This window comes from Alcanivorax sediminis, assembly GCF_009601165.1.
Lineage (GTDB): Bacteria > Pseudomonadota > Gammaproteobacteria > Pseudomonadales > Alcanivoracaceae > Alcanivorax > Alcanivorax sediminis.
In genome coordinates this window covers 115,344-346,029 of record NZ_WIRE01000001.1, presented here as the reverse complement: position 1 = coordinate 346,029, position 230,686 = coordinate 115,344, and the positions used below count along the sequence as shown (strand labels likewise).

181 protein-coding genes (2 of these 181 only partly in view) are annotated in these 230,686 nt (G+C 58.3%); 102 read left to right on the top strand and 79 right to left on the bottom strand.

Annotated features, from left to right (window positions below):
* The 6 genes from GFN93_RS01400 to GFN93_RS01375 all read left to right on the top strand — a co-directional run.
* Positions 1–2,032, top strand: partial view of an Ig-like domain-containing protein gene (locus tag GFN93_RS01400; RefSeq protein ID WP_153498652.1) — the 3' portion only. It extends 935 nt beyond the left edge of the window; 2,032 of the gene's 2,967 nt are visible here — the last part of the coding sequence; its start codon lies off the left edge, out of view; it ends in the stop codon at positions 2,030–2,032.
* Between the two features lie 160 nt (positions 2,033–2,192).
* Positions 2,193–3,272, top strand: a complete 1,080-nt coding sequence (gcvT, locus tag GFN93_RS01395) for a glycine cleavage system aminomethyltransferase GcvT (protein WP_153498651.1) — start codon at positions 2,193–2,195, stop codon at positions 3,270–3,272.
* 309 nt (positions 3,273–3,581) lie between these two features.
* Positions 3,582–3,968 carry a glycine cleavage system protein GcvH gene (gene gcvH, locus GFN93_RS01390; protein ID WP_035232460.1) on the top strand — a complete coding sequence of 129 codons (387 nt, stop codon included), beginning with the start codon at positions 3,582–3,584 and terminating at the stop codon, positions 3,966–3,968.
* A 156-nt stretch (positions 3,969–4,124) separates the two neighbouring features.
* Complete coding sequence (gcvPA, locus tag GFN93_RS01385; RefSeq protein ID WP_153498650.1) at positions 4,125–5,483, top strand: aminomethyl-transferring glycine dehydrogenase subunit GcvPA; 1,359 nt, start codon at positions 4,125–4,127, stop codon at positions 5,481–5,483.
* Entirely contained in the window at positions 5,480–6,946 is a 1,467-nt protein-coding gene (gene gcvPB / locus GFN93_RS01380) for an aminomethyl-transferring glycine dehydrogenase subunit GcvPB (protein ID WP_153498649.1), read from the top strand. The genes gcvPA and gcvPB overlap by 4 nt, the downstream gene beginning before the upstream one ends.
* A 127-nt stretch (positions 6,947–7,073) precedes the next feature.
* Complete coding sequence (locus GFN93_RS01375; RefSeq protein ID WP_153498648.1) at positions 7,074–7,409, top strand: YceK/YidQ family lipoprotein; 336 nt, start codon at positions 7,074–7,076, stop codon at positions 7,407–7,409.
* Here the strand turns inward: GFN93_RS01375 and GFN93_RS01370 are convergent.
* Complete coding sequence (locus GFN93_RS01370) at positions 7,387–8,385, bottom strand: integron integrase (RefSeq protein WP_153498647.1); 999 nt, start codon at positions 8,383–8,385, stop codon at positions 7,387–7,389. The genes GFN93_RS01375 and GFN93_RS01370 overlap by 23 nt on opposite strands.
* 320 nt (positions 8,386–8,705) lie before the next feature.
* Between GFN93_RS01370 and GFN93_RS01365 the strand changes: the two genes are divergently transcribed.
* The 9 genes from GFN93_RS01365 (at position 8,706) to GFN93_RS17600 (ending at position 14,205) form a co-directional block, all read left to right on the top strand.
* Positions 8,706–9,200 carry a hypothetical protein gene (locus GFN93_RS01365; RefSeq protein ID WP_153498646.1) on the top strand — a complete coding sequence of 165 codons (495 nt, stop codon included), beginning with the start codon at positions 8,706–8,708 and terminating at the stop codon, positions 9,198–9,200.
* Between the two features lie 66 nt (positions 9,201–9,266).
* Positions 9,267–9,593 carry a hypothetical protein gene (locus GFN93_RS01360; RefSeq protein WP_153498645.1) on the top strand — a complete coding sequence of 109 codons (327 nt, stop codon included), beginning with the start codon at positions 9,267–9,269 and terminating at the stop codon, positions 9,591–9,593.
* A 129-nt stretch (positions 9,594–9,722) separates the two neighbouring features.
* Positions 9,723–9,947 carry an excalibur calcium-binding domain-containing protein gene (locus GFN93_RS17420; RefSeq protein ID WP_208993740.1) on the top strand — a complete coding sequence of 75 codons (225 nt, stop codon included), beginning with the start codon at positions 9,723–9,725 and terminating at the stop codon, positions 9,945–9,947.
* 121 nt (positions 9,948–10,068) lie between these two features.
* The gene (locus tag GFN93_RS01350; protein ID WP_328594109.1) at positions 10,069–10,437 is read left to right on the top strand and encodes a transposase; all 369 of its coding nucleotides are present in this window, start codon (positions 10,069–10,071) and stop codon (positions 10,435–10,437) included.
* A gap of 11 nt (positions 10,438–10,448) precedes the next feature.
* Positions 10,449–11,291 carry an IS3 family transposase gene (locus tag GFN93_RS01345; protein WP_235901883.1) on the top strand — a complete coding sequence of 281 codons (843 nt, stop codon included), beginning with the start codon at positions 10,449–10,451 and terminating at the stop codon, positions 11,289–11,291.
* A 60-nt stretch (positions 11,292–11,351) separates the two neighbouring features.
* Positions 11,352–11,753 carry a hypothetical protein gene (locus tag GFN93_RS01340; RefSeq protein WP_153498642.1) on the top strand — a complete coding sequence of 134 codons (402 nt, stop codon included), beginning with the start codon at positions 11,352–11,354 and terminating at the stop codon, positions 11,751–11,753.
* 55 nt (positions 11,754–11,808) lie between these two features.
* A complete protein-coding gene (locus GFN93_RS01335) occupies positions 11,809–12,267 on the top strand; it encodes a GIY-YIG nuclease family protein (protein ID WP_153498641.1) in 459 nt (152 codons plus the stop codon).
* Between the two features lie 644 nt (positions 12,268–12,911).
* On the top strand, positions 12,912–13,700 hold the full coding sequence (locus tag GFN93_RS01330; protein WP_153498640.1) for an HNH endonuclease: 789 nt from the start codon (positions 12,912–12,914) through the stop codon (positions 13,698–13,700).
* 106 nt (positions 13,701–13,806) lie between these two features.
* A complete protein-coding gene (locus tag GFN93_RS17600; RefSeq protein ID WP_407921777.1) occupies positions 13,807–14,205 on the top strand; it encodes a VOC family protein in 399 nt (132 codons plus the stop codon).
* 124 nt (positions 14,206–14,329) lie between these two features.
* Here the strand turns inward: GFN93_RS17600 and ggpS are convergent, their stop codons facing one another.
* On the bottom strand, positions 14,330–16,615 hold the full coding sequence (ggpS, locus tag GFN93_RS01325) for a glucosylglycerol-phosphate synthase (RefSeq protein ID WP_235901614.1): 2,286 nt from the start codon (positions 16,613–16,615) through the stop codon (positions 14,330–14,332).
* A gap of 722 nt (positions 16,616–17,337) precedes the next feature.
* Between ggpS and GFN93_RS01320 the strand changes: the two genes are divergently transcribed.
* A complete protein-coding gene (locus tag GFN93_RS01320) occupies positions 17,338–17,769 on the top strand; it encodes a YqaA family protein (protein ID WP_153498639.1) in 432 nt (143 codons plus the stop codon).
* Positions 17,770–18,190: 421 nt separating this feature from the next.
* On the opposite strand, the gene rep is transcribed toward GFN93_RS01320, so the two are convergent.
* Positions 18,191–20,212 carry a DNA helicase Rep gene (gene rep, locus GFN93_RS01315; protein WP_153498638.1) on the bottom strand — a complete coding sequence of 674 codons (2,022 nt, stop codon included), beginning with the start codon at positions 20,210–20,212 and terminating at the stop codon, positions 18,191–18,193.
* 168 nt (positions 20,213–20,380) lie between these two features.
* Here rep and GFN93_RS01310 point away from each other — a divergent pair, with 168 nt between their 5' ends.
* Complete coding sequence (locus tag GFN93_RS01310) at positions 20,381–21,070, top strand: 16S rRNA pseudouridine(516) synthase (protein WP_153501762.1); 690 nt, start codon at positions 20,381–20,383, stop codon at positions 21,068–21,070.
* 219 nt (positions 21,071–21,289) lie between these two features.
* Positions 21,290–21,832, top strand: coding sequence for a macro domain-containing protein (locus tag GFN93_RS01305; RefSeq protein ID WP_153498637.1), 543 nt, complete (start codon positions 21,290–21,292; stop codon positions 21,830–21,832).
* A 264-nt stretch (positions 21,833–22,096) separates the two neighbouring features.
* On the opposite strand, the gene GFN93_RS01300 is transcribed toward GFN93_RS01305, so the two are convergent.
* Positions 22,097–23,161 (bottom strand): fatty acid desaturase family protein, encoded by a 1,065-nt coding sequence (locus GFN93_RS01300; protein WP_153498636.1) that lies wholly within the window; start codon positions 23,159–23,161, stop codon positions 22,097–22,099.
* Between the two features lie 138 nt (positions 23,162–23,299).
* On the opposite strand from GFN93_RS01300, the gene GFN93_RS01295 reads away from it, so the two are divergent.
* From GFN93_RS01295 to GFN93_RS01280, 4 genes are all read left to right on the top strand, one after another.
* Complete coding sequence (locus tag GFN93_RS01295; RefSeq protein WP_153498635.1) at positions 23,300–24,328, top strand: AraC family transcriptional regulator; 1,029 nt, start codon at positions 23,300–23,302, stop codon at positions 24,326–24,328.
* Positions 24,329–24,653: 325 nt separating this feature from the next.
* Entirely contained in the window at positions 24,654–25,142 is a 489-nt protein-coding gene (locus GFN93_RS01290; protein ID WP_153498634.1) for an NUDIX hydrolase, read from the top strand.
* A 65-nt stretch (positions 25,143–25,207) separates the two neighbouring features.
* A complete protein-coding gene (locus GFN93_RS01285; protein ID WP_153498633.1) occupies positions 25,208–25,963 on the top strand; it encodes an SDR family NAD(P)-dependent oxidoreductase in 756 nt (251 codons plus the stop codon).
* A gap of 73 nt (positions 25,964–26,036) precedes the next feature.
* Complete coding sequence (locus GFN93_RS01280) at positions 26,037–27,236, top strand: acyl-CoA dehydrogenase family protein (RefSeq protein ID WP_153498632.1); 1,200 nt, start codon at positions 26,037–26,039, stop codon at positions 27,234–27,236.
* 457 nt (positions 27,237–27,693) lie between these two features.
* Here the strand turns inward: GFN93_RS01280 and GFN93_RS01275 are convergent, their stop codons facing one another.
* Positions 27,694–28,653, bottom strand: a complete 960-nt coding sequence (locus tag GFN93_RS01275) for a helix-turn-helix transcriptional regulator (RefSeq protein ID WP_153498631.1) — start codon at positions 28,651–28,653, stop codon at positions 27,694–27,696.
* A gap of 148 nt (positions 28,654–28,801) precedes the next feature.
* Here GFN93_RS01275 and GFN93_RS01270 point away from each other — a divergent pair, with 148 nt between their 5' ends.
* From GFN93_RS01270 to GFN93_RS01260, 3 genes are all read left to right on the top strand, one after another.
* Positions 28,802–33,874: an autotransporter outer membrane beta-barrel domain-containing protein gene (locus GFN93_RS01270; protein WP_153498630.1), complete on the top strand. Its 5,073-nt coding sequence runs from the start codon at positions 28,802–28,804 to the stop codon at positions 33,872–33,874.
* 9 nt (positions 33,875–33,883) lie between these two features.
* On the top strand, positions 33,884–34,546 hold the full coding sequence (locus tag GFN93_RS01265; protein ID WP_235901613.1) for an OmpA family protein: 663 nt from the start codon (positions 33,884–33,886) through the stop codon (positions 34,544–34,546).
* A gap of 335 nt (positions 34,547–34,881) precedes the next feature.
* On the top strand, positions 34,882–36,336 hold the full coding sequence (locus GFN93_RS01260) for a DUF7151 family protein (protein WP_153498629.1): 1,455 nt from the start codon (positions 34,882–34,884) through the stop codon (positions 36,334–36,336).
* A gap of 50 nt (positions 36,337–36,386) precedes the next feature.
* Here the strand turns inward: GFN93_RS01260 and GFN93_RS01255 are convergent, their stop codons facing one another.
* The 5 genes from GFN93_RS01255 to GFN93_RS01235 all read right to left on the bottom strand — a co-directional run bounded on the left by GFN93_RS01255 (position 36,387) and on the right by GFN93_RS01235 (position 42,475).
* Positions 36,387–37,019 (bottom strand): hypothetical protein, encoded by a 633-nt coding sequence (locus GFN93_RS01255; protein ID WP_153498628.1) that lies wholly within the window; start codon positions 37,017–37,019, stop codon positions 36,387–36,389.
* 51 nt (positions 37,020–37,070) lie between these two features.
* On the bottom strand, positions 37,071–38,873 hold the full coding sequence (locus GFN93_RS01250; protein ID WP_153498627.1) for a lipase family protein: 1,803 nt from the start codon (positions 38,871–38,873) through the stop codon (positions 37,071–37,073).
* A gap of 153 nt (positions 38,874–39,026) precedes the next feature.
* On the bottom strand, positions 39,027–40,133 hold the full coding sequence (locus GFN93_RS01245; protein WP_153498626.1) for an AraC family transcriptional regulator: 1,107 nt from the start codon (positions 40,131–40,133) through the stop codon (positions 39,027–39,029).
* Between the two features lie 111 nt (positions 40,134–40,244).
* Positions 40,245–41,741, bottom strand: a complete 1,497-nt coding sequence (locus GFN93_RS01240; RefSeq protein WP_328594105.1) for a YifB family Mg chelatase-like AAA ATPase — start codon at positions 41,739–41,741, stop codon at positions 40,245–40,247.
* A gap of 488 nt (positions 41,742–42,229) precedes the next feature.
* Positions 42,230–42,475: an accessory factor UbiK family protein gene (locus GFN93_RS01235; protein WP_153498625.1), complete on the bottom strand. Its 246-nt coding sequence runs from the start codon at positions 42,473–42,475 to the stop codon at positions 42,230–42,232.
* A 349-nt stretch (positions 42,476–42,824) separates the two neighbouring features.
* Here GFN93_RS01235 and glnK point away from each other — a divergent pair, with 349 nt between their 5' ends.
* The 5 genes from glnK to GFN93_RS01210 all read left to right on the top strand — a co-directional run bounded on the left by glnK (position 42,825) and on the right by GFN93_RS01210 (position 49,022).
* Positions 42,825–43,163, top strand: coding sequence for a P-II family nitrogen regulator (gene glnK / locus GFN93_RS01230; RefSeq protein ID WP_008930504.1), 339 nt, complete (start codon positions 42,825–42,827; stop codon positions 43,161–43,163).
* Positions 43,164–43,236: 73 nt separating this feature from the next.
* Complete coding sequence (locus GFN93_RS01225) at positions 43,237–44,496, top strand: ammonium transporter (RefSeq protein ID WP_328594101.1); 1,260 nt, start codon at positions 43,237–43,239, stop codon at positions 44,494–44,496.
* A 129-nt stretch (positions 44,497–44,625) separates the two neighbouring features.
* On the top strand, positions 44,626–47,310 hold the full coding sequence (locus GFN93_RS01220) for an ImpA family metalloprotease (protein ID WP_153498624.1): 2,685 nt from the start codon (positions 44,626–44,628) through the stop codon (positions 47,308–47,310).
* A 72-nt stretch (positions 47,311–47,382) separates the two neighbouring features.
* The gene (locus tag GFN93_RS01215) at positions 47,383–48,582 is read left to right on the top strand and encodes a class I SAM-dependent rRNA methyltransferase (protein WP_153498623.1); all 1,200 of its coding nucleotides are present in this window, start codon (positions 47,383–47,385) and stop codon (positions 48,580–48,582) included.
* Between the two features lie 107 nt (positions 48,583–48,689).
* Positions 48,690–49,022 carry a potassium channel family protein gene (locus tag GFN93_RS01210; protein WP_153498622.1) on the top strand — a complete coding sequence of 111 codons (333 nt, stop codon included), beginning with the start codon at positions 48,690–48,692 and terminating at the stop codon, positions 49,020–49,022.
* Between the two features lie 31 nt (positions 49,023–49,053).
* Here GFN93_RS01210 and GFN93_RS01205 read toward each other — a convergent pair whose 3' ends face one another.
* From GFN93_RS01205 to GFN93_RS01195, 3 genes are all read right to left on the bottom strand, one after another.
* Positions 49,054–49,443 carry a nuclear transport factor 2 family protein gene (locus GFN93_RS01205; protein ID WP_153498621.1) on the bottom strand — a complete coding sequence of 130 codons (390 nt, stop codon included), beginning with the start codon at positions 49,441–49,443 and terminating at the stop codon, positions 49,054–49,056.
* A 22-nt stretch (positions 49,444–49,465) separates the two neighbouring features.
* Positions 49,466–50,428, bottom strand: coding sequence for an NAD(P)H-dependent flavin oxidoreductase (locus tag GFN93_RS01200; protein WP_153498620.1), 963 nt, complete (start codon positions 50,426–50,428; stop codon positions 49,466–49,468).
* A gap of 110 nt (positions 50,429–50,538) precedes the next feature.
* Positions 50,539–51,156 carry a TetR/AcrR family transcriptional regulator gene (locus GFN93_RS01195; protein ID WP_153498619.1) on the bottom strand — a complete coding sequence of 206 codons (618 nt, stop codon included), beginning with the start codon at positions 51,154–51,156 and terminating at the stop codon, positions 50,539–50,541.
* A 120-nt stretch (positions 51,157–51,276) separates the two neighbouring features.
* Here GFN93_RS01195 and GFN93_RS01190 point away from each other — a divergent pair, with 120 nt between their 5' ends.
* A complete protein-coding gene (locus GFN93_RS01190; RefSeq protein ID WP_328594099.1) occupies positions 51,277–51,720 on the top strand; it encodes a GAF domain-containing protein in 444 nt (147 codons plus the stop codon).
* A gap of 151 nt (positions 51,721–51,871) precedes the next feature.
* On the opposite strand, the gene GFN93_RS01185 is transcribed toward GFN93_RS01190, so the two are convergent.
* On the bottom strand, positions 51,872–52,234 hold the full coding sequence (locus GFN93_RS01185; RefSeq protein ID WP_153498618.1) for a SpoIIAA family protein: 363 nt from the start codon (positions 52,232–52,234) through the stop codon (positions 51,872–51,874).
* Positions 52,235–52,308: 74 nt separating this feature from the next.
* On the opposite strand from GFN93_RS01185, the gene creB reads away from it, so the two are divergent.
* From creB to GFN93_RS01165, 4 genes are all read left to right on the top strand, one after another.
* On the top strand, positions 52,309–52,965 hold the full coding sequence (gene creB / locus GFN93_RS01180) for a two-component system response regulator CreB (RefSeq protein WP_328594097.1): 657 nt from the start codon (positions 52,309–52,311) through the stop codon (positions 52,963–52,965).
* Positions 52,962–54,365, top strand: a complete 1,404-nt coding sequence (gene creC, locus GFN93_RS01175) for a two-component system sensor histidine kinase CreC (RefSeq protein ID WP_328594095.1) — start codon at positions 52,962–52,964, stop codon at positions 54,363–54,365. The genes creB and creC overlap by 4 nt, the downstream gene beginning before the upstream one ends.
* 251 nt (positions 54,366–54,616) lie before the next feature.
* Complete coding sequence (creD, locus tag GFN93_RS01170) at positions 54,617–55,975, top strand: cell envelope integrity protein CreD (protein ID WP_153498617.1); 1,359 nt, start codon at positions 54,617–54,619, stop codon at positions 55,973–55,975.
* The gene (locus GFN93_RS01165; protein WP_153498616.1) at positions 55,972–56,187 is read left to right on the top strand and encodes a hypothetical protein; all 216 of its coding nucleotides are present in this window, start codon (positions 55,972–55,974) and stop codon (positions 56,185–56,187) included. The genes creD and GFN93_RS01165 overlap by 4 nt, the downstream gene beginning before the upstream one ends.
* 169 nt (positions 56,188–56,356) lie before the next feature.
* On the opposite strand, the gene rsd is transcribed toward GFN93_RS01165, so the two are convergent.
* The 10 genes from rsd to GFN93_RS01115 form a co-directional block, all read right to left on the bottom strand.
* Positions 56,357–56,839: a sigma D regulator gene (gene rsd, locus GFN93_RS01160; RefSeq protein ID WP_153498615.1), complete on the bottom strand. Its 483-nt coding sequence runs from the start codon at positions 56,837–56,839 to the stop codon at positions 56,357–56,359.
* Between the two features lie 249 nt (positions 56,840–57,088).
* Positions 57,089–57,820, bottom strand: coding sequence for an LrgB family protein (locus GFN93_RS01155; protein WP_235901612.1), 732 nt, complete (start codon positions 57,818–57,820; stop codon positions 57,089–57,091).
* Positions 57,804–58,172, bottom strand: a complete 369-nt coding sequence (locus GFN93_RS01150; RefSeq protein WP_153498614.1) for a CidA/LrgA family protein — start codon at positions 58,170–58,172, stop codon at positions 57,804–57,806. Before GFN93_RS01150 ends, GFN93_RS01155 begins: the two co-directional genes overlap by 17 nt.
* Positions 58,173–58,178: 6 nt before the next feature.
* Positions 58,179–58,682, bottom strand: a complete 504-nt coding sequence (locus tag GFN93_RS01145; RefSeq protein ID WP_153498613.1) for a disulfide bond formation protein B — start codon at positions 58,680–58,682, stop codon at positions 58,179–58,181.
* Between the two features lie 124 nt (positions 58,683–58,806).
* Complete coding sequence (gene rmf / locus GFN93_RS01140) at positions 58,807–59,001, bottom strand: ribosome modulation factor (RefSeq protein ID WP_153498612.1); 195 nt, start codon at positions 58,999–59,001, stop codon at positions 58,807–58,809.
* A gap of 321 nt (positions 59,002–59,322) precedes the next feature.
* A complete protein-coding gene (gshA, locus tag GFN93_RS01135; protein ID WP_153498611.1) occupies positions 59,323–60,885 on the bottom strand; it encodes a glutamate--cysteine ligase in 1,563 nt (520 codons plus the stop codon).
* A 114-nt stretch (positions 60,886–60,999) separates the two neighbouring features.
* Positions 61,000–63,360, bottom strand: coding sequence for a Tex family protein (locus GFN93_RS01130; RefSeq protein WP_153498610.1), 2,361 nt, complete (start codon positions 63,358–63,360; stop codon positions 61,000–61,002).
* Positions 63,361–63,504: 144 nt separating this feature from the next.
* Positions 63,505–63,867: a response regulator gene (locus GFN93_RS01125; RefSeq protein ID WP_153498609.1), complete on the bottom strand. Its 363-nt coding sequence runs from the start codon at positions 63,865–63,867 to the stop codon at positions 63,505–63,507.
* A 208-nt stretch (positions 63,868–64,075) separates the two neighbouring features.
* Complete coding sequence (locus GFN93_RS01120; protein ID WP_328594094.1) at positions 64,076–67,684, bottom strand: efflux RND transporter permease subunit; 3,609 nt, start codon at positions 67,682–67,684, stop codon at positions 64,076–64,078.
* On the bottom strand, positions 67,677–68,981 hold the full coding sequence (locus tag GFN93_RS01115; RefSeq protein ID WP_153498607.1) for an efflux RND transporter periplasmic adaptor subunit: 1,305 nt from the start codon (positions 68,979–68,981) through the stop codon (positions 67,677–67,679). The genes GFN93_RS01120 and GFN93_RS01115 overlap by 8 nt, the downstream gene beginning before the upstream one ends.
* Positions 68,982–69,198: 217 nt before the next feature.
* On the opposite strand from GFN93_RS01115, the gene ompR reads away from it, so the two are divergent.
* The 3 genes from ompR to GFN93_RS01100 all read left to right on the top strand — a co-directional run bounded on the left by ompR (position 69,199) and on the right by GFN93_RS01100 (position 72,574).
* The gene (gene ompR, locus GFN93_RS01110; protein ID WP_328594092.1) at positions 69,199–69,909 is read left to right on the top strand and encodes an osmolarity response regulator transcription factor OmpR; all 711 of its coding nucleotides are present in this window, start codon (positions 69,199–69,201) and stop codon (positions 69,907–69,909) included.
* A gap of 72 nt (positions 69,910–69,981) precedes the next feature.
* Positions 69,982–71,298, top strand: a complete 1,317-nt coding sequence (locus tag GFN93_RS01105) for an ATP-binding protein (protein ID WP_153498606.1) — start codon at positions 69,982–69,984, stop codon at positions 71,296–71,298.
* A gap of 709 nt (positions 71,299–72,007) precedes the next feature.
* A complete protein-coding gene (locus GFN93_RS01100) occupies positions 72,008–72,574 on the top strand; it encodes an outer membrane beta-barrel protein (RefSeq protein WP_194285726.1) in 567 nt (188 codons plus the stop codon).
* An 84-nt stretch (positions 72,575–72,658) separates the two neighbouring features.
* Here the strand turns inward: GFN93_RS01100 and GFN93_RS01095 are convergent, their stop codons facing one another.
* A complete protein-coding gene (locus GFN93_RS01095; protein ID WP_153498604.1) occupies positions 72,659–74,620 on the bottom strand; it encodes a CocE/NonD family hydrolase in 1,962 nt (653 codons plus the stop codon).
* A gap of 192 nt (positions 74,621–74,812) precedes the next feature.
* Between GFN93_RS01095 and GFN93_RS01090 the strand changes: the two genes are divergently transcribed.
* Positions 74,813–77,566 (top strand): hypothetical protein, encoded by a 2,754-nt coding sequence (locus tag GFN93_RS01090; protein WP_235901611.1) that lies wholly within the window; start codon positions 74,813–74,815, stop codon positions 77,564–77,566.
* Between the two features lie 301 nt (positions 77,567–77,867).
* Here GFN93_RS01090 and GFN93_RS01085 read toward each other — a convergent pair whose 3' ends face one another.
* The 3 genes from GFN93_RS01085 to GFN93_RS01075 form a co-directional block, all read right to left on the bottom strand.
* On the bottom strand, positions 77,868–78,989 hold the full coding sequence (locus GFN93_RS01085) for a PQQ-dependent sugar dehydrogenase (RefSeq protein WP_153498603.1): 1,122 nt from the start codon (positions 78,987–78,989) through the stop codon (positions 77,868–77,870).
* A gap of 80 nt (positions 78,990–79,069) precedes the next feature.
* The gene (locus GFN93_RS01080; RefSeq protein WP_153498602.1) at positions 79,070–80,293 is read right to left on the bottom strand and encodes a lytic murein transglycosylase; all 1,224 of its coding nucleotides are present in this window, start codon (positions 80,291–80,293) and stop codon (positions 79,070–79,072) included.
* Positions 80,294–80,371: 78 nt separating this feature from the next.
* Positions 80,372–81,271: a YihY/virulence factor BrkB family protein gene (locus tag GFN93_RS01075; protein ID WP_153498601.1), complete on the bottom strand. Its 900-nt coding sequence runs from the start codon at positions 81,269–81,271 to the stop codon at positions 80,372–80,374.
* Positions 81,272–81,600: 329 nt separating this feature from the next.
* On the opposite strand from GFN93_RS01075, the gene GFN93_RS01070 reads away from it, so the two are divergent.
* The 11 genes from GFN93_RS01070 to GFN93_RS01020 all read left to right on the top strand — a co-directional run bounded on the left by GFN93_RS01070 (position 81,601) and on the right by GFN93_RS01020 (position 111,514).
* Positions 81,601–82,107: a hypothetical protein gene (locus GFN93_RS01070; RefSeq protein WP_153498600.1), complete on the top strand. Its 507-nt coding sequence runs from the start codon at positions 81,601–81,603 to the stop codon at positions 82,105–82,107.
* 3 nt (positions 82,108–82,110) lie between these two features.
* Positions 82,111–84,120 (top strand): coiled-coil domain-containing protein, encoded by a 2,010-nt coding sequence (locus GFN93_RS01065; RefSeq protein ID WP_153498599.1) that lies wholly within the window; start codon positions 82,111–82,113, stop codon positions 84,118–84,120.
* A complete protein-coding gene (locus GFN93_RS01060; protein ID WP_153498598.1) occupies positions 84,117–87,725 on the top strand; it encodes a tetratricopeptide repeat protein in 3,609 nt (1,202 codons plus the stop codon). Before GFN93_RS01065 ends, GFN93_RS01060 begins: the two co-directional genes overlap by 4 nt.
* Positions 87,722–88,312 (top strand): tetratricopeptide repeat protein, encoded by a 591-nt coding sequence (locus GFN93_RS01055; RefSeq protein WP_153498597.1) that lies wholly within the window; start codon positions 87,722–87,724, stop codon positions 88,310–88,312. The genes GFN93_RS01060 and GFN93_RS01055 overlap by 4 nt, the downstream gene beginning before the upstream one ends.
* 15 nt (positions 88,313–88,327) lie before the next feature.
* Entirely contained in the window at positions 88,328–88,609 is a 282-nt protein-coding gene (locus tag GFN93_RS01050) for a hypothetical protein (RefSeq protein WP_153498596.1), read from the top strand.
* A 100-nt stretch (positions 88,610–88,709) separates the two neighbouring features.
* Positions 88,710–89,429 (top strand): MotA/TolQ/ExbB proton channel family protein, encoded by a 720-nt coding sequence (locus tag GFN93_RS01045; protein ID WP_153498595.1) that lies wholly within the window; start codon positions 88,710–88,712, stop codon positions 89,427–89,429.
* 10 nt (positions 89,430–89,439) lie between these two features.
* Positions 89,440–89,934 carry an ExbD/TolR family protein gene (locus GFN93_RS01040; RefSeq protein WP_153498594.1) on the top strand — a complete coding sequence of 165 codons (495 nt, stop codon included), beginning with the start codon at positions 89,440–89,442 and terminating at the stop codon, positions 89,932–89,934.
* Positions 89,931–90,413 carry an ExbD/TolR family protein gene (locus GFN93_RS01035; protein ID WP_208993706.1) on the top strand — a complete coding sequence of 161 codons (483 nt, stop codon included), beginning with the start codon at positions 89,931–89,933 and terminating at the stop codon, positions 90,411–90,413. The genes GFN93_RS01040 and GFN93_RS01035 overlap by 4 nt, the downstream gene beginning before the upstream one ends.
* A gap of 23 nt (positions 90,414–90,436) precedes the next feature.
* Entirely contained in the window at positions 90,437–91,834 is a 1,398-nt protein-coding gene (locus GFN93_RS17520) for an AgmX/PglI C-terminal domain-containing protein (protein WP_153498593.1), read from the top strand.
* Between the two features lie 442 nt (positions 91,835–92,276).
* Positions 92,277–106,301 (top strand): isopeptide-forming domain-containing fimbrial protein, encoded by a 14,025-nt coding sequence (locus tag GFN93_RS01025; protein ID WP_194285725.1) that lies wholly within the window; start codon positions 92,277–92,279, stop codon positions 106,299–106,301.
* Positions 106,301–111,514, top strand: a complete 5,214-nt coding sequence (locus GFN93_RS01020) for an OmpA family protein (RefSeq protein ID WP_153498591.1) — start codon at positions 106,301–106,303, stop codon at positions 111,512–111,514. Before GFN93_RS01025 ends, GFN93_RS01020 begins: the two co-directional genes overlap by 1 nt.
* 472 nt (positions 111,515–111,986) lie before the next feature.
* Here GFN93_RS01020 and GFN93_RS01015 read toward each other — a convergent pair whose 3' ends face one another.
* The 5 genes from GFN93_RS01015 to yrfG all read right to left on the bottom strand — a co-directional run bounded on the left by GFN93_RS01015 (position 111,987) and on the right by yrfG (position 117,506).
* Entirely contained in the window at positions 111,987–113,279 is a 1,293-nt protein-coding gene (locus GFN93_RS01015) for an NAD(P)/FAD-dependent oxidoreductase (protein WP_153498590.1), read from the bottom strand.
* A 341-nt stretch (positions 113,280–113,620) separates the two neighbouring features.
* Positions 113,621–115,165 carry a phosphoenolpyruvate carboxykinase gene (locus GFN93_RS01010; RefSeq protein ID WP_153498589.1) on the bottom strand — a complete coding sequence of 515 codons (1,545 nt, stop codon included), beginning with the start codon at positions 115,163–115,165 and terminating at the stop codon, positions 113,621–113,623.
* A 333-nt stretch (positions 115,166–115,498) separates the two neighbouring features.
* Positions 115,499–116,353 carry an Hsp33 family molecular chaperone HslO gene (gene hslO, locus GFN93_RS01005; RefSeq protein WP_153498588.1) on the bottom strand — a complete coding sequence of 285 codons (855 nt, stop codon included), beginning with the start codon at positions 116,351–116,353 and terminating at the stop codon, positions 115,499–115,501.
* 87 nt (positions 116,354–116,440) lie between these two features.
* Positions 116,441–116,827 (bottom strand): RNA-binding S4 domain-containing protein, encoded by a 387-nt coding sequence (locus GFN93_RS01000; protein ID WP_153498587.1) that lies wholly within the window; start codon positions 116,825–116,827, stop codon positions 116,441–116,443.
* 25 nt (positions 116,828–116,852) lie between these two features.
* Entirely contained in the window at positions 116,853–117,506 is a 654-nt protein-coding gene (gene yrfG / locus GFN93_RS00995; protein ID WP_153498586.1) for a GMP/IMP nucleotidase, read from the bottom strand.
* A 65-nt stretch (positions 117,507–117,571) separates the two neighbouring features.
* On the opposite strand from yrfG, the gene nudE reads away from it, so the two are divergent.
* The 3 genes from nudE to GFN93_RS00980 all read left to right on the top strand — a co-directional run bounded on the left by nudE (position 117,572) and on the right by GFN93_RS00980 (position 120,426).
* The gene (nudE, locus tag GFN93_RS00990; RefSeq protein ID WP_153498585.1) at positions 117,572–118,117 is read left to right on the top strand and encodes an ADP compounds hydrolase NudE; all 546 of its coding nucleotides are present in this window, start codon (positions 117,572–117,574) and stop codon (positions 118,115–118,117) included.
* A 327-nt stretch (positions 118,118–118,444) separates the two neighbouring features.
* On the top strand, positions 118,445–119,257 hold the full coding sequence (gene cysQ / locus GFN93_RS00985; RefSeq protein ID WP_153498584.1) for a 3'(2'),5'-bisphosphate nucleotidase CysQ: 813 nt from the start codon (positions 118,445–118,447) through the stop codon (positions 119,255–119,257).
* Positions 119,258–119,559: 302 nt separating this feature from the next.
* On the top strand, positions 119,560–120,426 hold the full coding sequence (locus GFN93_RS00980; RefSeq protein ID WP_235901610.1) for an alpha/beta hydrolase: 867 nt from the start codon (positions 119,560–119,562) through the stop codon (positions 120,424–120,426).
* Positions 120,427–120,447: 21 nt separating this feature from the next.
* Here the strand turns inward: GFN93_RS00980 and GFN93_RS00975 are convergent, their stop codons facing one another.
* Positions 120,448–120,690, bottom strand: a complete 243-nt coding sequence (locus tag GFN93_RS00975) for a hypothetical protein (RefSeq protein ID WP_153498582.1) — start codon at positions 120,688–120,690, stop codon at positions 120,448–120,450.
* A gap of 247 nt (positions 120,691–120,937) precedes the next feature.
* Between GFN93_RS00975 and GFN93_RS00970 the strand changes: the two genes are divergently transcribed.
* A complete protein-coding gene (locus tag GFN93_RS00970; RefSeq protein WP_153498581.1) occupies positions 120,938–121,264 on the top strand; it encodes a hypothetical protein in 327 nt (108 codons plus the stop codon).
* A gap of 251 nt (positions 121,265–121,515) precedes the next feature.
* A complete protein-coding gene (locus tag GFN93_RS00965) occupies positions 121,516–123,015 on the top strand; it encodes a flavin-containing monooxygenase (protein WP_153498580.1) in 1,500 nt (499 codons plus the stop codon).
* Between the two features lie 136 nt (positions 123,016–123,151).
* Here the strand turns inward: GFN93_RS00965 and GFN93_RS00960 are convergent, their stop codons facing one another.
* Positions 123,152–123,646 (bottom strand): DUF4282 domain-containing protein, encoded by a 495-nt coding sequence (locus GFN93_RS00960; RefSeq protein WP_153498579.1) that lies wholly within the window; start codon positions 123,644–123,646, stop codon positions 123,152–123,154.
* An 18-nt stretch (positions 123,647–123,664) separates the two neighbouring features.
* Positions 123,665–124,276, bottom strand: a complete 612-nt coding sequence (locus GFN93_RS00955; protein WP_153498578.1) for a TetR/AcrR family transcriptional regulator — start codon at positions 124,274–124,276, stop codon at positions 123,665–123,667.
* A gap of 113 nt (positions 124,277–124,389) precedes the next feature.
* On the opposite strand from GFN93_RS00955, the gene GFN93_RS00950 reads away from it, so the two are divergent.
* From GFN93_RS00950 to GFN93_RS00935, 4 genes are all read left to right on the top strand, one after another.
* Entirely contained in the window at positions 124,390–125,223 is an 834-nt protein-coding gene (locus tag GFN93_RS00950; RefSeq protein WP_153498577.1) for an SDR family NAD(P)-dependent oxidoreductase, read from the top strand.
* 22 nt (positions 125,224–125,245) lie between these two features.
* Positions 125,246–126,178 carry a ferritin-like domain-containing protein gene (locus GFN93_RS00945; RefSeq protein WP_153498576.1) on the top strand — a complete coding sequence of 311 codons (933 nt, stop codon included), beginning with the start codon at positions 125,246–125,248 and terminating at the stop codon, positions 126,176–126,178.
* Positions 126,179–126,246: 68 nt separating this feature from the next.
* On the top strand, positions 126,247–127,794 hold the full coding sequence (locus tag GFN93_RS00940; RefSeq protein WP_153498575.1) for a flavin-containing monooxygenase: 1,548 nt from the start codon (positions 126,247–126,249) through the stop codon (positions 127,792–127,794).
* A gap of 238 nt (positions 127,795–128,032) precedes the next feature.
* On the top strand, positions 128,033–129,919 hold the full coding sequence (locus tag GFN93_RS00935) for a choice-of-anchor I family protein (RefSeq protein WP_153498574.1): 1,887 nt from the start codon (positions 128,033–128,035) through the stop codon (positions 129,917–129,919).
* A gap of 46 nt (positions 129,920–129,965) precedes the next feature.
* Here GFN93_RS00935 and GFN93_RS00930 read toward each other — a convergent pair whose 3' ends face one another.
* Complete coding sequence (locus tag GFN93_RS00930) at positions 129,966–130,277, bottom strand: DUF1244 domain-containing protein (protein WP_153498573.1); 312 nt, start codon at positions 130,275–130,277, stop codon at positions 129,966–129,968.
* Positions 130,278–130,508: 231 nt separating this feature from the next.
* Positions 130,509–132,098, bottom strand: coding sequence for an ABC-F family ATPase (locus GFN93_RS00925; RefSeq protein ID WP_153498572.1), 1,590 nt, complete (start codon positions 132,096–132,098; stop codon positions 130,509–130,511).
* A 183-nt stretch (positions 132,099–132,281) separates the two neighbouring features.
* Here GFN93_RS00925 and GFN93_RS00920 point away from each other — a divergent pair, with 183 nt between their 5' ends.
* From GFN93_RS00920 to GFN93_RS00900, 5 genes are all read left to right on the top strand, one after another.
* Complete coding sequence (locus GFN93_RS00920; protein WP_153498571.1) at positions 132,282–132,686, top strand: acyl-CoA thioesterase; 405 nt, start codon at positions 132,282–132,284, stop codon at positions 132,684–132,686.
* A gap of 294 nt (positions 132,687–132,980) precedes the next feature.
* Positions 132,981–134,063: a ferrochelatase gene (hemH, locus tag GFN93_RS00915; protein WP_153498570.1), complete on the top strand. Its 1,083-nt coding sequence runs from the start codon at positions 132,981–132,983 to the stop codon at positions 134,061–134,063.
* 127 nt (positions 134,064–134,190) lie between these two features.
* Entirely contained in the window at positions 134,191–135,144 is a 954-nt protein-coding gene (locus GFN93_RS17515) for a helix-turn-helix transcriptional regulator (RefSeq protein WP_153498569.1), read from the top strand.
* Positions 135,145–135,214: 70 nt separating this feature from the next.
* The gene (locus GFN93_RS00905; protein WP_153498568.1) at positions 135,215–136,387 is read left to right on the top strand and encodes a helix-turn-helix transcriptional regulator; all 1,173 of its coding nucleotides are present in this window, start codon (positions 135,215–135,217) and stop codon (positions 136,385–136,387) included.
* 166 nt (positions 136,388–136,553) lie between these two features.
* Positions 136,554–138,641, top strand: a complete 2,088-nt coding sequence (locus GFN93_RS00900) for a hypothetical protein (protein ID WP_153498567.1) — start codon at positions 136,554–136,556, stop codon at positions 138,639–138,641.
* Between the two features lie 90 nt (positions 138,642–138,731).
* Here GFN93_RS00900 and GFN93_RS00895 read toward each other — a convergent pair whose 3' ends face one another.
* Both GFN93_RS00895 and GFN93_RS00890 read right to left on the bottom strand, forming a co-directional pair.
* On the bottom strand, positions 138,732–139,910 hold the full coding sequence (locus tag GFN93_RS00895; RefSeq protein ID WP_153498566.1) for a helix-turn-helix transcriptional regulator: 1,179 nt from the start codon (positions 139,908–139,910) through the stop codon (positions 138,732–138,734).
* Positions 139,911–140,085: 175 nt separating this feature from the next.
* The gene (locus GFN93_RS00890; protein ID WP_153498565.1) at positions 140,086–141,099 is read right to left on the bottom strand and encodes an isocitrate dehydrogenase; all 1,014 of its coding nucleotides are present in this window, start codon (positions 141,097–141,099) and stop codon (positions 140,086–140,088) included.
* A 140-nt stretch (positions 141,100–141,239) separates the two neighbouring features.
* Here GFN93_RS00890 and GFN93_RS00885 point away from each other — a divergent pair, with 140 nt between their 5' ends.
* The 5 genes from GFN93_RS00885 to GFN93_RS00865 all read left to right on the top strand — a co-directional run bounded on the left by GFN93_RS00885 (position 141,240) and on the right by GFN93_RS00865 (position 146,059).
* Positions 141,240–142,649 (top strand): PhoPQ-activated protein PqaA family protein, encoded by a 1,410-nt coding sequence (locus GFN93_RS00885; RefSeq protein ID WP_194285724.1) that lies wholly within the window; start codon positions 141,240–141,242, stop codon positions 142,647–142,649.
* A 183-nt stretch (positions 142,650–142,832) separates the two neighbouring features.
* On the top strand, positions 142,833–143,783 hold the full coding sequence (locus GFN93_RS00880; protein ID WP_328594088.1) for an ABC transporter ATP-binding protein: 951 nt from the start codon (positions 142,833–142,835) through the stop codon (positions 143,781–143,783).
* The gene (locus GFN93_RS00875) at positions 143,780–144,541 is read left to right on the top strand and encodes an ABC transporter permease (RefSeq protein WP_153498563.1); all 762 of its coding nucleotides are present in this window, start codon (positions 143,780–143,782) and stop codon (positions 144,539–144,541) included. The genes GFN93_RS00880 and GFN93_RS00875 overlap by 4 nt, the downstream gene beginning before the upstream one ends.
* A 7-nt stretch (positions 144,542–144,548) precedes the next feature.
* Complete coding sequence (locus GFN93_RS00870) at positions 144,549–145,460, top strand: bestrophin family protein (protein ID WP_153498562.1); 912 nt, start codon at positions 144,549–144,551, stop codon at positions 145,458–145,460.
* Between the two features lie 161 nt (positions 145,461–145,621).
* Positions 145,622–146,059 (top strand): hypothetical protein, encoded by a 438-nt coding sequence (locus tag GFN93_RS00865; protein WP_153498561.1) that lies wholly within the window; start codon positions 145,622–145,624, stop codon positions 146,057–146,059.
* Positions 146,060–146,407: 348 nt separating this feature from the next.
* Here GFN93_RS00865 and GFN93_RS00860 read toward each other — a convergent pair whose 3' ends face one another.
* A complete protein-coding gene (locus tag GFN93_RS00860) occupies positions 146,408–147,628 on the bottom strand; it encodes a saccharopine dehydrogenase family protein (protein ID WP_153498560.1) in 1,221 nt (406 codons plus the stop codon).
* A 149-nt stretch (positions 147,629–147,777) separates the two neighbouring features.
* Positions 147,778–149,007 carry an alkane 1-monooxygenase gene (locus tag GFN93_RS00855; RefSeq protein ID WP_235901609.1) on the bottom strand — a complete coding sequence of 410 codons (1,230 nt, stop codon included), beginning with the start codon at positions 149,005–149,007 and terminating at the stop codon, positions 147,778–147,780.
* Between the two features lie 66 nt (positions 149,008–149,073).
* On the opposite strand from GFN93_RS00855, the gene GFN93_RS00850 reads away from it, so the two are divergent.
* Positions 149,074–150,135: a helix-turn-helix transcriptional regulator gene (locus GFN93_RS00850; protein ID WP_328594087.1), complete on the top strand. Its 1,062-nt coding sequence runs from the start codon at positions 149,074–149,076 to the stop codon at positions 150,133–150,135.
* 45 nt (positions 150,136–150,180) lie between these two features.
* Here the strand turns inward: GFN93_RS00850 and GFN93_RS00845 are convergent, their stop codons facing one another.
* The 4 genes from GFN93_RS00845 to GFN93_RS00830 all read right to left on the bottom strand — a co-directional run bounded on the left by GFN93_RS00845 (position 150,181) and on the right by GFN93_RS00830 (position 153,351).
* Positions 150,181–151,596 (bottom strand): fatty acid desaturase, encoded by a 1,416-nt coding sequence (locus GFN93_RS00845; protein ID WP_153498559.1) that lies wholly within the window; start codon positions 151,594–151,596, stop codon positions 150,181–150,183.
* Between the two features lie 106 nt (positions 151,597–151,702).
* Positions 151,703–152,344 (bottom strand): DUF2238 domain-containing protein, encoded by a 642-nt coding sequence (locus GFN93_RS00840; protein ID WP_153498558.1) that lies wholly within the window; start codon positions 152,342–152,344, stop codon positions 151,703–151,705.
* Positions 152,345–152,791, bottom strand: a complete 447-nt coding sequence (locus GFN93_RS00835) for a YchJ family protein (RefSeq protein WP_153498557.1) — start codon at positions 152,789–152,791, stop codon at positions 152,345–152,347.
* Positions 152,788–153,351, bottom strand: a complete 564-nt coding sequence (locus GFN93_RS00830) for a gamma-glutamylcyclotransferase (protein WP_153498556.1) — start codon at positions 153,349–153,351, stop codon at positions 152,788–152,790. Before GFN93_RS00830 ends, GFN93_RS00835 begins: the two co-directional genes overlap by 4 nt.
* A 109-nt stretch (positions 153,352–153,460) precedes the next feature.
* Here GFN93_RS00830 and pdxH point away from each other — a divergent pair, with 109 nt between their 5' ends.
* On the top strand, positions 153,461–154,090 hold the full coding sequence (gene pdxH, locus GFN93_RS00825) for a pyridoxamine 5'-phosphate oxidase (protein ID WP_153498555.1): 630 nt from the start codon (positions 153,461–153,463) through the stop codon (positions 154,088–154,090).
* Positions 154,091–154,239: 149 nt separating this feature from the next.
* Here the strand turns inward: pdxH and GFN93_RS00820 are convergent, their stop codons facing one another.
* The 11 genes from GFN93_RS00820 to atzF form a co-directional block, all read right to left on the bottom strand.
* Positions 154,240–155,151 (bottom strand): bile acid:sodium symporter family protein, encoded by a 912-nt coding sequence (locus tag GFN93_RS00820; RefSeq protein WP_153498554.1) that lies wholly within the window; start codon positions 155,149–155,151, stop codon positions 154,240–154,242.
* Positions 155,152–155,305: 154 nt separating this feature from the next.
* Entirely contained in the window at positions 155,306–156,181 is an 876-nt protein-coding gene (locus GFN93_RS00815; protein WP_153498553.1) for an AEC family transporter, read from the bottom strand.
* A gap of 57 nt (positions 156,182–156,238) precedes the next feature.
* Positions 156,239–157,546: a prephenate-dependent tRNA uridine(34) hydroxylase TrhP gene (gene trhP / locus GFN93_RS00810; RefSeq protein ID WP_235901608.1), complete on the bottom strand. Its 1,308-nt coding sequence runs from the start codon at positions 157,544–157,546 to the stop codon at positions 156,239–156,241.
* 494 nt (positions 157,547–158,040) lie between these two features.
* Complete coding sequence (urtE, locus tag GFN93_RS00805) at positions 158,041–158,736, bottom strand: urea ABC transporter ATP-binding subunit UrtE (RefSeq protein ID WP_328594083.1); 696 nt, start codon at positions 158,734–158,736, stop codon at positions 158,041–158,043.
* Between the two features lie 208 nt (positions 158,737–158,944).
* Positions 158,945–159,790: an urea ABC transporter ATP-binding protein UrtD gene (gene urtD, locus GFN93_RS00800; protein ID WP_153498552.1), complete on the bottom strand. Its 846-nt coding sequence runs from the start codon at positions 159,788–159,790 to the stop codon at positions 158,945–158,947.
* Positions 159,787–160,944 carry an urea ABC transporter permease subunit UrtC gene (urtC, locus tag GFN93_RS00795; protein ID WP_153498551.1) on the bottom strand — a complete coding sequence of 386 codons (1,158 nt, stop codon included), beginning with the start codon at positions 160,942–160,944 and terminating at the stop codon, positions 159,787–159,789. The genes urtD and urtC overlap by 4 nt, the downstream gene beginning before the upstream one ends.
* A gap of 1 nt (position 160,945) precedes the next feature.
* Positions 160,946–162,634, bottom strand: coding sequence for an urea ABC transporter permease subunit UrtB (urtB, locus tag GFN93_RS00790; RefSeq protein ID WP_153498550.1), 1,689 nt, complete (start codon positions 162,632–162,634; stop codon positions 160,946–160,948).
* A gap of 179 nt (positions 162,635–162,813) precedes the next feature.
* Positions 162,814–164,112, bottom strand: coding sequence for an urea ABC transporter substrate-binding protein (urtA, locus tag GFN93_RS00785; RefSeq protein ID WP_153498549.1), 1,299 nt, complete (start codon positions 164,110–164,112; stop codon positions 162,814–162,816).
* Positions 164,113–164,229: 117 nt separating this feature from the next.
* Positions 164,230–164,940: a GntR family transcriptional regulator gene (locus tag GFN93_RS00780; RefSeq protein WP_153498548.1), complete on the bottom strand. Its 711-nt coding sequence runs from the start codon at positions 164,938–164,940 to the stop codon at positions 164,230–164,232.
* Positions 164,941–164,979: 39 nt separating this feature from the next.
* Positions 164,980–168,603, bottom strand: coding sequence for an urea carboxylase (gene uca, locus GFN93_RS00775; RefSeq protein WP_153498547.1), 3,624 nt, complete (start codon positions 168,601–168,603; stop codon positions 164,980–164,982).
* Positions 168,603–170,396, bottom strand: a complete 1,794-nt coding sequence (atzF, locus tag GFN93_RS00770) for an allophanate hydrolase (protein WP_153498546.1) — start codon at positions 170,394–170,396, stop codon at positions 168,603–168,605. The genes uca and atzF overlap by 1 nt, the downstream gene beginning before the upstream one ends.
* A gap of 345 nt (positions 170,397–170,741) precedes the next feature.
* Here atzF and GFN93_RS00765 point away from each other — a divergent pair, with 345 nt between their 5' ends.
* Positions 170,742–171,593: a patatin-like phospholipase family protein gene (locus tag GFN93_RS00765; protein WP_328594082.1), complete on the top strand. Its 852-nt coding sequence runs from the start codon at positions 170,742–170,744 to the stop codon at positions 171,591–171,593.
* 79 nt (positions 171,594–171,672) lie between these two features.
* Here GFN93_RS00765 and GFN93_RS00760 read toward each other — a convergent pair whose 3' ends face one another.
* The 3 genes from GFN93_RS00760 to GFN93_RS00750 form a co-directional block, all read right to left on the bottom strand.
* Positions 171,673–172,026 (bottom strand): hypothetical protein, encoded by a 354-nt coding sequence (locus tag GFN93_RS00760; RefSeq protein WP_235901607.1) that lies wholly within the window; start codon positions 172,024–172,026, stop codon positions 171,673–171,675.
* Positions 172,026–172,817: an aldo/keto reductase gene (locus tag GFN93_RS00755; protein WP_153498545.1), complete on the bottom strand. Its 792-nt coding sequence runs from the start codon at positions 172,815–172,817 to the stop codon at positions 172,026–172,028. The genes GFN93_RS00760 and GFN93_RS00755 overlap by 1 nt, the downstream gene beginning before the upstream one ends.
* Positions 172,818–172,991: 174 nt before the next feature.
* On the bottom strand, positions 172,992–174,185 hold the full coding sequence (locus GFN93_RS00750; RefSeq protein WP_153498544.1) for an FAD-dependent oxidoreductase: 1,194 nt from the start codon (positions 174,183–174,185) through the stop codon (positions 172,992–172,994).
* 90 nt (positions 174,186–174,275) lie between these two features.
* On the opposite strand from GFN93_RS00750, the gene waaA reads away from it, so the two are divergent.
* Complete coding sequence (gene waaA, locus GFN93_RS00745) at positions 174,276–175,544, top strand: lipid IV(A) 3-deoxy-D-manno-octulosonic acid transferase (protein WP_153498543.1); 1,269 nt, start codon at positions 174,276–174,278, stop codon at positions 175,542–175,544.
* 220 nt (positions 175,545–175,764) lie between these two features.
* Here waaA and GFN93_RS00740 read toward each other — a convergent pair whose 3' ends face one another.
* Positions 175,765–177,177: a TolC family outer membrane protein gene (locus GFN93_RS00740; protein WP_153498542.1), complete on the bottom strand. Its 1,413-nt coding sequence runs from the start codon at positions 177,175–177,177 to the stop codon at positions 175,765–175,767.
* A 160-nt stretch (positions 177,178–177,337) separates the two neighbouring features.
* Between GFN93_RS00740 and thiC the strand changes: the two genes are divergently transcribed.
* From thiC to GFN93_RS00700, 8 genes are all read left to right on the top strand, one after another.
* Positions 177,338–179,221, top strand: a complete 1,884-nt coding sequence (gene thiC, locus GFN93_RS00735; protein WP_328594080.1) for a phosphomethylpyrimidine synthase ThiC — start codon at positions 177,338–177,340, stop codon at positions 179,219–179,221.
* Entirely contained in the window at positions 179,214–179,843 is a 630-nt protein-coding gene (locus tag GFN93_RS00730; RefSeq protein WP_153498541.1) for an NUDIX domain-containing protein, read from the top strand. Before thiC ends, GFN93_RS00730 begins: the two co-directional genes overlap by 8 nt.
* A complete protein-coding gene (locus GFN93_RS00725) occupies positions 179,840–180,298 on the top strand; it encodes a DUF1249 domain-containing protein (protein WP_328594078.1) in 459 nt (152 codons plus the stop codon). The genes GFN93_RS00730 and GFN93_RS00725 overlap by 4 nt, the downstream gene beginning before the upstream one ends.
* Before the next feature lie 218 nt (positions 180,299–180,516).
* Positions 180,517–181,323 (top strand): 3',5'-cyclic-AMP phosphodiesterase, encoded by an 807-nt coding sequence (gene cpdA / locus GFN93_RS00720; RefSeq protein ID WP_153498540.1) that lies wholly within the window; start codon positions 180,517–180,519, stop codon positions 181,321–181,323.
* Positions 181,324–181,589: 266 nt separating this feature from the next.
* The gene (locus GFN93_RS00715; RefSeq protein WP_153498539.1) at positions 181,590–182,198 is read left to right on the top strand and encodes a YqiA/YcfP family alpha/beta fold hydrolase; all 609 of its coding nucleotides are present in this window, start codon (positions 181,590–181,592) and stop codon (positions 182,196–182,198) included.
* 57 nt (positions 182,199–182,255) lie between these two features.
* Positions 182,256–184,142 (top strand): DNA topoisomerase IV subunit B, encoded by a 1,887-nt coding sequence (parE, locus tag GFN93_RS00710; RefSeq protein WP_153498538.1) that lies wholly within the window; start codon positions 182,256–182,258, stop codon positions 184,140–184,142.
* Between the two features lie 186 nt (positions 184,143–184,328).
* On the top strand, positions 184,329–186,572 hold the full coding sequence (gene parC / locus GFN93_RS00705; protein ID WP_153498537.1) for a DNA topoisomerase IV subunit A: 2,244 nt from the start codon (positions 184,329–184,331) through the stop codon (positions 186,570–186,572).
* A 70-nt stretch (positions 186,573–186,642) separates the two neighbouring features.
* On the top strand, positions 186,643–187,521 hold the full coding sequence (locus tag GFN93_RS00700; protein WP_153498536.1) for an acyltransferase: 879 nt from the start codon (positions 186,643–186,645) through the stop codon (positions 187,519–187,521).
* Here the strand turns inward: GFN93_RS00700 and GFN93_RS00695 are convergent, their stop codons facing one another.
* A complete protein-coding gene (locus tag GFN93_RS00695; RefSeq protein ID WP_153498535.1) occupies positions 187,522–188,262 on the bottom strand; it encodes a TIGR04219 family outer membrane beta-barrel protein in 741 nt (246 codons plus the stop codon). It abuts the gene before it with no gap.
* A 136-nt stretch (positions 188,263–188,398) separates the two neighbouring features.
* On the opposite strand from GFN93_RS00695, the gene GFN93_RS00690 reads away from it, so the two are divergent.
* The 8 genes from GFN93_RS00690 (at position 188,399) to GFN93_RS00655 (ending at position 195,456) form a co-directional block, all read left to right on the top strand.
* Positions 188,399–188,923, top strand: a complete 525-nt coding sequence (locus tag GFN93_RS00690) for a DUF4262 domain-containing protein (protein ID WP_153498534.1) — start codon at positions 188,399–188,401, stop codon at positions 188,921–188,923.
* Between the two features lie 56 nt (positions 188,924–188,979).
* Positions 188,980–189,516, top strand: a complete 537-nt coding sequence (locus GFN93_RS00685) for a DUF2058 domain-containing protein (protein WP_153498533.1) — start codon at positions 188,980–188,982, stop codon at positions 189,514–189,516.
* Positions 189,517–189,646: 130 nt separating this feature from the next.
* Positions 189,647–190,486, top strand: a complete 840-nt coding sequence (locus GFN93_RS00680) for a CvfB family protein (RefSeq protein WP_153498532.1) — start codon at positions 189,647–189,649, stop codon at positions 190,484–190,486.
* Positions 190,487–190,543: 57 nt separating this feature from the next.
* Entirely contained in the window at positions 190,544–191,158 is a 615-nt protein-coding gene (locus tag GFN93_RS00675) for a trimeric intracellular cation channel family protein (protein WP_153498531.1), read from the top strand.
* A gap of 106 nt (positions 191,159–191,264) precedes the next feature.
* The gene (locus tag GFN93_RS00670; protein WP_153498530.1) at positions 191,265–191,828 is read left to right on the top strand and encodes a DUF2780 domain-containing protein; all 564 of its coding nucleotides are present in this window, start codon (positions 191,265–191,267) and stop codon (positions 191,826–191,828) included.
* Positions 191,829–192,097: 269 nt separating this feature from the next.
* Positions 192,098–193,036, top strand: coding sequence for a metal-dependent hydrolase (locus tag GFN93_RS00665; protein ID WP_153498529.1), 939 nt, complete (start codon positions 192,098–192,100; stop codon positions 193,034–193,036).
* 20 nt (positions 193,037–193,056) lie between these two features.
* Complete coding sequence (locus GFN93_RS00660; protein WP_153498528.1) at positions 193,057–193,893, top strand: SDR family NAD(P)-dependent oxidoreductase; 837 nt, start codon at positions 193,057–193,059, stop codon at positions 193,891–193,893.
* A gap of 39 nt (positions 193,894–193,932) precedes the next feature.
* Positions 193,933–195,456, top strand: coding sequence for a flavin-containing monooxygenase (locus GFN93_RS00655; protein ID WP_153498527.1), 1,524 nt, complete (start codon positions 193,933–193,935; stop codon positions 195,454–195,456).
* A gap of 120 nt (positions 195,457–195,576) precedes the next feature.
* Here the strand turns inward: GFN93_RS00655 and GFN93_RS00650 are convergent, their stop codons facing one another.
* Positions 195,577–196,587: a zinc-binding alcohol dehydrogenase family protein gene (locus tag GFN93_RS00650; RefSeq protein WP_153498526.1), complete on the bottom strand. Its 1,011-nt coding sequence runs from the start codon at positions 196,585–196,587 to the stop codon at positions 195,577–195,579.
* Positions 196,588–196,730: 143 nt separating this feature from the next.
* Between GFN93_RS00650 and GFN93_RS00645 the strand changes: the two genes are divergently transcribed.
* Positions 196,731–198,215 (top strand): amidase, encoded by a 1,485-nt coding sequence (locus tag GFN93_RS00645; protein WP_153498525.1) that lies wholly within the window; start codon positions 196,731–196,733, stop codon positions 198,213–198,215.
* A 213-nt stretch (positions 198,216–198,428) separates the two neighbouring features.
* On the opposite strand, the gene GFN93_RS00640 is transcribed toward GFN93_RS00645, so the two are convergent.
* From GFN93_RS00640 to trxA, 7 genes are all read right to left on the bottom strand, one after another.
* On the bottom strand, positions 198,429–199,355 hold the full coding sequence (locus tag GFN93_RS00640; protein WP_153498524.1) for a metal-dependent hydrolase: 927 nt from the start codon (positions 199,353–199,355) through the stop codon (positions 198,429–198,431).
* Positions 199,356–199,515: 160 nt separating this feature from the next.
* Positions 199,516–199,875, bottom strand: coding sequence for a NirD/YgiW/YdeI family stress tolerance protein (locus tag GFN93_RS00635; protein WP_153498523.1), 360 nt, complete (start codon positions 199,873–199,875; stop codon positions 199,516–199,518).
* Positions 199,876–199,956: 81 nt separating this feature from the next.
* The gene (locus GFN93_RS00630) at positions 199,957–201,237 is read right to left on the bottom strand and encodes an alanine racemase (protein WP_153498522.1); all 1,281 of its coding nucleotides are present in this window, start codon (positions 201,235–201,237) and stop codon (positions 199,957–199,959) included.
* A gap of 27 nt (positions 201,238–201,264) precedes the next feature.
* Positions 201,265–202,626 (bottom strand): D-arabinono-1,4-lactone oxidase, encoded by a 1,362-nt coding sequence (locus GFN93_RS00625; protein WP_153498521.1) that lies wholly within the window; start codon positions 202,624–202,626, stop codon positions 201,265–201,267.
* A gap of 187 nt (positions 202,627–202,813) precedes the next feature.
* The gene (gene ubiD, locus GFN93_RS00620) at positions 202,814–204,286 is read right to left on the bottom strand and encodes a 4-hydroxy-3-polyprenylbenzoate decarboxylase (RefSeq protein WP_153498520.1); all 1,473 of its coding nucleotides are present in this window, start codon (positions 204,284–204,286) and stop codon (positions 202,814–202,816) included.
* Between the two features lie 232 nt (positions 204,287–204,518).
* Entirely contained in the window at positions 204,519–205,778 is a 1,260-nt protein-coding gene (gene rho / locus GFN93_RS00615) for a transcription termination factor Rho (protein ID WP_153498519.1), read from the bottom strand.
* Between the two features lie 284 nt (positions 205,779–206,062).
* Positions 206,063–206,389 carry a thioredoxin TrxA gene (gene trxA, locus GFN93_RS00610; protein ID WP_035232078.1) on the bottom strand — a complete coding sequence of 109 codons (327 nt, stop codon included), beginning with the start codon at positions 206,387–206,389 and terminating at the stop codon, positions 206,063–206,065.
* A 247-nt stretch (positions 206,390–206,636) separates the two neighbouring features.
* Here trxA and ppx point away from each other — a divergent pair, with 247 nt between their 5' ends.
* Entirely contained in the window at positions 206,637–208,127 is a 1,491-nt protein-coding gene (ppx, locus tag GFN93_RS00605) for an exopolyphosphatase (RefSeq protein ID WP_153498518.1), read from the top strand.
* Between the two features lie 78 nt (positions 208,128–208,205).
* Here the strand turns inward: ppx and ppk1 are convergent, their stop codons facing one another.
* Positions 208,206–210,290 (bottom strand): polyphosphate kinase 1, encoded by a 2,085-nt coding sequence (gene ppk1, locus GFN93_RS00600; RefSeq protein ID WP_153498517.1) that lies wholly within the window; start codon positions 210,288–210,290, stop codon positions 208,206–208,208.
* Positions 210,291–210,536: 246 nt separating this feature from the next.
* On the opposite strand from ppk1, the gene GFN93_RS00595 reads away from it, so the two are divergent.
* Complete coding sequence (locus GFN93_RS00595; RefSeq protein WP_153498516.1) at positions 210,537–211,394, top strand: alpha/beta hydrolase; 858 nt, start codon at positions 210,537–210,539, stop codon at positions 211,392–211,394.
* Here GFN93_RS00595 and GFN93_RS00590 read toward each other — a convergent pair.
* Positions 211,378–211,845, bottom strand: a complete 468-nt coding sequence (locus GFN93_RS00590) for a MarR family winged helix-turn-helix transcriptional regulator (RefSeq protein WP_153498515.1) — start codon at positions 211,843–211,845, stop codon at positions 211,378–211,380. The genes GFN93_RS00595 and GFN93_RS00590 overlap by 17 nt on opposite strands.
* 70 nt (positions 211,846–211,915) lie before the next feature.
* Positions 211,916–212,920 carry a porphobilinogen synthase gene (hemB, locus tag GFN93_RS00585; RefSeq protein ID WP_153498514.1) on the bottom strand — a complete coding sequence of 335 codons (1,005 nt, stop codon included), beginning with the start codon at positions 212,918–212,920 and terminating at the stop codon, positions 211,916–211,918.
* 86 nt (positions 212,921–213,006) lie between these two features.
* On the opposite strand from hemB, the gene GFN93_RS00580 reads away from it, so the two are divergent.
* The 3 genes from GFN93_RS00580 to GFN93_RS00570 are packed head-to-tail and all read left to right on the top strand — an operon-like array spanning position 213,007 to position 214,588.
* Positions 213,007–213,429, top strand: coding sequence for a VOC family protein (locus tag GFN93_RS00580; RefSeq protein ID WP_153498513.1), 423 nt, complete (start codon positions 213,007–213,009; stop codon positions 213,427–213,429).
* Between the two features lie 16 nt (positions 213,430–213,445).
* On the top strand, positions 213,446–213,949 hold the full coding sequence (gene greB / locus GFN93_RS00575) for a transcription elongation factor GreB (protein WP_153498512.1): 504 nt from the start codon (positions 213,446–213,448) through the stop codon (positions 213,947–213,949).
* The gene (locus tag GFN93_RS00570; RefSeq protein ID WP_328594071.1) at positions 213,950–214,588 is read left to right on the top strand and encodes a DUF502 domain-containing protein; all 639 of its coding nucleotides are present in this window, start codon (positions 213,950–213,952) and stop codon (positions 214,586–214,588) included.
* A gap of 128 nt (positions 214,589–214,716) precedes the next feature.
* Here GFN93_RS00570 and GFN93_RS00565 read toward each other — a convergent pair whose 3' ends face one another.
* Together GFN93_RS00565 and GFN93_RS00560 are read right to left on the bottom strand one after the other, a co-directional pair.
* Positions 214,717–215,946 carry an alpha/beta hydrolase gene (locus GFN93_RS00565; RefSeq protein WP_153498511.1) on the bottom strand — a complete coding sequence of 410 codons (1,230 nt, stop codon included), beginning with the start codon at positions 215,944–215,946 and terminating at the stop codon, positions 214,717–214,719.
* A gap of 127 nt (positions 215,947–216,073) precedes the next feature.
* Positions 216,074–216,967 carry an alpha/beta hydrolase gene (locus GFN93_RS00560; RefSeq protein ID WP_153498510.1) on the bottom strand — a complete coding sequence of 298 codons (894 nt, stop codon included), beginning with the start codon at positions 216,965–216,967 and terminating at the stop codon, positions 216,074–216,076.
* 197 nt (positions 216,968–217,164) lie between these two features.
* On the opposite strand from GFN93_RS00560, the gene GFN93_RS00555 reads away from it, so the two are divergent.
* Positions 217,165–218,082, top strand: coding sequence for an alpha/beta fold hydrolase (locus GFN93_RS00555; RefSeq protein ID WP_153498509.1), 918 nt, complete (start codon positions 217,165–217,167; stop codon positions 218,080–218,082).
* A 297-nt stretch (positions 218,083–218,379) separates the two neighbouring features.
* Positions 218,380–219,489, top strand: coding sequence for a DUF1176 domain-containing protein (locus GFN93_RS00550; protein ID WP_153498508.1), 1,110 nt, complete (start codon positions 218,380–218,382; stop codon positions 219,487–219,489).
* Positions 219,490–219,575: 86 nt separating this feature from the next.
* Here the strand turns inward: GFN93_RS00550 and epmA are convergent, their stop codons facing one another.
* Together epmA and efp are read right to left on the bottom strand one after the other, a co-directional pair.
* Complete coding sequence (gene epmA, locus GFN93_RS00545) at positions 219,576–220,511, bottom strand: EF-P lysine aminoacylase EpmA (protein ID WP_153501742.1); 936 nt, start codon at positions 220,509–220,511, stop codon at positions 219,576–219,578.
* Positions 220,512–220,546: 35 nt separating this feature from the next.
* Positions 220,547–221,116: an elongation factor P gene (efp, locus tag GFN93_RS00540; RefSeq protein WP_153498507.1), complete on the bottom strand. Its 570-nt coding sequence runs from the start codon at positions 221,114–221,116 to the stop codon at positions 220,547–220,549.
* Positions 221,117–221,155: 39 nt separating this feature from the next.
* On the opposite strand from efp, the gene epmB reads away from it, so the two are divergent.
* The 3 genes from epmB to GFN93_RS00525 all read left to right on the top strand — a co-directional run bounded on the left by epmB (position 221,156) and on the right by GFN93_RS00525 (position 226,368).
* Positions 221,156–222,169: an EF-P beta-lysylation protein EpmB gene (gene epmB, locus GFN93_RS00535; protein ID WP_328594068.1), complete on the top strand. Its 1,014-nt coding sequence runs from the start codon at positions 221,156–221,158 to the stop codon at positions 222,167–222,169.
* A 136-nt stretch (positions 222,170–222,305) separates the two neighbouring features.
* Positions 222,306–224,072, top strand: a complete 1,767-nt coding sequence (locus GFN93_RS00530; protein WP_153498505.1) for a hypothetical protein — start codon at positions 222,306–222,308, stop codon at positions 224,070–224,072.
* A 223-nt stretch (positions 224,073–224,295) separates the two neighbouring features.
* Positions 224,296–226,368 (top strand): EAL domain-containing response regulator, encoded by a 2,073-nt coding sequence (locus tag GFN93_RS00525; protein ID WP_153498504.1) that lies wholly within the window; start codon positions 224,296–224,298, stop codon positions 226,366–226,368.
* 130 nt (positions 226,369–226,498) lie between these two features.
* On the opposite strand, the gene serB is transcribed toward GFN93_RS00525, so the two are convergent.
* Positions 226,499–227,734 carry a phosphoserine phosphatase SerB gene (gene serB, locus GFN93_RS00520; RefSeq protein ID WP_328594066.1) on the bottom strand — a complete coding sequence of 412 codons (1,236 nt, stop codon included), beginning with the start codon at positions 227,732–227,734 and terminating at the stop codon, positions 226,499–226,501.
* 455 nt (positions 227,735–228,189) lie between these two features.
* On the opposite strand from serB, the gene GFN93_RS00515 reads away from it, so the two are divergent.
* Positions 228,190–229,386: a nucleotidyl cyclase domain-containing protein gene (locus GFN93_RS00515; RefSeq protein ID WP_153498503.1), complete on the top strand. Its 1,197-nt coding sequence runs from the start codon at positions 228,190–228,192 to the stop codon at positions 229,384–229,386.
* Here the strand turns inward: GFN93_RS00515 and GFN93_RS00510 are convergent.
* Positions 229,332–230,126, bottom strand: a complete 795-nt coding sequence (locus tag GFN93_RS00510) for an ATP-grasp domain-containing protein (RefSeq protein ID WP_153498502.1) — start codon at positions 230,124–230,126, stop codon at positions 229,332–229,334. The two genes, GFN93_RS00515 and GFN93_RS00510, sit on opposite strands and share 55 nt — an antisense overlap.
* A gap of 144 nt (positions 230,127–230,270) precedes the next feature.
* Between GFN93_RS00510 and GFN93_RS00505 the strand changes: the two genes are divergently transcribed.
* Positions 230,271–230,686, top strand: partial view of an enoyl-CoA hydratase-related protein gene (locus tag GFN93_RS00505; RefSeq protein ID WP_153501740.1) — the 5' portion only. The gene runs 346 nt beyond the window's last position; only the first 416 of its 762 coding nucleotides appear in the window; its start codon is at positions 230,271–230,273; its stop codon lies beyond the right edge, outside the window.

The window sequence follows — 230,686 nt, the reverse complement described above, 5'->3', positions numbered from 1 at the left end:
CCCGGATGCCGCGCCGCTGCGAATCAGTAAAGGTTCGCTGCTGGAAGGTGAGCCACTGGACGTGTTGATTGGTGGCTATCTGCCGGCCGGTTTTGATTCCGGTGATGTGACAGTGAGTTTTGTCTCCGATGCCAACGGCTACCTGTTGCCTACGCCTTACAGCCAGAGCCCCGAAGCACCGCGACGAGTGGAGCTAACCCTGGATCTGGCATTCTCCACCGCGGATTCCCGCGCCAATGGTGCCTTCACCCAGAGCCTGTTGCAGGTGGATCTGGTGGGCCGGGCCATTGTGGAAGAAGGGCGCATGGTGATCGATGCCGTTGGCGTGGTTGAGCCGGAAGTGCTGGGTATTGAAACGGCTTACGGTGTACTCAGTTTCCACATGGAATCCTATGCAGATCAGGAGAATGCGCCCCAGCCAGTGGCGGATATCAGCGGCCCGGTTCTACAGAGCTGGCAGCCGGGAGATTTTGCCGACCGCTTCCGTCCCGGTGACCCGATCATTCTCAATCTGAACGAAACGCCAGATCAGACCACCATTGAGCCCGGCGTGACGTTGATGCTGACTCAGCAGGGCAGCGCGGTGCCGTTTCAGTGGCAAGTGGATGGTGCTTCGGTGGTGCTGATGCCGGATCAACCCTTGAGCTTTGGGACGGAGTATCAGGTCGCGCTTACGGATGGTGTGCAGGATTTGCGCGGCAACCCGGCCAGCCCGGAAACCGTGACGTTCAGTATGCCGTCCTTCAGTACCAATGCACCGCGGTCGCCCAATGCCACCACCGTGTATCCAGGCTATCCCTGTGCGGTGGATCCCGCCAGCCGTGATCTGGCGGCAGGGGAGCAAGGGCAATGCGTCAGCAATACCCAAGGCCAGGCCGGGGATGTGCTGCCGCTGCCGACCCTGCCGGCCAACCGGGCCATCGCCATCCAGTTTTCCCAGGATATGGATACCAGCAGCATGGTGTTGGGCACCAGCTGTGATGATGGCAGTGTCCGCGTAGAGAAAATCGATGCTGCGGGTAACTGCCTTGAGGTGGTGCCGGCCACGTTGTCCCCGCAGCTTCGCGAGCTGACCATTATTCCCCAGGCACCCTGGGAGCAGGGCCAGCTTTATCGCTATGTGCTGGGATCTCACTCGGCGACCGGCTGTGGCCAGAACGTGATCTGCTCATCCGCGGGTATGCCCCTGCAAACCGCACAGCTGCTGGCGCCGGAGAGTGATGTCGGCGGGCCGGATTTGAGCGTTGCCTTCGTTGGCGCTGAAGCAACAGACAATGTGTTTCTGCCACTGCGCAATCTGCCCAAGACGGACGTGAACGCCAACTTCCTGGTCGACAGCGAGGAAACAGCCACTGTGGAAGTGCCTGCCGGTAGCGGCGTCTACCCGGTGCCTGCCAACGCGGCCCGGCTGGGCGTTACCGGCTACGGCGGGGCGGTGACCGGAGCCAATGTGGGGTGTGGTTTTACCTTGCTGCTGCAGCCGCTAAGCTGCCCGGACCAGAAAGATACCTACCTCAACGGGGGGATCAACGTGGATATCGTTGGCTGGGACGAGGCCGAGCAGGCGGTGGAAGTGACCCTCTACCCACCGGTTCTCTATACCACCAGCAAGGATGTCCATGCCCAGCTGGTTGGAGTGCCCACCTCTGTGCCGACCGGCCCGCTGGTGATGCGTGCCCGTTACCGGGATGACGGCACAGGGCGGCGTACCTTGCCACTGCAAGGCTGGATTCGTTATGACGAGGTGGAAGATCAGCTCACCTTTGATACCGCACTGGATCTGCTGCTGGATGCCCAGGAGATGGAGCCACTGGGTTTGCCTCTGCCGCACAATCTCTACAGCTATCCGCTGGATGATGTGCAGCTCAAGGGGCCGGTAGATTTCCTGCCGGATGGCCGCATGGTGATCGGTCTGGAAAGCCTCACCGCCAAGGACATCGACGTCAACATCGGTTCCGGGCTGGCCACCATTGACCTGGCCATTCCAGTGGGTGGTGTGAATCTGACCTTCCAGAGCGGCTCGATCAAGTAGTCGCCACCTTCTGTGATGCAGGGAGAAGCGGCGATGCCCGCTTTCTCCCTGTAAACAGGGCGTTTCTGTTGTTTCTCATTGCGCTTGTTTGGCCCGTGAGCCTATGCCCCCAAGCCTCGTCCCGATATAATTCCCCCTTCATTTGAACAGTGGTGGTGTTATGGGTCATCGCACAGCCTTGTACGACGCGCATGTGGCGGCAGGCGGCAAGATCGTGGACTTCGGCGGCTGGGATATGCCGATCAACTACGGCTCCCAGATTGAGGAGCATCATGCCGTGCGGCAGAAGGCGGGCGTCTTCGATGTATCCCACATGACCGTAGTGGATGTGGCCGGTGCTGGTGCCCGCGATTACCTGCGTCACCTGCTGGCCAACGATGTGGACCGTATTACCGAAGGTCGTGCCCTGTACAGCGGCATGCTCAATGAATATGGCGGCGTGATCGACGATCTTATCGTCTATAAACGCGACAATGACTACCGGCTGGTGGTAAATTGCGCCACCCGTGAAACCGACCTGGAGTGGATGGAAGCCCAGGCCGGAGGCTTTGCGGTGGATATCCACGAGCGTCCCGAGCTGGCCATGCTGGCAATCCAGGGGCCGCAGGCCCGTGAGCTGCTGGCCTCCCTGCTGGATGGGGCTCGTGCAGAAGCAGTGAATACCCTCAAGGTGTTCCACTTTGCACAAGCGAATGACTGGATGATCGCCCGCACCGGCTACACCGGTGAAGATGGCGTAGAAATCATGTTGCCCGCCGCCGATGCCGTGGCGCTGTGGGATCAGTTACTTGCCGCAGGGGTGGCGCCTGCGGGTCTCGGTGCACGGGATACCCTGCGACTGGAAGCCGGCATGAATCTCTACGGCAACGACATGAACGACACCATCACCCCGCTGGAAGCGAACATGGGCTGGACCCTGGTGTTGAACGACCGGGATTTCATTGGTCGTCAGGCGTTGCTGAACCAGCAAGAGCGTGGTCATGCGGAGCTGGTGGGCCTGGTGCTGGAAGGCAAAGGCGTGCTGCGTGCCCATCAGAAGGTATTGCTCGCCAATGGTGAAGAAGGCGAGATTACCAGTGGGACTTTTTCGCCCACCCTGGGCAAGTCCATTGCGTTGGCCCGTTTGCCCGCAGGGGCGACCGGCAAAGTGGACGTGGAAATCCGCAACAAGCGTCAGCCTGCCCAGGTGGTAAAAGCCCCGTTCGTGCGCAACGGCCAGGCAGTTTACAAAGAAGTCTAGCGGCACGCTTCACGTCGTGGAGCGGTCGCGGTAGGAGCGTGCCTGCACGCGATCTTTTCCTTTTTCCGGTGTGATCGCGATAGTCAGGCGCAGTGAGTTGAAAGTTTAAAGTTGAAACGCGGCGACAGGCCCGAGTGAAGTCGGGGTTTGTGTTTCGCGCTCAAACGGTGAGGCGCGGGCAGGGCATGGCAAACCAGGGTGCTCATCCCGCGCTTTTCAACTTTCAACTTTGAACTTTAAACTGATTCAATATTTTCCAGTGCGCATGCGTGAAGCATGTTGCGTGTAGCGACTCTCAAGGAGACAACAATGAGCGAGATCCCCGCCGAACTGCGTTATGCCAGCAGCCACGAATGGGCCAAAAACGAAGATGGTACCGTGACCGTGGGTATCACTGCCCACGCCCAGGATGCCATGGGTGATCTGGTGTATGTGGAACTGCCGGAAGTGGGTCAAGTCGTTGCCGCAGGTGATGAAGCCGGTGTGGTTGAATCCGTGAAAGCCGCTTCCGATATCTACGCGCCAGTGTCCGGCGAAATCGTGGAAATCAACGAAGCCCTTGAAGATGAACCCGAGCTGGTCAACAACGCCCCCTATGAAGGTGGCTGGCTGTTCAAGATCGCCATGAGCGAAGAAACCGATCTGGACAACCTGCTCACCGCTGACCAGTACCAGGCGCAGATCGAAAGCGAATAACGGCATTACCGTTATTCGCAGCTGCGAGCTTCTAGCTACTAGCTGCGAGTAAAAGATTTTTCTCGTAGCTCGAAGCTCGTGGCTCGTAGCTGATCCTCAACGCGTTTTCAGTGCTGAGGAACGCAAAGCCAACACCCAACCTATCCAGGTACCCCCATGCCGTATATCCCCCATACCCCCGACGACGTGCGCGCCATGCTCGACGCCATTGGCGCCGACAGCATCGAAGCCCTGTTCGATGAAATTCCCGCGCACCTGAAAGCTGCCGGCAAGCTGGATGCGCTGCCCGAAGGGCTCAGCGAAATGGAAGTGACGCGTCTGATGAATGAGCGCGCGGCCATGGACGCGGGCGCCGTCAGCTTCATCGGCGCCGGTGCCTACCAGCACCACATTCCGGCGGCGGTATGGGAGATTGCCACCCGTGGCGAGTTCTACACGGCGTACACGCCTTACCAGGCAGAAGCCAGCCAGGGCACCCTGCAGGTCATCTACGAATTCCAGACCCTGATGACTCGCCTCACCGGCATGGAAGTGAGCAACGCCTCTGTGTATGACGGCGCCTCCGGGTTGTCGGAAGCGGTCCTGATGAGCCTGCGTGCCAATCGCAAGAGCAAATCCCGCAAGGTGCTGGTACCGAGCGCATTGAACCCGCGTTACACCATGGCCACCAAGGCCATCGTGGAAAACCAGGATGTGGCGCTGGAAATGGTGCCGTTCTGTGAAGCGAGTGGCCAGACCCCGGTGGATGCCCTCAAGCATCACGAAGGTGAAGACTACGCCGCGCTGGTGATCAGCCAGCCCAACTTCTTTGGCAGCCTGGAAGACGTGGATGCGCTCACCGATTGGGCCCACGCCAACAACATGCTGGTTATCGCGGTGGTCAATCCAACCTCGCTGGCGCTGCTGACACCGCCGGGCGAGTGGGGCAGCGAAGGTGCCGATATCGTGGTGGGTGAAGGGCAGCCGCTGGGCGTGCCATTGTCTTCCGGCGGGCCTTACTACGGCTTTATGTGCTGCAAACAGAAATACGTGCGCCAGATGCCGGGCCGGATCATCGGCCGCACCGTGGACATGGAAGGCAAGCAAGGCTTTGCCCTGACGCTGCAGGCACGCGAGCAGCACATCCGCCGTTCCAAGGCCACCAGTAACATCTGTACCAACCAGGGCCTGGCTATGACTGCCTCCACCATCTACTGCTCCCTGCTGGGCCCGGATGGTCTCACCAATGTGGCGGCCCACTGTCACGTCAACACCCAGGCGCTGGCTGAAAAGCTCACCGCCATCGATGGTGTCGCCCGTGCGTTTACCGCGCCCACCTTCCACGAAGTGGTGCTGACCCTGCCGAAGCCGGCAGCGGAAGTGCTGGCGGCCCTGGCCGAGAAAGATGTGCTCGGCGGCGTTAGCCTGGCCAAAGACTATGACATGCCCAATGCGATCCTGATCAACGCCACCGAAGTGCACAGCGAAGGTGATCTTGATCTGTTTGCTGTCGCCCTGAAGGAGGTACTGGCATGAGCGAGACCAAACTGATTTTCCAACTGTCTCAGCCTGGCCGCAGTGCCGTCTCCCAGGCGCCGAAAGCGGTAGCAGAAGACAAGCTCAGCGCTATTCCCGCGCAGCTGCGTCGCCAGCAAAAGCCGGGACTGCCGGAAGTGTCCGAAATGCAGGTGGTGCGTCATTACACCAACCTGTCCAGCAAGAACTTCGCCATCGACAAGCAGTTCTACCCGCTGGGCTCCTGCACCATGAAATACAACCCGCGGGGCGCCAACCGCGCCGCCATGCTGCCGGGTTTCCTGAATCGTCACCCGCTGGCCCCGGAAACCCATAGCCAGGGCTTCCTCAGCTGCATGTTCGAACTGCAGAACTTCCTCAAGGAAGTGACCGGCATGAAAGGGGTGTCCCTCGCCCCCATGGCCGGGGCCCAGGGTGAGTTTGCCGGTGTCGCCATGATCCGCGCCTACCACGATGCCCGTGGTGACGACGAGCGTACCGAAATCCTCATCCCGGAAGCGGCCCACGGCACCAACCCGGCCACCGCCGTCATGTGTGGCTACAAGGTGCGTGAAGTGCCGGTGGGTAAAGACGGCGACGTGGACCTGGAAGCCCTGAAGGCGGCGTGCGGCCCGCAAACCGCTGGCCTGATGATGACCAACCCGAGCACCTGTGGCGTGTTCGAGCGTCAAATCGAAGCCATCGCCAAAACCGTACACGAAGCTGGTGGCCTGCTGTACTACGATGGCGCCAACCTGAACGCCATCCTCGGCAAGGTGCGCCCCGGTGACATGGGGTTCGACGTGATCCACATGAACCTGCACAAGACCTTCGCCACGCCGCACGGCGGTGGTGGCCCGGGTGCCGGCCCGGTGGGTGTGTCCGAGCGACTGCTGCCCTACCTGCCCACCCCGATGGCGGGCCAGCGTGACGACGACAGCTACTACTGGGTCGACACGGACACCCTGCCCACCAGCATTGGCCACCTGAGTGCTTTCATGGGTAACGCTGGTGTGTTGCTGCGTGCCTACTACTACGCCCGCTCCCTGGGCCGTGATGGCATGATTCGCGTGGGTGAATTCTCCACCCTGGCCGCCAACTACCTGCTCAAGCGACTGGAAGCCATTGGTTGCACCGCGGCCTACCCGGATCGTCGCGCAAGCCACGAGTTCATCCTCACTTTTGCCAAAGAGGCGAAAGAGCTGGGTGTCACCGCCATGGATATCGCCAAGCGCCTGCTGGATTACAACCAGCACGCCCCGACCACCTACTTCCCGTTGCTGGTGCCGGAGTGCTTCCTCATCGAGCCCACCGAAACCGAAAGCAAGGAAGCCCTGGACGAATTCGTCGATGCCATGGCTGCCATCCTGGAAGAAGCGCGCACCGAACCCGACATGGTCAAGGAAGCGCCCTTCACCCAGCCCGTGCGTCGCCTGGATGACGTAAAGGCAGCCCGCGAGCTGGACCTCACCTGGTCCGAGTAAGCGAGTACTTGCCCTGTAGGAGCTATGCTTGCATGGCGATCAAAACCCGGCGAAAGCCGGGTTTTTTTATGTTTAATCATCCGAAACCGGACCATACTGAAAGCAGGATTATTACCGAGCCACGACAATGAACTGCCGCGCAGGGCTACTGCTCCTTATCACCCTACTACCCGGTTGTGCCAGCCTCTACACGCAAACTAATGATGCCTATGAAGATGCGGGCGCGGGCTGTAGCGACAGTAAGACCATCCCCAATGTCTACAGCGGTTTCGTCTTCGATCTTTACTGCCTGCCGGCTGAAAATGCCGGGTTCTTCTGTCTGGTGGATCTGCCCATGAGCCTGGTTGTGGATACGCTACTACTGCCGTACTCCGTATACCGGCAAACCACCTATGGCAGCTGGTACAGTCAGGCCGTTTGCGAACAAAGGCCGCCCCCACCTAACTCCGATCCAGCGGACTGATCACCCCCAGCCCACCCCGGTTCATCACATGCAGATACCGCTCGGTGGTGGAAACGTCGCTGTGGCCCAGCAGCTCCTGAACAGTGCGGATGTCGTAGCCACTTTCCAGTAATCGTGTCGCAAAGGAATGGCGGAAAGTGTGCGGACCGCAGAGTTTGACGAGGCCGACTTCCTGAGCCGCTTTCTTGATATGTTTACGAATGGTGTCGGGATGATGGTGATGGCGGCGCAAGATCCCGGTTTGCGGATCCTTCGCAGGCTCGTTGGAAGGGAAAATGAACTGCCAGCCAAGCTGTGATGCTTCTCCAGAATACTTTCTCGCCAATGCATGCGGCATCCATGCGGGGCCGACACCATTCTGTCGATCATACTGGTAATAACTGCTGGCGAGATTTATCTGAAGCTTCAGGCGGTCATGAAGTTGATCAGAGAGAACGGTTATCCTGTCCTTGTTACCTTTTCCTTCCCGAACAATCAGTTGCCCCTGTCCAAAATCGATATCCTTGATACGGAGTCGCATCGTCTCTGAAACCCTCAGCCCTGAGCCGTACATTAATTCAGCCATCAGTTTGAAGGGGTCTGATAGCTTCTCGATTACGGCGCGTGCTTCCTGGTCAGTAAATACAACAGGGGGCCGGCGGTACTGGCGAGATCTGCGAAATTCCAGAGGAGGGAAGTCAATCTTAAGAAACTTGCGATAAAAGCAATTAAGGCTGTTGAGTGCGACTTTTTGCGTGGCGGGGCTGCATTGGCGTTGAGTTGCCAGGTAGGTGAGAAAGGCTTCAATCTCAGGGGTGCTCATCTCCCTCGGATGTCTAAGGCTGTGATAACGAATATATGTCACAACCCAGTGAACATACGTCTGCTCAGTCTGGTACCGATAATGATTGGCGCGAAGCCAGGAGCGAAATTGGTCAAGAAGCTTGACGGGCTTTTCTGGAACATAGACAGGAATATCTCTGGTGCGACTACTCATGCTGACCTCCATGTGTGATGTCAGATTGAGCTCACGATTAGCCCTGCTCAACGGAACGGCGCCGAAATGCTTGTAAGAGATCGCTTAAAATTTGTTAAGTTATTGAAATATGGGGCCCGGAACGGCTTAATCTGAAGGGCCGAGTGCGGGAAATAACCCGCTGCTTCGAGTTTTTCCGTTGGGAATTGTTATCGTTTTTCCAATAACTGGTTGAGAAAATTGAGATTAAATGTATTTCATCGCTATCTACGCGAAGAAATATGTCGAAAAAAGATATGTCGAAGGACTCGACTGAATACGCTGTTAGGACTGAGAGATGCATGCCAGTTCCTCATATACTTAAAGAAGCTCTTTCTCTAGACAAGGGATCGCTGCCTGGGTTTTATTTTGAAGGCCTCAGTTCATCCGAGATCATGAGCATTTACAATTATATTTGTGCGCATAGCGGAAAGATTCCGGATGAGAAAACAGTTTGGAGCAATATTGAGAACAAAGACGTCCCTCTGAGCCGCATTGATGAGGTTGCTGAAAAGGTGATCTCAGGTGAAATTACCCCTGTATGTCATCCCATAGCTAACTTTAGGGACGGAAAGGCCGTTACTAACTGTGCAGCGGTGTATGTGTTCCCGGATTCAGTTGAGATTTTTTATGATCCTAGAGATTTGGTAAATGAGTCCGAAATGGTTGGGTTGCTTGAGCTTGTGAAGCAGGTTATGCGTCATGGCAGGGTTCATTGCCCATTTCTAGGTGATGAGACGGGCAACCCAAGAGAGCTGGAATATCAGAATGCTTTACAGAGCTATGTCGGGTCATAACAAGAAGCAGCAGGCCGACCTTCGGCGGCTGTGCTAAGCGTTATGCATGAATTTAGAGGGGTGGAAATGCAACTGATAAATGGTTTGATAACAGCAGCTTTGTTCGGGGCTACCGTGTACCTGGTGATTACTATCAATGGGATCGCTAATGCGTCTGGAGCGAAAGGGAAGAAGCTGCTTAAGAGCGCGCTCCTTTTTATGGTTTTGATACCGATGGTTGCAGGGTTCTTGAAAGGTGTTTTGGGCCTAGGAAACGAAACAGCTATAGGAATGTATATATACTACTTTGTATATATTTCAAGCATTTCAGGGGTGTTTTTTCTGGCTAAAGGTCTTCGTCGGGCTATTCAAGAAGCCTCAGAGTCTAAGCCTGCTGAAGCAGATGAAGCATAACAAGGCACTGCTGCCGACAAGCGGCAGAGCGCAGCGTTATAGCGAAATTAACGTGGGGTAGGGGTTTTGAAAAATTTTCTTCTTGTGGCTGTTTTGGGTTTTGCCGCGTGGAGTTACTACACAAATAACATGGATACGGGTACAGGTGCTGTAATCCATCCGTATGCCATGGATAGGGAAGCAATGGAAGAACCCGTTAATACTTACCGATCAGACTTTCGGTGCGATGGCCGGCAGCATTGCAGTCAGATGACTTCAAGAGCTGAAGCCGAATTTTTCACAAGAAACTGCCCGAATACAAAGATGGATGGTGATAGAGACGGGATACCTTGTGAAAACGATTCCCGGTTTTGATAGCGGGTGCTATAACAAGCGGCGCCAGGCAGACCAAATTTCCGCTCCTGCGTCGCTCCAATTTGCCTGATCTGTAACCACTTTTGTGGACAGAGTTTTCTGTTCATAAGAGAGGTGCAGTGTGGGACAAACAAGAAAGCGAAATTACGACCGTTATACCCTAGCTTACAAACTCCAGGCCGTTAAATTGGCGAATCACCCTGACGTTAGGTCAAAGGATGTGGCAGAGTCGCTGGGTATCCATCCGGTAATGCTTTATCGCTGGCAGATGGAGCACCGTCGAGGAGAGCTAAGGGAGAATAAAAATATGAAAGCATCACCCCCGTCCCCTAAGCGCCGACCGAACCGAGCGGACCCTCTGAAGGAAGCGGAGGAGAAACTGGCTGCGGCAGAAAAGCGGATCAAGAAACTCGAACGTGAACTAGACAACCGTAACGACGAGATTGATTTGCTAAAAAAGGCCGAGCGGTTCTTCCAGCGGAAAAAGTAAAGCTCTATGAGCTGGTTGAGAAGAGCCGCGAGGGCCGTGACGTGCGTCGTCTTTGTGAGCTTCTTGGCGTGTCGAGGAGCGGGTTTTACGCCTGGCTCTCTCGCCCGAAGAGTGAGAGAAGCTGTTATGACGATAAGCTGAAGCAAGCTATGGTCGAGTTACATCAAGGATTTCGCCGGGCGTATGGGGCTCGGCGAATTCATCAGCAACTGCGTAAGAATGGCTTCTCTTGCAGTGTCCGTCGCGTATCCAGGCTCATGAAGGAAGCGGGGATTCATGCTTCCAGTAAAGGGCTTTATGTCTGGAACCCGGGAAGACATGAGTTCTATAGTGCTGCGGGTAATGTTTTGGGTGCAGAAGACGTGGCAGAGGGCGAGGGGCAGCATTGGGCTGGTGATTTCACTTATGTGCGAACCGGTTCCGGCTGGCTTTATCATGCAGTGGTAGTAGACCTGTATAGCCGTAGGGTTGTTGGCTGGTCGTTTAGCCGCAAGCGAAATAGCGAGCTGACCAAGAGTGCGCTGAAAATGGCTTTGTCACGTGAGGTGCCTCTTCCTGGTTGTGTGTTTCACTCAGATCAGGGTATCGAGTACGCGGCGCATGAGTATCGTGATCTGGTGGCTGCGGCGGGAATGCGAAGGAGCATGAGTCGCAAAGCGACGCCGCTGGATAATGCAATGGTGGAGTCGTTCTTCCATACGCTGAAAACGGAGCTGGTCCACCAGCATAAGTTTGAGAATGATATTGAGGCGGTTGCCCGAATTGTGGAGTTTATTGAGTTCTATAATCGAGAGCGACTGCACTCGGGGATCGGGTATCAAAGCCCGGAAAGTTACATGCGGGCGTGTGCCTGAAAGTGTCCACGAAAGTGGTAGCAGATCAGCCTGCTGCGCCGGGCGTTATGAGGGGGGGTAATGCGGCTGATTTTTATTCTGATACTGGCCGTTTTGCTGCATGGGTGCAGTTCGTCTCCGGTATCTGAAGACTTGGAGAGTGGTTCGCAAGTAGAGAGGCTTGTTGACGGGAAATGGTACTTTCATATGGGTTGTGGTGATTTTCTGGAGATGGACCTAGAGGAAGGCGGAACATTTAAGCTGGCGGTAGTTTCAGTACCAGAAGGAGATTCAAAAAATGCTCCAGGCGGAACGTGGAGTCTTCAGGATGGAATTTTCAGACTTATATGGAGAGATGGTACGACTAAGACTCAAACGCTGCTGTCCATTACAGATACAGTTCTGAGGCTAGAGAATTCTACAAGTACAGAAATATATTTGAGAGAGCCCGATGTAGAGGCTCATAACAAGGCAAAGCAATAGCGGACGCTCCGCGCCGTTGTTTGCAGCGTTATGTGAAGCCAAAAGAGTGCTCCGAATGTTGGAAATGAAAGTGCGGGTTGGCCCTGAGGCATTCAGTGGCGGCAGCTTTGTTTACGTATGGATGGATCAGGGAAGACGCCCGATTTATGTTGGGGAAACAGGCAAAAGTGTATCCGACAGAATTGGGCTTCATATTCGCGGGAAGGAACGGTCTGGCGCTATTCTTAGTAAGATTATTCATGAGCGCAATATGCCAGAGCAGGAATATATCGTTTTGGCATTCCCGATAGATACTCCTTTGCTGGAGAAAATAGCCAAGGAAAATGGGGCTGCTGCAAACTCTGCATCTTTCAATAGGGCCAGAAAAGCTCTGGAGCGGAGGGTATATGATTTACTTTCGGAGCATTATGACAATCTTCATCAGGCTCGCGGCTGTCGCTGGCGTGCCGAGTCTGGAGCCCAATTTGCTGGGGATGTTTTGGAAGCTTGCAGAAGCAGGACGCAGAGCACATAACAATCGGCTGCACCGGATAAATTTCTGCTGTCACCTTTTGTGCATAAATCCGCCAACAAAAATTTTCCCGGTGAGCCGGGCGTTAGACAGATAAAGCCTGCAGGAAGAGATAACGAAGATGCGCGTTGTATTTTTTATGCTTGGTCTTCTATCAGGGGCTGCCTCTGCGGAAGCTCAGGATAGCTCCTATTTATGTATCGCGGAGCAGGGCGCGGCTGTTACAAAGCACGAGGGTTCAATATTCGGGTCCTTCTCTGGGGCCACTGATAATAAATACATTGTTGGAAGGCGCACGGGGCTCAGGCGTTTTGGTATCGACGCAAATTGGCTCTCTGAGTGTAATTATGATGAATCGGGTAGGCCTACTTGGTGCGAAATGCCAGGGGAGAGCTGGGGCGGGGTGTTCATGATGGACAGCGATGGAACTTTTGTAATTATGAGCCTGAATGGCAATGCTAGTAATTCCGCCTCCACCGATTATTACTCAGTGATTGGGAAATGTTCGCAGCTGCAGTAGCGTCTAACAATCAGCTGCACCGGATAAATTTCCGCTGTCACCTTTTGTGCATAAGGCCGCACAAAAGCCGCCATCAAAAATTTACCCGGTGAGCCGGGCGTTAGATCACACTAGAAAGGGAGTAGGAATGTCCAAAAACTGGGAGCATGCGGCTGGGATTCTTTGGCCAGTCTTGACGGAAGCGGCCCAGAAAGGTCAAACGCTGACCTACAGTGATTTAGCACCGCTAATTGATACCAATCCCCTTTCCGTAGGAAAAGGCCTTGGGCCAATTCTCTACCATTGCCTCAACAATAAAATTCCACCGTTAACTGTAATCGTTATCGGAAAAATCTCAGGTGTTCCTGGCGCCGGATTTATCGCGTGGGACATTGATGACCTAGATGAAGCGTATAAGCAGGTATTCGCGTTTAATTGGGCGACAGTCGATAATCCATTTGCCGGATACGGCGAAGAAAATACAACAGAATCTTTTGCGCAATACCTAGTTGAAAATCCAGCCAAATCTGGAGAGATATATTCACGCGTTAAGGTCAGGGGTTCTGCTCAACGCATATTTCGTCGTGCATTACTGGAGGCTTACGAATATCAATGCGCCATGTGTCGGCTGAGCTTCGAAGAAGTATTGGAAGCTGCTCATATTGTTCCGTGGGCAGAATGTGAGCACTCGCAACGTATTTCTCCCAGCAACGGAATTCTACTTTGCGCCAATCACCATAAACTTTTTGATTGTGGCTATATATCGGTATCACCCTCATTGGTCATTGAATATGAAGATGATGAATTTAGCCAAGAAGACTACTCAGAGTCAGACATTTCCGCATCAATGTCATTGAACGGAAAGCAGCTACATTTACCGAAAAACGTTGAGCTACATCCCTGTCCTGAACTATTGAAGAAGCGGAGTACGGAGTAGGTGCGTTCTAACAATTGCATGCAGCCGACCCCTGCTCCGCTACGCTTTCGGCTTCACTCCGCAGGGTCGGCTGATGCAAGGCGTTACCAATAAAAGGAATTAGCGGATGATTCCCAAAACTTCGGTTCTCAGAGTTGCCAGGCCGACAGATAGATTGAACGAAATTACCTCGATGTACATCTCGGGTCTGGGGTTTCAGTTGTTAAGCAGTTTTAGTGATCATGATGGGTTTGATGGTGCTATTCTTGGCCACCCAGAGCACGCTTATCATCTGGAGTTCACACATCAACCCGGTACTCTGGTTGGCAGGGCTCCTACCAGGGATAACTTATTGGTTTTCTATATCCCTGATTCCAGGTTATGGGCTGAGTGCGGTGAGGATATGCTGTCAGCGGGCTTCAGGTGCGTCCAGTCGTGTAATCCTTATTGGGATCATGTCGGTAAAACCTATGAAGATCTGGATGGTTACCGTGTTGTATTACAGAATTCCGATTGGGAAGAATAGGCAACCAAGCATTCCATGAACGTTCGGGCGTAGCACGCCAAGGGTGGCTAGGCCTGAACCGTTTTAGTAAGGATGAAAGCCCGGATCGCCCGAGCGTTCACTTCTTCATAATCAGACCATTCTTTCACGCCACCTGACTATCCGATCCCATCAGCTTCACCTTCCTCTTCGGCTTCCGGCTGAACAGGTCCACATTGTCCAGAAAATCATTCGCCCAATACTCGATATCGTAGTGCTGGACGACACTGAAGGCTTCGTCCAGGCGAGCGCGGGCGTCGGTGGCACTCATGGAGAGGGCCAGATAGCAGGTATCCGCCAGCTCCATGGGGTTGTGGGGGTTGGTGAGGATGGCGCCGCGTAGTTCGGAGGCGGCACCGGTGAACTCCGAGAGCACCAGTACACCACTTCCCTGGGTGAGCCCCTGGGTGGCCACGTATTCCTTGGCGACCAGGTTCAGGCCATCTCGCAGTGGTGTGATCCACATGACATCGGCCATGGCGTAGTAGCTGACCAGTTCCTCGAAAGGGAAGGCGCGGAAGAAAAACTGCACCGGGGTCCAGCCGACCCGGGCGAACTGGCCGTTGATACGGCCTACGGTCTGCTCAATCTGCTGCTGCAGTTCGTCATAGATGCGCATTTCCTTGGCGGCCGGCACGCACACGGTGAGCAGGGTTACTTTGCCCAGCAGTTCCGGGTTGTCGGTCAGCAATCGTTCATAAGCCACCAGTTTTTCCAGGATGCCCTTGGTGAAATCGAGCCGCTCCACGGACAGGATAAGACGGGTGCCTTTTAGCTGTTCGCGCAGTTCCTGCATGCGCAAGCGGGTTTTCTGATCCTCCAGCACGGTCTTGATGCGATTAAGATCAATACCAACCGGATGAGCCCCCAGGCCGATGTGGCGGTCGTTGACCTTGATGGTCTTGGTCATTTCATCCAGGCCGACGGCGCAGCCATAGGTCAGGAAGCGTGGTGCACAGCCGACCCGTTCCACCACTTCCAGTGGAGTGACGCCGCGGGCTACGTCAACGAAGTTTTCCGCCTGACGGGGAATGTGGAAACCCACGTAATCGCATTGCAGCAGGCTGCCGACAATTTCCCGGCGCCAGGGCAGTACGTTGAACACATCTGCGGACGGGAAGTAGGTGTGATGGAAGAAGGCAATGGTCACGTCCGGGCGCAGTTCGCGCAGGTAGGCGGGAACCATCCACAGGTTGTAGTCGTGGATCCAGACGGTAGCGTTCTGCGCGGCTTCCGCGGCGGTTCGCTCGGCAAACTGCTTGTTCACTTTCAGGAATACTTGCCAGTGTGCTTCCTTGAAGCTGGCTCGCTCCCAGAAGGTGTGCAGGGTGGGCCAGAAGGCTTCCTTGGAAAAGCGCTTGTAGAAGATGTCGATGTCGTCCTTGTTCAGGGGCACCCGTGCAGCCACCAGATTGGGGAAGCGCTCGGCATCCACTTCGGTGTGGGTCTGGAAGTCTTGTGGATCGCCATCATGGGCTGACCAGGCCACCCAGGAGCCCGCCTTGTTATCATCAAAGAAACTCAGCAGTGTGGGAATAATACCGTTAGGGGATTTGGGGCGATGGCGCACCACCTTGCCATCAATAATGGATTCCTCGTAGGGGAGGCGGTGATAGACAATCACCAGGTCGGCTTTACCCGGGGTGGCAATGTCACGGACTTCCGTGTCTACACCTGCCGGACCGAGAAAACCAAAATACCCCAGCGCTTCAAGAATGCCAGCGCAGCCCGGTGAAGGGGCGTGCATGACACGGGTGCTGTTCTCGGTGGCTTCGAGTAGCGCGGGCTCGGACCCGCCCACGCACACGCCTTTGAAACCGTGCTCATACATGGACAGATCGTTCAGGGTATCGCCGGCCACCAGCACTTGCTCTATGCCTATATCCAGGTGGGTGACCAGATTGAGCAGCGTGTTGCCTTTGTTCACACCTTTAGGCAACACATCGAGATAGCGGTCAGCGGAATAGAGCAGGTCGCAGCCCAGGTCCTCGACCAGGGCTTCAAGTGCCCTGTCGATTTCATCGGCATCACAAAAATAGGAACAACGACGTTCCTGTGGCACATCCTGTCGTTGCAGGGAGGCCGACACTTGCTCTACGGCATTGCCGACAATATGTTCACCGGGCCAGATGTTGTCGATGTGTCCCTGGAGGGGCTGTACCGGTTGCAGGGTGTCACCATCCACAATGGTGCAACCGACATCGCAGATAATATATTGCGGTGTGGGGATGGTGGGGTCAGACAGAAGCGGCAGCACGGATTCGAGGCCGCGTCCGGTGACAAACACGAGATCAATATCCGGATGAGCGTTGATAAGTTGATACAGCCTGGAACGACTCTCTTCATCTCCGCCCAGAAAAGTGCCATCAAGATCCGTTGCTAAAAGCATCATTACCTCGCTGTGAAGTTAATCGACTCCAGTATTGCGAGAATGCGAGTTCGCAATAGCGCTGACTCAGCAGGGGTAGCCCGAGAGTCAGTACGCATTGCCAATTTAGCAGCCGGATGCAGGGATGAATTCGCATCGCAGGGAACATGTGCCGGCACCGGGGTGCTAACTGGCAATCTGTTTCCTGAAGGTAGTGGTGCATAATCTGTGCCGGGTGATGGATTTTTGTTTTGAATTTGCCTTTTAGTAAATGGCTGAAAGGCAGATGCAGTGTGGGGTTGCGGTGGTTACAAAAAACCGGGTGTTCTTGCTGTGTCGGGCGGGCAGTGACGGAAATATTGCGGTGGTTTCCGCGTGATTGTGGGGCGTTTGATGGGGCTGGTGCATGATGTCGGGGTCATTGGGAAAGCGGCATGGATTGGTTGTATTAACGTAGCGCAGCGGAGTAACGCACGCAGTGTGGCCCGGAGGGTGAGCGCAGCGAATAACCTGCCTGCAGGCGACCCGAGCCTTGGCGAGGTAAGGATTCCAGAAGCGAGTTTCGAGTGACGAGTTTCGAAAGGCAAAAAACAACAACCAGGCACGAGGTTTGACGTTTGTCCTTTCGAAACTCGCTTCTCGCAACTCGAAACTGATTTCCTCGCTTATGCTCGGATCGCCTTGCGAGCAAGGCTCCTACATGGGCGGGTGAGGGTGAATAAGGCGCGGAGGGAGCGTTAAGCGTAATGGAATATTTTACCGAGCTGGGTCATATCGGTTTGTTCCTGGCGGCGTTTCTGGCCGCGACGGTGTTGCCGCTCAGTTCCGAAGTGGTACTGGTGGCGTTGTTGCTGAATGGGCTTTCTCCGGGAACATTGGTGGCGGTGGCCACGGTGGGAAACGTGTTGGGTTCCCTGGTGAATTATGCTCTGGGCTATTGGGCCGGGGTGGCAGTGATACGCCGCTGGTTGAAGATGTCCGAGGCGGAGTTCGTGTCGGCAGAAAAACGTTTTCGAAAATACGGGGTGTGGTCGTTGTGTCTGGCCTGGGCGCCGGTGATCGGGGACCCGTTGACGGTGATGGCAGGGATTCTGCGGGTGCGGTTGTTGTGGTTCGTGTTGCTGGTGACGGCGGGGAAGCTGTTGCGGTATGTGGTGATTGCGTGGATGGCGGGGTGAAAGGCAGTTCAAAGTTGAAAGGGGAGATCAAAAGCGAAACGGAGCTACGAGCTGCGCTTGAATCTGATAGAAAACCCCGGAAAAGTTCCCGGGTTTTTCCGAAGAACAGGAAACACTTCCAGATCGTTGAGTTCGGCGCTACTAGATAACCTGAGCCTCCTGTAGGAGCCATGCTCGCATGGCGATCCGAGCCTAGGCGAGGTAAGGATTCCAGAAGCGCGTTTCGAAAATCGAAAAACAACAACAAGGCTCGAGGTTTGAGGTTATGCCTTTCGAAACTCGCTTCTCGCAACTCGAAACTGATTACCTCGCTTAGGCTCGGATCGCCTGCAGGCAGGTTATTCGCTGCGCTCACCCTCCGGGCCGCACTGCGTGCGTTACTCCGCTACGCTACGTTCCTACGGCAATGTCGGGCTCGGGTTTAGTCCAGCAGGGCTCTCAGGTTGGCGATGCTGGCTTCGGCGACGGCGTCTTCCTGGGCTTCATCCTTGATCACGCCAATGCCGAGAAAATCGATGTCGTCCTGGGGGATCTCATCGAGGAAGCGGCTGGCAGCGGTGTCGATGCGTTCGCCATATTGCTTGCGGGTGAGAGCCTGAGTCATGGCCAGGGTTTCCCGGGCGCGGGTGATGCCCACGTACATGAGGCGCCGCTCTTCAACGATATTGTCTTCTTCAATGCTTGTGCGGTGGGGCAGCAATTCTTCTTCCACGCCCATCATGTAGACATGGGGAAACTCCAGCCCTTTTGAAGCATGTAGCGTCATCAGTTGAACGCGGTCGGAATCGTCGTCTTCTTCCTGCTGCTCAAGCATGTCGAGCAACACCAGTTTCTTGATGACGGACTCCAGATCGCTGGCGCCATCTTCTTCCTCTTCCTGTTTTTCCAGCATGCGTTCGATGCTGCGGACCAGTTGCCAGACGTTCTCGATGCGCTTTTCACCGATGCGTGGGCTGGAGGCGTTCTGCATCAGCCAGCCTTCATAATCGATGTCGCTGATGAGTTCGTTCACGGCCTGCAGGCTGTTCTGGCCAAAACAGAACTCGCGCTTGGCATCCAGCCAGGTTTTGAACTTGTGCAGCTTCTCGGCGGACTTGGGCGCCATGACTTCGCTGAGCGCGAAGTCGTCGCACACATGGTAGAGGCCTTGCTCGCGCTTGATGGCCCAGGTGGCGAGTTTCTCCAGCGTGGTGGGGCCGATCTCCCGGCGTGGCGTGTTGATGATGCGCAGGAAGGCATTGTCATCGTCCGGGTTCACCAGCAGGCGCAGGTAGCACATCAGATCCTTGATCTCGCTGCGCGAGAAGAAGCTGGTGCCGCCGGACACCTTGTAGGGAATCGACAGGCTCTGCAGTTTCATTTCCAGAATGCGTGACTGGAAGTTGCCGCGGTAAAGAATGGCGAAGTCTTTCCACTTAAGGCCCTGTTGCAGGCGGCGGTGAAAGATGTCGCTGGCGATCCATTCGGTTTCGGCATCTTCGTCGCGCAGGGCGGAGAAGCGCAGCGGTTCACCGTAGCCATAGTCAGACCACAGGCTTTTATCGAACACGTGGGGATTGTTGGCGATCACGGTGTTGGCCGCTTTCAGGATGCGCCCGGTGGAGCGGTAGTTCTGTTCCAGCTTGACGACTTTCAACGTTGGCCAGTCTTCCTGCAGCTGGGCCAGGTTTTCCGGACGGGCACCGCGCCAGGCATAGATGGACTGGTCGTCGTCGCCCACCACGGTGAACTTGCCTTCCGGCAGGGTGAGCATTTTTACCAGCTCGTACTGGGCGCCGTTGGTGTCCTGGTATTCGTCCACCAGCAGGTACTGGATGCGGTTGCGCCACTTTTCAAGAATGCGGGGCTGCTCCTTGAACATACGCGCGGGCATCAGGATCAGATCGTCGAAGTCCACCGCGTTGCACACGCGCAGCATGCGGTCATAGCCACCATAGGCCATGGCCGCGCGCAGGGCTTCGTCGGTGTCGGCGGTGCTGACTGCTTCTTCCGGCAATACCAGGCCATTCTTCCAGTCGGAGATGCGCTTGTGGATGGCATCCACCGCGTCCAGGTCTTTCTCCGAATCGCCCTGACGAAGGATTTCCTTGAGGATTTCCTTGCTGTCAGCGCCATCGAGGATGGAGAAGCCATTGCGCAGGCCACAGGCTTTCAATTCGGACTTGAGAATGCGCAGGCCCAGGTTGTGGAAGGTGGAGACAATCAGGCCGCGGGTCTGGTCGCGGCTCACCAGCGATTGCACCCGCTCCTTCATTTCCCGGGCGGCCTTGTTGGTGAACGTCACCGCGGCAATGTGCCGGGCCGACATGCCCCGCTCCTGAATCAGCCAGGCGATCTTGCGGGTGATCACACTGGTTTTCCCGGAACCCGCCCCGGCCAGTACCAGCAAGGGGCCATCGGCGTAATCCACGGCTTCCTGTTGGCGAGGGTTGAGTTTACTCATGGGGTGTGTGTCCGGGTTCGGGTATGGGGCGCAAAGGCGGGTATGATACCAGTCAGGCGGCTGCACTCCAGATACCGGGTGTCAGTTGATCGATGAATTTTGCCTTTCCCGCACCCGCTCTGGCGGTGCAGGGGCAGGCCTGGACAGGTTCTCAGCATTGCCATGGTCATGCGTCTGGATTTCTTCCTTGCCCACAGTACGGGGCTGAGTCGCAAACAGGTGAAGGTATTGATTGGCAAGGGCGCGGTGCGTGTGGAGGGTGAGGCGCGCCCGAAGGCCAATACCCGGATCGCTGACGGCCAGCCGGTGTGGCTCCATGACGAACCTGTGCAATTGCCGGGCCACCGTTACCTGATGCTCCACAAGCCGGCGGGGGTGGTCAGTGCCACCGAGGATGGCGAGCACCGCACTGTGGTGGATCTGATTCCCGCGGAACTGCGCCGGGACCTGCACCCGGCCGGGCGGCTGGACCGGGACACCACCGGACTGGTGCTGCTGACCAGCGATGGCGACTGGTCGCACCGGCTCACCTCTCCCAATCATGCCTGTGGCAAGCGCTACCGGGTGCAGTGTGCCGACCCGGTTGGTGATGAAGATCTTCAGGTCCTGCGTGAGGGCATTCTGCTGCGTGGCGAAGATAAGCCGACCCTGCCGGCACAGGCGGAACGGGTGAGTGAGCACGAATTGCTGCTGACGATTACCGAAGGGCGCTACCATCAGGTGAAGCGCATGCTGGCTGCTCTGGGCAACAAGGTGGTGGGCTTGCACCGGGAGCAGATTGGCGAAATTGCGCTGGATGCGAGCCTGGCGCCGGGGGAATTCCGGGCGCTGACGGAGGAAGAGATTGCCAGTGTCTAGGGCGCCCGCCACGAAGCCGCTGTAGGAGCCTGCCTGCAGGCGATCCGAGCCTTGGCGAGGTAAGGATTCCAGAGGCGCGTTTCGAAGATCAGAAACCTGGGCCAGGCACGCGATTTGGGGTTTGGCCTTTCGAAACTCGAAACTATCACCTCGCCCAGGCAAGCTGGGCTCCTACAGCGGCTTCGTGCCCAAAGTTGGATTTGAGACAGGGAGGCTGTCATGACGCAACGCCAATTCGGCAAGGTCACCGTGGAAACGGTGCAGGGCGATATCACTCGGCAGCCGGACCTGGATGCCATCGTCAATGCGGCCAACGCGGAGTTACGAGTGGGCGGCGGGGTGGCGGGTGCGATTCATCGTGCCGCAGGGCCGGAACTGGAAAAAGAATGCATTCCGCTGGGGCCGATCAAGCCGGGGCAGGCGGTGATTTCCGGTGGCCATCATTTGCCCAATGCCCATGTGATTCATTGCCTTGGGCCAGTGTATGGCCACGACAAGCCGGAGGCCGGGTTGCTGGCATCCTGTTACCGGGAAGCGTTATTGCTGGCCGACCGAAATGACATCACCTCCATCGGCTTTCCCGCGATTTCTACCGGCATTTTTGGTTATCCCATTGAGGAAGCTGCGCAGGTCACTCTGAAAGCCGTGGTGGATGTGGTGCCCGGTTTAGATAACGTCCGCACGGTGCGTTTTGTATTGTTCAGCGAGAGCGACAAGGCGGTGTTTGATAGGGCACTGATGGCCCCGGTTGCAAATTTGTAGGAGCTCAGCTCGCCTGAGCGATCCGAGCCCTGGCGAGGTAATAGTTTCGAGTTGCGAGTAACGGGTTTCGAAAGGCAAAACCCCAAATCGCTTGCCTGGGCCAGGTTTTTGATCCTCGAAACTCGTTTCTGGAATCCTTACCTCGCTTAGGCTCGGATCGCTTGCAGGCAAGCTCCTACAGCGGGGTATAGCGAGGGGTTTACCGACGCAAAAAGGCCCGCCCGGATTACCGGCGGGCCTTTTTGTGTCAGGCGTCAGGTGTTCCTAACCCAGCTTCCCTTGCAACTCCATCACGTCCACGGTTCGCTCCGGGTTGAGCGGGTCGATCAGGGTTTTGGCATCTTTGTAGACTCGCGGTGTCTGGTAAAGCATGGCCACGGCTTTCACGTGGCTTGGGCACACGTAGCGGTCCGGCATTTCCCGTTGCAGCCAGGCACGTACTTTCGGGGCTTGGTCGGAGCCCATTTTCGGGAACAGGTGGTGCTCCACGTGATGGCTGAAGTGGAAATGCAGCGGGTCGATCCAGCGCCAGGCGCGCACGCTCATGGAGTTGTCCACCGGATGGTTGTTGTCCATCTGCGGACGCAGCATGTGGTTGGTGAGAATGTAGCTCTGGCCGATGAAGTTGAGAATCATGACCGGGATCAGCACGGTGAAGACCGCCAGCGGTCCGGACGCGATGGCCAGGGCAATCCAGGCGGCGCCGCACAACATGGACTGGGTAATGGCCTTGGTGCGGTTGAAGCCCTTGAACTCTTCGCGGCGGCGGGTCTGCATCCACAGCACCAGCTGGGCGTGGAACATGAAGGAATAGAACAGGAACAGGAAGCTGTACCAGGTGCCGCTACCGGGGGCCGGTTTGGTGAAGTTGGCCATCTTCGGGTATTTCTCGTAACGCACCATGGTGCCGAAGGAGTCCGGGTCCTTGTCGCCCAGATTGGTATGGGCGTGGTGGGCCACGTTGTGCCAGCGGCGCCAGAACTCCGGCGGCACCATGGCCGGGCCAAAGCCCATCCAGCCAAGCGCATCCTGCAGGCGGCGGCTCATGCCGAGGGCGCCATGCAGCACTTCATGGGCCAACAGGGCTTGGCAGGCCAGGGTGTGGCCGGCCAGCAGGCTGAGCAGCAGATTGCCCCACCAGGGCAGATCGAAGGCCAGAATGCTGGCGATGCTGCCGACGATGATGGCGGTCATGGGGATGAACCACAGGGCCCGCAGCGGGCGGGATTTAAAGGCGTCGGTGCCGAGATCCTTCTTTACCGCGTCGCGGATGGCGCGGGCGTCATCGGCGCCGAACTGGCGGCTGTAGGGGGCGGTATCGGTTGTCATGCTCTGTCCTTGGCGTTGCCATGGGAGTGGGTCTGATGGCAGGCATTCTGGTGAACATGTGTAGTCAATCGAAGTGCAGGGATGGCCACTCGTCGGTCATTTTCGGACAGGGGCTCAACTTAGCGTATAGTAACGGGTATGAGTCGTGAACGTTTCGTACAGCTAGACCCCGGCACTGGCCGCTCCCCGGTCCCGGTCAACTATGTCCGCAATCTGGTCGAGTTGATTGGCGAGTTGGGCATTGATACCTCGCGCCTGCTTAACCGTGTGGGCCTGAGCAAGGATGAGGTCTACAACCCGCAACCGGCGCTGCGCTTCGAGCAATTCCGCAAGGTGATGGTGGGCGCGCGCGACATGACCGGCAACCCGGCACTGGGGTTGAAGCTGGGCCAGCAGCTGACGCTCACCGCGCATGGCCTGCTCGGCTATGCGGCCATCAGCAGTGCCGACCTGGGTGATGCCCTGCGGTTGCTGGAGCGATATTTCCGTACCCGCACCCGCCTGTGTGTGCCGCGCATTGAGCCGGTCAGCAGTGGCGTGCGTTTTTGCCTGATTGAAAGCATGCCGCTCGGTGACATTCGCGAGACCTATCTGGAAGTGGTGGTGGCTGCGGTGGTGGGCGGTATCCGCTATCTGCTGGGTGACCGATTCAAGGGCGCGGTGCTGGAGCTACCCTATGCGGCCCCTGCCCACGCTCACCTTTACGATGAATTGCTGGGGATGCCGGTGGAGTTCGGCGCGGAAGTGGCAGCATTGCGCCTGCCGACTCGCCTGTTGAACGAACCCTTTACCCTGTCCGATCCGGCCTCGCGGCAGATGGCCGCGCAGAAATGCGAAGAAGAGCTGCAGCGCCTGGAGGCCGATCAGGATTGGGCCAGCCGCGTGCGTGCCCGACTGATGCAGGCCGAGGGAATGCTGCCCAGCCTGGAACAGCTGGCCAGCAACTTCCACGTCACCTCCCGTACCCTGCGTCGTTACCTCAATGCCCTGGACGTGAGTTACCGCTCACTGCTGGAAGAGGTGCGCATGACCAAGGCCATGGGGTATCTGCAGGCCAACATCACCGTGCAGCAGGTAGCCATGCGTCTCGGCTATGCGGATCCCAGCAACTTTGCCCGTGCCTTCCGCAAATGGACCGGCCACCCGCCGAGCCATTTCCAGCCGTAACAACCTGGGCGCCAAGGTACTAGCTACAAGCCGCAAGCTACAACACGGGGTATGACCCGAGGCCTGCTTCGTGTTGTAGTTTTGCGGCTTTTGTATTCCTTGCCTTTCGCGACTCGCAACTCGTTACTCGTCACTAGCAACCCGAAACTGATTACCTCGCTGAGGCTCGGATCGCTTGCAGGCAAGCTCCTACGGAGAAGGTCGCTTGCAGGCTGACCCGATGAGCACAGAGAGTTCCTGCGGTAGAGAGAGACCGTGTTCATCTGGCAATCCCCTGCCCATGCCGCTACTGTTGCCGATCTGCATTGCTGAATAACAACACCCCATGAGCAACCACGAACCTGTCCTGCTGGTGTCCCGGCATAACCATCCCCGCGGTAGTTGTCAGCGTGGGCGCATGCAGCGCCAGCGGTTGATTCACCGCGCGTCCTATGTGGTGGTGCAGGATCTGGCCGGGCGGGTGTGTGTGCAGCAGCGGGCGGCAGACAAGCATTTCTACCCCGGGGGCTGGGACCTGGCTGCCGGCGGGGTCATGCGGCCGGATGAATCCGTGGCCCAGAGTCTCAGCCGCGAGCTGCATGAAGAGCTGGGGCTGCGTCGGCAGTTCAGCCGCTGGCAATGGTTCTGGTTTGCCAACCCCCATCACCGGGTGTGGGGCGCGCTGTCGTCGGTGCGGGTGTGCCCTGAGGCGGTGTCACTGAGTGACGAGGTGGTGGCCATCGACTGGCTGCCGGCCCGGGACGCGCTGGCTCTGGCCGGGGCCACGCCGGACACCCGTCATGCTCTTTCCTTACTGCTGGCATCAACCTCCTGAGCGTTTTCGTCCTTGTTTACAGGGCTGCTGCTGGGTAGGTTCTCTGCATCAAGAAGGAGAGCCTTATGACTCAGCGATTCAGTGTTGCCGGTAAGCGTGTTCTGATCACCGGCGCCTCAAGCGGCTTTGGCGCCCACTTTGCCACGGCGCTGGCCGAAGAAGGCGCGGATGTGGTGCTGGCCGCCCGCCGCGTGGAAAAACTCGAAGATACCGCCAATGCCGTGCGCGCCCTGGGCCGTGAAGCCATTGTGGTGCCCATGGACGTGAGCGATCACGCCAGCGTGGAAGCGGCCTTTGCCGACATGCCGCCGCTGGATGTGGTGGTCAACAACGCCGGTATTTCCCAGGAAGGCCCCACCGAGGCCATTCCCGAAGAAGAATGGGATCGAGTCGTGGATACCAACCTGAAGGGTGTCTGGGCCGTGTCCAAGTTCGCCATCCAGCAGTGGAAGCGCGATGGCCGTCCCGGCAGCATCGTCAACATTGCCTCCATTCTGGGCCTGCGTGTGGGGGGCCGTGTGGCACCGTACACCGCCTCGAAGGCGGCGGTGGTGCAGCTGACCAAATCCCTGGCCCTGGATTGCGCCCGTTACAACATTCGCTGCAACGCCATCTGCCCCGGCTACGTGGAAACCGATATCAACGCGGATTTCTTCAATAGCCCGCAGGCGGAAAAAATGCTCAAGCGCATTCCGTTCCGCCGCCTTGGCCAGATCGACGAACTGGTGGGCCCGCTGTTGCTGCTGGCCTCGGATGCCTCGTCCTACATGAGCGGTGCCATCATCGCCGTGGACGGCGGTCATCTCTGCAATACGCTTTGATCGCAACACGCAACACGGCGCGGCGCGGTAATGCCGCCCAAGGCCAACCCTTGAACCGTATTAAGGAACGACCATGGATTTTTCCCTGAGCCCGGAAATTGAAAGCCTGCGTCAGAAAGTCGCGGCCTTTGTTGAAGCCGAAGTCATGCCGTTGGAGAAAGATCAGGCCAACTACGACGAGCACGAAAACTTCAAGGAAAGCGTGGTCGCGGCGCTGCGTGAAAAAGCCCGCGCACAGGGCCTGTGGGGATTCCAGTTGCCCAAGGAACGTGGTGGTCTGGATGTGGGCGTGGCCGGCATGGCCGTGCTCTATGAAGAAGCGGCACGCAGCCCGTTCGGCCCGGTGGTGTTCAACTGTGCGCCGCCGGATGACGGCACCATGATCCTGCTTAACAAGATTCTCAACGATGAACAGAAGGCGCGCTGGCTGCAGCCGCTGATCGACGGCAAGGTCCGTTCTGCCTTTGCCGTGACCGAGCCCGATGGAGGCTGTGGCTCTGATCCGTCGCTGACTTACACCACCGCCACCAAAGACGGTGACAACTGGATCATCAATGGCCGCAAGTGGTTCATCACCGGGGCCGAAGGCGCGCAGACGTTTGTGCTGATTGCCAAGACCAGCGATGACCCGCGCAAGGGCCTCACCGCTTTCCTGTTCGATGCCGACCAGCCAGGCTGGGAAGTGGTGCGCCGTATTCCGATCATGGGGCCGGAAGAGCACGGTGGTCACTGTGAACTGAAGTTCGATGGCCTGGTGATTCCCGATGAAAACCGTTTGCTGGAAGTGGGCGATGGTTTGAAAGTCACCCAGATCCGTCTCGGCACCGCGCGCCTCACCCACTGCATGCGCTGGCTGGGTCTGGCCAAGCGTTGCATGGAAGAAGCGGCGGGCTATGTGGAAAATCGTATGAGCTTTGGGGTGACCCTGGCCGAACACGAAGGCGTGCAGTGGATGCTGGGTGACGTGGCCAAGGACATCGAAGTGGGGCGTCTGCTGACCATGCAGGCGGCCTGGATGCTGGATCAAGGTGACTTTGCCAAGAAAGAAATTTCCATGGCAAAAATCCACGTGGCCGACACTCTGCACAAGGCAGCGGATACCGCCATCCAACTATGCGGTGCCCGTGGTTATTCCAAGGATACCCTGCTGGAGTGGATTTACCGCTATGCCCGTCAGGCGCGTCTGGTGGATGGCGCCAGCGAAGTGCACAAGATGGTGCTCTCCCGTTTCTACCTGAAAGAGAAGCGCGACTTCTTCAAGTGGGGAGCGTAAGCCGCTCTGCGGCCGCAACGCGCTTCACGCAACAGGCTCCACGCTAAAAAAGCCCCGCATTCGCGGGGCTTTTTTTGTGGTTCTGCTTTCAACAGGCATAACCGGAATCAGACGCTTTCTGTAGGAGCCCAGCTTGCCTGGGCGAATTCCTGTAATGGCTAATTGCTTCTGTAGGAGAGCCAACTTGTTGGCCGAAAAAGCGTGAAGCAAGTTTCAAGTTACAAGTTTCAACGCGGGGCTGGTTTTCGTAACGTCTAGCTCATCGTGCGATTCAGGCTGGATCGCGGGCACGGTCATGAATTCGGCAGCGAGCCATCACGCGCCTTGTAACTTGTAGCTTGCCACTCACCCCCTTTCGGCCAACAAGTTGGCTCTCCTACAGGTGTTTTCTTTCCGTTTCCTTTGCTCAGGTGTTCGCCCAGGCAAGCTGGGCTCCTACGGAAATGCAGGGAAGTTGTTATCCGTTAGATGCGCGGCGCAGGGTTCTGGCGGGCGTTTCACCGAAGCGGGCGCGGTAGGCGCGGGAGAAGTTGCTGACATGGCTGTAGCCGATTTTTTCGCTCACCTCCCTCACAGATAGCTCGCCACTTTCCAGCCAGCGGTTGGCGGCAGACATTCTTTCGTTGCGCACATACTCGGCGCAACTGAGGTGGTACTTCTGCCGAAACAGTTGATCCAGCCGGCTTTCGGATAGCCCCGCCAAGCATGCCAGTTTGGCAATGGAAAGATCGTCGTGAAGATGGTGTTCGATGTGCGCAGTAATGTCTGCCAGTGCCTGTTTTTCCCAGACAATGATGCGGTCGTCATTGAAATCATCATCACAGAACAGTTCGATAATTTCCGCCAGAAACAGGTTGGCGATGCCTTCCAGTTTCAGCATGCGGGCGCTGCCGCGAGCGTTGTGATCAAACAGGTTGCCGCCCAGTTGCCGTAAACGGCTGCTGGGGGAGAACGACTGGCCAATCTGAATCTCGCCAAATTTTTCATCACGAAAAAGCGATAACTTTTCCGGAAGTTCGCCACCAAAGCGTTCCAGCAAGGGCGCAAGCGTGGATGCCACGCCCACATGGCGAATCAGTTGCCCCTTGAACAATCGGAAACGACTGCCTGACGGGTCCACGCGCATCAGCAGGGCGGAATCGTTGCTCAGGCTGAAGGTATTACCATTGGGGTGGCTTAATTCCGAATGCCCTTGCAGGTGCATGGCGGAGCCGATCCAGGGTTCACTGAAACTGTTCTGCACCTGCACGTGGCAGTCATCCAGCGCTTCGTATTCCATGCGGTAAAGCACCATGCCACTGGCAAACTCCAGGCGCTCCATTCTTCCCCTGACGCCGGGCAGGTCGATAGCCTGGCCACCATTCATATGGGCGACTACCAGGCGGGATGGCGTCTCGCTGTTGTTGTGATTATCCATAATAAAAATGGCCTGAAGTCATCAAAAAGAATGAGTGTCCCGGAAAAATGATAAAACCCCGGAAAATGACATAAGTGAGAAGTGGTTCTCACTCAGGCCGCTCTCTACCCTACAGCGCAGAAATAAAAAAATCATGTCGGGGTAGGCCATGTCTCTGTTCAATCGACGTCACCATGGTGGCGAGTCTCAGGCTGTTCGCGCAGAAATACTGTGTGCGTTTGGGGCGGCGCTGGCGTTCCTGTTGTTGTTGCCAGGGGCCGCAAGCGCGGCGGCGGATGGCGCCGATGGCACAGGGCATGACGGTGTGACCGGCGGGCAGGGGCAGGATGGTGGTGACGGCGGGCTGTTTGATAATGGTGGCAACGGTGGTGATGGCGTCAGTCTGGTGTACACGGACGCGCCTGCCTATGAGGCGTCGACCACAACCGGTATTGACGCGGACGTAACGGATCTGACCTCCCTGGCGGGCATCAATAATGGTGACCAGATCCGCGTCACCGTGGATAGTTTTGTGACCATTTTCACCATCAATACTGGTGACAGATTGATTGATTTGGCTGCGACCATTGACCAGATCATCAGCCCCTTTGAGATGAGTGCCAGTGTGACTGACAGCATGCCGGGTGGTGACCAGCTGATCATCGAGGGCGCACAGAACTTCCTGGATCTGGAAATCGTCAACGCTACCGGATCTCCCCTTTCCTCAGTTGGGATTCACTTCGATAACCTGCCCGGGACCCTTGGCAACCCCTACCGCCCCTTCAGCCACGGCGGTGATGGCGGCAACGGCGGGGCCGGTATGTTGCTGGGCGATGTCAGCCATATCCACGCAGCGGCCACTGCTGGGGGTGACGGTGGTGCCGGCGGCAGCTCGGATTATTACTACGGCAATGGTGGTCATGGCGGTGACGGTGGCGCGGGCGTGGAGCTCACGGACGGGGCCGCCAGTGTCACACTCGCGGGCGGGGTGGCAGGGCCAATCACCTATACCGGCGGCAATGGCGGTCAGGGGGGCGATGGCGGCGCTGAGGGGATCGGTGGTGACGGCGGCAACGGCGGCGACGGAGTGCTGGCGCTCAACGGCGGCACCCTGACGGTGGACTCCGGTGCGGTGGTCGCAGGCGGGGACGGTGGTCTGGGCGGTGGTGGTGGCACGGCGGGTAGCGATGGTGTCGGCGGCTACGGCATCCACGGCGCCAATCTGGATGTGACCTTGGCCGGCACCGTGAACCCCGGCGCCAACCAGCCCACCGCCATCCTCTTTGCCAGTGGCGACAACCGCCTGACCCTGGATAGCGGCTACAGCCTGGGCGGCAATGTGCTGGCCAATGGCAGCAATGACGTACTGGCGCTGGGTGGCGATGTTGACGGTAGCTTTTTTACGAATGCTGTGGGAAGCACCTTTCAGGGTTTTGAAGGTTTTGAAAAAACCGGTGCCAGCACCTGGACGTTAACGGGTGGCAGGCCTCAGGACTGGTGGGTACGAGAGGGTACGTTGCAGGGGAGCGCCTATAACCTGGAAGGCAATATTCTTAACGACGGCCATGTATTGATTGACGATTTCTCTGCTGGTGATTACGCGGGGAGGATCAGCGGTAGCGGCAGTGTTACCTGGAATGTGAATTCCATTTTGCTGCTTACACCACAGACCTATACCGGCCTGACGCATCTGACCTCTGGGACTTTTTCCATCCGCTCGGCGGATGCTCTTGCCGGGGATATCCTGATTGAAGCCGGGGCGCAAATTGTTGCCGATGGTGGGGCGGCGCCGGTGCAATATGACGGGGTGATTTCGGGAGATGGGGGTTATAGCATTAACGGAGCGAATGTGGTCTGGACGGGAGACCATACCGGTTTTACAGGGATGACCAGTCTCCGTAGCGGTGCGACACTGACTCTGGGAACGGGAGGCAACACTGGCACCATCGTGGGGGATGTGGCGTTTGGTGGCACCTCTCCCGGCACCCTGGAAATCAATCGCGGCAATGACTATCTCTACGACGGCGCTATTTCCGGTGAAGGCAACCTGATCAAGAATGGCGCCGGCAATTATATTCTCTCTGCCGATCATTCCATGACGGGCAATGCCACGGTGAATGCCGGCGGCATGTTCGTGAACGGCGCCATGAATGGCGTGACCTTTACCGTGAACAACGGCGGCCTGCTGGGCGGCAGTGGTTCGCTGGGCAGCACCACAGTGCTGTCCGGCGGCACCCTGACACCGGGGGATGGTCTGGGTGCGCTGACCATCAACGACAACTTGACCCTGGAGCAGGGCAGTTTGCTGGATTTCGGGTTCGGCGCGCCCAGTGGTGATTTCTCCACGCCGGGTTCCAGCGACAGTGTCTCCGTCAACGGTGATCTGGCCATCAATGGCTCGACGCTGACGCTCAACGATACGGGCAGCTTCGGGCCGGGTCTGTATCGCCTGTTCGATTACACTGGCACCCTTTCCGAAAGCAACGGTGGCCTGCAACTGGCGAACCCGGATCCCGCCTACGCCCTGCAATATCTGGCCGGCGACAAGCAGATCAACTTGATCAATACCGTTGGCACCACGCTGAATTTTTGGAACGCCAACGGCCTGGCCAGCGGCACCACCCAGGGCGGTGGCGACGGCACCTGGACGGCGACGAATCACGTCTGGACCGATGCCACCGGCTCCATCACCGGCCCCATGATTCCCTCTCCCGGTTTTGCCATCTTCGCCGGCGATGCCGGCACGGTAACGGTGTCCGATGCGGATGGCGCGGTGGAGGCGGAAGGCATCCAGTTCGCCAGCGATGGCTACGTGCTCACCGGCGATGCCCTGAACCTGACCGGTACGGAAGGGGAGATTCGGGTAGGCGATGGCAGCGCGGCCAGCAGCAATTATGTGGCGACGATTGCGAACAACATCACTGCGACGAATGGGTTGGTTAAAACCGGTGAGGGAACGCTGGCGTTGTCCGGCGGGCCGTCTCAGGCCCAGGACTGGTGGGTGCGGGAAGGCACGATGCAGGGAAACATTGATAACCTGGGTGGAAATATTCTTAACGACGCTCATGTGTGGATTGACGGTTCGAATACTTACCAGGGGACAATCAGCGGTAGCGGCAGCGTTACCTGGAATGTGGGGTTCATCGAGCTGAACAATGCACAGACTTACTCCGGCCTGACGCATATCAGGTCAGGCTTCATAGGTATTGACTCTGCTGTTCCCTTTGCCGGGGATATCCTATTGGAGGCTGGCACACAGATTACGACCTACGCAGGAACAGGATCAGCTCAGTATGATGGAGTGATATCGGGTGAGGGGACTTTTGTACAAGTCGGTGGGAATGTTACCTGGACGGGAGACCACACCGGTTTTACAGGGGTGACAAGCCTTTCTCAGGGTGCGCATCTTACCCTGGGAACGGGAGGCAACACTGGCACCATCGTGGGGGATGCGGTGTTTGGTGGCACTCCCGGCACCCTGGAAATCAATCGCGGCAATGACTATTTCTACGACGGTGTCATTTCCGGCGCCGGTAACCTGATCAAGAACGGTGCCGGCAATTATATTCTTTCTGCCGATCATTCCATGACGGGCACTGCCACGGTGAATGCCGGCGGCATGTTCGTGAACGGCGCCATGAATGGGGTGGCCTTTACCGTGAACGATGGCGGCCTGCTGGGCGGCAGTGGTTCGCTGGGCAACACTACGGTGAACGCCGGCGGCACCCTAGCCCCAGGCAACTCCATCGGCACCCTCAACATTAATGGTGATTTGACCTTTAACAGCGGCAGTGTGCTGGCACTGGAAGTGGACCCGGCCAGCAACAGTGGCGATGTGATCAATGTGACCGGCGAGGCTTTTTTGGCCGGTTCGGTACTGCATGTGGGCAACGATGGCGACTACCAGCCGTTCAGTGCCTACACCTTTCTTAACGCTGCTGGCGGCATCAACGGCCAGTTCGATGGCGTGACCTCCAACTATGCGTTCCTGGATCCTTCGCTGACCTACACCACGGATTCGGTGTCGCTGGCATTGCTGCGTAATGACCAGTCCTTTGCCGGCGTGGTGCTCACCGACAATCAGCGCGCCGTGGCCAACAATGTGGACGGCATGGCCAGCGCCCATGCGCTGTATCAACAGGTGGTACAGATGAGCGAGACGGAAGCGGCAGAGGCGTTCCAAACCTATAGCGGCGACAGTTTGCTGGCGGGCCTCACCGCCGGGCAGCAGTTGCAGCAACGGTTCGCCATCGGCATGCGCCAGCGTGGCCGTAATGTGGGCAGCCATTCCGGCGGTGGCATGGAGGCGCGCCTGTCCCGCCAATTGCAGGCGCTGGCGGCGCCGTCGGATGCTTACGCGCAGGCAGCCAATTCGACTCCGGTGGCGGCACAGGCTGCGGGCGACGCTCAGCAGCGCCAGCGCAACGGCGTCTGGGTGCAGGCCCAGTCCTCCCGGTTTGAAGAAGATCGCCAGGATGATGTCGGCAATGCGGCCTTCACCTTCCGCGGTGATCAACTGGCGCTGGGGATGGATCGTCAGGGAGAGCAATGGTTGCTGGGGATGGCGGCAGGTAGCGCCGATGGCACCCTGGATTACGATGACCGTCAGGCAGACGGAGAGGGCTCTTCCTGGTTTGCCGGCCTCTATGGGCGCTGGAGCAGCATGGGGGCCTGGTTCCTGCGTGGCGACCTGAGCTATGGCAGCAGTGATGTGTCCCAACAGCGCATGGTGCTGGGCGCACCGGCAGAATCCGACAGCAGCGTGGATGCCCTGCGCGTGGCACTGGAGTCCGGTTGGGATCTGGCCTGGGGCGAAAACGGCCTGCACCCCTATGTGCAGGTAGCCATGACCCGCATCGAACGGGACAGCTTCAGCGAAACCGGCGGCGGCATCGCCGGCCTGAGCGTGGACGACAGCGAACTGAACAGTGGCGAAGCCTGGCTGGGGGCGGACCTGTCCCGGGCCTTCATGATCGGCAATGACTGGTTGATCGCCCAGGGCGGGCTGGCGATGGTGCAGCCGTTTGGCGATACCCAGACCGAGCAGACTGCGCGCTTTGCCGGCGCCGCCCAGGGCTTCACCGTGTACGGCGCGGATGAAGATGCTACCCAGCTGGCGGCCAATGCCGGTGCGGAATGGTTCATGACTGACGACTTTTCATTATGGCTGGGATACCGCGGGCGCTTTGGTGGGGATACCGAAAGCCACGGTGGCCTGCTCAGCGCCAACCTGACCTGGTAAGGACCGACGATGACAACCACGATAATGATCAAACGCACGGCGGTTGCCAGTCTGCTTGCCCTGGCAGGCTGCACCACGCAGAACACAAATACAGCGGGTGAAAACTGGCCGGGCTATCGCACCGACAGCACCGGCAACCTGATGAAAACCGCCGATGGCCGGTGCTGGCGAACCCCCAACTGGACCCCGGCCATGGCGGTGCCGGAGTGCGATGTGGCGATTACTGGCGTGCCGGACACTGAGGCCGGGGTGGATACTGAAAGCACGGCCAAAGTCGAGGAAGCAGCAGTGCCTGTGACGGTGCCTGCCCCCTTAATCATTGAGTTCGCCTTTGATTCCATAACAATTAGTGAAGCGCGTAAGGTGCAACTGAAAGCCTGGTATCAGCAAGTGGCGGCACTGGACGAGGCCACGGTGGAGGTGCACGGTTACAGCGATCCGCTGGGTAATGCGCACTACAATCAGGCTCTGGCCAGACGGCGTGCGGACGCGGTGGCGCAGTGGTGGCTGCAACAGGGGGACGACATTGCTGATCTGAACGTGCAAGGCCACGGCCCGGATCGCTCTGTGACGGGCGCCCGCTGCCAATCCCTGAGCGGCAGCGAACTCAAACAATGCCACCAACAGGACCGCCGGGCCGTGTTGCGAGTGACAATCCCCTCCTCGCAATAGGCTGTCACGTTCTTCCTGCCTTAAATTCACCACAACGAGTGATGGCGATTTCCCCCCGGCTGGACTAGGCTCAGGCAATCCGGAGCCGCGTTGACGCTGGGGGCGTTGGCTCGGTAGTGGTTGCCAAAATAACTTCAGCATTGGAAAGCGGGGCGCGCGCGGTGCGAGCGTGTGTCCTCGTACGTGGCCGGGGGGTCAGTTTTCCATGGGGGTATTACCGCTGTGTTCTCACAGAGCGGTATTCTGCATTTCCGATCGCTGCGCGATACCTGCATGCCTGCATGAGTATTTCTCCCCCTGTTTTCCAGACAATTCATTATTAAAAAGGTGGGGATATGTTTCACGTATCAAAAACAGGGATGGTTTCTCTGGTTACCGTGTTTAGCCTTGCAGTCGCAGGGTGTGGTGGCAGTGATGGCCGGGATGGACAGGATGGCGTGACAACACGCATCACGGATATTGCTCCTGGTGAAGTCTGTACCAGCGGCGGTATCGAAGTCGGCCTGGGTGTGGATGCCGATGGAGATGGGGCGCTTTCGGACGAGGAAGTGACACAAACAAAAGTGGTTTGTAACGGCGACGATGGTGCGGATGGCGCAGACGGTGCCGATGGCTCCGACGGTGCCGATGGCTCCGACGGTGTGGACGGGCAGGATGGCACTGACGGCACCGACGGCACCGACGGCACCGACGGCACCGACGGCGCTGATGGTGCCAACTCCCTGATCAACCTGACCACCGAGCCGGCAGGTGCCAATTGCGCGGCGGGTGGCTATCGTCTGGATACCGGTCTCGATAATGGTGACGGTGGTGAAGTGGCGGCCGACGGCATTCTGGGTGCCGGTGAAGTGGATGCCACCAACTATGTCTGTCATGGTGTGGACGGTTTCACTGTCTTGACTACCCTGACGGCCGCTCCGCCGGCTAACTGCCCGAACGGTGGGCAGCGCCTGGATATTGGCCTGGATAATGGCGATAACCTGGGCACGCCTCGTGACGGTACTCTGCAAGCGGGTGAAATTGATTCCACTGCCTATATCTGTAATGGCGCTGATGGCCAGGACGGCGCGGATGGTTTGAATGGTGCTGACGGTGCTGACGGGACCAATGGCACAGATGGAACGGATGGTACGAACGGCACCAATGGAAGCGATGGTGCAGATGGCGCTGACGGTCAGGATGGCCAGACTACGCTCATCAAACAGGCTATGGCATCTGCGGCCAATTGTCCGGATGGCGGTGTGACGATTACCTCTGGTCTGGATAATGGTGATGGCGGTGGGGTTGCCAACAATGCGGTGCTCGAAGCCGGTGAAGTGGATTACACCCAGCATGTGTGTAATGGCAGCTCTGGCGGTAGCACCCAATTGGTTGATGCCAACAGTGTTGTGTTGGGAAGTGTGCTGAGTGCCGGGGCTGAAAATATTGTTATCCGGACACCCAATAATTATCTGCTGACAATTAATTGGGATGGTAGCTTCAATGACGACGCGGCCACCTATTCTGCTGCTAATTGTACTGGCAGCGTCTACATCTACATTGATGACAAGCAGAAAAAAATTCACCCTACCGCAGCATATTGGTCTGGCAACGAAAGTGGATTCCTTGCCCCCAATAACCCGGGAGCTGCCGATGCTGTTGAAGCACAGGATCTTCCATACCAGAGTTACTGGTTAGACAGTGCTTGTGTGAATGGTACTGGTACGGTGTGGATGTGGCCGGCCAGCGTCCTTTCAGCAACGACTGTTGGTTTGCCTGCAACGATTACCCCACCGCTAACCTTGCAATAAGGCTTAGCCAAAAAGCCCCGCTCATGCGGGGCTTTTCTTTATGGTGATTTCTATCCTGCGCTGTGAATCTCGAACTGCACTCCTATGCGCTGAGCTTCCAGGGCTGCTCGCTGTAGCCTCTCCTCCGAATCATCCACAATCACGGCCAGAATCTGTATCTGCAGTGCCTGGGCTTGTCCCTTATCCATTTCCTGGTTGGCAATGCGATGGGGGAGATCGTTGAGTAATTGATTGCCCAATGTTTTTTGCATTTGAGGATTATTCTGCGCGGCAACCTTGTCCCATTGCTCCCTTAATTTGGCAAAACGCAACCGATTGGCGAGCCGGGTAAGTTCTTGTGCGGGGGCGTCATGTCTGGCGGCGATGGATTCAAGAACCTGCCACTCCATGGGGGAGATAAACGCCGGGCGGGTATTCAATTCTCCCTGATATTCTTCCCTGCCAATTTCATTCAATGCCTGTTGAGCTGCATTTTCCTGTTGTTCAACCAAGTCGTCGTTGCGAAAGTCGTCGGTATTGTCGGCTTGCTCAACGACGACAGACTTCAGTTCGGTGGTTTTAGTGCCTGCGTTGTTAGGCTGTATATGGGGTGACAGAAAGAGTGCGATACCGACAGCGGCCGCTATCAAGCCAAGGGCGGTGGCCGCTTTCAGGGTATTGGGTGAATGATGAAAACGATACATGGGTACTCCCTGTTCTTGGAGGCCGGCCTGGCAGCAGGCCGGCTATCATGGTTACCAGGTGGTCGGGGCTGGTGGTGCGACATTGAAGCTGTATTGCTGGCCCGGGCCTGACATCAGGGACGTGAACAGGCTGTTGAACAAACCGCACCCTTGCATGCGCGGGAAGCTGGTGGTGCCAGTAAAGGTCAGCTCGCCACTGCCCAATGCGGAGACCGGTCCATCAAAGTTCACGGGGAAGGCGACCGGCGTTTCGGTTTTGCAGCCAAAGGGGATCTGCAGGAAACCAAGCCCGGCGGATTTTACGGTGATGTCTGCGTATGCGGTGCCGTGCACACCCAGTTGACCCTGGTTGTCCAGTGAGGCGGTCCCGGTAGTGGGGGCACTGGGAACTACGGATAACTTCACATCCAGCGGCAGGACGATGTTGAGTTTGGTTGAAAAGTCCGGCACGTCCAGGTTGCCGTAGAGGGTGCCTGCGGTCATGTCGGTGTCGGCAGAAAAGGTGGAGGATTCTGGTAGATCTACGGTTTGTCCCAGCGTGGCCAATTCCATACTGGCATCCAGATTCCATTGATCCAGTGAGACAACAAAGTTTCCGCCGCCGGGATTGGGGTTGGCAGTGGGCTTGGGTTTCAGCGTAAGACAGGTACCCAGTGTATATTTGCCATCCATGCGATCTTGCAGCCAGGACAGAACCGGGGTGGCGGCCTGGAACTGGGTAACGATGTGCTCACTGGGAAAAACGCCGAAGGTCACATTGCCAAACTTGCGGCAGTACTGTTGCTTCAGTGCCAGGTGTTGATCGAGCGGAATAAATTCATCGGCGGTACCATGGTATTGATACAGCGGTACGTCGATGCGCTTGTTGCCCAGGGTTTGCTCGGACAGGGTGGCATCCACCTCCGGGATGGCGAGCAAGGTGTCCAAAGGCGTGTTGCCCACGGTGTATTCGGCCAAATCCTTGTTCATGTAATTGAACAGGGTATCGAACACACACTGGTCGGCTGTCACCTTGGCAATTTCGGTTTTGCCTTGAGTATTGGCTCGGTTGTCCAGATCAATTTCTGTGGGGTACTGGGCATCAAGACCGATAACGGTTTGCAGCAGAAATGAGGAGCCCGTACTGGCATTCAGATAATGTGCAGTATCGAAGAAATCGGCGGGTGTACCGCCTGCGGCAACGGCCACAAGATTGATATCAGCGGCGTAATCCTTCCAGCGCTCGCCGGCCCAGGATGCTGTTTGCCCACCTTGTGAGTAGCCCCATATCGCGGTGCGAGTTGCTGGTGTGATGCCACTGTCTGCGATCTGTGTGCTCGCCCGGATAATATCCAGCGCGGCATGTGCCTGTGCTTTACCGGCCATGTAGGAGGGCGTGTCTCCTGTGGTGTAGCCAGGGTTGTCGGTGATCACCACTGCATAACCGGCCTGTAGTGCCGCGCGGATATTGGCATTTTCGTAGTCGGTACCCTGTGCCATTTGCAGAGACGGTGCGCAGCGCTGGGCCAGGCCATGGGTGCCAACGGCATAACTGATCAGCGGACGTTCACCATTGCCGCTCCATTGTGCCTCTGGTACCAGTACCGTGCCGGTGACCTGATTAGGATTGCCGATGGCGTCTGTGGAGTGATAAAGCACATTCCAGGCAGACACCGACGGGCTGCCGCTGCCGAGGTCCACGCTGGTTTCGCGCTGCCAGATCAATTCGCCCGGCTGGCCTGCGGCGATGACGGGTGGATCATAAAAACCCATGTCGGATGGGCCGGTCATGGCGGCATGGCTGATCAAGGGGGTCAGCAGCAGGGCTGACGTCAGCCCTGCTGCGGCGATGAAGCCGCTGTTGTTGTAACGCATGTCAGACTCCTTTTCTTATTTTTCTCCGACGCAGCGGTCGGAGGGGGGAGTCTGAAAGTAGTGGGTGCCTGCCCTGGCTGCAGGATGAAAGAGGCCAGATATCGGTTAAATATGGCCAACGGAAATGATTGCCGCGGAAATGTGATGGAGTTGCTATTGCCGATGTGTCTTTGTCGTTGCTTCCTTTTCAGCAAGAAATTCCGTTGGCGACAGCCCGGTCCAGCGGCGGAACGCTTTGGCAAACGCTGAGGAGTCAGTGAAGCCGAGCATTAGCGCCAGTTCAGTGATCGACTCACCGCCGCGAGCAAAGTACTCACGGGCGAGTTTTTGCCGCACATTATCCAGTTCTTTCTGATAGCTGGTGCCGCTTTCGGCGAGCTTGCGGCGCATGGTGCGGCCGCTCATGCCCAGCTCAGATGCGGCATTTTCCAGAGAGGGAAAGGCGCCGTAATAGCGCATCAACATGCGTCGTAAACGCAGTGGAAGGATGCGCATGGCTCGGGTGGGAATATTCTCAAACAGGGATTTTTCTGCAGACATGGCCATCAACCGATTGGCCAGAGGAAGCTCTCTCTCTGTCAGTGATTTACAACCTACAATCGCGTTTTCAGGTTGATCGAAGATGACCGGGCACTTGAAGTAACGTCGATAGATATTGCCCCAAGCAGGTTCGGGATAAGCAAAGGTGACGTGCTTTGTGTAATCGTGGGACCCGATCAGCTGCTCCATGATGTTGTAAAAACTCACCATGTTCAGCTCGATAAAAAAATGGGTGTAGGGGGCCAAGGATATCTCTTCCCGAATGATGAATTTTCCTTCTCCTTTATCGACATAGCAGTTCATGGAAAGAGGCGGAAAAAGTTCGTCGCAAAAGCGGGAGATCACCTCAAGGCATTCTCTCAGTGTCGTCTGGGTAACAGCTGCGACGCCTGCCATGCCATGGTGTGATATGGTCATCAGATTGCCCATGGCCAGCCCGAGGTAAGGCATCTTCAATGTCCGCACTGCCTGATCGACGAGAGCGATCACCTGACGCGTATTGATAAAGCGGCCGTCCTCGCCGGGAAGAAAATCAATGCCCGCATTACGATAAAAACTGGCCTGATCAATGCCGATGATGTGTTCGATGATTTCATGGGGGCTGTCGACCCGGAACTGGATCTTTTGTTGCAACCAGTCTGCATTCATATTGAGGCTTTTTCGCAAATCGAAATAAGTCTGAATATGGCCGAGTGGTATGCAGAGCCTGTCCTTGTCCATGTCTGCTCCTGGCACTTTATTTTTATTTTTGTCCAATTAGGCCATTTAATTACTAACACAGGACATAAATGGCCCGACTGGCTGAAAGAGCAGATGCCTTGGGCGCAAGGGCTACCTGGAGGCGGCTTGGCCGATATTTTGCCGGTAACTCAGCGCTTCCCGTAGATGATCCCGTTCCACGTCGTCGCTCTGTGCCAGGTCGGCGATGGTTCTGGCCACGCGGATACTGCGATGCAGGGCGCGGGCGGAGAGGCCGAGGCGATTCATGACACCAGCCAGCCAGTCCCGATGGGGGCGTAGCATGGGCTCCAGATCATCCGGTGACAGCTCCCGGTTGAGTCGCTGTTGGCGTTGCCATTGTCGCTGCCAGGCTTCCCGTACCCGTTGGCAAACGATGGCGCTGGTTTCGCCTTCCTTGTCGCCCAGCAATTCATGGGCGTCCACAGCCGGTACATCGAGATGCAAGTCGATGCGATCCAGTAACGGGCCGGATAATTTGGACTGGTAGCGTTTGGCCTTCTCGCAACGGTAGCCACACCCTTTTTCAGGGTCACCCAGAAAGCCGCAGGGGCAGGGGTTCATGGCGGCCACCAGTTGGAAGCGAGCCGGGAAGGTGAGTTGCTGGGCGGCACGGGCAATGCTGACCTCGCCGGTTTCCAGGGGCTCGCGCAACACTTCCAGTACGCGTCGATCAAATTCAGGCAACTCATCCAGAAAAAGCACCCCATGATGGGCCAGGGAAATCTCACCGGGTTTGGGGTAGCTGCCGCCCCCCACCAGGGCCGTAGCAGAGGAAGTGTGGTGCGGCGCCCGATAGGGGCGCTGGTAAAACAGCTGGCTGTCACGGGGTTGTTTCAGTGAGTGGATCGCGGCCACTTCCAGGGCCTGGCGGGTGCGCAGGGCGGGTAACAGCCCAGGCAGGCGCGACGCCAACATGCTCTTGCCAGCACCGGGTGGGCCACACAATAACAGCGAGTGGCCGCCGGCAGCGGCGATCTCCAGGATTCGTTTGGCCATGACCTGGCCGCGAATTTCGGACAGGCAGCCCCCCTGAAAGGGCAGGTTGCGAGGCGGATTGCTGCTGTGGGCAGTGAGTGGTGTTTGGCCGGTCAGGTGGGCTGCCACTTCGCACAGCTGGCTGGCGGCTAGGGTTTCGGCACCGGTCAGGCTGGCCTCGTCGGCATTGTCCTTCGCCACCACCAGGCTGCGGCCGCTGTCCTGACAGGCCAGCGCGCAGGGCAGGATGCCGGAAACCGGGTTGAGCAAACCATTCAGAGACAGTTCACCGGAAAACTCCAGGTGATCAGTGCTGACCTTGCCGAGCTGGTTGCTGGCGATCAGGATGCCGAGGGCGATGGCCAGATCAAAGCGGCCACCGTCCTTGGGCAGATCTGCCGGAGCAAGGCTCACGGTAATGCGTCGCTGGGGAAACTCGAAGCCGCTGTTGACCAGCGCCGAGCGCACCCGGTCGCGACTTTCCCGCACGGCGGTGTCCCCCATGCCGACGATGGTGAACGCGGGCAGCCCGGGAGCCAGATGTGTTTCCACGCGCACTTCCCGGGCATCAATGCCCAGCGGTGCCCGGCTATATAGCAATGCGTGTGTCACGGCCCCTCGCCTGTTGTGAAGACTGCAGGGGAGTGTAAGGGGGATGCGGGGATGGGCGTGTGCGAGGTTGACGGGGGTGGGTGTAGGAGATTGGCTTTGTGAGCTACAAGCTACAAGCTACAAGCTACAAGCTACAAGCTACAAGCTACAAGCTACAAGCTACAAGCTACAAGCTACAAGCTACAAGCTACAAGCTACAAGCTACAAGCTACAAGCTACGCTTGATTGGAATAAGAAAGGCCGAAAAGTTCCCGAGCTCCTGCATTTCTACGAAGCCGATGTAGGTGCTCCGTTTATTCGCTGCGCTCAACCCTCCTGGGCCTCATTTACAGGCATTCCTTCTGTGGTGCGAACCGAGCGACAGCGAGGAGCTAAGATTCGATTGGCGGCGTCCTTTGTTAGAAAGAGAACAATCTCCCTTCGGTCGCCTCGCTGCGCTCGGATCGCCATGCGAGCATGGCTCCTACGGGTAGGGGTAGGCGCTGCTTTCAGGCGCCACCCTTCTCCAGCTCGGCCACCTGCTTCTCCAGCGCCTCCAGCTTTTCGCGGGTGCGCAGCAGCACCTGTTGCTGAATATCGAATTCTTCCCGGGTAATGAGATCCATGCGGCTGACGGTTTCGGCCAACACGCTGCGGACATTGCGTTCCACTTCGCTGCGCAGGCCCCCGAGGCCATTGGGCAGGCGACGGCTGATGTCGGCCATCAGGCGGTCAATAAAAGGCTGGTCAGGCATGGTGGCTCCGCAGTGTTCAGAATATGAGTGAAGGCGCGTACGGCGTCCTTGTAATCCGCGATGAATGGTAGCACGGTGGATGACTTTGGGGCACGGTGCCAGGAAGGGATCTGCTGTTCTGCACCAATCTGGAACTTGCCCTAAATCGGTGCGCTATAATGGCGCGCCGCCACTGGTGCCTGTCGCTGGTGGCACATGTAACTCCCTGAAATTGCATGATTTTCAAAAACTGGCATGGGTCGTGCACTTATTGGGTCAGAGCGTTCGAGCAAGCTGTGGATCGGGAACCATAACGGGGCTCGAAGTGAAACGGACGTCACCGGACGCGGTGAAAGCTGAGGAGAATGAAATGAAACTGGTTACTGCCGTAATTAAGCCGTTCAAACTGGATGACGTGCGTGAAGCACTCTCCGAGATCGGCGTGCAAGGCATCACCGTTACCGAGGTGAAAGGCTTTGGACGCCAGAAAGGTCACACCGAGCTGTACCGGGGTGCCGAGTATGTGGTGGATTTCCTGCCCAAAGTGAAAATCGAGGTTGCCATCGCTGAGTCCTCTCTGGATCAGGTGATTGAAGCCATCGCGAAAGCCGCTAACACCGGCAAAATTGGTGACGGCAAAATCTTCGTTACCTCCCTTGAGCAGGCCATTCGTATCCGCACCGGTGAGACCGGCGAGGACGCGATTTAAGTTTTACCGTGTTTTGAAATCGACCCATGCCAGGGCTTGAAAAAACACGCTTCCATTTCCGGAGGGTTGCATTGTGGAAAATCAAATTTTTGAACTGCAGTACGCCATGGACACCTTTTACTTTCTGGTGTGTGGCGCATTGGTAATGTGGATGGCAGCTGGCTTTGCCATGCTGGAAGCGGGCCTTGTCCGTGCCAAAAACACGACTGAAATTCTCACCAAGAACGTCGCGCTGTTTGCGATCAGCTGCATCATGTACCTGGTGTGCGGTTACGCCATCATGTACGGCGGCGGTATCTTCCTGAGTGGCATCGGCGACTTCGATCTGGCTGGCGTGCTGAGCGCTTCTGCCGAGAACGGCTTCGACGGTGATTCCGTATACTCTGGCGCTTCTGACTTCTTCTTCCAGGTTGTGTTCGTGGCCACTGCCATGTCCATCGTATCTGGTGCGGTAGCAGAGCGTATGAAGCTGTGGGCATTCCTGATCTTCGCTGTTGTCATGACTGGCGTGATCTACCCGCTGGAAGGTTCCTGGACCTGGGGTGGTGCTGAAGTATTTGGCATGTACAACCTGGGCGACCTGGGCTTCTCTGACTTCGCCGGTTCCGGCATTGTGCACATGGCGGGTGCAGCTGCTGCTCTGGCGGGTGTGCTGCTGCTGGGCGCCCGTAAAGGCAAGTACGGTCCGAATGGTGAAGTTCACGCTATCCCGGGTTCCAACCTGCCGCTGGCCGCTCTGGGTACCTTCATCCTGTGGATGGGCTGGTTCGGTTTCAACGGTGGTTCCGTACTGAAGCTGGGCGATGCTGCTAACGCTCACTCTGTGGCCATGGTGTTCCTGAACACCAACACCGCTGCCGCTGGTGGTGCTGTTGCTGCCCTGATCGTTGCCCGCATCCTGTTCGGCAAGGCTGATCTGACCATGCTGCTGAACGGTGCGCTGGCTGGCCTGGTAGCTATCACTGCCGAGCCGTCTACTCCGACCGCACTGCAGGCAACCCTGTTCGGTGCTCTGGGTGGTGTGCTGGTCGTGTTCAGCATCCTGACCCTGGACAAGCTGAAGATTGACGATCCGGTGGGTGCGATCTCTGTACACGGTGTGGTTGGCTTCCTGGGTCTGCTGCTGGTACCGGTAACCAACGGTGACGTGAGCTTCTCTGGCCAGCTGATCGGTGCTGCCACCATCTTCACCTGGGTGTTCGTTGCTAGCCTGGTGGTGTGGGGTATCCTGAAAGTAGTCATGGGTATCCGCGTCAGCGAAGAAGAAGAGTACGAGGGTATGGATATCGCGGATTGCGGTATGGAAGCCTACCCGGAGTTCGTGAAGGGCTAATTGATCTCACGATCAACTCCAAAAAAGAAAGGGCGCCTGATGGCGCCCTTTTTTTGTGCACGAAATCCTTCTTCGGCTGAGAAACATGGCTATGATGGCGGCCTAATAATAAATACTTAGGTGTAAGTCATGGTGTTGAAGTGGCGTCCTGTTTGTCTGGGGTTGGGGTTGAGCCTGCTGCTGGCAGCCTGCGGTGGCGGTGGTGGAGGTAGCGGCAGTGCGACTCCGGCAACAGAGATGGACCCGCTTACCCGAGCGTTGCAGACCGGCAACAGCGAAGGCCTGGATGATCGGACGTTGCTGGAAAAGGCGCTGGCGGAAATGGATCGCCTTGCCGCGGCGCAACAGTCGCTCGTCAGCGGGTTGGGTAGTGGCGCGCTGAACTACGCTGTTCCCCAGAGCAGCCACTTTGTCAGTGCCGCTTACGGCAACGGTTTCACGATCCTGCGTGGCAGCCAGGGAGGGAACTCTCTGGCCAGCGCGGTGACCGTAAACCGCAAACGGGCAGCGGGAATCGGTTTCGAGTTTTACCAGGATCGCGCCGGGCAGGCAGGCATCGATGAACTGGGCCGGGGGCTGGTGTCATGGCTGGCAGGAGGGGATCGCCCCGCTGGCGTGGCCATGGCGGGCATCCAGAGCGGTGTACTGACCAGCTGGTTGGCAGACTCGTTTCCGCAGAGCCTGGTGAAGCGTTGTTCCGCCGGACTGCCATCCAGCTGCCTGGACGGTACCCAGGTGCTGATCATCAGCGATCGCCCTGCCAGTGGTGAAGAAGCTGCACTTCAGGCGCTGGTGGCCAGTGCACGCGGACGTGATATTGGCGTGCTCTATGTCCATACCCGGGGCTGGAATGACACGGCATTGGGCCATGACTTGCTGGCGCCGTTTGGACTCTCACTGGGTGGGTATGGCGGCAACTACTGGGCCCAGGATACGCTGGCATGGACCAGTGTCACGGCCATGCTGGAAGCCATGCAGTCGCAAGATCCGATCAGGGTGGCACTGCAGCACTTTCATGATCACGATTTTCCGGTGAGCTTTTCGGACTGCGTTACTGGGCCTGGCGGCGGTAACTGCGATAACGACGCCGTGCTGAAAAGCGCCTTGCTTGATGGTGTCGGGGCGTTACGTACCCAGCTGGCTGCGCTGGATCGCGGTGGCAAACCGTTGTTTGCTCAGGAAGGACGTCAGCTTCTCAAGCTGCTGGTGTTGCTGGGTGACGTTTGGCGCCGGGATATTACCTACCCGATGAAGAAAGAAACCGCACCGCTGGAGGATTTTCTCAAGGCGTTGTATGCCGATTACAGTGTGCTCTATCTGCGTAACGTTCAGCCGGCGCAGGGGGATCTGGGCAGTTTCTCCGCACCCATGATGACGCCACCTGCGACCATGACCCTGACCCGTGACCGTGAGGTATCAGGGAATCATTTTACTGCGCTGGGTGCCTATGTGTTGCCCGGTCAAACGGTACGGATCACGCGCCAGGATAACAGCGAGGCCACCCTTGCGGTGCGCATCAATACCCAGCGTACCGGCTCCACCCGGTTATGGTCGGAATACAATCGCCCGCGTTTTCTTTCCTCCCCGGCCATGCCGCTGACCCGGGGTGACACGGTGCGTATTTCATCGCCCTATGGTGGCACTCTGCAGCTGGTGCACAGCGATGCGCCGACAGCGGTGACGGTATCGGTGCGCATGGAAGGCGTTTCCCGTCAGCCTTTTCTGCAGTATGGCCCGGATATGGATCAGGCCGCGTTTGCAGCAGGGCTGCAAAACAGTGAATTGACCTGGGCAGAAATCCGTACCCCGTTTGCCGAAGTGCACTCCCGCCGGGACCGGATGAACCAGTCCATTAACGAGTCCCGCTATGCAGGTGACAGCCAGGCGTTTCTGGACGACCTGTTTGAGTACGTGCTGCGAGATGCCTACGCCCTGGCCGGCTTCCAGGGAGAGGGCGTCACGCTGGCGCCTGCCGTCGCGACCCGTTGCGAGAGTCTGGGTTGGGACTGCACCAGCGCCTCGATTCATGCACTGCCGAAAGTGCAGCACATCAATGTGGACTGGTATGCCCACTGCGGTTCGGGTTGCAGTGGCAACCCCTATGACCAGGCATGGGCGCTGGATCCCTATGGCTGGGGTGAGAGTCATGAGCTTGGCCACAACCTGCAACGCGGTTTGCTGAATGTCTACGGTGGGCGCAGTGGCGAGGTATCCAATAACCTGTTTCCGCTACACAAGAACTGGCGTCTGCTGGATGAGCGTGGAGCCGATATGAGCAGCACCCGTCTGCAGTACCGGGGGGTGTTCGATATTCTCAAGAGTGCCGTGGGGAGAGGCGACGCTTTCCAGGCGGCCTATGACGGTATCTGGGCGAACGACAGTTACGCCGCCAACAACGGGTTGCGGATGGCCTCCTACATTCAGCTGCCGCACTTGTGGGCGGAGGTGGTCGGTGATGATGCCCAGGGTTGGGATATCGTCACCCTGCTGTATCTGGCTGAGCGCCAGTTTCGTGGCTTGAGCGATAGCGACTGGGCTGTCCGCAAGGCAGAGTTTGGCATGGGCACCTTTATGGAACGCCCGGACCTGAGCGGTAACGAATTTCTGCTGATTCTCAGTAGTTACCTGAGTGGCAGGGATCTGCGTCCGCTATGGGATCAATGGGGACTGGATTATGGCGTTGCGGTGGATGCGCAGATGGATGCCTTGATGCTGCCTGCGCAGGCCGCAGTGATCTGGGTGGGCCCGAACAGCAACGACTGGTCGCTGGTGGAGAAAGTCCCGGTGGCCAGCGACATGGCCTGGCCGTTCTGAGGGTGTTGGCGCTCACTGCGCTGGTGAGCGCCGTGTTACCATTCGCGTTTTATCACGCGAGTGGCAGTAGCAATGACAGAGCAGACCGTAATCCGACTTCGCAAGAATGAAGAACGCCGCCTGAAAGCGGGGCATCTTTGGGTCTATGCCAATGAAATTGATACTCGCCAGACACCGCTGAAAGAGCTGCCGGTGGGTGCCGCCTGTGTGGTGGAAGACAGCCGCGGTAAAGCCCTGGGCCGTGCCTTGCTGAGTCCGCACTCGCTGATTGCCGCCCGCCTTTACAGTCGCGATGTGAAACAGGAGCTGTCGCGCAGCTTCTTCAAGAAGCGTATTGAGCAGGCGTTGTCCCTGCGTGAAACCCTGTTTGATGTGCCCTGCTATCGTTTGATCTTTGGCGAGGCGGATGGTTTGCCCGGTCTGGTGGTGGATCGCTTCGGCGATGTGCTGGTGGTGCAGACTGGTTCCGGTGCCATGGAAGAACATCTGGATGTCATCGTCAGTGCGCTCGATGCGGTGCTCAATCCTGCCCATATCATTGCCAAGAACGAAGCGGTTGCCCGCGAAATTGAAGGAATGGAGCGTTACACCCGCGCACTCAAGGGTGAGCTGCTGGACGAGATTTCTCTGACCGAAAACGGTGCCAGTTTCAGTGCGCCTCTGGCAGAAGGCCAGAAGACAGGCTGGTTTTATGATCACCGTGCGGCTCGCCAGAAGATGGCTCCGCTGGCCAAAGGGGCCCGGGTGCTGGATGTGTTCTCCTACTGCGGAGGCTGGGGTGTGCAGGCGGCATTGGCGGGGGCGGAATCCGTCACCTGTGTGGATGCGTCGGAAACGGCCATAGAGTTTGTGCACCGTAATGCCGAGCAGAATGGGGTGGGCGACAAAGTGGGCTCCATTCAGGGGGATGCCTTCGCGGCCATGAAACAGCTGATTGCCGATGGTGAAAAATACGATCTGGTGGTGCTGGATCCGCCGGCGTTTGTGAAGCGCAAAAAAGATTTCAAGAATGGCCTGGCGGGTTATCACGCCATTAATGAGCTGGCCATGCGTTTGGTAAAGCCTGGTGGTTACCTGATCTCGGCATCCTGTTCCATGCATATGCCGGCGGATCGACTGCTGGATGTGATCCACTCCAGTGCTCGCCATATTGATCGCAGTATTCAGGTGATTGGTTATGAGGGGCAGGGGCCGGATCATCCTGTGCACCCGGCGATTCCGGAGACTTCCTATCTCAAGAGCTGGTTCTGCCGGGTGAATTTTAGCCAGTAGCTGCGTTCGGCTGGACTGGGTGCTTGCCCTGTTGAGCCGGGTGCGAACAACGCCGGTTTGCTGGTGTTACGAGGAGCACGGCCAGAGAGAGGATAAAGGAGCAATAAATGGAATTTACGCTGCTGTTTCTTGAGCTGTTCCTGAACGCCATGGGGCTGGGGTTTCCATTGCTGGCGTTCTTCTTTCTCCTCATCACTCTGCTTGGACAATGTGTCGGGCGGCTGGAAGGGTGGAGCCGCTTTGATGCGTTTTACTGGTCATTTATCACTGCTTTGACGGTGGGCTATGGCGACTATCGTCCCTCGACCCGTAAAAGCAAATTACTGGCGCTGGCAACCGCCACAGTGGGGATCATGTTCAGCGGCGTATTTGTGGCAGTGACGGTGGCGGCTGCGACGGAAGCCTTTCACCGCTACACGCCGGGGGCGGTTGCCCCGTAAAGCAAAGAGCGGCCCGCGGGCCGCTCTTTGATCACTTCAGCTTTTCCAGCATGGCCGCCATGCGCGTGCGTACACTTTCGATAGCCTTGTAGGGTCGAATCATCACCTTGAAGTCGATGATTTTGCCGTCATCGTTCCAGGTGATCATGTCGACACCGTTTACCGCGATGCCATCCAGCTCCAGGGCAAATTCCAGCACCGAATGATGGCCTTCGTTGACTTCGCGCACGTAGTGAAAGCTGTCGTTAACCAGCACATGCATGGCCGCAGTCAGGTAAGCCAGCGTGAGTGGCTTGCCTTCCTGTGGCGTGTGCACCAGGGGCGAATGGAACACCGCGTCATCGGCGATCAGGTCCTTGAGCAGATCCATGTTGCTGGTCTTGACGACTTCATGCCACGTGGGCAAACCGCGGTTACTCATTTCGCTCTCCCTTGAGGCTGACTCAGCGGCACAGAGCCTGCTTGGCGGCAGCATATTCCTCTGCCAGACGTGCTACGGCATCACCGGCACTCTGCACCGCTTCGATGGCGCCGATACCCTGGCCGCAGCCCCAGATGTCTTTCCAGGCTTTCTTGTCGGTGTTGCCTCCGGAGCCGAAGTTCATGGCGGTCGGATCGCTTTCCGGCAGGTTCTTGGGATCCATGCCCGCTTTGACGATGGATGGGGCAAGGTAGTTGCCGTGTACCCCGGTGAACAGGTTGCTGTAGACGATGTCCTTGGCGCTGCTCTCCACAATCATGTCCTTGTAGGCCTGCTCCGCGTTGGCCTCTTCGGTGGCGATAAACATGGATCCGATATAGGCCAGGTCAGCGCCCATGGCCTGGGCGGCCAGTACGGAGCGGCCGTTGGCGATGGAGCCAGACAGTGCTATCGGGCCATCGAACCACTGACGCAATTCCTGAATCAGAGCGAACGGGGACTGGGTGCCGGCGTGACCGCCTGCGCCAGCGGCCACAGCGATGAGACCGTCGGCACCTTTCTCAATGGCTTTGCGTCCGAAGAAGTTATCGATGATGTCATGCATCACCAGGCCACCCCAGCCATGGACTGCCTGGTTCACTTCCTCACGAGCGCCCAGGGAGGTGATCACCAGCGGTACCTTGTACTTTTCACACAGTTCCAGATCTTTCTCGAGGCGATCATTGGAGCGATGAACGATCTGGTTGACCGCAAACGGTGCAGAAGGTTGGTCAGGGTGCTCGCGATCCCATTTGGCCAGCTCCTCGGTAATCTGTGACAGCCATTCGTCCAGCTGAGACAAGGGACGAGCGTTCAGGGACGGGAATGAGCCCACCACCCCGGCCTTGCACTGGGCCAGCACCAGATCCGGGTTGGAAATGATGAACATGGGAGAGCACATGACCGGCAGGCGGAGCCGGGAAGTAATGGATTCTGGCAGTGACATGGTCATTTTCCTCGTACAGGTGTGCCCATGAGGGCTAATCAGTTGCTGTATAAATTTACACTGTATATTTTAAAGGTCAATAGCCTTTGCCGAGCCCGTGAGCGAAATGGTCAATCGTCCAGATGGGGTGGATGCACCTTCATGCCCGCATAGAGGGTGCGCATGATCTTTTCGCGCAGGGTCTGGCCGTTCATGCCGCGCAGGCCGCTGGCCAGCTCCAGCACCACGATACCGTGCAAGGTGGCCCAGAACATATAGCCGATCAGCTGGGCATCCCCTTCCAGCAAGCCGGCGGCAATCATCTCTTCCACATAATTGACCATGGCTTTCTGGGCACGGGCGTTGGCCGTAACCAGTTCGGGGTATTGCTCTTCATCCTGCTGTGCGAAAGCAAAAATCAGCTGGTAGGCGGAGGGAAAGGTCTTGGCGAAATTGACATAGGCGTCCCCCACGGCGCGGCCTTTGCTGCGCGCATCCGGGGCATTGGCCACGGCGTTTTCCAGGGCTTCGGAAAAACGGTTGAAGGCTTCGGCGCGGACAATGGCAAGGATCTCGTCCTTGTCGCGGAAATAGCGATAGGGTGTCATCGGGCTTACCCCCACCTCGCTGGCGATCTGCCGCATGGTCACGTTTTGCGGGCCTCGCTCGATAAACAGGCGGGTGGCGGCCGCGCAGACCGAATCGCGGAATTGGGCAATTTCGGCTTCTGTTTTTGCTTTTTTGGCCAAAACGGCACTCCGGGGTAATTGATGCATATACAGTGTAAACAAAAAGAAATGTCGTGTAATAGATCAGCTCGGCACGAATCTTGAAAGATTTGGTGTCCCATCATCACGACAGGTGTTCCCGTGCCTCTTCCCCCGGATTTCATGCATGCCCGTGTGGACTCAGTCAGACAACGTCTGAATGTGCAGGTCTGCAGCTTGTATCAGGCTGATGTGGTTAACCAGACCCTGGAGATTGTTGCCACCAGCGGCCTTAACCAGAGCGTGCTGGGTGCAACGCTGACTTTTTCCCAGGGGCTCACGGGCAAGGTGGCCCGCTCCCGCTCCCCGGTGGTGGCTCGGGATATCCGGACCCATGATGATTACTTTCACATTGACGGCTCCGATGAAGAGCGCTTCCAGAGCTATCTGGGCATTCCTCTGGAGTTCGACAGCGTGCTCTACGGGGTGCTGGTGGTCCAGACCGAGGCCCGCAAGACCTTCTTCCTCAAGGATATCCGCGAACTGCACAGCGCCGGCCGCGACTTACTGGATGCACTGAAATTGAGCATGCGGCAGGCGGGATGAAAACCAGCTACGAGCGACAAGCTACATGGCGAGGACTGGTCAGTGCCGTGTTTTCAGGTTAGCAGTCCGCGACGAGACCTTAATCGCGGCGAGGAGCCTGCAGTAAAGATAATGCTTGCTCGCGTTGCAGCTTGAGGCTTGTAGCTTCTCTTCAGCTCGCCAGCCAGCTCAGCGCGTCCTTTTGCTCTGCCCATTCGAATACTCTCACTTCTCCTGGAATCACCGCACTGGCCTGGCGGATCAGGTTGGCGATCCAGTCGTGGCTGGTGACGACGGCGATCTTGTGCCAGCTGAGCGGGTGGCGCAGGCCAAGGAGGGCGTCTTGCAGCATGGCGCCGGCAGAGAAGGACTCGAAAGTGGGGCCCAGCTCGTAGAGGAAATTGATCTGGTGATGGTCGCTGAGGGCTTCCTCGATGGCGGGAATCAGAACGGCCTTGTAATCGCTGGCGGTCAGTTCGCCGTGACCGCTCACGCCCACGGTATCCTCGGGCAGGTTGTCGATGCGCTCCAGCATGATGTGTCTCCTTTCCTTGGGTGACGACGGTGCTCTGGTTATCATGCCACGATATCCGTTAAGGAACCTGGCACGTGACCCACATTTTAATTGTAGATGACGAACCGCGGATTGCGGAGCCGTTGATGTTCGCGCTTGAGCGCGAGCACTTCACCGTGTCCCATGTGGCGCTGGGAGAGGTGGCGCTTGAGAAGCTGTCCCACGGCAAGGTGGACCTGGTCGTGCTGGATGTGGGCTTGCCGGATTTGAATGGCTTTGAAGTGCTCAAACGGCTGCGAGCCAGCAGTGAGGTGCCCGTGCTGTTTCTCACCGCCCGGCAGGAAGAAGTGGACCGAGTGCTTGGGCTCGAACTGGGCGGTGATGACTATGTCACCAAGCCGTTCAGCCCGAGGGAAGTGGTCGCGCGCATCCGTGCCATTCTCAAGCGGTTGGCTCCCCGGGTGTCCGAGTCGCTTTGGCAACTGGACGAAGCGGGCGCCCGGATTCTCTGCAAAGGTCAGCCTCTGCCACTGACGCGTTCCGAGTACCGGATCCTGGCGGCCATGATCCAGCACCCTGGCCAGGTGTTCAGCCGGGCCCATTTACTGGATATCTGCGACAGTGATGAAGACAGTTTCGAGCGTAGTGTGGACACCCATATCAAGACCCTGCGCGCCAAGCTCAAGCCGCTGCAGGCGGATGCCCTGATCGCGACTCGCCGTGGGCTTGGTTACTTCCTGGAGAGCCTGTGAAACTCGGCCAACGCCTGCTGCTGTTTTACTTCCTGATCCTCGGGCTGCTGGGCTGGTTCGTGCTGGACATGGTATTCAGTCAGGCCAAGCCGCTGGTGCGTCAATCGGCCGAAGAGACGTTGGTGGATGCGGCCAATCTGCTGGCGGAAATGGTGGCCGTGGATGCCGCAAACGGCGCCATTGTGATTACCCCACAGTTGCGAGAAGCATTGCAGCGCTATGCCGCACGTACCCCGGATGCGGATATCTGGGGGATGAAGAAAGGCGCTATCCATACCCATGTTTATATCACCGGCCCGGATGGCGTGGTGTTGTTCGACTCGCGGGGGATCGATGAAGGTGAAGATTTCTCCCGCTGGAATGACGTCTACCTGACGCTGCAAGGCGGCTATGGCGCGCGTACCACGCGCAGTGATCCGGCAGATCCTTCCACCTCGGTGATGTATGTGGCAGCACCGATTCGGGATGCCGGCAGCTTGATTGGTGTCATCAGTCTGGGTAAGCCAGGGCGATCCATTGAGCCGTTTGTGCAGCGCGCGGAGCGCACCTTGATGCTGTACGGCAGCGGGGTATTGCTGTTCTGCCTGTTGCTGGGCGGCTTGCTGGCCTGGTGGCTGAGCCGTCGGGTCAGCCGTTTGCAACGTTACGCCGAGGCGGTGGCCAGTGGCGAAAGGGCGGCGCCGCCGGATTTTCGCGGCAAGGACGAAATTCGTGCGCTGGCCGATGCGGTGACGGCGATGCGTCGCAAGCTGGAAGACCGGTCGCGGCTGGAAGACAACGTGACCATGTTGACCCATGAAATGAAAAGCCCGCTGGCTGCCATTCGTGGGGCGGGGGAAATTCTGGCGGAAGAAATTCACGATCCTGCCCTGAGTCGTTTTACCGATAACGTGGTGCATGAAACGGTACGCCTGAGTCATCTTCTCGATCGGTTACTGGCTATGGCTCGGCTGGAAAAACTGGAGAGCTTGCCAGCCCGGAAGCAGCCGGTAGAGGTGGCGTCTCTGGTAAAGGAATGGCAGTCCAGCCGTTATGCCTTGCTGGCGGAAAAGTCGCTGCACTTGAAGGTGGAAGGCAGAGCGCTGAATGCCGAACCGGAAACGCTGACGTTAGCGCTCTTCAACTTGCTCGATAATGCCCTGCGCTTTGCCGAGCCTGAATCGACCTTGGTGATCAAGGTGGCGGACTCTTCGCTGCGAGTGGAAAACCGTGGGCCACAGATTCCTGGGTATGCGCTTTCCCGCGTCACTGAACGTTTCTATTCCCTGCCGGCCCCAGGGCAGGAGAAAAGTTCCGGCCTTGGCCTGGCCATGGTCCAGGAGATCGCCAGCCTGCATGGTGGTTCGCTGCAAGTAGAAAACACTGATGATGGGGTGGCGGTAACACTCAGGCTGCCATAGCCATAGCCATAGCCCTCTTGCTCGTCAGGGGCTGCGGGCGGTCCGAGTGACAGCGAGGTAAGGATTCCAAACGCGAGTTTCGAAAATCAAAAACAACAACCAGGTATGGGGGTTGAGGTTTTGCCTTTCGAAACTCGCTTCTCGCAACTCGAAGCTCATCGCTCGACGCTGCCATTCCCCCACACAATCCACACATAACCCTCTCATAACGTCGGCATCCTGATCCCCGTTACCAACAGGGGAGAGGACCCATGAAAAATAGCCTGTTTTTGAAAATGCTGACCATCGCCGGATTGTTGCTGGTGCTGGTGGTGCCGTTGATGATGATCCAGGGGAAGGTCAGTGAACGCGAGAATGAGGCCTGGCAGGTGAGATCCTCCCTTTCCGAGCAGGTGGGGGGGGAGCAGATCCTGAGTGGGCCGGTGATCGTGGTGAAACGTATTACCAAAAAGCTGCAGGAAAAAAGTAACTGCAAGAAAGACGAAAAGTGCACTTACTGGAAACACTCAACGACGCATTTCCGTTATATCCCGGAGATTTTGGCCGTTAATGGAAAAATGAAGACGGAGATGCGCTTTCGGGGAATCTATGGCTCGCCCATGTATCGCAGCCTGCTGCAGATAGAGGCGCAAATGCCGGTGTTCAGAGAGCCGGTCCAGAAACCCGAGGTGCTGGTCTCGGAAGAAGCCATGATCATCACCCATGTCAGCGCATTGCGTGGGCTGGTGGAGTTGCCGAGCTTTATGGTGAACGGGAAGTTGCTTGCCCTGATCGAGACCGATGAGCTTCCTTCCGGATTGGGGGAAAATGTTGTGGCGGCGAGGTTGCCGGGTGATTTGCGTGGTCCTTTCTCGGTTCAGATCAGGTTGAATCTGAATGGCGCGGAATCCTTGTCTTTTGTCCCGCTAGCGAAGCAGACGGAAGTGAACCTGCAATCGGATTGGCCGCACCCAAGTTTTGAAGGCCTGGTGCTGCCCGTGGACAGGGAAATCAGTGGCGCGGGTTTTAACAGCCGCTGGCGCACCAATAGTCTCGCTTCCTCTTCGGCGATTCACTGTGCCCGTAATCAGGGGTTGTGCCTGGACAGGGATGAATCACTGCGCGTGCGCCTGGTTCAACCGGTGACCGGTTTGCTATCCAGCGAGAGGGCCCTCAAGTACAGCTTTCTGATTGTGGGGCTCACCTTTGCGGCATTCTTCCTGTTTGAAGTGCTGCGTCGTTATCCGCTGCATGCCATGCAGTATCTGTTGGTGGGGTTGGCGCTGGCCATGTTCTATCTGCTGCTGGTGGCCCTCAGTGAACATATTGATTTTGTCTGGGCGTATCTGGCCGCTGCCTTGTCGTGCTGCGCGTTGATCGGTGTCTATCTGATGGCAGTGATGCGATCGCCGGGGTCGGGCTGGGGCTTTGCCGGGAGTCTGTTGCTGGTGCAGGGGCTGATCTACGGCATCCTAATGGCAGAAGACTATGCATTGTTGCTGGGTGCGCTACTGCTGTTCGTTGCACTCTCTGCAGTGATGTTGGTCACCCGCAAACTTGACTGGTACAGCTTTGCCGCTGCAGGGCGCGGTAATCCGAAAGCCATGCCGGTCACCGGGAGTGCTTCATGAAGCGCGCGGCACGGATCAGAATCCATGCCTTGATGATGGCTGCTCGACAGCGGCCCATGGACGAACACTCTCTGCTGCGTCAGGCGTTACGCCTGGCGCAGCAGGCCCTCGCGAGCAACGCAGCGGATCGAGATGCGATTCGCAGTCTGGGCATGCTGTGGTGGCGATTGGGCGCGCGGCAGCGTGGGCGGGCATTGTTGGGGCTCGGGTAGGTTTCAGCTACGAGCGAGGAGAAGCGAGTAACGAGTTTCGAGTTACGAAAAGCAAAAGCGGGTGTGGTTCTTGATTTTGCCTTTCGAAACTCGCAATTCGCTTCTATTCTCCTTCCTTGCCAATGCCCGGATCCCTGGCCAGTTTTGGCGTGTAGCCTGTTGCGTTCCCTTAATGCATCGCTTTGCGCAGCGGCGGTTCCTGTTGGTGAATGCTGAGGATCAGCTGGTCTTCCAGGGCAAAACGTTCTTCCAGGGTTTCCATGAGTTGGCTGATGCGCTGCGGAAGCCGGGCTTTCAGCAGGCTATTGCTGGCCGGGTTTTCGAAATCAGCATTGAAGGCAAGGGCTTCGTCAGTGGAGGCATCCAGCTGGCTGAGAATGTGGTGAGTGAGTGCCGGGTTTTCACGATGGAAATGGCGGGCTTCGTTGACCAGTTCCCGGTATACCTCAAAGTAACCGGCACTGATGTAATCCATCAGTAATTCGCAAAATTGTTGTAGCTGTTTTTGCTGTGGCACTTGTGAACTGAAACCGCGCATGCCTTGCAGCGTGCAGAGCAAGACAATCAATTGCTGGCGCTCATCCAGCCATGCTTTTACCAGGGTTTCAATGCGTTGCCACTGGGCCATTGCGCTGGGTGACGTGCTCGCCATTGTCTCTCCTCCTTATTGGAATGGCTGAGTATTCTGTAACGCCGTTTTTCCTTGCGGGCTATCGAGACTAGGCTTTCCTCGCCGCAGGCTGCAATGGGCAGAATGGGCTTTTGGGGGCAGAGAGGGCGAGGAGAGTGAAAAAACGGAGAGGACTCAGTAACTTGCCGATAAAGACGATTTTTTTATAAATAAAGCGATTTTTGTAGCGATGGGAAAAAGCCGGGGAAACTGTGCCCCGGCTCACAGGCATCAGAGCAGTGAGGCGATCCAGGGCCAGATCCACGGTAATGCCAGTGCAGTTACCAGGCCGCAGAGGCCGAGCGCCAGGCCGCTGAAAGCACCGGCCTTCTCGCCGTACTCGAAGGCGCGGGCTGTGCCAATGGCGTGGGCCACCAGGCCCAGCGCAAAGCCGCGAATGCGGTCATCAGTCACCTTCAGCAGACGGAAAATCGGGCCGGCGGCCAGTGCGCCGACAATGCCGGTAATCGCCACGGCGCCGGCCACCAGCGATTCCGAACCTCCGGTGGACTTCACCACTTCCACGGCGATGGGGGTGGTAATGGATTTGGGCGCCAGTGATGCGATTACATCCTGTGGAGCACCAAGCCACCACGCCAGACCTACGGAGATGCCGGCCGCGATAAAGGCGCCGATCACGGTAGCGATCATGATGGGGGTGAGCACGCTGCGTACGGTATGCAGCTGGCGATACAGGGGCCAGGCCAACGCCACGGTGGCCGGGCCGAGCAGGAAGGCGATCAGACTGGTCTGTTCGCGGTATTCCTCATAATTCACGCCGACCAGCGGCAATACGATAATGACCGGGATAGAGGCCACCAGAAAAGGGTGAAACAAAGGCAGGCTGTTGCTCTTGCCATACACCCAAAGGGCGAACTGATAGCTGGCCAGGGTGAGCAGAACGCCGAACAGGGGAGTGTGAACCAGCCCGGCCAGGGATTGCAGGTCAGTGTCCATGGCCATCCCCTTTTTCCTGGTGCTTGCCACCCATCAGGAATTTCAGCATCAGGGTCACCAGAATCATGCTGAGAATGGTGCCGCCCACCACCGCCACGACCAGGGCCAGGGCGTTTTCCTGATAGCGGTCCCATTGCAGTACGATGCCCACACCCAGGGGAAAGATCAGCAGGCTGATGTGCTTGATCAGGGTGCCGGCGGCGGGGGCGACGCGCTGGGAGAAGGGCGCATTGAGCAGCAGGGCGATCAGCAGCAACACCATGCCAAGCACAGGGGCAGGCAGGGGCAGGCCGGTGAGGCGAATCACCACCTCACCGAGAAACTGGAAAAACAGCAGGATCAACAGGCCATCAATCATGACAAATCAGCGGGGCAATGGGCGGAACAGCTGAATCAGTGCGACCGCCAGCAGCCCGGAAAATACCACCAGTGACCAGGCCGGAAGGCTGAGCCCCAGGAAGCTCCAGTCCAGCTCGGCACACTCGCCGGAGCCAGCCAATACCTGCTGGACCACATTCTGTAGCGGGAAGACGTCCAGCATGTACTCAAGACCGGGGCCGCAGGCCGGGACCTGATCCGGTGGCAGGTTTTGCAGCCAGATATGACGGATGGAAACCGCACCGCCGCCGATGGCAGCGAGACCGGTAAGCAGGCCATAGATACGTACCCCAACCCGTTTAGGACCGTGCACGGCTGCCACCAGCAACACCAGTGCGGCAGCGATGACGCCGACCCTCTGGAAGATACACAGGGGGCAGGGTTCCAGGCCGTCCACATGTTGCAGGTAGAGGGCGCCGGCCATGGCAAAGAGACAGGCCAGCAGGGCCAGCAGGTTAAGCAGTCGCGGAGCAGGAATGATCGACGTCATGGTGAGCTCTTTCGTTCGTTGACGCCGGAAGGGTAGGGAAAAGCGGGCTTGGCGGCAACTTCACAGCGACGAAAGTCGCAGGCTGCCGGGTCGCAGAGGTCCAGGGAGTGCCAGGCTGGCAGGATCACGCCTGTTGGGCAGGTGCCTTGTTGTGGTGACGGTCATTCCAGGCGTCGATGCCGGCTTCCCAGCCCTGGAACCACCACTGTGTCAGCGGATCGTCAGGCGTATAGGGGCAGCGATTGCTGTCGCCGCCGCCGAGGCCCCACATGCAGCCCTGATTGTAGGCTTTTTCCCGTTGTTGCTGGTTCGGGTTCATGGTGTCTCTCCTGTCATGCCTTGAGACTAGCATCGGCGAGGGCTTTGCATAGGGGAACACGGCGCATTTTTGTAGTGAATACGACCGAAAGTGCAACAACGTGTACGGCTGGTCACTAAGGGTGTGACGTGGGTTTGTTAATGTCAGAGGCTTGAAGCCCGATGGTGGACGGGGGAAGGGCTCAGGCCAGGCTCATGGCCGCTGAGGGAGCTCCCTGCGGCCTTTGGGTTATCCCTGCAATTGATCCAGGCCCGAGCGCGGTAGTCAGTCTCGAGTAACGAGTTCAGAAACTCGCCTCTCGAACCTCTTCTCTGGATGCTTTCAGTCCCGGAAATAATCTGCCAGGTAATCGCTGAAAGACTGCTGCTCAGTCTGCTCCCAGGCCTGCTGGTCTGCCAGGCTGGTGGCGGCCAGTTGCTCCAGTTTCGCGTTGGTCTCGTCACAGCGCTGACGGGACAGGAAATGATCCCGGTGCGCCAGGGCCTGGTTCATGGCGAACTGGAAGAAGCTCTGCTTGCGTCCTTCCAGTTTTTCCAGAATCCGCGCCGATGGCGTCGCGTCCGGTGTGCACACTTTTTCCTGCTGACGGGACAGGGCATCAGCATAGTCGTTGCCGCCGTGGGCGCGATCGAACAGTTCGGCGATGGGCTTCATCTGCTCCAGTTTTTCGCTGGCCCAATCCTTGAGGGTGACGGACTTGCCCCAGCGGCACAGCGCAATGCTGGTGTCCCGGCCTTCGTAGACCACTTTCTGCAGGTTGGTCTTGCTGGCGATCAGATCGCATTTTTCCAGCAGCGGTGATTCCATCAGCAGGCAATAGGTAGCAAAAAGATCGAGAAAACGGATCTCCTGCTGGTTGATGCCCACGGGCTCGAACGGGTTCAGATCGAGTGCGCGTATCTCGATGTATTCCACCCCGCGTTTCTGCAAAGCGGTGGTGGGACGTTCGCCCGAGTTGATGGTGCGTTTGGGGCGAATGGAAGAGTAGTACTCGTTCTCAATCTGCAGGATGTTGGCATTGAGTTGCTGATAGTTGCCTGCCGCATCTTTCACACCAATTTTTTCGTAGGCGGCTTCCGGCGTCTTGATGGCGTGTGTCAGCGTCTCGACGTACTCGTCCAGATTGTTGTAGCTGATGGCCAGGGACGACTGGGCATTGTTCTGGTAGCCAAGATCGCTCATGCGCAGGCTGGTGGCATGCGGCTTGTAGAGGGTGTGATCGAAGGTATCCAGCTGATGCTCGCGGCCGGCCAGGAATGATTTGCACAGGGCAGGCGACGCACCGAACAGGTACACCAGCAGCCAGGAATAGCGCTGGAAATTGCGGGTCAGGTCAAAGTAGCGGCGGGAGATGTAATCCTGCAGCGGCGAATTATCCTTCTCCAGTAGCTGGTTCAGCTTCCAGAACTCTTCCGGGTAGGAAAAGTTGTAATGAATGCCGGCAATGGTCTGCATTTTGCGGCCATAGCGGTGACCCAGCCCTTCCCGGTAGATGGTCTTCATGCGGCCCACATTGGAGCTGCCGTACTGGGCCACCGGCACATCGCTGTCCTGGCTGATCATGCAGGGCATGGAGTTCACCCACAGCACTTCATCGCCGATGTGGCTGTAGACATAGCGATGCAGCTGTTCCAGAAACGCCAGCGGCTTGTGCACTTCGGTGGTGGCCGGGGTAATGAATTCCAGCAGGGCTTCGGAATAATCCGTGGTGATATAGGGGTGCGTCAGGGCCGAGCCGAGGGCCTTGGGATGGGGTGTCTGCGCCAGGGTGCCATCGGTGGTGATGCGCAGGCTTTCCTTCTCGATGCCGCGACGGATACCGGCCAGCGTGGCGGCGGCATCGGAATCAAGCAGGGCATGGATACGCTGTTCCAGATCTTTCATGGTAGGGCCCGGTCCAGGCCGCCGGAGTCGTTCGGCGACGGGTGTGACGGTAATCCGACAATCATGGGGCAAGCGGGTGACCGTGAGAAGTCAGCCGCGCTTGCCCCAGCCATGTTACAGGCGTTTTTTGCCTTTCTTCTGGTCTTCCTTGGCTTTGGCGAACAGGTCCGCAAACGTGCCCCCCGCATTCTGTGGCTGGCCACCGGCTTGACGGTTGCCGGCCTGGCGTTGTCCGCCACGGGGCGCACTGTTGCCCCTGCGGGCTGCGGCACCGGGGCGACCGGCGGGCGCGGCGCCCTTTTCCACTGGCTGGTCGTCCATGCGCATGGTCAGGCTGATGCGCTTGCGGTCCAGATCCACTTCCAGCACCTTCACCTTGACGATGTCGCCGGGCTTGACCACGGTGTGCGGGTCTTCCACGAACTTGTCAGACAGGGCGGATACGTGCACCAGGCCATCCTGGTGAACGCCGATATCCACAAAGGCGCCGAAGTTGGTCACGTTGGTGACGGTGCCTTCCAGAATCATGGAGGGCTTAAGGTCCTTGAGGGTCTCTACCCCCTCCTTGAATACCGCTGCCTTGAACTCCGGGCGCGGATCTCGGCCCGGTTTTTCCAGCTCGCTGAGGATGTCGGTGACCGTGGGCAGACCGAAGTTGTCATCGGTAAACTCGGAGGCATTCACCTTCTTCAGGAAGGAGACATCGCCGATCACTTCCTTGAGCGGGCGGCTGTGTTTTTCGGCAATTTTTTCCACCACCGGATAGGCTTCCGGGTGGACTGAAGAGCCGTCCAGCGGGTTGGCGCCATTCATGATGCGCAGGAAGCCGGCGGCCTGTTCGAAGGTCTTGTCACCCAGTCGCGGCACCAGCTTGAGGTCATTACGGCTGCCGAAGGCGCCGTTCTTCTCGCGGAAGGTGACGATGTTGCCGGCAATGGTGCTGTTAAGGCCAGCAATGCGCGCCAGCAGCGGAGCGCTCGCGGTGTTCACATCGACGCCCACGGAGTTCACACAGTCTTCCACCACCGCATCCAGGGAGCGGGAGAGCTTCACCTGGCTTACGTCGTGCTGGTACTGGCCCACACCAATGGCTTTCGGGTCGATCTTCACCAGTTCGGCCAGCGGATCCTGCAGACGGCGGGCAATGGAGACGGCGCCACGGAAGGACACGTCCAGCTCGGGGAATTCCCGGGCGGCCAGTTCGGAAGCGGAGTACACCGAAGCGCCGGCTTCAGAGACCATGATCTTCTGGATATTGCCCTTGCTGGCCTTGACCACTTCACCGGCCAGTTTGTCGGTTTCGCGGCTGGCGGTACCGTTACCGATGGCGATCAGTTCCACCTTGTGCTTCATGCACAGCGCGGCGAGCACGGACAGGGACTGGTCCCACTGATTCTTGGGCTGATGCGGATAGATAGTGGTGTGTTCCAGCAGCTTGCCAGTGGGGTCCACCACGACCACTTTCACCCCGGTACGCAGGCCCGGGTCGAGCCCCATGGTGCACTTCGGACCGGCCGGGGAGGCCATCAGCAGGCTCTTCAGGTTACGGGCGAATACCTGGATGGCCTCCTCTTCGCCCAGCTCGCGTACGCGGCCAAGCAGTTCGGTTTCCAGGTGGGTGTTGAGTTTGATCTTCCAGGTCCAGCGCATCACTTCCTTGAGCCAGTCATCGGCGGCGCGGCCCTGATGGCTCCAGCCGGAGACGGCGGTGACCATGCCTTCACACGGGTGCGGGATGGCGGTTTCCAGCTCCTCCGGCAGCACCATGGAAACGTGCAGGATGCCTTCGTTACGGCCACGGAACAGGGCCAGTGCACGGTGGCTGGGGATGTCTTTCAGGGCTTCGCTGTGATCGAAGTAGTCGCTGAACTTGGCGCCGTCCTTTTCCTTGCCGTCGGCCACCTTGGCCTGGATCTGGGCCTTGTCCCACAGGTAGGTGCGCAGCCGGGTGAGCAGTTCGGCATCTTCGGCGAAGCGCTCCATGAGGATTTGTTTGGCGCCGTCCAGGGCATCCTTGGCGGTCGCGATCTTGTGTTCTTCGTTCAGGTAGCCGCCAGCCAGGGCATCCGGATCCTGTGTCGGATCATTCAGCAGGCTGTCAGCCAACGGCTCCAGGCCCGCTTCCCGGGCAATCTGGGCACGGGTGCGGCGCTTGGGTTTGTAGGGCAGGTAGAGATCTTCCAGGCGGGTTTTGGTGTCCGCGGCTTTGATGGCCTTTTCCAGCTCCGGGGTGAGCTTTTCCTGCTCGGCGATGCTTTTCAGGATGGCTTCGCGGCGCTCTTCCATTTCCCGCAGGTAGCGCAGCCGTTCTTCCAGGTTACGCAGCTGGGTGTCATCCAGTCCGCCGGTGACCTCTTTCCGGTAACGGGCAATAAAGGGGACGGTAGAACCTTCGTCCAGCAACCCCACGGCGGCGTTGACCTGTTGTACCTGGCAGCCGATTTCTTCGGCGATGATCTGTTCAATACTACGCATGAGATTCCCTGATATGCACACCTGTGCCAAGCGGGTCACCGGTGTATAAAAACGAAAACGACCGGAATCATAGGGAATGATGCCGGTCGTTAACAGATTGACTTGTAAAAGCTGCTGTGGCTTGGATTGGGGCGCCGCCGGAGCTTAGCCCAGCGCCTTGTTGATCATGGCCACCAGCTCCGCTTCCACCGGCGGCTTGACCACGTAGCCAAAGGCGCCCTGGCGCTCGCCCCACACCTTGTCGGTTTCCTGGTCTTTGGTGGTGACCAGAATGACCGGAATCTTCTCGGTGCTGGGGTCGCGGGTGATCTTGCGGGTTGCCTGGAAGCCGTTCAGTTCCGGCATGACCACATCCATCAGGATCAGATCAGGTTGTTCCTCACGCGCTTTGTCCACGCCTTCCATGCCATTGGTGGCCGTGACGACGCTGTGCCCCTGGCTTTCGACAATCTTGACCAGGTTGGTGAGTTGCGTCGGGGAATCATCCACTACGAGGATTTTTGCCATCTTGCTCTCCTGAAACCGGGCCATCCCGATGCGGTGGCCTGTCTTGTTATCTTTGTCGTTATGTTATGCGATCAATTCAGCATCATATCAGCTGTTCGGGAGCAGGTAATCTGTCGAATTGTGGCATACATTGTGACGTAAAATGTCGCTTCAGGCAGCTGCACGTCCCGGGCTCAAGGTGTTGCTGCTTGAGGCGTGCTGCCCGGGCCTATCTCGTCAGCGTACTGGCGCTGCGCCGGGACCAGAACAGCAGCGGTAGCATGATCAGCGCGTACCACAGGGTGCTGCGGGCCAGGGCCCAGAACGGCTGGGCCAGAGTGGTGCCGGGTTCGCCCGCAAAGGGGGCCAGGAACGCGATCAGCAGGCCGCCTGCGCCGGTCAATAGCAGCCAGCGGCCAGCGCTGGAGGGGGCGCTGCGTTTGCGCTTGAACAGCTGCCACAGGAACAGGCCGCCGAAGCCGGTCATTGCCAGCCAAGCCGCCCCGGCGGGAATCGCTACCAGCAGGTGGCCGGCTTGGGCCGCTCCGATCAGGGCTGGCAGCAGGCCGAACAGTTTGATCAGCAGCAAGGGGCCCAGAATCATGACCCACCACAGGTGTCCGCCGAGTCCTTCCGGTCCGGGTTGCTGGCGATAATGTTGTGGATCGAAGCGCCACAGGCTGCGGGCCAGGTTGCCCCAGTTGTCCACCGTGAGCAGGTGGCCCAGATGCCGGAAACGATCGCGCTGCTCTTCGATGATCATCAGCATGGCTGGTACTACCAGCAGGATCAGGCTGGTGCCAAAGAACAGACCGAACACCAGGCTGACCGCCATGGGCTTGAGGAATTGAGCCTGCAGCGAGGTTTCGAACAGGATCGGTGTCAGCCCGGCAATGGTGGTGATGGAGGTCAGCAATACCGCACGCAGGCGCCGTACGCAGGCCTCCACAATGGCCTCGAAACGGTCCATGCCGTCGGCGACCAGTTGTTTGTAGAAGCTCACCAGCACGATGGAATCGTTGACGATGATGCCGGACAAACCAAACAGGCCCATGGCAGAGAACATGGAAAACTTGATGCCAAAGGGGGCGGTGAACAGGTGCCCAATGACCGCGCCTGTGAGTCCGAAGAAGATGGCAGTCATGATCGCCAGCGGCCAGGAGTAGGAGCTGAACACCCAGGCAAGCACAATATAAATGATCGCAAGTCCGAGCAGCGCACCGGTGGCCATGTCGCGAAGGTTGTCAGCCTGTTCCTGCAGCTTGCCTTCATAGCCGACACCGACGCCATAGCGGGCCTGCAGCTGTGGCAAGGTGTTTTCCTTGAGGGCCGCGATGATGGCGTTGGCATTCCCCTGTTCCGGATCCAGATCGGCATAGACGGTGACAGCCAGCTCACCGTTGACCCGACGTAGTAAATCCACCCCCTTGCGAGCCTCAAAGTGGACCACGTCCCGCAGCGGGATAGCTTCCCCTAGCGGTGTGATGACAGGGAGCCGCTCGATAGCGCTGAAACGACGTCGCTCCTGGTCGGGGAGCATCACCCGTACCTCCACTTCGTCGTCTTCCTCGTTGTACATCTGGGCCAGGTTGCCGTCGAAAGCGGAGCGCAGCTGGCTGGCCACATCATTGAGAGACAGACCCAGCGCCCGCCCCTGGGGAGTGAGCTGAAAGGTGAGCTGTTCCTTGCCGTAGGGCAGGTCGTCATCCACATTGCTGACGCCGGTAAACTTGCGCAGCCGCTCTTGCAGATCCAGTGAGGCTTCCTTGAGCGTGCCTGCTTCGCTGCCGGTGAGTTTGACCTCGATGGGCTTGCCCGGCGGGCCCGCTTCAGGCTGGGCGATAGTCAGCTGTTCAAGACCGGCAGGCAGCTGGATCTTTTCCCGCCATGCCTGGATCAGCTCGTCGTTGCTGATTTCCCGGTCGGAACCAATATAGACCTCAACCATCAAGGTGCCGTATTCATCGCCGCTTTTGTCCTGACGGCCCCCGGGACTGGGGAAGCCGGCCGCAGCGCCGTGATGCATGATGGTGGTCTGTACCAGGTGGCCGCCCAATTCTTCATCGGTGCGGTAGAGGGTGTCCTCCAGGTGGTCGAGAAAGTGATCTACCTGTGCCTGATCGGTGCCGGAGGTGAACTCGGCAATGGCACGGATCTGGTCGCTGTCCACCGGCGGGAAGAAGGTGAACTTGAGCCAGCCGGTGGCGACCAGGCTGAGTGCCAGTACAAAAGCACAAATAGCAGAGACGCTCACCAGGTGCCGATGGTCCACAGACCATTGCACCAGGGGGCGGAATTTTTCGTCCCGTAACCGGTTGAATCCCTCATCAATGCGTTGGCGCAGACCACTGCTCTTTATCTGCAGGCCCCGGAAGCTGTGATGCAGATGGCCTGGCAGCACCAGGAAGCACTCCATCAGCGAGGCGAGAATCACACAGATCATCACGAAGGGAATATCGAAGGCAATCTTGCCCATGGCGCCGCTCATCATGCCCAGCGGCAGGAAGGCGGCAATGGTCGTAGTAGAAGAGGCCACCACCGGCCAGAACATGCGCCGGGCGCCGCCCAGGGCTGCGCGGTGGGCGGATTCGCCCTGTTGCAGGTGCGTCAGCGTGTCCTCACCGACCACAATGGCGTCGTCCACAATCAGGCCCAGCGCCAGAATCAGGCCGAACAGGCTGATCATGTTGATGGTGCCGCCAAAGAACCACAGCAGGCCAAGGGTGGCCATGAAGGACACCGGGATACCCACGGTGACCCACCAGGCGACCCGGGCGTTGAGAAAGAAGTAGAGAGTTAAAATGACCAGAACCAGACCGGAGATGCCGTTCCACAGCAAAGTGGAAATACGGTCCTGCACCAGCTTCCAGGCCTGGGAATGGAAGGTCAGGGTTACCCCTTCCGGCAGGGTGGCCTGGCGTTGCGCGCCCCAGGTGAGAATCTTGTCGGCCAGCTCCAGCATGTCGTCGTCTTCACCGCGCATGGCTTGCAGCTCAATGGCGGGACTACCCTGCCAGGTGAGGGTGGCCTGGTCATCGCGGGGGCGGCGCTCGATGATGGCCACGTCACCCAGCGTGAGTTGCTGGCCATCGGCGGTGGTGATCAACGGTAGTTCGGCAAAGGCCCGCTCATCACGGCGCTGCCCCAGGGCGCGAAGCTGTTTGGCGGCATCATCACGCCCGACGGTGCCCGCAGGGGTGTCCTGGCTGAAGCTGCGTACCCGGTTGGCGATATCGCCCAACGTCATTCGCAGATCGTGAAGGGTGCCGGCGGGCACCTGAATGGCCATTTCCTCTTCCGGCATGCCGGCAAATTCCACTTTCCCAACGCCCAGAGCCAGTAATTCGTGTTCCAGTTGCCGGGCCAGGTGACGCAGTTCTTCCAGGTTCCCTTCCCGGGAGGTCAGCAGGATGCTGGTGACCAGCGAATAGCGAGTGATTTTCTGAATCACCGGGCGCTCCGCATCCTGGGGCAGGTTGCGGATGGAGTCGATGCGCTGGCGCACCTCATCCAGGGCGAGGCCGAGGTCAGAGCCGGCTTCCAGCTCAATAAAGAAGGCCGCCGCGCCCTGCTGTGAGCGGGCGATCAGTTTCTTGGTGTTGGGCAGGGTCTTGATGGCCTGCTCCACCGGGATGGTGATGGAGCGCTGCACATCCTCCGGGCTGGCGCCGCGCCAGGGAATCGTGACGGTGACGTAATCGAATTCGAAATTCGGAAACATCTGGGTGTTGAGCCGGGAGAGGCCGAGCAGCCCCAGCATCAGCATCAGCAGCATCAGCAGATTGGCGGCGACCTTGTGGCCGGTGAAGCTGGCGATCAGGCCCCGAGGCTCACTCACCGTTGGCCTCCGGTGCGTCTTGCGGCTTTTCCTGCTCGGTATCGGCATTGCTGCCGGGTACCGGCTGAGGGTCCACCGGCAGACCGACAATGGCCTGGGGGAGTTGGGTCGTCATCACGCGCTCGCCGCCCTTCAGGTCCGGTGCGTGAAGCAGTAGCAGGGACTGCGTACCCTGCATGGATTCACCAACAATCTCGGTATCCACTCGCTGCAGCCGGTTGTCATCGTCTATGCGGTAGAGACGATTGAGACCGTGCAAGGCGGTGGCAGGGAGGGCGAGCAGGTTTTCCTGTTTGGGCAGGGTCAGGGTGATGGTGATCGGGCGGCCCAATGCTGCAGCGGGGACGCCACCCACAAATTCGAACAGGCCATCAATGCCGCCGCGAGCATCTACGGCATCGCCGGCCAGGCGCTTGAGATTCAGCGCCAGGGTCTGGCCTTCCAGTTGGGTGCTGGCGGAGAGATCGCCTTGCATCAGGCCATTTCGGATGGCCGGCAGGTGGCGATCAGGAATCTGTGCACGCACCTCCAGCTCGGTATCGGCAAACAGGCTGATGAGTGGCTCGCCGGGGCGCACCCGTTCACCAGGGGCTACGGCCACATTGGTCACGGTACCGTCGAAGGGAGCCTCCACCCGGGTGCGGCCGAGATCAAGTTCGGCCTGCTGCAATTGGGCTTCGGCGCTTGCCAGGCGCGCTTCCATGCGTGCCAGTTCATTTCGGAAGTCGCTGACGCTGAGCTGGCGCTGGGCCAGCGACAGGTCGGCACGGGCCTTGGCTTCCTCGGCCTGGTCCAGTTGAGTCTGGGAAACCAGGTTTTTGCCACGCAGGGATTGCAGGCGCTCCAGATTGTCGGCGGCCAGGCTGGCCAGTTTTTTCTCCAGTACCAGGTTCTGTTTGTCACTGTCGTAGCGTAGACGCGTGGTCTGTAGCTGGGCCTGGGCCTCATCGCGGCTGGCACGGGCGCGATCGCGAGCCAGCGCGGCTTCGGTGTCGTCCAGCTGAATCATCAGGTCGCCCTGGCTGACCCGGTTGCCTGCCCGTACGGGGATTTCGGAGACGTTGGCCGTCACCACCGCAGTCAGGCTGGCCGCGCGAGGGGACTGCACCCGGCCAAACAGCTGCACCTGTGGAGCCCGGGCGGCGGGTTCAGCAAGCACATAACGCACCCGGTCGGAATGTTCGCTGACATCCTGGGTGGGGGCCGAGGGCTTGAATATGGCCAACAGGACAATGGCCGCAACGGTGCCCAGAATGACTCGGGGAATCGGTGGAATTTGTTGGAGACGCTCGCGCAAGGTCGACCCCTTATCTATTTTATTCTTGAGTGTAAAAGCCGTTCAGGTAACGGTACGTCAAGCCGGATCAGAGAGGCTTGGCAATGTTTTTAAACAATCTGGTCCTGCCAATTTCTTGCACGTTCGCAGCATAATGCGTAAATCAGAGCGTGAAATAGTTCTGTTTCGTTAATTCTTTGCGTCTGCATGCCCAGTGCGCAGATTCCCGGGAGGCCCAGTGAGCGAACAACAAGACAAGATTCTCGTCGTGGATGACGATGCGCGCCTGCGCAGCCTGTTGCAACGGTTTCTGGAAGAGGCTGGCTACACCGTCAAGGCGGTAGCGGATGCCGAGCAAATGGACCGAGCCCTGTCCCGTGAAATCTATTCACTTATGGTACTGGATCTTATGCTGCCGGGCGAAGATGGTTTGTCCATCTGCCGTCGGCTGCGCGAAGCGGAGAACAGCCTGCCGATTATCATGCTGACCGCCAAGGGTGATGATGCGGAGCGGATTGAGGGGCTGGATGCTGGTGCGGATGACTATTTGCCCAAGCCGTTCAACCCCAAGGAACTGGATGCCCGCATTCGCGCGGTGCTGCGCCGTCATGTTCGTGAGCTGCCGGGCGCGCCCAGCAAAGAGGAGGGGCAGGTAAGCTTCGGCCCGTGGATGCTGGATCTGGCCAACCGCACCCTGACCCGCGACGGCGATCCGCAAAGCCTGACCACCGGTGAATTCGCTGTGCTCAAGGCGCTGGTGCAGAATCCCCGTGAACCGCTTACTCGCGACAAGTTGATGAGCCTGGCCCGTGGTCGTGAATGGTCTGCCATGGAGCGCTCCATCGATGTGCAGGTTTCCCGCCTGCGCCGCCTGCTGGAAGACGACCCCTCCAAGCCTCGCTATGTCCAGACGGTCTGGGGTGTGGGCTATGTGTTTGTACCTGATTGAACGCCCGACGCTTAAAGTCGGGTGCTCTTTTGGGCGTCAGGCTTCGGGCGTCAGGCCTTTGGCGATCTATCCATGAAACTCTATCCCCGTACGGCCTTTGTCCGCTCTGCCATTGTGGTGGGGTTGGTGATCGGTATCAGCCAGGCGCTGACCCTGTGGTTCTTTGCGCGCAATGCTTACCTGCCCGGGATTCGAGAATATGCTCGCCTGACGGTGCTGCAGGCGGAGCTGGCGTTCAATGAATCCGGTGAGGAGGACGCCAGGCTGGCCGGGCGGCTGGCGGGAGCGACCAGTATAGAGGTGGCGACGCCCAGTAACCTCCATCAGGGCTCCATGCTGCTGTCCTTGCCGGTGGTCAGTCGATTTCAGGAAGAGCTGGAAGTGATGCTCGACGAACCGGTGACCGTGCGGTTGGAAGACAGTCGTCAGCCGGTGCTGTGGGTGAGCGCGGAATCGTTCCGGGGCAACTGGTTGCGGGTGCCCATGGAGTTTTTCCGTGATTATGACCGTTACCTGTTGCTGGGCTGGGGGGTGACGGTACCGTTGCTGGCCATTATCGGGGGGCTGCTGATCGCGCGAGGGCTGAATCTTCCGCTGCGGCGGCTGGCCCGGGTGGCGTTGAAAGTCGGGCGCGGCGAAGCCGTGCCATTGCTGGATACCTCCGTTGGCCCGGAAGAGATTCAAGCCGTGAACACCGCCTTCAATCGCATGACCAGCGATCTGCAGCAGGCGCAGCGCGATCGGGCGCTGCTACTGGCGGGGGTGTCCCACGATTTGCGCACGCCGCTGACGCGACTGCGTCTCTCCGCTGAGTTCATGCAGGATGAGGAGCTTGCCAAGGGCATCATCGAAGACATTGAGGACATGGATGCCATCCTCGATCAGTTCATTGCATTTATTCGCGATGGTGCGGATGAAACGCCGGATTTTGAAAACCTCAATGGTCTGATTCAGGAGGTGGCGGGCAAGTACCCGGCAGAGCAGCTTCGGTTTGAGCTGGATGACCTGCCGCGCATGATGCTCAAGCGACTCACGGTAAAACGCATGCTGGCCAACCTGATCGGCAATGCGCTCAAGTATGGTGCCTCGCCAGTGGAAATCCGCACTGCGGTAGAGGAGAACGTGGTCGTGCTGACCCTGCGTGATCATGGCAAGGGCGTAAAGGAGGAAGATATCCCTCTGCTGCTGCAACCATTCTCCCGCGGCGAGAAGGCGCGCACATTGAGTGGTAGCGGGTTGGGGCTGGCCATCGTCAAGCGCATTGTGGACATGCATCACGGAGAAATGGCGCTGGCGAACCATCCCCATGGCGGTCTGCTGGTCACCGTACGTTTCCCGGTCACTGGCCAGTTTGTGCAGCCGGAATCCCTTTCGGCCGGGGTGAGGTAGGTGTACGTCCGAAGCCAGATGCGGGGTGCCTGAAGCAAGGTCCGAAGCGCCAGCGGCGCGCTGGCATCAAGGGCCGAGCTGGTTGCGTCGGGCGCCGGTTCCGTTACCGGCAGGAAATTCTTTGTTCTGTTTTGTTCACTGTGCGCTATTTCACAGTTTGTGACGCTCAAGCGGCGCATTCTCGAAATCACTGAAGACCATTCGAGCCGGGGTTTGAACCGGAAACCCGGCTAAATCGACCGCTTGGCCTGTAGCCGTAATGAAGGGATTGTATTTACGCGCAGAGGTGCATAAAAATTAGTGCACGCAAACGGTTCAAGATAATGAAAACGGCCTGACAATAACGCACTAGAAGCGGGCCGGGAGCGAACAAAAGGACTTGGGAGAGCTCATTATGACCTGTCTATATAACGGGTATCTGACCCGTATTGCCTCACCACCCCATACAAGTTACTGCTGATTCCATCATGCGGGTTCTGCCTTGATGGCGATCCATGACGTGTTGTGAATGCCGATAACCTGCTGCCCCCCCAGGCACAGGTCGTTGGGCCGCACCTTTGTGCGGCCTTTTTTTTTGCCTGTTTGTTAGCCCTTACTATGTGATTGGCCTATGAATTACAAAGGGTTACCGAATTTTGCGAAGCTTTGATGACGCGAGAAAGGGGCTTCTGTACCATGTTCTCATGACTTAATGATCAGGGAGATTGAGATGAAAAAGCTGATACCGCTGGCGTTGCTGGCACTGCATGCGCCGGCGTTTGCCGACGACGTTTATGATCAGGATGGCTACTTCGGTATCCACTACAGCATGCTTAACCAGGAAACAGACAGCGATGATATCGAACCGGGTGCTTTCCAGACCCGCTTCGGGGTACAGGTGAACCCCTATGTGGCCCTGGAGGGACGGTTGGGTTATGGCATTGATGATGATGAGCTCAGCGAGGGGGGCTACACCGTCAATATCGATCCGGAATGGTTGGTGGGGGCTTATGTGAAGCTGGGTCTGGATCGTCGCCAGCCGGTGGCACCGTATGTGTTGTTTGGGCACTCCACGGCCACGGCAGAGGTGACGACCGAATTCACCACCAGCACCTTGCTGGGCTCGGTGAGCTCGCGTGAGAGTGAGGAAGTCACCGCCAGTGATCCTTCCTATGGCGCGGGTGTGGACATCAATCTTAGTGAGAACGCAGCGCTCTATGCCGAGTGGGTTCAGCTGGATGACGATGACGACTTCGATCTCACCACCATCAACCTGGGCTTTATCAGCCGTTTCTGACCGGTTTGAGGGCATGCGCACAGAGCATGACTCTGCTATCCATGGAGTCTGTGCCGGCTGGGCCGGCGCAGACTCGTTTTCTTTCTATTGCAGTGACTCCACCGGTACCAGCGGAATATTGACCCGCGAGGGCATCTCCGGGGCGCTGTAAATCGTCAAGGCCCCCAGCAGGCTGGCCAGAAGATCCGGTAACGGGCTGATGCCATGGGGCAAATCGCTGGCACCTACACTGATCCGCAGACGCTCCCCGGCCGCAATCACTGCGCTGGTCGAGAGCACTTCCACGTCGGCCTGAAAAGGCTCGAACGGCATAATGCTTCGCTGTGATTCGGCGCTGAAGGGATGCCAGGGCTGGACCAGTTTGTCATCCATGTAACGGGCTCGCTCAGGCTCGTTGGCACTCATGGAGGCCATTTGGATGCCATGGGTCAGCGGACGGGCCAAGCCATTTTCATCCACGATACTGACCCGCACTGTCACATTGGTATCGAAGGCGGTGGTGGACGCCCAGATCTGGCCGGTAATCGGGCCATTGATGGCCATGGCTTCGGCCAGTGGTTCGCTGGTGTAGACCGCTTCCAGCAGATTGACCACGTTGTCTTGCTCGGCGCAGGGGGGCGTTATCAGGCCAAGCAGTCCGGCGGTCCACTGGCTGGCGCTGGCGGAGCACAGGCCGTTGATGGGGGTTTGCAGCAGGCTGGTCTGGTAGCGGGCGGCAGGGGGCTGCCGGGTGATGGAGCCCAGTTGGGGTAGCAGTGGTTTGCCATGCAGATAAAAGGTTTCCGCGTGGGCGTCCGGGTGGGGCCAGTCGGCAGCCGTGATATATCGCTCGGCGCCCTTGTAGTATTGAGTCACCGGCGGATAACTCTCGGCACCGGTGTCCATGCCCTTGAGGTAGTGATCAAACCAGGCCAGGCGGATGCTGGCCAGATCTGGTACGCCGTCGGCGGGCAGGTTGGCACCGGAGGACCCATCCACATGGGTCCAGGGGCCAATCAACAGCTTGGCGTTAGTATGGTCTTTCAGGCCTTCGTAGATCAGGGGTTCGCCACGCTGGAAGATGTCGTGCAGACCGCCGACCACAAAGGTCGGTGCGGTGATCTGCGCTACTTTCTCAATGGGAGAGCGGATTCGCCAGAACGGGGTGTCGAACTTGTTTTCGTTGCCTATCAAAGCCCCTGCGACAACAGGAGCCTGAAATTCTGTCAGGGCGCCCTGCAGGTGCTGCAGCAGGGTGGTCAGTGTGTAGCCAGGGTCGCTGTTGTCAAAGCCCACCGGGGTGGGGAGCAGACTCAGGCCGGTCACCAGCGTGACCCACAGGGGAATGAAGCCGGCATTGGCCTGGCCGCCGCCAAACACCACGTCACGGTAGGCATCGGCCATGGGTACGATGGCAAAGATCGCTTTCACCGCCGGGTCGCCGGTGGCGCCGGCCAGCAGGCCGGTAATGCCCATGTAGGAGGCGCCGTTCATGCCGATGGTGCCGTTGCTCCAGGGCTGTGCCTTGATGTAGTTCACCAGCTCTGCAATATCGTCATGGTCGATCTGGCTGAATGCCTGCCAGCTGCCTTCGGAGGCGCCGGTGCCGCGCATGTCTACAGTGATATAGGCATAGCCTTTCTGCACCAGCGCATTGTCGGAAAGAGCCATCCCCGAGTAGTACTGGTTGTAGCCCGTAAAGGTTGCGATAACGGGGAATTGACCCGCGATGGCATTGCCGTCTTCATCTGCGGGCAGGGTGACTGTGGCGGCAAGACGAATGCCATCACGCAGAGTGATCAGCTGTTGTGGCAAGCTAACGCTGCCGGGGTAGTCATCTTCACGCTGGTACGCCTCCGGCCAGGTCAGGTTGACAGTTTTCTGTGTCGGCGTTTCCGGTTCGGGTTCGGGCTCGCTGACATTGGGCGCAGGAGGTGGGCTTACGGTTTGGCTGTCATCTACTGGCGTCGGGCTGCTGCCACCACCACCGCAGGCAGTCATAAGCAGGGACAACGTCAGCACACCGGCTGACAAAGAGGGGTAACGCACCGGGTGTAGCAGAAACATGGTTGGCCTCGGAATTATTGTTTGATGCGGGCAACGCAATGCGGACAAGAGTTGCCGAGGGTAAATAATGTGAACATGCAACGCTGTTGCTATGCAGTGGTGCGAGCTTTTCTGAACAGTGAACTCTGTGAGCATGTGTAATAGTGTCGTGCAGGCTGTGGGTAACTCCGGGTTGAGGAAGGGGCGAAGGGAATGGAAATAAAGGGCTGCCTGGGGATGGGACTGGCAGGGTTGCTGAGTGCAACAACGGTGCATGGCGAAACCCTTGTGCAGCGCAATCCCACGGTGGTGCCCCATGACGAGGCGTACTACAAGGCCGGAGCTGGCGCTACGGAACTGATTTTTACCGAGAAAAACCGGGTCTTTGCGGAACATGCGGCGGGTATGGCGCCGCATCTGCAGGCGGCCTACGAGGCGAGTTTTGGCTTCCCGCTGGATTCCACCCTGTATGTGGGGTTGATCTCAGACAACAACCAGTTGGCCAACGGGTTTTCCACCCAGTATCCGTTGAACCGCCAGATCAACTATGCGGGTGGGGCTGCTGCCGTGGATTATTTTTCGACCACGTCCTGGCTCGATACCTTGCTGTTCCACGAAACGGCTCACAACTACCAGGTCAATGCCAAGGACAACCCGGTATCGCGCTCCCTGCATACGGTACTGGGCAATGGCATGCTGATGACACCGTTTTTTCCCGCGACTCTGCCCAACGCCTTTGAGTCATCGTTCATGCTGGAAGGGAATGCGGTGTTGAATGAATCCCGCCATGGCAATGGCGGCCGTCTTTACAGCGGCCGGTTTGATGCGCTGGTACATGCCCAGGCGAGTGCTGGCTACCTGACGCCGGAGCGGGCCTACAACCAGACCCTCTATTTTCCCTATGGCGAAAGCAGTTATGTACTGGGTAGCCATTACCAATATTTTCTGGCGAATCAGTACGGACTGGATGCCACCAACCGTTATTTCAAGGAACGCTCACGGTACTGGTATGTGCCCTTCGTTACCAATGCACCGCTGCGGTCGGCCATCGGCAACAGTTTTGACAGGACCTTTGACGACTGGGTAAAGCATGAAACCCGCCAGGCGCAGCAGGCGCGGATGAGTGTGGGCGAGCCGCTGCTCACCTCGCAGCATTTCAATGCCCTCAACAGTGATGAGCGCGAGCTCTTTTTCCTGGTCAGCCCGCAGGATGTGCGTGCACCCGTGCATGTGACGATGGACCGGGAAAGTGCCGAGCTGAAACGGCAGCGCTCAACGTTCCGGGCCGGCGAGCTTTTTCGTCATGACGGCGAGACCTGGTCCATGGCCAGTGCCTACAGCACGCCCTGGCGGATTTATCAGGGGCTTTACAGTGAGGGGGCGCACCTGAATCGCCAGACACGGGGACAGGTGATTCAGGGTTACACCGCGGACGGCGAGCCGGTGTATTTCGACGTGGCCAGTTCCTACGACCAGCCGCAGCTTTTCGTGGGCGATCACTTCTACGGCCAGGTCAATTCGTCGGTGGAAGTGCGGGGCAATGATCTTTACTACTTTGTGCAGGACGGCTCACAGCGCAGCCTGTATCGCAATCGCACCCGGCTGTACCAGTACTCAGGTTACTACGGGGTCATCGCGGATGTGGATAGTCAGGGACGAGTGTTGTTCGTGGCGAACAGCGAGCACGGCTCTGCGTTGTATCGAGTTGATCTCAGGGGGCAGGTCGACCGGGTGCTGGCGGAGGACGATATTGTGGCCGCGCGTCTGCTGGACGATGAGCAAGTACTGGCAGTGGCGATTCAGGCGGATCACTACGGATATTACCTGCGCCAACTGCAACCACGGCCTGGTGAGCCCTTCGTTCGCCAGTTGCGTTGGGATACCCCTGCTGGCGCCGGCGATGATCTGACGGCAGAAAGTGAATCGCAAAGCCTGATGCTGGACCGCCCCTATCATTCCTGGACCGCACTGCGTTACAGCGGCACGGACTTGTCTCTGGCCTGGCTTGAGGATGAGGACAATGAAAACACAGCGGAGGACGAGAGCGATGTGCATACCCTGTACAGCGTGAACATGCGCTTTGCAGATCCTCTGCAACAGAATGAGGTTTCCCTGTTCAGTTATCGAGATGATGACCTGACCCGATTGGCTGGCATGGGATACAGCAACAACCAGTTTTTCCTGATCGGCGGTGTACGGCAGTACTGGGTGCTGGATGACCAGCTCGATCGGCAAACCCCACCCCAAGAGGCACGCAATCATGGCTTGAGTGCGGAGCTGCGTTTGCCGTTTCTGCAGTCCGGTTACTGGTTTAGTGAGCTGGCCGGGACCTGGTATCAGGACTATCAACTGGATGAGCGAGAGCCACTGGCGGCACAGTGGAACCTGAATCGCACCACCTGGTATGGCAATGCCTATCTGCCCAGCAAGCACTTCGGGGTGAGTGGCTATCAGGTGGAGGATCGCGGGGATGTCAGTTATGGCGGCACCCTGAGCCTGATGACGGATCTTCCGGCCGAGTTTTACCTGGGCGCCCGAGGGCAGTATTCACGTAGTGAAGCGACCATCAGCCAGTTTGAGCGTCGCGGGGTTGAGCTGGATGAAGCACAGGACTTCATCGCCAACGATCCATCCCGTGTGGTGATTCCGGCGCTGGAAGGTACGGTGTATGCGCAAGCGGTCACCTTTGCTGAGGCCAGTGTGTCCAAGGTGGTGAACCTGCCCTGGTACTCGTTCTCGTTGCCCGTGTCGTTACGGAGAGAGGCCCTGCATTTGCGCTATCGTCGTTATGACCTGGATTTCGGGTTCACTGATCTGGCACTCAATCAGGCTATTGTCGGCCTCGATGCCGAGCTGTTGCTGGCTCATCGCGCCCCGCTGCGCGTGGCATTCGAATATGCCTACACGGACGATGACCTGATTACCAGCACGCACAGTGTCCAGCTGGTGACGTCGGTGGGGTTCTGATTAGAAGCGTGTCAGAACCCGCAACCGGTCCTCACGAACAATATTGTTCCTTCGATCGGGCTCGCTTGGCTCCTAAAGAGGGGGGGCGGTTATGAGGGAGAGGGCTTGCGAGGTACGAGTTTCGAGTTGCGAAAATCAAAAGCTTTAAAAAAAACCTTTGGCCTTCAGCTGTAACGGGTTTTGCTCTTCGAAACTCGAAACTCGAAACTCGAAACTCGAAACTCGAAACTCGAAACTCGAAACTCGCTTTCCTTATGCCCAACCCCCCCCGCCAGGTGTGATGCCATCAGGGCGGCGCAGCCTATTGCGCAGGCTCCAGCCTGAGCAGTTTCCCGTTGCTGCTGTCGGTGAGCAGGTAGAGGTAGCCGTCGGGCCCCTGGCGCACGTCGCGGATGCGTTCTTCGCGCTCAAGTAGCAGGCGCACCTCGCCGGTGGGTGTGAGGCCATTGAACGTTACCTTGTTCAGGTGGGCGAGCTTCAACGCGCCGTTCACTGCATCTCCTTCCCAGCCCGGATAGCGGTTGCTGGTAATGAACGCCATGCCGGAAGGCGCAATCGAGGGGGTCCAGTGCAGCAGCGGCTGGGCATAGCCTTTCTTTTCGGTGTCGCCAATGCTGGGGCCATAGTACTCGCGGCCATAGGTGATCACCGGCCAGCCGTAATTGATGCCCGGTTCTATCGCATTGATTTCATCGCCGCCGCGAGGGCCGTGTTCGTTGAGCCAGGGTTTGCCGGTTTGCGGGTGCAGTGCGAGGCCCTGGGGATTACGGTGTCCCCAGCTCCAGATTTCAGCGGCCTTGCCAGCCTGGTCTGTCAGTGGGTTGTCTTGTGGAATACGGCCGTCATCGTGCAGGCGCAGCACACTGCCTGCCGGATCACTGGTGTCCTGGGCGCGCTCACGCTGGCCGCGATCGCCAATGGTCAGGAACAGGTGGCCGGCATCATCAAACAGGATTCTGCCACCGAAATGTTTGGCGGTTCGGGTACAGGATTTCTCGGCCACGTAGACATCCCGAAAGTCATTGAGGCTGCCCTGCTGGTAGAGGCCATAGCCCACAGCGGTGGTGCCTCCGTCCTCGCCACAGGGTTTGCTGTAACTCAGGTAAAGGCGCTGGTTGTTGGCGAAGTCCGGATGCAGGGCCATGTCGAGCAGGCCGCCCTGGCCGACCGCAGCGACCTCGGGCACACCACTGATTGGTGGGCCCTGTAACTTGCCATCCACCAGTCGTCGCAGCGTGCCGCGTCGCTCGGTGACCAGCCACTCCTTGTCTGTGACAAAGGCGAGGGACCAGGGATGATGGAGTCCACTGCTGATTTCGCTGGCGGTGATGGTGTTATCGGTACTGGGTTGCAGCGACGCGCTGTGGTCGGCGCAGGCGGTGAGGGTAAGACTGCCCAGAAGAGTGGCAAGAACAGGGCGCATGGGGTCGCTCCGGTTGAGACGAACCAAGAGCATGCCACGGACAGTGGGTCAGGTGCACCCGCTGCCCGTGGCCGATGGCGCTATTCGCCGGTATCGAGCACGCCCAGCGCTTTCAGTACCTCGGCGTCAGGGAAGCCGTCCGGCACCATGCCGTTGGCTTGCTGATAGCGGGCAATGGCTTTGCGGGTGCCGGGGCCCATGAGGCCGTCTTCGGGGCCTGCATCGTGGCCCTGGGTGTTCAGTGTACGCTGAACCGCCATGACCTGTTCCCGATTCAGCCGCGGCGCCGGAACCGGCGCCACACTCAATTCGCCAGCGCCGGCAATGCGGTCGGCCAGACGTCCCACCGCCAGTGCGTAGGCAACGGAGCGGTTCCAGCCCATGATCACGCGGAAGTTCTGGTAGGCGAGGAAGGCGGGCCCGTTGTGTCCGGAGGGAACAATCACGGCGGCTTGCATCTCAGCGTTTGGCAGCGGACTGCCATTGGGCATCGTCACGCCCAGTCTGGCCCATTCCGCCAGGCTGCGTTTGCCGCCCAGGCCGGTCAGTGAGTAATCGAAGTTGTCGGGCAGGGAAATCTCCCGGCCCCAGCGCTGTTCCTTCTCCCAGCCCAGATCTCGCAGGAAGTTGGCTGCGGATGCCAGTGCATCCTCCCGGCTGCCCCATAGATCCCGGCGGCCATCTTTGTCGTGGTCGGTGGCGTAGCGCAGGAAGATCGCGGGCATGAACTGGGTTTGGCCCATGGCTCCGGCCCAGGAACCTTTCATGGTGTCGGCGCGGGCATCGCCCGCATCGACAATGCGCAGGGCATTGAACAGTTCGCCCTTGAAGTACTCGCCGCGACGGCCTTCACAGGCCAGGGTGGCCAGGGCGTCCAGGGTGGGAATGTAGCCCAGGTAGCCGCCGTAATTGGTTTCCAGCCCCCAGAATGCCACCAGGTAGTGACCTGGAACGCCGTACTCGCGGGTCAGCTCGCGCAGCAGCGGCTGCAGCTCCTGGTAACGTTCGCGACCCGTTTTGACACGGGTGTCGCTGACCCGGCGGGTGTAGTAGTCGGCAAAACTGCTGGTGAATTCCGGCTGGCTGCGATCCAGCTCAATCACTTTTTGATTGAGGCTCACCCCGGCCAGGCTTGTTCTGACGGTTTTTTCCGGCAAGCCAATGCTGATGGCATCGGCTTCCAGCGTGGTAACGCACTCACGGAATGCCTCCTCAGTGAGCGTGGCCTCGGTGTCTTCAGCAAACGAAGGCTGGGCCAGTAGCAGGGCGGGAACAACAAGGGGAAGCAGGCGTACAGCGGACATGCACTCTCCGGCAGCAGGGTGGGTGGAACGGGTAAACGCCAAGGATACCTGCCCAGATCGGGCAGGGCTGTAAAAAACTCAGTGAACCAGTTCTCGGCGTACGCGAATGGCTGTACTGCGGGGGCGCACTATCACATTGCGATGTTCGCAGATGGCCCTGGCCAGCGCGGCGCCGAACAGCAGGATCATCGAGGAGTAATAAACCCACATTAGCAGCACGACCAGAGAGCCGGCCGCACCGTAGGAGGAGGCGGTGGCGGTATAGGTGAGATAGAGGGCAATCAGGGCGCGGCCGATGGAAAACAGCACGGCTGTTATCAGGGCGGCGATCAGTACGTCATTCCATCGCAACACCACATCGGGCAGCACCCGGAACATGGTGGCGAACAGCAAGGTGATCACCGTGAGCGATACCAGGATCTCCATGGTGACGGCCAGGCTGCCGCTGAAAGGAATCCAGTCCTGAGCGTAGGCCATCAATGTATGTACCAACACATTCAGCAGCAACGATACCAGCAGCACGAACCCCAGTGAGATGACCACCGTCAGCGACAGCAGGCGACTCTTGATCAGGGCAAGAATGGTGTTGCGGGAGGGGCGTGGGGCCACATCCCAGATGGTATTCATGGAGCGCTGCATCTGGGCGAAGACGGTGGTGGCACCAACGATGATGACCAGCAAGCTCAGTGAGCCTGCCAGCATGCCCCGGCTCGGGGCCTGGGTCTTGGCAATCAGATTACGAATTTCTTCCGTGGCGGCGGGGCCTACGGTATGTTCCAGCTGCGAAAGGATCTGGGCAAGGGCGGCATCACTGGTCATCACCAGGGAGATCACCTTCACCGCGAGAATAATCACCGGAGCCAGGGAAAACAGGGTAAAAAAGGCCAGGGAGCCGGCGTAACTGCCAGCATTGCTGTCCAGCCACAGGCGTCCCGCGCGTTTGATAATGTTCAGTCCATTGCTGAGGTGGGTATTCATACTGCCTCGAATTTCCGTGTTGGGGGCAGTGTGCCGGATTTTTCGGGGGCTGGGGAGGGGGTGTTCGCCGCGTGATGTAGATCACAAAAATGGCGGTGCAGACCTATGAACGGTAGTCATGGCGGGGTGGAACGGGCTTTGATTCTCTCCTTCTATTCAATATGTTTCATTTGAATATCATGCTTTAAGGTTGTCAGCTAGGTACTTGTTATTTCTCAAAAAATAATCCTTTCAACTTACAAAAATGAGGACCAGTCGGAGGATTTGACGATCCGGGCATGGTCAGATGTGCTAAAAGAATTCTGGAAGGGGCTCGCCCCGGGGTCGATATGTTTGAAGTAATGAAGGGCATTGCACTGGCAATGATGCTGGTGCTGGCGCAGCTGGCGACGGCTGCCGAGGGCGTTTCTCGCGACAAGATCAAGGGGCTGGACGAGCAGGTTCAGGACATCAAGCAGGATGTGTTGGCCATTTCGACTGAGCTTTTGCAGCTGGAAGAAAAGCTGATTTACCCTTCCAATACCCAGGTATCCGTCTTTGTCTCCATGGCCGGGGATCAGGGCAAGCGTGTGGACTCCGTGGACATCCGTGTGGATGGCGAGGATGTCATGCATCACGTTTATACCCATAAGGAGCTGGAAGCGCTGCAAACCGGCGGTGTTCAGCGTATCTACACCGGCAATGTCCGTGCGGGCCAGCACAAGCTGGAAGTGACCGTATCCGGTAAGGATTTTCAGGAAACCGCGACCCATACCTTTAACAAGGCACAGGGTCCCAGCCTGGTAGAGATCACCCTGTTCGAATCGGGCAACACCATTAACTTCAAAGACCGGTAATTCATGGCCTTCCGACACATTGTGCTGTTCGGGCTGTGCGCCATGGTGCCGGCCTGGGCTGAAGACACTTCCGATCAGCAGCCGCGGGACCTGTTCCTGGGGGAAGCGTTCTATTATGCCCAGCAAGGGTTGTACTTTGACGCTATCTCCCGGCTGGATGCGGAGCTGGAGCAGTACTACCGAGTGGATGAGCGGATGCTCGATCCATTGCACATTGATTCCAATTACGCGGAATTCTCCGTCGGCGATTTTGAACTTTCCTACCGCATGCATCGTAAAGCGGGCCGCGCTATCCAGGCGGTGCTCGAAGGCGATGTGGATCAACAGATCAAGAACGAAGCGGCTTATCGACTTGCCCGGATTTTTTATGAAAAGGGTGAGAAACTGAATGCGATACACACCATCGACCGCATCGAAGGCACCGTGCCGGAAAGCGTGCGTAATGATGAACGTCTGTTGCGCGCCCAGATCTACACAGTGAATGGCCGCTTCAGCGAAGCCATTGATATTCTGGAAAAGCTGGAAAAAGAGCCGGGCTATGAAGGCTTTGCCGGCTACAACCGCGGTATTGCCCTGATTCTGTCCGGCGAAGAGAAGAAGGGTCTGGCGCAGCTGGACAAGACTGGCCAGATTCAGGTCAGCAAGAAAGACGAGCCTTCACTGGGCATTCGCGACAAGGCGAATCTGGTGCTGGGTTATCGACTGCTGGAGGCCGAGCAACCGGAAGAGGCCAAGCAGTATCTGGACCGGGTGCGACTGGAGGGGCCCTTCTCCAACAAGGCGCTGCTGGGATCCGGTTGGTCCGATGTGGCGGCGCAGCGTTTTGATCGTGCTCTGGTGCCCTGGACCATTCTTTTCAAACGCAACCCCACCAACAAAGCCGTACAGGAAAGTTTGCTGGGTGTGCCCTATGCCTATGCCAATCTGGAGATGCATGGCCGCGCGGCTCTGTTGTATGGCAGTGCGCTGGATGCGTTCAGTGTCGAGAAAACCCGTCTTAACGATTCCATCGAAAGTATCCGTAATGGCAATTTCTTCAAGGCCATGGTGCGTGAAGAAATCAAACTGGACAGTAACTGGTTGATTCGTTTGCGTGAGTTGCCAGAGACCCCGGAAACCTTCTATCTGATGGATCTGATGGCGTCCAACGACTTTCAGGTGTTGTTGAAAAACTACCTGGATCTGGAAGATATGCGCCGTCGCATGATCGCCTGGGTCGATAATCTGGATGCTTACGAAGATATGATCGAAATGCGTCGCCGTTATTACGAGCCGCTGCTGCCAGGGATTGATGCCCGTTTCCGCGAGCTGGACTCGCGGATTTTGCTGCGGATGGAGCAGCGCGACAGCATCAAGAGCCGCCTGGAGCGGTTGCTGGTGGCGCCTCAACCCGAAATGCTGGTCACCGCCGATGAGCGCATTGTGTCCATGCAGCTCGATCAGCTCGAAGAGCAGTACCGCAATGACGACACGCCTTCCGGTGAAGAAGCTCGTCGGCGCATTGCCCGCTTGCGGGGCGTGCTGCGCTGGGATGTGAGTCTGGATTACCAGGATCGTTTGACCGAAGCCTTTGAGCATCTCCAGGAGCTGGAGGCGGACGTGCAGCGGATGGAGACCATCTATGCCTCCTACGTGCGAACCCGCCAGGCAGCCACGCAGAGTTATCAGGGTTACGAAGATCAGATTGTCAGGGCTCGGGCCAAGATCGACCGTGCCAACAAGACCGTAGCGCACCTCATGAACGGGGTGGGTCATATGCTGGAGAAGCTGGCTATCAACGAACTGCAGCAGCGCCGTGATCGTATTGATCAGTATCAGATTCAGGCTCGCTTCGCGATGGCAGAAAGCTATGACCGGGCTGTGAAGGCGCAGCAGGACGCGGCGCAGCAAAAAATGATGAAAGCCATTGAGGCGAATAAGGAAGCCGACACCTCTTCTGACGAACCGTCTGAGGCTGAAGCCGAAGAGCAAACGGATGAGAAACCCGTGGACGTGGAGGGCGAAGCACAATGATGCCATCCCGTTTTGTCGGTTTGCTGGCCGCCTCGGTCATGCTGGCTTCCTGTGCCTCCGTATCGGAGAAGGGCACCCTGGCCGAATTGCGTAATGTGAAGCTGGATCTCTCCGATGAGGTGATTGAAGGCGGCATCGAAAAGGCCATGCAGGGTTACCAGAACTTCCTGGAAGAAACGCCGGAATCGGCCATGACCCCGGAAGCGATCCGTCGTCTCGCGGACCTCAAGATCGAGCGGGAATACGGCACCTTCGAGAGCCCGGGGGTGGGTGTGACGGCACCGGTGACCGGGGCGGCTTCTGCGGCGCCCATGGACGCACCAGAAAAATCTGCACTGCAGGCGCCGACGGCGGCTGCCGGGTCTGGCATGGCAATGGTAGGCGACAAGGAGTCTGAGTCGGACTTCGAAAGCCGGGCTACCCAGACAGACCTGCCCACCAATGCCACCGGCGATCAGGTGGCGGATGGTCTGGAAAACCAGAGCGCGGAAGAAGCGATTGGGCTCTACAAGCAGTTGCTTGAGAAGTACCCGATGTACGAGCGCAATGACCAGGTGCTTTATCAGATGACCCGTGCCTATGAAGAACTGGGTCGTGTGGATGAGGCCATCGAAGTCATGAACCGCATTGCTGCGGAATACCCGAACTCGTCCTACATTGATGAAGTCCAGTTCCGTCGTGGTGAATATTACTTCACCCGCAAAAAATACCTGGAGGCAGAAAATGCCTACCTGGCCATCGTCAATATGGGGCCAAGCTCTTTTTACTACGAGTTATCCCTCTACAAGCTCGGCTGGACTTTCTATAAGCAGGATATGCTGGAAGAGGCCATGAATCAGTTCGTGGCCCTGCTCGATCACAAGATCAACATCGGCTACGACTTTGATAACCCGGATGATGACATTGAGCAGAAGCGTATCGACGATACCTTCCGTGTGATCAGTCTGAGCTTCTCGGCCATGGGTGGGCCGGATTCCGTGGTGGAATACTTTGAGAAGCATGGTGAGCGCAGCTATGAGGTGGACATCTACCGGAACCTGGGCGAGCACTATCTGGAAAAGCGTCGCTATGCGGATGCCGCATCGTCCTACAAGACCTTCGTTGAGCTGAACCCTTACCACAAGGTGGCGCCGCACTTTGATATGCGCGTTATCGAGATCTACAAGAAGGGGGGCTTCCCCAAGCTGGTCATCGAGGCCAACAAGGAATTCGCGACCAGCTATGGTCTGAAATCCAGATATTGGCAGCACTTCGAGGTGGATTCCTACCCCGACGTACTGGCGCTGCTGAAATCCACGCTCACAGAATTGGCGAACTATTACCACGCCATGTACCAGAACAAGGATTTCGTGAAGCAGCGTGCCGACAACTTTGTGGAAGCACAGCACTGGTACCACGAGTTCCTGGATTCCTTCCCGAAAGATACTCAGGCGCCGGTGATGAACTATCAGCTGGCCGACCTGTTGCTGGAGAACAAGTCCTATCATGAGGCCGCGCTGGAATATGAGCGTACCGCGTATGACTACCCGGCCCATGAGAAGGCGTCCGCTGCCGGTTACGCGGCGGTGTATACCCATCGTAAAAATCTGGAAGTCACGGCTGAAGAACAGAAAGACCCGGTTAAGCGCGATGTGATTCGCAGTTCACTGCGGTTCTCTGAGGCCTTCCCGCAGCATGAAAAAGCGTCGCTGGTCATGAACGCTGCGCTGGAAGATATCTTCGCCATGAAGGATTACGGCTTTGCGGTCACTACCGGTCGAAAGATGCTGGAGATGTTCCCGCAGGCGCCGCAGGAAGAGCGTCGTTCTGGCTGGTTGATCGTTGCGCACTCCTCGTTTGAGTTGAAGCAGTTTGCCGATGCGGAAGCCGCTTACCAGAACGTGCTCAACTTGACGGCGCCGGAAGACCCGACTCGCAAGGAGCTGGTGGAAAACCTGGCCGCCTCTATCTACAAGCAGGGCGAGCAGGCTAATGAGCAGGGTGAGTTCCTGGTAGCGGCTGAGCACTTCCTGCGTGTGGGGCAGGCAGCGCCACAATCCAAGCTTCGCCCTTCCGCGGATTACGATGCAGCGACCGCGCTGATCAAGCTGGAAGACTGGGGCCGTTCTGCCAGTGTGCTGAATGCGTTCCGCAACAACTATCCGGGTCACGAGCTGCAGGCTGATGTCACCAAGAAGCTGGCTCAGGTTTACAGCGAAGACGGCAAGCTGGAACTGGCGGCGGCAGAATACGAGCGCATCGAAAGTGAAAGCGATGATGAGGCAATTCGTCGCGAGGCCCTGAAGGTGGCTGCCGATCTCTATATGGAAGTCGACAATACCGACAAGGCGATCGAAGTGCGTCGTCGCTTTATCAAGTACTTCCCGGCACCGCGTGAGCCGGTGATGGAAATGCATAATGCGATTGCCGGCGTACTCAAGAAGCGGGGTGACACTTCCGGGTATCACAACGAGCTGAATGCCATGGTGTATGTCTATAACCAGGCCGCACCTGAGGATCGCTCAGATCGTATGCGTTACCTGGCGGGTACCTCGCATCTGATTCTGACCGAGCCGATGTATGACGACTTTGCGGCCATGCAGCTGACCCAGCCATTCCAGTCCAGCCTGGCGCGCAAGCGTGATGCCATGAAGGCAGCCAATGCGGCCTTTGGGAACCTGGTGAACTATGAAATTGGCGAGGTTACCGCGGCGGCAACGTATTACATCGCTGAGATTTACTACAACTTTAGCCGTTCGTTACTGAATTCAGAGCGCCCAAGCGGACTGAGCGAACTGGAAATGCAGCAGTATGAATTCCTGCTGGATGAGCAGTCTTATCCGTTCGAAGAAAAATCCATCGACATCCACGAGAAGAATGTGGGGCTCATCGATGTGGGCGTTTACAACGTCTGGGTGGACAAGAGTATTGTCAAACTCTCCAAGTTGATGCCGGGGCGTTACGCCAAGTTTGAGGAAAGCAGCGGCTTCGTTGCCACCGTCAACAATGTCAGCTACCAGTCGCTGGTGAGTCCACAGTTGCCGGTGGCGCCGGTGCTTCCTGCTGCAGAAGCGGGCGCGGAAGTGGCTGCCCCGGCCGCAGCGCTTGAGGTGGACGGTATTCAGGCTGTGCCTATGGAGACGCCGATGGCCGAAGCCGATTCCATGGAGAGCGAGGCTGACATGGACACAGAGGCGGCCGCCGTGGAGGCTGAGCCAGTTGATGACGGAGTGATGGAGGAGACGGCCAACACGCCGGTCGAGGAAGTACAGGATCTGGGCGAGCCCGTTGCTGTTGAAACCGAAGCTGCAATAGAGGCTGAGACTGAGGCCGAGATAGTGGCCGAAGAGGCTGAGGTTGTGGCAGAAGACAGTCAGATCGGCGATGACGCGATGCAGGAGAGCGAGGTCATCGAGGACGTTGCTGAGGCAGCGGAAGACGGTGCCGCGCAGGCAGCTAACCAAGTTGTCGATGAGGCTGTCGAAGAGCCTGCACAAGAACCATCTGACGCTGAGGAGTCGGTCAGTGAGCCGGTTGCCCAGAGCGGCGATGCGGCAGCAGACGCGTCTGCGGAGTCCGTTGAGGCAGCCGAAGAAAATGAAATGGTGGAGGAGTCCGCGCTATGAGAAAGGCAGATCAACACCGTTCCCTGTTGCTGGTGACTTTGGCCATAACGCTGTCCCTGTTGCTTGGTGGCTGCGCCAGCACCGGAACCACAACCCAGCCCGGGGAGAATATTGTGCTCAATGAAGAGCAGAATGCGCTGTTCAATGCTGCCATGGTGCAGATGGAACAGGAGAACTACCAGGCTGGAATTGATCTTCTTGAGAAGGTGGTAGCGCAAAATAACGCCAGTGCCGTGCCACGTATCAATATGGCGATTGCCTATAAAAAACTGGAAAAAATGGACAAGGCCGAAGAAGAATTGCAGGCTGCCCTGGATATTGAGCCAAACAACCCCGTGGCCAACAATGAATATGCACTGCTCCTCAGGAAAAAGGGACAGTTTGTCGAGGCAAGGCAGACATACGAGAAAATCCTGACAAAATATCCTGAGTTTGCGCTCGCCAACAAGAATCTTGGTGTGCTGTGTGATATCTACATCAAGGATTACCAATGCGCACTGGATGCCTATCAGGCGTACAGTGCAGTCAAGCCGAAAGATGACGAAGTGAAAATCTGGATTTCGGATCTGGAAATGCGGACACAATAACGACAGGGAGGCATCATGAAAAAATTCGTTTATCTGTTCCTCCTGGTGAGCTGTTTGCCTGGCATGCTGCTCGCAGAAGAGGCGCAGGAGACCAAGGAAATTTCGGGCATGTCGGTAATGGGCAATAATGATGCACCAAAGTCTCTGTATATTGTGCCCTGGAAAACCTCCGAAATCGGCGTGGAAACAGATCTGACCTCCAGTTTGCTCAATGAGGACATGGTGCCGGTGGACAAGCCGGTATTCATGCGCGAGCTGGAGTTTTATCAGGTAAGCACGGAAGGGAGCCAGGAATAACCGTTTCAGCAGAGGGTATTGCTGGAAACAGAAAGGTTGTTCAGGGTTTTCAGGTAATTTGCAAAACAATCAACCATCAAGGTCTGAGGAAGAGTGAGTCATGAACGTTGCAATTAAATTTTTCCAGGATGGCGGCTTCTGGATGTACCCGATCCTGATCGTGGGGATTATCGGTGGAGCCTTCGCCGTTGAGCGTTTTATCAAGCTCAAACTTCTTGAGCGCGCCAACAAGCGCACCTGGGACGACATTTATCCGCTGCTCAAGAAGGGCGAGTTTGACAAGGCTCGACAGATGGTGGAAGCCAGCACCTCAGCAGTGGGGCAGCTATTGACCATGGGCCTGGAAGTGCAGGGCACTGTGCGCCGTCGTGACGATATCGAGATCGCCATGGAAGAAGCGATGATGGAGATTACCCCGCAGCTGGAAGCGCGCACGGTCTATATTTCCATGTTCGCTAACGTGGCTACGCTGCTCGGGCTGCTGGGTACCATTATCGGTCTGATCTCCGCGTTTGAGGCGGTGGCCAACGCCAACCCGGCGGAAAAATCTGCGCTGCTGTCCAACTCCATTGCGATGGCGATGAACACCACGGCATTTGGTCTGATTGCCGCTATCCCGCTGTTGGTGTGCTACAACATGGTCAACTCCAAGACCGCTGCTATCGTTGGTAGCCTGGAAATGATTTCCGTTAAAACGCTCAAGCTGATCAGCACCCTCTCCCGTCGTGGCTTCCAGGCAGCGCCTGCCTCTAATGAAGCAGACAAGGAAGAAGAAAAGACGGAAGACGAGAGCGATACCTCCGCCGAAGCCTCCAGCTGAGTGGTAAGTCATGGCACGCAAGACACATAAAAAGCAGCAGCCGGATGCGGAACTGGACGTTACCTCATTCATGAACCTGATGGTTGTCCTGATTCCCTTTCTGTTGGCGACCGCGGTGTTTTCCCAGGTGTCAATTCAGGAGCTGAATCTGCCTTCTGGCTCAGGTGGTGCGGCTGCTGACAAGCCCAAGGTCACCATTGAGGTGATGATTCGCAAGGACGTCCTGGAAATCAGTAATGGCCGTGCTATCACGGATCGTTTTCCGAGCAAGGACGGCGCGTATGACTTTGCCGGGTTGACCGCTGAGCTGCGCAGACTGAAGGAAAAGCATCCGGAGAAGGAAGACGTGACGGTACTCCTTGAGCCGGACATTGAATACAACGACATGATCGCGGTGATGGATACGGTGAAAATCTACAAGCCGAAAAAGGAAGGTGATAGCGATGCTCCGCCTCCTGAAGCGGAAGTGTTGTTCCCGGATATTTCCATAGGGGATGCGCCATGAAGAACCAGCGTCGTATGCGCCGGTTGGCGCGCATGGGTAACAAGTCAGGCACTGGCCTGAACCTGACCTCCCTGATGGATATTTTTACCATCCTGCTGCTCTACCTGCTGGTTAACCAGTCGGATACGCCACTGGAGCCACCCAAGGATGTGAAGCTGCCGGATTCTATTGTCGAGACAAAGCCACGGGAAACCCTGGTGGTCACGGTGAATGGTGATCAGGTGATCGTGAAAGGCGAGCCTGTGATTTCCATGGCCGAAGTGCTGGAATCCAAGGGCATTATTGATCCGATTCGTGAGCGCATGGTGGAGATCCGTGAGAGCTCGATCGGTCTCGGTTCCGAGGAAGAAGAAGACAAGAGTACCGAGGTGACGATCATGGCTGATCGCAAGGTGCCCTACAGCATCATGAAACGTGTGATGGCGTCATGTACTGCTGCCGGTTACACCAAGATTTCGCTTGCGGTTAATCAGAAATAATAATTTTCAGATTGGCAGATCCTGTGAATACATCATTAGCACGGCGACAGCAGGACCTGATAGGGCAGGTAGAAGGCGAGCAACAGGCGCTGGCTGACCTTCAGGAAGAGCTGCAAAAAGTTGAGACTGCACTGACGGAGAAGGCGCCGCAACGCCAGAAGTTTCAGTTGTTGGGTGTGATTTGTGAATCACTGGACCAGCTGCATGAAATGGGCGCAGCGTCTCTCTTTTGGGGCGAGGGGGTATCTGAAGCGGAGCACGAGCAGAAGATTGCGAGTACCCGCGAGGTGGCCGAACAGTTCAACAGTGAGCTCAAGGTGCTTGATGAAGCACAGGGGTCGCTGAAGGAAAAAATTGATTGGCACCAGGGTAACCTGAACGAGCTCAACTTCCATCTGGCGGAAGTGACGGAAGAGCTCGAAAACTCCAAGTTCGATTTCGTTATCGAGCGTGATGCCGATGACAACAAGGTCTTTGTGGCGGGCTTGCTGCCCTGGTCGAAGACTGAAGAAGACAGGAAGCGGCAGCGCAAGGCCCTGTTGATCTCTCTGGTATTGATGTTCCTGATTGGCGGGATTCCTGCCATTTGGGAATTGCCACCACCGGATCCTGACAGGGAAATCAAGATTCCTGAGCGACTGGCCAAGCTGGTGAAAGAGAAGGCGAAGCCCAAGCCGGTGAAGAAGCCGGAGCCGCAACAGAAGAAGGAAGACGAGCCCAAGCCGGATGAGCCGAAAGTGGCCAAGAAGGAGCCGCCCAAGCCTGAAGAGATCAAAAAGGCGCGTGAAACGGCCGTTACCAAGGGTGTCCTGGCTCACAGTGACATGTTTGCGGACCTGATGGACGACTCCGTGACCTCCAACCTGGGGGCGGAAGCGAAAATCTCGGGAAGCCGGGCGACTGGCGCAGCAGCAGCCAATGGTGCAGCTGGATCGCGGGCGCTGATTACTGCATCCGCCGGCGGCAGTGGTGGTGTGGCAGCGGCCAGCTCGGTTAGCCGTGGTGGTGTCGGCAGTGGTGGAGGTAACGCTATCAGTGGTAGCGGTCTCTCTACGGGGCAGGTGCAGAGTGCGGTGGCGGCCAGTGTGAGAGAAAGTGCGCGCCCACTGACCAAAGGTGCCGGGCCTTCTCGTACGGATGAAGAGATCCAGATTGTCTTCGACCGTTACAAGTCTGCGCTGTACCGCATCTATAACCGGGAGCTGCGCAACAACCCAAGCTTGCGAGGCAAGATGGTGCTGGAGCTGGTCATCGAATCGGACGGCTCTGTGTCAGCCTGTAGGGTGAAATCCACCGATCTGGACTCGCCGACGTTGGGTCAGAAGATCGTGGCGCGGGTGAAGATGTTTAACTTTGGTGCCAAGGAAGGGGTGCCTCAGACGAAGATTCTTTACCCCATCGACTTCCTGCCGGCAGGCTAGCCAGAAGGCATAACGCCACTAAGCCGGATCAGGCATTCCCCTGATCCGGCTTTTTTGTGCCTCCAAGCTATTGATTTAGCGACGTGAATACCGCTTATCCAGTGCAAAAGACTTCTTATCATTTTTTAGAGAAAACCCGCCTAAACGATTGTTTCCCCTGAAAAAGTGCGCGTCGTATCACGGTATTTGTACTAGTAATTTCGTAGACTCGGGAGTCCAAATGGCATTTTTTGCCGTTCGAAAATAACACTAAAGTTTTAAAAAGGGCGCCGCGTTGAAGAAAGAGCTTTTCCTGAGACGGCCGCTGAGGGATGGGGAAATGTCGCCAAGCCAGCATTCAACCTTCGGTCTCGGGCAATTTTTTGCAAGTCGATCTGTGAAGCCCTCTGCGGGAACTTCGGCAGCGTCCGGTCACGGTCAGCCCAGCCTTGGTCTCCTCCAGGTGCTTTTCGCGCTGTTCCTTGCAGCGTTCTCCACTGGTGCTTTGGCTGCCTCCTTCAGCGTGTCCGACTTTGCGGTGCCGGGCAGTGACCCGCTCGATGTCTTCAGCTGTGAGCTGGATGGCCCCGGTGACCTGGCCAATAACGGTCAGGCGTTTGGGCCCAGTGACCAGCTCTCCATCGATCGCTCCTGTGTGATCAAGAACTTCACCTGTGATGACCCGCTGAACTCCACCCTGAACTTTGCCAGCCACGTACCTGGCACCCTGATCATTTTTGAAAACGTGTGTTATGGCGGTAACTTTGCCTGTGCGAACGTGGAAGGCTCAGCCTTTGTCTGGGCGGTAAACGGCTCGGACTTCAGTTCGGTGAAGCCCGGCTGTCAGGATCTGATCATCCCGGTGGAAAAGATCGAGAAGTCCGCCACTGACCTGGCAGACAACCCGATTAGCTCTGTGAGTGTGGGGGTGCCCTTCCGTTACACCCTGGATATTCCGGTACTGTTCGATCCGGTTAGCGGCACCATTATTCCCGGTTACGGTTCCCTGAATGAGCTCGGCAACATCGTCATTACCGATGACATGACCCCGGGTACTCTGGGTGTGGACCTTGAATTGCTGGATATCACGGCATCCTGGGGGCCGGCTGGGAGTCCCACAGGGACGACCATGACACCGGGCACAGATTTCACCGTGACCAGTAGTGTGGGTAACCCCAGTACCCCGGGAGTGCTCACCATTGAGATTCTCAACCCGGAACCGCTGGCGGCGAATAACCAGATTCATATCGCGATCGATGTGATGCTGACGGATGACCCGCTCAACAATATCGGCAAGTCCTTTATCAATGTGGCGGAGTGGACTTTTTCCCGCCTGATTGACGGTACCCTCTATGATCCGCTTCCCGGTGAGAATGGGGTGGCCGAGCTGCTGAGCATTTCCCGCCCGGATCTGCAGGTGGAGAAGACAACCACCTCTACAGCGGTCAACTTCAGCGACATGCCGGACTACAGCATCTTCGTCCAGAACGTGGGCGGTGCGCCGGCCTGGAATATCCTGGTGGAAGACCAGATCCCGCTGGAAATGCGTGACTTTGATCCGACCACTGCGCTGACGGTCACCATGGCGGGCAATCTGCTCGATCCATCTGATTATGTCCTGACTTACACCACCACGGGCCCCAATGATGGCCTGTTGGAAATCGAATTGCTGGATTCCGCCGGCGGGCTCAATGCCAATGAAATCCTGCGCATCGACTACACCAGTCAGCTGGATCAGCCGGGGGGCAGCAATGAGCCCGCGAACGGTGTTGAGCTCACCAATGTGGCAGCAGCCACGTTCTGGGCCAACGATATCAGCACCAACACCAACCGGGTGGAATACACCGGCCCTCGCACCGATGGCACCGAGGGCACAGCGGATAATCAGGATTCAGCATTTGTTACTGCGGCACTGACCGGTTACTACTTCGAGAAAACGGTCAGCAATGTGACCAGTGGTATATCCCCTGCGTTTGCTGCCATCCCGGGCGATCGTCTGCGTTACCGGGTGCGGTTGTTCAACCTGGATCAGGAAATCTACAACGTCTCCATCACGGATCAACTGGATGCGACGCGTTTTGATATCAGTTCTGCCGCAGTGGATCCGGCAACCTGCCCGACTGGCGCAACCGTTTGCGACTTTGATCCTTCCGGCTTGTTGACCGTTTCTGGTGCCATTGATGTGGCGCCGAGTTCCGCCCAGCAGTCCATCGCTATCGAGTTCGAGGTCGACCTGCTGGATACCCTTGCCGATGGCGATGTGGCCAGTAACCAGGCACAAATGACCGCCGAGGACGATCTGGCCAATCCAGTCAGCGCATCCAGTGACGACCCCAACGTCAATGGGGTGGTGAACCAGGCGGATCCTGGCTCGCCAGCCAGTGATCCCACCAATATCACCATCTTTGCTCCCGGTCCTTTGCTGAAGGAAGGTCCGGTGGGGCTGACCGAAGCGCCCATCGGTGAAATTTTCGAATACTCGTTCACCGTTCCGCAAACCGGAGTGAATGCGCCGCTGTTCGACGTGCAGGTGCAGGACGCCCTGCCGACGGCGCTGGTGCCCACCACCATGCTGGCCACGGCCACTATTATTGATGGTACCGGCACACCCACTGGCACCACCTACAATCTGGTCGTCACCGATACAGGCAGTGGCTATCTGCTGTCCGAGAATGTGACCGGTCTGGATCTGGGTGCCAACGAGCGGGCGCAAATCACTCTGGAAGTGCAGGTCGACAATATCCTTGCCAACCAGGATGGTGTGAGCTTCACCAATACGGCTACGTACACCTACGCACGTATCAACGGTGCAGCCCAGAGCGATCCGGCGGGTACCGAAAGCACCACCGCAGCCATCACCATTGTAGAACCGGTGGTCACCGCCACCAAGACGGCGGTCAACCTGGACGGGAATTCCCCAGCCCAGGGCGGCGACACCCTGGAGTACACCGTCACCCTGTCCAGTAACGGTACCTCTACAGCCTTCGATACCTCTATCTTCGATACCCTGCCGGTCGGCGTGGAGTATGTGCCTGGATCAGCAGATATTCTGCTGGGTGGTGTTTCTACCCAGGTAGACCCGGATGTGACCGCCGGCGTGCTCACCTGGGGTGCGCTGAATGGTGACGATAGCCTGGATATCCCGGTGGGCGAAGATCTGGTGCTCACCTATGAAGTGGTGATCAACAGTGCCACCACCGGCGACCTGATCAATCAGGTGGATGTGCAGTGGCAGTCCCAGGATGGGGCTGTTGACGGAGAGCGTAACGGGGCCGATGCACCAGATGCGGCGGGCCTGAACAATTACTTCACGTCCACCGCCAGCACCGTGGCCTATGCAGATAACACCGCTTTCGCCAAAATGGTCCAGTCGGACGCCTGGAATGACGGCGGTACCCTGAGCACGGATCTTGACGGTATTGTGCGGGTGGGCGACCAGCTGACCTATGCCCTGACGCTGGGTCTGCGTGAAGGGCTTACCGAAGCAGTGACCGTGGCGGATGCACTGCCCTCCGGACTGGAACTGGTCAGCTTCAATTACGTCAACGGTCCGAACATCACGTTCACCCCGGTCACAGAGCCTGCGGCCAATGCCCGCGGCGCGCTGAGTTGGGATCTGGGGGATATCACCAATACCCCGGATGCCGACGACACCAACGACACCCTGGTCATCGAAGTGGTGGCGGTGGTGCTGGCCAATGATGCGGACACTCTGGCTCAGCTGGATACCCAGATCGTCAACAATAGCGCCGAGCTGAATTACACCGGAGCTGCCGCGCCGCTGCCTTCTGGTGATATTCCCGCCACGGTGAACCAGCCGGTGATGAGCGACCTCACCAAGGTGGATATTGCTGGTGGTCGAACCGGGACCGGTACCAACGCCGACCCCTACCAGGTGGATCTGGCGGCTGACACCATGCAGTTCCAGCTGGAAACCTGTAACAACGGCGATGCTCCGGCCTATAACCTGGCCATCAGCGATACCCTGGCGACCCAGTTTGATGAAGCGGACCTGGCTGCTGCCCCCGCGGTACAGCTGGGCGCGGCCACGTTGACCGCCGGAGCCGACTTTACCTACACCGCCCCCGCAGCCCGTGGTGGTGCGTTCAATATTGTGCTGGCGGATTCCCGCCCGGTGGATCCGGACCAGTGTGTCACCGTGAACTACAGCGTTGGTTTCTACACCGACGTCACCACCACGACACCGTGGAGCAACAACGCCAGCCTCGACGGCTACTGGTCACTGCCCGCCACCAGCGGTCAGCAATATGCAGGCACCACGGCCCAAGTGTGGATGGTCAATGCCAGCAACCCACAGGCGCCGGTAAAAACCATCACCGGTCAGGCCGATGGCGAAGTGGTAATTGGTGAGTCGGTGACCTACACCATCACCATTCCTGCCGACAATATTGTGCGCAACAACGTTGTTATTACTGACACTCTGGACCCGGCGCTGGTGCTGGACTTTGCCGACGTGAATGTGGGCGGCGCCAATGCCCTGTTTAGCAGTACGGGCAGCGGTCAGAACATTGAACTGAATGTGACCGATCCGGTACCGGCGGGTGCCAATATTGAAGTCACCCTGGTCACTCACGTGGCGAACACGGTGGACACCAACGCCGGGGTGAGCTTCAACAACGAAGCCACCTACACTTATGACGGCCTGCCAACCCCGCTGACCAGTCTCCCCGCGGGCAGTCTGCTGATCGTTGAGCCATTGGTGGCACTGACCAAAGTAGCGGATCTCACCGAAGTGACTGCCGGTGACGTGATCAACTACACGGTGACGCTGACTGCGGCGGCTGATCCGAATAATTCAGACGCGTTTGATCTGGTGTTGACGGATACCCTGCCTGCGGGTCTTGAGTATGTGCCGGGCTCTGCCACCGTGGGAGGTGTCGCGACAGAACCTGCCGTCACAGGCGACCCGCAGCTGCTCACCTGGCCCGCCATGGATATGGTCGAAGGGGCCTCGGTGGTGGTGGCCTATCAGGTGCTGGTGCGTGATACCGTGGCGGCCGGCGATGCCTTGGCCAACCTGGCCGAAGCCACCTGGACCAGCATTACTGGTGTGGATACCAATGAGCGTACCGGTGCCGATACCGACACTGGCGGCGTCAACGATTACTACGCCACCGACACCACAACGGTGACCGTGCCGGATAACACCACTCTGGCGAAGACTCGTTCCACCGATACCTTCAATGCCGCCGATGACAATCTGCGGGTTGGCGATCGCGTGCTATTTGAATTACGTATTGGTTTGCAAGAGGGCACCACCAATGGCCTGGTGCTTACCGATACCCTGCCAACCGGTCTGGCCTTTGAGAATATGGTCAGCGCGGATTTCTTCGGCTCGGTGGAAGCACCGGTGATCACCCCTGCGGCCATTCCTGCGCAGAGCGGTCAGGTCCTCACCTGGAACCTGGGCACCCAGACCAACCCGGCCGATGGCAATGCCGCCAACGATTTCCTCGTACTGGTCTATGAGGCTCGGGTCGAGAATCTGGACACCCTGAGCCAGACCCCAACCACCCAGCCGCTCACCAATGGCGCGACCCTGGATTACACCGTGGCCTCAGGCCCGGCGACCCAGCTTACCGACAGCGCCACCGTACAGGTGCTGCAGCCGGATCTGGCCATCACCAAGACTGTCAGCGCCGCCGGCGGTGACACCATTGTCGTCGCTGGCGAAGTGGTGACCTACACCGTTGCCATCACCAACAATGGTGATGCCCCGGCCTATGACTCCGTGCTGCAGGACACCCTGCCGGATGGCATGCGCCTGGCCGGTATCACCACCGACAGCATCGATGTGGACGGCAATGCGCGACCGACCCTGGCACCGACCTACAATGTGCTTACTGGCCTGGCCGAGTGGGATTTCGGCACCGGCGCGGTGGGCGTCTATGACATTCCTGTGGGCAGCACGCTGACGGTGGTCTACACCGTTGCCGTGGATCCGTCGGTACCGCCCAGCCAGACGCTCACCAACAGTGCGCTGGTGACGGATTACTATTCCTTTGATGACAGCGATGCGCCGGCTGGTGTGCCTGCCGACCGTGAGGATTACGGTCCCAGCAACACTGACATGGCCACGGTCACCACCCCTGGCCCGTTGTCTTTAGCCAAGGACGCACTGGCCACGGAAGCGACCATTGGTGAAACCTTCACCTACCGCATCACCGTGCCGGAAACGCCCACCGACACGGCCCTGTTTGATGTCCGCATCCTCGATGACCTGACGGCCACCGGCGTGGATCTGACCTTTGTCAGCGCCAACGTGGTTTCCGGCGGTGCCTGGACCCTGACCAACAGTGGCACGCCAACCAACCTGATTATTGAAGATACTGCCAGTGGCATCGATATCCCGGCCAATGGCCAGGCGGTGATCGACATTACCGTGTCCGTGGATAACACCACCAATAACCAGGCGGGCGATACGGCTACCAACACGGCGTCCTATACCTTCAATTCCATCAACGATACTGCCCTGACCCAGGTCGCGGCACCGGGCGGCCCCAATGACACCGCCGATCCGGTCACTCTGGTGGAACCGTTGCTGACCATCACCAAGACGGCGGCCAACGTGACGGCCGGCAAGGCGGCCACCGATCCGGCCGCCGGTGGTGACGCTATCGAATACACCGTGACCGTAACCAATGGCGGTACCGCCACGGCCTTCGATACCACGGTGACGGATACCCTGCCCACCGGGATGGCGTTTGCCGGCTCAGTGACAGCACAAATCAACGGCACCAATGTGACCGGGTTCAACGCAACGCCCAGCCAGCCGGGCGGTGGGGTGCTGATCTGGGGTGGCGACAACGGTGACGGCAGTCTGGACATTCCGGTAGGGCAATCCCTGGTAATGACCTACCAGGCCAATGTCACCGACGCCTCTATTCCGTCCTTGCAGAACAGCGTGCTGGCAGACTGGACCTCTCTGGATACAGGCATTGCCGGTGAGCGTACCGGTGCAGGCTGTCCGACCATTACCCAGCCGAATGATTACTGTACTGCCCCGGCTACCGCGACGGTGGTCACCGAGGACAACAACGCCCTCAGCAAGACCGTGGTTGCCGACAGCTGGGATGACGCCCCGCTGAGCACTGCCACCGATGGCATTCTGCGGGTGGGTGATACCGTTACCTATCAGCTGGAGCTGATCCTGCGTGAAGGTGTGACCAATGCGGTCGTGGTAAGCGATACGTTGCCTGCCGGACTGGTATTCGACAGTGTGGTCGCCATCAACGGCGATACCGCAGCCCCCTACAGCGCGGTAGCCCCCTTCACTCATGCGGATATCGGGGCCCCGGCCCAGTCAGGACAGACCCTGACCTGGAACATCGGAAACATTGATAACGCCATTGACGGAAACAGCGCCAACAACAGCTTTATCATTCAATACCGTGCGCGGGCGGAAGTGAATAATCCTGCCACTGCAGCGCCCTCCACCGTGTTGACTAACGACGCGTCCTTCTTCTACGACGGCACCACCACGCTCACCGACAGTGTCGATGTCGAGGTGCGTCAGCCGGTGATCGTTTCCGTGACCAAGTCCGAGGGGGGAGTGCGCTACCCCGACAGCACGTCACCGCGGCAGGTCGATATCGTCAATGATGTCATCCCGTTCACGCTGGAAGCCTGTAACGACGCAGGCTCCACCGCGCCGGCCTACAGCTTGCAGCTGGTGGATACCCTGGCACCGGAGCTGGATCATACCTCCATCACCACGCCAGTGGTCACCGTGAACGGTGCCAGCCAGATTGCGGGTTCCGATTACACCTACACTCCGCCGGCTGGTAGCGGTGGTGACATGGTGTTCGATCTGGTGACTGCGGTGAACCCGGGCCAGTGTGCCACGGTCGAGTACAGCATTGGTTTCGTGGACACCACCCCGGCCAACTCACTGTGGGTCAACAGTGTGATCGCCGCCAGTTACTGGTCGCTGCCGGCGGCCAACGGTGAGCAGTACGCTGCCGTAGGTCCGGACGAGTTCTGGATGACCAATGCCAGCATTGATGCGGTACCCGTGAAGGCGCTGGTGTCCCCGGCGACAGAAGCCACCATCGGTGAGCAGGTGGTGTACACCATCACGGTGCCTGCCTCCAATGCGGCCCGTCCGGCCATGGTGGTTACCGATACCCTGTCTGATGCGCTGGTGTATGAACCCGCCGGGACCTCGGTCACTGTGGGTGGAAATACCGTGACTCCCACGGACAACACCTCAGGTCAGAACATCAGCCTGGCGATCGGTGATGTGCCGGCCGGGCAGGAAGTGGTGGTGACCTTGACCACCCACGTGGCCAATACTGCCAACACCAATGCTGGCGATGTGTTTGATAACAGCGCCAGCTATGACTACACCGGCAATGCCAGCGGCCCGCTGACCAGTTTGCCGTCTGCCTCGCTGACCATTGTTGAGCCGTTGCTGACCCTGACCAAGGCGGCCGATGTAGCGACGGCGGTGGCCGGTGATGAAATTACCTATACCGTCAGCCTGACGGCCACCTCCAGCGCCAGCAACTCCGATGCCTTCGACTTGGTGGTGACTGACTCCCTGCCCGCAGGCCTGGAGTATGTGCCGGGCAGTGCCACCGTGCTGGGCAGTTCGCTGGAACCAGTGGTGACGGGTGATCCGCAGACGCTGACCTGGAATGTGGCCAGCATGGCCGAGGGCGATACAGGAGACGTCGTTTACCGGGTGCTGGTGCGCGACACCGTGGCGCCAGGCGACGAGCTGATCAACGCCGCCCAGACCACCTGGACCAGCTTGTCGGGTATCAATGCCAACGAGCGTGACGGCAATGATGGCGTGGGCGGTATCAACGACTACGTGACCACCGATACCACCACCGTCACCGTGCCGGACAACACCACGCTGGCCAAGGCCCGTGTGAACGACACCTTCAATGCGGCGGACGATAATCTGCGTGTGGGTGATCGGGTGCAATACGCCCTGACCATTGGCCTGCAGGAAGGCACCACCAACAATCTGGTGCTGGAAGATGTGCTGCCCGTTGGTCTGGTGTTTGAGGACATGGTCAGCGCCGATGTGTTTGGCAGTGCCGAGAGCCCGGTGGTGACAGCGGCCTATATTCCGACCCCGAGCGGTCAGACCCTGACCTGGAACCTGGGCGATGTGACCAACCCGGCCGACGGTGATCCGGCCAACGACTTCCTGGTGCTGACCTATGAAGCGCGGGTGGCCAACCTGGATGTGCTGGCCCAGACGCCGACCAGCCAGGCGCTGACCAACAACGCCGCACTCAATTACAGTGTGGCAGGTGCACCGGCTACCCCGCTGACCGCGTCCGCCACCAGCAATGTGCTGCAACCGCTGCTGGCCATCACCAAAGCGGCGGATGTCACCAGTGGTCTGGCGGCCGGCGATACCCTGACCTACACCGTGGAGCTGGCCAACAGCGGTGATGCGCCGGCCTACGATACGGTACTGACCGACACCATCCCGGATGGCCTGCGTGATGCCGGCGTGACCACCAGTTCCATTACCCTGGTGAATGCAGGTACCACCCTGACCAGCTTCAACCCGACCTTCGATCCGGGTACCGGTATTGCCACCTGGGACTTCGATAGTGGCGTCGCGGATGCCTATACCATTCCGGCAGGTGAGACCCTGCGAGTGGTGTATACGGTGCAGGCCGATGCGGACCTGGGTGCCAACCTGACTCTGGAAAACAGCGCCCTCGTCAGCGTGTACTACTCCTTTGATGACGAGGCAGTGCCGGCCAACGGTGTGGCCACCGAGCGTGAGGATTACGGTCCGGCAGGCCCGGCGATCGCCACCACCACCACCCTGGGTGCCGGTGCGCTGCAGAAGAACATCACCCAGCCCACCGCGGCCATCGGTGAGCAGTTCACCTATGAGATTCTGGTGCCTGCTACTCCGGTGAACATTGCCCTGAGCAATGTGCATGTGCTGGATGATCTGAGTGCGTCAGCCGCGGTGCTGGAATTTGTCAGCGCCCGTTATTCCATGGATGCGGGCACCAGCTGGCTGCCCATGAGCAACGTGGGCACTGCCACGGCGCTGGATCTGGTGGATCAGACCTCCGGTGTGGGTATCGACGTGCCTGCCTCCGGGCAGCTGCTGGTGGAGATCACCGTGCAGTTGGCGGATGACGCGACCAACGTGGCGGGACTCACCTTCAACAACACGGCCACCTATAACTACGACGGCTTCAGTGGTGATCCGACGACGCTGCAAGATGTGTCCGATGACATGACCATCGTGGCGCCGACCCTGGTGATGACCAAGTCCGGTCCGGCCACCCTGGAAGATGGCGTGGCAGGCACCTTTACCCTGTCCGTGCAGAACACCGACCTCAGCGCTACAGCCTGGGATATCACGCTCACCGACCATCTGCCGAACCTGGCGTCCGGTGGCATGTGTGATGTGGCACCGATCGTCACCGATGTGAGCGTGTTTGAATCCAACGGCACCACCCTGGTGAATACGCTGGTGGAGGGCACCGACTACAGCGTCAGCTTTGCTGCGGGCGCGGGCGCGCCGAATCCCTGTGTGTTCACGCTGGTGGGTGAGAGCGCCAATGCTGCCGTAGGGCCTGAACAGATTCTGGTGCTGACCTATACCGCAGAGCTGGATGCGGGCACCCCGGCCAACGCCACCCTGACCAACTTTGCCGCAGCCACCGAGTGGTTCAGCGCCGATGATACTGCGCCGGTCCGCGCTACTTTCACTCACACCCTGCAGGATGTGATTGAGGATGTGGCCGATCCGCAGGATTACCACACCCTGACCACCGTGCCGCCGACCATGGTGTTCGAGAAGACGGTAGCGGTGCAGGTGGATGCGGATGGCGATGGTCAGCCGAGCCCGGGTGACACCCTGCGCTACACCATCAACGTGACCAACCCCAGCAATGTGCTGCTGCAGGACTTCTCTGTGGTGGATGATCTGGGCGGACTGAATGCGGAACCCTATTTCCTGACAGGTTCGCTGGTGGTGGTCGATGCTGCGGGCGGCGTGGATAACTCCGATGCCAATGGCGGCACCAATGGTCAGGGCTTGCTGGATATCAGTGGCCTGAATCTGGATGTACAAGGCTCCGCCGGTGACAGCATTCAACTGATATTTGATGTCACCCTGGTGTCGGCCATCGACAGCGGCACCGTGGTGCTCAACCAGGGGCAGCTGAACTTTGCGGGTAGCACCCTGCAACTGTCCGATGATCCTGCCCAGGCCGGGACGGAAGATCCGACCCCGATCACTATCCTGTCTGCGCCGCAGATGCAGGTGCAGAAGGTGTCTGCGGATATTACCGGCGATGCCACCGTGCTCAGCCCGGGCGACACCCTGCGTTACACCATTACGGTGGTGAACATTGGCAATGAAGATGCCATCAATGTGTTGCTGCGCGATGCCATTCCGCAGTTCACCACCTATGTGGCCAACAGCACCACGCTCAACGGCAATGCGGTGGCTGATCCTGCGGTCGGTATCTCTGCGCTGGAAAGCGGCATGCAGATCAATGCGCCGGGCAACACCACGCCGGGTGCCATGGATGCGGATTCCGCCGCCGGTGCAGATGCCACCGCGACGATTACCTTTGATGTGGTGGTCGACGGCGATGCCCTGCCTGGCACTCGCATCGTCAACCAGGGTTTCGTGACCGGTGACGGTGCCGGCGGTACGCCGCTTCTGGAGCAGCCGTCTGATGATCCTGCCACGGCGGTGGAAGACGACCCCACCGTGGATATCGTCGGTAACCTGCCGCTGCTCGACGTGCAGAAAACCGTGGCCATTGCGGCCGGCGGCGATGTGAACGCCAATGGTGCGCCGGATCCGGGCGACACCCTGGAGTACACCTTTACGGTCACCAACACCGCGGATATCCCCGCGACCAATGTCATGCTGGTCGACCAGATTCCTGCGGGTACCACCTATGTGCCGGGCAGCACCATGCTGAACGGCGCGGCAGAGGCAGATATCGGCGGTGCATCGCCGCTGGTCAGCGGCATGCTGGTGAACTCTCCGGGTGAAGCGGCGGGCGTCATGGCGATCAACAGCAGTGCCACGGTGACCTTGCAGGTGACCATTGATGGCGCCACTGCGCCAGGCACAGTGATCACTAACCAGGGCACCTTGAGTAGCGACCAGCTGCCGGATGAACTGTCTGATCAGGATGGCATCGACTCCAACGGTGATCAGCCCACCGAGATTACGGTGGGGGCAGCCCAGCAGGTGTCCATCACCAAGAGCGTGATCGTGGTGGGTGGCGGTGCCGCCCTGCCGGGCTCCGAGCTGGAGTACACCGTCCAGGTCACCAATGAAGGGCTTGTGCCGGCGACCCAGGTCGTCATTACCGATGACGTTGCCCTGCTGGGAACTGATGTCAGCTATGTGCCGAATTCCGCCCGCCTCAATGGTGGCGTGGCCGGTGTGAGCGTGGTCAGTGACTTCATCACCGCGAATTACGGTGCCACCTATGGAGACCTGGCGCCGGGCGACAGCGCCGTGTTGCGCTTCCGCGTGCAGCTGTCCGATACCATAGTTTCCGGTAGCTCCTTCACCAACACCGCAGTGGCGAACTGGAACAACAATACTCAAAACGACAGTGCCAGTGTGACCACCCAGGTCGGCGCCATTCCGGGCACCGCCACCTTGAGTGGTTTCCTGTGGCATGACGTGAATTTCAACAATGCGTTCGATGCCGCCGAGACACCGCTGGTGGATTGGCAAATCCAGGCGTGGCAGAACAATGTGCTGCTGCGTACGGCCATCGCCGCCAATGATGGCTCCTACAGCATCGTCGGTCTGCCGGAAACCCAGCCGGGAGAAAGCTACGAGCTGCGTTTCGTGGCACCGGGTGCGACAGCAAGCACTGCGCCACTGGGTTACACCGATTCGGTGTTCACGGATGGACTGCAGGTGATCACCGATATCACGGCTGCACCGGATAGCCTGGTGGCGAACCTGAATCTGCCCATTGATCCCAACGGGGTGGTGTACAACTCCATTACCCGTGAAGCGATTGCCGGCGCGACTTTGACCATGGTAGATGCCAGTGGCAACGCCGTCGCCGACACCTGCTTCGACAGCACTGCGCAGCAGGGACAGGTGACTCTGGCTTCCGGTTTCTACAAGTTCGACCTGAACTTCAATGACGGCTCCTGCCCGTCCGCTGCGGATTACCGTATCGTGGTGACGCCGCCTGCAGGGGCCTTCACGCCGGGTGAATCCACCGTAATACCGCCGCTCACCGGTGAGCAGACTGCAGCCTATGACGCCGTAGTGTGTTCCGCAGATGCCATCGGCACCACGGTGGAGTGTGAAGCGCAGGCGTCGGCCAGCGCGCCGGGTACCTCGGTGACCGCCGGCAGCCCGCTGACCGGCTACTACCTGAACCTGATGTTCGCAGGCGCTACTGCGGATGATCGCCAGATCTTCAACAACCACATTCCGCTGGATCCGGAGCTGGGTGGGGCGGTCACCATTACCAAGACGGCGTCGGTGGTGAATGTGAGCCGTGGGGATTTCGTGCCCTACGTGATTCGCATCAACAACAGCTACGGTAACGACCTGTCCGATCTGGCGATCCTGGACAGCTTCCCGGCGGGCTTCAAGTACGTGAAAGATTCTGCCCGCCTGAATGATCAACCGGTTGAGCCGGATGTGAATGGCCGTAATCTGACCTGGCGTGGCCTGAACCTGTCCGCCAGTGGCCAACACACCCTCAAGTTGTTGTTCATCGTCGGTGCCGGTGTGGGCGAAGGGGAATACATCAACCGTGCACAGGTATTCCAGGCGCGCACCACGCGTCTGGCCCTGGCCGGTGCGACAGCCGTTTCCGGCGAAGCCCAGGCAACGGTCCGCGTGGTGCCGGATCCAGACTTCGACTGTACCGACGTGATCGGCAAGGTGTACGACGACGCCAACATGAACGGCTACCAGGATGAGGGTGAAGCGGGGCTGCCCAATGTTCGCGCGGTGACCGCGCGTGGTCTGATCGTGACCAGTGACCAGTATGGTCGCTTCCACATCACCTGTGCCGTGGTGCCCAACGAAATGCGCGGTTCCAACTTCATCCTGAAAGTGGACGATCGCTCCCTGCCGTCCGGTTACCGTCTGACCACCGAGAACCCGCTGGTGCGTCGCGCTACCCGAGGCAAGATGATCAAGTTCAACTTCGGTGCCGCCCTGCACCGGGTGGTGAGGCTGGATGTGGCAGCTCCGGTGTTCAAACCGGATACCACCGAGATGCGTCTGCAGTGGACCTCTCGCATGCCATTGCTCATGGAGCAGCTGGTCGAGAAGCAGTCCATCCTGCGCATTGCCTACATGGCCGAGAACGAAGATGAAGGCCTGGTGGATGATCGCCTCAAGGCGATGAAGAAACAGATCGCCCGCCAGTGGGCCGAGCTGGGGAACCCCTACGAGCTGGTGATAGAGACGGAAGTCTTCTGGCGAACCGGCGCGCCTCTGAAAGGAGGTAGCAAGTAATGAACAGGCTTACCGTGCTGACAAAAACAATGAAAACGCTGTCCATGCTGAAGCCGTCCGTGGCGAAGATGGAAGCACCGGATCTCCGTACCCTGGTGCGCGCAGGTGCTCTGGGGGCGCTGTTGATCAGCGTGCCGCTGCCGTTGCTGGCAGAAGACAACGCGGAAGACACCACCAGCGAAGAGCAGGCCAGCCCCAAGACCCGTGAAACGGCTCCTCTCGGGGAAGCAGTAGAACGGCAGCTGCCGCTGTATGTGGATTATCAAACCTGGGTGCAGGATCCGAGCCGCTACGAGCAGAATCTGGGTGATCGTATCGAGACCCAGACCGAGGAAGTGGAAAACCTCAAGACGATCAAGTTGACCAACGTGGTGCCCCCGATTCGCTACCAGTCCGGCGTGTCGGAAATTCCAGCGGAATACGTGGAACGACTGCGTGGCGTGCTGGACAGCATGAAAGGTCGCCTGAATGTGCGTCTGCACTTTGTTGGCCACTCAGACAATGTGCCGCTGTTTGGTGCTCTGCGTGCCCGCCTTGGCGATAACATCGGTCTGTCCCGTGAGCGTGCCGGTGCGGCCGCGGAATATTTCCAGGTTGCCCTCGATTTGCCACCGGAATCCATTTCCTATGAAGGTATGGGTGAAACCCAGCCGCTGGCGTCCAACGATACGGCTGCCGGTCGCTCCGAAAACCGTCGTGTGGAAGTGGAAGTCTGGTACGACGAGATCGAGAAGAAGACCGTCGAAAAAGAAGTGGTGGTGGAAGAGAAGCTCAACCGGGTGAAAGTCTGCCGGGTGGAGACCGTTTGTAAGCTGACTTACAAGGAAGGTCACTCCAGGCGTACCCGGGTCAAGAACCTGGTGCCGCCGCTGCACTTCAATGAAGAATCCGCAGAGTTGCCGGAAAGCTTCCTGCGTCATATCAGCCAGACGCTGGAAAACCTTTCCAACAAGCAGAACGTGACCATTCGCCTGATTGGTTACACCGACAACGCCACCATTACTGGTCGCGATGCGCGTATCTATGGAACCCACGAAGGCCTCTCCAAGGCCCGGGCCCGTCGTGCGTTGCTGTCCCTGCAGGACGCCTTGTCCTTGCCCAGCACCATGCTGGAAAGCACCGGCAAAGGCAGCAGCAACCCGATTGCGTCCAACGAAGCGGAATCCGGCCGCGCCCTGAACCGCCGCATCGAAGTGGAATTCTGGTATGACGACATTCTGCAGTCGCTGTCCAATGAGCCGCAGATGTGTCCGGAAGAAGCAGGCGCCGAGACAGTCACCCGTACTTACGATCCGCCGTCGGGCCCGATCAGCCCGGTGATCTACAAACAGGGCAAGCCGGTTATCTCTGATGGTTACGCCGCGCGTCTGGCCGGCATCCTTGATGATGTGAAAGACAAGACCAATGTGCGGGTGCGCTTCATTGGCTATACCAGCAACAAGCGCCTTGATCGCCGGACGGCCATGGTCTATGGCGATGATGTGGGGCTGTCTACAGCCCGGGCCCGTCGCGTCATGGAAATGGTCAGCGAACAGCTGAAGCTCAGCGAGGAGCAGACCGAGTTTGAAGGGCGCGGTCATGTACAGACCGATGATGTGGTCAATGCCGGTTTCGTAGAGTCCGACGTGTCCCGTGTGGATGTGGAAGTGGTCTACGACGAACTGGCCGTGCTGGATGATCTGGATGGCGTGGACATTCAGCGCCTGACCCGCGAAGTGGATATCGCCAACCCCTATGCGCTCAACCTGATGCGCATCAGTGTGGACGGCAAAGCCATTGATGATCCGCTGAAGAGTTCTGCCGATGTGCAGCGTTGTACCGACGTGGCGCTGGAGCAGGCGGACATCCAGTTCAAGTTCGACAATCTGGAAATCAAGCCGCGCCTGAACGTGACCGCCTGGCCGAATACGGTGGCCTGGCAGGACAACCCGGAAACCGAGGGCCCGGATAACCTGGTCCGGTTCCGCGCCTACAGCAACTACCCGGCTTATCTGGAAAAGGCAGAAGTGCGCATCTTCGCGCTGGGCAAGTCCGTCCGTGATGAGCCGCTGGCGGTGGTAGAGCTGCCAGTAAACGGTGATGGCGAATGGCAGGTGGATCTGGGTGAACAAGCCACCTCTGCCACCGATCTGCGCTACCTGTTGCGGGTTTATGACAAGGACGGCCATTACGACGAAACCGCGCCGCAGACCCTGTGGGTGGTGAAGAACATTACAGCCGATGATCTGGCCGACAAGAAGGATGAGTACCTGGCGCCGGCGGAAGAGCTGAAAGTGGGCTACGGCGAGAACCGTCTGGTTCGTTCCGAGATTCCCCTTAACGGCGGCACCATCCGTGTCTACGGCAGTGAGATTCCGGAAGGCCGTGAAGTGTTCGTGGCGGGCCGCAGTGTGCCGGTGGCCACGGAAGGCGAGTTTGCGGTGGAAGAAATCCTGCCACCGGGTCTGCACACCGTGGAAGTGGCGGTGATCGATAACGAAGGTAACGGTGATCTGTTCCTGCGCGACCTGGAGCTGGAGAAGAACGACTGGTTCTACGTGGGTGTGGCCGATGTGACCGCGTCCTACGGCGAGACTGATGGCCCGGCCAAGCTGGTTACCGATGATGAATACTACGACGACAAGTTCAATCTGTACGGCCGCCTGGCTTACTACACCCGTGGCAAGTTTGGTGACAACTGGCTGCTGACGTCCAGTGCCGACACCCTGGATGGCCCGGTGGATGACCTGTTCTCCGGCTTTATGGACAAGTCACCGGATGCGCTGTTCCGCCGTATTGATCCGGATTACTACTTCCCCACCTACGGTGACGACAGCACCGTGGAAGATGGTGCGCCGACGCTGGGCAAGTTCTACCTGAAAGTGCAGCGTGATGATGACTACGGGATGTGGGGTAACTTCCACACCAGTTATCTGGATACCACGCTGGCGCAGGTCGACCGCAGCCTCTACGGGGGTAAGTTGCACTATGAGTCTGCCGGTGTGACCAGCTTCGGTGAACAGCGTTTGATGCTGGACGGTTTCGTGGCGGATCCGGGCACCATTGCCGGCCGTGATGAATTCCGGGGCACCGGTGGTTCGCTGTACTACCTGCGTCACCTGGATGTGCTGGAAGGCTCCGATCGGGTTCGTGTGGAAGTACGCGACAAGGATTCCGGCATTGTACTGGCGGTGAAGAACCTGGTTCCGGGTATCGATTACGACATCGATTACCTGCAAGGCCGGGTGATGCTCAACGAGCCCCTGTCTCCGACCATGGCCGATGAATTGTTGGTGTCCACCGATGCTGGTAGCGGCAACGATGTGTTCCTGGTGGCGCGCTATGAGTACACCTTCAGCTTCGAGGAAACCAGCGACCTGTCCCAGGGTGGCCGGATGCACTACTGGTTCGGCGACCATGTGAAACTGGGTCTGACCGGCAGTAACTCCAATGAAGAAGGTAACAGTGACCTGGGCTCTGTGGACCTGACCCTGCGCAAGAGCGCACAGACCTGGGTGAAGACGGAATTTGCCAGCACCGACGGCACGGACAACTCTACTTTCTTCTCCACCGATGGCGGCTTCAACTTTGCCGGTGTCAGCAACGGTGCGTTGCCGGGCGAAGATATCAGTGCCGATGCCAATCGCGTGGATGCCAGCGTGGGCTTCCGTGATGTGTGGGACAAGGCATGGGACGGCACCATGAGTGCCTACCGCCAGGACGTGGAAGCCGGTTACTCCGCGCCAGGTCAGATTACCGCGAAGGACACCAAGCAGGTGGGCGCCACCTTGCAGGTGCCGGTCACGGAACGCACCGATGTGACGGTGAAGGTAGACAGCCTGGAGCAGGAGCAAGGACTGGAAACCAGCGCCGCCGAATTGAACGTGTCCCAGCGTCTCAACGAGCAGTGGCAGGTGAGTGCGGGTGTTCGTCAGGAGAAGCGCGAAGACAAATCCGTCGTGGTGCCGCTGACCCAGGTGGAAGGTGATCGCACTGATGTGGTGGTACGTGGTGATTACGACTCTCTGGATCGCTGGGCCGCCTACGGCTACGCCCAGGGTACCGCTTCCAAGGATGGTAACCAGGAAGACAATGCTCGCCTGGGTGCGGGTGGTGAGTTGCGCCTGACTGACCGCTGGCGCACCAACGGTGAAGTGTCCGGTGGTGATCTGGGTGTGGGTGCCCAGGCAGGTACCGAGTTCCTGGTGTCTGATCGCAGCAATCTCTATCTGAACTATGCGTTGGAAAACGAACGTAGTGACAATGGTGTGCGCGCCCGTCGTGGCAACATGGCAACGGGGGTTCGCAGCCGCTATTCCGACACCACCAGCGTGTACCTGGAAGAACGTTATACCCATGGTGATGTACCCACGGGCTTGACTCACGCCACCGGTATCGACATCGCCCCGAATGATCGCTGGAACTACGGCGCGAGTCTGGACTTCGGTACTCTCCGTGACCGCCAGACCGGTGCCGAGCAGGAGCGTCAGGCGTTCGGTGCCAAGGTGGGTTACGGTCATAATGCCGTGCAGATGGCCAGCGTTTTTGAATACCGCATCGACACGCTGGAAGCAGCGGACCTGAGTGACTCCGAGCGCAAGACCTGGCTCACCAAGAACAGCCTCAAATACCAGTTCACTCCGGACTGGCGTCTGATTGGCCGTCTGAATTACTCCGACAGCCAGAGCTCACTGGGTGATTTCTACGATGGCCGCTTTATCGAAGCGATCTTCGGCTACGGTTACCGTCCGGTGTACAACGATCGTCTCAACGTGCTGGCCAAGTACACCTACTTCTACAATCTGCCGACGGCGGACCAGGTGACGGTGAACAACACCAGCACCGAGTTCATTCAGAAGAGCCACATCCTTTCCGTGGATGCCATCTATGATCTGACCCGTCGCTGGAGCATCGGTGGCAAGTATGCCTACCGCCTTGGTCAAATCAGTCAGGATCGAGAGGATCCGGAGTTCTTCGATAGCCGTGCCAGCCTCTACGTTGCGCGTATCGACTGGCACTTCATTCGCAAGTGGGATGCCACGCTGGAAGGCCGACTGCTTGACCTGCCGGATGCAGAAGACAGCAAGAGCGGCGTGCTCACAGCGATCTACCGTCACCTGAACGACAACGTGAAATTTGGTGTGGGTTATAACTTCAGCTCCTTCTCCGATGATCTGACGGACTTGGATTACGATCATGAAGGCGCGTTTATCAATCTGGTGGGCAAGATTTAAAAAGCAGTTGAAAGTTTAAAGTTCAAAGTTGAAAGGCGCGGATGGGGTTGGGCGGTAAATGTCGCTCACTCTGTCCGCGTAACAGGTTACAAGGAGAGGCCGTGCTGGATGATTTGGGCGCGGCTTTTTTGTTTGTGGGTGAAGCAGCCCTGATTCGACGCGGCTGTAGGATAGCCAACTTGTTGGCCGGACGGTGGGCCGCGCGGTGCGCGTTCGTCCCTCACCAAGCGAAGCGAAGGAACGCATGAAGTGCGGCCCCGAAGGGGGGAGCGAAGCGAATAACTGGAACTCCTGCAAGAAAACAAAAGGCCGCCCCGGTGAGGGGCGGCCTTTTTTGTTGGAGCTCTCTATGTAGTAGGCATGCCTGAAAGCGAAAAGATCGCCTGCAGGCAGGCTCCTACTGTTGGCGCGGGCAAGGCGGGCGACATTTGCCGTCCAACCTCTTCCGCGCCTCAAAGCTCACAGCTATCTTTTAATGCAGTTTCAACCGCGGCCTGACCAGCTTGTTAAACCGCCCGGCGATCAACAGCATCATGGTTCTCGGCCAGCCGTACAGTGCAGCCTGGTGCATGCGGTACAAGCTGATATACATCATGCGTGCCAGCCAGCCTTCCACGAAGAAGTTGCCGCCTTTCAGGTTACCCATCAGCATGCCTACGGAGCTGTAGTTGGACAGTGACACCAGCGAGCCGTGATCCTTGTATTCGAACGGACGCGGTTCGCGGTTCATCAACAGTTGCTGCAGGCTGCGCGCGGTGTGCTGGGCCATCTGCTGGGCAGACTGGGCGCGCGGCGGGATGGGGCGCTCGGCACCTTCGGGGATCAGGAAGGCCGCATCGCCGATGATGAAGATATTCTTGAAACCCTTGGCTTGCAGGGTGGGCTCGACTTCGACCTGGTTGATGCGGTTGGTAGTGAGACCGGGAATCTGGCCGAGCCATTCCGGGCATTTCACCCCGGCGGCCCATACCAGCAGGTCGGCCTTGATGGGGTCGCCATCCTTGGGCACAAAGGCTTCTTCGGTAGCTTCGGCAACCATCACGCTGGTGCGGACGTTTACGCCGAGGGCTTCCAGTCGCTTGGTGGCCGTGGCAGAAACGCGCTCGCTGAGCACCGGCAGGATGCGCGGAGCCGCTTCAATGATGTCGACCTGCAGGTGTTTGCGGTCCAGCTTTTCATGGCCGTAGAAATTGAGCATGGACACCGCGTGGTGCAGTTCGGCCGCCAGTTCCACACCGGTGGCGCCGCCACCGACGATAGCCACGGAAACCGGCTTTCCCTCGTAGTTGGCATGCAGGCAGGCATTGAGGAAGCGTTCACGGAAACGCTCAGCCTGGCTGCGGCTATCCATGAACAGGCAGTTGTCACGGACACCCGGGGTGCCGAAATCGTTGCTCTGGCTGCCTGTGGCCAGCACCAGGTAATCGTAATCCAGTGTGCGCTCAGGCAGTACTTCCTTGCCGTGATCGTCAGACAGGGGCGCGAGCGTGATCGTTTGGTTTGCGGTGTCCACCTGGGTCAGGGTGCCGGGTTCGAAACGGTAGTGATTCAGCTGCGCATGGGCACGGTAGTCCACCGCATCCAGATCTGCGTCAATGGCACCGGTGGCCACTTCATGAAAACGAGGCTTCCAGACATGGATACTGGAAGAGTCCACCAGAGTGACGTCAGCGTTGTCGACACGGCCGAGTTTGCGGCCTAGCTTGGTCACTAGAGGCAGGCCGCCGGCACCGCCGCCAACGACAACAATCTTGGGTTTGCTCATTGAAGCTCCTGTCAGGCTTTCCGTCACGGACGGAGTGGCCGTTCAAATTCATTGGGGAGCCCCTGAAGCGTGCATGGCGTGCTTCAGGGTTCCTTTGTCTTTCTGAATTATTCTTCAAAGGCAGGCCCTTTTGGGGCGGCCGGTGCAGAAGATGTCTGCGACCGGAAATGCCAGGGAGTCGCTGGGTATTCAAGGCGTACTCGGTGGCTCCCAAGTCTGGTCCAGCACTGTGGGCGGGTCCAGACCGGAAAATTCCCTATCTTCCCGATGGCGCGGGTGTGCGCAATGGGCGATAAAGAAAAAGCCCGCCGGTGGCGGGCTTTTTCAGCGATTCACACCACTCAGGCTTTGGGGCCGGCAGCGCGAATCTCGTCGGACACATCCGCGTACTTCTCGGCAAAGTTCTTCTCGAACTGCTCAGCCAGATCGCGGGCGCGTGCTTCGTAGTTTTCCGGATTTACCCAGGTGTTCTTGGGCTGCAGCAGCTTGCTGTCCACGCCAGGAACCACTTTCGGTACGTCCAGGTTGATGATGTCCAGGTGCTCGGTTTCCGCTTCGTCCAGCTCGCCGGACAGGATCGCCGTGACCACACCACGGGTGGTGGGGATGCTGAAGCGCTCGCCTTCACCGTAAGGACCACCGGTCCAGCCAGTGTTGACCAGGTAAACCTTGGAGCCGAACTCTTCCATGCGCTTGATCAGCAGCTCGGCGTACTCACCGGCACGACGGGGGAAGAACGGGGCACCGAAACAGGTGGAGAAGGTGCTCTTGATGCCGCCACCGGAACCCATTTCAGTGGAGCCGACCAGTGCGGTGTAGCCGCTCAGGAAGTGATACGCGGCCGCTTCCTTGGTCAGCTTGGAGACAGGCGGCAGTACGCCGGTCAGGTCGCAGGTCAGGAAGATGATGTGCTTGGGCTCACCGGCGCGGTTGGCTTCGACTTTCTTGTCGATGTTTTCCAGCGGGTAGGCGGCACGGGTGTTTTGGGTCAGAGACACGTCTGCGTAGTCTGCAGTGCGGGTCTCTTCGTTGATGATGACGTTTTCCAGTACCGCACCGAACTTGATGGCGTCCCAGATAACCGGCTCGTTCTTCTGGCTCAGGTCGATACACTTGGCGTAGCAACCGCCTTCGATGTTGAAGACCACATCCTTGCCCCAGCCATGCTCGTCGTCACCAATCAGGTAACGGTCAGGGTCGGCGGACAGGGTGGTTTTACCAGTGCCGGACAGGCCGAAGAACAGGGCCACATCGCCGTCTTCGCCCACGTTGGCGGAGCAGTGCATCGGCAATACGTCTTTTTCCGGCAGCAGGAAGTTCTGCACGGAGAACATGGCCTTCTTCATTTCACCGGCGTAACGCATGCCGGCGATCAGGACCTTGCGCTGGGCAAAGTTCAGGATCACACAGCCGTCAGAGTTGGTGCCGTCACGCTCAGGCTCGCACTGGAAGTGCGGGGCATGCAGGATCTGCCACTCTTCCTTGCTGCGCGGATTGTACTTTTCCGGGCGGATGAACATGGTGTTGGCGAACAGGTTGTGCCACGCGGTCTGCGCAGTCACTTTTACTGCCAGGTAATGATCTGCATCGGCACCGACGTGCAGGTGAGACACGAAGCTGTCGCTTTCCGCGGTGGCGGCAGCAACACGATCCCACAGGGCATCAAACTTGTCAGCGGGGAAGGGACGGTTAATGGCGCCCCAATGAATGTGCTCGCTGGTGCTCGGCTCTTCGACAATATAACGGTCCATGGGGGAGCGGCCGGTACGGTGACCGGTTTCCACCACCAGGGCGCCGGTGTCGGACAGGCGGCCTTCGTTACGCTGAACAGCCATTTCTACCAGCTGGGCTGGGCTGAGGTCGTTATAAACAATCGGGTCGGTCATGGTCATTCCTGGGCTTGTAGCCATGCGGTGCAGCGTGGTGTGGCGCACCGGGTTCGCATTGCGGGTAACAGTGCCGGTCTCGTGCCCGGGACAGCCAGCGGGCAAGACAATGGGTGACCGAAGACGGGCTCCAGTCAGCACAGGCGCGCGATTATGCCAGAAATCTGAAACAGTGGCGATTCCCCTTCGGACTGAGGAGTCATGGCGGCAGAGTCAGTAAACAGGGCGTTCTGGATCCCGGGGGGTGGTCGTCTGCGAATGAGAGGTGGCGCTGGATTGCCCGCCGGGCGGGGGGGCAGGCGGCAATAGCGGGTTGGCTATTGCCGCAGGACTTCAGGTCAGTTCGCGCAGCATTTCGGCCAGATCAACGGCGTCGAAGGTCTCCTGATTACGACAAAAGTCGCATGTCAGGGTCACCTCGCCATCTTCGTCCAGCAACATCTGCAGTTCGTTGCTTCCCAGGGAGATGAGCGCGTTACGGTTGCGCTCCCGGGAGCAGGTGCAGCCGAACTGCAGGCTGTCGGCGTCGGGTAGCTGGGGCGGCGTGTCATGGAACAGGCGGTGCAGGATGGTTTGATCATCCAGATTCAGCAGCTCTTCCATGGTCAGGGTGCTGGCCAGGGTTTCCAGGTGTTGCCACATCTGGGTATTGGCATCGGTGCCGGCGAGCTGGTTGGGAAGGCGTTGCAACAACAGACCGGCGGCCCGGTTGTTGCCGCTGGTCAGCCACAGCCGGGTGGGCAGCTGTTCGGACTGTTGGAAATAGGCTTCCAGACACTGTGCCAGCGAGTCACCTTCCATGGGAACGATGCCCTGATATTGCTTGCCCTGCTCGGGAATGATGGTGATCACCATGTTGCCATCGCCAATCAGCGTGCGCACATCGCCATGGCTCCAGTCCTGGCCATCACTGTGGCGAGCCACAGCGCGCAGCTCGCCCTCATTGGTGCACTCGGCCAAGAGTAGGGAGACCGGGCCACGCCCCTGGGCTTGCAGGGCCAGCCGCCCCTTGAATTTCAGGGTGCTGGCAAGCAGCGCCACGGCCGCCACGGCTTCACCGACCAGCCCTTGCACCGGCAGTGGGTAATTGTGGCCCTCCAGAATGCGGGTAATGCTGCTTTCTACCTGTACCAGTTCGCCGCGGATGTCGGAGTCGGGGAAGAGAAAGCGCTGCTTGTGGTCTTGCATGGTCATGTCCTGAGGTTGGGTTTCCCGGTGGCAGGGCCGTCCCACTGGCCGAGCCACCCGTGGGAGTAAGGTTCCACCGCGAAGGGGTTATTCCAGATTGTCGCGCCGGAAACGCTGAATGTCGCGGCGCTCCTTCTTGCTGGGGCGGTGGTCCGGTGCGGCTTCTGCCGCCCGGGCCAGTTTGCGCTGCTCGCTGTTCATTTCCCTCTTGGCAATACTTTCGGGGGTTTCCTCGTAGAGCGTTTGGGCGACCTTGGCCGGGCCGCGCTTGCTGCTCAGGTCGCGCACGATGACTTCAAAATGCTCTGTGCCCTTGGTTATGGTCACGGTCTGGCCCGGCAGCACTGCCTTGCTGGGCTTGGTGCGGCTGCCGTCCAGGTGTACTTTGCCGCCTTCGATGGCGGTTTTGGCCAGGGTGCGGGTCTTGAAAAAGCGCGCGGCCCAGAGCCAGGAATCTATGCGTACGCTGTCCATGCCTTTCCTGTTAAGGGCTGCCAGGTCAGGGCAGCACCGATTCAAAATCGTCAATGGCCACAAACGGGTCGGTATGCTCTCGCTTGGGCAGGCTGGAGTCCGGATGCAGTATGCTCACCGGTTGACCAATGCCATACAGTTTGGCGCTGTGCAGGACCGGCAGGGAGTCATCCACCAGCAAGGCCCGGGTGGGTTCGAAGGGCAGGTGACGCTGCAAATGCTGCCAGAACGCCTGGGCTTCCTTGGGGTGACCGTAATCATGGCTGGACACCAGCTCATGGAAGTATTGGTCGATGCCGGTCTGCGCCACCTTGACATCCAGTGCATCGCGGTGGGCGTTGGTCACCATGATGACCTGCTTGCCGGATGCCTGCAGCCGCTGCAGGAAGGTCTCAGCCCCAGGCCGCACGGAGATGCGGTCGCGGGCTTCGCTTTTCAAGCGGGCGATTTCCAGCCCCAGCTCGTCGGTCCAGAAATCCAGGCAATACCAGTTGAGGGTGCCTTGATGGCTGCTGATCCAGTCATGAATGATGCGGTCTGCCTCGTCTTGAGGCAGGCCCAGCTGCCGGGCGTAGGCCTCGGGAACATGCCGCTGCCAGAACCAGTTGTCGAAGCTCAGGTCCAGCAAGGTGCCGTCCATATCCAGTAACACGGTGTCCACAGACTGCCAGTCAATCATGCAATTCCCGGTCGATCAGGTTAGTCTTCGCACTTCACAAGAATGCGCTGATTACGGTCACTATTATGGATGAGAAGCCGGAAATTCTCGACACCCGTCTGGTGGCGAAAAGCCGCCTGTTCGGCATCGAAGAGCTGCATCTGCGTTTCAGCAATGGTGTGGAGCGCACCTATGAGCGGTTGCGCACCCCGCCGATTGCGGCGGTGATGATGGTGCCACTGGTGGACGATGACACCGTGTTGCTGATTCGCGAATATGGTGCCGGTACCGAGCGTTACGAGCTGACCTTACCCAAGGGGGCCTTCGAGCACGGTGAAGACTGGCGCGAGGCGGCCAACCGGGAATTAAAGGAAGAGGCCGGCCACGGTGCCCGCAAATTGACACTGATGAAAGACATGACACTGTCACCGGGCTACATGGGGCATCGCATCAAGGTGGTGCTGGCGGAAGACCTTCATGAGGAATCCCTGCCCGGCGACGAACCGGAACCGCTGGAAGTGGTGCCGTGGAAACTGTCTGAGCTGGATCAGCTGATCGAACGCGATGATGTGACCGAGGCAAGGGTGATCGCGGCGTTGTTGATGACGAAGCGGTTGCTGGAGAAAAGATAGTTGCGAGCTACGAGCTACAACACGGGGATGTGCCTGGCGGGGCTGAAACCTTTCGGTTCCGCGCTGCGTGCTCTGGCGCGTCATAAACCAGGGTAGTGGGGCATCTGCTGTGGGAGCTTACCCGCAAGCGATGTCGTCTCGAGTTTCGAGTGACGAGTTGCGAAAGGCAAAAGACAAGAGTTTCAAGATTAGCCTTGCGTAACCGGACGCCAGGGGTTTCGCTTTTCGAAACTCGAAACTCGAAACTCGAAACTCGAAACTCGAACGTTATTAGCCATGGAGCTAACGGGTAGCCCATGAGGAAATTCGAACACAGGAAAAACAGAAATGACGGACTTTAATACCCTGCTCGACCCCCTCGCCGATATCGCCCGTGACGCGGGCAAGGCCATCCTTGAGGTGTACGAGCGAGATGATCACGGGGTGGAAACCAAGGATGACAAGTCGCCGATCACCGAGGCAGACAAGGCCGCCCACGACATTATTGAGGCTCGCCTCAAGGCGCTGACCCCGGAGATTCCGGTGTACTCCGAGGAGTCCGGCGATATCGCCTACGCAGACCGCAAGGACTGGCCCGAATTCTGGCTGGTGGATCCGCTGGATGGCACCAAGGAATTTATCAAGCGCAATGGCGAATTTACGGTGAACATCGCCCTGATCCGGGGTGATACCCCGGTGCTGGGCGTGGTGCATGTGCCGGTGACCGGCGTCACCTATCTGGGCGGGGAAGGCGTGGGGGCTTTCAAGGAAGCGAATGGCGAACGTCAGCCGATCCGGTGCCGTGAGCGCACCACGCCGGTGGTGATGGTGGCTAGTCGCAGCCACGGTGGCGAGGCAGTAGAAAAACTGGAAGCCTTTATCCGTCAGGAAATCGGTGATGTGGAGCGTGCCTCCATGGGGTCGTCCCTGAAGTTGTGTCTGGTGGCGGAGGGCAGCGCCGACATCTACCCCCGTCTGGCACCGACCAGCGAGTGGGATACCGCTGCCGCCCATGCCGTAGTCACAGCTGCCGGTGGCGTGGTGACCAACACGGCGTTCGAGCCCCTGCAGTACAACAAGGAGAACATTCTCAACCCGTTCTTCCTGGTGCTGGGTCAAAGCGTGGAAGAGTGGCGCTTCATCGCGCCGGCCATTGGATAGTACGCCTGACGCTGGATGCACGATGCCTGATGCTGGAAAAGAACGCACTCCGCCAGAGGTGAACTAGTCAGTGTGCGCAGCCAGGCTGTTATCCTGATAAACGGACGGAGGAAACACAGGCTACGATGTCGGCTGATGTTGTGATTTTCTCGTCAGGCATCTAGCGACCTTTGCGCTGGATTGAGGTGGGGGCCGTTCTCATCGCCCCTTCCCGAGAATCCGCGATGAACCCTATTTTTTGCTGATCGTCTGGATCAGCGTTGCAGAGCAGAGTGAGGTTGGCGATGAGTGAAAAGAGAGAAATGCGATTTGTCAGCGACGGCCAGTCCTGCAGGGGGGATCTGTATCTGCCTGATGGTGACGGACCTTTTCTGACCCTGGTGATGGGCCATGGTTTTGGTCTGACCAAGGAATGTGGCCTGGATCCGTTCCGGGATGCCTTCCTGGCGGCAGGCTATGCGGTGTTCATGTTCGATTACCGCCATTTCGGTGAGAGTGAAGGTGTCCCGCGTCAGGTATTGATGCCTAACCGGGAAGTGGCGGACTGGCAGGCGGCGCTGGCCTGTGTACGCAAGATCCCGGAAGTGGACAATCAGAAAATCGTGCTGTGGGGCACCTCATTTGCCGGTGGCCTGGTCTCGGTGGTGGCGGGCAAGGAGCCGGTGGCCGGGATCATTTCCCAGTGCCCTATGATGGATGGCCTGGCCTCTGTACTGGGGGTGATCGGCTACGCCGGTCTTGGTCAGGGCCTGAAAATGACCGGTCTCGGGTTGCTGGATTTGGCCTCCAGTGCGGTGGGAATGGGGCCCAAACTGCTGCCGTCTGCCGGGCGTCCCGGTGAGCTGGCGGCCATGTCCAGCGCTGATGCCTGGGATGGCTATACCGCCTTGATGCCGGATCATGTGCCGAATGAAGTGGCAGCGCGCATTGCTCTGGTGTTGCCGCTGTTCCGGCCGGTCACCAGTGCCAGCAAGGTGACTTGCCCCGCACTGATCCTGATCTGTGAGACCGACTCGGTGGCGCCGGCATCGGCCGCGGAAAAAGCGGCAGCGGCCATGGCGAATGCCACCGTGAAGCGCTATCCAGTGGGCCACTTTGATGTCTATCAGGGAGAGGCTCGGGAAATCAGCCTCAAGGATCAGCTGGCGTTCCTGAAAACCCTGGCTTGAGACCAGGGTTTCGGTTCGTGGTCAGAATGGCATCAGGCCGTTCATGGCGAACTGGAGCTTTTCGGAAGAGAGCATGATGCCGGCCGCGATCATGCCAAGGTTGATACAGGGAAGTATCAGCCCGATGGCAATCAGGTTGATGGTGGCCGGGTGGCGAATGCGGCCGGTCCACAGCAACATGGCAAATAGCAGTGCATAGAGAAATGGAACGCTGAGCCAGGGGTGGTCGCCCACTGTGCGAAAAAGATCGGTTAGAACCTGCATTGCAATCCCCTTATTATTTATTCTTTCTGGCAGGTAGGTTGGCTTCTTCCCCGAGAAGCCGGCGACAGTATGCATAATGTAAAATTGGCCCAGTGTGGCCAGCTTCACAAAATCACGAGCGTGCTGCGAACTTGGTTCGCACGTGCCAGTTTTTTTATGAAAAAGCTGTAATATCAATGGCTTGCAATGCGACAATTGTTGCGTATCCGGGCCTCCGGAAGCGGACATCAACACCAGGAGTTGTTAAATGAAAATCTGGATCCTGCTGCTGGTGCTGGCCTCCCGGCCACTGTTCGCGGCCCAAGATTTCCACTACTCCCTGGAGCAGTTTGCCCTGATTGCCGGGTATGAAGAGTGCGTGCGCGAGCTGGGTGGGCAGTTGGGTGAAGATCAGCGCGATGCGCTGGTGGACAAGTTGCTGCGCCAGCGCGGCCTCAGCTATCAGCCGCGACGGGTCGACAGCGACCGGCGGCTATGGGCCTACCCCGAATATGCCAGCCAGCGACGTTTGCTGGCCTACATGATTCCTGCCAACAAGGTGGATTGCCTGGAGCGCAATGGCGCTCGTTACTGAGTTTGTCTGACAGGCGGTGGACATTTTATGACTGGGCCTGAAGCGGGCCTCGCTTCAGGATTTCTGCCGGTTGCGCCAACGAGCTGGTCTGTAGCGGCAGTTTTTGGCGGCTCCAGGGTCAATTATCGGCCCATTCTGGACTTTTACCTACTGGCGGGTACGGCTATTCTCTCTCTCAGATCATTGTGCCATTGCTCAATGTAAGTGTTTGCAGCTGAGACCAGGCAGCGTGCTGTCGGAGGTAGAGAATAATGTCCAATAACCATTTTGATGTGCTGATTGTCGGCGCCGGGCTGTCCGGTATCGACGCTGCGGTTCACCTGACCCGTAAATGTCCCAACCACACCTATGCGATTCTTGAGCGCCGTGAGCGTATCGGTGGCACCTGGGATCTGTTCAAGTACCCGGGCATCCGTTCCGACTCCGACATGTTTACCCTGGGTTACAGCTTCAAGCCCTGGACCCAGTCCCGGGTGCTGGCGGACGGTGCGTCCATCCGTGAGTATGTGGAGGAAACCGCCAAGGAAAACGGCGTGACCCGTCACATCCGCTTTGGTCGCAAGGTGGTGACCGCCAACTGGTCCAGCGCTGACAAGCGCTGGACACTGGAAACCACCAATGAGCAAACCGGTGAGAAGGAAACCTATTCAGCGAACTTCCTGTTCTCCTGTACCGGCTACTACAATTACGATCAGGGCTACCGTCCGGATTTCCCCAACGAGGAAAGCTTCAAGGGGCAGATCATTCATCCGCAGCACTGGCCGGAAGACCTGCAGTACCAAGGCAAGAAAGTGGTCGTGATCGGGTCTGGTGCCACCGCCGTGACCCTGGTGCCTGCCATGGCGGCCAAGGGTGCCAAGGTCACCATGCTGCAGCGCTCCCCCACTTATGTGGCTACCGTACCGGAAGTGGATCCGATCTCGGTGGGTCTGCGTCGTTTCCTGCCAGAGATGGCGGTGTACAGACTGGGTCGCGCGCGCAACATTGGTATCCAGCGCATGATCTTCAAGCTGGCCAAGCAGCGCCCGAAGCTGGTTCGTCGTGCCCTGCTGGCGGCTGCCCGTCGTCAGCTGGGTGATGATTTCGACATGACCCATTTCCGTCCCAGCTACAATCCGTGGGATGAGCGCCTGTGTGCGGTGCCCAATGGCGACCTGTTCAAGAGCCTGCGCAAGGGTGAGTCCGAGGTGGTTACCGATCATATCGAGCGCTTCACCGAAAACGGTATTCTGCTCAAGTCCGGCAAGGAGCTGGAAGCGGATATCATCATCACTGCCACTGGCCTCAATATTCAGATGCTGGGTGGGATTCAGGGCACCATCGATGGCAAGCCCGTGCATCCCAACGAGACCATGGTCTACAAAGGTGCGATGCTGAAAGACGTGCCTAACCTGGCGATGATTTTCGGCTACACGAATTCTTCCTGGACCCTGAAGGCGGATCTGGTGTGCGAGTACGTATGTCGCGTGCTCAACCAAATGGAGAAGACCGGAGCCCAGATCGTCATCCCGCGTGACAAGGAAGACTGCCAGGGCGAGGGCAACTTCCTCGGCATGCAGTCCGGTTACATCCAGCGCGCCAACGACGAGCTGCCGCGTCAGGGCACTCGCGCGCCGTGGCAAGTGGTGCAGAACTACTTCTACGATCTGCCTCGCCTGCGTTACGGCAGCATCGACGACGATGTGCTTGAGTTCAGCGATTACCAGCCCGTGAAGAAGAAAGGTCTGGTGGCGGCACTGCTCGGCGCCTGATAACGCCTGCGGTGACACGCACAAAACAAAACCGGGTCCGCAAGGCCCGGTTTTTTTATTGCCCGAAAATGAGTGTGACTAACGGCCTTGAGATCACGTTGTTCCCGGCAAGAGCGCCGGGAGAAGGGTGGGCTGCCTAGCGTTTGCCTAGCGGCTTCAGGGCATTGAGCAGGCGGCTGGGCAGCCCGGCGGAACGCAGTAGCGGTTGCACATGCATCAGGGTTTCATGGATGTCATCGACATGATGGGTAAGCCGATCCACATGTTCCGTGATGCCGTCCACGCGCACAGACAGATCCGCCACCTGGTTGGGCAGGGCATCCATGCGCTCGATGATGCGCATGATCCGGTGTGCCATGATCATGTACTCCAGGGCGGCGCGGATCACGGCGACAATCACCAGAAACGCCAGTGGTGCAATGACGGCTGCAATGATGCCGGCCAGCGTGGAAAACCAGAAACAGATCCCGACGATACCCACCACGACTACCAGTGCGCCCAGGATCAGCAGCAGATAGAACAGTGGCATCAACTGCATGGTCAGGTAGCGGTTAAAGCGCCAGTCTGCCAGGTTCGGGATGGCGCCTTTTGACGGGGTAGGTGGGGGTGAGGCCGGGTTGGGGGTGTCCATGGCGCGTTTCCTGTCTGCTTAGCTCATCGTCGTCAGCTTCTGCTCGGTATAACTGGCCAGCACGTCACCAAACACCTCGGCCAGCTCCTCAAACGTCTGCATGGGTTTTTCCTCACACAGATGGCGCACCACAGTGAAGACGCCGCCATTAATATAGAAATAGGCCACGGTGGGGATGTTGGGCAACTTCAACAGCTCCGGGTGGTGCATCAGGTACTGGGTAAAGAAGTCCATCAAGGCCCGGTTCACCGGCTCCTGATAAACCACCATGTCCATGGTGAAAGCGTGGCGGGCACACTTCAGATACAGCTGATTGTTCTCCTCCAGAAACTCACGAAATCTGAACAGCAGTTTCTTGATGGCGCTGCGGATGTCCATTTTTACCAGCTCTGGCACCAGCGGCTTGATCATGGCGACGGTGTCTTCCACAAAACGGAGGCTGGCGGCGTGGATGATGGCGTCCTTGTCCTCAAAGTATTCGTAGAGTGATCCGACACCAATCCCTGCAATTTCAGCAATTTGCCGTGCGGTGATGGCGGCAGGGCCATGCTCGGCAATGGCGATCATGGTGGCCTGCACGATGGCATCCACGGTGGCTTTGGAGCGTTGTTGTTTTGGTTTTCTTGCCATGAGATATCCGAATTGAATCCGAACGAGCATTCGCTTTATTGTTACATCAGGCAATGTGACATTAAATTCCCTTTGGGTGCAAGCGCTGAGGGGGATTTCTGGAGAATGAGCGGATGTTCGGAAACGGGAAAAAGCTAAGCACACGGGCGTCTGCGGTGGTAACGGGGGCGGGCAGCGGCATTGGTCGCGCCTTCGCCGAAGAGCTGGCGCGGCGCGGCGGTGCAGTGCTGTGTTCGGATATCAACCTGGTAAGCGCCCAGGAAACCGCAGACCGGATCGAAGCGGCAGGCGGTCGTGCCTGGGCTGTGAAGTGCGATGTCAGTGTCCGTTCGGACATGGAAGCGCTGGCCGAACAGGCAGATGCCCTGCTGCCAGAGCCCGTGAATCTGGTGATCAACAACGCCGGTGTCGGGGTCGGTGGCAAGAACATTGGCGAGATTTCCCTGGAAGACTGGGAGTGGACCATGGGCATCAACCTGTGGGGTGTGATCCACGGGTGTCATGTTTTCGCTCCACGGCTCAAGGCGCAGGGACGCGGCGGCATCATCAATGTGGCATCCACCGCCAGTTTTGCGGCGGCCCCCCTGATGGGGCCCTACAACGTGACCAAGGCCGGTGTCCTGGCCCTGTCCGAAACCCTGGCTGCAGAAACCGCGGGCACCGGCGTGAACGTGACAGTGCTGTGTCCCACGGTGGTGAATACCAATATTTTCACGTCCGGGCGTATCCATGGTGGGGTGCCTCCGGTCCTGAGTCGCCTTATCGAACTGACCGGCGTGTCAGCCGAGAGCGTGGCGGCAACGACACTGAAGGCGCTTGATCGCGGTCAGCTTCATGTGCTGCCGCAGTTTGATGCGCGAATGATTTGGCGGGCGAAACGGTTATTGCCTGCTACCTATACCCGTGGCGCGGGGCTGCTAAGCCGCCTTGCTGCGGCCAAACGATAAATAACTATCCGGAGACATACGCATGGCTTCCATCGATCTGGACAAAATGCTGGAAAAAATCAAAGGCACCCAGTGGGCTCTGTCAGATATTGACTGGGATGCTCCGGGTGCGGATCTGATCACGGAAGAACAGTGGCCCAAGCTGAAGGAATTCATGGCCGATCTGATGTGGATCGAACATGTGGGTGCCCGTGCCTTTGCGGCGTTGGCCAAAAAGGCCCCCACAGAGACGTTGCGTGAAATCTACACCTACTTCCACGCTGAAGAGCAGCGTCACGCCAATGCGGAAATGGCCTTGATGCGCCGCTGGGGCATGCTGGATGGCGATGAGCTTCCCGAGCCCAATGTGAACCTGCGTATCATCATCGAGTGGCTCGATCGCTTTGCTGACGAGATGCCGGTGTATGTGCTCGGCACCGTGGTGCCCATGCTGGAGATTGCCCTGGACGGTGCCCTGTGTACCTTCCTGCTTGATACGGTGAAAGATCCGGTTTGTCACCAGGCGTTCGAAAAGATCAACGATGATGAATCCCGCCATCTGGGTGTGGGCTTTACCGTGATGGAAATGCAGGGCCGCAGTGCCTCCTACATCAAGATGGTACAAATGATGGCGCGGGTGATGGATCCCCGTCTCATTCTGGGCATTGCGTCCTATATGCCACTGCTTAACAAGATGCGTGACAACGTGATTGCCATGGGCCTCCCTGAAGAAAAACTCTACAAGGCCATGCAGAAGTTTGAGCGTATTGGTGGACGAACCGAAGAGGGACGTCGCAATCCGTGGTTCCAGCTCATCAAGCATCACGGCCGTATCATGGTGAATCGCCGCAACAAGGTGTATCACGTGCCGGTGGATGCACTGGTGAAAATCACCGGCCTGGTGCCGCGTAATGCATTGCCTGCGGTGCCGTCCTGGGTGAAAGAGTTGACCTACGAGCCCACCGCGACACGTTGATTCCGTTGACTGCATTGCCACCTGGCCAATGTCGGGTGGCATGACCTTGCATTACGAGTTTGATAGTTATGAGCACGACCCAAGAAACCAAAAAGTCAGCCAAGCCCAAAGCGACACGCAAGAAAGCCGCCGCGAAAAAGCCTTCTGCCAGCAAGAAGCCGGTAGAGAAGCCGACCTCGGTGCTGATCGTCGGGGCCGGGTTTGCCGGTCTGGGTATGGCCATTCGCCTGAAGCAGGCGGGTATTGAAGACTTCATTATTCTGGAACGCGATAACGCGGTGGGGGGGACATGGCGGGATAATCAGTATCCGGGTGCTGCCTGTGATATTCCGTCGAACCTGTACTCCTACTCTTTTGCGCCGAATCCCAACTGGTCGCGCAGTTTCTCCGGCAGCGAAGAAATTCTCGACTACGTACATCATCTGGTGGCCGAGTTCAGTCTGGAAAAGCATATCCGTTTCGAACAGAACGTGGCCGAGCTGCGCTTTAATGAGGCGCAGGGCATCTGGACGGCGACCACCGACAAGGGCGCCATCTTCACTGGCCGTGCGGCCGTGATGGCCCAGGGGCCGCTGGCTAATTGCAGTTTCCCGGCGATCACCGGCATTGAGGATTTCAAAGGCAAGAAAATTCACAGCGCCCGCTGGGACCATGATTACGATTTCGCCGGCAAGAATGTGGCCGTGGTGGGCACCGGCGCCAGCGGCATTCAGATCATTCCCGAGCTGGTGAAAGTGGCAAAGCATGTAAAAGTGTTCCAGCGCACACCGGGTTGGGTCATGCCGCGCCCGGACTTTGCGACTCCGGAATGGAACAAGCTGTTGTTCCGCAAGCTGCCCGCCAGTCAGCAGGCCATGCGTGAGCTCCTGTATTGGAGTCATGAAAGCATGGCGCTGGCGGTGATCTGGAACTCACCGCTGACCCGCATCGCCGAGCGAATTGGCAAGTGGCATCTGCGTCGTCAGGTGAAGGATCGCTGGCTGCGTCGTCAGCTGACGCCGAATTTCACCATCGGCTGCAAGCGGGTGCTGGTGTCCAACGATTATTATCCGGCCTTGCAAAAAGACAATGCCAAGCTGATCACCTGGCCCATTGCCCGCATCAGCGAAAAAGGCATTCGTACGGTGGAAGGCATTGAGCATCAGGTGGATTGCATCGTGTTCGCCACCGGCTTTGATGTGAGCAATGCGGGTACGCCCTTCCCGGTGATCGGTCGCCATGGTCAGGTCATGGGCGAAGAGTGGCAGGGCGGCGCACAGGCGTACAAGAGCATCAATGTGTCTGGCTATCCCAATCTGTTCCTGACGTTCGGTCCCAACTCGGGTCCCGGGCATAACTCGGCTCTGGTGTATATGGAGTCCCAGCTTGAGTACGCACTGAAAGGCATCCGCAAGATTGTCGGTGAAGGCCTGAAGGTGCTGGATGTGAGATCAGACGTTCAGCAACGTTACAACAAGGGCATTCAAAAACGTCTGGCAAAGACCAACTGGAATTCCGGCTGCAAGAGCTGGTACCTCACTGAAGACGGCTTCAACGCCACCATGTACCCGGGTTTCGCTACCCAGTACGCGGCGCAGATGGCGGACTTCAAAGAGGACGATTACGAAACCGCCTGATGAAAATCAGCCTTGGTTTTGTCCGGTGAACGCGGGCCTGAGAAGGCCCGCGTTTTTTTATGGCCGCTCTGCGGCTGCGACACGTTTCACTCAACATGCGACACGCAACACGTAAACCTGCCCCGTCCCTTGCTGCCACCAAATCGTCATTTTTCCTACGCCCTGATGCAACATACCCCACGCCATACTGTCGCGCGCCCGTACCGGACCGAATGAAAAGATATCAGTGGGGATAATCATGCAACGCATTACGACATTGGGTGGCTGCCTGATCATGGCAGCGGCTCTGACTGCCTGTGGTGGCAGTGACAAGAAAGACGAAAAAGCCAACAGCGACATCAGCGTGAAGCTGAACTGGCTGGGTAGTTACAAGACCGGCATTCTGGATGCCTCTGCAGCAGAAATTCCTGCCTATGATGCGGCCAGTCAGCGTTTGTTTGTGGTCAATGCCGAAGCTGGTGAACTGGATGTGCTGGATCTGAGTGATCCGGCGGCCCCGGTGAAGATTGACAGCATCAGCGTGGCAGCCATTGCGGCTGGCGCAGAAGTAAATAGCGTAGCGGTACAGGATGGGTTGGTGGCCATTGCCGTCGAAGCGGATCCCAAAACCGATAACGGCCATGTGGCCATCTATCAGGCTGCCGATCTGAGCCTGGTGAACAGCATCCAGGTGGGTGCCCAGCCAGACATGATTACCTTTACGCCTAATGGTGAAACGGTGCTGACCGCCAACGAAGGCGAGCCCAGCGATGATTACAGCGTGGATCCTGAAGGCTCCATCAGCCTGGTAGACATTCGTGATCTTGAAAACCTGAGCGTTGCCACTGCCGACTTCAACGCGTTCAACACCCAGGCGGACAGCCTCAAGACGGCCGGTGTGCGCATCTACGGACCTGGCGCCAGCGTAGCCCAGGATCTGGAGCCGGAATACATTGCCGTGTCTGCCAACAGCCAGACAGCCTGGGTCACCCTGCAGGAAAACAATGCGCTGGCCAAGGTGGATATTGCCACGGCCACGGTTACCGATATTCTGCCGCTGGGTGAGATCGATCGTGGCGCGGAGGGCTTTGGGATTGATATCAGTGATGATGATGAGACCATCAACATCAAGACCTGGCCTGGTGTCGTCGGCCAGTACCAGCCGGATGCGATTCATGCCTACACGCTGGCGGGCAAAACGCTGCTGGTCACCGCCAACGAAGGCGATGCCCGGGCCTGGGGCGAAGATAACGCGGCCTACTGGGGAGAAGAAGCGGATGATGAAGTGGACCCGCCGGTGCTGTGTGAGCCGGATGCCAGTCAGGGCTTTGTCGAAGAGTTCCGGGTAAAACATCTGGTGCATGCCAGTGGCTTTGCCCGTCGTTGTGGCGATGACTTGCCGCCGCAGCTGGCGGAAATGGCCGAAGGTGCGCTGCTGGACCCGACCGTATTTGGTTACTGCGGTGCGGTGGCGGGAGATCCGGGTAATTGCCGCGCTGATGATGTGCTCGGCCGTCTGAACATTACCTGGACCCGGGGTTACAAGACCGATGCCAGTGGCGCCCCGCTGATGTACACCGATGCGGGAGTGGAAGATGTCGCCGGTACGCACCTTATGTACGACAAACTCTATAGCTATGGCGGTCGCTCATTCTCCATCTGGGATGAAGACGGCAACCAGATCTTCGACAGCGGTGATGCCATCGAGCGGTTCCTGGCCAGCGACGACTGCAAACTGGGCTCGGATCGTGCCATCGCCTGTGCGGACTACTTCAATAGTGGCCACGATGAAGGCGATGCCATGGACAGCCGCAGCGATGCCAAGGGCCCTGAGCCGGAAGGCCTGACCATCGGCCGCATTCAGGGGCAGACCTTCCTGTTCCTGGGGCTGGAGCGAATGGGCGGTATTCTGGTGTACAACATCACCGATCCGCGCGAGCCGGTATTCCAGGATTACCTGAACAGCCGTAACACCTGGGATGTGGATCCGGAAGCAGGCAATCTGGACGGCTACGGGGATCTGGGGCCGGAAGGGTTGGTGTTTATCAGCGAGGAAGAGTCACCCACGGGTGAGCCGCTGCTGGTGGTCGGTCACGAGGTGAGCGGATCCACCGCCGTTTACGCCGTGCAGGTGTCAAAGGAATAACGCGAGGCCTCTCTCCGTCGCAAGGGGCGACGGAGAGAGCGTTCTTTTATTTCTGTTTGGTTTTCTGCTTGGCTTCAAACGCTGCCAGCTGTTCGGGTGTCGCCGGCGCCTGAAACTGATCCTTCCACTCGCTGTACGGCATACCGTATACCCATTCACGGGCCTGCTCGTAATCCAGCTCCACGTTTCTTTCGCTGGCCGCAGCCGCCAGCCACTTTGACAGACAATTACGACAGAAGTCGGCCAGGATCATCAGGTCGATGTTCTGGACGTCCTTGTGTTCGTCCAGATGCTGAAGCAAACGACGAAACGCGGCGGCTTCCAGTTCGGTTTTGGTGGTCGAGTCGATGTCTGTCATGGGGTTCTCCTTATTCGGTCTGTAGGCGTGTCGCTTGCCCTGCGATAAACCATGGAACAAGCGAGTAACGAGTTTCGAGTTGCGAAAACCCTAATGCTTGTCGCCTCCGGGTTTTGCTTGTCGAAACTCGTTACTCGCAACTCGAAACTGATTTCTTGCCCGGGACTAAATCGCTCGCAGGCATACCCTAAAGACCACAGAGAGCGCCTGTTGCCGAGATGGATCCGGGCGTCAGGCGTCCTGTTCTATGCTGCGCAGGTAATCATCGTAATTCCCGGTAAAGTCGCGAACGCCGTCCGGGGTGATTTCCAGAATCCGGGTGGCCAGGGAGCTGACGAATTCGCGGTCGTGGCTGACAAAGATCAGGGTGCCGGGATAGTTTTCCAGCGCCAGGTTCAGCGCTTCAATGGATTCCATGTCCAGGTGGTTGGTGGGCTCATCCAGCAGCAACACGTTGGGCTTGGTCAGGGTCAGTTTGCCGAACAGCATGCGGCCCTGCTCACCACCGGAAATCACCTTGACGGATTTTTTCACTTCATCATTGGAGAACAGCATGCGGCCGAGTGCGGCACGGACGGCCTGTTCGCCATCGGCTGTCCACTGGGCCATCCAGTCGAACAGGATCATGTCTTCTTTAAAGTCGTGGCTGTGATCCTGGGCAAAGTAGCCAAGCTCTGCAGCCTCGGCCCATTTTACCGTGCCGCTATCGGCTGCCAGATCGCCCGCCAGGCAGCGCAGCAGGGTGGTCTTGCCGATGCCGTTAGGTCCGATGATGGCCACCCGTTCGCCGGCCTCGATCTGCATGTTCAGATTCTGGAACAGGCTCAGGTCGTCGTAGCCCTTGCTCAAACCTTCCAGCGTTACGGCCTGGCGGTGCAGCTTCTTGGTCTGTTCGAAACGGATGTAGGGGCTGACCCGGCTGGAAGGCTTTACTTCCGCCAGCTGGATCTTGTCGATCTGTTTGGCGCGGCTGGTAGCCTGCTTGGCCTTGGAAGCGTTGGCCGAGAAGCGGCTCACGAAGCTTTGCAGCTCGGCGATTTCCTTCTTCTTCTTGGCGTTGTCAGCGTAGAGGCGCTCGCGGGCAGCGGTGGCGGCGGTCATGTACTCGTCGTAGTTGCCGGGGAACAAGCGCAGCTCGCCGTAATCCAGATCCGCCATATGCGTGCAGACACTGTTGAGGAAGTGGCGATCGTGGGAAATGATGATCATGGTGCTGGAGCGCGCTACCAGGATCTCTTCCAGCCAGCGAATGGTGTGAATGTCCAGGTGGTTGGTGGGTTCGTCCAGTAGCAGCACGTCCGGATCAGAAAACAGGGCCTGGGCCAGCAGCACTCGCAGTTTCCAGCCCGGTGCGACGGCGGTCATGGGGCCGGCATGCTGCTCTTCTGGAATGCCCAGACCGAGCAGTAGCTCACCGGCGCGGGCTTCAGCAGTGTAGCCATCCATCTCGGCAAACTGCATCTCCAGCTCGGCCACCAGCATGCCGTCTTCTTCGCTCATTTCGGCCTGGTTGTAGATACGATCACGCTCTGCCTTTACTTTCGCCAGCTCGGTGTGACCCATGATCACGGTATCCAGCACCGTGTAATCCTCGAAGGCGAACTGGTCCTGACGCAGCTTGCCGAGGCGATCGTTGGGATCCAGCATCACCTGGCCGTTACTGGGCTGCAGCTCTCCGCCCAGGATCTTCATGAAGGTGGACTTGCCGCAGCCGTTGGCGCCGATCAGGCCATAACGGTTGCCATTGCCGAATTTGACGGAGACGTTTTCAAACAGCGGCTTGGCACCGAACTGCATGGTGATATTGGCGGTAGAGATCAAGAGAGTGTCCTGTAACGAAAGCGGTGCGGCGGGCTGAGGCCGGCGCGAGCCCGTGAAAAGTGGCGGCATTGTACCGGTTCATGGCGCAAAACGCAGTGCCGTCGGGCATTTCGGCCCGGGATGTCGACTTGCTGGCGGCCATGAGTATCATGGCGATTCTGTCTACCTGACTGGATTTCTGCCATGTACGAGCTGACTGTTACGCCGCGCTTTTATGAAACTGATGCCTTTGGCCATGTGAACAACACGGTGGTGACGGGCTGGTTCGAGACCGGGCGTTCGCCGTTATTCGAATTGTTCGCGGATGGCCTCGACAAGCCGTCAGAGCTGCCTCTGATCCTTGCCCGGGTGGAAGTGGATTTTGTCGGCCAGATTTACTACGGCAGCGATGTGCTGATCCGTACCGGTATCGAGCGCATCGGTAACAGTTCCTTTGTGGTTACCCAGCAAGCCTGGCAAAAAGGTCAGCTGGTGGCGCGGGGCAAGGCCGTACAGGTCTACTTCGAACACGACAAACAAGCTTCTGCCTCGATCCCGGAGCGGTTTCGGGCTGAACTGGAGCGGAATCTGGGCGCGTTGCCTGAATAAAAGAAGCCCCAAGCGACAAGCTTCAAGCGGCAAGGAAAGTCAAAAGCCCGGGTATTCGGGGCAGAGAGGGTTTGCAGGAGTGGTCGTTCGACCACGATCCAGGGCTCGCGGTGGAACCTCCGCTCCTGCAGGGGATGGCGCTGTCCCGGCATCTTCGGGCTTGGGTTTGGCGTCTACCTCAATCGCCCGACGTCAGGCCCTATCCCCTCCATAGGCACAGCATCATGGCGTCTTGACGCGATCTCGCTACACTATCAGCCTGAGTGTGCACCCATATCAGTGAGAGAGACCCGGATGGCCTATCAGGGACAACCCAATTTCGACCATCGACAGCCCCGCCGCATCGGTGTGCTGATTACCAACCTTGGCACCCCGGATGCCCCTGAGACCGGTGCCCTGCGTCGCTACCTGCGCGAGTTCCTGTCCGATCCCCGGGTGGTGGAAGTGCCGCGCTTCATCTGGTTCTTTATTCTCAATCTGGTGATCCTGGTTATTCGTCCACCTCGCTCCGCCCATGCTTACAAAACGGTATGGACCGAGCAGGGCTCGCCGCTGCTGGTACACAGCGAGAATCAGCTGGCCGGTATTCGCGAGCGTTTGAGCAAACAGTATGGGGACGATGTGGTGGTCAAGCTGGGCATGCGTTACGGCAACCCGTCCATCGCCAGCCAGCTTCAGGCAATGGAAGAGGAGGGCGTACGGCAGTTGCTGGTGTTGCCGCTGTACCCGCAATATTCCGGCTCCACCAATGGCTCCACCTTTGATGCCCTCGCCAAGGATTTCATGCAACGTCGCTGGTTGCCGGACCTGCGCTTCATCAGCCACTACCCGGACTATCCCCCCTACATTCAGGCCATGGCCGATCACATCCGTGCCTACCGCGAGCAGCATGGCCATGCTGACAAGCTGATCTTCAGCTACCACGGTGTGCCCAAGCGCTATCTCACCAATGGCGACCCCTACTTTTGTGAATGCCACAAGACCTCACGTTTACTGGCCGAGGCGCTGGGGCTCAGCGAAGACCAGTGGATGACCACCTTCCAGTCCCGCTTCGGCCGTGAAGAGTGGCTGCAGCCTTACACGGACTTCACCCTGAAAGCCCTGCCCGGCCAGGGGATAAAATCCGTGCAGTTGTTCTGCCCGGGTTTTTCCGCCGACTGCCTGGAAACCATCGAAGAAATTGATGTGGAAAACCGGGGCTACTTTGAAGAGGCCGGCGGTGAGTCGTTTGCCTATATTTCGGCGCTGAATGACGCTCCCGTTCATCTGGATGCGCTCACTCAGTTGATTGAAGACAACCTTCAGGGGTGGGCGCCAGCGAATAATCAACCCGATATCCTCGATGCTCGCGCTTCCCGTGCAGATGCGATCCGCTAACTAGGAAAAGTTCCTCCGGTCCCTTGAACGCCCGCTCATCGCGGGCGTTTTGCGTTATATCCCCCAAATTGGGGATGTGCAGGCATTTCACGACCCGTAAAGTCATCCTTGGCAAAGGAGGAATGGGGTGGCGGTGGAAACAGAGCTGACAGAGGTCATGGATGCGATCTATTTTGCGGCCCATCAAAAGGATGGTTGGCAAAGTTGCCTGGGCCTGATTAGCCGCATCAGTGGTGGTGAGACGGCGCAACTACTGATTCTGAACAAGGAAGGTGACCAGCTTGTGGCTGGTTATCAAAGCCATCCCCATGTTGCTGCGGATTCATCCGGCAATGAGATTGCGCCCCGGTTGTGTCATGCCCGCCATGAAGTTGGCAACGGCCTTGTGGAGTTGACTGTGCAGCGTCCGTCAGAAGACGGAGAGTTCACTCCGGTAGAGAAGCAGCTGATTAAGGATTTGATGCCGCACATTGCGCGGGCTATTCGCCAGGAAGGCGCCTCGCGGCTACTCAATGACCGTCAGGCTGCGGTGCAACGCCAGAAGCAGGGAGCCCTGCTCTTGCTGGATGGCCAGCAAAATGTGGTGTTCCTGTCTTCGGAAGCCGAGCGACTGCTGTTGCTAACAGCCACAGTGACGTTGGTAGCAGGCCGTTTGCGGCTGGGTCAGCGCAGGAAGCAGGCGGAGCTTGATGAGCTGATCCGGAGGTGTTTCGAAAGCAAAGCCACCGGTATGGTGAACCTGAATGAATCAGATCAAATCGCCTCGCGAATTTTGGTCAGTACGGTACAGCCGAGGGATAGCAGGCTGTTCCAGTCTCATGGCCTTGTCGCTGTCTTCATCGTAAGTGGGCAGGGTGAGCAATGTACTGAAGAGGACGTGATCAGCCAGTGGCTGGGGCTGACGGAATCAGAGTCAAGAATCGCCAGCTTGATTGCGCAGGGGCGACGCCCTGCGGAGATAGCAAGCGACATTGCGCTGTCAGTTCACACCGTGCGTCATCATATAAAAAACATTTACCGCAAGACCGGTGCGCATTCCCAATCGCAGTTGACGGCAATCGTGTTGAATCTTCCTGTCTGAGAAAAGGCGGTATTGAGGACGGTTTTAATGGGCGTCAATCACGTCCGGGGGTTGGAAAGAGGCGGATACCATGTTTATTGGCAAGGGGCTCGACTCTCTGCTGGATGCCCTTTATCACGCACCTTATGAAGCGTCAGGCTGGCAGGAATTCCTGAACCGGATCGTCAGCCTGTCCGGCAGTCGCTCGGCGCGTATTCTGGTGATGAACAAGGATGCGGATCAGGTCTTCAATGGCGTACAGGTGAACACGGATGCCAGCGCCTATCAGGCGTTTGTGGATCACTATGTGAACCTCTGCCCCTGGCGGCCGGGGCTCTCCACCTTGCCCCCCGGCAAGTTCTATTCCTCCTTTCTGGATGGCATCTGCGACCAGAAAACCTTTTATCGTTCCGAATTCTTCAATGACTGGGCACGCCATCTGGATATCCACCACGGTGCCAGCGGAACGGTGTGGCAGCATGATGGCCAGACTATTCAGATGTTTATGCAACGCACTGGTGGTCAGGGTCACTTTACCCGTGATGAAACCAATGCTTTCAACGCGCTGGCGCCCCATATTCGCCGGGCGTTGCGACTGGAAGCCATCATGCACCAGCGCAAGCAACAGCAGACATTTCTTGAGCAGCAAGGCCGTTTCAGTGCCATGCTGCTGGTCAATGCGCGTGGAGAGGTGGTCTATGCCGCAGAGCCTGCCAGAGTCATTTTGCGCGAGGAGCAGGGGATCCGCCTGCACGCTCGCAAGCTCCTCCTCAGGGACAAGGCGGGCCAGGAGAATCTTGACAGGCTGCTCAGCGCATCGTTCGACATAGGTAACACTCATGCGCCGGTGACCGGGGGTGTGGTGCCTGTCTGGCGGTTGGGTAGAACGCCGTTGCTGATGCAGGTGATTCCTCTTCATCCGGATGCCGACAGCAACTTGGTACCGGTGCCGGCGCATGCCGCCATCTATTTGATCGACGGTGAACTCGAGACGGAAGTCGATCTGGAAAAGCTGGCATCATTGCTTGATCTGACGCCGGCTGAAGCACGTATAGCGTCACTGATATCGCAAGGTGAAAAGCCGGCAGACATTGCGGTGAGTTGTCAGGTTTCCATCCACACGGTGCGCAGCCAAATCAAGAGCATTTTTACCAAGACCGAAGTGTCCACTCAGGCGCAGTTAACCAAGCTGGTGAGGGCTTTGCCTGTGCAGCGGCAGGTCACGCTGCCCCGTACCCCCTTTCTGCTCTCCAGTGCGGGCTGAAGCCTCTTCACTCTGTCTGGGCAATATTGTCGATAGAGCGTTCGCTTTCTGATGCATGAGCGATCAATCATCGCTTATCCCTAATATGGGTGATGCACTCCTTTTTTACAGTCTCTATCTTCGTCCAGGTAATCCGTTTTTTTACAGAAAGGAAAGGAGAGGCGGCATGAGCATCATACTCAGACTCCTGGTGGTTTCTTTACTTGCGACTGCACTGGTGGGGTGTGGCGGCGGCGGTGGAAGTGGCTCCTCTGCTGCCGATACACAACAGTCATCCACCCGCTCAGTCACCATGAGAGGTGCCGAGTTTCCGCTGCAGCGCGCTGCAGTACAGACGTTGGATATCAGCGGATTTTCTCTTGTTGATGCTGCGTATAGTGCTGAAGTGAGTGGTATGACTGTCTCTCTGGTTTGGGTAACCGAAACCGAACTGGCGTTTCTTTTGCCTCCACAACTGGAGGCGGGAGAGCATCGGATTCGGGTTGCCCTGGGCGGAAAGGAGTGGTCTCTACCGTTCGAGATTGCTGACTACGCTTTCACAGAAAGAAGCGTGGTGGTATCCGAGCTGAACATCCTGTTCCAGCAGTTCCGCGCGGCCATGGATGATGCCATCGGCGCCATGCAGGCGGCGAACGCTCCGCAGGCAGACATTGACGAAATATTGGCAAACAGACAGCTGCTGGATACGGAATCCGCTGCCTTTCTGGCGCTAACGGATAGTGAACTCAATTATCTGCTAGAACTTCTCGAGCTGCTGGGCACGGACGCAGCGCAAAGTAAATCGGCCTATGTTCATGGTGATGCGGTGACTTCGCCCTATCTCGCGATGGGACGGGCCTCCGCTACTGATTGTGCCTATGCGACGCCTCTGCGCAGGAGTGTAAGCAAGTTGGCGCTCGGCATTAGTAGCGCTGTGCTGCTGGGGAGCACCGGTTTCGGGTCGATTGTAGGTGCCGGTATTCTCGGCTATTCACTGGCCACGGAGTTGCCCAAGACATTGAACTATCTGGAGCTGGCGTTTGATAACTGCTGGGTAGCTCACGCAACGGATATTCTTGAGTCCTTCCCCATGGCTGTGAAATCGGCAGCCACAAAGAGTGCGGAAGTGCCCGTCATTGTTAGCGGAACGGCCTTGGATTTTGAGAGCGCAGTTTCCCTGAGTTATCAGCTCAGAGTGCAAAAATCGGCACCGGACGGGATTGCATCCTACCTGGTGAAAATCGGCGATATCGCGGCCTACTTCGCGGCACTGTTGTCAGAAGATGAGAAGGGGCTTGTCGAGAATGTCATTGCAGAAGACTATGCCGAGTTGGCGAATACAGGTGCGTTATCGCTTGAGGGGATCAGTGATGCAGGTGTGCAGGGTGAATTGTCTGTCATCGATGATGACCGCTTCTCGCTGACCTTCACCGCAGAAGCGTTGGGTACGGAAAATCTGGACTTCACATTCCTCATTAGCGACAACCTTAATCTGATCAAGACCCGGTTTCAGGCGACACTGACCGCCACGGAGCACTGCCCGTTTGTGGTTAGTGAAGGCCATGACATCGTGCCAATGACGGACAAGTGCATCATCATTCAGCACTCAGTAGAGGGACACGGCCCGGCCTATATGGAGTACAGGAATGGGACTGTGGTGTTGACGGAGATCTTCAATAGCGGTGGAGTTAACCTGAAGAGCTTGAAAGGTCTGGACGCTTTTCCGCAGGTGGGGCAATACCTGGTGGAGGTTCCTGCTTACTGGCATGAGGAGAGCATTCCTTTCAATGATGGTGAAGGCAACTACTACAGCGTCCCGAGTTATCTTGAGACGAATGATTCCGGAGTACGGGAAGAGACTGACTACAGCGCCCCCTATACCAATGCGTCTGGCGACTGGAGCAGTAGCCCATTGCAACAGCGGACCTATTACCCCAACGGTGATTATGGTCAGTTCGATTACACGGTGGTGAGTGGCTGGGGCAGTGTCTTCAAATATGATCTGTGGGATTCAGCTGAAGGCTCCCGAGAGGTGTTCTACACGGCGCCGCTGGAAGATGAATTCGGCTGGACCAGTGTCGACGACTATGCGCTTTACTACAGTGGAGGCTTGGGTAGCGAGCTGGTCACCAAGGAGAGCTACACCACCATCAATACGGGCAGTGGCTGGAGCTATTATCTGAATCGCATTGATTACTATCTGGATGATTGCTACGTCACCTATGCGCAGTCGGGTGACATCGTGACAGATACCTGCACTCCGCCAGCGGAGTAGTTGGGCGAGCCAGCCCGTATCGTTTTCGTTGGCCGGAAATGGCAGGGATTGCGTTAGCATCCCTGCCTGTTCATCCTCGTTAGCGCTGGTCTATCCCAGCGCCCTTACCAGCATGGCGACCAACTCGGTCTGTTTCTTGTAGCCGTTCTTGGCCAGCAGATTCTTGATGTGCTGGCGGGCCGTGTGAACTGAGATGCCTCTCTCCTCCGCTATTTCTGAGGAAGACAGTCCCTTCATCAACTCGCCGGCGATAGCTGCTTCTGCCGGTGTGCAGTGGAACAAGCGTTGCAGCTTTTCCTGATCGGCTGAGTCGTGGTTATCAAAGCTGAACAGCTCTACCAGCACACCGTTGTTCTCCGGGTTTTCTGCGGTCAGCGGGGTGAGGTTCAGTGCGGCACGTTCCTCAGCTCCCTGGACAAAAAGGGTGGCGGGTTCCAGCTTGCCCTGATGGGAGTTGACGATGCTGGCGGCGATGGCATCACTGATTTTTCTGGCCAGTTGCTGGTCCGTGCTGCCCAATCGGCCATCCGAAGACAGCTTCAGTTTGCTGTTGTGATTGATGATTTTCCTGGCTGCATCATTGGCTTGGGCAACGGTGCCCAGTGCATTGATGACCACCAGCGCCTTGTTGACATGATTCAGGGCCAGCGACAGGTTCTCGTTGTTGCTACTGGTCTGATACAGCTTCAGGTGCAGGGTGACCGCATTCTCGATGTGCGGTGCCAGCAGGTTCATCTGCATCAGCTCTCGATGGGTATAGGGGCCGTGCTGCTTTTGCCGGTTGGCCATAAAGATGATCCGACACTCTTCATCCATGCTCACCAGCATGCCTGCACTGTCTCCGATATTGACCTGTTCGGTCCAGGCACGACTTTCCTCGCTGAGCATGTCGAGGATGGAAAGGTCACTGCGGCCTTCCAGAAAGGAAGTGAAGCGGCGGGGGGGCTGGTTAGAGAAGCGGGTCAGGGCCTCGTCGCGTTCCGGCAGGTCACTGTTGATATACCACTGAGCAAACCCTTCCGGGTGCCCGAACGTCCAGCCGTAACGAATCCGTTGAGGATTGCGTGTGACAGCCATGATGCCGCCCTGAAGGGCCTTGAAGTGTTGCTGGAAGGCCTCAAAGAAGGGAGTGAAACCGGTATTTTCATGCAGACACCGATAGAGAACTGACACCAGCTGGTTGTAGCGGTCCAGCTCGACTTCGTTCAGCGACAGCTGTTCAGGCTCGCCGGCATCCGGCGAGCTAAAAGGTATAACAGTGTTGTTCATGACGGCATCCCCAAATGACTGCATTTGCAGCCTTGGCCCGGCATGCGTCTCCCCAAAGATAACGGTTGCCGGGCTGTGTTCCTCCCCTGCTCAGGGGATAGGAACACTATAGGAAATTATCGAGCAATGTGAAGTCCGTCTCGTTACAGTCGGTCCGAAATAACCGACTTGTTGTTTAGTTGGTGAGATGGCGGATCAGCTCATCAGTAAACTCGGTGGTGCTGGCGCGGCCTCCCAGATCCGGGGTCACCACTTCACCTTTGCCCACCACCTCTCGCACGGTGTCACGCAGTCGTTGCGCCTTGTCGTGCAGCTCCATGTAATCGAGCATCATGGCACCGGCCAGCATGATAGCGGTGGGGTTGGCGATGCCCTTGCCGGCAATGTCAGGCGCGCTGCCATGGACGGCTTCGAACAGGCCTCCGTGCTCACCGATATTGGCGCCCGGCGCTACGCCCAGGCCGCCGATCAAACCGGCACACAGGTCGGAGAGAATGTCGCCGAACAGGTTGGTGGTCACAATCACATCGAAGCGATGCGGGTTCATGGCCAGCTGCATGGCGGTAGCATCCACAATCATCTCTTCATGCTGCAGCTGCGGGTAGTCCTCGCGCACCTTGCGGGCCACATCCAGAAACAGCCCGGACGTGGATTTCATGATGTTGGCCTTGTGCACCACGGTGACCTTCTTGCGGCCCTGCTTCATGGCGGTTTCATAGGCAAAGCGCAGCAGGCGCTCGGACTCGGTACGGGTGATGCGGCTGCGTAGCTCGGCGGTTTCGCCGTCCTCGCTCACGGTCTGGCCCAGCCCGGAGTAGATACCTTCAATATTTTCACGAATGGTGATGATATCCACGTTGTCGTAGCGGGATTTCACTCCCGGAATGGAGAGCGCCGGACGCACGTTGGCAAACAGGTCGAAGGTCTTGCGCAGGGTGACGTTCACGGAGGTGAAGCCGCCGCCTACCGGCGTGGTAATGGGCCCTTTCAGCGCCAGGCGGTTACGCTTCAGGGTGGCCAGGGTTTCTTCCGGGACCAGTTCCTTGCCCTGATCAAGGGCGGTCTGCCCGGCAATGGCGTATTCAAACTCGAGACCACAATCCAGTGCTTTTAACACCCGAACCGTGGCCTCCACGATGTCCGGTCCGATGCCATCGCCGGGGATTACGGTAACGGTGTTGTCGTTCATACTGCCTCCTGAATGGCCAATCACTGCGGGTAAGTTCAATGGGGCTTCCCATATTGCCCGTTGCCGGGTGCAAAATGAATGCCGACCAAGGTCGCACCACCTGTTATCTGATCACTATGAGCACTGCGAGAGTCACAATCATGAAGGGCCTGCGGGTTTTATTGCTGGCGTTGCCGGCACTGACTCAGGGCCAGCAGATGGCGGCGTATCTGGCGGAGCCCGAGCCGGATTTCGGCTGGCAGTATTATCACCATGAGGCGGGTTGGCTGGCGGATCATCATTTCCTGCTGGTGACTTCGCAGCGATGGCTGGACATGGATGAGGTGGACCTGTCTCTCTGGCAGCATGAGGTAACCGTGTCTATACCCTGGTCGCCCGCTTGCCCGGGCCGGGAGCGGGATGACCGCACGGCGCTGGTACTGATCAGTGGAGGAGAGCGCCCCGGCAAGATTCTGAGAACCTCGCCCGGCAGCATGGCCACGGCGCTGGCCCTGCTGTTCTGCCGCCCTGTTGTGGATATCCGGCAGGTGCCCAATCAGCCGCTACAGTTCACAGGTGAAGCGGTCGGTCGCCAGGAAGACGCTCTGCTGGCCCGCTCCATGACCCTGGCGGGGGAGAAGCCGGAAGGTGAGTGGCCGCTGCACAATGCCATGGTCAAGGCGGTGATTCGTTCCCTGGATGCGGTGCAGGCGTTCAGTCACGAGCAAGAGGATCTTGGCCCCATTGAAGATTTCGCCCTGCTGGGGTCATCCAAGCGTGGCTGGACGGCCTGGCTGGTGGCGGCCCATGATCCGCGCATTCGCGCTCTGGTGCCGGTGTCCATCGACATGCTCAACCTCGGCCAGCAGTTTGATCATCAATACGCCAGCTACGGTAGTTACACGCCGGCCCTGCAGGCGTTCAGTACAGAGGGGATTGATTGCCTGATCCGTACGGAAGCGGGTAAGGCCCTGCTCGAGCAGGTGGACCCATGGGCATACCGGCAGCAGCTCACGCTGCCCAAGCTGGTCATCAACGCGTCCGGTGACCCTTACTTCGTCAGTGACAGCTGGCGTTATTACTATCCGCAGCTGGGTGGTGCCAACTGGTTGCGCTATACCCCCAATACCGGCCATTCCCAGGGCGATACCCTGGACCGCATTTCACGCCTTGCCCAGATTGCCAACTGGCTGGATCAGATTCTGGCGGGTGAGACGCCGCCATCACTCACCTGGAAAGTGAAGGAAGAGGTGATGGAGGTTCGCACCAGTGAGCCTCCCCGCGAAGTGGTGCTGTGGCAGGCCAGCAATCCGCAAGCCCGGGATTTTCGTCTCGCCACCTTTGGAGCCAACTGGATGCCGCAGCGTCTGCAGGCCGACGACGATGGGGTGTACCGGGTCCGTCTGGCGCCGCCGGCACAAGGATACCGGGGCTGGTTCGTGGAGGCCCGCTTTGGTGGCTGGCTGGGGGGGCAGCAGCAGATCTATACCAGCGGCGTGCAGGTGCGGCCACTGGCGATGCCTTATTCGCCACGTACCTGTAGTTCACCCCGCAGCGAAGCCGATTCATGACATAATGGTGGGCTCGACGCCTGAGGCCCGATGCCTGGCGGAACAAACAGAAAACCGAGGTTATTCCCGGGGCTATTCTGTCCGCGGTGATGGCGTCTACTATCGGTTCTGGCTTTTGAATTTTGGCGTCAGGCATCCGGCTTCATGCGTCATGCGTAAATTGCCCCGACCAGGGAGAATCATGTGACTGCCGTTATTTCTGTCAATGATCTGAACAAGATCTACGACTCGGGTTTTCAGGCCCTCAAAGGGGTGAACCTGGACATCCAGGCTGGAGAAATCTTTGCTCTGCTGGGCCCGAATGGGGCTGGCAAGACCACGTTGATCAGCATTATCTGTGGCATCGTCAATCCATCCAGTGGCACGGTGCTGGCCGATGGTCATGACATCATCAAGGAGTTCCGGGCCGCGCGCAGCGCCATTGGCCTGGTGCCCCAGGAGCTCTCCACCGATGCTTTCGAAACGGTGTGGGGGACGGTGAGTTTCAGTCGCGGCCTGTTCGGCAAGCCGCGCAACGACGCACACATTGAAAAGGTGCTGCGGGATCTCTCTTTGTGGGACAAGAAGGACAGCAAGATCATGATGCTGTCCGGGGGCATGAAGCGTCGGGTGATGATCGCCAAGGCCCTGTCCCACGAACCCAAGATTCTTTTCCTGGATGAACCCACCGCCGGAGTGGATGTGGAGTTGCGCCGGGAGATGTGGGAGATGGTTCGTGAACTGCGCGAGCAGGGGGTCACTATCATCCTCACTACCCACTACATTGAAGAAGCGGAAGAAATGGCCGACAGGGTCGGGATTATCAACCGTGGTGAAATCATCCTGGTGGATGAGAAGAAGCGGTTGATGGAGAAGCTGGGCCGTAAGCAACTGACGGTGCAGCTGGCTGAGCCATTGCAGGCCCTGCCAGGTTCTCTCAATTACGAAGCGCTGGAACTGGTCGCTGATGGCTGGTCGCTGATCTATACCTACGATGCCAACCAGGAAAGCACGGGCATTGCCGAGCTGCTGCGCAAACTCAGTGAGGAGGGTATCGACTTCAAGGATCTGCACTCCAGTCAGAGTTCACTGGAAGACATCTTTGTGGATCTGGTCAAGAACGGTGAGCGGGCACGGGCAGGAGAGGCATCATGAATTTTTACTCCATCAAGGCCATCTACAAATTCGAAATGGCACGCACCTGGCGGACCCTGATGCAAAGCATTGCCTCGCCGGTGATTTCCACCTCGCTGTACTTCGTGGTGTTCGGCTCTGCCATTGGTTCACGAATGGTAGAGATAGACGGGGTCAGTTATGGCGCCTTCATCATTCCCGGGCTGATCATGCTGACCCTGATGACGCAGAGTATTTCCAATGCGTCCTTCGGGATTTATATGCCGACCTTCTCCGGCACCATTTATGAGGTGCTGTCGGCCCCGGTCTCCTATGTGGAGATTGTCATCGGTTATGTGGGGGCTGCGGCTACCAAGTCGTCGATACTGGGCATACTGATCCTGATTACCGCCCGGTTTTTCGTGGACTATGAGGTGCAGCACCCATTCATGATGATCAGCTTCCTTTTCCTTACGGCGATTACCTTCAGCCTGTTCGGTTTTATTATCGGCGTTTGGGCGGATACCTTTGAAAAGTTGCAGATCATTCCCCTGATGATCATCACCCCGCTGACCTTTCTTGGCGGTAGCTTCTACTCCATCGACATGCTGCCCCCCTTCTGGCAAACCGTGACGCTGTTCAATCCGGTGGTCTATCTGATTAGCGGTTTCCGTTACAGCTTCTTCGGCACTGCGGATGTGCATGTGGGCGTGAGCATCGGCATGACGGCTCTGTTCCTGACCATCTGTATTGCACTGGTGGGCTGGATTTTCAAAACTGGTTACAAGCTCAAGAGTTGATGCTGCCATGATCGTCAGGGATCGTCCCAACGCCATCGCCATTCTGTTTGCCGTGCGCGGCTCCGTGGTGCCGGAAATTGTGCCTCACATTCTCGGCGTTGCGCTTTTTTCTGTGGCGGTAACGGCGCTGAGTCGTTACCACCTCATGGAAGTCAGCTCCCTGTCGGTCATGCCGATTACCCTGCTGGGCATCGTGCTGTCCATTCTGCTTGGTTTCCGCAATAACGCAGCCTATGACCGTTGGTGGGAGGCGCGTAAATTGTGGGGGCAAATGGTCTATGAGATCCGTAGTCTGGCTCGCGCCAGTGGTAGCTTGCTGGGAGAGAGTGACCCTGTTCGCCGGGCCATCTTGATGAGGGTGCTGGCCTTTGCCCATGCCCTGAAAACCCAATTGCGCGCCGAAGAGGAGCGAGAGAACCTGGCCTACTGGGTGGGGGCTCCGGCTCTGGCTGATGCCCGCAGAAAGTCCAATCTGGCGGAGGCGTTTATTGCCCAGTCAGGGCAGCTACTCGGCGAGCAATATCGCCAGGGCAGACTGGACAGCATGGGCTTGAAGATTCTGGACGAGCGCCTGACGGCGCTGAGTAGCATACAGGCCGGCTGTGAACGGATTGCGTCCACGCCGCTGCCGTTTGCTTACACCTTGCTGGTGCACCGTACGGCCTATGTGTACTGCTATCTGTTGCCGTTTGCGTTAATCGGCGGGCTTGGCTGGGCGGCCCCCGTGCTGGTGGCTGTGGTGGCCTATACTTTCTTTGGCATCGACAAGTTGTCTGAGCATCTGGAAACCCCCTTTGGTCGTGATCCCAACGATCTGCCTCTGGATGCCCTGTGCCGCATCAACGAAATTTCGGTAGCGGATGCACTCGGTGAGCCAGCCCCCAAGCCACTACCGGTGCAGGATTTCCAGTTGCAGTAATCCTCCCCAGGGTGAGCGCTGTCTGATGGGACGCTTGCCTGGTCTTCTTTAGGTCGAGTCATTATCCCCCATATGGGGGATGTGCCCGCCTGCCTCACTCGTTACTGTCATTTCATGCGGGAGCGAGGCTCCGAAACCCAAATCAGTCAGAGAGAGTGGATATGCGCAGGTTGATGATCGCGCTGGCAGTTTGGTGTATGGCCATGTCGTCGGTGGCAGATGACTTCGATTATTCCGGGCACACGGTAACGGTGGCGGGCATACCGACTGCGGTTTTTGGTAGTTATGACAACTACGAAGGCAAGGGCGGGCGTTTCTCGCCGGATGGCAGCAGTTACCACTTTGGCCAGGATGGGACCGTCACCGTGAACTGGGTCGGTGGGAATACCGTGAAGGCAGACTGGGGCCTGGTGCGAACGGCGAATGGCACTGACTTTATGCGCATTGAAACCAGCCCGGGGAAACCGGAGTTTGTCGGTGCCTATATTCTGGCCATGAAGATCAAGGATCAGCACCACATATCCAAGTTCTACTTCCTGCCGGACAGCAACGAAATCTGGGAGACGTCGGCGCGGTATCAGATGATGAAGAAGCGGTAGGGACGCCTGACGCAAAAACCAAACCAGGCCTTTGACGAAATCGCTGTGGGAGCTTGCCTGCAAGCGATCCGAGCCCGGGCGAGGTAATCAGTGTCGAGTTACGAGAAGCGTGTTTCGAAAGGCCAAAGCTCAAGCCCCGAGCCACCCCAATTTTTGGGATTTTCGAAACTCGCTTCTGGAATCCTTACCTCGCTGAGGCTCGGATCGCCATGCAAGCATAGGCTCCTACCAGGAGAGGCCTGCTCGACGGGTTTGAATCGGGAGTGAAACCCGGCGCTGGTTACCGACGCAAAAAGGCCCGCCCGGGTTTCCGGGCGGGCCTTTTTACGTCAGGCGTCAGGCGTCAAATCACACTACCTCAAACGTCATTCCGGCCTTGGTCTGCAAGCGCTTGAGGAGGGCCTCACCGAGCAGGCTGGCAGTGGTCCAGAAGCCGCCGGGGGCTTCGGCGGAAATATCCCTGGCCAGGCAAGTGGCGGCCTCGCCAAGCAGCTTGGCGGTGGAACCGTAGCCCGGATCGGCATCGCCGGTCACTTTCACCTGAATCATGTCCCCTTTGGCCGTGTGGCCCACCAGGCGTACATCATAGAAGCCGGCTTTCTGGGCTTCCGGGCTAGGGCCTTCACCTGGCTGTGGTACCACAAACTTGTTCAGTGCCCAGCGGGTGGGGGACAGTGCTGCAGCACCGAAAAACAGACCGGTGCCGACACCAATGCCCAGTGCCTTCAGGCGACCGCCCATACCATCGCCGGTGAGCATGCCTTCGTTGTAGGTCATGTCCTTGCTGTAGTCGTTCAGGGCGTTGGAGCGATGCACGATACGGCTGTTGATGGCATCCATGACGAAAGGCGCGGTCCAGGCACTCAGGTCCTCGTCGTACTCCGGCATGGTGATGCTGTGCTGGCGGGCGGTCAGGCCGTGGTTCGGTGGGCACAGCAGGTAGGGGTTGGCGAGTTTCTTGCGCAGGGCCGGATCTTTTGCGGCTTCCTCTGCGATGTTCATCATGCTCGCAACGGTGCCACCGGAGACGCCGCCCTTGGCGACCTTGACGCGCATGGTGACGCGGGTGGCTGGCGCCTTGAACTGCTTCTGGGCTTGCTGCTGCAGGAAGAAGGTCCCCATGTCAGAGGGGATAGAGTCAAAGCCACAGCAGTGTACGATGCGCGCGCCATTCTGTTTCGCAGTGGCTTCGTACTTCTCCAGCATGGCGGCGATCCACTGGGCTTCACCGGTCAGATCACAATAGTCCGTCCCGCTTTCAGTGCAGGCGCGAATCATCGGTTCGCCATACAACGCATAGGGACCCACGGTGGAAATGACTACGCGGGTCTGGGTGCAAAGCGCATCCAGGCTGGCTGGATCGTTAGCGTTGGCGGTAATCAGGGGCAGCGCGCCGGCGGCACTGCCGAGCGAATCTTTGACCTGTTCCAGCTTGTCCCGGGAGCGGCCGGCTGCGGCCCATTTCAACTCGCCATCCACACCGTAGGTGTCAGTGAGGTATTGGCAGAGAATCTGACCCACAAAACTGGTGGCACCAAAAACCACCACGTCAAAGGCGGCATCGCTCATAACAACTCCTTATAGAGAAAGGCTGATCCAACACAGGGAAAAGAGTAACCAACAAGGAAGCGAATGTATGTGCTTTGCTGTGAAAAAGGCGAGAGATGACATCCTGGTGTCGTTTTTGACGACACCAGGATGTCATTTGGGGCGAGTTATCAGGGCTGGATCTGATACTTGCGGATTAACCGATCTTTCTTGCGAGGATGGAAGTTGATATTGCTGGCACGGTTATCGGCGTGCTCCAGTAGTTTTCGATCCATCACCCGGAACCACAGTGGAGGAAAATAGCTGATCAAGAACATGCCAAAGTAGCCGTTAGGCAAGGTGGGCAGATTGTCGAAATGCCGCAGGCTCTGATAACGGCGAGCCGGGTGGGCGTGATGATCAGAGTGGCGCTGCAGGTGGAACGAGGCCCAGTTGGAGAACATGTGGTTGCTGTTCCAGCTGTGATGGGGCTGGGTGCGTTCGTAACGGCCATCAGGGAGTTTCTGGCGAAGAAGGCCGTAGTGCTCCACATAGTTGGCGGACGTCAGCTGCAGATAAGACCACAGGGTAACGGCTGCGATGAAGGGCACCATCTGCCAGCCCAGCAAGGCAATGATGCTGCCCCACAGTGCAATGCTTATCAGCGCGGGCTGAAGAATTTCGTTGTGCAGTGACCAGACCGGCTGGCCCTGTTTTTTCAGCCGTTCGGCTTCCAGCTCCCAGGCGCGGAAGAAGGCACCGGGAATCTCTCGCAGGGCGAAACCCCAGATCGTTTCCCCCATTCGAGAGGAGGCAGGGTCTTCCGGGGTGGCCACGTCACGGTGGTGCCCCTTGTTATGCTCAATGGGGAAATGCCCGTAGCCCAGAGGAGCCAGGACGATCTTCGCCAACCAGCGCTCCAGCGGGGTTTTCTTGTGGCCGAGTTCATGGCCTAGGTTGATGCCGGCGGCGCCACAGATGGTGCCGGTCAGCAGTACCATGGCCAGCCAGCCATGGAAAGGCAGGGCATGGGTGCCGACGAACCACATGCCAAACAGGTAGGCACCGATCAGGATCGGGACCAGCGCATAGGTCATGTAGCGGTAGTAGGCATCGGCTTCCAGCTGGGGCACCACCTCTTCCGGCGGGTTACTCTGGTCCTCGCCGACCAACATGTCCAGCAGGGGAATGATCAGGTAGTAGAACACCAGTGGCAGCCACAGGGTGAGGGCTTCCCCTGTCGCAAAATAGAGCACGGGGCCCAGAAAAACACTGCCGGGTACCAGCAGGGATACCATCCACAATGGTCGTTTACGGTCGCGGTATTCCTCGCCGGATGGGCCGATAAAAACGCCTGCCTTGCTCATGCTGATTACCTCATTCTTGTTGTCCTTGATCATCATCATGCGCCGCGGTGGCAAGGAAGAGCACCGCGATATATGGCACAGAATCGTCATATAGTGACAAGATAAACAGAATGTTTTAGCGTGGAGTCATTTCCTGCTCCCAAGGCTCCCATGGACACTCTGGCGGTTGAACGACTTAAACCCGGGATTCATCCCACCTACAGCCGGTTGTTGTGTGCCTGGCTGCAGGGGCAGGGGTATTCCCAGGCGGATATTTTCAGTGGCACCCGGCTGCAATGGGCGGAGCTGGTGAACGAGCATCGCTATCTCAGTCTGGACGAACTATCACGGTTGATTCGTCGCGCCCGTGAACTCACTGGACGAATGGGGCAGGGGCTGGAACTTGGCTGTGCCACATCGGTATCGGCGCACGGCGCCCTGGGGTATGCGGTGGTGTCTTCGGCATCGCTGGGAGACATGCTTGCCGTACTGGAACGGTTCGTCTCCATCCGAATTCGCTGGGTGGCGCTGAGGTTAACCACCGGTGCTGATGCGATTCGTCTTGATGTGCAGGAAACCGTGGCACTGGAGGACTGCCAGGAATTCATCCATGGCGCCCTGCTGGGCACCTTTGTGCAGATGGTGAAGGCGGTGATGCCCAACCAGACGGCGCGATTATCCGTCGCCTTGCCGTTTTCAGATCCGGAGATTCAGGCCCGTTATTCTGCGTTGCTGGATTGTCCCATGACATTCAACGCGCCGGGCTTCTCCATCTCGCTGCCCGAAGATCTGTTGGCCATGCCGTGCCTGACCGCAGATGCACCTACCCATCGCAATGCGATTCGCGATTGTGAGCACCAGCTGGCGACACTGCAGCGGGGTGGTCCTTTGAGCCAGCAGGTCAGTATTGCCTTGCTTGATCAGGGCGGCGAGTTTCCCACGCTGGAGGTGATGGCGGAGCGATTTGCCATGTCACCCCGCTCTCTGATCCGCAAGCTCAAAGCCGAGGGGACCAGTTACCAGCAGCAGCTGGATGCGGTGCGAAAGGACCTGGCGTTGTGGATGCTGCAGGAAACCGCTTTACCCATCGAGCGGATCGCAGAACGGCTGGGTTACCAGGATACATCGAATTTCAGCCGCACTTTCCGTCGCTGGTTCGGCCAGACTCCCCTGGCAATGCGAAGGGGCGACGCTCCGCATTAAGTTAAGCGGCTTCCAGGTTCAGCGCGTCAGGCTACAGGCGTAACGTCATGGCTGCTTAAGCACGAAGTCGACCTTGTCGCGAACAGCGCAGTCCGGGCAGGACCAGGTGTCGGGGATCTCTGCCCAGTGTGTGCCCGGTGCAAACCCTTCGCTTTCATCCCCTTTGCCCTCATCGTAGATGTAGCCGCAATTGGGGCACTCGAATTGATGAATATGGCCCCGGTCCTTTTCTGCCTTGCGGGCGGCAGCGAGCGCCACTTCGTCGACATCGGGCTCAGAGTCGGCACTTCGATAGGTCACCGGCGAAGGTTGCCACTTGGCCAGAAGCGCGTCGCGCTTTTCCGGTTGCAGGTTGGCCTTGGTCAGATCGCCCTTGAAGTGTTGGTAGACCAGTGGGTCCATTTTCTTGAACCACACAAAGGGCAGGTAGGCAGGAATCAGCATGGACGCATAGCCGGAGGGTAACTGCGGACTGTCATCGAAATGGCGCAGGGCCTGGAAACGTCGGGTTGGGTTGGCATGATGATCCGAATGGCGTTGCAGTTGGTACAGGAACAGGTTGGTGACGATGTGATTGCTGTTCCAGGAGTGGCGCGGCTGGCAGCGCTCATATCGGCCGCGGTCATCCTTCTGGCGCAGCAAACCGTAATGCTCCATGTAGTTGATGACCTCCAGCAGTGAGGCGCCGTAAAACGCTTGCAACAGCAAGAAGGGCAGCACAATCCAGCCGAACCAGGCGGTTAGCAGGACAAACAGGGCCACTGTCATCAACCAGGCTTGCAGGTTCTCGTTTTTCAGCGACCACACCGGCAGCTCACAGCGTTCCAGCCGTTGTTCTTCAATGTGCCAGGCGGATTTCAGGCTACCGATCATGGTGCGTGGCAGGAACTGCCAGAAGGATTCTCCCATCCGTGAAGAGGCAGGGTCTTCCGGAGTGGCCACGTTTTTGTGGTGGCCCTTGTTATGCTCCACAAAGAAATGACCGTAGGCCACCGGCGCCAAGGTGACCTTGGCCAGCCAGCGCTCCAGCTTGCCCTTCTTGTGGCCCAGTTCATGGGCAGTGTTGATGGCGATGCCGTTGACCGCACCGACGCTGAAGATCAGGCCGACGATTCCCCACCAGGGGGCATTCCCCTGAGCCACGATCCAGGCCCCCAGGATGGTGGCCAGATACTGGGTGGGAATGTAGGCGTAAACGATCAGCCGGTAGTAGCGATCTTCTTCCAGTTCCTCAACGGCGGATTCCGGCGGGTTGTTGGTGTCCGTGCCGATCACCCAGTCAGCAAAGGGAATCAGCCCATACACCAGGATCGGCCCGCCCCATAGCAGCACCGGCCAGTCCCATGCAAATTGATAGATGAGGAGTAACGTCAGGGCAAGGACGGGAATCCCCGGGCTGAGCAGCCACAGGTAACGTTTGCCATCGTGCCAGGATGTGGAGTCGGCATGTGCGAAAGCCATGGTTCACCTCGACAGTGTAACGCTCGTCTTCTTTCTCAACGTTAGACCTGTGGAAGTGATACGCCAAGTTGCGGTTTGTATAGCCTTGGCAAGTATTGATGGTTGGCTATTTTTTGCTTATGAAAGGTTCGCGGAAGAACAGAATTGTAGCGCCGAGCAGGGAGCCGAGACCGGCCAGGGCCATGTCTTTCTGTGCATCCCAGATATCACCCTGGGTGCCAAGGTAGGCCTGTCCAAGATCGCCGCCAAATAACAGGGCCGCCACCCACTCCATGATTTCATAGAGTCCGGAAATGGCCATCACCAGGCTGATTGCCACGGTGTATTGCCAGCGCCTGGGCAGCCCGGTGGCCTGTTGCAGCCATTCACAGAACGCGGGCATGAACAGCAGGCCAAACAGACCATGCACCAGGCGGTCAAAGTGATTGCGCTGCCAGCCCAGCATCTCATTCAGGGACCGGCCAAACAGTAGCTCACTCCAGTCGTTGTAAGGCACTTCCGCGTAAGTGTAATGAGAGCCGAGCACATGCAGCAGCATGAACAGCCAGTAAGCGGTAATGGCCAGGGTGGAAAACCGGTAGCGACGCCAGGCGAGCAGCGTCAGCGGAATGGCCATAATCACCAGCACGTTCTCCAGCATCCAGTCATCGCGATACAGCGGAGCGATAGCCAGCGCCAGCCAGTAGACCCAGAACAGCCCGAACAGGGTGAGAGCATAGCGGGGTGAGGCAGCCTGGATGGCGCTCATTCAACTACAGCACTTCTTGAACTTTTTGCCGCTGCCGCACAGGCAGGGGTCATTGCGGCCAGGCTTGAGCACGGACACGGACGTCTCGCCATCCACATAAAACCAGTGGCCTTCCTCGCGGATAAAATTGGACACTTCCTCAAGCAGGGTGAAGCCTTGATGATCCTGACTCACGGCCTGGAAATGTACCTTGCCTTGATCGCCGTCCTGGCTGGCGGCGAGGATGGTCAGCCCTACCCAGCGTTCCTGCTCATCCAGTGACAGGTTCTCGGGGCGGGTACTGCGGTGCCAGCTGCGTTCAATATAGTCCGCCTTGCCCAAAGCAAAGGCGCTGAAGCGAGAGCGCATCAAGGCCTCCGGGCTGGTGGCGGGTTGGCCGTCATGCAGTGGTTGGCAGCACTGGCTGTATTCCTTGCCGGACTGACAGGGGCAGGGCATTGAAGTCATGGTGTCATGTCCTGAAGATGCTGTTCGATGGAGAATACATGCTCATCGTGAGCGTCCATGGCGCGCAAGGCCTCGGCCAGTTGTAGAAGATAATCGCGATTGCTGCCGCTGGGGCCATGGCTGCCGGCAATATGTCTGGCGATATCCGTTTCATCTGCCGGGCCAAGAAAGGCTGCGTTGTCCTCGCTGGCAATATAGATCAGGCCGTCCGCACTATGGCCATCGGTAAAGGTCAGCGTTTGACGGACGCGCAGGTAGCCATTCTTTTCCCGGTGATCGAGGTGCTCGAAAACATCCGGGGTAATCTGATAGGCCATGCCATCGCAACGGTGGCCGGGGCATTCGATCAGGGTCACCACCCGGCCGGGTTGTTCCGGGGTGCCGCGATGATCATGGGAGCCTTGCCAGAAGCGTCGCGCCCAGCCGGTAATGAACGCGGGTTGGCGGTTGATAAATGGAAAGTCGGCCTTGTAGATCAGTGAGCCGTAACCAAACAGCCACACGGGTTGATGCGGATCCAGCGAATGGCGGCGACGATTTTCTTCAGACGTATCCAGCATGCCTTGATCCAGGTTCGTTTCCTTCACGGTGACAACGTTATACTGATCCTTCTTATATTACCGCCAGTGTGGCTGCTTGCCATGATGAGCAGCAAGAAAAGAGGATGCCATGAAAGATGTGCGCGAAGAGTACCATGCAGAGGGTTTGACGGAGGCGTCGCTCCATGACGATCCGCTGGAGCAGGCACGTCGCTGGGTGGATGAAGCCATTGAGGCCGAGCTGCCCCTGCCTAATGCCATGACCCTGGCCACGGTCAGTGCCGAGGGGCAGCCGTCCTCCCGGGTGGTGCTTCTTAAAGGTATCGAGGGTGGCGGATTTACCTTCTTCACCCATTACGATAGTCGAAAGGGGGAAGAGATTGCGGCCAACCCCAAGGTATCGTTCACCATGTTCTGGCAGCCGTTTGATCGGCAGATGATTGTCATTGGTGAAGCGCGCAAGGTCGATCCTGAAGAGTCGGAAACCTACTTTGCGTCACGGCCCTATGCCAGCCAGATCAGCGCTGCCATTTCGCCCCAAAGTCAGCCGGCCAGCCGTGAGTGGCTGGAAGAGGAAGTCGCGCGCCTGGAAAAAGAATTTCCTTCTGCGCCGGTGCCGCGCCCGGAGACGTGGGGTGGTTACCGTATCATCCCCACTGAAATCCAGTTCTGGCATGGTCGCCCCAGTCGTCTGCATGATCGTTTTCGTTACCGGAAACAGGATGACGGAAGCTGGGGAAGAGAGCGGTTGGCACCTTAATTAATAGTTAATAATGAATAATTAATAACTCGCGATTTTGGTATTCAGGTTATGAAATACAAGAGGCCGCGCCCTAACTTTGGGCGCGGCCTCTTGTGTTTCAGACAGAACAGAGTTGCTCCGCGCAACTATTAATTATTCATTATTAACTATTCATTGCTTCTCCGCTGCCAGACCGTCGCCAGCAAGGATCCGGACAGGTTGTGCCAGACACTGAACAAGGCGCCGGGCAAGGCGGCAAGCGGAGTGAAATGCTTGATGGCCAGTGCTACGCCGAGGCCGGAGTTCTGCATACCAACTTCAATGGCCAGGGTTCTGGCCGTTACCGTGTCAAGTCGTAACAGGCGGGCAATACCGTAGCCGCTCAGCAAACCCAAACCGTTGTGCAGCATCACGGCAATCACCACCAGTAAACCTGCCTCACTGATACGCCCGGCATTCAGCGCCACGATGATACCGATCACCAGGACGATGGCAGCGACGGACACCAGCGGGAACAGCTCCCGGATGGGAGTCAGCTGACGCTGCAGGAAAGTGTTCAACAGACAACCCAGCACCACCGGGACCACCACGATTTGCACCAGAGAGATGAGCATGCCGGAAACGGGCACCGCAATCCTCTCGCCCAGATAAAGCCAGGTCAGCAACGGTGTGGCTACCACCGCAACCAGCGTGGAGGCAAAGGTAATCGCCACCGACAGCGCCACATTGGCGCGGGCCAGATAGGCGATCACATTGGAGGCCGTGCCACCGGGGCAGGCACCTACCAGTACCAGTCCTGCCAGCAGCTCAGTGGGTAATTGCATGGCCGACCCAATCAGAAAGGCCAGCAGCGGCATCAGTGCATACTGTAAGACCACACCAAGCCCGATCAGCGCCGGACGTTTCAATACCCCCTGAAAATCTGCCCAGGTCAGCGACAGCCCCATGCCGAACATGATCAACATCAGCAGTGGCACAATGGCCGGTTTTCCACCCACCAGCCACTGCGGCTGCCACCAGGCGAGCAGGGAGAACAACAGAGCCCAGAGTGGGAAGAGTTGGGTGAGTCGCTGGATCATGGTGTCGGGATTCCTTGCGCTGTGGTTCTCATCTCATGGAGCCTACATCTGGGAAAAGTAACGAGTTACGAGTTACGAGCTACGAAAGTCAAAGGCGGCAATGCATGCTCTTCGAAACTCGAAACTCGAAACTCGAAACTCGTTACTGCTCTCCCTACAACGCCAGTGTCAGCAAGAACGGCAGTATCAAGAACGCCATCAAGGTGGAAAACACCACCATGGCCGCCACTTCTTCTGTGCCGCGTTTAAAGGCCCTGGCCAGCAGATAATTGAACACCGCCACCGGCATGGTGGATTCGATCAGGGCCACGCCGCGCAGTGGGCCCTGCAAGTCGAGCATTTCTACAACGGCGAGCCCCATCGTGAAACCGATCAGCAGGCGCAGTGCGGCAAAGCCGGCCCCCTTTCCCACGTGATGCACTTTCAGCTGGGACAGGGAAACCCCCAGGGTGATCAGCATCAGAGGAATGGTCACATCGCCAATCAGACTGACCGTATTGTAGAGCCATTCCGGCAGGCTCAGCTGGAATCCAACCATGGTAACGGCCAGAAAGACCGACAGCAGAATCGGATGACGTAACAGCGATAACGAAAATCCCTTGCCGCTGACAATGGCCATGCCCATGGAGAAATGAAACACCGAGTAGACCATCATCCAGGCCAGTGACAGCGCCAGCCCTGCATCGCCAAAAGCGAGCATGCACAGGGGGATGCCCATGTTGCCGGTATTGGGAAAGGCAAGAGAGGGCAGGAAGATGCGAAAGGGTTGGCCGCTGATGCGAATGGCCAGTGCAGCCAGCGCCAGTGTCAGGAACATGACTGTCAGCGCAACACCCGCGACCTCTGTCAGTGCGGCCATATCCAGATTGGTCTTGCCAAGTGTGGCAACGATCAGGCAGGGGGTGGTGACGGTGGTCACCAGCGAGGTGACCATTTGGGTGTCGAAGGGCTTGCCCGCCCGCGCCCAGAAGTAGCCCAGCCCGGCACAGAACAGGACCGGGGCAATGATGTTCCAGAGTGTCAGCAGCATGTGCGCCTGTCACCATGTCAGCGAAAGGCGCAGTGTGCGAGTTGCTGGCGGTGCTGTCTAGCGGGGAGCCGTGTGACGGGTCAGGAACACGTGAGGCCCTGCCACAAAATGTTCCGGACGCGGGATGCGTACCACGTGGCCGCTACCGGGGGCGGTGTCGATGGCAACAGCGGTGCGGCTTTCCATGCCTCGCAGTACGAAATGATGGTTGCCCTTTGGGGTGATCAGGCTCATGACGTCACCATTCTCGAAGCGGTTTTTGACGTTGATTGTCAGCCACTGATCACAAGCATCTAGGACTTCGCCGCAGACCTGCTCGCTGCCGAGCAGCGAGGTTCCCTGTTCGTAGTTCTGGTATTCCCGTGGTGGATGACGACGAAAGAAGCCTTCGGTGTAACCACGATTGGAGAGGGCTTCCAGCTCGTCCATCAACTGCATGTCGAAGGGGTTTCCCGCCATGACATCGTCGATGGCACGGCGATAGATCTGGGTGGTGCGTGACACGTAATAGGGGCTCTTGGTGCGACCTTCGATTTTCAGTGAGTGCACGCCCATACGGGTGAGGGCTTCCACATGTTGAACGGCACGCAGGTCTTTTGAGTTCATGATGTAGGTGCCGTGTTCATCTTCTTCGGCAGGAATGAACTGACCTGGTTCATTGGGTGATTTGAGCAGCAGCTCCCAGTGCTGTTCGTTATTCATCGGGATCAGGTCGCCGTTGCCATCATGGCCATGTCTTGCGGTGTCATACTGCCAGCGGCAGGCATTGGTGCAGGCCCCCTGATTGGCATCGCGGTGGTTCATGTAACCGGACAACAGGCAGCGGCCGGAATAGGCCATGCACAGGGCACCATGGACAAACACTTCCAGCTCCATGTCGGGCACCTGCTGGCGGATTTCCGCTACTTCTTCCAGTCCCAGTTCGCGAGACAGGATCACGCGACTGATGCCCTGTTGCTGCCAGAATTTTACCGTGGCCCAGTTCACCGCATTGGCTTGCACGGAGAGATGGATTTCCTGCTCCGGCCAGCGTTCTTTCACCAGCATGATCAGCCCCGGATCGGACATGATCAGGGCGTCGGGGCGGTGCTGGATAATGGGTTCGAGATCGCGCAGGTAGCTGCGCACCTTGTTGTTGTGCGGTGAGATATTGGAAGCAAGGTAGAACTTGCCGCCATATTGATGGGCCTGCTGGATGCCCTCGGCCAGCGCATCAACGTCCTTGAAGCTGTTGTTTCGTACACGCAACGAGTAGCGAGGCTGCCCCGCATAGACCGCATTGGCCCCGTAGGCAAACGCACAGTGAAGATGGGTAAGGGTGCCAGCAGGGGCCAGCAGTTCCGGGGCGCGCAGTGATTCTGACATGATGGAGGTTGAAAGCTGTGAGCGGCCGGCCATTCTAGCGGGCCGCAAGCTTCCCTGAAGCCGGGAATGCTTGCCTGTTGACGTAGATCAATAAAACGCCGGAGGCTGGACGCCTGAGGCCGGACGACAACCAGGGCACAGTGCCCCGGCTTCTGGAATGCCCGGCTTTCGATCCCATGCTGAAGTGATCGCCATGCAAGCATGGGCTCCTACAGTATGGATCACCGGGGGTAGGAGCTTGCCTGCAAGCGATCCGAGCCTGGGCGAGGTAATGATCGCGGAAGCGAGTCACGAGTCTCGAAAATCAAAAAAACAACCCGGCTCTTGGTTTGAGGTTTTGCCTTTCGCACCTCGAAACTCGTAACTCGCTTCTCCACCCCTTGCCCTGCTGTCACTGGCTCCCACCCTTCGTTCGCAAACTCAAGATGTACTAAGGGGGCATCTGGTTTTAGCTATTAACTATTCATTATTAATTATTAACTGATGACTGCCCTCTACACAGTCAAAAACTCCTTGATCAGGCGATCATCCAGCTCCCCCATGCCCCCTTCCGCCACCTTGCTACCGCGGTCGAGAATGGCAAAGCGATCCGCGGTGGCGCGGGCGAAATGCAGCTTCTGTTCCACCAGAAGAACCGTCAGCCCTTCTTCCTTGTTCAGTGTCTTGATCACCCGGCCGATCATGTCGACGATGTTGGGTTGAATACCTTCGGTGGGCTCGTCCAGAATCAACAGCTTTGGGTCCAGCGCCAGCGCGCGACCGATGGCTAACTGTTGTTGCTGGCCACCGGACAGGTCTCCACCACGACGGTTACGCATTTCATGCAATACCGGGAAGAGATCATAAATACGATCCGGAATTTTCTTGCTGCGATCCGGTCGCGCCTGAAGGCCAGTTTCCAGATTTTCTTCCACGGTCAGCAGCGGGAAAATTTCACGACCCTGGGGCACATAGCCAATGCCGGCGCGGGCGCGTTCTTCGGCCGCCTGTCTGGCAAAGTCCTGACCGTCAAATTCAATGCTGCCGCTTTTCACCGGCAGCAGTCCCATGATGGTCTTCAGCAGCGTGGTCTTGCCCACACCGTTACGGCCCATGACGCACAGGCATTCGCCCTTGGTAAGCCCCAGATCCACATCCCAGAGGGTGTGGGATTCGTCGTAGTACTGGTTGACGTTGTTCAGTTTCAACACGGTTTTTACTCCGTAAAAAGCTTCTGGCCACTGTAGGAGCGCCGGTTATTCGCTTTGCTTGGAGAGGCGCGAAACCAGTTTCGAGTTACGAGAAGCGAGTTTCGAGAACCAACCCCTAAACTCCGCCAGGTCTGGATTTTCGTTACTCGAAACTCGTTGCTCGCTGCTGATTCCTTCGCGCCTCAAGCGGCGCTCCTACAGCAGCCGGTTATTCACCCAGATAAACCTCAATCACCTTTGGATCATTCTGTACCTGATCCATGCTGCCTTCGGCCAGCACGCTACCCTGATGCAGCACCGTGACAGTGGAGGCGATGGAGCGAATGAATTCCATATCGTGTTCGACCACGACCACGGAATGTTTGCCTGCCAGGCTCTGCAGCAACTGGCCGGTGCGTTCCACTTCCTGACGGGTCATGCCAGCGATGGGTTCGTCCACCAATAGCAGTTGTGGCTTCTGCATCAGTACCATGCCAATTTCCAGCCACTGCTTCTGACCATGGGACAGAAGCCCTGCCACTTTGTGACGATCGTCAAGCAGACCCACCGTATACAGGGTTTCTTCGATCCAGCTCTTCTGCTCACCACTGAGACGGGTGAACAGCGAATGCCAGGTGCCTTTGGCATCGTTCATGGCCAGCTCCAGATTCTCGAAGGCCGTGTGTTCCGGGAACACGGTAGGCTTCTGGAACTTGCGACCGATACCGGCGGTAGCAATATCGGTTTCGCTGAGTCGGGTGAGATCCAGTGTCTGACCAAAAAAGCAGGTGCCGCTGTCCGGACGAGTCTTGCCGGTGATCACATCCATCATGGTGGACTTACCTGCGCCGTTGGGGCCGATGATGCAACGCAGCTCTCCGGTCTTGATATAAAGGGTCAGGTCATTGAGCGCCTTGAACCCATCGAAGCTGACGGTGATGTCTTCCAGATAGAGGATGTTCTTGCCGTCCCCGGCATCCAGTTGACCCGGTGCCACTGCACGGGTGCCCTGACGCATGAAGTCGAACACCTGATCGCGGCGAAAGGTTTCGCGCAGGTTGTCCAGTGCACTCATGACTGTTCTCCCTGTGCCATGGGTGTGTCGTTATTCGAGGGGGATTTCATGAACTTCTGTTTGATGCCTGGCCAGTGTTTTTCCACCAGTCCGACAATCCCGTGGGGCATGAATACCGTCACTGCCACGAATAGCCCGCCCAGAGCAAATAGCCAGGCCTCTGGCATGATCCCGGTAAATACGGTTTTGCCGTAATTCACCAGGATGGCGCCAATCACGGCACCGTAAAGTGTGGCGCGCCCGCCCACGGCAACCCATACCACCAACTCAATAGAATTGAGAGGAGAGAACTCACCCGGGTTGATGATGCCAACCTGGGGCACGTATAACGCGCCGGCGATGCCCGCCAGAATGGCGCTGACGGTGAAAACCCACAACTTGTAATGCTCCGTGCGATAGCCGATGAAGCGGGCGCGGGATTCTGCGTCACGGACAGCCAGCACCACGCGACCCAACTTACTGCCGGTAATCCAGCGACAAAGGACAAAGGCCAGAGCCAGTGCAATGGCGGTGGCCATTAATAACGCCACGCGGGTACCGTCAGATTGCAACGAGAAGCCGAGCAAGTCCTTGAAGTCGGTGAGGCCGTTGTTGCCGCCAAAGCCCAGTTCGTTGCGGAAGAACGCCAGCATCAGCGCATAGGTCAGCGCCTGGGTAATGATCGACAGATAGACGCCAGTGACACGGGATCGGAATGCCAGCCAGCCAAACACAAAGGCCAACAGGCCGGGTACCAGCAGGATCATCAGCGCGGCAAACCAGAACTGGTCAAAGCCCTGCCAGTACCAGGGCAGTTCACTCCAGTTCAGGAACACCATGAAGTCTGGCAGTACCGCATTGCCATAGACGCCACGGTCGCCGATCTGGCGCATCAGGTACATGCCCATGGCATAACCGCCCAGCGCAAAGAAGGCGCCATGGCCGAGGCTGAGAATCCCGCAGTAGCCCCACACCAGATCCAGCGCCAGTGCCAACAGTGCGTAGCACAGGTACTTGCCCAGCAGTGTCACTGTGTAGGCGCTCACATGTAGAGCTGAATCCGGCGGGAAGATCTGGTTGAGCAATGTCACCAGCAGGGTGGCACCGAACAACACGCCCATGAAGGTTTTGGCGGTGCGGTCACTGAGCGCACCCTTGAATGTGGAATCTCGCATTTTAATCCTCCGCTGCCCGGCCACGTTGCGGGAACAGTCCGCGGGGTTTGCGCTGAATAAACAGGATGATGAAGATCAGTACCAGAATCTTGGCCAGTACCGCACCGGCCATGGGCTCGAGCAGCTTGTTGGCGATGCCGAGACCGAAGGCAGCAGTGAGCGTGCCCCACAGGTTTCCGACGCCGCCAAACACCACCACCATGAAGGAATCGATGATGTAGCTCTGGCCCAGATTGGGTCCCACGTTGGTGAGCTGCGCCAGCGCCACCCCGGCGATACCGGCAATACCGGAACCCAGGCCAAAGGTGAGCGCATTGACCCGCTCGCTGCGGATCCCCAATGCCCGGGCAGTGGTGCGGTTCTGGCTGACCGCGCGGACTTGCAGGCCCAGGCGGGTTTTCTTAAGCAACGTCAGCAGGCCAAGGAAGACTGCGAGAGCAAAGAAAATGATGTAGAGCCGGTTGTAGGTGAGCGAGAACACCGGATTAATTTCCAGCGCCCCACTCATCCAGTCCGGGGTAATGACGGTGCGATTCAGTGGAGAGAAAATCACGCGGACGGCTTGCTGAAGAATCAGGCTGACCCCGAACGTCGCCAGCAGGGTTTCCAGAGGGCGGCCATACAGGAAGCGGATGACAAAACGTTCAATCAGCATGCCGACTACTGCGGAGACCAGGAAGGCTGCTGGCACTGCCACGATTAGGGACCACTCGTGACTATTGGGCAGCAGCTGTTGCACTACGTAGGTAGTGTAGGCACCGAGCATGATCAGTTCACCATGGGCCATGTTGATCACGCCCATGACTCCGAAGGTGATGGCCAGGCCAATGGCCGCCAGTAGCAGTACCGAGCCCAGACTCAGACCAAAGAACAAGGTGTCGGCGGTCTGGAAATTCTTGATCCTTGCATCAATGCGTGACAGCGCTTTTTCCAGGGCTTTTTTCTCGGCGGCACTGTCGGTGCTCTGCAGGCGTGAGTTGAGACGATTCTTCACTTCCGGGTGCAGGTTGCTGGCGAGTGCGTCGATGGCATTCAGTCGGGCGGTCAGCTCATCACTGCCGAGCGCGGCAATATTCAAGGCGGTGTCGATCTGCTCAATGACGCGACTGTTTTCCTCGCTTTCCCGACGCAGGCGCAGGGCGGCCAGCATGTCGGGGTCATCGTTACCAATCAACTGTTCCGCGGCCTGAACACGCTGCTCGCTGTCAGCGCTGTTGAGCGCGAAAAGTGCAAGCTGGTTGTTGAGTACGGTGCGCAGGCGATTGTTGATGACGACCGGGCGCGCGGCGCGGCTGTCCACGTAGCCAATTTCCTGTTCGCTGACCGGATCCAGCAGTAACCACTGGCCATCTTCCTTGCGGCCAAGACTGATGGTGTCGTCTTTGCGGTTATGGACCAGATCGCGATCCATCAGCGCGTTGAGCAGGGGGACCACGCGGGGGCTGTCCTGCTCGGCCAGTTGACGGATAGCGGCTTCTTTATCGTCAAAGCTGCGGCTGGCCAACTGGTTAAGAATATCCTGAAGGGTAGGCGGCGCGGTGGCGATGTCCTGCTCGACATTGTCCACGGCAGTGGCCTCAAGGGTCTGGGGTGGCGCTGTCATATCCTGCAGCGTCTCTTCTGCCCAGCTCAGACTGGCGAACAACACCAACAGGGTGGTGGCCAGTAATCGGCTGAAACTGTAACCCATGACGGGCTCCTTACGGGGCGTAAAAATGAAAGCCGCAGGCGTGCTACCTGTTGCCGGGCGTCAGGGAACAGACTTCTGGCAGGAAGTTTTCCAGCCCGGGCGATGGCTCTCGCGATGTTCTGAATGTTTTTTATCAGGAGAGGCACTCCGGGATTGCCCGGAGTGCCGTCCACTGAGTTTTACTTGGCTGCTGCGCCGCCGCAGCTCTTGGTCTTGGTGTTGTAGTTGCCGCACTTGATCGGGGCGGTCCAGTCGGAGATCAGATCCTTGGAACCCGGCAGGAAGTCGGACCAGGCGTCGCCTTTCACCAAACCTTCGGTTTCCCACACCACGGAGAACTGGCCGTCATCCTGAATTTCACCGATCAGCACCGGCTTGGACAGGTGATGGTTTTCGTTCATGACGGCCATGCCGCCGGTCAGGTTCGGGGTCTGGATGCCGATCATGGCATCAGCGACTTTGTCGGTATCGGTGGACTTGGCTTTTTCCACGGCTTTCACCCACATATTGAAGCCAATGAAGGTTGCTTCCATGGGGTCGTTGGTCACGCGCTTGTCATCACCGGTGAAGCCGTGCCACTGCTTGATGAATTGCTCGTTGGCATCGTTGTAAACGCTCTGGAAGTAGTTCCAGGCGGCCAGATGACCAACCAGCGGAGCAGTATCGATGCCGGACAGTTCCTCTTCACCTACGGAGAACGCCACAACCGGAATGTCTTCTGCGCTCACACCCTGATTGCCCAGCTCCTTGTAGAACGGCACGTTGGCATCACCATTGATGGTGGACACCACAGCGGTCTTCTTGCCCTGGCTACCAAAGGCCTTGATGTCGCTGACGATGCTTTGCCAGTCAGAATGACCGAACGGGGTGTAGTTGATCATGATGTCGCTCTCGGCCACGCCTTTGGACTTCAGGTAGGCTTCGAGGATCTTGTTGGTGGTACGCGGATACACATAGTCGGTGCCAGCCAGCACAAAGCGCTTCACGCCCAGATCATTGATCAGGTAATCCACGGCCGGAATGGCTTGCTGGTTCGGTGCTGCACCGGTGTAGAACACGTTTTTGGACGACTCTTCCCCTTCGTACTGAACCGGGTAGAACAGCAGTCCATTGAGTTCCTCAACCACGGGAAGAACGGATTTGCGGGAGACGGAGGTCCAGCAGCCAAAGATGACGTCAACGCCTTCCTTGGTAATCAGTTCACGGGTTTTTTCGGCGAACAGTGGCCAGTTGGAGGCAGGATCCACGACCACTGGCTCCAGCTTCTTGCCCATTACACCACCCTTCTTGTTCTGTTCCTCGATCATCATCAGAACAGTATCTTTCAGGGTAGATTCACTGATCGCCATGGTGCCGGACAGGGAATGCAGAACCCCTACCTTGATGGTGTCGGCTGCCATGACGGCACCGCTGTAAACAATGGCACTGGACGCGACAACGCCGGCGGCCAGCTTTTTCATGGATTTTGAAAAACTCATGGTGTTTCCCCTTGCGTTTGAAGTTGGTTTATCCATTTCCTGAAACCCTGTCCCCGGATCCTGGGACCCAAGCAAATCGACCGATCCTGCTGGTCGTTACCCCTGTAAAGTACGGTTCTAGTTATTGTCGACCGCATGCAGCTGACTGCGCGCATTGGCCTCGTGCAACATGTGCACGGTGATCTTCCGCACTTCGTTTCGGGATTCTTCGATGTGGGCACGCAATAACATCTGCGCCTGCTCCACGCGGCGATGCAGGATGGCCTCCAGCACTGCCTGGTGTTCGTTATAAGTGGCCTCCAGACGAGGTGGCTTGGTGAAATCCAGACGCCTGATGATGCGCAGGCGTTCGGTGAGATCCTGGTGGATGCGTGCCATTTCCTGGTTGCCGGCGGCCATCACCAGTTGCTCGTGAAAGCGTTCATCCATACCACTGACGGTTGGTCCATCTGTTAGCCGTTGCTCGGCAGGCACACACCACTGAGCTACCAGTTCGTCGAGCATGTCGTGCTCGGTAGTGTGCTCACACAGCTTGCGCACCGCCGCGCACTCAAGAATCGTGCGTACGTCATAGAGCTCTTCGAAATATTTGAAATCGAAAGGCTTTACCTGCCAGCCACTGCGATACAGCACATCCACATAGGATTCCCGCTGTAACCGGAACAGTGCCTCGCGGACCGGAGTACGCGAAGCGCCGACCCGTTCGGCCACCTCGTTTTCGGTGAAGCGATCACCAGGCATCAGCCGGAAGTCGAAAATGTCCTGCTTGAGCTGAAGGTAAATTCGCTCAGCCAGGTTTTCCGGTTTTTTATTGGCTTTGGCATTCATGCTTTTTTTCCGGGCTCCGTCGTTATCTTGCCGCTGTGATCAGGCAACATGATCTGTATTGATCACCAGTACCGGATCGCCAGCGTTGATGATGGCGCCGGGCTGGCAATGCAGGCCGGTGACCTTGCCCGAGGCACTGGCGACAATTTCAAATTCCATCTTCATGGCCTCAACGATGACTACGGTCTGGCCTTCCTCGACCGTGGCGCCTTCTTCCACCAACAGCTTCCAGACATTGCCGCTGATTTCGGCGCTGATGAGATGGCCATCCACCTCGCCGATATCGGCCTTGCTGCCAAGCATGGCGGATTCAATCGCGGCGTCTTCGTTCTGCCAGCGAGCGACTTCCTCGTGGTACGCGATATCCCGCTTCTCGTTGAATGCGGCAATGCTGTCCGCGTTGTCAGTCAGGAACTGACGGTGCTCTGCCAGGCTGAATGGTTCTTCGGTGATGTCGATTTCCAGATGCCCATGGCGGAAGGCTTCACGCATTTCTGTGAGCTTTTCCTCGCTGACCGGGTAGTAACGGACCTGGTCGAAGAACTTCAGCAGCCACGGCTCGCCGTTTTCGAACTGTTTGTTTTTGAGGTGCTTGTTCCAGATCGGCAGGGTACGTCCCACCAGCTGGTAGCCACCGGGGGAGTCCATGCCATAGATGCACATGTAGACGCCGCCGATGCCCACGGTGCCTTCGGCGGTGAAGGTGCGCGCCGGATTGTATTTGGAGGTCATCAGGCGATGACGTGGATCAATGGGTACGGCACAAGGCGCGCCCAGGTATACGTCACCCAGCCCCATCACCAGATAGCTGGCGCTGAAGATGGTGTCGCGGACTTCATCGGTGGATGCCAGACCATTGATACGACGGATGAATTCCACATTGCTCGGCAGCCAGGGCGCATCGCCGCGGATGGTTTCCTGGTAGCGCTTCACCGCATCCAGTGTTGCGGTGTCTTCGAAGGCCATGGGTAGATGAACGACCCGGGATGTCACCACCATGTCATCCATGCTGCCGATGGTCTGCTCACGCTCCAGCAGGATGGAAACCAGAGTGTCCTGATCAATAACACGGGAGTCGTAGTGCACCTGCAGGCTGCGCACCCCGGGGGACAATTCCAGAATGCCGCTGACGGGGCTGGCTTTGAGATTTTCCATCAGCGCATGAACCCGCATGCGCAGGGCCAGATCGAGAATGTTTTCGCCGTACTCAATCAGGATGTACTTGTCGCCAGCCTGACGATAAACAATACGTGGTACGTGGCCGTCGGCATCCTTTTCGGCGAGCATGGTGCCGGAGGTAAAGGTCTCCGCGTGATCCCGAATCTGTGGATGGATGACCGGGATAACCCCCAGATTGTCGATAGACGCATCCTGGGCTTCTTCCAGCGCCTTCGCTTCTGCGAAGCTGATTGGCGAGAAGCGAATGCTGTCGCCTGGTTTGAGCTGACCGACTTTCCACAGCTCAGCCTTGGCGATAGTCACCGGACAAACGAACCCCCCAAGGCTCGGGCCATCCTTGGTGAGGATGACCGGAAAATCGCCGGTAAAGTTGATAGAGCCGATGGCGTATTCGTTATCGTGGACGTTGGACGGATGCAGCCCGGCTTCGCCGCCGTTGGTGCGTGTCCAGCTCGGCTTTGGGCCGACCAGCCGGATACCCAGTCGGTTCGAGTTGTAGTGGACTTGCCAGTCGGCGTTGAAGAATTCCTCAATCGCTTCTTCGGTAAAGAAGTCGGGGGCGCCGTGGGGACCATAAAGTACCTTGATATCCCACTGCTGGGGATAGTCGGGAATCATGCTTTCTTCGAGGGGGTGTGGCTCTGCCACCGGTGCTGGTGTCGGGCATCCGGCCAGTAGTGGTTGGCAGATGGACAACACGTCACCCTTGCGAAGGGTGCGGCCACCGTGACCACCAAACTGCCCAAGAACAAAGGTGGATTTGCTGCCCAGGTAATCGGGAACATCGATGCCATTGCGCACGGCGATGTAGGTACGGCAGCCACTGTCCACCTTGCCGGTGCTCAGCGTCTGACCTGCCTTGACGGCAATGGGCCGCCAGAAGGCTACCGGCTGACCATCCAGCTCGGCGTCGCAGTGGGCACCGGTCAGGGCTACCACCGTATCACTATGGAATTTCAGGCTTGGGCCTACCAGTGTGGCTTCCAGGCCAGCCGCGCTGTCATGGTTGCCGACAATGCGGTTGGCAGTACGGAAGGCGAAATCATCCATCGGGCCCGAGGGCGGCACACCGATATCCCAGTAGCCACTACGGCCGGGGTAATCCTGTACGGTGGTGTAGGTGCCGGGCTCGACGATTTCGAATGCGGTGGGTGTATAGGCAAACGTTTCCAGGTAACGGGTGGAGACGGTACCGGCGATCACATTGTCGTCGCGTAGAATCTGGCGCAGGTAGTCCAGATTGGTGGCAATTCCGGACAGCCGGGTTGCGGCCAAAGCATCCTGCATTTTTTTCAGCGCATCGCTGCGGTCATCGCCGTAAACGATGACTTTGGCCAGCATGGGGTCGTAGTGCGGGCTGACGAGAGTGCCGGTATCAATCCAGCCATCCAGACGAATGTTATCGGGGAAGAACACTTCGGTGAGTTCGCCGGGACTAGGCTGGAAATCCTTGAGCGCATCTTCGGCATAGATACGCACTTCCATGGAAGCGCCCTTGCTGGTGTAGGCATCATCCAGCGGTGGGCGGTTGCCTCCGGCGAGATCCACCATCCATTTCACCAGATCCACATCAAACACGGATTCGGTAACGCCGTGCTCTACCTGCAGGCGGGTGTTCACTTCCAGAAAATAAAACTCGTCGCGTTCATCGTCGTAGATGTACTCCACGGTACCCGCAGAGCGGTATTTCACTGAACGGCCCAGGCGGGCCGCACTGTCATGGAGTTTTTCGCGGGTGGCCTGGGGCAGATTCGGTGCGGGCGTTTCTTCCACTACTTTCTGGTTGCGGCGTTGCAGGGAGCATTCACGTTCACCCAGGGCCAGCACAGTGCCGTCGCCGTCACCAAAGATCTGTACCTCGATATGACGGGCGCGGGCCACAAAGCGTTCGATGAAGACGCCACTGTCGGAAAAGAAACTTTCCCCCAGTCGCTTCACCGATTCAAAGGCCGCCACCAGCTCGGCTTCGTTGTTGCAACGTGACAAGCCAATGCCGCCGCCACCGGCAGTGCTTTTGAGCATGATCGGGTAGCCGATGTCGTTGGCAGCCTGTTTGGCTTCATCCAGGCTTTGCAACAGATCGGTGCCCGGCGCCAGAGGGACCCCGGCTTTCTCGGCCAGTGCCCGGGCTTCATGCTTGAGGCCGAACTCACGGAGCTGCTGCGGCGTGGGGCCTACAAAGGCAATACCATTGGCCTCGCAGGTTTCGGCAAACTCCGCATTTTCTGAAAGAAAGCCGTAGCCGGGGATGATGGCATCCGCTCCGGTAGCTTTGGCGGCCTTGAGAATCAGGTCAGTTTTCAGGTAACTCTCGGCTGCAGTCTGACCGCCCAGCGCCACTGCTTCGTCCGCCGCGCTGACATGCTGGCTGTTGCGATCCGCGTCGGAGTAAACCGCCACGGAGGCAATGCCCATCTGTTTCAGGGTACGGCAGATGCGAACGGCGATCTCACCCCGGTTGGCAATCAGGACTTTCTTCAACATTACAGTGACTCCTTCTTTTTGAGCTCGGCGATGTAATTTCTCCATCCGCCCAGTTCGGTGATGTCGGTGGCGTCATCAATGGCCCAGGGCTCGCAGATGAATCCCTTCACCCAGCGGCCATCCACGGTTTCCAGGCTGCCGATACCCAGTGGTGCAGGGATCAAGCCGACAAAGCTGCCGAAGTGCTCCACCGGCATCTGCCAGAGTTCAATGGGGATGCTGTCACCACCGTCTTTTTCGTTGCGGATCAGGCCCGGCTTGGGCGGCACGGTGTTAGCCAGGGCGTAAAGCCGGTAGCAGGGCGCGGTGTGGGTGGCTTCCAGCAGCACGGCATCACGCTCGGTGAGCTGGCTGTTGAGCGGCATGCCGGTCAGATGGGCGCCCACCACGGCCACGGTGATGGTGTTGTCCGGGGCGCTGAAGGTGTTCTCGGTCGTCGGCAATGTCAGCATCTGGCCGGTGGCACCTGCCTGCCAGGGCAGGTGGTGTTGCCAGCGTCGACCCAGCTCGGCCAGGGCGTGATCGGTCCAGGCACGGCCGACGAGCGTGATGCCGCCGGGCAGGCCGTCCTCACGGAAGCCGCCGGGCAGCGCCAGGGCGCACATGTCCAGCAAGTTGACGAAGTTGGTCCAGGTGCCCAGCTGGCTGTTGAGCGTGATCGGCTCTGCGTTCACCGCTGCGCGCGTATAGATGCCCGGCGTGGTGGGCAGCAGCAGCGCATCGACCTGCGCCATCAGTGTTTCGGACTGGCGCTTGAGTTCGGCCAGTTGATACTGCGCACGGAAACTGTCTGCCGCGGTGAGACTGGCGGCGGGTTCGAGAATGTCGCGAATGACCGGTAACACCGCATCCGGTTGTTCCTGTAGCAGCGCTTCGGTGACGGTAAAGCGTTCTGCCACCCAGGGGCCTTGATAGAGCAGGGCGGCGGCATCCTGCAGCACCATGGTGTCCACGGTGACCAGCTCGGCGATTTCGCTCATGGCGGCCAGGTTGCGCTCCCACAGTGCCTTGGCTTGATCATCGCCAAACCAGGGCAGATCTTTCGGTATCCCGAGTTTGGGGCGAACCGGCAGGCCGGTGCTTTGTAATTTTGGCGCGGGACGGCTGTAGGCGTCGGCCTCGTCAAACTGGCCCAGCAGGCGGTAGAGGGTGTGTGCATCGGACACGTCGAGCGCAAAGATGCTGACACAGTCGAGGGTGCGGCATGCCGGCACGACGCCTTTGGTGCTGATGGCGCCACGGGTCGGTTTGAGCCCGACGGTGTTGGTGAAGGCGGCGGGCACACGGCCAGAACCGGCGGTGTCAGTGCCAAGGGCAAAGGGCACCAGCCCGCTGCTTACGGCCACGGCAGAGCCTGAACTGGATCCGCCGCTGAGGTAGTCCGGGTTGAAGGGGTTGGGCGTTTCGCCGTAGGGCGAGCGGGTGCCGACCAGCCCGGTGGCAAACTGATCCAGGTTGGTCTTGCCGACCACGATGGCGCCGGCTTGGCGTAGCAGGCGAACCGCCGTGGCATCGTGTTCAGGGGTATAAGCGAAAGCGGAGCAGGCGGCGGTGGTGGGCATGCCTGCCACGTCGATGTTGTCCTTCACTGCGAAGGGAACCCCATAGAGCGGAAGCGTTGGATCGTTAAGGGCTTCTGCTTGTTCAACCAGGGAAGACTCATCCAGCAGGTGGATCCACAGGGCACGTTCACTGTCGTGCAGCGCGGTGGCCAGTTGTTTCATCGCCTGCACCGGGGTGAGGTCCCCATTGCGGTAGGCGGCCTGCCATTTTTCGAGAGTCCAGCCGATCATTCGTTAGCACACCTGTTTGTATACAAGTTGGTATGCCTTCTTGTGCAATAGGGATGCCAGACTTTTCAGAACTCGCTAATCACCTGTTTTTACAATAGTTAATGGATTTCATCTTGCGTTGAATGTTGGATTTGCGGGACGGTAAATGCGCCATCCTGATGCGCCTGCGCAGCAACAGTGCAAGCGTAGAGGTCGGGCAGGGCAATGCTGGTGCAGTAACGCGGGGCTATGACATGGCATTGCCGAAATCGATGACGCAGACAAAGTTTATCTATTTCCCGCGACAGTCAGTCTTTGGCAAGGTGATTCAGAAATCAGGTTCTGCAGGAATCGGGAGGAAGAGTCGTGAGTCAGCGAGCGCTGGTAGTGGAGGGTGGTGCCATGCGCGGCATTTTTGCTGCCGGGGTGCTGGATGCCTTTCTGGAGAATGGTTACCAGGATTTTGATTTTGCGGTGGGTGTGTCGGCGGGTTCAACCAACCTGATTGGTTATCTGGCGGGTGATCATGGCCGCAGCCGAAAGATCATTACCGATCACGCTTGTCGCCCCGAGTTCATTAACTGGCAGCGCTTCATGGCCGGTGGTCACCTCTGCGATGTGCTCTGGTTGTGGCATCAGTCCCTCCAGGATGTACCACTGGCGCTGGATCAACACTGGCAACGCAATGTGCCGCTGTGGGTGGTGACTACCTCGGTGGAGGAAGGTAGTCCGCGTTACTTTCAGGCAAGGCCGGAGAATCTCAATGAGATCATGACCGCTTCCTGCTCTATTCCTTTTGCGTACCGGGATTTCCCCCAAGTGGAAGGGCAGGCCATGACCGATGGTGGCCTGGCGGATTCCATTCCGGTTCGCTGGGCCTATGAGCAGGGCGCACGCGAGATCACGGTGGTGCTGTCACGGCATCATGGGTATCGCAAGAAACCCAGTGCCCTGACTCCCTTGATCAAACCCTGGGTGAAAGACATGCCGGGGCTATATGGCGCCATGCTGAAACGTGCAGAGATCTACAACGACTCACTGGCATTCATCGCCAACCCGCCTGAGGATTGCCGGCTGACGGTTATCGCCCCACAGGAAACCTTCCCGGTCAGTCGTCTGACCACCAATGCGAAAAAGTTGGAGCAGGGCTATCAGCAGGGGCATTGGGCGGGGATGCAGGCATTGGGAATGCAGTTGAAACAACTATCCAGTGGGTAATCCGGGGCGAGTAGCGAGAAGCGAGTAACGAGTTGCGAAGATCAGAAGCAACCGCTTCCCGGTTTTGTTTTGACTTTCGTTACTCGCTACTGTCTTTCTTCTCGCATTTCCACGCCCACGCATCCAGCTCAATATGCTCCAGTCCGCGAAATTGGCTTTCCATCATGAACTCGCGGCGATCGCTGATGACGCCCACATTGCCTCCGGCTTTCTTGACGGCTTTCTTGATTTTTTTGGTGGCGTTGTTGTTGATCCAGGCGTCGCTGAAGATCATCCCCTGAAAGGCGTTGCCCGTAGAGATGGACACTTCCCCTTTCTCTTCACAACCCTCCGGTGCATCACGTAGCAACAGGACTTTGTCAGCCTGCGCGAGGGAGGACAGGGCAATCAGGAGAGCGGTAATGGCAAAGCGCATGGCAGTCAGTCCTTTCATTATTGTTCGCCGCAGGCAATGCGGGCCTTGTCCACATTTTCCTGCAGGTGCCCGGGATTGATGGTGCCAGCAATAATACTGCCAACACCGGGGGTGCCAAGGATCTGGTTCAGACTTTCCTGCACCGGGTCGGCAACATCGCCGGCCAGGTGGCCACTGGCAAAGGCTTTCTTGATCAGGATGCCTTTGTGGTGGGCCGCGGCATGCTCGATCACCGGGATCTCTTCGTGATGCTGCAGGTTGTAGGTGACCATGGCGATGTCTGAGTGCTGCAGGGTGGTGATACCGCCCTCTACGGTCTTGGTAGACATGCCGGTGGCACGAATCAATCCGGCTTTCTTCAATTCGTTGAGGGCGTCCAGGGTGCCTTGTTCGATGATGGCCATGTCATTGCCATCAGAGTGGATCAGTACGCAATCAAGGTAATCGGTATTCAGTCGTTTGAGGCTGCGTTCCACGGAGTTGCGAACATGCTCGGGAGAAAAATCGAAATGGCTTTCGCCACTGTCATTATCAAACTCCTCACCGACCTTGGTGACGATGATCCAGTCTTGTCGTTGTGTCAGTAGTTGGCCAAGCCTGGATTCACTGTGGCCATAGGCCGGAGCGGTGTCGATCAGGTTGATGCCCAGATCACGGGCACGGGCAATCAGTTCAACCACGGCCTTGTCTTCAGGAATGGTGAAGCTGCTTGGATATTTGACGCCCTTGTCGCGGCCGATCTTTACCGTGCCAAGGCCAAGAGCGCTGACGGTCAGGCCTGTATTGCCCAATGGGCGCATGAAAGACATGAAGTAGCCTCTGTTCGTTACTTTAACTGCTCAGGGGCAGTGTATGCGGCAGGGGGGAGGTTGAGTCAGTGGTCTGCGAGTCACGAGTTTCAAGTTTCGAAAACCTTGAACCACAATGAAATAGTTCTTCGATACTCGTGCCCCGAAACACTGTCTGCCAACAGTCATGCATAATCAAAAGCAGGTATGCCAGTAGGGCACGCCCAAGGGGGCCTGCTTGAGTTCCGCGGGCACTGTCATGGGCTCGCCCGGCTGCAATCCGTGTTCTTCGACCAGTGCCATGACACGGTCGCCCAGATCCGGGGCCAGTGTCAGTTTGGTAGGCCAGGTAATAATCAGGTTTTTGTCACGGCGTGCATAGGCGTTATCCGGTTTTACCAGGCTCTGCTGTTTCGGTTCGGCTCGCACCACATCCAGCGTGGCCAGTTCTGCGGTGCTGAAATCCAGCCACGGGAACAGCTTGTCCAGTTCAGTGCGTCCCGCGGCCAAATGCTGCTCGTCGCTGCGCTCCACGCCCTGCTCCGCCAGGTCGCCACCCAGATACCAGACCACCTTGCCGTCCGGACAATCATGGGTGGTCACGGTGAGAACCGGCTTGTTGCTGGTGCCGACACAATGAGCGTAAAGACGGTGGCCCAGATCGTGTTTGACCAGCAGCATTTTCAGCGGCCGCAATTGGCTGTGTTCCTCTTCCAGCAAGTGCGCCTTGTGTGCCTGGGCCAGCAGCGCCGGGTTGCCGTTGCCGGCGGCCAGTAGCGTTAGCGAAGGTTCGATACGCACACCGTTGACCGTGGCGCTGGCCAGGCCCTGCTCATTCCATTCAAGACGGTCGTTGGCGGGATCAAAGGCCAGCAGCCGTTCGCGCACCGGCGCACTCAGGGTGGCGATGAGCGATTCGGTATTGATGACCAGATCATCCAGCTTGTAGACATTGCCCTTGAAGGCCTTGTCAGCCAGTGCGGAAGGGAAATCGTTGCGCTTCAGTTTCTCGATGCGCCCGCGCAGCATCTTGCTGGCAAAGAAGTTGGTCATGCGCGAAGCCACTGAGCCGCTGGACCACATATGCTGCGTATCGCTGAGCACCTTCAGGTTGCGCAGGTCCACCGGGTCGTTGCCGGCCATGGCGGCGCGCCAGCGATCGGGCATGGCCGCGATGGACTCCGACTCGCTGGAGAGGCTGCCGCTGAGGGCATACTTGAGGCCGCCATGAATGATGCCCTGGCTGGCCAGGGTCTGGTCGCCGCCGAGGCTCTCCGTTTCCAGCAGCAGGCACTGGTAGCCAGCGGCGTTGAGCCGGTTGATCAGCCACAGGCCGGCGATACCGCCGCCAAAAATCAGCACATCAGGTTTCAGGGTCGTGTTGCTCATGGTCCACCATCGTTGAACAGTGCGGCTATGCTAGCATAGACGGGTCGGACGTCAGGCGTCCGGCGTCCGACGTCCGACACAAGAAGCCCTATGCGAACTTTTTATTCTGCCCTCTGGTACCTGCTCCTGCCTTTCCTGTTCCTGCGCCTGTGGCTGCGTGGACGCAAGGCGCCTGCCTATCGTCAACGCTGGGCCGAGCGCATGGCCTGGGGCTATCGCCGCGATACCTTGCAGAACAGCCTCTGGGTGCATGCGGTTTCAGTAGGGGAAACCCTGGCAGCGGCGCCCCTGATCGAACGGTTGCTGGCGCAGTACCCGGACACCCCCCTGGTGGTGACGACCACAACACCCACCGGGTCGGAGCGGGTGAAGGCCCTGTTTGGTGATCGCGTCACTCATGTCTATTGCCCCTGGGAAGTACCCGGTGCCCTGACTCGTTTCATGACGGCGTTTGATCCGCAGCTGGTGGTGGTGCTGGAAACCGAGCTGTGGCCAAACCTGTGTGCTGCGGTAAAGCGCCACGGTGCCAAATTGATGCTTGTGAACGGGCGCCTGTCGGAAAAAAGTTATCACGGGTACAGCAAGTTGCCCCGGTTGGTGCGACCGATGATGGCGCAGTTTGATGCGCTGGCGGTGCAGACCCCGGTGGAGGCGGAGCGTTATGTGGCACTGGGCGCCTGGCCTGAACGGGTGCATGCCATTGGTAGCGTGAAATTCGATATGACGCTTGATGAGGCATTGCGGGGCAAGGCCGCCGCGTTGCGGGCCGATATGGGCGCGCGTCCGGTTTGGATTGCCGCCAGTACACACCCGGGGGAAGACGAGCCGGTATTGGCGGCGCACCAACAGGTGCTGGCCAGCCAGCCTGATGCCCTGTTGATACTGGTGCCCCGTCACCCCGAGCGCTTCAATGAGGTGGCCAGTCTGATTCGACAGCAGGGGCTGAGCGTGGCCCGGCGCAGTGCGGCGGAATCCCCCGCGGATGTGCAGGTGTATCTTGCCGATACCATGGGCGAATTGCTGATGCTGTTCGGCTCGGCAGACCTGGCGTTTGTGGGGGGCTCGCTGGTCCCGGTGGGTGGCCACAATCTGCTCGAACCCGCAGCGTGGGAAAAGCCTGTGCTGACTGGTCCGCATTTGCACAACTTCACGGCCATTTCGCAACTTCTGCATGACGCCGGCGGGTTGTCGGTGGTGAGCAACGAGAGTGAGCTGGCCGGCACATTGCTGACGCTCCTGGCTGATGATGCAACCTGTCGGCAGCAGGGTCGCGCGGCGGCCGCAGTGGTTGAAGCGAACCGCGGGGCGCTTGATAAGGGGCTGCAATTAATCAGTGAACAGCTAACAGTGAAAAGTTAACAGCGCGCGGGTTGGGGTGGTCGGGCAAAGTGAGGTGCTGGGCCGCGCTTACCGGGTTGGTGGGTAGTTCCAGGGGGCAGATAGCTGCGACAGCAAGTCAGAAACTCGTTGCTCGCACCTCGTAACTGCCATAAACAAGAGGCCGCACCTGGTGTCCAGGTGCGGCCTCTTTGCGTTCAGTCAACACTGGCGCGTTACGCGCACTGTTCACTTTTCACGGTTAATTGTTAACTGAATTTTCTTCAATCATCTCATCGCTCTTGCCTTCCAGATCCGGCGCATAGAGGTTCAGGGTTTCAGTGGGGGACAGCCACTGATTCACTGAAGCCAGATCCCCTTGTTGCAGGTCACCGGTGCTGGATTTCAGAGTCAGGGAATCCACGATGTAATCGTAACGGGCGTTGGAGTAATCACGCTCGGCGGCGAACAGGGCACGCTGGGCGTTGAGCACATCGACCACGTTACGGGTGCCCACCTCGTAGCCGGACTGGGTGGCGTCCAGCGCGGAACGGGTAGAGCGGATGGCCTGTTCGCGGGCCTTGATGCGCAGGGCGTCGGCTTCCACGGTGCGGTAGGCATTTCGGGTTTGCTGCACCGCATTGCGCAGGGTCTGGTCATACTGGTAGCTGGCCGCATCGGCACGCAGGTACGCTTCCTTGCGGCGGCTGTTCAGTCCACCGCCCTGAAACAGAGGCATGCTCACTTCGATACCGATCTGACGGTTCTGGGTGTCATACAGTGAAGAGTTGTTGCCTGCCAGGGTCGGGTCTTCGTCCGGAGACAGGTGGGTGTGCTGATACTGGGCGATGAATTGAACCTGCGGCATCATGGTGCCGAGCTGGCGCTTGGCCGTGTTCTCGGTCAGCTCGGTGTTATAGCGAGCGGCGCGGACCTGGGGGTTCTCCGAGGTGGCCTTCTCGATCCAGTCGTTCATGTTGGCAGGCTGCGGGCCTTCCATGGGCAGGTCGTCCTGCAATTCCGAAAGTGTTTCCCACTGCTGGCCGGTCAGCGTTTCCAGCTGGTCGCGGGCGATTTCGTATTGCTGGCGCGCCACGATCAGGTTGACCTGGGTCAGGTCATAGGTGGCTTGCGCTTCTTCTACGTCAGTGGCCGGTACCAGGCCCACGTCGAAACGTTCCTGGGTCTGCTCAAGCTGGCGGCGGATAGCTTTCTCTTCGGCCTTGGCTGACACCCAGGTATCCCAGGCCCGGAGAACACCAAAGTAACCCTGGGCCACGCGCAGCACGAAATCCTGGCGGGCCTGTTCAAAATTGGCGTGGGCAATATCGGTGCTGGACTTGGCTTCCTTGTAGCCGTACCAGGCGTCAACGCGAAACAGTGGCTGGGCCAGGGTGAAGGTGCTCACCTCGCTGCCGTAGTTCTGGTCCAGGTTGATATCTTCGATTTCGCGCTCGTTATCGTAGACGCCGTAGCTGGCAGAGACGGTCGGAAAGAGGGCTGCGCGGCCTTGAACCAGCAGCTGCTGGTCTGCGCTCCAGTTGGTGCGGGCAGCGCGCCAGGTGCCGTCATAGCTCCAGGCGGCGTTGGCCACATCGACCAGGTCGGCGGCGTTTACTGAGCTGGCCAGGGCGGTCAGCATGAGGACAAGGGTCTTGCTGGGGCTGCGCTTCATTCTGGGGCACTCTTTCCTGTCTAGTCAGCCAATTATTGTACCGGCTGGTTTATAAATTGATAGTGGCTTTTCCGGCCCGGTAAGGCGGTTGTTTGGCCAATGGGCGCTGGCGTATAGTGTCCGCCATTCCTCTCCGTACCTAATATATCTGGAGGCCGACGTGCCAGACGATCAGCGCCCCATCGCGGCTACTGCCATTGATGAATCCTGCCAGCCCATTGCCGGCTCCCGCAAAATCCATGTTATTGGCTCCCGTGAGGATATCCGGGTGCCCATGCGCGAGATCCGCCAGGATCCGACACCGCTGGCGGACGGGAAGTTCGAGGATAACCCGCCGGTGACGGTTTACGATACTTCCGGGCCCTATACTGACCCGGATGTGCAAATTGATGTCCGCAAAGGCTTGGCGCCAATTCGTCTGAACTGGATTCAGGAAAGAGATGATACCGAGGAACTGCCCGGTCTGACCAGTGAATATGGTCGAAAGCGGGCTGTGGACGTGAAAGTTGCCGGATTGCGCTTTGAGCATGTGCGTACTCCGCTGCGCGCCAAAGCGGGCAAGAATGTTTCCCAGATGCACTATGCCCGCCAGGGCATCATCACTCCGGAAATGGAGTTCGTGGCGATCCGTGAAAACCAGCGTCTGCAAGAGCAGCGTGATTCCGGTCTGTCAGCCAGCCAGCACCCCGGACAAAACTTCGGCGCGGCGATTCCTCCGGAAATCACCCCCGAGTTTGTCCGTGATGAGGTGGCCCGTGGTCGTGCTGTGATCCCGGCGAACATCAACCATCCGGAAATTGAGCCGATGATCATCGGCCGCAACTTCCTCACCAAGATCAACGCCAATATCGGTAACTCTGCAGTGACGTCTTCCATCGAGGAAGAAGTGTCCAAGATGACCTGGGCGACCCGCTGGGGTGGCGATACGGTGATGGACCTGTCCACCGGCGACAATATTCACGAGACCCGTGAGTGGATCCTGCGCAACTCCCCGGTACCGATCGGTACCGTGCCTATCTATCAGGCGCTGGAGAAAGTGAACGGTATTGCCGAAGACCTGACCTGGGAGATTTTCCGCGACACGCTGATCGAGCAGGCGGAGCAGGGTGTGAGTTACTTCACCATCCATGCTGGCGTGCTGTTGCGCTATGTGCCCATGACCGCCAACCGCGTCACCGGCATTGTGTCCCGTGGTGGCTCGATCATGGCCAAGTGGTGCCTGGCGCACCACAAAGAGAACTTCCTCTACACCCATTTTGAAGACATCTGCGAGATCATGAAGGCCTACGATGTGACCTTCAGTCTCGGCGATGGTCTGCGTCCCGGCTCCATTGCCGATGCCAACGACGAAGCCCAGTTCAGCGAGCTGCGCACTCTGGGTGAGCTCACCAAGATCGCCTGGAAGCACGACGTACAGGTAATGATCGAGGGGCCCGGCCATGTGCCCATGCACATGATCAAGGCCAACATGGATGAGCAGCTGGAGCACTGTGGTGAAGCGCCGTTCTATACGCTTGGTCCGCTGACTCTGGATATCTCGCCGGGGTATGACCATATTTCCAGCGCCATTGGTGCGGCCATGATCGGCTGGTATGGCACGGCCATGCTTTGCTACGTGACCCCGAAGGAGCACCTGGGGCTGCCGAATCGGGAAGACGTGAAGGAAGGCATTATTGCCTACAAGATTGCTGCCCACGCGGCGGATCTGGCCAAGGGGCATCCTGGCGCACAGATTCGTGACAACGCCCTTTCCAAGGCGCGTTTCGAATTCCGCTGGGAAGATCAGTTCAATCTGGGTCTGGATCCGGATCGTGCCCGCCAGTTCCACGATGAGACGCTGCCGAAGCAGGCGCACAAGGTGGCGCATTTCTGCTCCATGTGTGGTCCGAAGTTCTGCTCCATGAAAATCAGCCAGGAAGTCCGCGAAACCTACGGGGACGGCAAGGCCCAGGTGCAGCAGGCTGACGCCGAAGCCGGCATGGAAGAAAAGTCACGGGAATTCCGCGAGCAGGGCAGTGCCCTGTATCACAAAGCCAATGACTGATATCGAGCCGCGCTTCAGCCAGGATGATGTGGAAATCCTGGAGCGGGAAACCCCGTTCCAGGGTTTCTTCCGCGTCGATGCCCTGACCCTGCGCCACCGCCAGTATGAAGGTGGCTGGGGCAAGCCCATTCGCCGTGAGCTGTTTGTTCGCCCCAGGGCTGCGGCAGTGCTGCCCTACGATCCGGTGCGTGGCGAAATCCTGCTGGTAGAGCAGTTTCGTGTCGGTGCGCTGGAGTGGCGAGCCTCACCGTGGTGTCTGGAGTTGATTGCCGGCCTGGCGGACAAGGAAGGAGAAAGCGCGGAAGATCTCATCCGTCGTGAAGCCGTGGAAGAAGGGGGGCTGACGCTGGGTGCCATGGAAACCGTGGCGCAGTATATGCCCAGCCCGGGTGGCACCGATGAGCGTCTGCATGTATTCGTCGGGCAGGCGGATCTGGAAGGCGCCGGCGGTATCTTCGGTTGTCCCGAGGAGGGCGAGGATATTCGCGCCCTGACGGTACCGGTGGAACAGATTCCGGCGCTGCTGGAATCCGGACTGGTGGATAATGCGGCCAGCCTGATTGCCCTGCAGTGGTTGCTACTGCATCGTGCTGAACTGGATGCCCGCTGGGGACAGTCGTGACCCGGCGAGGGCGTTATCGTCTGGATTTTCGCGCATTGATGACCCAGTGCGAGGAGAACTATGCGCGCATGATGCCGCTCATGAAGGCGCTGGGTGATAACGACAGCCTGGCGGTGGAGCTGGGGCATGAGCATCATCCGCACACGCTCCACCTGCGGGTGCTGGAGCGCTCCCCCTACACGACGACGGTTCGCCTGGAAGACCAGGAGTTGCTGGCGGTGCTGCCTGCCTCGCGGTTAACTGTACGGCTATATCATGATGCCCGGTTGGCAGAAGTCACCGAGGCGCGCCCTTTCCGGCGGGTCAGTGCCCGTTATTCCTACCCCAACCGCCATATGCATCAGCGTGACGAGAAAGCCCAATGGAACCGTTTTTTGGCGGAGTGGCTGCGTCATGTGCACGACCATGGTCGTGATGCTGGCCAGACATGGCGCCAGCAGGTCTCCGGTGACTGACACGGATTGCGCCGCTGAGCAACCACTGACGGTATCAATTGTGGAGAATTGGTAACCATTTCAGGGTCTGAGATTTGTTGCCTAGTAAAGTGACATCATCTTGGTTATAAGAATAATGTATAGGTCGTAAAAACGGCCTGACGGCGTAACGGGGACGCCAGGGAGGGTTGGCCTCCCCTGTATAGGGAACACAAGAGTATGGTCACGGGAGTGGGGATTTGACGCAGCAGTTGCAGCCCCTTCGAATTGTGCAGTTATCAGACTGCCACTTGTTTGCCGACGTTAGCGGCAAGCTGTTGGGCCTTAATACCCAGTTCAGCCTCGACAAGGTACTTGAGCTCATTCGCAAGGAGCAGCCGAATCCGGATCTGATTCTGGCTACCGGGGATTTGTCCCAGGATGCTTCCTTCGAATCTTATCAGCGACTGGATGATGCCCTGAGCACCTTCCAGGTGCCGGTATACTGGCTCGAAGGCAATCACGACAAGCCAGCGCCCATGCTGGAGGCGTTGCACGCCCAGCGCGATCGCATGAGTCCCTGCGTGTTGGAGCAGGACGCGTGGACCATTGTCATGCTGGATTCCACCATTCCCGGCGAAGTGCCCGGCGAGTTGTTTGACGAAGATCTCAAGTTTCTGGATAACGCCCTGCGCAATGCCAAAGGCGAGCATGTGATGGTTTGCCTGCACCATCATCCGGTGCCCATGGATTGTGCCTGGCTGGATACCCAGCTGGTGGGGAGCGCCGACAAGTTCTTCGATGTGATCGACCGGCATACCCGCGTGCGTGCCATCATCTGGGGGCATGTGCACCAGGAATATGACAGCGAGCGGAACGGAGTGCGTCTTCTGGCGGTGCCCAGTACCTGCGTGCAGTTCAAGCCCGGCAGCGAAGATTTTGCCGTGGACGACACCAACCCCGGTTACCGCTGGCTGGATCTTTACCCTGACGGCAGTATCGACACCGGCGTCAGCCGCGTGGAAGGCATTACCTTTGAAGTGGATTTCAGCGTCAAGGGCTACTGAAAGGCAGTTAATAGTTAACAGTGAACAGTTAAGAGCGTCGCGTTAGCGCGGTATGTGATCTGCAAGGATAGAGGCCGCGCCCAGAGGTTGGGCGCGGCCTCATGCCTTTAAAAACAAGGGAAAAACCGGATAAAGCTTGACAGGGTGTGCCGGTCGGGCAGCCTTGTTCACTGTTCACTGTTCACTGTTCACTGTTCACTGTTCACTGTTCACTGTTCACTGTTCACTGTTCACTGTTCACTGTTCACTGTTGCGGATGCGATCTCATGGCGCCAGAAACCTCCCTCATCTACATCCACGGCTTCAACAGTTCCCCCGCGTCCCACAAGGCGGGTCTGCTTCGTGACGTGTTTGAGCGAGCCGGTTGTGCGGAACGTTTGATCACGCCTGCGTTGCCGCCCTCGCCGCGGCAGGCCATGGCGGAACTGGACGCGGCCATTGCATCGGCCGGGCCGGTGGCCTTGCTGGGTTCGTCACTGGGCGGTTTCTATGCCACCTGGCTGGCGGAGCACCATGATCTCAAGGCGGTGGTGGTGAATCCTGCCGTTCGCCCCTGGCTACTACTGGACAAATACACAGGTATCCAGCATAACTATCACACCGGTGAGGCCTGGGAGTTTGATCCCGCCTGGATCGATGTGCTGAAACGCTATGAAGTGCCTGCCATCAGCAAGCCTGAAAACCTGCTGCTGCTGACCCAGACCGGGGATGAAACCCTGAACTGGGAGGATGGCTGGGACTACTATGGCGACTGCCACCGCTATTGCGGCTTGGGTGGAAGCCACGGCTTTGATAACTTTGACGCCTTCATACCGCTGATACTGCGGTTTTGTGGCCTGGAAATACATGCTGGGGGCGAGACGCCGAACGCCTGACGTACCGAGTTTGCGTCTGGCGTCGGGCATCATCCGTCCGGCGCTTTTGAGAATTTTATGACCAATAATTATACGTCCGAAAATATTGAAGTTTTGTCGGGCCTGGAGCCGGTGCGCAAACGCCCCGGCATGTACACCGATACCACCCGCCCCAACCACCTTGCCCAGGAAGTAATCGACAACTCTGTCGATGAAGCCCTGGCCGGGCACGCCAAGACCATCAAGGTCGTCCTGTTCAAGGATGGCGGTGTGGAAGTGGAAGATGATGGCCGCGGCATGCCGGTGGACATGCATCCCGTACAGAAAAAACCGGGCGTGGAAGTGATCCTCTCCACCCTTCATGCCGGCGGCAAATTCTCCAACAACAACTACCAGTTCAGTGGTGGTCTGCACGGGGTGGGTGTGTCCGTGGTGAACGCCCTCTCCACCAAGCTGGAAGTGCTGGTGAAGCGCGATGGCCAGCTGCATCGCATCGAGTTCGGTGACGGCGAAAAACGCAGTGAGCTGGAGGTGGTGGACACGGTGGGCAAGCGCAACACCGGCACGATCCTGCGCTTCTGGCCTGATCCCTCCTACTTCGACTCGCCGAAAATTTCGGTTTCACGCCTGAAGCATCTGTTGCGCGCCAAGGCGGTGCTGTGTCCCGGCCTGAAAGTGATCCTGGAAAACCAGCTCAATGGCGAAACCGAAACCTGGCAGTTTGAAGACGGCCTGATCGAGTACCTCCTGGAATCGTCCACTGGCTGGGAGCGTGTGCCCGAAGAGCCGTTCAATGGCGCCATGAGTGCCGAGACCGAAGCGGTGGACTGGGCGGTGATGTGGTTGCCTGAAGGCGGCGAGCTGGTGCAGGAATCCTATGTGAACCTGATCCCCACGGCCCAGGGGGGGACCCACGTGAACGGACTGCGTTCCGGGCTGCTGGACGCCATGCGCGAGTTCTGTGAATTCCGTAACCTGCTACCCCGTGGCGTGAAGCTGTCACCGGAGGATATCTGGGACCGCGCTGCCTATGTACTCAGCGTGAAAATGCAGGACCCTCAATTTGCCGGGCAGACCAAGGAACGCCTCAGTTCCCGTCAGACGGCGGCGTTTGTGTCCGGGGTAGTGAAAGATGCGTTTTCGTTGTGGCTGAATCAGCACACCGATGAAGCGGAAAAGCTGGCGGACCTGTGCATCAACAATGCCCAGAAACGTCTGCGTGCCGCCAAGAAAGTCACCCGGAAAAAAGTCACTAGTGGTCCGGCGCTGCCCGGCAAACTGGCAGACTGCACCAGCGATGATCCCGCCCAGAGTGAAATCTTTCTGGTGGAAGGGGATTCGGCCGGGGGCTCCGCCAAGCAGGCGCGCGAGCGGGTTTTCCAGGCGATCATGCCGTTGCGCGGCAAGATCATGAATACCTGGGAGGTGGATTCCAACGAAGTGCTGGGCAGTCAGGAAATTCATGACATCGCCGTGGCGTTGGGTATTGAGCCGGGTTCCGATGATCTGAGCGGCTTGCGTTACGGCAAGGTGTGCATCCTTGCCGATGCGGACTCCGACGGTTTGCACATCGCCACGCTGATTTGCGCCCTGTTCCTGCGACATTTCCCGGCCCTGGTAAAACACGGCCATGTGTTTGTGGCCATGCCGCCGCTGTACCGAATCGATGTGGGCAAGGATGTCTATTACGCCCTCGACAAGGATGAGCGCGATGGCGTGCTGGATCGTATCAAGGCCGAGAAAAAACGCGGCAAGGTCAACGTTACCCGCTTCAAGGGGCTAGGTGAAATGAACCCGCTCCAGTTGCGTGAAACCACCATGGCACCGGATACCCGCCGCCTGGTTCGCCTGTCGATCAGTAGCGACGATGAGACCCATCAGCTGATGGATATGCTGCTCAGCAAGAAGCGTGCGTCTGATCGCAAGGTGTGGCTGGAAGAGAAAGGGAATCTGGCAGAGATATAACCGCGAAACGTTTGACTCCGGGCACCGGGCATTAACCGCCTGGCGCCGGCTGCGAGGTCGAAGTTTTAAAAAAATTACGGAAATAAACTGGGCATTTGATGGTAGGCGCCAAGGCTTGCGGATCCACTCCGGCCAAGCGTCCAGCGTCAGGCATCAGGCGTCCAGCATAAGAGCTAGCGAGTCCCTATGGCTGATGAATTTGAAAGTTTTCCCTTAAGGGAATACACCGAAAAAGCGTACCTGGATTATTCCATGTACGTGATTCTCGACCGGGCGTTGCCGAATATCGGTGACGGTCTCAAGCCGGTACAGCGGCGTATTGTTTACGCCATGAGCGAGCTGGGCCTCAAGGCCACCGCCAAGTACAAGAAGTCTGCCCGTACGGTGGGTGACGTGCTGGGTAAGTACCACCCCCATGGTGACTCCGCCTGTTATGAGGCCATGGTGTTGATGGCGCAGCCGTTCAGTTACCGCTATCCGCTGGTGGATGGCCAGGGTAACTGGGGTAGCTCGGATGATCCCAAGTCCTTTGCGGCCATGCGTTACACCGAATCCAAACTGGCGCCCTATGCGGAAGTACTGTTGTCCGAGCTTGGCCAGGGCACGGTGGAGTGGGTACCGAACTTCGACGGCACCATGGACGAGCCCAAGTTGCTGCCGGCCCGGTTGCCCAATGTGCTGCTCAATGGCACCACCGGTATTGCGGTGGGGATGAGTACGGATATTCCGCCGCACAACCTGCGTGAAGTGGCCAATGCCTGTATTCATCTGCTGAAAGATCCCGGTGCTTCGCTGGATGATCTGATGCAGTACATTCAGGGGCCGGACTTCCCCACGGAAGCCGAAGTGATTACGCCGCAGAACGACATCATTCGCATGTATGCCGAGGGCAAGGGCTCTTTGAAGCAGCGCGCGGTGTATGAGCGTGAAGACGGCGATATCGTGGTAACGGCACTGCCTTACCAGGTGTCTGGTGCCAAGGTGCTGGAGCAGATCGCCGACCAGATGAACAAGAAGAAGCTGCCCATGGTCAGCGATCTTCGCGATGAATCTGATCACGAGAATCCCACGCGCCTGGTGATCACCCCTCGCTCCAATCGGGTGGATGTGGAACAGCTGATGAGTCACCTGTTCGCCACCACAGATCTGGAAAAGAATTACCGGGTTAACCTGAACATGATCGGCATTGATGGCCGGCCGCAGGTGAAGAGCCTGGATACCATTCTCAATGAATGGCTGCAGTTCCGCATGGTTACTGTGCGCCGCCGTCTTCAGCACCGTCTGGACAAGGTGCTGGATCGACTGCATATCCTCGAAGGTCTGTTGGTCGCCTTCCTGAATATTGATGAAGTCATTCATATCATCCGTACCGAAGATGCGCCCAAGCCTGTGCTGATGGAGCGCTTCGGTATTACCGACATTCAGGCAGAAGCCATCCTTGAACTGAAATTGCGCCACCTGGCCAAGCTTGAGGAAGTGAAGATTCGTGGCGAGCAGGACGAGCTCAACGAAGAGCGCGAAAAGCTGGAAGCCACGCTGGGCTCCACCGCCAAGATGAAGAATCTGGTGGCCAGAGAGCTCAAGGAAGACGCAGAAAAATATGGCGATGACCGTCGTTCCCCGCTGGTTGAGCGAGATGCCGCTTCTGCGCTGGATGAGACGGATCTGGTCAGCGCTGATCCGGTTACCGTTGTGCTTTCCGAGAAAGGATGGGTGCGTGCGGCAAAAGGACACGATGTGGATGTGGAGGGCCTCAGCTACAAGGCGGGTGACAAGTACAAAGCGTCGGCCAGGGGTAAATCCAACCAGCCGGTGTGCTTCCTCGACAGCACGGGGCGCAGCTACTCGCTACCAGCCCATACGCTGCCCAGCGCCCGTGGTCAGGGAGAGCCGCTGTCTGGCAGGGTGAGTCCGCCCTCCGGAGCCAGCTTTGTGGCGGCAGTGATGGGCAAAGACAAGGATGCCTACCTGATGAGCACCGATGCGGGCTACGGGTTTGTAGTGCGCTACGCCGATATGCTGGCCAACAAGAAGGCCGGCAAGACGGTGCTGAGTGTGCCCAAGGGTGGCCGGGTGTTGGCGCCCAAGCCCATTGCCAGCACCAGCGATGACCTGATCGCGCTGGTCTCCAATGAAGGGCGACTGCTGGTATTCCCGGTGAAGGAATTGCCGGAAATGATGCGCGGCAAGGGCAACAAGATGATGTCGGTGCCGTCCGCCCGAGTGCAGAGCCGGGAAGAGTTTGTTCAGGATGTGCAGGTGGTGGGTCCGCAGGACTCGCTGACGATTTACGCTGGCAAACGCCACCTGACGCTCAAGCCTGCTGATCTGGAACACTACTACGGTGAGCGTGGGCGCCGCGGTGCCAAATTGCCACGGGGATTCCAGAACGTGGACAGCATGGCCGTGGAACGCAAGGACGGTGAGTAAGGGCATGCCGGCCTGAACGGGCCGGCTTGTCTGGTTGGAATGCAGGTCGCCTGGGGCGAGAGGGAAGGGAATGGTCAGGGGTATCACTACAGTCTTGTTGTTGCTGGTCAACACTCTGGTGCTGATCGGTCCGATGATGATCGTGGCCTTGCTCAAGCTGTTCCCGGGAGTGGTCTGGCGTCGCTTGTGTTCGCGGTGGGTAATGTGGATTGCCGAAACCTGGGCCGAAATCTGCAAAGCCATCTTTGCGCTGATGACACCTACCCGTTGGGACATTCGTGGTGTGGAGAGTTTGCGCCAGGACACGTCGTACCTGGTGGTCAGCAATCACCAGTCCTGGGTGGATATTCCTGCGTTGGTGGAAACCTTTAATCGCAAGACCCCCTATTTCAAATTCTTCCTCAAGAAAGAGCTGATCTGGGTGCCCTTTTTGGGTCTGGCGTTCTGGGCGCTGGATTACCCGTTCATGAAGCGCTACAGCAAGGCGGTGCTGGACAAGCATCCCGAGCTCAAAGGCAAGGACCTGGAAATCACCCGTCGTGCCTGCGAGAAATTCCAGGGCATCCCGGTGACGGTGGTCAACTTTCTGGAGGGCACCCGTTTCACTGCGGCCAAGCAACAGGCTCAACAATCCCCGTACCGGCACCTGCTTAAACCCAAGGCGGGCGGGGTGGCCTTTGTGATGGCTGCACTGGGAGACAACCTGGATGCGTTGCTGGATGTGACGATCGTCTATCCGGAGGGCAAGCCGCCGGGATTCTGGGCGCTGCTCTGTGGCAGGGTGAGCCGAGTGGTAGTGGACGTGCAGACTCGCCCGCTGAATCCGGCCCTGTGGCGCAGTGATTACCAGGAAGATCCGGCGTTTCGCAGAGAGGTGCAGCAGTGGGTCAGCGATCTCTGGGACGAAAAGGACCAGAGGATCACCGACCTGCAGCAGGAGCAGGGCTGATCAGAAGCCCAGCGACAGGGCCAGGTAGGGGCCGCCCATATCCAGGTCGGTAGTCAACCTGCTCACGTTATCCAGATTCAGATTGATCTGGCTGTAACCGACTTCCACGCCGAGCAGAAAGTCTGAACGCCAGCCCACTCGCACATTGTAGTCGTTCATGGTCGAGCCGTTGTATTTGATGCCGTTGAGTTCGCCGCCCACATAGGCCCCGGTGCCGGGAATCTCCAGGCGCGCGGCGCCATGGAGCATGGGTAGCATTTCATCAATATCCAGCCGGGCGTCAGAAATAATGCTGTTCAGGCGCACGAAGCCATCAATCTGGCGAAGGGTCATGCCCACATCCAGTTTCAATGTGCTGTCGATGGGGGTGTAGTAGAGGGTGCCCTCCAGCATCTCCAGCTCCAGTTCACTGTCGACGCGGGTGCTGGCCACGTAGACCTGGTCGTCGAACACGAAGCTGCGTTGCAGACGATTACTCGCGGATTCATACAGATCGAAATAGCGAACCCGGGCATTGGGAATCAGCGGCACGGGATGTTCGATGCCCAGCCAGATGACGCTCTGGTCGGCCTTGCCCATGCCCAGGTCCTGTTCCACATCGATACTGGCGCCGCCGGAGGAGACGGTGCCGTTGAAGTCGGTATTCCAGTTATAGCCACCGCCATAGATGGATAAGCCGGGTGCGGCCTGAAGGGTGGCGCTGGCTAGCAAAGTGCAGGTGGCAAGCAGGGTTCTTTTCATGATGTATCCCGGGACAGAGACTGTGCCCTGCAGTGTAACGCAGCAAGTGCTTTAGGCGCCAAGCACGCTGTGTTTCTGTTAAACTGGCCACAGAATTTCACCCTTGGGTGTTCACCCCACGGAGTCAGACAGCCCCATGTTTCTCGATGAAATGCCAGGAAAATTCCGCTATCCGGCCCCGGAGGATGGGGAAGATGAAGCCCTGCTCGGTGATATCCAGCGCAAGGGCTGGCATCACTTCGCCGTCAGTGGTGGCGATGGCCAACCCGGCTACACCTTCAGTGTGGGGCACTTCCTCAACCTGAACCACCCGGAGTTGATCGTGGTGGGCCTGAAGGACGCCCTGGCCAGCCGTTTGCTGGACAGTGCCGCTGTTCGCATTCGGGGTTTGAACAAACCCTATCAGCCTTATCGTCTTTACAACGATATTGCCGATGGTCTCGAGGTGATGTTCCTGCCCGTGGCGTTCCCCCACTACAACGAATATCTGGGGTTCGCCAACTGGTTCTACCAGAGTCTGCCAGCCCCCTATCCGGCCTTGCAGATGGTCTGGCCGGACCCCAAGGGCGTTTTCCCCTGGCAGCCCGGTTACGATGCCCGTTTTCGCCGTGCGCAGCCATTACTGGGGCCGCCGCCGGCAACGCCCCTGACCCGAACCTAGGGTGGGCCCCGTCCCCCTGTTTGATTAGCCAAGTTACCGATTGAGCGAGAGACACCATGAGCTCCCTTCAGGAACAATTGATGAAAGCCGGCCTGGCTGACAAGAAGAAAGCACGCAAGGCCAAGCAGCAGAAGCGCGAAGAGGTCAACAAGGCCAAGCGTGGCGAGATTGAACTGGAAGATCCCGCTGAGCGCGCGCGTCGTTTGCGCGAGGAAAAGGCAGAAGCGGATCGTCAGCTGGAAGCCCAGCGCAAGGCCGAGCGAGAAAAGAAGGAAATTGCTGCGCAGATCAAGCAAATGATCGAGCAGAGCCGTCTCGATCGCAGCCATGGCGATGTGGCTTACCAGTTTGTGCAGGACAAGAAGATCAAGAAAGCCTGGGTCACCGCCAAGCAGCAACAGTTGCTGGAGCGTGGGCAGGTCGCCATCGTGGCGCTGGGCGACAGCTATGAGCTGGTACCCACTGTGGTGGCGGAAAAAATCCACCAGCGCGACGAGCAGGTGATACTGCTGCTCAATGAGCGCGGCAATCAGGGTGTAGACGAGGATGATCCCTACAAGGATTTCCCGATCCCTGATGACCTGATGTGGTAGAGAGCGATGCTGCACGCATCCCGCAACATGCAACACGCTAAAGAATGGCTGGCTGAGTACGCTGACCGTCTCGAGCGCGAATCTGGCCGGGGTAAAAACTGGCCATCACTATCTGGTAACAGGCATTGATATGACGGCATCTTCCTCTTTGACGCTGGGGCGTCGCTACTCGCTGGAAGTGATTCGCGCGGTGCGCAATGGCCTGTTGCTGGACGGTGGCAGTCTGGGTGATGTGTTGTTGCCGAGCCGCGAAGCCGGCGATTTGGCGCCAGGTGACAGTGTGTTGGTGACACTCTATAACGATGGCCAGGGCAGCATCATGGCGTCGGTGAAGGCACCCAAGGTGCAGCGTGGTGAAGTGGCTACCCTGGGTGTGGTCTCTACCAGCAAACTGGGTGCTTTTCTGGATTGGGGTATGCCCAAGGATTTGCTGCTGCCGTTTGCCGAGCAGACCGGGCCTCTGCGTCCCGGGGGGCGAGCTCTGGTGATCGTGACCACCGATCGTGAAGGTCGTCTGTTGGCCAGTGCCAAGCTGGACCGGTTCATGAAAGATACCTGCGATGAGTTTCAGCAGGGTGATGAAGTGTCACTGATCGCGGCCCGGGAAACGGATCTGGGCTGGAAAATGGTGGTGAATAATCGCTACTGGGGCATGATTGCCCGTCAGGAACTGCGTGCACCGCTCAAGCATGGTCAACGAGTCACAGGCTATGTGCAGCGGCTGCGTGAGGATGGCAAGCTCAGCCTGTCGCTGAATCCTCCTGGTGCGGCCAAAAGTGATGCGCTGAGTGAGCAGATTGTTGCCGCGCTGGAGCAGTCTGGCGGCGAGTTGCCGTTGGGAGACAAGAGTGCCCCGGAGGCCATCTTCGCCACGTTCCGTTGCAGCAAGAATGCCTTCAAACAGGCCATCGGTGGCCTCTACAAGGCACGCAAGATCGTGATTGAAAAGGACCGCATTCGTCTGGTCTGACCCCTTCTTTTTTCATGCCCTGATTGCCAGGCATGGGAGCGTCGCCACGGAGGGCGCATGCTGTTAACGCTGTATCTGATTGGAATTACCGCGGAAGCCATGACCGGTGCGCTGGCGGCAGGCCGGCTGAAGATGGACCTGTTTGGCGTCGTGATGATCGCCACGGTGACGGCCTTTGGTGGCGGCTCTGTGCGTGACATCCTGCTTGGCCACTATCCCCTTACCTGGGTTGCCCATCCGGAATACCTTTTGCTCACCACGCTGGCGGCGTTGATAACCACCTGGATTGCGCCTTTCATGTCCCGTCTTCGCTACCTGTTTCTGGTGCTGGATGCACTTGGCCTGATGGCCTTTACCGTTATCGGGGCAAAGATCGCCATAGGCATGGGGCTGGGTGCGCCCATCGCGGCATTGGCAGGGTTGATCACTGGTATGTTCGGCGGGGTGATTCGCGATCTGCTGTGCAACCGGGTGCCGTTGGTATTCCAGAAAGAACTGTATGCGGTGGTGTCGCTCGGCGCGGCGGCGCTCTATCTGGTGTTGTTGCATTTCATGGTGCCGGACTGGTTGGCGGTGCCGATCACCGTGCTGAGTGGCTTTACCGTGAGGCTGCTGGCATTGCGGTTTGAGTGGCATTTGCCACGCTTCGAATACAATGTGCCGGGTGACTGACTGAGGATGCTGGATACCTGGGGCCACACCGTCTGGCGTCAGGCCATTGCCGCGCCGGCGCGTGTGCTGATTTTTAACGAATATGGATTATCTACAGGGAGAGAATATGAACAAGGTGATGACGATCGTGATGAGTGCCGCACTGGGTGTGGCTATCTGTGGCCAGGCTCAGGCGTTTGATTTCAGGAAGCTGACAGACACGGCCAACAGTGCCATGGACAGCGCGTCGAAAAAAGCAGACGAAGGCATTGATAAGGCCAGCCAGACCATGGACAGCGGTGTGACGGTGAGAGGCGAGGCACAAGCCCTGGTGGACAGCCTGTCCACGGATCTGGGCGTTAGCCAGCAGCAAGCGGCCGGCGGAGCCGGAGCCTTGCTGGCCATGGCACAGAACAATCTGTCTGCCGATCAGTTCAGCGGCATTTTGTCCAAGGTCCCTGGGCTGGATTCGCTGCTGGGCGGTGAAGGTGGCGGCATGGCGAGCAGCATGCTCGGCAACATCTCCAGCCTGGAAGGTGTTACCAAAGCGTTTGGCGCCCTTGGCCTGAGCCCGGACATGATCAGCCAGTTTGCCCCCAAGATCCTCGGTTTTCTCGGTGGTGAAGGCGTGGCCGGCACCGTGCTGGACAGCCTCGGTGGCCTGTGGGGCGTCAGCTCACCGGCAGAGTAATTCCGGGTGTAGGGCGCTACTGTCTGACACCAAAATCCAAACACTAGATCTTGCTGACTCGATCCCGGTGCAGACGTTGATCTGCGCCGGGGCTGCGAGGTCTGTCGCGTCAGGCATCCGGCGTCCGGCATCTGGCATCCATTAACCCGAATTGAATCCGAACGAGCGTTTGCTTTATTGTTGCCATCAATCAATGTAACAGTTGGCGGGTGGTCTGACTTGGTCTGAAACCCGCTTGCCGTGTGCCTTTCAGAGGATGGTGAGCCGCAATGACAACCGCAACGATTCATCAGTATGTACCGAAAACAGCCCCTGCTACAGGCGAAAGACCGGAAGTACCGATTCGCCATATGGACTTCCAGTTCGACGCCAGGGAACTGGACGATACCTTCTTCCGCAACACCGAACTGGCCAGCGCCTATTTCGAGGCCCTGTCTATCTTCCTGACCTATGGCGAAGATCTGGTAATTGATACCGCCCGTTATCACCGTCAATTCGTCAAGGATCCGGAACTGAAGCGTCTGGTGACCGCCCTGATTGGTCAGGAAGCGATTCATTCCAAGATGCACAACGAGTTCAACGACGTGCTGGCGAAGCATCGTTACCCGGTGAACTTCTATCGCTTCCTGGCGGACCGGGTCTTCGAGCTGGGTTTCAAGAAATTGTCCAACCGCATGCAGCTGTCGCTGATGGCGGGCATCGAGCATTTCACTGCGGTGCTGGCGGAATACATGATGAAGCACGAAGACATCTTCTATGAATCCCACGACGAGAAGCAGCGTGCCCTGTGGATGTGGCACATGCTGGAAGAGTCAGAGCACAAGGATATTGCCTACGATGTGTTCCAGGAATTGTCCGGTGACTACGGCCTGCGCATGCGTGGTTTCGCGCTGGCGGCATTCACCATTTTCTTCCTGGTGCCGCTGGGGGGCTCCTTGATTCCGGTCTTTCGCAAGCCCTCCAATCTGTTGCGCCCGAGCTACTGGAAGGATGTGAGACGGAGTCTGGCCGTGTTGGCCGGGCCCAGAGAAGGCGTGTTCGGCAGCACCATCAAGCACACCCTGGATTACCTGCGTCGTGATTTTCATCCCAGTGATCACGATACCAGCGCTTACCTGGAGTACTACAAGGAGAAGCTGCTGCACCCGGAAACCGGTCTGCTGACGCCTTATATGACCAAGGAATTTATTCCGGGCAAACGCGCCTGAACCTGAATAGGTAGAAAGTGATGCTGAATATTCTCAAATTTCGTTCCAACAAGGCGAGCTACAACGGCTATGCCGTGGTCACGGGGGCGGGCAGTGGCATTGGCCGCAGTTTTGCACTGGAACTGGCCAGGCGTAACAGCGCTGTCGTGTGTGCCGACCTGAAACTGGAAAGCGCCGAAGAAACGGTGGCCCTGATTGAAAAAGCCGGCGGCACCGCCTTTGCGGTGTCTTGCGATGTGGGCAAGGCAGAGCAGGTTGAGTCGCTGGCAGACCAGGCGGAAAAGCTGCTGGGTAACCCGGTGACGTTGGTGATCAATAATGCCGGCGTGGGTATCGGTGGCAAGTTTGAAGAGTTGAGCCTGGAAGACTGGAAGTGGGCAATGGACGTGAACCTGTGGGGTGTGGTCCATGGTTGTCATTACTTTGTGCCCGGCTTCAAGAAGCAGGGGCGAGGCGCGATCATTAATGTGGCCTCTGCCGCCTCTTACACTGCGGCTCCGGAAATGAGCGCCTACAACGTGACCAAGGCCGGTGTGCGAGCCTTGTCTGAAACGCTCTATGCCGAGCTGAAGAGAGACAACATCAAGGTCAATGTGCTGTGCCCGACCCTGGTGCCCACCAACATCATCAAGGACGGCCGTATTCCGGACCGTTACTCGAAGCTGGCTGACCATGCGCTAATGAACTACGCCATGACGACTAGCGACTCGGTGGCCGAGCTGACCCTGAACCGTCTCGATAAGGGGGAGCTGTACACCACCCCGCAAGTGGACGCGAAATTGTTCTGGATGATGAAGCGTGTATCGCCAAACCTGTATGCCGACTTCCTTGGCTTTTCCTACCGGTTTGTGAAGTGAGCCCTCAGCGGGGCATGAAACGTATTGAGGTTTTTTCTTATGGCAGCTGCAAAAAAGAACAAGGCGACTGAGCCGAGAATTTACGACAGTTTTATCGTCGGGGCAGGCATTTCCGGTATTTGTGCCGCCTACAAAATGAAGAAGGAAGGCTACCACGATTTCAGAATCATCGAGAAAGCCCACCGTGTCGGCGGAACCTGGCGTGAGAATACCTATCCGGGATGCGGCTGTGATGTACCGTCCTCCCTGTATTCCTTCTCTTTTGCGCCGAGCAGCAAGTGGAGCCACCTGTTTGCCCGACAGCCGGAAATCCTGGCGTACCTGGAAGAGGTCAGCAAGGAGTTTGGGATTGAGGAGCTGATCGAGTTCGGCACCGAACTCGACAACGCCCAGTGGGATGAGTCGCGCCATGTGTGGGTGCTGGATATTACCTCTAATGGCAAGACCTCCCAGACACTGGCACGTACCGTGGTCTTTGCTACTGGCCCCATCACAGAAGCCCAGATTCCCAATTTGCCGGGGCTGGAAAGTTTCAAGGGTGAGATGTTTCACTCCGCCAAGTGGAATCATGACTATGACCTCGCCGGCAAGCGTGTGGCGGTCATCGGCACCGGTGCCTCTGCGATTCAGTTTGTGCCGCAGATTCAGCCGAAGGTGAAAGAGCTGCACGTGTTCCAGCGCACCGCGCCCTGGGTGCTGCCCAAGCCGGATATGAACCTGGGCGACACCAGCAAGCAGGTGATCGACAAACTGCCGATCATCCAGAAGACCTGGCGAAAAGCCGTGGCCCAGTCCCTGAACGTGATCAACTTCGGCTTGCGTAATCCTGTGGCACTGAAGCCGGTGAGTTCGGCTGCCAAACAATTGCTGCGGGTTCAGGTGAAAGACAAGGCTCTGCGCAAGGCAGTCACGCCGGACTTTACCCTCGGCTGCAAGCGCATCCTGTTTGCCAACAATTACTATCCGGCCCTGCAGGCGAGCAATGCCAACCTGATTCCGCATGGTCTTGTGGAAGTCGATGGCAACACGGTCATTGCTGCCAACGGCGAACGACACGAAGTGGATGTGATCATCTGGGGTACCGGTTTTGAAGTTTCTCACCCGCCTATCGGCCGCAAAGTGATCAATGCCAATGGCGAGCGCCTGTCTGATTTGTGGAAAGACACCTCGCCTGAAGCCTATCTGGGCGCCACCATGAAAGATGTGCCCAATGCCTTCCTGGTATTGGGGCCCAATGTGCTGGTGTATGACTCCTTTATCGGGCTTGCTGAAGCCCAGCTGGATTACATCATCGATGGCCTGAAGAAGATCAAGGCCGAGGGGATTTCACGTCTCACCATTAATCCCGGTGTGCTGCAGCGTCACAATGAAAAAGTACAGAAGCACCTGAAGGGGACGGTCTTCAACAGCGGGGGCTGCAAGAGCTACTACCTGGATCAGAACGGCCGCAACTTCGCTGCCTGGCCCTGGTCGCTGGCGGAGCTCAAGAAGCGCCTGAGTGACTTTGCGCTGCCGGATTACGATGTGCAGTACGGCGTGAAGGAAAAACAGAACGCGGCATAAAAGCAGAAGCGAGCTAGAAGCTTCAAGCTACAACGCGAGCCGAAATCGGGTCGCGGGTACGGCCCTGCAACATCATCGGGCTTTATCCTCGTCCTGTTGCTTGCAGCTTGAAGCTCATCTTTATTCCCAGCCCGCCAACACCAGCTTGCCAATGGTGCTACCTTCTTCCAGCCGCTTGTGGGCGGCTTTCAGATTGGTCGCGTTGATGGCGCCGATGCCTTCGCTGAGGGTGGTCTGGATGGTGCCAGCGTCCACCAGCCCGGCAAGCTGCTTGAGGATGTCCCCCTGGCGCTGCATGTCCTGTGCGAACATGGCGCGGGTAAACATGAACTCCCAGCTGAAACGGGCGCTCTTGGGCTTGAGCGGGTTCAGGTCCAGCGGACCGCGGGCATCGACGATGGCGCAGATGCTCCCCAGCGGAGCAATGGCCTGGCAGGCGGCTTGCCAGTAGTCGTCCAGATTCTGGGTGATGAAGATGCCATCCACCTGGGGGACCCCCAGAGCTTCCAGCTGCGGTACCAGCGGCTGGCGATAGTCCACCAACGCATGGGCTCCCATGGCTTCACACCAGTTGGCAGAGGTTTCCCGGCCAGCAGTGGCAATGACTCGCAAGCCAAAGTGCCGCGCCGCCAGCTGAATGGCGATGGAGCCGACGCCTCCGGCGCCACCAATCACCAACAGGGTTTTGCCCTCGCACTGACCGGGAGAAAAGCCCAGTTGATCTTCCAGTGCTTCCCAGGCGGTTAATGCGGTCAGCGGTAGCGCGGCCGCTTCCTGCATTCCCAGGCTGTTGGGTTTGAGTGCGACCAGACGTTCGTCCACGCACTGATGTTCGGCGTTGCTGCCCTGACGCTGCACGGCACCGGCATACCAGACTCGATCCCCTGCCTGGAAGCCCTTGACCTCACTGCCAACGGCTTCGACCACGCCCGCGGCGTCAAAGCCGAGCACACGATAACCGGGCTGATCCAGCGGCCGCTGGCGCAACTTGGTATCGATGGGGTTCACGGAGACCGCTTGTACCGACACCAGTAGATCACGGGGGCCTGGGGAAGGGAGATCCAGCTGGATATCTTCCAGCGCATGAACGTCATCAATGGCGCGCGGTTGATTGAACCCGATGGCTTTCATCATTTCTCCCGATGGTTCGTTGTATCTTTGTTGCGATGGACAGTATGGGGCGCTAATTGGCTCATACTGAAGGGCAGACTATGCCACAGTAAGGCGGTTGCTGCCTTGTGACCTTTGGCAGCGTTGGGAGAGCAGGAGCGTTCATGAAATTCGAAGAATACCGGAAGTTTGATGCCATTGGCCTTGCCGAGCTGGTCAGCAAGGGTGAGGTGACTGCCAGTGAATTGCTGGAGGTGGCCATTGCCAGAGCGGAGGCAGTGAACCCTGCGCTTAATGGGCTGATTATTCCCCTCTACGACATGGCCCGTAAACGAGCGACGTCGCCTTTGCAGGGCCCTCTGGCCGGGGTGCCCATGTTGGTGAAGGATCTGTTTCAGGAGATTGGCGGTCAGCCTGACTATCGAGGTAACAAGGCGCGCAAGAAACAGGATGTGCGCGCCGCGCAGGACTCCACCCTGGTCGCGCGCTGGAAAAGTGCCGGCCTGGTGCCGTTTGGTCGCACCAATACCCCGGAATTCGGCGCCAAGGGGATTACTGAACCCGACTCCTTTGGTCCTGCCCGCAACCCCTGGAACCCGCAGCACACACCCGGTGGTTCCTCTGGCGGTTCAGCGGCCATGGTGGCTGCCGGGGTGGTGCCTGTTGCTGGCGCCAATGATGGTGGCGGTAGTATCCGCATCCCCGCAGCCTGCTGTGGTCTGTTCGGCCTCAAACCCGGGCGTGGGCGCACCCCTTGGGGGCCCACCTTCACTGAAGCCATGCACGGCATTGCGGTGAATCACGCCCTGACCCGTTCGGTGCGGGACAGTGCACTGATGCTGGATATTGTTCAGGGTGATGAGCGCGGCAGCCTGTTTCATATTGCACCGCCAGCGCAGTCCTACGCACTGGCCGCCAGAGAAAACCCCGGACGATTGCGTATTGGCTTCAGTACCCGGTCGCCGCTGGGGACGGAGGTTGATGCGGAAGCCGTGAAAGCGGTCGAAAAGACCGTGGCATTGCTGCGGGATCTGGGGCACGAGGTGGAGGAAGCCGAGCCCCAGATGGACGCGAGGCAGATGTGCATGGACTGGCTGACTATCTGGTTCGGGCAATGCGCGGCTGAAGTGGATGAGGTGAAAGAGCTCACCGGGTGCGGCGATGACGGGTTTGAACTGGATACCCTGGGTATCGCTGCCTTTGGCCGTGCCACGCCGGCTCATGAGTATGTGAAGTGTCAGGGGCGCTGGCAGCAGTACATGATAGCCCTTGACCATTTTCTCGAGCAGTACGATTTCTGGCTCACGCCAACGTTGGCCTTGCCACCGGCAAAAATTGGTGCGATGGCCACGCCGCCGCTGCAGCAGGCGGGCTTGAAAATGGTGCTGAAGCTGGGGGCTGAGAAGCTGTTGATGAAAACTGGCATGATCGAAGATATGGCCATGGAAAACTTCAAGTACATGCCATTCACCCAGTTTGCCAATGTCACCGGTGTGCCTGCCATGTCAGTCCCGCTGCACTGGACCGATGCGGGCCTGCCGCTCGGTTCCCAGTTTGTTGGCACCCATGGCGACGAAGGCAAATTGTTGGCCCTGGCGGCACAGCTGGAAGAGGCCGCGCCGTGGTTTGATAAGACGCCGGATGCTTGACGCCTAACGCCTGACGCTGGGTTGCGTCCAGCGTCTGGCGTGTTCAGAAGGCAGTTGAAAGTTCAAAGTGTAAAGTTGAAACGCGCGACAGGGCCTTGTACCTGTCGACTAATGCCTGTGCCGCGCGATGGGATAAAAAGCCTGGCGCCTTTGGGCGCGGGTATAACGGTCCGTTTGGCAACGCGCTTTCCCGCGCTTTTGAACTTTCAACTTTTAACTCAGCCCCGCCGCAGCTTGTGCCGCCGGGGACCGTGCCAGATAGGCCAGCGCCTGCTCGGTATCACCTTCGTGGATGGGATGGAAACGGGGGGATAGCCATCGGGCGGTGGCTTTCACCAGGAAGCTGAAGGTAGGCAAATTGTGGGTTTTCCGGCCGACTTTCTGCAGCTCCAGCATCACCTGTGGAAACAGCATGCGCGCCATGCGCTGAGCACGCTGATCCGGGTCCTGAGCGGCCAGTTGGCGTCCAGCTTCAGCAATGAAATGCAGGAATAGCGGGAACACGATGGCCATCATTGCCTGCCGGCTCACATAGAAACCCAGCTCGGTCTTGCACAGGTGCTCGAACAGGTCATACGCCACCGTGCGGTGTTCCACTTCCTCAGCCAGATGCCATTTGAACAGGTCTACCATGGTGGCATCGCCGTTCTGTTCCCAGCTTTCGTTGTCCATGGCCCACTGTCCCAGCACGCCGGTGAAATGTTCAATGGCCGCAATCAGTCCTACCCGGGTGATCAGCCACTGCTGCTTCCAGCGGTCACGTTGCAGTAGTGTGAGTCCGAACGGCGCCTCACCCAGAAAAGTCCCGAACAGCCACTCCGCGCGTTCGGTATAGGCAACGCTCAGACCATGGGCCTCCAGATAACTCTGTGCTTGAGTGTGTTGGCGAGAGTGAACGGCCTCCTGACGGATAAAACCCTGCACGTCTTCCCGTAAAGCCTCATCCGTTACCAGCGGTAATGCCTGGTTGTACACCCGGCAGAACCACAATTCCCCTGCGGGGAGCAGCATGTGGATGCCATTGATGATGTGGGTCGAGAAAGGGTCGTCTTTCAACCAGTGCAATGGGGTTGACGCCAGGTCAAACTGGACTCGCCTGGCCTGCAGGGTGTGGCGCTCTGGATGGGCTTGTGCATTCATGATGGCAGTTCTCTTTTCTTGTAGGGCCATTTTCTGTGGGCAATATGGCTGCCTCAGATAAATACCATCTGAATGTATCATTGATCAATGTAACAATGAATATGGTGAGTTTCCCCTGGGCAAGAATGGCTCAGGCTGCACGGCCAATACGGATGGGTGGCTAGTAACTGAGGGTCGATGCGGCCGGGTTGATCGCGGTTTTAAGCGAATGCAGCTTGGCGGCATCCACTCTTGGAGCCTTCTCTCCCTGGGTGACCTGGCCTGAGATAATCAAACGAGTGCCGGGGGGGAGAGGGCGGTCTGCAGTGAGTCTGCCCGGCAGGGTGACCAGTACTTTTCCGTCCCTGTCGCGCAACAGGTAGCGGTGCTCGCCGAGCGACTGGAGGATTTCACCGTTCAGTTTCACCGGGGTGCCAGTGGGGGTATGCGCCGAAATGTCGGCAGTGCTGTGCAGCATCTGGCTATCTGCCTGGGCGACAGTTGCCAGAAAAGCCATGACGATCACAATCAGGGGTTTCATGAGTCACCGTCCTTCGTGGATGTCTCACCCTGTTAGAGTCCGCTTACCTCCACATGTTCCCGTGAGAGAGGGAAGCGGCAGTCAGGCACCGCTGCCCTGTGGCAACACCGGCCACCATTGCGAGATTTTATCGCCGTCCCAGATGGCCAGGTCGCCGAACTGCAGCAGTACAAACTCGCTTTGGGTTGGGCGAAAGAAGATCTGGTCATCCATGCTCAGCGCGGTTTCCGCGCTGCCATTGAACATCATCTGGTTGCTGCTGACGCCGTACACCGGGTTGGCGGCGAGGCCGGCGGGGGAAACCGGTTCGGCCTTCCAGTAGCCGCCGTAAATAAAATAGGTGTGCTGGCGGTTGAGGTCCCATTGTTGCCAGGCGCTGCCCAACGGAATGGGGCCGGGCAAGTTCAGGCCATCCATTGACTTGATCACCGGCGCGGCGATAAACACGGCGGGCTGGAAGTCCCGAAGCAGTGGCAGGTCGAAATCCGTGGCTTTGACCAGGCAGGAGCCGGCACTGAGCTCATTCACGACAGCGTGTTCATCATAGAGACCTATGGTGGGGCTGCCGGCGCCGTTGAAGCACAGGGATTGCTGCTGGTATTGCGGAGCCTGATGGTACAGGCGATCAATATAGCGGCGGTAGATCGCTTCGGTTTCGCGGTGGCCTTCCTCGGCGCTCTGGATGAAGCCGGGCAGTTTGCCCACATGGGCGTCGTACCCCATGAAGCCACTGAACTGAAGATGTTCAGGGTGTGCATGAATCAGGGTGAGCAGTGCATCCAGCTGCGCAGGCCGGGTGAGCCCGCCGCGATGGAGGCCTACATCGATTTCCACGTTGATGCGCAGGCGGCGTTTCAGGGATTGGGCCAGTGACAGATACTGTTCCAGTCGCGGCAAGCTATCGACCAACCACTGTAATTGCGCATCGGGATTGAAGCCGCTGGCCGGATCCAGCTCCTTATAGAACTGTCGGGCTGCTTGTACCGGCATGGGCTTGCCCAGCAGCATGTCGCAGCCTGGCTCAGCTTTTGCCAGCGCATTGATGAACGGCTGATGGAAGACCATGACCCGGTCACTGCCAGTGAGGGTCATGACTTCCTGGACAAGGGAGACGCTGGGGAGGGACTTGGCAACAATCCGCAGCGCCTTCCCTTGTGGGAGCATGGCCATCAAGGTCTGACAGTTTGCGCTCAGCCGCTGGTGGTCTAGCAGCATCAAGGGGCGACCCGGGCCAGTGGTTTTCAGGTAGTCGTTGAGACCCTGAAAATAGAGGTTGTGCGGTGCGCCCCGGTTGTCCGGCCGCAGCAGCCAGCCCGCAGCGGCTATGGCGCCCATCCCGAGCAGGAATCCCCGACGTTTCATAAGTTTCCCTTTCCCGTGCTAACGACGCTATGCGAACAGGTGCATCAGGTGCGGATTGAGCATACGGCCCTGAGGATCCAGTTCCCGGCGTACGGCCTGGAAGCGGTCGAAAGCCGGATACAGTTCAGCCAGCTCCTTGCGTCCCAGGCTGTGAATCTTGCCCCAATGGGGGCGGCCGGCATAGCGATTGAGGATCGGCTCAAGGGGCGTGAATACCGGTTGGTAATCCTGGGCAAAGTACTGATGAATCGAAAGGCTGGCGCCGTCACGTTCATGGAACATGGATAGCAGGCGATCATCCTTGCCCACATAGCGAAACTCGATGGGGAAGAATACGTTCACCTCTTCCTTGCGCAGGGTGTCGCACACCTCTTCCAGGCAGGCCATGCCGTCCTCCGCTGCAACGGTGTATTCCATTTCGTTGAAGCGCACGGTGCGGTGATTGCCATAAACCACATTGGATGGAGCGGTAAAGGTGCTGTCTTCCACAAACAGGGTGACCAGTTTCTGTAGCGACGGAGTAAGCCAGCCCGCATGCATGGCCACCTTGCAGATAGTCTCAAGGAGCTCATTGCTGTCTTCGCGGGCAGGACTATCCTGGGGATCGTCAGTGATTTCCATGGTCTTGACGATGGCCTGGTTGCCCAGCGGGAAGGCAAAGAATTCGATGTGGCGGACGTTGTCTTTTTCCTTCTCCACGAAGTCCATGGCCTCTCGCAGTGGCAGCGTCCAGGTGTGCTCCTTGAGGCGGTAGGCTGGCTGGTGGCGGAAGGTAATGTCGGTGACGATACCGAGCGCGCCTACGCTGCAACAGGCCGCAAGGAAGTGGTCGCCGTCGTTCTGATCCAGGTGGAGTGTTCCGCCATCCGGAAGCATCAGGGTAAGCGCTTCTACCTGCCCGGACAGGCTGGTCAGTTGGCTGCCGGTACCATGGGTGCTGGTGGCAATGGCACCGGCCAGCGACTGGAGATTGATATCCGGTTCGTTGATAAAGCTGTGGCCCAGTGAAAACGCCTGGGCACTGGCCATGCCCAGCCGGGTGCCGCCGCCCCAGGTGAACAAGTCCTCCTGCTGGCTGCGCAGCCCGGCCATGGCTTCAAGGGATATCAGGGTATCGTTGGTGGGCACCACGCCACTGAAGGAGTGGCTGCCACCAAAAGCGCGCAGGGTGCCTGTGCTATTGATGATCGCCTCACGCAAGCTGTCATTATCGCGCGGGAAGAGTAACTGGTTCGGGTTGGCCTGCTGATTGCCGGACCAGTTTTGCCAGGCGGGCGCGGGGGCTACTTCATTGGCAAACAGGCTGGCTGGCGCGAGCCCGACGCTACCGCCGATGGCGGACAGGGTTTTCAGGAAATCGCGTCGGTTAACGGAGTCGAGAAGTGCCATGAGTCATCCTTGTTCTTATATGGCACCATGGTACAAGAATGAAAATGAATAGTTAATAGTGAATAGTTAACAGCTGCGCGGGCGGCGTGAGAAGGTTTTGCCTGCTCTGTCGCCGCGACCATGGGTTCTGCGCGGCCGCGAAGTTTGAGCCTGCACGAACCTGGCCCGCGCCGTTATTAACTATTCATTATTCATTATTAATTCCAAGGCTTTCCCACATCTCATCCACCCGCTCCTTCACCGCCTTGTCCATGCTAATGGCGCGGCCCCATTCTCGGCTGGTCTCGCCGGGCAGCTTGCTGGTGGCATCCAGACCCATCTTGGAGCCGAGGCCGGCCACCGGAGAGGCGAAGTCCAGGTAGTCGATGGGGGTGTTTTCCACCATCACGGTGTCGCGGGCGGGATCCATGCGGGTGGTGATGGCCCAGATCACATCATTCCAGTCTCGGGCATTCACATCGTCGTCGCAGACAATTACGAATTTGGTGTACATGAACTGACGCAGGAAGGACCACACGCCCATCATCACGCGCTTGGCGTGTCCGGGGTACTGCTTCTTCATGGTGACCACCGCCATGCGATAGGAGCAGCCTTCCGGTGGCAGGTAGAAGTCCACAATTTCCGGGAACTGCTTGCGCAGGATCGGCACGAAGATTTCATTCATGGCCACGCCCAGAACAGCGGGTTCATCCGGTGGGCGACCGGTGTAGGTGCTGTGGTATATCGGGTCGCGGCGGTGGGTGATGCGTTCCACCGTGAACACCGGAAAACGTTCTACTTCGTTGTAGTAACCGGTGTGGTCACCGAAGGGGCCTTCGTCTGCCATTTCATCCGGATAGATGTGGCCTTCGAGCACGAACTCGGCACTGGCCGGGACCTGCAGGTCATTGCCGATGCATTTCACCAGTTCAGTTTTGGAGCCGCGCAGCAGGCCGGCGAAGGCGTATTCGCTGAGCGTGTCCGGTACCGGGGTGACCGCACCAAGAATAGTGGCCGGGTCGGCGCCCAGTGCCACGGCCACCGGGAAGGGCTCGCCGGGACGCTGCTGTTGCCACTCCTGGAAATCCAGTGCGCCGCCACGGTGGCTGAGCCAGCGCATGATCAGTTTGTTGCGGCCAATGAGCTGCTGACGGTAAATGCCCAGGTTCTGGCGTTCCTTGTTGGGCCCGCGGGTGATGACCAGCGGCCAGGTCACCAGCGGACCGGCGTCGCCGGGCCAGCAGGTCTGGATTGGCAGCTTGTACAGATCGACTTCGTCACCCTCGAGAATTTTCTCCTGGCAGGGGCCCTTGCTGGAAACCTTGGGGGACATGCTCAGTACCTTGCGAAATACCGGTAGCTTCTCCCACGCATCCCGGAATCCCTTCGGGGGCTCTGGTTCTTTCAGAAACGCCAGCAGCTCCCCCAGCTCGCGAAGCTCTTCTACGGATTCGCGGCCCATCCCCAACGCCACCCGGCGCTCAGTACCAAACAGGTTGCCCAGCACCGGAGTGCCGAAACCCACAGGGTTCTCGAACAGTAGCGCGGGCCCGCCAGCCCGCAAGGTGCGGTCACAGATTTCGGTCATTTCCAGATTCGGATCCACCGGCACGGTGATGCGCTTGAGCTCGCCAAGCTGTTCCAGTTGGGTGATGAAGTCTCGCAGGTCGCGGTATTTCATGGCGTTCCTTGTGATTCGGGTAACCGGAAAGGTTGTGCGGCGAGTATAGCAGGATGAATGCTTGACGCTTGATGCTCGACGCAAGGCGCAAAAAAACAACACAAAAGCCGCAAGAAGCTTGAGGCGGAGAGAATGAACGGGGTGTGATTATTGGCGTCGGGCGTTAAAAGCACAAAACCCCGCCGAAGCGGGGTTTTGCGTGTTGCGTGAAGCATGCCGTGTGAGGCGTCTACTACTTCCGCTTCATGGAGTCGAAGAACTCCAGGTTTGTCTTGGTCTGCTTCATGCGGTCGATGAGGAACTCCATGGCGCCGATTTCGTCCATGGGGTGCAGGACCTTGCGCAGGATCCACATCTTCTGCAGTTCGTCTTCGCTCACCAGACGCTCTTCGCGGCGGGTGCCGGACTTGCGGATATTCATGGCCGGGAACACGCGCTTCTCTGCCACCTTGCGGTCCAGATGCAGTTCCATGTTGCCGGTACCCTTGAATTCCTCGTAGATCACTTCGTCCATTTTGGAGCCGGTATCCACCAGGGCGGTCGCGAGGATGGTAAGGCTGCCGCCTTCCTCAATGTTCCGCGCTGCGCCGAAGAAACGCTTGGGTTTCTCCAGGGCGTGGGCGTCTACACCCCCGGTGAGAACCTTGCCGGAGCTGGGCTGGACGGTGTTGTAGGCGCGAGCCAGACGGGTGATGGAATCCAGCAGAATCACCACGTCCTGCTTGTGCTCAACCAGTCGTTTGGCTTTCTCGATCACCATCTCGGCCACCTGAACGTGACGGGCCGGCGGCTCGTCGAAGGTGGACGCCACCACTTCACCGCGCACGGTCCGTGACATTTCGGTCACTTCTTCCGGACGCTCATCGATGAGCAGCACGATCATGTGGGTTTCGGGATTGTTGCGGGCGATGGACTGGGCGATGTTCTGGAGGAGCATGGTCTTACCGGCTTTTGGCGGAGCGACGATCAGGCCGCGCTGCCCTTTGCCGATCGGGGCCACCAGATCAATCACCCGGGTGGTGATGTCTTCGGTGGAGCCGTTACCGATCTCCATGACCAGACGCTCGGTGGGGAACAGCGGCGTCAGGTTTTCAAACAGGATCTTGTTCTTGGCGTTTTCCGGCTTGTCGAAATTGATCTCGTTGACCTTGAGCATGGCGAAGTAGCGCTCGCCATCCTTCGGGGGCCGGATCTTGCCGGAAATGGTATCGCCGGTGCGCAAGTTGAAACGGCGAATCTGGCTCGGGGAGACATAGATATCGTCCGGGCCTGCCAGATAGGAACCTTCGGCGGAACGAAGGAAGCCGAAGCCGTCCTGCAGGATCTCCAGTACGCCGTCTCCGTAAATATCGGAGCCATTTTTGGCGGCGCGTTTGAGAATGGAAAAGATGACGTCCTGCTTGCGGGTTCTTGCCAGGTTCTCGAGGCCGAGTTCCTTGGCAATGTTCAGAAGTTCTCCAATCGGCTTCTGCTTCAGTTCAGAAAGATTCATTGGCGTATGTTTTGGTTTGAATGAATTGAGGGGATGCACCGCCTGCGGCGCTACAGTTGTTTTGATAATCCGGTTTTTTCGGAGTCTGGCCCGGCAAGCCTAAAAGGGGGCCACAGGAATAAAGGGTAACCAGAGGTTCCGAAGGACTAACTAAAAGGGAGTGCTTGTAAGGAGGTTCCTTAAAGCTGTTCTGGAATCTACCACTATGGGGAAGGGCTGTCTATAGGAGGGAGGGTTGTAATGCCCCGGCCGGATGGCCGGGGCGTTACAGAGTGTTTCCGGACTTACAGGGTGCTGTCCAGGAATGCGCTCAACTGGCTCTTGGACAGCGCGCCCACCTTGGTGGCTTCCACGTTACCGTTCTTGAATACGCTCAGGGTGGGAATGCCACGAACACCATACTTCTTCGGGGTTTCCGGGTTGTCGTCGATGTTGATCTTGGCAATGGTCAGGCGGCCTTCGTATTCGCCAGCCAGCTGCTCCAGGATCGGCGCGACCATTTTGCAGGGACCACACCAGGGTGCCCAGTAGTCTACCAGCACCGGGCCGTCTGCATTGATGACCTGGGCTTCAAAGTCCGCGTCGGTCACATTGATAATCTCGCCGCTCATCGATTTCTCCTGATATAAAGGGATTGGCTGCCCCGCTGGGGGCGAGGAACCTTAAAGGCTCCCATCGCACTGGGCAATAATATCAGGTTGCAGGCACTCCTTTTCAAGCGAGGGAATCAATTATCGTCACTGGATTTGCCTATGACGGCCAGGCAACGGCAAAGTAAAACCCTGTGTATTCCCGGGCGCTGACATCCTAACGCCATGATTTCAGGGTACTATCGGCCTATTCGCAGAAGGAGCAGGCATGCAGCACGGCGAACATCTGGCCGCCATTGATCTGGGGTCTAACAGCTTTCATATGGTCGTTGCACGGCAGGCACAGGGTGAAATCCAGCTTTTGGATGCCTTGTCGGAGAAGGTGCAGCTGGGGGCCGGGCTCGACAAGGAAAACCGTCTTGACGAAGAAACCCAGACTCGCGCGCTGGAGTGTCTGGGGCGGTTTGCCCAGCGGATTGCCGGCATTCCCCGTGGCAGTGTGCGGGTGGTGGGGACCAACACCCTGCGTCAGGCGCGCAATGCCAGAGTGTTTATTGCCCGGGCCGAAGCGGTGCTGGGGCACGATATCGAAATTGTGGCCGGTCGCGAGGAAGCGCGCCTGATCTACTTGGGCGTCGCGCATACCCTGGCGGACGATGCCGGGCAGCGGCTGGTGGTGGATATTGGCGGCGGCTCCACCGAACTGATCATCGGTGAGCGTTTCGAACCGGCGGAAACCGAATCCCTGCACATGGGGTGTGTGAGTTTTGCCCAGCGTTTCTTTGCCGAGGGGAATATCACCGAGAAAGCGTTTGATAAGGCCGTCACTGCGGCCCGTCAGGAAGTGCTCTCCATCCATGCCAACTACCGCCGTATTGGCTGGCAACAGAGTGTTGGCGCCTCCGGCACCATCAAGGCCATTAGCCAGGTTTGCGTGGAGCAGGGTTGGTGCGACAGCGGCGTGACGCTGGAAGGACTCAAGAAAGCCCGCAAGCGGGTGATCAAGGCAGGCAGTGCCGACAAGCTCGACCTCAAGGGGCTGCGTGAGGACCGTCAGGCCATCTTCCCCTCCGGACTGGCCATTCTCTATGGCATTTTCGAGCAGTTGGGCATTGGGCAGATGGAGGTGTCATCCGGCGCTCTGCGAGAAGGGTTACTCTACGATTTGCTCGGCCGCTTCGGCCATGAAGACGTGCGCGACCGCAGCATTCAATCGCTGATGAATCGTCATCATGTGGAACGCAGTCAGGCAGAGCGGGTCTGCGAGACAGCGATGGCATTGTTCAGACAGGTCGCGGCGGACTGGCTGCTGGATGATGAGCCCATGGAGGACACCCTGCGCTGGGGGGCACTGCTGCATGAGCTTGGGCTCGCCGTGTCCCACAGCCAGTTCCACAAGCATGGCGCTTACCTGATTACCAACTCCGATCTGGCTGGCTTTTCCCGTCAGGAACAGCAGGCCGTGGCGATACTGGTGCGAGGCCATCGCCGCAAGATTCCACAGTCTGCCCTGGATGAATTGCCGGAAGATGAGCGCGAGCCGTTGCTGCGACTGTGTCTGGTGCTGCGAATTGCCACACGCCTGCATCACGCCCGATGCGATGAAGCAACCCCCGGCATGAACCTCAAGGTGAAGGGCAATACCCTGACGCTGACATTTCCGGAGGGCTGGCTGGACGAGCACCCGCTGACCCTGGCTGATCTTGAACAGGAGCAGGATTATTTTCAGGCAGCGGGTTGTGAGCTGATCCTGAAATGAATGGATGCTCGGGGCCGGACACCAGCAGAGCAGGCTGTGCTTCTGGGGGTTGCTGTCAGTGGCCCGGTCCCTCGCGGGTTATCCCACGTTAGTATCCAGCAGGCACTGCTGGGCCATGAACACCTCTTCTCCATCGGCCGGTTGGGCGCGGGTGTAGGTGCCATCGGACTGCAATAGCCAGGCGCGGCTGTTGTCTCTCAGATAGTAATTCAGTCCTTCTTCCAGCACCTGAGCCTTCAGCGTGGGATTGGTGATCGGGAAGCAGGTCTCGACCCGGTTGAACAGGTTGCGTTCCATCCAGTCGGCGCTGGAGCAATACACCAGATCGTCGCCGCCATGATGGAAGTGATAAATGCGGGTGTGCTCCAGAAAACGACCGACAATGGAGCGTACCCGGATGGTGTCAGAAATGCCGGCAATACCCGGCTTGAGGCAGCAGATGCCACGCACGATCAGATCAATTTCCACACCCGCCTGACTGGCTCTGTACAGCGCCTGGATGATTTTTTCTTCGGTCAGGGAATTGAATTTGGCGATGATGTGCGCCGGCCTTCCTGCCTGGGCTTCCGCGGTCTCAAATTCAATCCATTCGATCAGCGACGGATGCAGGGTAAAGGGCGAGTGCTTGAGTTGCTTCAGTCGCGCGGCCTTGCCCATGCCGGTGAGCTCCTGAAAGATCTTGTGCACGTCCTGGCCCACCGCCTTGTCCGCGGTCATCAGGCCGTAGTCGGTGTACAGCTTGGTGGTTCTGGTGTGGTAATTACCGGTGCCGAGATGCACATAGCGCTTGATGCCCTCGCCGTCACGACGGACGACCAGCAGCATCTTGGCGTGGGTCTTGTAGCCCACCACCCCGTACACCACGATGGCGCCCGCCTCTTGCAGGCGACGGGCCCCTTCGATGTTGGACTCCTCATCGAAACGCGCACGCAATTCCACGATGGCGGTGACCTCCTTGCCGTTTCGCGCCGCGGTTTCCAGATGGTCGAGAATCTCTGACTTGGTACCTGTGCGGTAAAGTGTTTGCTTGATGGCCAGCACCTTGGGGTCGCGGGCGGCTTCGGCCAGCAGGCTGACTACCGGCTGGAATGACTGAAACGGGTGGTGCAGCAGAATGTCTTCCTGATCGATGGCATCAAAAATCGACTCGGCCTTTTTCACCGCAGGGTGAAGCTTTGGCGTGAACGGTGGATAGTGCAGGCGAGGACGATTAACGCTGGTGAACATGCGCGCCAGATTCACCGGGCCATTCACTTCATAAAGATCCTGTTCGGTGAGCTCAAACTGTTCCAGCAGGTAATGCATAAGGTGGCGTGGGCAGTTGTCAGCCACTTCCAGCCGCACCTCGTCGCCGTAACGGCGTGAGAGCAGCTGCCCCTTCAGGGCGCTGGCCAGATCTTCCACTTCTTCATCCACTTCCAGATCCGCATTCCGGGTTACCCGGAACTGGAAACAGCCGGTGGCTTTCATGCCCGGGAACAGGTCTGAGACATGGGCGTGAATCATGGACGACAGAAATACAAAGTTGTCATCGCCGTCACCACTGATTTCGTCGGGAATACGAATCAGGCGGGGCAGGGAGCGGGGAGCCGGCACAATGGCAAGCCCTGTGGAGCGGCCAAAGGCGTCCTTGCCGTCCAGAGGAACGATAAAATTCAGGCTCTTGTTGACCAGCCGTGGAAACGGGTGGGAGGGGTCCAGTGCGATGGGTGTAAGCACCGGATACACCTGCTCGCGAAAGTACTTTTTTACCCACTCGGACTGGGCCTCAGTCCAGTCTTCCCGACGCAGGAAGTCCACACCTTCCTCACGCAGTGCCGGCAACAGAATGTTGTTGAGGATGTGATACTGACGATCCACGGCTTCGTGGGTGATGCGACTGATTTCGGTCAGCAGTTCTTCTGCGAGCATACCGTCCGGGCCAGGTTGCCCGGTGCCCGCTTCGAGCTTGTTTTTCAGCCCTGCCACGCGAATTTCGAAAAACTCGTCCATGTTGCTGGAAAAAATCAGCAGGAAATTCAGTCGCTCCATGAGCGGATGGTTCTCATCCATGGCCTGCTCCAGCACTCGCAGGTTGAACTGCAGCAGACTCAATTCCCGGTTGAAAAAATAGTCCGGGTGGTTGAGATCAATGGCGCTGTGTTCACTGGCGATATCGTTCATGGAGCCTTCCTGAGCAAGGGTGATCGAGCTTCCTATTCAATGACATTTATATGACACGGCAATGACAGGGAACAGTCCTGTGTACAGTTTTCAGGCTAGACCTCAACGGGCGCTCTGGAAAGAGGCAGGCAGATAAGCGGAGTTGATTTTTCTTGTTAAGTGTAAATACACTTAACTGATGGGTGGGCCTCCCTGTGAAGTGAGGTCGCAGACTTTAAAGTGTGTATACACTATGAGGAAATAGAGATGAAACTCTTTCAGCTGTTAATGGCGCTGTTCAGTCGCCTTCTGCCCGGCAGGGCCAGTGATCTGGCGTTACGTTTGATGACGGGACCACGGTTGCCGCAGGCCTGGAGGGGCCGATCCGAGTTTGCGCCGGACAGCCAGCTGCCGGTGGGTGAGCGCGCGCGCCTGAATATCTGGTTGGGTGGTCCACAGCGAGTCTTGCTGGTCCATGGCTGGTCCGGGCACTGGACTCAGTTCGAGGCGATGATGAAGGCGCTGGGCCGTGAATCGTTCTCTTTTTATGCCCTGCAGATGCCGGGCCATGGCGAAGAGCCGGATGGCGCCAGTGATGTGGGTGAATTCATCACCACTCTACGTCTGGCGCTGGAGGTGATCGGTGAGCCGGTGGATGTACTAATCGGCCATTCCATGGGGGCTTCGGCTGCCGCCTTTGTACTGGCCGAGCGAGGCGATATTGCTCGCACGGTACTGGTCGCGCCGCCCACAGACTTCCGCGGTGTGGTGGGGCGGATGGCCAGTGCCCTGAAATTCGGTGGCCGGGCCCGACAGCAGCTGCTCGATAAAATGGCTGCCCGGGTGGGGATCGGTTACGACGCGCTGGACATCGCCCGACGCGGCTCGCTGATCAGTGCTCGAACGTTGCTGGTGCATGATACTGGTGACAGGGAGGTTCCGTTCACGGATTCGCTGCGGCTGCATCAGGCGATGCCCTCGGCCACCCTGCACCAGACCGTTGGCAAGGGACATCGGCGGGTGCTGACCGACAAGGCGGTGCTGGGACTGGTCGCTGGCTTTGCCCGGGAAGGGGTCTTGTCTGTGCCCGTCCCAGAAGGTGATCTGGCTAGAGTTCCTGCTTGACCTTGTGGCTGAAGCGGCGCAATTCCGAGGCAATCTGTTGCCAGCTCTGCTTGCCCACCAGTGACTCGAACTGATCCTGCGCTGCTTGCCAGCCTACCAGAGCCTGCTGATAGCAGGCCTCTCCCTGGGGAGTGAGAGAGAGCCCCAACGCGCGTTTATTGCCGGTGGGCTCGGATTCCACCAGACCTTTCTCAATCAGTTTATCCACGGTGCGCTGCAGGGAGGTGCGTTCCATGCCGAGCAGTTCGGCAAGCTGGAAAATGGATTCCGGAGGCCGTGCCTTGATCGCATTGAGCACGGAGAACTGGGTGATGCGCAGGCCACTTTCAGCCAATTGCTGGTTATACAGTCGCGTCACCAGCCGGGACAGCACCCGGGAATGCAGGGCGGCACAGTGCAGGCCGACCTGTTCAGGATCCAGTGAGGAGGGTTGTGGCGGGCGACGACTCATGGAACGGACTCCATATATAGTGTGTATGCATTATATATGGAGCCGGGGCGGGACTTGCAAGGGGGGGGAATCAGCCCTTGAGCTTGAGGGCGGCGGCCTTGGCAAAGTAGGTGAGGATGCCGTCGGCTCCTGCTCGCTTGAATGCCAGCAGGGACTCCATCATCACCTTGTCCTGGTCCAGCCAGCCGTTCTGGAACGCCGCCATGTGCATGGCGTATTCACCACTCACCTGATAGGCGTACACCGGTACCTTGAACTCGTCTTTCACGCGGCGCACCACATCCAGGTAGGGCATGCCAGGTTTGACCATCACCATGTCGGCGCCTTCAGCCAGATCCAGAGCGATTTCGTGCAGGGCTTCATCGGAGTTGGCCGGGTCCATCTGGTAGGTGGTTTTATCCGCCTTGCCCAGGTTGCCAGCGGAGCCCACGGCATCACGGAACGGACCATAGTAGGCGCTGGCGTACTTGGCAGAGTAGGCCATGATGCGGGTATGAATATGACCATGCTGCTCCAGTGCCTCGCGGATGGCGCCGATACGGCCGTCCATCATGTCGGAGGGGGCAATTACATCGGCGCCCGCTTCCGCTTGCGACAGGGCCTGTTTGACCAGGGCATCCACGGTCACATCGTTCAGAACATAGCCATTGTCATCGATGATGCCATCCTGTCCGTGGGTGGTGAACGGATCCAGGGCGCCATCGGTGATCACGCCCATTTCCGGCACGGCTGCCTTGATGGCGCGCACCGCGCGCTGGGCCAGTCCGTCCGGGTTCCAGGCTTCGCGCCCGTCCAGGGTTTTGACGTCGGAAGGGGTGACCGGAAACAGGGCCATGGCGGGCACTCCCAGCTTGGCCAGCTCCTCAGCCTCCTTGACCAGCAGGTCGATGCTCATGCGTTCCACGCCGGGCATGGAGGGTACGGCTTCGGTTTGGTTGCTGCCTTCGAGCACAAACACCGGGTAGATCAGGTCATCCACCGTCAGGGTGTGCTCGCGCATCAGACGACGGGAAAAATCATCACGACGCATACGACGCATTCGGGTGGCGGGCCAGGGGGCACGAGACACAGACATGGGGTGGAGTCCTCTAGTAACATGGAAGCGTCCGCAGGAGAGCGATGGCGGACGGAATCACGAGAGTTTAGCAAGAGCAGTAGACAATGGAAAAACAGCCGGCCTTTCATCTGGCCTTTCTGGTAAATGATCTGGAAGAAGCCGCGGATTTTTACTGCCGTGTGATCGGTGGCCGTCGTGGACGGGATGCGCCCAACTGGATTGATATCGATCTGCATGGCCATCAGTTGTCCCTGCACAAGGGTGAAGATCTGACTCCTGTCCAGGGCTACAGCGATGTGGATGGACACCCGGTGCCGATGCCGCATTTTGGCGTGGTGCTGGATTTTGCGACCTGGGAAATACTGGTGGAGCGACTCTACGACCACGGCTGGCCGTTTCTGCTCAAGCCCCGGGAGCGTTTTGTCGGCCAGCCCGCAGAGCAGGGTACCTTCTTTGTACAGGACCCCACCGGCAATGTGCTGGAGTTCAAGGGGCTGCGCGAGCTGGATCGCATCTTCGAGGTATAGCATTCGAGGTAAGACAATGGGCCGTTGGCGTCCCAAGGGGAAACCCGCTTCCAAGTACATCACTGCGGAAGGCTACAAGGTGCTCAATGATGAGCTGCAGTACCTGTGGAAAGTGAAACGTCCGGAGGTGACGCAAGCGGTGCAGGAGGCGGCAGCGCAAGGCGACCGCTCCGAGAATGCTGAATATATTTACGGCAAGAAGCAGCTGCGGGAAATTGATCGCCGCGTTCGCTTTCTCAGCAAGCGGCTGGATGACATGACGGTGGTGGACCGGCTGCCGGAGGATCAAAGCAAGGTGTTCTTTGGTGCCTGGGTAGAGCTGGAAAACGAGGACGGCAAGCTGGAAACCTACCGTCTTGTAGGACCGGATGAAACCGATGCCCGGCGTGGTTATATCAGTATTGATGCGCCGCTGGCTCGGGCGTTGCTAAAAAAGCAGGTGGATGACGAGGTAGAAGTGCGAACCCCGGTGGGCGAGCGCTGTCTGTTTATCAATCGAATCTGGTACCAGGAGTCCTGAGTGAGCGCCAATCGTCGCGTCTGGTTTTTTATCCGTAAATCCCTGCTGGGTGGTCTGACCATTCTGCTGCCCATTTCCATCATCGTGTTTTTCTTCCGCTGGATTTATCAGACGGTGACGGAAATCATTTCTCCCTTCACGTCGGTCTTCATTAGTGCCTTTGGCTTGCCCAAGTTTGTGGCAGACTGGCTAGCCTTTCTGGCGGTGCTGGTGTTGTGTTTTCTGGTCGGCACACTGGTAGCGACCCGACTGGGTAGCTGGCTTTGGGACCAGTGGGAAGCGAATGTGATGAGCCGGCTGCCGGGCTATGTCACGGTGCGCGAAGTCATCGCCCAGCTGATGGGGAACAGCAGCGACAGCCCGTTCAGCCGAGGTGAAGTGGCACGGGTCTGGCTTTATGGCAGGCAAACCGATGTGTCGGTGACAGCATTGGTGACATCACGCCATGGCGATGGCCATGTCACGGTGTTTGTTCCCACCGGCCCCAACCCTACCAGTGGGTTCATCTACCACGTTCATGAAAGTCTGGTAGAGCTGCACCCGGAGATCGGGGTGGAAAGCATGATGAAGACGGTGGTGTCCTGCGGTGCCGGCACGGCGGCGTTATTCAAGACCGACACCCCCAACACAAGCGAGTAACGAGGAGCGGGTTTCGAAAGGCAAAACCTTGAGGGGTTGGCCTGTTCCGGTTTTGATCTTCGAAACTCGAAACTCGAAACTCGAAACTCGAAACTCGAAACTCGAAACTCGAAACTCGCCCTGATTTTCTACGCGCTCAATTCCACCGATCTTTCCTGCAGTGCATCGCGCATGAAGTCGCGCATGTTGCGCAGATAACTCCCCTGATCAAGATGCAGCATATGGTTCCCGGGGAACCAGTGCACGTGGCAATCATCCCAATGCTGCCGTAACAGGTCGGTGTGCTTGGGGGGCGCAAAGCGGTCGCCGGCACCACCGATAATCATGCGCGCACTTTGCGGGACCAGACTGGGCCAGGTCAGGGGCGAGTGCAGGGCGGTAAGTTTGCGCAGGCCGGCGAAATCCGTGTCGTAAACCTTGTGGAACAGCGGGAACTGCAGGTTGACCGGGAACCAGCTTTTCATCAGATCCATGATTGTCACCAGCGGCACATTGGGAATGGCAAAGGCCAGATCCTTCTCCAGCGATGACAGCAGCGCGGTGGAATAGCCGCCGAGGGAGATGCCGGTGGCGCCCATGGCTGGGGTGCCGCCTTCGCGCAGATGATTCATGAAGATGCGCAAATCATGGATCGCATGGGCGAAGGTTTCGTTGAGCATGGCCATGCCCTGGCTGAAGAACTGGGCGCCGCTGAACGGTGCCAGCGGACTCTTGCGGCGGCCATGGAAGGGCAGGGTGTAGAGCAATACATCAAAGCCCTGCTTGTAGAACCAGGGCAGGGCCAGCCAGCGGGTATTGAGCCAATAAGGGTCGGCCACGAAACCGTGGATCATGATCAGGGTTGGGCGCGGCTCGCCATCATGTTTCCAGTACTGCGCCCAGGCGGTGCGGTTACGCTTGTGGGCCAGATAGCGATCACGCAAGGCCGGGTTTTTGGGTTCGAATGGTGAGCGGAAGCTGAGCGTGTGTGCCTGTCCGTCTTCCGGTTGGAAGTGATAGCGGGCTACCGGGTGGTACTGGATCACGGGGTGTTGTTGCGGGGCGGTAAAGAACTGTTGGGGGTCGCCACAGTCCAGAAAGGGTTCGTAGAAGCGAACCAGCTCCCGTTCTTCCTGTTGCTGCTTCACATTGAGGCTGGCGGGGAGTGCGGCGGCTCCTGCCATGCAGGCAAGGCCGGTGCGGGCCACTGTATCCAGGCTGGCGGTGTAGTCGATACGCCAGCGGGTATCATTGTCGGCCAGGAAGTGATCTGGCAGGGCGTGGAAGTGGCGGGGCAGGGTTCGCCACCAGGGCTGTGTCAGTGTGGGCAGATCTTCGTTGCAATAATCCGTGGGCTTGATGCGAGGCCATTCGGTCATCGCCGCCTCCTTTGTCCTTGGTGCGCAATGCAGGTATGCGCTTTGGGCTCAGTAGACGACGGCACAGGAGTGCCTGCAATGACCGAATCTGCCGCGAATGTTTACCTTTTGCCCAATTCGGTATCGGTTAGCCGTGGCGCTGAATGAACGCGCTGATCTTTCTGATGTCCTGACGGGCTTCCGGCAGGAAAGGGGTCATCACCGGCCACACATGGAACACGCCGCCGCGCTCCAGCCATTCCACTTTTACGCCACTTTTTTCCGCTGCTTCACGCACCCGTTTGGCATCCGAGTAGAGCACCTCGTCGGTGCTAACCGTGATCATCAACGGGCAAATACCGCTGTAATCGCCCAGACAGGGAGAGGCGTAGGGGTGGGTGCGATGCTCGGTGTCGGGCACATAGATATCAATCACAGTGCGGATGATGTCCGCCGACAGCATGGCATCGCTGGGGTCCATGGCGTCGAGAATCCGGTCATCTGGCTGGCAGTTGCTGCCGGGAGACAGGGTGACCGCACAGCGGGGCTGGGGGAGGCCCTTGTCACGGATATGCAGCAAAGTGGCCAGCGTCAGGCCGCCCCCGGCGGAGTCGCCGGCAATGACGATATCTTCGGGGCGCTTACCCAGTCCCAGCAGGTATTCATAGGCCTCCATCACCCGGTTCACCGCCGACGGGAAGGGGTGCTCCGGGGCAAACGGATACGTGGGCAGGTAGACCTCGCCGTTCAGTTGTTTGGCAAGGCGCGCAGCCATGTTGTGATAGGTCTTGGTAACCCCGCCGATGTAGGCGCCACCATGAATGTAGAGCATGGTCACCTTGGGATCACTCACGCTGACGCGGTCACCCGCAAAGCCGGGTTGGTTGACCCGGCTGAGTTTCACGCTGAAGGGCATCAGTGTCAGGGAGGGCGAATTGTTGAAAACCTTGCGCAGGTGACGAACCAGCTGCTCTTCATTGAGGCCTGAGCGCTTGATGGTTCGGCGGGTCACTGCCTTGATCAGGGTAGCCTGGATGCTCATGAACTTGTTCCGCTGCGTTATTGTTGTGCTGAATACCTTAATCGCGACGCGACGGGATTGGCAGGGGTGAAGAGGCCAGTTCGCAGTGACAGAAGGTCAGGTGTCGGCCGAACAGGCCAATCGGCGTTGCCGGGGTTGTGGTACGGGGGTAGCTTTTCTATGTTGCCCCACTAACCAGAATATTACAGAGGCGCGCCATGCAGTCAGGAACAGTGTCCAGCAACGGGATTGAGCTTTTTTACGAGAGCCGGGGCCCCGAAAACGGTGAGACCATCGTGTTTGTCATGGGCCTGTCTGCCCAGATGGTGTTCTGGCCAGAGCCGTTGCTCGATAGCCTGGTGGAGCGCGGCTACCGGGTGGTCCGGTTTGATAACCGGGATGTGGGCAAGTCGTCGCGCATCCGCCGCCGCCTCAAGCATGGTCCGCTTACGGCCATAATGCGCAGCTACGTGGGGCTTTCCGTGGATGCCCCCTATACCCTTCACGATATGGTGGATGACACCGTCGGGCTGCTGGATGCCCTGGCCATCGAGCGAGCGCATGTGGTGGGGGCCTCCATGGGAGGGATGATCAGTCAGCTGATGGCCGGCAAGTATCCGCACCGGGTGCTGTCGCTGACCTCCATCATGTCCAGCAACAACAGCCGTCTGGTGCCGCCCCCCAAGCCGGCAGCCCTGAAGGCGCTGGTGGCGCCGCGGGTCAAGATCGAGACCGAAGAGGAGTTCGTTGCCTTTGGCCTGGAGATGATGGCCAAGCTGGCCGGCACCTTGCCTCAAGGCCGTGAGGAACTGGCCGAGATTTACCGCCAGTGCTGGGCGCGGGGCATCAATCCGCTGGGTATCCGCAACCAGTTCCTGGGAATTGTGGCCACCGGTGCACTGACTCCGTGGCTGAAGAAGATCGATTGCCCGGCTACAGTGATCCATGGAGGGGCCGACCCGCTGATTCGCCCCGCCGGTGGCAAGGCCTCCGCGCGCCATATCTCTGGTGCCAAGCTGGCTATCCTGCCTGGCATGGGGCATGACTTCCCGCCGGCCGTGCTGGACCAGATGAGTGACCTGATTGCCGAGACAGCCGCTCGGGCTAACTCCTTGGCTCAGCCGTCGATGGCGTAGGCCGCCTACGAATAACCCGCGTAGTCGGGTTATCGGCAGGGAAAAAGAGAGGCCGCGCCCGGCACTGGGGCGCGGCTTTTTTGTGGCTTTTTTGGGGGCTTTGCCGAAGCGGTCTGGTTCTCATTTCCGGCAACTTCGCCTTCCCGGAGGGTGTTTGTCTGGTACCCTCGTGCATCACCATGGGCGGCGGCGATTCTGCCGTATCCAGATCGCTTTGTTAGAGGGGTGGAGGCTTGTAATGAACAGGGAAGTGATCGTTTTTACCTGGTATGCCCTGACCGGCGCCAGGGGGAAGCTATGAGCACGGTAAAAGGCAAGTTGGCAGCATTGTGGGGATTGGGGCGTGCCATCGTTGTGATAATCCTGATGGCGCCATTGCATGCAAATGCTCTGGAGGTAAACGGCCTGCGCTTTGAGCACAAGGACTGGATGCTGGTGTGTGATAACACGCGTACCTGCAGGGCGGTGGGTTATCAGCGTTTTTTTGAAGATAGTGAAGCGGTTTCGGTACTGCTTACCCGTAAGGCGGGTCCCAATCAGCCAGTGCACGGCAAGGTGAAAATCGGCGAACTTGATCTCGACGACGCGGTCTTTCAGTCCCTGATTTCGGATGCCTCTCTGTCGCTGGTGATCAATGGACAGGAGGTCGGCGCGGCAGCGGTCGATCCTGAGTTTCTCGGTGCAGAGTTGTCCAGCGAGATACTGTTGGCGCTGTTGCGTGCCCTGCGTCGGGATAGCGTTATCGAGTGGGTGCATGGTCAATACCGCTGGCGCCTTTCGGATGCCGGTGCCAGCGCAGTGCTGCTGAAAATGGATGAAGTACAAGGCAGGATTGGCACGCCGGGGGCGCTGGTTCGCAAGGGTGACAGACAGGAAGAGGATGTCCTGCCCGCGTTGGCGCCACCGGTTGTGATTCGCGCCCCTGTAGATGTGTCGCAAACCGTCGTCTTGCCAGCGGCCGACGAAGTCGCCTTGCGGGCGGCGTTGCTTGCCAGTGTGGAAGACGAAACCGAATGCAGTGGTTTGGCTATGCCCGACGACGGGGGGGAGCCACTGGATGTGGTTCGGCTCTCGGATACCCGGTTGGCGGTGTCGGTGAGCTGCTGGATGGCCGCCTACAACGGCGGAGCCGGGGTATGGGTCATCAACGACAGCAAGCCTTACCAGCCGATCCTGGTTACCGAGTCGGCAACCGACTTTGATGGTGAGACCGTTTCAGCCATGCACAAGGGCCGCGGGATCGGCGACTGCTATGCCCTTGATGAGTGGACTTGGGATGGCCGGGCGTATGTTCACACGCTCTCTTCCACCACCGGTCAGTGCCGGGGGCTGGCTGTCGGGGGCGCCTGGGATCTGCCGGAAATCGTGGCGGAGGTGCGCCAGAAAGAGGCAGCTTCCCTGCCGTAGCGACGGGGTGGCATGACGTGGCCGTCCGCCCATCGTTGGCGTTGCCCCCTCCCCATGCCTTCCATTGGCGAGGTGATGCTACCCGGTCATGCCTTTTGCCACGGGAACGTGATCACGTCGTCGATCTTGCCGCTACCCTGCTGTGCCATCAATAGTCTTTCTACCCCCATGGCGACGCCGCTGCAGGCGGGCAGGCCGTGCTCCATGGCATCAAGCAGGTAAGGGTCGGCATCCATGACATCCAGGCTGTGTTGCTGGCGCTGGATATTGTCCTGCTCGAAGCGGCGACGCTGCTCGTTCGGGTCAGTGAGTTCCTGATAGCCGTTGGCCAGTTCCAGGCCGCGGTAATAGATCTCAAAGCGTCTGGCGACGGTGGCGCCATCTCTGTCCTGATGGGTTTGCGCCAGCGCGGCCGCCCAACCGGGGAAGTCGTTGACCACGATCAGCTGGTCGCTGGGTAGTGCCGCTTCCACTTTGGTGGCCATGAGGTAGTCCACGGCTGCGGCCTTGTCGAGGCCGCCCGGTGCGCCGGATTGCTCGGCACATGCAATCAGCGCGTGATCGTCTGCCGTCAGAGGATCCAGTCCGACAACGTGATGGAACAGGGCACGAAAGTGATATTGGTGGCTGGGGGTGCCAGGAAAGAGTTGCCCAAATAGCGTCAGGCACTCAGCAATGAGATCCTTGAGGACAAAGCCTGGGCGGTACCACTCCAGCATGGTGAACTCCGGGTTGTGGCGGCCACCGGCTTCACCATCCCGGAATGCCTTGCAGACTTGATAGATCGGTCCACTGCCCGCGGCCAGCAGCCGCTTCATGTGATATTCCGGGGAGCTTTGCAGGTAGCCGTAACCAGGTACCGGGATGCACTGTATGTGCAGATCACTGACACCGTGATGGGCCAGTTGCGGGGTGTCTACCTCCAGCACGTCACGGGCCGCAAAAAAAGCGCGCACCGTGCTCATCAGCTCGGCGCGCGCTTTCATGGCCTGCAGAGAGGCGGTGGGCTGCCAGTCATGCATCGGCGGCATCTCGTCGGGCATCTGGCGTCAGACGCTTAGCTTTTAATGCGACCCACATAGTCACCGGTGCGAGTGTCGACCTTGACGATCTCGCCGGTCTGCACGAACAACGGCACACGGACCACGGCGCCGGTGGTCAGGGTGGCGGGCTTGCCGCCGGTGCCCGCGGTGTCGCCTTTCAGGCCCGGATCGGTTTCCACGATCTCCAGCTCCACGAAGTTCGGCGGGGTTACAGACAGGGGCTCACCGTTGTAGAGGGTGATTTCACACACGTCTTCTTCTTTCAGCCACAGCTTGGCATCGCCCACGGCGGCCTCATCAGCGGCTTTTTGCTCGAAGGAAGTCGGATCCATGAAGTGCCAGAACTCGCCATCGGAGTACAGGTACTGCATGGCAACGTCCATCACATCCGCGCCTTCCAGGGAGTCGCCAGACTTGAAAGTACGTTCCCAGACCTTGCCGGATTTCAGGTTGCGCAGTTTCACGCGGTTGAAGGCCTGGCCCTTGCCCGGCTTCACAAATTCGTTCTCGATGATGGAGCAGGGGTCGCCATCGAGCATGACTTTCAAGCCAGACTTGAATTCACTGGTAGAATAGTTGGCCATAAATATTGTTCCAAAGGTTGATGTATGGCGTCGCAGAGGGTGGCAATCATAACGCAGGATGAGGCTCGTTGGGAGTTGCCGGACTGGCAACGTCAACAGGCGGACCTGATCACGGATCCTGCGGAGCTGCTGGCCCTGCTGGATCTGGCTGCCTCCGGGCTGCCGGAATCGCTGGCCGCGGCGCGGGATTTCCCGCTGCGGGTGCCGCGTAGATATGTCGACCTGATTGAGAAGGGTAATCCGCAGGACCCGCTGTTAAGGCAGGTGTTAAGTGTGCCTGCGGAGCTGGAGGCGGTCCCGGGTTATGGCGTTGATCCACTGGAAGAGGGTGATCACACCCCGGTGCCGGGCCTGTTGCACAAGTACCATGGGCGCGCGTTGCTGGTAGTCACGGGGGCCTGCGCGGTGCACTGTCGCTACTGTTTTCGTCGCCACTTTCCCTATCAGGCACACCTCAGCGGCAAGCGTTGGGAGGAGGCGCTGGAATGGTTGTCAGCACGGCCTGATATCAATGAGGTGATTCTCAGTGGCGGGGATCCGCTGACGCTGACGAACAGGCGTATTGGCCAGCTACTGGATGCGCTGGCGGAAATTCCCCACCTGCGTCGTTTGCGGATACATAGCCGGACCCCGGTGGTGATTCCAGACCGCCTGGATGATGAGCTGAAGCGGTTGCTGAGCCGGCCGCGCTGGCGAACCGTACTGGTACTGCATGCCAATCATCCCCGGGAAATCAGTGCGCAGCTGGCGGAGCGAGGGCGGGAATGGCAGCAGGCAGGTATTACCCTGCTGAACCAGAGCGTGCTGCTGGCGGGGGTCAATGATGACCTGGACACGCTGGTGGCCTTGTCGGACGGCCTCCACGAGGCCGGAATACTGCCTTATTACCTTCATCAGCTGGACAAGGTGGCCGGGGCCGCCCATTTCGCGGTGCCGGATGAGGCTGCATTGGCCCTGCATCAGGGGCTGAGAGGCCGTTTGCCCGGTTTTCTGGTGCCCCGACTGTCCAGGGAGGAGCCCGGGAAGCCCGCCAAAACGGTCCTGGCGGGCTAAATCCCTGATCTGCCAGTCACTTGCTGACGTTTACAGTCCTGTAACGGTGTCGTAAAGTCCTGTGACATAGAACACATAAATTCAGATGCGATAATAAACAGGTAGCCAGGAAGCCGCCGAGATAAGGATTATCTTCATGGAGCAAGCAGCCCAAACGGTGCGGCTGAAATTGCCAGAGCAGGATTTGCCGCACCTGACTGTTGGCGCGGATCAGCCCAAAAAGCTGCAACAGTGGGTCGACGCTCTTCCCGTGATGAACATGGGGGAGACGGCGCGCCAGTTGTATGAGTTCATTCAGGAATTGAATCGCCTGCAGCTGGACTCCCGACAGCGTTACCAGCTGCTGGAGATCATTCGTCCCTCCATTTTGCTGGTGTGTGATTCGCTCCAGAAGCATTACCTCAATCAGGCGCTGGTATTACCTGAAAAAGCCCGTAAGGTGGCGAGCCTGGCCCAGGCCCTGCAGGGGCATCTGGCCAACGGCTACAAGCTGGTCGCCGTGCGTGGCATGCGCAAGGTGAAAGACAAGAACGTGCGTCGAGCGGTGGCCACTTCCATCCACCGAGCCATCACAGCGTTGGGCGATACCCTGCTGCGCTGTTATCAGCTGTATTTTTCCTGTCCTCGCCATTTGTGGCTGGAATTACATCAACTGTATCTGCTGGCGGAAGCGAATGGGCTGGCAATCCAGACGGTACTGGAGGAGGGAGAGAAGGCTTCCACGGTACAGGCGGCCTATGCCCGTTGCCTGTTGCTGTCCACTGCCAAGCCGAACCAGTTGCGTCAGCAGGAGTTGGCGCTGGTCTATCGCGTTGCAGAAGAGTGGTCATCACTGGTTTCTATCCGTGAAGCCAGCAGCAGCGATGACCTATTCGTGTTTGACCTGCAGGCCGATCGCCCGCCCATCTACCGAACCCACGCCTCCCAGGTGAATGAGGGGTGGCGTTACATTGATTCCCTGCGGCTGGTAGAAGCCATGGCGGCCTGTCGCCGCGACCCGGAAAATCAGACGCTCACGCTACCGCGGGAAATGGACGACAGCCTGCTGGATCATCTCCAGCAAGTCTGGGGCGCGCTCACCGAGCGGGCTTTCAAACGGGTGGAAGAAAGCGGGGAAATCGAGCTGTGTTTCGGCCTGGTGGGGGTGCATTACTTCCTGTCTGATCGCACGCCCTTCGAAACCCTGGTGGAGCGGGGCAGTTTGTCTACCAACGGTGAAGAAGAACGTAACCGTTTCCTTAGCAAAATTAGCATGAGTGCCAAGGCCAAGCAGGATCAGGCAGACCCCTGGGCCAAGGCCTATGAGTCGGACTATGCCGGCGAAGCGATTGAGATGGGTGATGTGGCGGGTAGCACCCGTGCCGAAATCAAGCTGCCGGAGAGCTATCACTGCCAGAAGGTCAATGCCAGCCCGGGCGGGTACTGCCTGTCCTGGCAGGGTAATACCCCAAGTTTGCTGAGAACCGGCGAGCTATTGGCGCTCCGTGACCAGACCCATACCCAATGGATGCTGGCGGTGATTCGCTGGGTAACCCAGCTGCCTAATCATGGTGCCCGTTTCGGGATCGAGCTGCTGGCCCCGGGTGGCCGCCCCGTGGCCGCCCGTGCGCTGCGCAAGCAGGGCCAGGACAGTGACTACATGCGTGCGATCCTGCTGCCGGAGCTGGCCGCAGTGGGGCAGCCTGCCACCCTGTTGCTGCCTACCGTCGGGTTTAATGAAGGCGTGAAGGTGGAACTGGTTGAGAGTGGGGAAGCCTCTCGCGTACAGTTGTTGCGTCGGGTGCAGGGGATGTCCGGGTTCAGCCAATACCCGTTCAAGAGTCTGTCCACGCCGGAACCAGCGAAAACAGTGGTTCAGGATGATGACGATGACGAGCTGGATTCCATCTGGTCCAGCCTGTAGGTTTCGGTGGCTCGGGCTCTGCCCGCTAGCCGCCAGTCACCGCCATGGCGGTCGAAAATAAACGAAAACAACTGCTTGCCAGGGAGTTCGGCAACTTTCTCCGACAGGGTAGTGCTGCGCATCAACCGACAGGGCGAATGCGGGCGGCTGCACTGTCGTTTGTCATGACAGGGTCGTCAGGCACAATACTGATAAAGACGAATAAATTGTGAGTAGTGAATCAATGAGCTATGCCCTGGACAATTTGCGTCTGCTGATCGCCCATGACTCTCAGGATGAGGCCGAGCAGCTGATGAATGCACTGCGTAATGCAGGCAGGGCGACCCGGGCTCACCTGGCGCTGGGAGAGGAAGACCTGTTACGAGCCCTCAAGGGTGGTTCCTGGGAGCTGATGTTGTGTCGCCCCCAGTTTGGTGATGGCACTTTTGAAAAAGCCATGGCTCACCTGAACCGGCTGGGCAAGGCCATCCCGGTTATCCTGCTGGAAGATGACTTCTCCTCCGCCACCGTCAAGAAAGGTATGCAACAGGGGGCCCGCGCCGTGGCGCCAGCGGGTGACCGTGAGCTGATTTCCATGATGGTGGACCGCCTGACTGAGTACCTGCGGCTGCGCAAGGAGTTACAGCACTCCGAGATCGTTCGTCATGATGCCGAAAAGCGCCTCTCGCTGTTGATGGATCAAAGCCGTGACGCCATCGCCTATGTGCTGGATGGCATGCATATCCACGCCAATGACAACTATGTGGAAATGTTCGGCTATGAAAGTGCCGATGATCTGGCCGGCGTGCCGATCATGGATATGGTGTCTGCGTCGGATCACGACAAGCTCAAGCAACTGCTGCGCAGCCGTGCCCAGGATGAAAACCAGACCCAGGAACTGGAATGCAAAGGCGTCAACACGGATGGCAGCGAGTTCGACGCGACCTTTACCTTTTCTCCCAGTACCTATGATGGCGAAGCCTGCACCCAGATTGTGATCCGTGCTGCGGGTGTCGATCAGAGTGAGATTGAGGCGCGAATTCGCGAAATCAGCGACAAGGATCAGGTGACAGGGCTGTTCAGTCGTAACTGGTTCATGAACCAGCTCGATGATGCGGTCGCAGCAGCGGCGCGTGAAAGCCAGTTGTCTGCGGTGCTTTACCTGCGTCTGGATGACTTTGAGCACCATCAGTCCGCACTGGGGCTTGATGGTGCCGATGAATTGTTGCGCGCCGTAGCAGACTGGTTGACCAGCAAGGCAGGCAAGGCCTCCCTGGCCCGTGTGGACGGAGAGGACTTTGCACTGATGTTGCCGGTGGAGGATACCGAAGCAGCCGGAGTGCTGGCGGACAAGTTGCGCAAGGGTATCGAGGGCCTGATGCCGGAAGTGTCGGCGCGCACCGTGCAGGTGACCGCCAGTGTGGGTGTGGCCTTTATCCGTGAGGATGCCCGCAACAGTCAGGATTCCCTGACCACGGCGCTGAAGTGTTGTAACCAGGCCCAGCGAGGCAATGACGGCAAGGGCAACAGCATCAAGGTTCATGATCCCATGGATGATGTGGCTGCAGGCTCTTCCGAGGCCATTGCCATGCAGGTGCGTCAGGCGCTGGAGCAAGGCAGCTTCAAGTTGCACTACCAGCCGCTGATGAACCTGGAAGATGAAAGTGATCACCTGTTCGAAGTGTTTGTCAGTCTGCCCCAGAAAGAAGGGGATGTGCTGGAAGCGAAGGACTTTATTCCGGTGGCTGCCGAAGAAGGCATGGGCGGCAAGATCGATCGCTGGGTGGTGCTGAACGGCATGCGTGCTGCCGCCGCTCTGGGGCAGCCGGTGAAAATGCTGTTCAACATCAATGGCAGCTCGCTGGTGGATCAAGGCCTGGCAGACTGGATGCTCAAGGCCATGAAGGCCGCCAAGATGGAAGGCCGCAATGTGATCTTCCAGTTCTCTGAGGGGGATGCCACCACCTACCTCAAGCAGGCGGCGCTGTTTGCCCAGAAAGTGCAGGCGGCGGGCTGCAAGGTGTCCATCAGTCGCTTTGGCGGTGGCCTGGATCCTTTCAAGCTGTTCCACCATATCTCTGCCAACATGGTGAAGTTCGAAGGCTCGTTCACTCAGGATCTGGCCAAGCCGGAAGGGCGTGACCGTCTTGCGGAAATCATCAAGGAAGTCAGCGAAGGTGGTCGCCAGACGGTGGTTGGCTTCGTGGAATCTGCAGCCCAGATGCAAGCGTTGTGGTCTCTGGGGGGCGTGAATTATTTGCAGGGGTTCTACTTGCAGGCGCCCATGGAGTCTCTGCAGATTCCTGAAACAGCGTAAAGGCAGTGAATAGTGAATAATTAATAGTTGCGCGAGCAAGGTTTGGCTCGCTTTGAAACGCAAGAGGCCGCGCCCATCACTTGGGCGCGGCCTCTTGCATTCAGAACACGAAAAACAAAACCGCGAACTATTAATTGCTCTTGAGCAGCTCTGCCTGATCCTTGTCCCGTACCCCGATCAGATACAGGATGCCATCCAGTCCCAGGGTGGAGATGGCCTGTTCGGCGTTTTGTTTGACCAGGGGCTTTGCGCGGAAGGCGATACCGAGACCGGCCTCGCCGAGCATGGGCAGGTCGTTGGCACCGTCGCCCACCGCAATGGTCTGCTCCAGGCTGATACCTTCCTGGGCGGCGATTTCCTTGAGCAGGTCGGCCTTGCGCTGGCCATTGACGATCTGTCCGACGACCCGGCCGGTGACCTTGCCGTCTTCGATTTCGAGCTCGTTGGCATGAACATAGTCGATGCCCAGTAGATCTTGCAGCCAATGGCCGAACCAGGTGAACCCCCCGGACAGGATGGCGGTACGATAGCCCAGTGCCCTCAGCGTGCTGACCAGGCGCTGTGCCCCTTCCGTCAGCTGGATGCGCTCGCGGACCCGTTCCAGTGCACCCTCATCCAGGCCCTTGAGCAGGGCCACCCGGGCAGAAAAGCTCTCATTGAAATCCAGCTCGCCGCGCATGGCGCGCTCGGTGATTTCTGATACCTGCTCGCCCACTCCGGCTTCCACCGCCAGCTCGTCGATGACTTCGGAGCGGATCAGGGTGGAGTCCATATCGAAGACCACCAGGCGACGATTCCGGCGGAAGGCGCTGTCCCGCTGGAAGGCAATGTCCATGTTCTGGTCGTTGGCGATGGTCAGGAAGGCGGCACGCATGGCTTCCGCATCATGGGGTTCGCCGCGCACGGAAATTTCAATGCAGGCCCGGCTGTCATTGTTGGTGGTCTCGCCTTCCAGGTGCACCCGGCCAGACAGGCGGGTGATGCTGTCGATATTGAGGCCGTTTTCAGCCACGGTGGCCGTTACGTCGGCCAGCTGGTGTGCGGTGATCTTGCGTGCCAGCAAGGTGATGATATGACGATCCTTGCCCTGGCCGGCCACCCACTCTTCGTAGCGGTCTTCATCAATGGGGCGGAAGCGCACATTGATATTCAGTTTGTGGGCCTCGAACAGCACATCCTTGAGCACAGCAGAGGAGTCCGCGTCCTGCGGGGTTTCCACCAGAATGCCCAGCGACAGGGTGTCGTGAATCACGGCTTGGCCGATATCGAGAATATTCAGGCGGTAGCGGGCCAGAATCCGGGTAAAGGCCGCGGTCAGGCCGGGGCGGTCATTGCCGGAAACCTGAATCAGGATGATCTCACGCACGCAGGGGCTCCAGGAGAGAAGGCAAACGAACGGAAGCGCAGTGCTCCCCGTAAAAACCGCGTAAGAGTAGCAGATATTGTGGAACTGAAGAACGCTGGAGGGCTGACGCAGCATTCCTGAGTCGCTGACATGAACAACTGGGGAGCTTGCCTGCAAGCGATCCGAGCGACAGCGAGGTTGGAGGGGCGAGTGACGAGTACCGAGTTTCGAAGATCAAAACACTCCCAAAGCTTGCGGTTTTCAGGTTTTCGTTACTCGTCACTCGCTTCTGGAATCCTTGGCTCGCTTAGGCTCGGATCGCTCGCATGCATACCCTGACGAGCACAGAGAGCTCCCACAGCGGGCTCTAACGAGTGTTTTGCATCAGGTATCAGGCATGTCGTTACAGTCAAGGCATCCGATCCCAGTCGCGGTATACTCCCGGCCAGAGAATGAAATCGAACGGATAACCTCCTATGTCCCTGTGGGAACAATGGCGTCCATGGATTGGCCGTCAGCAGACCCTGTTGCGTGAATTGATTCTGATGCTGCTGGCTATGCTGGTGGTGGGTATCTATTTCCTTGAGCACTATTCCGCCAGCCTTGAGCAGGAGCGGGAGGTACAGCTCAAGGCCCTTGCCGAGCAGACTGCCCGCCGTGCGGCCGAGGCGCTGGCCAGTGAAGATTCCATCAGTATCAACCTGATCGGTCGTGAAACCGTCGCGCTGGGTCCGGTGGCGGGGGTGCGTTTTCTCAACCCTGAGGAAGTCCAGGTCGGGCTCACAGGGGTGAATGATTCGGACCTGCTGGTGACCGTACCGGTGGCGTTGCCCGATGGCGAGCTGGCGGGCACCCTGACTCTGCTGGGTGATCAGAGCGAGGCGCCGCGTCAGCAGATCGAAGCGGGTTTTGTGCTGGCGGTGCTGTGTGTACTGCTGCTGAGGCTGGCGTTTACCCTGGTGCGTGAGCGGCTGGCACCCCCGGCTCCGGCTCCGGCAGAAACCGTAACGGTGCCCTTTGAGCCGGTGCCGAACGTTGCCCCGGTGGCCCCGCTGGTGACGGAAGTGCTGCCTGCTGCCCCCATTGATCCCGAGCGTATCCAGGCGCAGTTGCGGCTGAGCATTGTCAACTTCGATGCCATCCGCCAACGCTATACCGAGCAGGCGGTGGAAGAGGTGCTGACGGATTACCAGCGTATGCTGAACCGGGCGGTGGCGATTTATGGTGGCCAGGTCAGTCAGCCCATTGGTCGTCAGGCCGGGGTGGCCTTCTGTCAGTTACCGGTATCTCAGGCTGCGTTTGCGGCCTTGTGTGCGGGTTTGCTGTTCCTGCGGGTGGTGCGACTGCAGGCGCCGCTGCGTAAGCAGCAAGGCAAGGTGCCGCTGGAGTTCAAGGCCCTGATGACCATCGACAAGGATACCGATGAATCCTGGTCGTTATGTCTGGCCGGCGTGCCGGGGCGTTTGCAGGTGCCAGAATCTCAGCTGGCCAGCACCGAGCTGGATGTGAAGGCGCTTTACCAACCGGATCGGGCCCAGGTGGCCGTGGCAGGGGATCACAAGGTGCGCCTGCAGCCCGTCGAGCAACTGGCGCACCGTTATCAGGCATTGCTGCGGACTCAGGCGGAAACGCTGGTATCGGAAGACGAGGGTGGCTCCGGTCCGAGCAGGTAGCGATTCATGGCTGCAGCGATGGCTTTGGGCAGATCCGGGATACCGGTGTTGCCGAACAGGCGATTGAACTCGAGAATGTAGGGATGGCCATCGACCACGGCCACGTCAAAGCCAGCATGGTTGATATCCAGATAGCGCGCCAGCCCGGAGACCAGTGACAGCGCGTTGTCCGGCACGGGCAAATCAGTCCTTACCCGGCCGCCCTGGCTCACATTGTTGAGAAAGCCGGAGCCTTCTCGCCAGTAGCTGGCGACAATCTCATCCCCGACCACCACCACGCGAAGGTCGCGCACGATCGGCAGCAGCTTCTGCACATACAGCACGCTTTCCCGCTCGGCATAGTCCATCAGCTGCTGTCGGTTCTCAATCAGATACACCCCCATGCCCTGGCTGGACTTCACCGACTTGGCTACAAACGGGAAATTCCACAGGTCCAGGATCTGACTGATGCCGTAGCTATCCGACGAGGTGATCAGGGTTTCCGGCACATGCTCGGGACAGGCGGTCTGCAGGGCGCGGGTCATTTCCACCTTGTCATGACCAAGGTGGTAGCTGCTCAGGCTTGGAAAAATGCGCTTCTTCAGCACGTAGTGCAGGCTGTTGATCTGCCAGTAGGCCGGGAACAATAACCAGTCTGCCCCCGCCAGTTCCTCGCGGTGCTGATTCATGTGTTCCGGCTTGATATAGCGTACGCCGGGGGTCCCCAGGGTGCGAAAAGGATCGAAGGTGATCAGCTTCAAGGGTGTAATCTCAGAATAGGTTCGCTTTTTTAATCGGCTTTGACTGAGCGGTCAATAGGCGGATGGCGTGATTGGCTATTGGCAGGGGGGCAGCGGACCGCTAGCCTTGCCCGATTACAAAATTACGGGAGAGCTGTCGTGACAATGCCGACACTGGAAAGTGGCCTGATTCTGGTCAAGAACACCGAATCGGTGATGGAAATTACCCTGAACCGTCCGGACAAACTGAATGCCTTGACCGCTGCCATGTACTGGGATCTGGTCAAGCTGCTGAAAGCGGCCGAGCAGAGCGAAGACATCCGCGTGGTGTTGTTCACCGGTGAAGGCAAATCCTTCAGTGCCGGTAATGACCTGGTGGACTTCCTCAATGCGAAGCCGGGTGAGCCACCGGCTGCAGCGGCGTTCATCGATGCCGTTCACGATTTTCCGAAAGTGATGGTCGGTGCGGTGCAGGGTAATGCGGTGGGCGTGGGAACCACCATGCTGCTGCACATGGATCTGGTGGTGGCTTCCGAAGATGCCAAGTTCCTGACCCCCTTTGCTGATCTAGGTGCTGTGCC

Coding starts and splice junctions, on each gene's coding strand:
- gcvT (WP_153498651.1), top strand. CDS start 2,193: ATGGGTCATCGCACAGCCTTGTACGACGCGCATGTGGCGGCAGGCGGC.
- gcvH (WP_035232460.1), top strand. CDS start 3,582: ATGAGCGAGATCCCCGCCGAACTGCGTTATGCCAGCAGCCACGAATGG.
- gcvPA (WP_153498650.1), top strand. CDS start 4,125: ATGCCGTATATCCCCCATACCCCCGACGACGTGCGCGCCATGCTCGAC.
- gcvPB (WP_153498649.1), top strand. CDS start 5,480: ATGAGCGAGACCAAACTGATTTTCCAACTGTCTCAGCCTGGCCGCAGT.
- GFN93_RS01375 (WP_153498648.1), top strand. CDS start 7,074: ATGAACTGCCGCGCAGGGCTACTGCTCCTTATCACCCTACTACCCGGT.
- GFN93_RS01370 (WP_153498647.1), bottom strand. CDS start 8,385: ATGAGTAGTCGCACCAGAGATATTCCTGTCTATGTTCCAGAAAAGCCC.
- GFN93_RS01365 (WP_153498646.1), top strand. CDS start 8,706: ATGCCAGTTCCTCATATACTTAAAGAAGCTCTTTCTCTAGACAAGGGA.
- GFN93_RS01360 (WP_153498645.1), top strand. CDS start 9,267: ATGCAACTGATAAATGGTTTGATAACAGCAGCTTTGTTCGGGGCTACC.
- GFN93_RS17420 (WP_208993740.1), top strand. CDS start 9,723: ATGGATACGGGTACAGGTGCTGTAATCCATCCGTATGCCATGGATAGG.
- GFN93_RS01340 (WP_153498642.1), top strand. CDS start 11,352: ATGCGGCTGATTTTTATTCTGATACTGGCCGTTTTGCTGCATGGGTGC.
- GFN93_RS01335 (WP_153498641.1), top strand. CDS start 11,809: ATGTTGGAAATGAAAGTGCGGGTTGGCCCTGAGGCATTCAGTGGCGGC.
- GFN93_RS01330 (WP_153498640.1), top strand. CDS start 12,912: ATGTCCAAAAACTGGGAGCATGCGGCTGGGATTCTTTGGCCAGTCTTG.
- GFN93_RS17600 (WP_407921777.1), top strand. CDS start 13,807: ATGATTCCCAAAACTTCGGTTCTCAGAGTTGCCAGGCCGACAGATAGA.
- ggpS (WP_235901614.1), bottom strand. CDS start 16,615: ATGATGCTTTTAGCAACGGATCTTGATGGCACTTTTCTGGGCGGAGAT.
- GFN93_RS01320 (WP_153498639.1), top strand. CDS start 17,338: ATGGAATATTTTACCGAGCTGGGTCATATCGGTTTGTTCCTGGCGGCG.
- rep (WP_153498638.1), bottom strand. CDS start 20,212: ATGAGTAAACTCAACCCTCGCCAACAGGAAGCCGTGGATTACGCCGAT.
- GFN93_RS01310 (WP_153501762.1), top strand. CDS start 20,381: ATGCGTCTGGATTTCTTCCTTGCCCACAGTACGGGGCTGAGTCGCAAA.
- GFN93_RS01305 (WP_153498637.1), top strand. CDS start 21,290: ATGACGCAACGCCAATTCGGCAAGGTCACCGTGGAAACGGTGCAGGGC.
- GFN93_RS01300 (WP_153498636.1), bottom strand. CDS start 23,161: ATGACAACCGATACCGCCCCCTACAGCCGCCAGTTCGGCGCCGATGAC.
- GFN93_RS01295 (WP_153498635.1), top strand. CDS start 23,300: ATGAGTCGTGAACGTTTCGTACAGCTAGACCCCGGCACTGGCCGCTCC.
- GFN93_RS01290 (WP_153498634.1), top strand. CDS start 24,654: ATGAGCAACCACGAACCTGTCCTGCTGGTGTCCCGGCATAACCATCCC.
- GFN93_RS01285 (WP_153498633.1), top strand. CDS start 25,208: ATGACTCAGCGATTCAGTGTTGCCGGTAAGCGTGTTCTGATCACCGGC.
- GFN93_RS01280 (WP_153498632.1), top strand. CDS start 26,037: ATGGATTTTTCCCTGAGCCCGGAAATTGAAAGCCTGCGTCAGAAAGTC.
- GFN93_RS01275 (WP_153498631.1), bottom strand. CDS start 28,653: ATGGATAATCACAACAACAGCGAGACGCCATCCCGCCTGGTAGTCGCC.
- GFN93_RS01270 (WP_153498630.1), top strand. CDS start 28,802: ATGTCTCTGTTCAATCGACGTCACCATGGTGGCGAGTCTCAGGCTGTT.
- GFN93_RS01265 (WP_235901613.1), top strand. CDS start 33,884: ATGACAACCACGATAATGATCAAACGCACGGCGGTTGCCAGTCTGCTT.
- GFN93_RS01260 (WP_153498629.1), top strand. CDS start 34,882: ATGTTTCACGTATCAAAAACAGGGATGGTTTCTCTGGTTACCGTGTTT.
- GFN93_RS01255 (WP_153498628.1), bottom strand. CDS start 37,019: ATGTATCGTTTTCATCATTCACCCAATACCCTGAAAGCGGCCACCGCC.
- GFN93_RS01250 (WP_153498627.1), bottom strand. CDS start 38,873: ATGCGTTACAACAACAGCGGCTTCATCGCCGCAGCAGGGCTGACGTCA.
- GFN93_RS01245 (WP_153498626.1), bottom strand. CDS start 40,133: ATGGACAAGGACAGGCTCTGCATACCACTCGGCCATATTCAGACTTAT.
- GFN93_RS01235 (WP_153498625.1), bottom strand. CDS start 42,475: ATGCCTGACCAGCCTTTTATTGACCGCCTGATGGCCGACATCAGCCGT.
- glnK (WP_008930504.1), top strand. CDS start 42,825: ATGAAACTGGTTACTGCCGTAATTAAGCCGTTCAAACTGGATGACGTG.
- GFN93_RS01220 (WP_153498624.1), top strand. CDS start 44,626: ATGGTGTTGAAGTGGCGTCCTGTTTGTCTGGGGTTGGGGTTGAGCCTG.
- GFN93_RS01215 (WP_153498623.1), top strand. CDS start 47,383: ATGACAGAGCAGACCGTAATCCGACTTCGCAAGAATGAAGAACGCCGC.
- GFN93_RS01210 (WP_153498622.1), top strand. CDS start 48,690: ATGGAATTTACGCTGCTGTTTCTTGAGCTGTTCCTGAACGCCATGGGG.
- GFN93_RS01205 (WP_153498621.1), bottom strand. CDS start 49,443: ATGAGTAACCGCGGTTTGCCCACGTGGCATGAAGTCGTCAAGACCAGC.
- GFN93_RS01200 (WP_153498620.1), bottom strand. CDS start 50,428: ATGTCACTGCCAGAATCCATTACTTCCCGGCTCCGCCTGCCGGTCATG.
- GFN93_RS01185 (WP_153498618.1), bottom strand. CDS start 52,234: ATGCTGGAGCGCATCGACAACCTGCCCGAGGATACCGTGGGCGTGAGC.
- creD (WP_153498617.1), top strand. CDS start 54,617: ATGAAAAATAGCCTGTTTTTGAAAATGCTGACCATCGCCGGATTGTTG.
- GFN93_RS01165 (WP_153498616.1), top strand. CDS start 55,972: ATGAAGCGCGCGGCACGGATCAGAATCCATGCCTTGATGATGGCTGCT.
- rsd (WP_153498615.1), bottom strand. CDS start 56,839: ATGGCGAGCACGTCACCCAGCGCAATGGCCCAGTGGCAACGCATTGAA.
- GFN93_RS01155 (WP_235901612.1), bottom strand. CDS start 57,820: ATGGCCATGGACACTGACCTGCAATCCCTGGCCGGGCTGGTTCACACT.
- GFN93_RS01150 (WP_153498614.1), bottom strand. CDS start 58,172: ATGATTGATGGCCTGTTGATCCTGCTGTTTTTCCAGTTTCTCGGTGAG.
- GFN93_RS01145 (WP_153498613.1), bottom strand. CDS start 58,682: ATGACGTCGATCATTCCTGCTCCGCGACTGCTTAACCTGCTGGCCCTG.
- rmf (WP_153498612.1), bottom strand. CDS start 59,001: ATGAACCCGAACCAGCAACAACGGGAAAAAGCCTACAATCAGGGCTGC.
- gshA (WP_153498611.1), bottom strand. CDS start 60,885: ATGAAAGATCTGGAACAGCGTATCCATGCCCTGCTTGATTCCGATGCC.
- GFN93_RS01130 (WP_153498610.1), bottom strand. CDS start 63,360: ATGCGTAGTATTGAACAGATCATCGCCGAAGAAATCGGCTGCCAGGTA.
- GFN93_RS01125 (WP_153498609.1), bottom strand. CDS start 63,867: ATGGCAAAAATCCTCGTAGTGGATGATTCCCCGACGCAACTCACCAAC.
- GFN93_RS01105 (WP_153498606.1), top strand. CDS start 69,982: ATGAAACTCTATCCCCGTACGGCCTTTGTCCGCTCTGCCATTGTGGTG.
- GFN93_RS01100 (WP_194285726.1), top strand. CDS start 72,008: ATGAAAAAGCTGATACCGCTGGCGTTGCTGGCACTGCATGCGCCGGCG.
- GFN93_RS01095 (WP_153498604.1), bottom strand. CDS start 74,620: ATGTTTCTGCTACACCCGGTGCGTTACCCCTCTTTGTCAGCCGGTGTG.
- GFN93_RS01090 (WP_235901611.1), top strand. CDS start 74,813: ATGGAAATAAAGGGCTGCCTGGGGATGGGACTGGCAGGGTTGCTGAGT.
- GFN93_RS01085 (WP_153498603.1), bottom strand. CDS start 78,989: ATGCGCCCTGTTCTTGCCACTCTTCTGGGCAGTCTTACCCTCACCGCC.
- GFN93_RS01080 (WP_153498602.1), bottom strand. CDS start 80,293: ATGTCCGCTGTACGCCTGCTTCCCCTTGTTGTTCCCGCCCTGCTACTG.
- GFN93_RS01075 (WP_153498601.1), bottom strand. CDS start 81,271: ATGAATACCCACCTCAGCAATGGACTGAACATTATCAAACGCGCGGGA.
- GFN93_RS01070 (WP_153498600.1), top strand. CDS start 81,601: ATGTTTGAAGTAATGAAGGGCATTGCACTGGCAATGATGCTGGTGCTG.
- GFN93_RS01065 (WP_153498599.1), top strand. CDS start 82,111: ATGGCCTTCCGACACATTGTGCTGTTCGGGCTGTGCGCCATGGTGCCG.
- GFN93_RS01060 (WP_153498598.1), top strand. CDS start 84,117: ATGATGCCATCCCGTTTTGTCGGTTTGCTGGCCGCCTCGGTCATGCTG.
- GFN93_RS01055 (WP_153498597.1), top strand. CDS start 87,722: ATGAGAAAGGCAGATCAACACCGTTCCCTGTTGCTGGTGACTTTGGCC.
- GFN93_RS01050 (WP_153498596.1), top strand. CDS start 88,328: ATGAAAAAATTCGTTTATCTGTTCCTCCTGGTGAGCTGTTTGCCTGGC.
- GFN93_RS01045 (WP_153498595.1), top strand. CDS start 88,710: ATGAACGTTGCAATTAAATTTTTCCAGGATGGCGGCTTCTGGATGTAC.
- GFN93_RS01040 (WP_153498594.1), top strand. CDS start 89,440: ATGGCACGCAAGACACATAAAAAGCAGCAGCCGGATGCGGAACTGGAC.
- GFN93_RS01035 (WP_208993706.1), top strand. CDS start 89,931: ATGAAGAACCAGCGTCGTATGCGCCGGTTGGCGCGCATGGGTAACAAG.
- GFN93_RS01020 (WP_153498591.1), top strand. CDS start 106,301: ATGAACAGGCTTACCGTGCTGACAAAAACAATGAAAACGCTGTCCATG.
- GFN93_RS01015 (WP_153498590.1), bottom strand. CDS start 113,279: ATGAGCAAACCCAAGATTGTTGTCGTTGGCGGCGGTGCCGGCGGCCTG.
- GFN93_RS01010 (WP_153498589.1), bottom strand. CDS start 115,165: ATGACCGACCCGATTGTTTATAACGACCTCAGCCCAGCCCAGCTGGTA.
- hslO (WP_153498588.1), bottom strand. CDS start 116,353: ATGCAAGACCACAAGCAGCGCTTTCTCTTCCCCGACTCCGACATCCGC.
- GFN93_RS01000 (WP_153498587.1), bottom strand. CDS start 116,827: ATGGACAGCGTACGCATAGATTCCTGGCTCTGGGCCGCGCGCTTTTTC.
- yrfG (WP_153498586.1), bottom strand. CDS start 117,506: ATGATTGACTGGCAGTCTGTGGACACCGTGTTACTGGATATGGACGGC.
- nudE (WP_153498585.1), top strand. CDS start 117,572: ATGGATGAGAAGCCGGAAATTCTCGACACCCGTCTGGTGGCGAAAAGC.
- cysQ (WP_153498584.1), top strand. CDS start 118,445: ATGACGGACTTTAATACCCTGCTCGACCCCCTCGCCGATATCGCCCGT.
- GFN93_RS00980 (WP_235901610.1), top strand. CDS start 119,560: ATGCGATTTGTCAGCGACGGCCAGTCCTGCAGGGGGGATCTGTATCTG.
- GFN93_RS00975 (WP_153498582.1), bottom strand. CDS start 120,690: ATGCAGGTTCTAACCGATCTTTTTCGCACAGTGGGCGACCACCCCTGG.
- GFN93_RS00970 (WP_153498581.1), top strand. CDS start 120,938: ATGAAAATCTGGATCCTGCTGCTGGTGCTGGCCTCCCGGCCACTGTTC.
- GFN93_RS00965 (WP_153498580.1), top strand. CDS start 121,516: ATGTCCAATAACCATTTTGATGTGCTGATTGTCGGCGCCGGGCTGTCC.
- GFN93_RS00960 (WP_153498579.1), bottom strand. CDS start 123,646: ATGGACACCCCCAACCCGGCCTCACCCCCACCTACCCCGTCAAAAGGC.
- GFN93_RS00955 (WP_153498578.1), bottom strand. CDS start 124,276: ATGGCAAGAAAACCAAAACAACAACGCTCCAAAGCCACCGTGGATGCC.
- GFN93_RS00950 (WP_153498577.1), top strand. CDS start 124,390: ATGTTCGGAAACGGGAAAAAGCTAAGCACACGGGCGTCTGCGGTGGTA.
- GFN93_RS00945 (WP_153498576.1), top strand. CDS start 125,246: ATGGCTTCCATCGATCTGGACAAAATGCTGGAAAAAATCAAAGGCACC.
- GFN93_RS00940 (WP_153498575.1), top strand. CDS start 126,247: ATGAGCACGACCCAAGAAACCAAAAAGTCAGCCAAGCCCAAAGCGACA.
- GFN93_RS00935 (WP_153498574.1), top strand. CDS start 128,033: ATGCAACGCATTACGACATTGGGTGGCTGCCTGATCATGGCAGCGGCT.
- GFN93_RS00930 (WP_153498573.1), bottom strand. CDS start 130,277: ATGACAGACATCGACTCGACCACCAAAACCGAACTGGAAGCCGCCGCG.
- GFN93_RS00920 (WP_153498571.1), top strand. CDS start 132,282: ATGTACGAGCTGACTGTTACGCCGCGCTTTTATGAAACTGATGCCTTT.
- hemH (WP_153498570.1), top strand. CDS start 132,981: ATGGCCTATCAGGGACAACCCAATTTCGACCATCGACAGCCCCGCCGC.
- GFN93_RS00905 (WP_153498568.1), top strand. CDS start 135,215: ATGTTTATTGGCAAGGGGCTCGACTCTCTGCTGGATGCCCTTTATCAC.
- GFN93_RS00900 (WP_153498567.1), top strand. CDS start 136,554: ATGAGCATCATACTCAGACTCCTGGTGGTTTCTTTACTTGCGACTGCA.
- GFN93_RS00895 (WP_153498566.1), bottom strand. CDS start 139,910: ATGAACAACACTGTTATACCTTTTAGCTCGCCGGATGCCGGCGAGCCT.
- GFN93_RS00890 (WP_153498565.1), bottom strand. CDS start 141,099: ATGAACGACAACACCGTTACCGTAATCCCCGGCGATGGCATCGGACCG.
- GFN93_RS00885 (WP_194285724.1), top strand. CDS start 141,240: ATGAAGGGCCTGCGGGTTTTATTGCTGGCGTTGCCGGCACTGACTCAG.
- GFN93_RS00875 (WP_153498563.1), top strand. CDS start 143,780: ATGAATTTTTACTCCATCAAGGCCATCTACAAATTCGAAATGGCACGC.
- GFN93_RS00870 (WP_153498562.1), top strand. CDS start 144,549: ATGATCGTCAGGGATCGTCCCAACGCCATCGCCATTCTGTTTGCCGTG.
- GFN93_RS00865 (WP_153498561.1), top strand. CDS start 145,622: ATGCGCAGGTTGATGATCGCGCTGGCAGTTTGGTGTATGGCCATGTCG.
- GFN93_RS00860 (WP_153498560.1), bottom strand. CDS start 147,628: ATGAGCGATGCCGCCTTTGACGTGGTGGTTTTTGGTGCCACCAGTTTT.
- GFN93_RS00845 (WP_153498559.1), bottom strand. CDS start 151,596: ATGGCTTTCGCACATGCCGACTCCACATCCTGGCACGATGGCAAACGT.
- GFN93_RS00840 (WP_153498558.1), bottom strand. CDS start 152,344: ATGAGCGCCATCCAGGCTGCCTCACCCCGCTATGCTCTCACCCTGTTC.
- GFN93_RS00835 (WP_153498557.1), bottom strand. CDS start 152,791: ATGACTTCAATGCCCTGCCCCTGTCAGTCCGGCAAGGAATACAGCCAG.
- GFN93_RS00830 (WP_153498556.1), bottom strand. CDS start 153,351: ATGCTGGATACGTCTGAAGAAAATCGTCGCCGCCATTCGCTGGATCCG.
- pdxH (WP_153498555.1), top strand. CDS start 153,461: ATGAAAGATGTGCGCGAAGAGTACCATGCAGAGGGTTTGACGGAGGCG.
- GFN93_RS00820 (WP_153498554.1), bottom strand. CDS start 155,151: ATGATCCAGCGACTCACCCAACTCTTCCCACTCTGGGCTCTGTTGTTC.
- GFN93_RS00815 (WP_153498553.1), bottom strand. CDS start 156,181: ATGCTGCTGACACTCTGGAACATCATTGCCCCGGTCCTGTTCTGTGCC.
- trhP (WP_235901608.1), bottom strand. CDS start 157,546: ATGTCAGAATCACTGCGCGCCCCGGAACTGCTGGCCCCTGCTGGCACC.
- urtD (WP_153498552.1), bottom strand. CDS start 159,790: ATGAGTGCACTGGACAACCTGCGCGAAACCTTTCGCCGCGATCAGGTG.
- urtC (WP_153498551.1), bottom strand. CDS start 160,944: ATGCGAGATTCCACATTCAAGGGTGCGCTCAGTGACCGCACCGCCAAA.
- urtB (WP_153498550.1), bottom strand. CDS start 162,634: ATGGGTTACAGTTTCAGCCGATTACTGGCCACCACCCTGTTGGTGTTG.
- urtA (WP_153498549.1), bottom strand. CDS start 164,112: ATGAGTTTTTCAAAATCCATGAAAAAGCTGGCCGCCGGCGTTGTCGCG.
- GFN93_RS00780 (WP_153498548.1), bottom strand. CDS start 164,940: ATGAATGCCAAAGCCAATAAAAAACCGGAAAACCTGGCTGAGCGAATT.
- uca (WP_153498547.1), bottom strand. CDS start 168,603: ATGTTGAAGAAAGTCCTGATTGCCAACCGGGGTGAGATCGCCGTTCGC.
- atzF (WP_153498546.1), bottom strand. CDS start 170,396: ATGATCGGCTGGACTCTCGAAAAATGGCAGGCCGCCTACCGCAATGGG.
- GFN93_RS00760 (WP_235901607.1), bottom strand. CDS start 172,026: ATGAAAGGACTGACTGCCATGCGCTTTGCCATTACCGCTCTCCTGATT.
- GFN93_RS00755 (WP_153498545.1), bottom strand. CDS start 172,817: ATGTCTTTCATGCGCCCATTGGGCAATACAGGCCTGACCGTCAGCGCT.
- GFN93_RS00750 (WP_153498544.1), bottom strand. CDS start 174,185: ATGAGCAACACGACCCTGAAACCTGATGTGCTGATTTTTGGCGGCGGT.
- waaA (WP_153498543.1), top strand. CDS start 174,276: ATGCGAACTTTTTATTCTGCCCTCTGGTACCTGCTCCTGCCTTTCCTG.
- GFN93_RS00740 (WP_153498542.1), bottom strand. CDS start 177,177: ATGAAGCGCAGCCCCAGCAAGACCCTTGTCCTCATGCTGACCGCCCTG.
- GFN93_RS00730 (WP_153498541.1), top strand. CDS start 179,214: ATGACTGATATCGAGCCGCGCTTCAGCCAGGATGATGTGGAAATCCTG.
- GFN93_RS00715 (WP_153498539.1), top strand. CDS start 181,590: ATGGCGCCAGAAACCTCCCTCATCTACATCCACGGCTTCAACAGTTCC.
- parE (WP_153498538.1), top strand. CDS start 182,256: ATGACCAATAATTATACGTCCGAAAATATTGAAGTTTTGTCGGGCCTG.
- parC (WP_153498537.1), top strand. CDS start 184,329: ATGGCTGATGAATTTGAAAGTTTTCCCTTAAGGGAATACACCGAAAAA.
- GFN93_RS00700 (WP_153498536.1), top strand. CDS start 186,643: ATGGTCAGGGGTATCACTACAGTCTTGTTGTTGCTGGTCAACACTCTG.
- GFN93_RS00695 (WP_153498535.1), bottom strand. CDS start 188,262: ATGAAAAGAACCCTGCTTGCCACCTGCACTTTGCTAGCCAGCGCCACC.
- GFN93_RS00690 (WP_153498534.1), top strand. CDS start 188,399: ATGTTTCTCGATGAAATGCCAGGAAAATTCCGCTATCCGGCCCCGGAG.
- GFN93_RS00685 (WP_153498533.1), top strand. CDS start 188,980: ATGAGCTCCCTTCAGGAACAATTGATGAAAGCCGGCCTGGCTGACAAG.
- GFN93_RS00680 (WP_153498532.1), top strand. CDS start 189,647: ATGACGGCATCTTCCTCTTTGACGCTGGGGCGTCGCTACTCGCTGGAA.
- GFN93_RS00675 (WP_153498531.1), top strand. CDS start 190,544: ATGCTGTTAACGCTGTATCTGATTGGAATTACCGCGGAAGCCATGACC.
- GFN93_RS00670 (WP_153498530.1), top strand. CDS start 191,265: ATGAACAAGGTGATGACGATCGTGATGAGTGCCGCACTGGGTGTGGCT.
- GFN93_RS00665 (WP_153498529.1), top strand. CDS start 192,098: ATGACAACCGCAACGATTCATCAGTATGTACCGAAAACAGCCCCTGCT.
- GFN93_RS00660 (WP_153498528.1), top strand. CDS start 193,057: ATGCTGAATATTCTCAAATTTCGTTCCAACAAGGCGAGCTACAACGGC.
- GFN93_RS00655 (WP_153498527.1), top strand. CDS start 193,933: ATGGCAGCTGCAAAAAAGAACAAGGCGACTGAGCCGAGAATTTACGAC.
- GFN93_RS00650 (WP_153498526.1), bottom strand. CDS start 196,587: ATGAAAGCCATCGGGTTCAATCAACCGCGCGCCATTGATGACGTTCAT.
- GFN93_RS00645 (WP_153498525.1), top strand. CDS start 196,731: ATGAAATTCGAAGAATACCGGAAGTTTGATGCCATTGGCCTTGCCGAG.
- GFN93_RS00640 (WP_153498524.1), bottom strand. CDS start 199,355: ATGAATGCACAAGCCCATCCAGAGCGCCACACCCTGCAGGCCAGGCGA.
- GFN93_RS00635 (WP_153498523.1), bottom strand. CDS start 199,875: ATGAAACCCCTGATTGTGATCGTCATGGCTTTTCTGGCAACTGTCGCC.
- GFN93_RS00630 (WP_153498522.1), bottom strand. CDS start 201,237: ATGAAACGTCGGGGATTCCTGCTCGGGATGGGCGCCATAGCCGCTGCG.
- GFN93_RS00625 (WP_153498521.1), bottom strand. CDS start 202,626: ATGGCACTTCTCGACTCCGTTAACCGACGCGATTTCCTGAAAACCCTG.
- ubiD (WP_153498520.1), bottom strand. CDS start 204,286: ATGAAATACCGCGACCTGCGAGACTTCATCACCCAACTGGAACAGCTT.
- rho (WP_153498519.1), bottom strand. CDS start 205,778: ATGAATCTTTCTGAACTGAAGCAGAAGCCGATTGGAGAACTTCTGAAC.
- trxA (WP_035232078.1), bottom strand. CDS start 206,389: ATGAGCGGCGAGATTATCAATGTGACCGACGCGGACTTTGAAGCCCAG.
- ppx (WP_153498518.1), top strand. CDS start 206,637: ATGCAGCACGGCGAACATCTGGCCGCCATTGATCTGGGGTCTAACAGC.
- ppk1 (WP_153498517.1), bottom strand. CDS start 210,290: ATGAACGATATCGCCAGTGAACACAGCGCCATTGATCTCAACCACCCG.
- GFN93_RS00595 (WP_153498516.1), top strand. CDS start 210,537: ATGAAACTCTTTCAGCTGTTAATGGCGCTGTTCAGTCGCCTTCTGCCC.
- GFN93_RS00590 (WP_153498515.1), bottom strand. CDS start 211,845: ATGAGTCGTCGCCCGCCACAACCCTCCTCACTGGATCCTGAACAGGTC.
- hemB (WP_153498514.1), bottom strand. CDS start 212,920: ATGTCTGTGTCTCGTGCCCCCTGGCCCGCCACCCGAATGCGTCGTATG.
- GFN93_RS00580 (WP_153498513.1), top strand. CDS start 213,007: ATGGAAAAACAGCCGGCCTTTCATCTGGCCTTTCTGGTAAATGATCTG.
- greB (WP_153498512.1), top strand. CDS start 213,446: ATGGGCCGTTGGCGTCCCAAGGGGAAACCCGCTTCCAAGTACATCACT.
- GFN93_RS00565 (WP_153498511.1), bottom strand. CDS start 215,946: ATGACCGAATGGCCTCGCATCAAGCCCACGGATTATTGCAACGAAGAT.
- GFN93_RS00560 (WP_153498510.1), bottom strand. CDS start 216,967: ATGAGCATCCAGGCTACCCTGATCAAGGCAGTGACCCGCCGAACCATC.
- GFN93_RS00555 (WP_153498509.1), top strand. CDS start 217,165: ATGCAGTCAGGAACAGTGTCCAGCAACGGGATTGAGCTTTTTTACGAG.
- GFN93_RS00550 (WP_153498508.1), top strand. CDS start 218,380: ATGAGCACGGTAAAAGGCAAGTTGGCAGCATTGTGGGGATTGGGGCGT.
- epmA (WP_153501742.1), bottom strand. CDS start 220,511: ATGCATGACTGGCAGCCCACCGCCTCTCTGCAGGCCATGAAAGCGCGC.
- efp (WP_153498507.1), bottom strand. CDS start 221,116: ATGGCCAACTATTCTACCAGTGAATTCAAGTCTGGCTTGAAAGTCATG.
- GFN93_RS00530 (WP_153498505.1), top strand. CDS start 222,306: ATGGAGCAAGCAGCCCAAACGGTGCGGCTGAAATTGCCAGAGCAGGAT.
- GFN93_RS00525 (WP_153498504.1), top strand. CDS start 224,296: ATGAGCTATGCCCTGGACAATTTGCGTCTGCTGATCGCCCATGACTCT.
- GFN93_RS00515 (WP_153498503.1), top strand. CDS start 228,190: ATGTCCCTGTGGGAACAATGGCGTCCATGGATTGGCCGTCAGCAGACC.